The sequence below is a fragment of the Pseudomonas kielensis genome (assembly GCF_014236655.1).
Classification (GTDB): Bacteria; Pseudomonadota; Gammaproteobacteria; order Pseudomonadales; family Pseudomonadaceae; genus Aquipseudomonas; species Aquipseudomonas kielensis.
The window spans coordinates 1-227,748 of the sequence record NZ_JACMYG010000008.1; the positions used below are offsets into that span (position 1 = coordinate 1).

A 227,748-nucleotide genomic window follows, 5' to 3' on the forward strand; every position below is an offset into this window, starting at 1 on the left:
TTGTCCCCCAAAAGAACTCAGCGCCTGGCCAGGCGCAGGTAGATCAGCCCATTGATCAGCACCACCAAGCCACCGAGGCCCAGCTGGATGGTCGGAGTCAGCCCGCTGGGGTAGATCAGGGGCCACAGGTAATGTTCGATGAAGCTCTCCTCATACCCGGCCTGGCCCGCACTGCGGCGCATGAGGTTCTCCCAGCGGGTCAGGGGACAGTTCCAGTGGCAGACTTCAACCAGCGTCCCCCACAGTACCGCTGGCAGGTGCCACCAGATCACCGGACGCCATTTGAACGCGGGCAGGGCGCCGAACAGCACGAATAGAATGAACAGCAAATGCACGAGCAACAGCCCGTCAGCCGTCAGTCGATAGAGCATGGTGCCTCCTGTCGTTGATTGAGCAGGTCCTTCACCACCTATACTCACCGTACCGTGACCCAAAATGCCAGGCGTTCGATTCGCATTGATGCGTGGCTACGGCTGTCGTGTCATCTGCGGGGGGACTGCGATCTTGAGTCGACGTGTCCTGTTTCTTGCCCTACTGGTCATATTGCTGGCTGGATGCTCGACTGCGGGTCGCGTCGGGCCGACGGTGCAGGTAGTAATCACGGACGCGACCTGGCAGCAGATCGATAAAGACATCGAAACCGCCTCATTGTCCTCCAGAGAAACGGTCCGCCAGTACACGCGCAAAGCTATGGAACGGTGGCGTGAGCAGGTGTTCCGGCGCACCGAGAGCGACTTCATTCCCTGGTTTACCGGCTACTGGACCCAGCAATGGCTGGGCATGAAGGTGGGCTGGTACAAGCTCAGCGCCAAGAATGAGAAGGATTCGGTGGTCAACCGCTTGGCCCTCTACCTGCAGGAGCAGTACCACGAACGCGTGCTCGATCCGGTGGCCAAGGTCACTGACCCTAACGTGATCATGGGCGACGCCGTCACCCTGTACCTGCAGATGCTCAGTGCCCATCTTGGGGAGATCCAGGAGCATTACGCCGTGCCCCAGGATCAATTCGACAAGCGCCTCAACCGGATTCCCGCCATCACCCTGGCACCGCCACCGGCGCGCAATGCTTCGTTGTATCAGATCGTCCACGCCGAGCCGGTCAACCACCTGCCGGCTTATTTGGCCCTGATCGAGCAGGTGCGCGGTTCCAACAGTGGGGCAGGGGCCGGGTTGTCGGACGCCGGGATCTCGTCAGTGGCCAAGCGCGCCAGTGAGCGGCTCGAGGCGCAGATTGCCTCGCGCAGCGTCGCCAGTGCGGTAGCGGCAGCCGTCGGCCGGGTCGCTGGTGCGGTGATATCGGTGGTTTCGCTGGGCATCGGTGCCATGTCCAATGAAAGCGACCGGCCCGAGGCGCAAGCGCAAATGCGCAGAAGCCTGAATGCCGCTTTTGACAAGGCATGGCTGGGCCTGATGGAAAACGAGACCAACGGGGTGATGGCCGGGGTCAACTACATCTCCCGGCAAATCGAAGGTGGCCTGAGAGCAGGCCCGTTGGTATCGCCCAAACAGGGTGAAGTGTTCAGCCCTGACACCCCCGGTAGCGCAGTCCCATGAGCCGGCTGCTCATGGGGAGGTGGGGCAGCGAGTCGTAGTGGCCGCCTGGCTGATGGCTGCGGCCAGGCGTTTCACATTGTTCTGATGGGCGACCACCAGATCGTCGATACTCGCGCCCGAAGGTGTCTGCACGGTGGTACGGCAACTCAGGAAGGCCTTGCTGTTTTCCTCCTCGGTGATGCGCAGGCGCCATTGCGCATCGATCAGCGCGTACTGCCCGGGGACTGAATCGAAGCGCTGCACGTCCAGGCGCAAGGACAGCCTGCGCTCAGCAACGGGGCCGGAAAGCTGGTCGACCAGGGCATTGCGCAACTCATCCACCAGGGTCGCCCCCCACCACTCAGTCTCCAGGATCGCCAGGCCGCTGCCGCCCTGGCGAATCACCATTTGCGGGCGGTCGACCTGGGGCGGCACGCTGATCTGCTCGAATTGGATGCTCGCTGCCCCATGGGCACCCGGAGCTGGTTGTGCCGGGAGCAGCGTGTGGTAATGAATCGGGTCACTGCGGCACGCCGCCAGCAGCAACAGCGCACTGAGCAACGACACTCTCAACGACAAAGACATGGACCTGCTCCTGTGGTCAGCGGCTCGAAGACGGTTGCAGATTTTGCGCCGGGGCGTCTTTTGGACGGCCACGTAGCAAGGATTCCGGATTTCTGCTCAAGTAGTCGGACAATTCACGCAGCGAGCGTGACATACGTCCCAATTCATCCAGGGTCTGGGTCAGTTGCTCACGTTGCGGCGAGTCTTCGGCAAGGGTCGAGTTGGCCGACTGCAGGGTTTTGCTCACCTCTTGCAAGGTGTCCTGCACCCCTGGCAGGGTCCGGCCGTTGAACTGCTTGATGCCTTTGCGCACCTCCGTCAGGTTGGCGTCCAGGTTATTGGCAATACGCTCGATCGGCAGTCTGTTGATCTTCTCCATCATGGACTGCAATTGTTCCTGTAACTGTTCAAGACTGGCGGGCACGGTCGGGATCATGACTGGACGTGCATTGTCATCGAAGGTGACTTTTGGCGCTTTCGGGAAGAACTCCAGGGCGATGTACAGCTGTCCGGTCAGCAGGTTGCCGCTACGGGCCTGGGCGCGCAGGCCGTTCTCGACGAAGGTGCCCATGAGCCGGATCCCGGCCTGTTCGTCATTGGGATCATGCTTGAGTGCCGCGAGCATTTTCAGGTGCGCACGGCCCAGGCGTTGCGGATAGATGACGATGCCGACATTGATCGGGAAGCTGCGGGTCTTCTCATCGAAATCCAGGTTGACGGCCACCACCTTGCCAATTTCCAGACCCTGGAACTCAACGGGCGCGTCGACCTTCAGCCCCCGCAAGGCCTGATCGAAGCGCAGGGCGAGGAATTGCGGCTTGCCGTTGGGCGGAGCGAGTGCGGTTTTCTGGTCTTCGAACAGCTCGTAGCGGGTGTCTTCGGCGGCCGGCTTGTCGTCGGGGCTGTAGTCGGGCGCGCGGAAGGTAATACCCCCCAACAACAGCGCGGACAGCGACTCAGTCTTGACCGCGAAACCATTGGCGCCCACTTCGACATCGATGCCACTGGCGTTCCAGAAGCGGGTGTTATTGGTGACATAGACATCGTTCGGCGAGGTGACGAACACCTCGATGTTCACCCCTTTGCCATCGGCGTCCAGGGCATAGGACACCACCTGGCCCACGGGAATCTTGCGGTAGTAGACCGGCGAGCCAATATCCAGCGAGCCAAGGTCCTGGGTGCGCAGCATGAAGCGCTTGCCAGGCTCGCCATAGGTGATGGGGGGCGGTGCTTCGAGGCCGATAAAGGTCTTGGCGCGATCATTCGACTGGCCGGCGTCGGCACCGATAAAGTCGCCGGACAGCAGGGTGTCGATACCCGATACCCCGCCGGCGCCAATGCGCGGGCGCACCACCCAGAACTTCGAGTCCTTGCGGGTGAAGGACTCGGCCTGCTTGGCCAGTTTCACCGTGGCATTGACGCTCTTCTGGTCGGCACTGAGCTCGACCTCAGAGACATGGCCAATCACCACATTGCGGTATTTGACCTCGGTCTTGTTGGCGGTCAGTCCTTGTCCGGTCTTGAAGTTGAGAACGATCACCGGCCCTTGTTGCATCACGTTGTGGATCACCAGGGAAATCCCCACCAGCACGGCCACGATCGGCACGATCCACACCAGCGAAACGCTCCAACGTCGGGTCTTGATGTTGGCTGTGCCGGGCGTTTGTTGCCCCTCAGTGGCTCGCGATTGCATCCATGACCTCCTCGGTTTGTCGGTTGTCCCAGATCAGGCGCGGGTCGAAGCTCATGGCTGACAGCATGGTGAGCACCACCACCATGCCAAAGAACAGAATGCCCGCCCGTGGCTCGATATCCCCCAGCGCCTGGAATTTCACCAGTGCGGCCACCAGTGCCACGACGATCACGTCGAGCATGGACCAGTAACCGATCAGCTCGACGAAGCGGTACAGCTGCGAGCGTTCTTTGCGCGCCCAGAGGCTGCCACGCTGTGCCGTCACCAGGAGCAGGCTGAGGGCAACAAACTTGACCCCCGGGACGGCGATACTGGCGATGAAAATAATCAATGCGATGTCCCAGGCCCCGTGTTCCCAGAACTCCAGCACCCCGCCGATGATGGTGCTGTCGGCACCGCTGCCGAACATGCTGGTGTTCATCACTGGCAGCAGGTTGGCCGGGATGTAGAACACCAGGGCTGCCAGCAGATAGGCCCACGTGCGGGTCAGGGAGTTGGTTTTGCGTCGGTGCAGCGGTGCGTCACAGCGCTCACACGTATGGGGTTCGTTGCTCATGTCGCAAGCCAGGCCACAGCTGTGGCACAGGCACAGATTGAGGTCGCGTGCCTCGGGCAGAGTGTTCATAGGATGTCCCACAGCTCACGCACATCGCGCCCGGCGATGCGGATCAACAGCAGGCTCAGCAGGGCCAGGGCAAACAGGCCCAGGCCTGGCACCACATCCAGCAGGCCGGCGAGTTTGAACACGGCCACCATGGCTCCCAGCAGGCAGACCTCGAGCATGCTCCAGGGGCGCAGGGTTTCCAGCCAGCGCATGCACAGCTTGAAGGCCGGCGAGCGCCGGGACGCCAGGGCAAAACTCAAGACCCAAATCAACAGCAACAGCTGGAACACCGGAGCAATGATGATGGAGATGGCGGCCACCAGGGCGACGAACGTAATCGGGCCATCACTCAGGGCCACCACCGAGTCCCAGAGCGTGGCGCTGTTCTTCAGGCCCTGCAGGCTGATGCTCATCACCGGATAGAAATTGGCGAACACCCACAGCACCGCGGCTGTCAGGGTCAGCGCCAGGCGCTGTTGCACCGACAGGCCGTTGTAGCGCTGCAGCACACCGCCACAGCGCTGGCACAGGGCGGTCTGGTGTTTGGCGAGCGTGACTTTTTCATACACGCCATCGCAGTGCTCACAGATGATCAGTGTGTCAGTCCTGGCCATGGTTAGCACTCAAGGGGAGGCAGAAGCTTCAGGGGCGTTAAATGAATATAGAAGTGCCTCGCCATAGAGCAAATATAAAGTTTGCTGAGGCTGGTACCTGGCCGAAACGAAAAACTGCGCGCCCTCGCCAGGAGGGCGTGCAGTCAATAGAGAAGGGGGGAGTTATTCGCCGCGAATGTACTGTTCCAACTGCTGGATCAGCTCGGCCTGCTCGGCAATGGCTTCCTTGACCAGGTCGCCGATGGACAGCAACCCCAGCAACTGGCCACCTTCGACCACCGGCAAGTGGCGCAGGTGCTTGTCGGTCATGATGTTCATGCAGGTCTGCACGCTTTGGTGGGAGTCCACGGTGATCACCGGCGAGTTCATGATCTCACTGACCGGAGTGCCGACCGAGGATCGTCCCTTGAGCACCAACTTGCGCGCATAGTCCCGCTCACTGATTACCCCGACAATATTGCCGTCCTGGAGCACGGGTAGGGCGCCGACGTTTTTCGCCGCCATCACCATCAGCGCTTCCAGCACCATCTGATGGGAATTGATGGTATGGACCTGCTGGTTCTGCTGGGCCTTGAGCTTGAGCAGTTGCGCGACTGTCTTCATGGGGGAGCCTCTGCGAGGTGGAAATGGTTGGCAGGCGCTTTGCGCCCGAACACCCTTACAGAATCATAGACGCCAGCCTCTGGAGCAAGTAGGCAAAGCGGCATTTACCTGCTCTGTCTGCGTCATCGAGGCGCGGCATCAGGCCTGGCTGGTGAAAAGCAGCGACAAAAAAGCCGCTGACAACGTGTCAACGTCATCAGCGGCTGTGCAGAACAACTCAGCAGTAGCGGTCGATGACACACACTTCAGGTTCGGCCTGCAGCTGCTGCCACTCCTGGGTCAGTGTGGCCAGAACGCGACCGACAAAGTCTTTGTCGGCCGCGGCTTTCTTGCCGACATAACCCTGGCCGCGACGGTACATCTTCAGTCGGGCACGCAAGTCATGGTTGTTCTTCTCGAACTCGTCTTCATGGGCGTGGGGCGACAGGCAATCAATATGCACCTGGCCAGATTTGGCAATCCACAGGATATGGCTGTCGTGGCTGTCTTTATGCGCTGCGAACATACGAGCCAGTTCATCAATAGTCGGTTGATTGTTCAGATTCATGTTAAAGCCCCTTGACCAATGTTTGATCTGTCTAGTTGATTCGCTAATGCACTTCTCTACTTCGGTAAGTGGATATCTGGTACCGAAACCAGGGCGACAGTGGTTGTCTGCCGAATATCGGCAGGGCCTTGAGCAGGATGCATGTAGTCTTGCCGAGAAACTGCTACGCACTTGCGGCACAGCGGGGGAGAAACGACGATTGCCTGGAAGTTGCTACCGATACCACTCACTCGGCCACAAGCATCTTGAGGATTGATCGCCGGCGTTTCTCGTCCGTGTAGTGGACGCACATGCCAGGTCAGCTTCATCAATCTGCCTTGTGGGCAGTACACATCCGGGAACAGCTCGGCGGTCAGTCGAGCCTTTTCACAACACTTTTGCCTGTACTCCCGATCGGGGAGGTGTCTGCATCATGCAAGGGGAAAAACGCCTCGTCAACGGTTTTGTAGTGAAATATTTCATTCACTACAAAAATAATTTCGAGGCCTGCGAGGAGGGATTTAACCTTGTCCTACAATCCCTTGCGTCACTCATGCAAAGATCACGTGAAGCCGCAATGACGCGTAGAATCGAGGACCAATCATCTTCGAGGTTGTTGCGGTGGATTTACAGCAGGGCTTTGTCCTGACCCGGCATTGGCGCGACACCCCGACCGGCACCCACGTGGAGTTCTGGCTGGCGACCGATGCCGGGCCGCGCCAGGTGCGCCTGCCCGTGCAGACCTCAGTGGCGTTTATCCCCGAGCTGTACCGTGAACGCACCCAGCAACTGGTGCGCGGCGAACCGGGTGTGGAACTGCGGCCTCTGGGGTTGCAGGACTTCCAGCACCGCCCGGTGTTCGGCCTGTACTGCCCGCAACATCGCCAGTTGATGCACCTGGAGTCGGTGCTGCGCCGGGCCGGGGTCGAAGTCTTCGAAGCGGATATCCGGCCGCCGGAGCGTTACCTGATGGAGCGTTTCATCACCGCCCCCGTGTCGTTCAGCGGCGCGGCCGGCGAGGGCGACCTGTTGCTCGAAACCCACCTCAAACCGGCGCCGGATTACCGTCCGCGACTGAAGTTGGTGTCACTGGACATCGAGACCACCGAGCAAGCCGAGTTGTACTCGATTGCCCTTGAAGGTTGCGGGCAGCGCCAGGTCTACATGCTCGGCGCCCCCAACGGCGATCCTGGCACCCTCGACTTCGACCTGGAGTACTGCGACTCGCGGGCCACGCTGTTGAAGAAACTCAACCAGTGGTTCGCCCAGCACGACCCTGACGCGATCATCGGCTGGAACCTGGTGCAGTTCGACCTGCGGGTGCTGCACGAGCATGCCCGGCGCCTGGCGGTGCCCTTGCGCCTGGGGCGTGGCGGCGAGGAGATGCAGTGGCGTGAACACGGCTCGGGCAACAATCACTATTTTGCCGCGGCGGCGGGTCGGTTGATCATCGACGGCATCGAGTCGCTGCGTTCGGCGACCTGGAGTTTCCCCTCGTTCAGCCTGGAGAACGTCGCGCAGACCCTGCTCGGTGAAGGCAAGTCCATCGACAACCCCTACCAGCGCATGGACGAAATCAACCGCATGTTCGCCGAGGACAAGCCGGCCTTGGCACGCTACAACCTCAAGGACTGCGAGCTGGTGACGCGCATCTTCGACAAGACCGAACTGCTGACCTTCCTGCTGGAGCGCGCCAGTGTCACCGGGCTCCCCGCCGACCGCAGTGGCGGCTCGGTGGCGGCCTTCACCCACCTGTACATGCCACTGATGCATCGCCAGGGCTTTGTGGCGCCGAACCAGGGCGAGCGCCCACCCCAGGCCAGCCCCGGCGGATTTGTCATGGATTCGCAGCCGGGCCTGTACGAGTCGGTGCTGGTGCTTGACTACAAGAGCCTGTACCCCTCGATCATCCGCACCTTCCTGATCGACCCCGTGGGCCTGATCGAGGGCCTGCGCCATCCCGACGACAGTGAGTCGGTGCCGGGCTTTCGGGGGACGCGTTTCTCGCGGACCCGGCATTGCCTGCCGGCCATCGTCGCTCGCGTTTCCGAAGGCCGGGAAGTGGCCAAGCGCGAACACAACGCGCCGCTGTCCCAGGCGCTGAAGATCATCATGAACGCCTTCTACGGCGTGCTGGGCTCCAGCGGCTGCCGTTTCTTCGACACCCGCCTGGCCTCCTCGATCACCCTGCGTGGGCACGAGATCATGCAGCGCACCCGGCAACTGATCGAAGCCCAGGGCCATACGGTGATCTATGGCGACACCGACTCCACATTCGTCTGGTTGCGCCGGGCCCACGGCCAGGAAGAAGCGGCGCAGATCGGTCATGCCCTGGTGGCCCACGTCAACCAGTGGTGGCGCGAACACCTGCTGACTGAGTTCGGCTTGCACAGTGTGCTGGAGTTGCAATACGAAACCCATTTCCGACGCTTCCTGATGCCGACCATCCGAGGGGCCGAGGAGGGCAGCAAGAAGCGCTACGCCGGGTTGGTGATGCATGCCGACGGCAGCGAGCAAATGGTCTACAAAGGCCTGGAGACGGTGCGCACCGACTGGTCGCCGCTGGCCCGACAGTTCCAGCAGGAACTCTACTCACGCATTTTCCACCGCCGGCCCTATCAGGACTACGTGCGCGAGTTCGTCCGCGCCACCGTCGCTGGCGAGCAGGATCAATTGCTGATCTACCGCAAGCGCCTGCGTCGGCCCCTGGACGACTACGAGCGCAACGTGCCGCCCCATGTGCGGGCGGCGCGCATCGCCGACGAGTACAACGCTCAGCAAGGTCGACCACGCCAGTACCAGCGCGGTGGCTGGATCAGCTACCTGATCACCGTCGCCGGTCCCGAACCCCTGGAAACCCGCAGCGCGCCGATCGACTACGAGCATTACGTCAGCCGCCAACTGCAGCCGGTGGCGGATGCGATCCTGCCGTTTGTCGATGACGACTTCAGCACCCTGATTGGCGGACAGTTGGGCTTGTTCTAGGCAAATCTGCGGGCGTAAAAAAGCGCCCCTAGGGGCGCCTGAATCACCGTGACCGAGGGAGCCCGGTGAGTCCGTTCATGTGGCAACAGCGCTGGTACGCCGCTCCCTGAACGGTGTTGCACGCCGCGCCCCCGACGGGCGCGGCAAACTTACTTGCCGAGTTTTACCCGGGTCCAGCCGCGGGTCATGATCCGTTGCGTGGCGATGGGCATGTCCGGCACGGCATACAGGGTCGCCATCACCGCTTGCGAGGGATACGAACCCGGGTCGTTGCGAATCGCCTCGTCCACCAGTGGAGTCGCGGCCGCGTTGGCGTTGCTGTAGCCGACGCTGTTGGTGATCTCGGCCATGATCTCCGGGCGCATCAGGAAGTTCATGAACAGGTAGGCATTGTCGACGTTGGCCGCATCCCGGGGGATGGCGACCATGTCATAGAAACTGCCGGCGCCTTCCTTGGGAATGCTGTAGTCGACCTTGACATTGCCCCCGGCTTCCTCGGCGCGAGCCTTGGCTTGCAGCACGTCGCCGGAGTAACCGACCGCCACGCAGATATTGCCGTTGGCCAGGTCAGAGATGTACTTGGACGAATGGAAGTACGCCACCGACGGGCGAATCTTCATGAACAGCGCTTCGGCCTCACTGATCTGCTGCTTGTCCTGGGTGTTCACCGGGTAGCCCAGGTAGTGCAGGGCGGCGGGGAGCATTTCCGTGGGCGAATCGAGAAAGCTGATGCCGCAGGCCTTGAGCTTGGCCGCGTTCTCGGGCTTGAACAACAGGTCCCAGGAATTCACCGGGGCGTCGGCGCCGAGGACTTCGCGCACCTTGTCCGGGTTGAAGCCGATGCCGATCGATCCCCACATGTAGGGGAAGGCGTGGCCATTGTCCGGGTCGCTGGCCGAGGCGTTCTTGAGCAGCACCGGGTTGAGGTTTTTCCAGTTCGACAGTTTTGACTTGTCCAGCGCCTGGTACACCCCGGCCTTGATCTGCTTGGCCAGGAAGCTGTTGGACGGCACCACGATGTCGTACCCGGATTTACCGGCCAGCAGGCGTGCCTCAAGGGTTTCGTTGCTGTCGAAGACGTCGTAGGTCACGCGGATGCCCGTCTCGTCCTCGAACTTCTTGACGGTGTCCGGGGCGATATAGTCGGACCAGTTGTAGACGCGCAGAACCTTGTCATTGGCCTGGGCGCCCGTGGCGATCGCGCCCAATAAGGACAGTGTCAGCAGAGTCCTGCCAAACATATTCATCGGTACAACTCCATTTTCTTCTTATACGAATGACGTAAAGCGTGGGTAAAACCGCTGGCGAGCAAGCGTGCTCACTCGCCAGCGGGCATCAGGCCGTAGCGCCGGCCATCGGCTTGGCGGCGGGCTGCCAGGATTCACTGGCGGTCTGGTCCATGGCGTCCTGGATCGCTCGTTTGCGATTGGCTTCAGCCTTGCGGCTGAAGTACCAGACCAGGAAGGTCACCAGCGACACCGCCAACAGAATCAGGCTGGCCACCGCATTGATCTCGGGTTTGACCCCCAGGCGCACCGCCGAGAACACTTCCATCGGCAGGGTCGTCGACCCCGGGCCCGAGACGAAGCTGGCCAGTACCAGGTCATCCAGCGACAAGGCGAACGACATCATGCCGCCGGCCGCCAGCGAGGGCGCGATCATCGGGATGGTGATCAGGAAGAACACCTTCAACGGCCGCGCCCCCAGGTCCATCGCCGCTTCTTCGATCGACAGGTCCAGTTCGCGCAAGCGGGCGGAGACTACCACTGCCACATAAGCGGCACAAAATGTGGTGTGGGCGATCCAGATAGTGACGATGCCACGTTCCATCGGCCAGCCGATCATCTGTGCCATGGCCACGAACAGCAGCAGCAACGACAGACCGGTGATCACTTCCGGCATCACCAGCGGCGCGGTGACCAGGCCGCCAAACAGGGTGCGACCCTTGAAGCGGGTGACCCGGGTCAGCACGAACGCCGCCAGTGTTCCCAGCGCTACCGCGGCAATCGCGGTGTAGCAGGCGATTTCCAGGGAGCGCAGCACCGAGCCCATCAGTTGGCTGTTGTCCAGCAGGCCGACGTACCACTTCACGGACCAGCCGCCCCAGACCGTCACCAGCTTGGAGGCGTTGAACGAGTAAATCACCAGAATCAGCATGGGCAGGTAGATGAACAACAGGCCCAGTACCAGCATCAATCGGGAAAATCCGAAACGCTTCATGCCCGTCCCTCCATCTCTTTGGCCTGGCTGCGGTTGAACAGAATGATCGGCACGATCAGGATCGCCAGCATCACCACCGCCAGGGCGGATGCCACCGGCCAGTCACGGTTGTTGAAGAACTCTTGCCACAGCACGCGACCGATCATCAGGGTTTCCGGGCCGCCGAGCAGTTCCGGAATCACGAACTCGCCCACCACCGGAATGAACACCAGCATGCAGCCTGCGATGATGCCGTTTTTGGCCAGCGGTACGGTGATTTTCCAGAAACTGTTGAAGGTGCTCGAACCCAGGTCGGACGCCGCTTCCAGCAGGCTCTGGTCATGCTTGACCAGGTTGGCGTACAGCGGCAGCACCATGAACGGCAGGTAGGCGTAGACCACGCCGATGTACACCGCGGTGTTGGTGTTGAGGATCTCGATCGGGTGCGAGGTCAGGCCGGTCCACATCAGGAAGCCATTGAGCAGGCCGTTGTTGCTGAGAATGCCCATCCACGCATAGACGCGAATCAGGATTGCCGTCCAGGTCGGCATCATGATCAGCAACAACAGGACGTTCTGCGCTTCCTTGTTGGCCTTGGAAATCGCGTAGGCCATCGGGAAGCCCAGCACCAGGCACATCAGGGTGCTGAGCAAGGCGACTTTCAACGAGCCCAGGTACGCCGAGAGATACAGCTCATCGGCGGCGAGCATCGTGTAGTTGCCCAGGTTGAGCATCAGTTCGAACTTCTGCTCGGCGAAGCTGTAGATCTCCGAGTACGGCGGAATGGCCAGTGCGGCTTCGGAAAAACTGATCTTCATTACCAGGAAGAACGGCAGCATGAAGAACAGGAACAGCCACAGGAACGGCAGGCCGATCACTACTTTGCGCCCACTGGGCAGAAACCGCTGGAACTGCTGAGTGAGTGTGTTCATGCGCGCAGTACCACGCCGCTGTCGTCTTCCCACCAGACGTAGACCTGATCGTCCCAGGTCGGTCGGGCGCCGCGGCGCTCGGCGTTGGCCATGAACGACTGGACGACCTTGCCGCCCGGCAGCTCGACATAGAACACCGAGTGCCCGCCGAGGTAGGCAATGTCCTGCACCTTGCCCCGGGACCAGTTGTAGCGGCCCTCGGGCTTATCGGTGCTGACCAGCATTTTTTCCGGGCGAATGGCGTAGGTGATCGACTTGTCCTGCACCGAAGTGCTGACGCCATGGCCGACGTAGATCGGCTGCTCCAGGTCCGGGCAGTGAATGATCGCGTGGCCTTCCAGGTCTTCCACCACGGTGCCGTCGAAGGCGTTCACGTTGCCGATGAACTCGCAGACCATGCGGCTCACCGGGGCTTCGTAGATGTCCACCGGGCTGCCGATCTGGGCGATCCAGCCCAGGTGCATGATGGCGATGCGTTCGGCCATGGTCATGGCCTCTTCCTGATCGTGCGTCACCATCACGCAGGTCACGCCGACGCGCTCGATGATTTCCACCAGTTCCAGCTGCATCTGCGAGCGCAGTTTCTTATCCAGCGCGCCCATCGGCTCATCGAGCAGCAACAGCTTGGGCCGCTTGGCCAGGGAGCGGGCCAGGGCGACTCGCTGGCGCTGGCCACCGGACAGTTGGTGCGGCTTGCGCTTGGCGTATTGAGTCATGTGCACCAGGCGCAGCATCTCCGCGACACGGGCGTCGATCTCGCTGGTGGGCAAACGGTCCTGCTTGAGGCCAAAGGCGATGTTCTGCGCCACCGTCATGTGCGGGAACAGGGCATAGGACTGGAACATCATGTTGATCGGCCGCTCGTAGGGCGGCATGTCAGTGATGTCGACGCCATCGAGCAGGATCCGTCCTTCCGTGGGGCGCTCGAATCCGGCGAGCATGCGCAGCAGGGTCGACTTGCCGGACCCGGAGCCACCGAGCAGGGCGAAGATTTCGCCTTGATGGATGTCCAGGGACACATCGTCCACCGCCGTGGTTTCGTCGAACTTCTTGGTGACGCGATCGACTCGTACCAGCACCTTTTTCGGTTGCTGATGACCCTCAAGAGCCTTCCTGTAAATGCTGGAGGCGTTTGCCATGTGAAACTCCCAACAGGTTTCAGTCGCCGGGCCAATACGGCCTGACTTAATAGTTGATTGCCAAGCGCCAGGTCCCACCTGGAGGTGCTCATGGCGCTTCGGCTTGTTCGGCACCGCCGTCCTGGCTGCCTGGTCGTGCTTGTTGTTATTGCGGTGTGTGGCTATCGCGAGAAACGGGCGCGCGAAGGCACGCCCGCCAGACTCGCGGGGGTAGAAATAAAGGGGTGTGGTTCAGCTCAGCGTGCGTGACGCAACGCCGCCCGTTGCCGGCAAGCGGCACCGAACGCCTGGAAAATCGTCAGGTACGCAGGGTTGTCCAGCACTTGCCATTCCGGGTGCCATTGCACGCCGAGGGCGAAAGCCTTGCTGTGCTCCACCGAGACCGCCTCGATCAGACCGTCCGGCGCGATGGCCTCGGCACGCAGGCCTGGCGCCAATCGGTCGATGCCCTGGCTGTGAATCGAGTTGACCTGGAACGTCCCGGGCAGCTCCAGCGCCGCGAATACACCGCCTGGCTGCACGCTGACCGCATGGGCCGGAGCGTACTGCACCGCCAGGTCCGGGTGATCCGCTTCGCGGTGATCGAGCATACCCGGCAACTCATGCACCTTCTGGTGCAGGCTGCCGCCAAACGCGACGTTCATTTCCTGGAAGCCGCGGCAGATACCGAGCACCGGAACGCCTGCCGCGATGGCTGCACGCAATAGAGGAAGGGTAGTGGCGTCCCGCGCCGGATCGTGATCCGTGCCGGGAGCGCTGGCCGGGCCCTGATAGTGGAAAGGCTCCACGTTCGACGGCGAGCCGGTCAGCAACAGACCGTCGAGTTGACCGAGCAGGTCGTCGATTTCAGTCAGGTTGCCCAGGGAAGGAATGACCACGGGCAGCCCCAGTGCCGCGACGCTGACAGCACGCAAGTACTTGTCACCGCTGACGTGGTAGGGGTGCGGGCCAATCTGTTTGACGCACGCAGTAACGCCGATCAATGGCTTGAATGCCATTTTTATCACCTCGAAGTTTCACACTTGAACGAGCTTTTCCAGAGCTTAGCCTCGTTGATTTTTTTTAACAACTCTCATGTAAATAATTCTAAACGGCTAGGTCGCTGGAACTCAGATTGGCTGTGGGTTTGCGGGTGTTTGTTCGGTCTCGCCCAACGCGGGTGACCAATAAAATCAACAAAAAAGCCCATTTGTCCGCTATTGACTTCACTTTGCCTTTCGGATTGACTGAGGTCGCGAAAGTGCAGTGAACATAATAATTAACAGCTAATAGGTGCATCATGTCGGTCCCCCTGCGTACCGTTCAACTCAACGAAGCAAACGCATTCCTTAAGAAATATCCTGAGGTTTTGTACGTCGACCTTCTGATTGCGGATATGAACGGTGTGGTGCGCGGCAAGCGCATCGAGCGCACCAGTCTTCATAAGGTCTACGAGAAAGGCATCAACCTGCCGGCCTCGCTGTTCGCCCTCGACATCAATGGTTCCACGGTGGAAAGCACCGGCCTGGGTCTGGACATCGGCGACGCCGACCGCATCTGCTACCCGATTCCCGGCACCCTGAGCATCGAGCCATGGCAGAAGCGCCCAACCGCGCAACTGTTAATGACCATGCACGAGATCGAAGGCCAGCCGTTCTTCGCTGACCCGCGTGAAGTGCTGGCCAACGTGGTGCGCAAGTTCGACGACCTCGGCCTGACCATCTGCGCAGCGTTTGAACTGGAGTTCTACCTGATCGACCAGGACAACGTGAACGGCCGTCCGCAGTCGCCACGTTCACCGGTTTCCGGCAAGCGCCCGGTGTCGACCCAGGTCTACCTGATCGATGACCTCGACGAATACGTCGACTGCCTGCAGGACATCCTCGAAGGCGCGAAAGAGCAGGGCATCCCGGCTGATGCCATCGTCAAGGAAAGTGCCCCGGCGCAATTCGAAGTCAACCTGCATCACGTGTCCGACCCGATCAAGGCCTGCGACTATGCCGTCCTGCTCAAGCGTCTGGTGAAGAACATCGCCTACGACCATGAGATGGACACCACCTTCATGGCCAAGCCGTATCCGGGCCAGGCCGGCAACGGTCTGCACGTGCACATCTCGATCCTCGACAAGGCCGGCAACAACATCTTCGCCAGCGAGGATCCCGAGCAGAACGCCGCATTGCGTCATGCCATCGGCGGTGTGCTGGAGACCCTGCCCGCGCAGATGGCCTTCCTCTGCCCGAACGTCAACTCCTACCGCCGGTTCGGCGCACAGTTCTACGTGCCGAACTCGCCGAGCTGGGGCATCGACAACCGCACCGTGGCCGTGCGCGTGCCGACCGGCTCGCCGGATGCCGTGCGCATCGAACACCGGGTGGCCGGTGCCGACGCCAACCCGTACCTGCTGATGGCTTCGGTGCTGGCCGGTATTCACCACGGCCTGACCAACCAGATCGAGCCGGGTGCGCCGGTGGAAGGCAACAGCTACGAGCAGAACGAGCAGAGCCTGCCGAACAACCTGCGCGATGCCCTGCGTGAGCTGGACGACAGCGAAGTCATGGCCAGGTACATCGACCCGCTGTACATCGACGTGTTCGTGGCGTGCAAGGAAAGCGAGCTGGCCGAGTTCGAGAACTCCATCTCCGACCTTGAGTACAACTGGTACCTGCATACGGTCTGAGGGTTGGTGTGCCTGTGGGAGCGGGCTTGCCCGCGATATCGCAATCGCGGGCGAGCCCGCTCCCACAAGGATTGCATGGCACATCCTCAAGAGACTGGCATTCAGTCCGATCACAGCCTATTCCCCTGCGTCGAGTCACACCCATGACAAACACTCGCAGCGACTGGGAGCAACGCTTCCAGTCCTTAAGCATCGAAGGCCGCGCCTTCATCGATGGCCAATACCGTCCGGCACTCAGCGGCGCCACCTTCGAATGCATCAGCCCGGTTGACGGGCGCCTGCTGGCCAACGTCGCCAGCACCGATGAAGCCGACGCCAATGCCGCCGTGCTCGTCGCTCGCCAGGCGTTCGAATCCGGGGTCTGGTGCAAACGGGCCCCCACCGAGCGCAAGCGCGTCCTGATCCGCTTCGCCGACCTGATCCTGGCGAACCAGGAAGAACTGGCGCTGCTGGAAACCCTGGACATGGGCAAACCCATCAGCGATTCCATGGCCATCGACATTCCAGCGACCGCCAACGCGATCCGCTGGAGCGCCGAAGCCATCGACAAACTCTACGACGAAGTCGCCGCCACGCCTCACGATCAGCTAGGCCTGGTGACCCGCGAAGCGTCCGGCGTGGTGGCGGCCATCGTGCCGTGGAACTTCCCGTTGATCATGGCCAGCTGGAAGTTCGCCCCGGCCCTGGCGGCGGGCAACTCGTTCATCCTCAAGCCTTCGGAAAAGTCCCCGCTGACGGCCATCCGCATCGCCCAATTGGCGCTGGAGGCTGGCATCCCCAAGGGCGTGTTCAACGTCCTGCCGGGCTACGGCCACACCGTCGGCAAGGCGCTGGCGCTGCACATGGACGTCGACGTCCTGGCCTTCACCGGCTCGACCGCAGTTGCCAAACAGTTGCTGATCTACGCCGGGCAAAGCAACCTCAAGCGCGTCTGGCTCGAAGCCGGCGGCAAGAGCCCGAACGTGGTGTTTGCCGATGCCCCGGATCTGCGCGCAGCGGCCCAGGCGGCGGCCAGCGCTATAGCCTTCAATCAGGGCGAAGTCTGCACCGCCGGCTCGCGCCTGCTGGTGGAGCGCTCGATCCGCGAGCAGTTCATCCCGCTGCTGCTGGAAGCGCTGCAAGCCTGGCAACCCGGGCACGCGCTGGACCCGGCAACCCGGGTCGGCGCGGTGGTCGATCAACGTCAGTTGGATAACATCCTGCGCTACATCGCCATTGGCCGCGAGCAAGGTGCCGAGCTGATCGCCGGTGGCAACCGCACCCTGGAGGGCAGCGGTGGCCAGTACGTGGAGCCGACGATTTTCGACGGCGTGAGCAACGCCATGACCATCGCCCGGGAAGAAATCTTCGGCCCGGTGCTGTCGCTGATCACCTTCGACACCGCAGAGGAAGCATTGCAGATCGCCAACGACAGCATCTTCGGCCTGGCCGCCGGGGTCTGGACCCGCGACCTGAGCAAGGCCCACACCTTCGCCCGGGGCCTGCGCGCCGGCAGCGTGTGGGTCAACCAGTACGACGGCGGTGACATGACCGCGCCGTTCGGTGGGTTCAAGCAATCGGGCAACGGTCGCGACAAATCCCTGCACGCCTTCGACAAGTACACCGAGCTCAAAGCCACCTGGATCAAGCTCTGACCTATCAGACAGTCGCGGTGATGGGCCTTTGGCGTGTCACCGCGCGGGAACTCAATCATGCAAAAACATGTAAACAGCTACTACGCCGCCACCCGCAACGAGATCATCGACTTCCCGGTACTCGAAGAGTTGGTGGAGTGCGACGTCTGTGTCATCGGTGCCGGCTACACCGGCCTGTCCTCGGCGCTGTTCCTCAGCGAAGCGGGCTACAGCGTCACCGTGCTTGAAGCCGCCAAAGTCGGCTACGGCGCCAGCGGGCGCAACGGCGGGCAACTGGTCAATTCCTACAGCCGCGACGTCGATGTGATCGAGCAGCGCTACGGCGAAAAGACGGCCCAGGTGCTGGGCAGCATGATCTTCGAAGGCGCGGACATCATCCGCTCGCGCATCAAGCAGTACGACATCCAGTGCGACTACAAGCCCGGTGGCATTTTCGCAGCGCTGAACAAGAAACAACTCAAGGGCCTGGCCGAGCAGAAGAGCGGTTGGGAACGTTACGGCAACCACAACCTGCGCATGCTCGACGCGCAAGAGATCGCCAAGGAAGTCGGGTCCCGTAACTACGTCGGTGGCCTGCTGGACATGCAGGGTGGCCACGTTCATCCGCTGAACCTGGCCCTGGGCGAAGCGGCTGCCATCCTCAGCCTTGGCGGAAAAATCTTCGAGCAGTCGGCCGCGGTGGAAATCACCTACGGCGAACCCATAGTCGTACGCACGGCCAAGGGCGTGGTGCGCGCCAAGTACCTGCTGATCGCCGGCAACGCCTACCTGCCGCAAGACCTCGACGCCCGTGTCACCCGCAAGAGCATGCCCTGCGGTTCGCAGATCGTGGTCACCGAGCCGCTGTCGGAAAAAGTCGCCAGGAGCCTGATCAGCAACGACTACTGCGTCGAAGACTGCAACTACCTGCTCGACTACTACCGCCTCACCGCCGACAACCGTCTGCTCTATGGTGGCGGTGTGGTTTACGGTGCGCGCGAGCCGGATGACATCGAGCAACTGATCCGGCCGAAAATCCTCAAGACCTTCCCCCAGCTCAAGGACGTGAAGATCGACTACCGCTGGACCGGCAACTTCCTGCTGACCATGTCCCGCATGCCGCAATTCGGCCGCATCGAGAAGAACGCCTATTACATGCAGGGCTACAGCGGCCACGGGGTGACCTGTTCGCACCTGGCCGGCAAGCTGATCGCGGAAATGATCCGCGGCGACGCCGAACGCTTCGACGCCTTCGCCTCTCTGCCTCACATGCCGATGTTCGGCGGCCGCACCTTCCAGGCCCCACTGACCGCCATGGGCGCGGTGTACTACGCGATGCGGGACCGTTTCGGCATCTAGTCTGACGCTCGCCGACGGCCGTCTTGAGGAAGGTCGTCGGTTTTTTATCCGGCCTTTATCCAAGCTGCTGAGCGGTGGGCGGAAAACGTGATTTAATAGCCGCCTTTCACGTCTTCGGGACAGAGGAACGGCGATTTTCGCGACACAAGTCGCCCGCCATCCCCCCACACTACCCTTAAGTTTTTCTCACATAAGGCTGTCATGGACACGGGCTCTCGACTCAAATTAGTACGCGAAAGCTACAAGCTGTCCCAGCGCGAGCTGGCCCGGCGTAGCGGCGTCACCAATGCCACCATCTCCCTGATCGAACAGAATCGGGTCAGTCCTTCCGTCAGCTCACTGAAAAAACTGCTGGAGGGCATCCCCATGTCCCTGGCGGACTTTTTCACCTTCGACCAGCCACCCCGCGAACACCAATACATCTTCCGCGCCAACGAACAGCCCGACCTCGGCCGCCACGGCCTGCGCCTGCTGCTGATCGGTGCCTCCGTGCCCAGCCGCCAGATGCGCCTGCTGCGCGAGCAATACGCACCGGGCGCCAGCTCGGGCGAAGAGCCGATCGTGCACGCCGAAGGCGAGGAGTGCGGGCTGGTGACGCGGGGTACCGTGGAGCTCACCGTGGACGGCCAGGTCAGCGTCTTGAACGCCGGGGATGGTTATTACTTTCCGACCACACTGCCGCACCGGTTTCGCAACATCGGCGCGGACGAGGCGGAAATCATCAGTGCGAACACGCCCGCCAACTTCTGATCGCAAGGCGCCGAACATTGAACGAACACACCTTGTCCCTGCGCCTGGAGCGCGTGGCGGCCCATGTGCCAGCCGGTGCGCGCCTGGCCGACATCGGCTCGGACCACGGCTACCTGCCGGTGGCGTTGATGCGCCGTGGCGCCATCACGGCGGCGGTGGCCGGCGAGCTGGCCGCGACGCCGTTTCACTCGGCCCAGCGGACGGTGCGCGACAACGGCCTGGAGACACGCATCAGCGTGCGCCTGGCCAATGGCCTGGCGGCGATCGAGGCGGCTGACGAGATCAGCGCGCTGACAATCTGCGGCATGGGCGGCGAAACCATCCGCGACATTCTCGACAGTGGCAAGGCTCGCCTCAGTGGCCAGGAACGGCTGATCCTGCAACCCAACGGCGGCGAGCAGCCCCTGCGGCAATGGCTGATGGACAATGGTTATTCCATCCTCAGTGAGGAAGTGCTGCGCGAGAACCGCTTCGATTACGAAATCCTCGTCGCCGAGCGCGCCGGTCCGGTGAGCTACAGCCCCGAGCAACTGTACTTCGGCCCCCTGCAGATGCAGGCGCGTACCCCGGCCTTCCTGCTCAAGTGGCAGCGCCTGTTGCGTCACAAACAGCAGACCCTGGCCCACTTCACCCAGGCCGGCGCCGCGGTGCCCGCGGAAAAAGTGCAGGACATCACCCGCCAGGTACGCTGGATCAACCAACTGCTGGCCTGAACTATTCCCCGTAGCTGCTACGGGTGTTACGGGTTACGGGTTACGGGTTACGGGTTACGGGTGCGGGGGGAGGCCGGAGGTTGATTAAATGTTTGCTTGGAAATCGTAATCAGCGCGCGCCCGCTTGGGTAACGCGCGCTGATCGCGAACTCGCTCCCACCTCAGTGGGTTACTGACCGGGAGAGGGCGGGGTCTGCGTCAGCAGCGCCTGGGCCAGTTCTTCGTCCGTGGCATTGAGGCCGGGATGGTCCTGGCGCATCTGCTTGAGCACCGATTCCAGGTAGGCCCCGCGGATGGTGCCGCCGCTGGCGACGAAGCTGGAGAGGTCATCGCGGGCGGGAACGACGATCTTGTCGTCCTTGAAGGTCGAGTACAGCGACGCGGAGACCCCGGCCGAGGTGGCGACATCCTTGGCGTCCACACCGGCCAGGGCCGATCCGAAGGGCAGGCAGAGCGCAAGCGTTGGAACGAGCAGTAAACGGCGCATGGTGAGTCCTCCAAAAGCGTGAAGCCAACGGGTGTGTCACATACCCATAGGATGCGCGGTACGGCTCAGGAGTTCCGCAGATCCAGCAAGGGCCGGACGCAATGTGGATTAAACGTGTCTGTTGCCGGCGCTACGGGCGATAATGCCGGGCAATTCTCCCTTCACCTTGCCAAAGAGCGCAGCCCCCTGATGTTTGAGATCAAGCCGTGGAACCCCGAAACCTTTCGCCAGCAGACGCGCCGCAGCACCCTGATCATTGCCGTACTGTTCATTGTGCTGGCGATGGCCCTGTCGACGCTGGCGGTGATGGTGCTGGGCGAGCCGGGTGGCGATAACTTTCGCTACAACCTCGGCGGGGTGATCGCGGCGGTGGTGCTCAGCGCGGCACTGATGAAACTCAAGTTCTGGTCGCAACCCTGGATGGCCGCTGCCGTCTACGGCTGGCAGCTCAAGCGCAGCCTGATGCGCGTCACCAACGTCATGCACCAGGTCACCGATGCGGTCGCAGCCGGCAACCCGAGCGCGATGAAGCTGCTGCGCTTTTACCACCTGGGGCTGTCGCAGATGCACGAGCTGGACGCCAACTCCAGCAGCCACGCGCAACTGGTACGTGAAATGGACCAGCACAAGGCAGCCATGCAAGCGCTGGGGCTTGAGACCGAACAGACCCGCCTGCACCCCGAGTGGCTGGCGGCACTGAAAACCCAGGCCTGATCATTGTTTGCCTTTTTCCAGGAATTTCCCTCGGGGCCACAGTTTGATGTTTACCCTTAGTCATTTCGCTACCCCGTGCTCCGAGCACGTGACCGACCAGATCCTGCAACTGGTGGTCGACAACCTGACCGACATCAGCAGCATCGCCTTGCCGCCGAGCAACCCGCTGTTTGCCATCTATCAATACGCCGTGGGCTACGAAGTCCACCTCTACCTGCAGGCCCTGAGTGGTACCCAGGGCATAACCGTCGAATTGATCGTCGCGCTGGACGCCGAGGACCCCTCCAGGGTTGTCGGCTTTTTGCTGTACCTGCCGGTCAAGGATGATCCCCATGCCTGCGGCGTGGCCTTCATGGCCGTGCACGCCAGCCACCGTCGCCATGGCATTGCGCGCGCCATGGTCCAGGACATGCTCGGCCGCTACCCCCATGCCGAACTGACCTGTGCCGTGGCCAAGGTGCCGTACTTCGAGGCAATGGGCTTCCAGGTGCTGGGCGTGCGCGGACCGCAGGTGCTGATGAACACCCACGACCGAGTGACAGATGGCCTGATCGCGGTACTGGATATCGCCCCCATCTACCGGTCTACCGAAGTGCGGCAGATCCACACCTACCTGCTGCAGAAGAACGGCAAGCGGGCGATGCTCGACGCGGAAAAACAGCGCGACCGTCATCTGGATCAAATGACGGCCAAGGCGCGAGTGTTTGTGCAGGAACGGTTGGCGAACGACATCGGGTAGCGAACCACCGAGCCCGTATCGTTCGGTCAAAAAAGAGCCTCAAAGCTCTTTGATGGGGAGAAAGTAGAGCCCCGAGGCTCAAGTCGCACGTGGAACCAGTGGCAAGCTTGATTGGGGTTCAGAGCACTCGCCACTCACGCCGCTGCCGCACAAGACAAGCAGTGGCGTGGTTCCATCCTAGGAAGGTGGCAGGGTGCGCTCAAGTACCATTAGTCGCCTGTGGCTGACCGCTGAGGGTGTGCAACCGATGTATTTTTCATCGGGTCGTCACATCACGGCTATCCTGTGATTTCAAGCCGCGAGCGTCGCGCAGTCCTTGCAGCACTAAAGTGAATAACTGCCGTCATTCACGATCAATCAAGAATATGTAGCGTTTTCGAAGATGGGTTCCTTCCGGTTACGAGGGTTCTTATTGGCGCCCCACACGCAGCCAGGATGCCGGGCGGTGGTGGCAGTGGGCAAGTGACTGCAATGGACACGAGAGTCAGGCGGGCCAGGCGCATTGATGCGCAAGACCTCTTCGTGCAGACCCTGGAGCAATGGGCCGATGCAGTAGTGGTCATCGACGACCAGAGCCGGGTGCTGTTTATCAATGCCGCGGCCGAACGGTTCTGGGGTTGTCCCCGACAGGACGTAGTGGGCAGTCACGTCGACACCCTGTTTCCCGAGACCCTGCTCACGGCCGATGATCCCGGTTCCAGCCGCGACCTGAGTATCCTGGGCAAGGATGGGCAGATGCGCTGGGCGACGCTGTCCGTTTCCCGGATCACCCAGAAGGGCCGCCCCCTCCATGTGGCCTTTCTCAAGGACATCACCCAGACGCGCCTCCAAGACATCGAACACCGCCTGCTGTCGCTCTCGGTCAATGCCACCCGCTCGGCCACCTGCATCGTCGACGCGGCTGCGCGCCTGGTCTACGTCAACGATGGGCTGCTGCAACTGCTGGGCTACAGCCGCGAAGAAGTCCTTGGGCTGTCGCCGCTGAGGTTTTTTGTGCTCGACACCGAGGTCGAGCAGCCGGTGTTGCCTGAACTGGAGCGGACGTTCGGTGGCGAGCCCCATGAAGTCAGCGCCCTGATCAGCAAGCGCAACGGCCAACGGCTGTGGGTGCATGTGTCCTCGACCCCGGTGTTCGATGCCTGGGGGCAGGTCGACAACACGGTGATCGTGCTCACCGACATCACCCGCTTCAAATTGCATGAGGTGCTGCAGGACAAGGTGGTCGGCGCGCTGCTCAAGGAGGAGTCGCTGGAAAACGTGCTGACCCTGATGTGCCAGGAAATCGAACGCATCGCCCCGGAAGTCATCGTCTCGATCCTCGGCGTCGACGCCGACGGGATCCTGCACCCGCTGGCCAGCCCTGGCTTGCCAGTGGAGTACTCGCGGGCGATCGAAGGCCTGTCGATCGGGCCGATTGCCGGCTCCTGCGGCACGGCGGCCTACCGGGGCAAACCGGTGCTGGTCACGGACATCAATCACGACCCGCTGTGGGCGGACTACAAGGAGCTGGCCGGGAACGCGGGTTTGCGCGCGTGCTGGTCGATTCCGGTGCGCAACAGCTGCGGCCGGGTGGCGGCGACCTTCGCCCTGTACTTTCGCGAATGCCGCGGGCCCGACACCCTGCATGCGCACCTGGTGACCGCCGGTACGCACCTGTGCATGCTGGCGCTGGAGCGCGAGGAAGCGCGCCAAGCCATTCGCCGGATGGCCTATTACGATGGCTTGACCGGCTTGCCCAACCGCAACTTGCTCCTGGCCAGGGCGCAAAGGACCATTGCCGAAGTGGCCAGTGAGCAGGCCGAACTGGCAGTGCTGTTTGTCGACCTGGATCGTTTCAAGCAGGTCAATGATGCCTTGGGCCATGCCGCCGGCGACGAACTGCTGCAAGTCATGGCCCAGCGCCTGAGCAGTGTGCTGCGTGAGCCGGACATCGTCGGGCGCTTGTCCGGGGATGAGTTCGTGCTGGTCCTGCCGCGACGCAGCGCAACCCAGGTCACGCGGTTTCTGGAACGGCTCAAGCGCGTGCTGAGTTTTCCGGCGAGCATTGCCGGGACCTCGGTGGTGTTGTCGGCCAGCATCGGCATCAGCCTCTTTCCCGGTGACGGCCAGGACATGGAAAGCCTGCTGCAGTGCGCCGACATCGCGATGTACCAGGCCAAGCGCGCTGAACGCGGCAGCTTCAGTTTTTTCCTCGAAGAGATGAACCGGATCGCCCAGAGTCGCCTGATTCTGGAGACGGCGCTGCGCTTGGCCCTGGCTGGCGAAGGCCTGGAGCTGGAGTATCAGCCGCAGATCAATCTGCACAGCGGGACCTTGGTGGGCGTTGAGGCGTTGGCGCGTTGGGTCCACCCAACCCTGGGCATTGTCTCGCCGGAGCGTTTCATCCCCCTGGCCGAGGAGTGCGGGCTGATCAATGAGCTGAGCCAGTGGGTGCTGCAAGCCGCCTGCGGTCAACTGGCGCAGTGGCGCGAGCAGGGCCTGACGGTGCCGTCGCTGTCGATCAACCTGTCGCCGATCAACTTTCACAATCTCAATCTGGCGGCGCAGATTACCCAGCAGTTGCAACGCTACGAATTGCAGGCGGCGGATTTGTGCGTGGAGGTCACGGAGGGGGTGCTGCTGTCCAACAGCCCCGGTACCGAGCAGACCTTGAAAGAGCTGCATGCCCTGGGGGTGCGCCTGGCCATCGATGACTTTGGCACCGGGTACTCCAGCCTGGGTTACTTGCGCCACTTGCCGATCAGTGAGTTGAAGCTGGACAAGAGTTTTGTCGATGACCTGGAGCGCGATGCCTCCTGCCGTGCCCTCAGCGAGTCAGTGATTGGCATCGGCAGGGGCCTGTCCTTGCTGGTGGTGGCCGAAGGCATCGAGCACGCGGCCCAGCGCGATATCCTCAAGGCGCAAGGCTACGAAGTCGGGCAGGGCTTTTTCTTCTCGGTGCCGCTACCCTCGGAGGCGTTCAGGCAATGGTTGCTGGCGTGCCAGGGCATGGTTCCTCCCGTGAGCCACGAAAGCCCGTTGGCGGCGCTGGATTAGTGCCCAGGGCTACGCTGTGCCGTCCGCAAGGGTGAAGACCAACGCCTTCAAGCCGCTCTGCAGATCGATATCCGGAAACTCCGGCGGGTTGTCCAGGCGTTCGACGAAATGCAGGCTCGGGGCTTCGCGGGTGACGCCGTCAATCAGGAAGTCCGCACCGAAGGCCGGGTCGTTCATGCAGGCCAGCACCGTGCCCTGCGGCGCGAGCAGTTCCGGCAGGCGGCGCAGCACCCGTTGATAGTCCTTGGTCAGCAGAAAGCTGCCTTTCTGGAACGACGGCGGGTCGATGATCACCAGGTCGTAGGGCCCGTTATTGATCACCTTGCCCCAGGACTTGAACAGGTCGTGGCCGAGGAAACTTACCTGGCTCAGGTCGTGGCCGTTCAGACGGTGGTTGTCGCGCCCGCGACTCAGGGCGGCGCGGGACATGTCGAGGTTGACCACGTGCTCGGCGCCGCCCTCGATGGCCGCCACCGAGAAGCCGCAGGTGTAGGCGAACAGGTTCAACACCCGTTTGCCTTGGGCATGAGCCTTGACCCAGTTGCGTCCGTAGCGCATGTCGAGGAACAGGCCGGCGTTCTGCTTTTTGCCCAGGTCGATGCGATAGCGCAGGCCGCCTTCGGTCAGCGTCCACTCGTCGATTTCCGGCCCCAGCAACCATTCGGTGGTGCTTTGTGGCAGGTAGCGGTGTTGCAGCAGCAACGTGTGGGCGGTGCTCGCCTGCCACTGGGGCGCCTGGGTGATCTGCAGCAGCATCTGCTGCAAGGCCTGCAACTGCTGCGGCTCGGGTTCCTTGAACAGCGCGACCAGCACGATGCCCTGCAGCCAGTCCACGGTCAGTTGCTCCAGGCCCGGCCAGCAACGCCCGCGCCCGTGAAACAGGCGGCGGGTTTCTTCGGGCGGGGTTGCCAGGGCCGTCAACAGATGGGCGTGCAGGGTGGCGAGGGCGTCAGGGGTCATCGAGCAGGGGCCGGCAAGTCAAAAGGGGCGGCATTTTATACCTAAATGCGCCGCCGGGACTCGCAGCATTGGCCACAAATCCCGCCAGCCATCGGGCTCAGAGTCCCAGGTGCTGCAAGGTCGCCTCGGCCGTCGCTGCCGATGACGCGGGGTTCTGCCCGGTGATCAGGTTGCCGTCGGCCACCACATAGGACTGCCAGTCCTCGCCCTTGGAGTAGTGAGCGCCGTGGGCCTTGAGCATGTCCTCGACCAGGAACGGCACCACCTCGGTCAGGCCGACCGCCGCTTCCTCGGAATTGGTGAAGCCGGTCACCGACTTGCCTTTGACCAGCGGCTGTCCCTGAGCCTGGGTGTGGCGCAACACCCCTGGGGCATGGCACACCGCGGCCACCGGTTTGCCGGCGCCATACAGGGCTTCGATCAGGGCGATGGAGTCGCGGTCTTCGGCCAGGTCCCACAGCGGGCCATGACCGCCTGGGTAGAACACTGCGTCAAAGTCACTCGCCTTGATCTGGGCCAGCGGCTCGGTGTGGGCCAGCGCCTGGTAGGCCACCGGGTCCTCACGAAAGCGCTGGGTGGCCTCGGTCTGTGCGTCGGGGGCGTCGCTCTTCGGGTCGAGCGGCGGTTGCCCACCCTTGGGCGAAGCCAGGGTCACGTTGACCCCGGCATCCTTGAACACGTAGTAGGGTGCGGCGAATTCTTCCAGCCAGAACCCGGTCTTCTCGCCGGTGTTGCCGAGCCGGTCGTGGGAAGTCAGTACCATCAGGATGTTCATCGTGACCTCTGATTGACGTGGATAAGCCCCAGGCCAGCAAGCCCGGGACGTCTAACTATGGTCGCCAGCGCCAGGAATGCCAGCACTAAAGGACCAAGGGTCGTGCGCGCATTTGCGCAAGCGCCAGGGTGGATCAACACTGTAGTGATCGGCACGGAGCACTCATGAACGATAGCTACACCCGCACGGCGGTGTACCTGCACTGGCTGGTCGCGCTGGGACTGGTCGGCACCTTTGCCCTGGGTCTCTACATGCCGGACCTGGCCCTGTCGCCGACCAAACTCAAGCTGTATGCGTGGCACAAGTGGGCCGGGGTCAGCCTGTTCCTGCTGGTGCTGATTCGCCTCGGCTGGCGCTTGAGCCATGCCGCGCCTCCGCTACCCGCCAGCGTGCCGGTGTTGTTGCGGCGGGTCTCGCGGCTGACCCACGGCCTGATGTATGGGCTGATGTTGATCATCCCCCTGAGCGGCTGGCTGATGAGTTCGGCCAAGGGTTTCCAGACCGCCTGGTTCGGCATCTTGCCCCTGCCGGACCTGTTGGCCAAGGACGAAGCCCTGGGCGAGCGGCTACTGACACTGCACCAAAGCCTGAATTACTGTCTGCTGGCACTGGTGCTGCTGCACACTGGCGCGGCGCTCAAGCATCACTTCGTCGACCGCGATGAAGTGCTGCGCCGCATGCTCGCGTTTCGCCAAAAACCTCGCCCCTGACCACCGGCTGGAGACTGTCATGAGCCATCGACTAGCGACCGTCACCCTGGTGCTCACCATGCTCGCGTGTGGCTCGCCGAGTGCGGCGCAGTACCGGCAAGTCAACCCGAGCGCCAGCCAGATCAGCTTCACCTACAACCAGATGGGCGCCCGGGTCTATGGCACTTTCAGCCAGTTCGAGGCGACCATCGATTTTGACTCCGCCAACCCCGCGGCGGCCCGTGCCGGGATCATCATCGAGCTGACCAGCATTGACGCCGGCAACCCCGACGCCAACAGCGAACTGCAAAAACCTGGCTGGTTCGACACGGCGGTCTATCCCCAGGCCCGGTTCGAGTCCAACAACGTCACCGCCCTGGGCGATAACCTGTACCAGGTCGACGGCCAACTGACGCTCAAGGGCCTGACCCGCGAGGTCGGCGCGCGGATCGCCCTGAAGCCGGAAAGCGGCATCGGTATTTTTGACGGCACCTTCATTCTCAAGCGTGGCGACTTCAATATTGGTGATGGCGAGTGGGCGGACTACGGTGTGGTCTCCAACGAAATCAACATCCGTTTTCGGGTGGTGGCGCCCGAGCAGTAAGTGTCGAGGTGGACGATGCACAAGCAACCGGACCTGCCCAGCAAGCGGCTGTTTTTCGCCTTGCCCTGTGAACCGGCGCAGCGCCGGGCCATCGCCCAATGGCGCAATACCTTGGGGCACCTCGAGGGGCGGCCGATTGCCGGGGAGAACTTTCACCTGACCTTGATGTTTCTGGGCGAGGTCGCCGTGAGCGAGCTACCCGGTATTTACGCCGCGGCCGCTCGGGTATGCGTGCCCGGTGAGCCGTTGCGGATCAGGCTCGACCAATTGCAGGCCTGGCACCGCGCCGGGATGTTGGTACTGGTGCCTGGCGCGCCTGCGCCAGCCTTGCTGCAACGGGTGTATGCCTTGCATCAGGCGATGCTGGCGCTGGGTTTTGCCGATGTGCCCCGGGAGTACCGGGCGCACCTGAGCCTGGTCCGCGACTTTCACGCACCGGTGCCTGAAGCCGACATTGCCCCGGACTTTACGCTCGATGCCCGGCGCGTCGTGTTGTTCGAATCCCACAAGGGACGCTATCGAGCCTTGGCGCAGTGGCCGCTGGAGCCGTGAGCGGCGCCAGCGGCTACAGCGGTGGCTAGCTGATGACGCGGTAGCACGGCACGTACGCCGCGCCGCCGGGCAGCTTCATCCGGTGCTGGGCGACAAAGGCCTGCAACAGTTTGTCCAGCGGTTGCATGATTGCCGCATCGCCATGGATCTCGTAAGGGCCATGTTCCTCGATCAAGCGAATACCCATGTCCTTGACGTTGCCGGCAACGATCCCGGAGAACGCCCGGCGCAGGTTGGCCGCCCGTTCATGGGCCGGCAGGTCGAGGCGCAGTTGCAGGCTGGCCATGTTTTCGTGGGTCGGGTCGAACGGACGCTGGAAGCCCTCGTCGATCTTCAGCAGCCAGTTGAAGTGGAAGGCGTCATTGCGCTCGCGGCGGAACTGCTTGACGGCCTTGAGCCCCTGGACCATCTGCCGGGCCACCTGGGCCGGGTCGTCGATGATGATCTCGTAGTGGCTTTGCGCTTCCTCGCCCAGGGTGGCGCCGATGAAGGCATGCAGTTGCTGGAAGTACGGCTCGGCACTGCGCGGGCCCGTCAGGATCACCGGGAAGGGCAGGTCGCGGTTGTCCGGGTGCATCAGGATCCCCAGCAGGTACAGGAACTCCTCGGCCGTGCCGGCGCCGCCTGGGAAAATGATGATGCCGTGGCCGACGCGGACGAAGGCTTCCAGGCGTTTCTCGATGTCCGGCAGGATCACCAGTTCGTTGACGATCGGGTTCGGTGCCTCGGCGGCAATGATCCCCGGCTCCGTCAGGCCCAGGTAACGGCCGTTGGTGATTCGCTGTTTGGCGTGGGAAATGGTCGCGCCCTTCATCGGGCCTTTCATCACGCCCGGTCCGCAACCGGTGCAGACGTCCAGGCTGCGCAGGCCCAGCTCGTGGCCGACTTTCTTGGTGTACTGGTATTCCTCGGTACTGATGGAGTGACCGCCCCAGCATACGACGATCTTCGGTTCGACGCCGGGACGCAGGGTGCGGGCGTTGCGCAGCAGGTGGAAGACGTAGTCGCTGATGCCTTGTGAAGTGCTGAGGTCGATGCGCTGGCTGTCCAGCTCATTCTCGGTGTAGACGATGTCGCGCAGGGCGCTGAACAGCATCTCGCGGGTGCTGGCGATCATCTCGCCGTCGACGAAGGCGTCGGCCGGGGCGTTCAGCAGTTCGAGGCGTACGCCACGGTCCTGCTGGTGAATGCGGATCTCGAAGTCGCGGTAGGCTTCGAGGATGGTCTTGGCGTTGTCGACATGGGCGCCGGTATTGAGAATGGCCAGGGCGCACTGGCGAAAAAGAGAATAGATGCTGCCCGTACCCGCTGCGCTCAGTTGTTGTACTTCGCGTTGGGACAGTGTTTCCAGGCTGCCTTTTGGGCTCACCGACGCATTGATTACTTGTCTTGCTGTCATTCTAAATTCCCTGAGAACGATGGTCGCGAGCCCGACGGGCTCAATTACATCAGGATAGTCAGCGCCGAAGCGATCGTGCTGCCGCCATCTTCTAGGCGAGCGCCGATGAATGCAAATATCCATGGAACCTGGGTGCAGGTGATCGCAATTTGTCTGATAGCGCCGTCGGACATTTCCCGCGCCTGACTCACAGTGGCTGCCTCTACCCCTTCCGGGGTACCCCTTCGACGGGATTACGCCGGCGCGCACGGGCGCCCCATACTCGGCCACAGCCTGAAAACGGGCTGCCTGGTCGGATAGGTCGAAGGACAACCCATGAAGATTGAACTGGTACAACTGGCCGGTCGCGATGGCGACACGGCGTACAACCTGCAACGCACGCTGCACGCCATTGCCACCTGCGCCCCGGACACCGACGTGCTGGTGTTCCCCGAAACCCAATTGATGGGTTTTGCCAGCGCCTCGCAACTGGGGGAGGTGGCCGAGGCTGCCGATGGGCCTGGGGTTCAGGCGGTGCTGCAGGCCTTGCGCGAGCGGGATGTGGCAGCGGTCGTGGGCATCGCCGAGCGTGATGGCGACGATTTCTACAACACCTCGTTGCTGCTGACTCCCCAGGGGATCGCCTTGCGCTACCGCAAGACCCACCTGTGGCCGTCGGAGCGTGGCCTGATGCAACCCGGCGATCGTTTTGCCACGACCCTGTACAAAGGCGTGCGGGTCGGGCTGCTGATCTGCTACGACATCGAGTTTCCAGAGCCGGCCCGTGCGCTGGCGCAACTGGGGTGCGACCTGATGCTGGTCTGCAACGCCAACATGGACCCCTTCGGCCCGGTGCACCGTACCGCGATCCTCGCCCGCGCCCAGGAAAACCAGGCGTTTGCGGTGCTGGTCAATCGTTGCGGGGCGGGCGATGACGGTCTGGTCTTCGCCGGTGCCAGTTCGGTGGTCGATCCCTCGGGACGGCTGCTGTTCGAAGCCGGGCGCGAGGAATGCCGGCAGGTGGTGGAGCTGGATTTCAGCGAGTTGCAGCGCTCACGCAAGGACTACGACTACCTCCAGGACCGGCGCATGCCGCTGGCCTGCCGGCAAATCGACCACGCCGATGGGCGCCGCGAATTGCTGATTGCCTGAGTTTTTAGCGCCGCAGACGGCGCGTTCCTTACCCTTCACAGGCAGCCGGCAGCGTCCGCATGCCGTCGTTCTGGAGTCTTGCGATGAAACCTCTGTGCAGTCTGCAACTGGCCGCGGCCGCCGTGCTCGGCCTGGCCATGAGCGGCGTCAGCGCCGCCGAGCCCAGCGTCTCGATCTACAACTGGTACGACTACATTGCCCCCGATGCGACAAAAAACTTCCAGCGCGAAACCGGGGTCGCCACCGTCTACGATGTGTTCGACAACGGCGATGTGATGCAGAGCAAACTCATGGCCGGGCGCAGCGGGTATGACGTAGTGGTCGCCAGCAGCGAGCTGCTGCCCAACCTGATCAAGGCCGGAGTGCTCCAGGAACTGGACCGCAGCCAGCTGCCGAACCTGCCCCACCTGGACCCGGAGATCCTCGCCAAGGTCCAGCACAATGATCCGGGCAACCGTTACGCCGCGCCCTACCTGTGGGGCACCACCGGGGTTGGCTACGATGCGGACCAGGTCAAGGCGCTGCTGGGCGCCGAGGCCCCGGTGGATTCCTGGGACCTGATCTTCAAGCCGGAGAACATCGCCAAGCTCAGCCAGTGCGGGGTGGCCATGCTCGATTCACCCGGCGAGATCATCCCGATTGCCCTGCATTACCTCGGGCTGCCCTACAACAGCCAGAACCCTGAGGACTACCGCAAGGCCGAGGCGCTGTTGCTCAAGATCCGGCCGTACATTCGCTACTTCGACTCTTCGCGTTTTATCTCGGACCTGGCCAATGGCAATGTCTGCGTGGTGCTCGGCTGGTCGGGCGGGGTGTATGACGCGCAACTGGCATCGGCCAAGGCCGGCAATGGGCGCAACCTGGTGTACCGCATCCCGCGCGAGGGCGCTCCGGTCTGGGTCGAGAACCTGGTGCTGCTCAACGACGCGCCGCACCCGCAACAGGGCCTGAGTTTCATCAACTACATGCTGCGCCCCGACGTGATCGCGGCAACCTCCAACTACCTGGGCTACCCGAATGCCAACAAGGACGCCACGGCCCTGGTGGAGCAGAAGGTGCGCGAGAACCCGGGTGTCTACCCGAGCCCGCAGACCATGGCCACCTTGTACCCGCTGGAACCCTTGCCGCTGAAGATGGAACGGGTGCGTACCCGGGTCTGGAGCAAGGTCAAGACGGGCAGTTGAGCCTCAGGCATCCCGCAGCAGGTCGTTGGCGTTGAGCAGTTCGTAGGCGATTTGCGGATGGTTTTCCAGGCCCCGGCGAATCGCCGCCGGGATCGCCTGCCGGGTCTTGCGGCACAGCCCCGGCTGGTCGCGCAGGCGAATGCCGATACCGCGCATGCTGCGCACCTCGTGGAAGCTGGGGCTGATTTCCACACCGATGCCCAACTGCTCGAACATCCGTTGCTGCAGATGCTCGAGGTCGGCCAGGCTCTTGAGGTTTTCCAGGCGCTCGAGCAGGCGCTTTTCTTCCTGGCGGGTCAGGTAGAGGATGCGCGGGTCGGCGCCGGGCAGGTCGAGCAAGGCCTCACGCCCGCAATCGCAGGCGCCGGGGGGGCAGGGTTGGCGAATCGGCAATGAGGCGGTCATGGCTTGCAGCATAGCCAGATGCGCGTGCTTTTGCTTGTCCTGGCGGTGACCGGCTACCCCTTGTTGGCACTCAGGATGCTGGCCACCTGGCGCGGCTGGCAGTTGAGGTAGGGCGATGACTTCAGCCAGCGCTGGTCCGGGTACCAGGAAAACATGAACTGACCATCCTTGAGTTTATCGATCACCTGGCGCGCCACCTGCGGGCGTACCGCCGGGCAACCCTGGCTGCGGCCAATCCGTCCCTGACGTTCACTCCATAACGGATTCACGTAATCGGCGGCATGGATCACGATCGCGCGATCGCGGGCCAGGTCGTTGAAGCCCGGCTCCAGGCCGTCCATGCGCAACGAGTAGCCGTGGGCGCCCTGATAGCTTTCCTGGGTACGGAACAGGCCCAGGCTCGACTGGTAGCTACCCACGCGATTGGAGAATTGGGTGGCGAAGTTTTCCCCGGACATTTGCCCGTGTGCCACCAGGTCGCGCAGCACCAGGGATTTTTTGCGCAGGTCGAAAATCCACAGGCGACGCGCGGTCGAAGGCTGGGAATAGTCGATCACCGCCAGGTGTTCGGCGCGCTGGGCACCACTGCTGACCGCACATTGCATGGCGCTCAGGGCGCTTTTTAGCGCTTGGGGATTGAGTTCCGGGGCGGCGTGGGCGAGGCTGTTGTATAACGCCTGTTGAGTGGTATTGGCGGCGAACGCCGGAGTACTGATGGCGCCCAGGGTGATCAGTGCCAGGCCAAGCCGGCGCAAAAGGGTAAACATGCGAAGAGAGTCCTCAATGCTATTGTTGGCTCCCGACATCCTGTCGTGCCCCTGGCAGGCCCATGTTGGGCTCGCCTGATTGCTTGCCGCACCTGCTGCAGAGGTCGACCGTCAAATCGTGACGGCCATGGATTGGAGTAAAGCAGTTGTTCAAAAAGCACGCATCTTACTTGAGCCTTTGCCTGCTCGCAGTGCCATTGGTCGCGACTGCCCAGAACGAGTTGGCAGACCATCCCGGGCCGATGCAATTGGCCGTGACCCAGGTCGCGGTGGATTGCCCGGGCCTGAAGCTGCGCCCGGACGCCTCGGCGCAGGCATTGCTGCAGGCTTTCTACCAACAGCAAAACTACCTGCCGGTGTGGACCGACGAGGCTCGGGTCACGGCCTTGCTGGCGCAGTTCCAGTTGCTGGTCGATGATGGCCTGGACCCCAATCGCTACAGCCTGCCGCCGACGGACGTGGTCGGTGGCCCGTTGTGCACTGACATCGGCATCAGCTTGAGGTACCTGCAGGCCCTGCGTGAGCTGCATTACGGGCGCCTGCAGCAAAGCCGCTTCGAACCGCTGTGGCACGCGCAGCCGCCAACGGATGACCGCACGGCCCAGATGCTGGCGATTGCCGGTCCCGGCCTGCATGACCTGGAGGCCGCCTTCGAAGCCGCCCGCCCGGCACTTGAGCAGTACCGCAGCCTGCGTCAGGTGTATGCGGCGCAGCGCCAACAGCCATTGCCGCACTGGCCACAATTGCCCGCCGGCGCCTTGTTGCGCCCGGGCATGCAGGACGCCAGGGTCCCCGGGTTGGCCCAGCGCCTGGTCAGCGAGGGTTACCTGCCCAGCGTGCCGGCCCATGTCGGCACCGACTACAGTGCGCAGTTGGCCAGCGCGGTGAAAAACTTCCAGCTCGACCATTCACTGCAGGCTGATGGAGTCATCGGTGCCGGCACCCTGGCGGAACTCAACATCACCCCGGCATTGCGCCGTGAGCAACTGCGGATCAACCTCGAACGTTTTCGCTGGCTGGCCCAGGACATGGAACCCGACAGCCTGCTGGTGAACATTGCCGCGGCCCAGTTGACCCTGTTCCAGGGCGGGGTGGCGGTGTGGCAGACGCGCACCCAGGTCGGCCGTGCCGAACGGCAGACCCCGTTGTTGAAATCCCGGGTCACGCGGCTGACCCTGAACCCGACCTGGACCGTTCCGCCGACCATCATGCGTGAGGACAAGTTGCCGCAGATCCGCCGCGACCAGTCGTTCCTCAGCCGTCAGGACCTGCAGGTGCTGGACCGCAACGGCAATCCCCTGGCGGTGGACGATATCGACTGGGACAACCCGGGCAACATCCTCCTGCGCCAGGGCGCCGGCCCGCGAAACCCCCTGGGGCAGATGGCGGTGCGTTTCCCCAACCCGTTCTCGGTGTACCTGCACGACACCCCGAGCCAGGCCCTGTTCCAGAAGGGCCCGCGGGCGTTCAGTTCGGGGTGCGTGCGGGTCGAGCATGCCTTGCAGTTGCGCGACATGCTGCTCAGTCCGGCGGAGCGCTTGCGCACCAACGAATTGCTGGCCACCGGGCTGACCCATGAGTTCAGGTTGGCGACGCCCGTACCGATCCTGCTGACGTACTGGACCGTACAGGCCGACAGTCACGGTCGTCTGTTGTACGCACCGGACATCTACAGCCGTGACCCGGTGCTGTTGAACGCACTGGGCGTGACCTTGTAGACAGCGCAGGGACATTAACCCCACAAAGTCCTAGCCGTGCCCATGGTTGTAGAGCCCCGAGGGCGGCAGGAGCAAGCTTTGCTCCTGCCGAGTGCCGCGTTTATCCCGGATGTTTGTGGGAGCAGGCCGGCCCACGATAGCGTCAGCGGGTCGTGCCGCGAATTGCGCAAGATTGTTCAAGACAGCCCACTGTCTGGCAGGCACATTCCGATCCCCTCTTTTTGTTGTAGAGCGCTATGTCTGACACTCTCCTGCCGCGCAGTGCTTTCCTGCGTGGTGCTGCGGCCGTGATGCCGTTGTCCCTGGCGACAGCGCCGTGGGGGCTGCTGGCCGGCTCCATGGCCATCGAGGCCAATCTCACACCCCTGCAAGGCCAAGGCCTGTCGAGCATTGTCTTTGCCGGCGCCGCGCAACTGGTGGCGATCGGCATGCTCAAGGGCGGTGCGGGTATTTTCTCGATTCTGCTGACCACCTTGCTGCTGACCTCGCAACACCTGCTGTACGGCATGAGCCTGCGGCCAGTGGTGTCACCCATGCCGGCGCGCTGGCGGGTGGGCCTGGGCTTTTTGCTCACCGATGAGTTGTTCGCCCTGACCAGCCAGTTTGACCGCCAGCAGTTCAACCGGTGGTACGCGCTGGGGGTGGGGTTGACGTTCTATATCGCCTGGAACCTGTTCACCCTGGCCGGCATCGTGCTGGGCAGCAGCATCCCGGGGCTTGAACACCTGGGGCTGGACTTCTCGATCGCCGCCACCTTCATCGCCTTGATCACCCCGGTGGTGCGCAATGTGCCGACCGTGGTCTGCGTGGCGGTCTCGCTGTTCTGCTCGGTGCTGTTCGCCTACTGGCAAGTGGGCTCGGCGCTGGTACTGGCCGGGTTGCTGGGGATGACCGCCGGTTTTGTCTGCAACAAGTTCCAGGGAGCACGCACATGATGGTCTGGGCAGTCATAGTCGGCATGGGCCTGCTGGTGTTTCTCAACCGCTACCTGTTCCTCGAACCCCGTCTGCCGGTGCGCCTGAGCAGCAACGCGCGGCAGTTCCTCGGCTTCGCCGTGCCCGGCATGCTCACCGCGATTTGCGGGCCGATCGTGTTCATGCCCGAGCAGCAACTGAACCTGCAATGGGATAACCCCTACCTGCTCAGTTCGCTGGTCGCCATTGGCCTGGTGCTCTACACCCGCAGCACCCTGATCAGCATGCTGCTGAGCATGGCGTTCTTTTTCCTGCTGCGCTGGTGGCTCTAGGGTTTACCAGGTTTGCTGCTGCCGGGGATGTGCAGGTAGCTCATCACGCTTTCGGTGAGCTCTGTGGCCAGTTTCACCGCTTCCTTGTTGCGCGCCATGACCCCGGCGACCAGCCCTTCGATCAGCGCCAGCACGGCGATATAGGAACTGGTCAACACCGGATGATCGGCCGGGGCGAACAGCACATGCCGGGCGATGTGGGTCAGGGGGGAGGCGGGGGAGTCAGTGATCGCCAGCACCGTGGCGCCACGCTCGTGGGCAAAACGCGACAGCTGCAGGGTGTCCAGGGAATAGCGGGGTAGGGAGATCGCCAGCAGCACGTCGTCCTGGGTGATGGCGGCCAGGCGGTAGGCGGCGTTTTCGTTACCGCCTTCCATGCTGATGGCCGTGGCGTCGGCGCAGAACGGCATCAGTGTCGAGGCGGCCAGGCCGGCCAGGTAGACGCTGTTGCCAAAACCGAGAATGTAGATCTTGCGCGCCTGGATCAGGCACGTGACCACGGCCTCGAACGTGTCGGGGTGATTGTTGCTGCCGGCGGTGTCCAGGTTGCTGGTGGCGCTCTGGATCTGCTCGTGCAGGCCGAATGCGCCACCGGGACGTTGCGCCAGTTCATTGCGCAGCTTGTCCACGGGCGAGACCATCTGCTGCAAGGTCGCCACCAGTTCGGCCTTCATGCCGCTGTAGCCGCCGACATCCAGGACCTTGGCCAGGCGATTGACCGCCGCGGGGGAGGTGGCGGTCTCGGCGGCCATTTCCTCGATGGTCAGGGTCGCGGCCTTGAGCGGGTGGCGCAGGATGAAGTCAGCCACCTTGCGCAGTGACGGCGGCAGGTCCGCGAGGATCTGCGCCAGCTTGCGCATCACTGGGGAGGCATAGACCGTGGTGTTTTTCGGGGAATCAGACATAACCGGCTCGCCATCTACCAAAGGGTTCAAGGGGTCGACAACGCCCCCTCGACATAAGTGGGCGCCAGTGTAGCCGAAGCGCATCGGCACTGCGTTCGCGACGGCCGGCACCGCTCAGCGCATTACTTCAAGCTGCCGGCCAGGAACTGTTGCAGGCGCTCGGACTGCGGGTTGGCCAGCACGTCACGGGGCACGCCCCGTTCCTCGACCACGCCTTTGTGCAGGAACACCAACTGGTTCGACACTTCGCGGGCGAAACCCATTTCGTGGGTCACCACCACCATGGTCCGACCTTCCAGGGCCAGGTCCTGCATGACCTTGAGCACTTCGCCCACCAGCTCCGGGTCGAGGGCCGACGTCGGCTCATCGAACAGCATCACCTCAGGCTCCATGGCCAGGGCCCGGGCGATCGCCACGCGTTGCTGTTCGCCCCCGGACATATGGGCCGGGTAGGCGCCCCGGCGATGGGAGACGCCGACTTTGTCCAGGTAGTGCTCGGCCTTTTCCCGCGCCGCCTTCTTGTCCATCCCCAGGACATGCACCGGGGCTTCCATGACGTTTTCCAGGGCGCTCATGTGCGACCACAGGTTGAAGTGCTGGAACACCATGGCCAGGCGCGAACGCATGCGCTGCAGCTGCCGGGGGTCGGCAGCCTTGAGCCCGCCGGCTTTGTTGGCCAACAGCTTGAGCGGTTCGCCGTTGAGCACGATCTCGCCGGCGTTGGGTTGCTCCAGCAGGTTGATGCAACGCAGGAAGGTGCTTTTGCCCGAGCCGCTGGAGCCGATGATGCTGATCACATCGCCGGCTTTGGCCTGGAGCGAAACGCCCTTGAGTACCTCGACGCTGCCATAGGATTTGTGCAGGTTGCGAATTTCCAGTGTGTTCATGGTCTTGGTCTCGGGAGTCAGTCGCTGAGCAGGCGACCCTGGCGAATGGGGGTGCTGCCTGCGACCTTGGCCAGCCATAGCCCGGGCTGGGCAAAACGCAGGCGCTCGCGGGCGTAGAGAATGCCATCGGTGCTGGCGCTGACCACGCTGTGGCGGTCGGTCAGGGGGTCGAGCACCTCGAACAACGGGTCGCCGACCTTGACGCGGGCGCCCACCGGTTGCAGGAAGCTCACCACGCCCGGGTGCGGGGCATAGGCGTATTGGGCTCCGGCAAAGGGCGTCGCTTCACAGCATTCGGCCGGCGCTGCTGGCCAGTCACCGCTGATCAGGCCGACTTCGGCCAGGTAGCCGAGGATCTGTTCGGCATTCAGCGCGCAGGTATCACCCTCGGTGTCGAGCATGCCCCGCAGTTCCACGGTGGTCGCCACGCAGGCCAGGGGAATGTTGGCCTGCGGAAAACGTTCGGCCAGGTGCAGCCACGGCACCGCGCAGGCTTCATCGAAGGCATTGCCGCCAGCGTCCTCGGCCAGCAGCACGGCGCCGGCCGCCAGGCGCGCGGCCAACGAGCGCACCCGTGGCCAGTTCTGGGGCAGGGCGTAGAGCAGCATGATCGACTCGAAGTCACAGTGCAGGTCCAGCACCACGTCGGCGGTGCAGGCGTGCTGCATCAGCAGCACGCGCAGGCCGTCGAGTTCCGACGCGGGATCTGGCAGGTGGTTGAGTGCCTCGACCATGGTCTCGCGAATCAGCGTCACGTTGGCCTCGGCATCGCTGCCCAGTTGTCCGGCCACGCGCTCGGCCACGGCAGCGCCGAGCGCCGGGAAGTCGCGGTTGAAGTTCTTGCCACTGTTGAACTCGAAGCGCCCCTGGTGGGTGGCCTGGAACATCTGGCCGATGCCAATCGGGTTGGCCATTGGCACCAGCTCGATGACCCCGTCCAGGCGCCCTTGGGCTTCGAGCTCGCGCAGGCGCCGCTTGAGTTCGACCGCGACGCGCATGCCGGGTAGTTCGTCGGCGTGCAGGGACGCCTGGATGTAGGCCTTGCGCGGGCCGGCGCCGAAGCGGAACACCGAGAGGGTGCGCTCCGTGCCGCTGGCGCTCCAGGGCAGGACGTGTTGAATGTGCTGCATGGCAATTCCTTAATGTTTGCGTGGGGCCAGGTGCGCCAGCCAGTGGCGCTCGGCGAGCTTGAACAGGCGCACGAGGATGAACGTCAGGGCCAGGTACATCAGGGCGGCGGTGATGAAGGCTTCGAATGGCATGTAGTAGCGCGAACTGATCGTGCGGGCCGCGCCTGTGATGTCCACCAGCGTGACGATGGAGGCCAGGCTGGTGGTTTGCAGCATCATCAGCACCTCGTTGCTGTACTGCGGCAGCACCCGGCGCAGCGCCGAGGGCAGCAGGATGCGCCGGTACAGGGTCAGGCGTGACATGCCCATGGCCTTGGCGGCTTCGATCTCGCCGCCGGGGGTGGACCGCAGGCTGCCCGCCAGCAGTTCGGCGCTGTAGGCACTGGTGTTGAGGGCGAAGGCCAGGCAGGCGCAGAAGGTCGCGCTGGACAGGTACGGCCAGAGCACGCTGTGGCGTACCGCCTCGAACTGCGCCAGGCCGTAGTAGATCAGGAACAACTGCACCAGCATCGGGGTGCCACGAATGACGTAGGTATAGGCCCAGGCCGGTGCGTTGAGCCAGGGCGCCCGCGAGACACGCATCAGGGCCAGGGGCACCGCCAGTATCAGGCCCAGGGCCAGGGAGATCAGCAGCAGCTTGAGGGTCAGCAGGGCGCCGCTGAAGTACAACGGCAGGCTGTCCCAGATCAAGGTGTAGTCGAGCATGGTCAGGGTCTCCCGATCACAGGTCGGCGGCTTTGATGCCGACCGAGTAACGTTTTTCCAGGGTGCGCAGCAGCACCAGCGAGACACTGGTGATCACCAGGTACAGCGCCGCGACCGCGAGGTAAAACGTGAAGGGTTCATGGGTCGCATCGGCGGCGTTTTTGGCCTTGAACATCATGTCCTGCAGGCCGATCACCGAAATCAGCGCGGTGGACTTGGTCAGCACCAGCCAGTTGTTGGTGAAACCGGGAATGGCGAAACGGATCATCTGTGGCACCAGGATCCGCCAGAACACCTGCCAGCCGCTCATGCCATAGGCCCGGCCGGCTTCGCCCTGGCCAGCGGGAATGGCCATGAAGGCGCCGCGAAAGGTTTCCGACAGGTAGGCACCGAAGATGAACCCCATGGTGCAGACCCCCGCGACAAACGGGTTGATGTCGATGTACTGCTCGTAGCCGACGCCCTGGGCAATGCGGTTCACCAGGTCCTGGCCGCCGTAGAAAATCAGCAGGATCAGCACCAGGTCGGGAATGCCACGAATCACCGTGGTATAGGCTTCGCCCAGATTCGCCAGCCATTTGACTGGCGACAAGCGAAACGCCGCACCGAGCAGGCCCAGGGTGATGGCCAGCGCCATGGCACTCAGGGCCAGGTTGATCGACAGCCAGGCGCCATCGAGAATGCTCGATCCGTAGCCGTGCAGCATGATGAAGTCCTCACCCGACACGCGCCAGGCGTGCGGGACGACAGGGGTTGATGACGATCAGACAAGAGGTAAAACCTGTGGGCGCGAGCTTGCTCGCGATGAGGCCGGCACCTTCAACATCGATGTCGGCAGGTCCACCGCCATCGCGGGCGAGCCCGCTCCCACATTGGATTGGGGGGCGAACACCCATCGGTATTCCACCCATTCCCCCCGTGGGAGCGGGCCGGCTCGCGATGAGGCCAGTACCCACAACACAGAAGTTGATTGACCCACCTTTACTCGGCGGTCGAGCCGTAGATGTCATAGGCGAAGTACTTGCCCATGATTTGCTGGTACTTGCCGTTGGTGCGCAGGGTGTCGATCGCCGCGTTCAGGCGCACGGCGTTGGCCGTGTCACCTTTGCGCAAGGCAATCCCGGCACCCCGGCCGAAGTAACTGGGGTCGTTGATGTCCGGGCCCACCAGGGCAAAACCCTTGCCGGCCGGGGTTTTGATAAAGGCTTCGTCGGTGTTGACGATATCGGCCAGGGTCGCGTCCAGGCGACCTGAGGCCAGGTCCAGCGAGGCTTCGCTTTGCGAGGAGTAACGCACCACCTCGACCCCGGCCGGGGCCAGTTGCTCGGTGGCGAAACGGTCGTAGGTCGAGGCGCGTTGCACGCCGACTTTCTTGCCCTTGAGATCCAGCAACGGGTCGTTGATTACCACGTCGTCCTTCATCGCGAGCTTGCCGGGCGTGTGGTAGTACTTCTTGGTGAAGTCGACGGACTTCAGGCGATCGGGGGTGATCGACATCGATGACAGAATCGCATCGACCTTGCGCACCTTGAGCGACGGGATCATCCCGTCGAAGGCCAGCACTACCCACTGGCACTTGATCTTCATCTCATCACACAGGGCATTGCCGATGTCGTAGTCGAATCCGCTGATCTCACCTTCCGGGGTCTTGAAAGAAAACGGCGGGTAGGCGGCTTCAATGCCAATGCGCAAGGTGCTGTCGTCGGCGTGGGCGAGGGTGCTGGCGGCACAGAAGGCCAGAGTTGCCAGAAGTCCGGTCGTGTTCATCGTGTTGACTCCGTGAGTAGGGGGCGGATGCCCTTCTTATGGGTCTATGATTGACATGAAATAATTCATTAATCAATACAGTGAAAATAAAAATGTCAGTCTGCCGTTCAATCTCAGCCAGACGGTCATGGCGCAATGGCTGCCCGGGTCTAGAGTTGCCTGACTGAACTCCTGCCATCGAAGAGGGCAATGTCATGAATACCAGCGATCTACTTGAACAATTGCTGCGCGCCGGTCAGGGCGCGCAGGGCCAACAGGGCGGTGGTGCCGCGGGCGGGCAAGGCGGCCTGGGTGACTTGGGTGGGCTGCTTGGCGGTTTGCTGGGCGCAGGCGGTGGTGGTGCCGCTGCCGGCGCTGGCGGCCTCGGCGGCTTGGGTGGCCTGCTGGGCGGGTTGGGGGGATTGCTGGGGGGCGCGGGGGGTGGTGGCGGGACGACCCAGGGTCGCTCCAGTGGCACCAACTACGCCGCACTGGCGTCCCTGGGGATGATGGCGTTCCAGGCCTATCAAGCCTGGCAACGCAACCAGGCCTCAGCCCCGCAGCAGGCGCCGCAGACCGTTGACCAGTTGCTCGCCGGGCCACAGATCGAGGCCCATAGCCACGCAGTGTTGCGGGCTCTGATTGCCGCTGCCAAGGCCGACGGGCGCATCGACGACAACGAGAAGCAGATGATCAGCACCGAAATCGGCCGCCACACCAACGACCCGGACCTGCAACAGTGGCTCGATGCTGAAGTCGCCAAGCCACTGGACGCCCAGGAGGTCGCGCAATCGGCCACCGACCCGGCCATCGCCGCGGAAATGTACCTGGCCAGCGTGATGCTGGTCGATCACCAGCAGGACGCCGAGCGCGCCTACCTCGACGAGTTGGCCGCCGCGTTGAACCTCGATCCGCAGTTGCAGGTGCACCTGGAACAGCAAGCCGGCGTCTGAACACGAGCCCCTCCCTGTAGGAGCAGCCGGGCGGCGCTCTCAAGGTTATCGCGAGCAAGCTCGCTCCTGCATAGGGACGGGGGGAGGGTCGATACGCGTGGTTATAAAGTCAGATCACATTGGTATAAGTGGTTATAAGAAATATCGCTATGCTGCCAGCCGGTTTTTGCTCGTCACGCTGGTTCTGTAAGGTATGGCAATGGATTTCGGTAATTGGGGTTTTGTGGTTGCAGGCTTGGTTGTCGGATTCATTGTCGGCATGACCGGTATTGGTGGCGGCTCGTTGATGACCCCGATTCTGCTGTGGTTCGGTATCAACCCGGCCACCGCGGTCGGCACTGACCTGCTGTACGCGGCGATCACCAAGTCCGGTGGGGTGCTGGTTCATCAGAAGAACAAGAACATCGACTGGAAAATCACCGGCTGGCTGACCGCTGGCAGTGTCCCGGCGGTGGCTCTGACCTTGCTGTTTCTCACCTTCTTCAACAACGACGCCCAGGCGACCAACGCGATCATCAAGCAGGCCCTGGGCTTTGTGCTGTTGTTGACCGCGCTGGCGATCTTCTTCAAGAAGCAGTTGCTGGCCTTCGCCCATAAACACGCGGGCGACCACTATCACCTGAGCGAGCGCAATCTCAATCTGCTGACCATCGGCACCGGCGCGTTGCTCGGGGTGATGGTGGCGCTGACCTCGATTGGCGCCGGGGCCCTGGGCACGGTGGCGCTGTTTCTGCTGTACCCGTTCCTGGCCACTAAACGTTTGGTGGGCACCGAAATCGCCCACGCCGTGCCCTTGACCCTGGTCGCCGGCCTTGGCCACGCGAGCATGGGCAACATGGACTGGCACCTGCTGGGGTTCCTGCTGATGGGGTCGCTGCCCGGGATCTACATCGGCAGTCACCTGACCGGGAAAGTCTCCGATGGCGTGCTGCGTCCGTGCCTGGCGGCCATGCTGGTGTTCATCGGCTACAAGCTGGCGTTCTGATCCAGCGCCCGGCCGGGCACTGTTGGCGCAGTGCCCGGCCATTGCTCAGTTATTTGCGCGCCTCCAGAATCAGGTTGAACGGGGTTTGCGCCGCCCGGCGAAAGTGCTTGAACCCCGCCTCACTGAACACGTCCCGCAACCGTGCCTCACCCGCTTGCGCCCCCAGCCCCAGGCCCACTTCCTGGGACAGCGAATTGGGCGTGCAGATGAAGGTCGAGGCGGCGTAGAACAAGCGGCCTATCGGGGTGTTGTTCTGGTCCAGTTGATCGCTGGCGTAAGGCTCCACCAACAGCACGCTGCCATCGTCCTTGAGTGACCGATAGGCATGCTTGGCCGCGCCCACCGGGTCGCCCATGTCGTGCAGGCAGTCGAAATAGCACACCAGATCGTAGTCGTGGCCTGGGTAGTTTTTCGCGGTGCCCTGGATGAACTGCGCGCGGTCGGCCACGCCGCCTTCTTCGGCGCGTTGGTTGGCGATAGTGATGGAAGGGGCGTGGTAGTCGAAACCCACAAAGGTCGACGCTGGGAAGGCCTTGGCCATGACCACGGTGGAAGCCCCGTGGCCGCAGCCGATATCCGCCACCTTGGCGCCGGCTTTGAGCTTGTCGACCACGCCTTCCAGGGCGGGCAGCCATTCATCCACCAGGTGGGCGCGGTAGCCGGGTCGGAAGAAACGTTCGGTGCCACTGAACATGCACGGGTGGTGATCGCCCCAGGCCAACGCCCCATCGCCGCGCATGGCCGCCAGCAGTTTGTCCTTGTCGTGGTAGAGGGCGGCGATGACCCCGGCACCACCGGCGACATACACCGGCGAGTCCTCGTGGGCGAGCGCCATGGCCTGTTCTTCCGGCAGGCGGAACATCCCGCCGGCATGCTCCATATAGCCTGAGGCCGCATGGGCGCTGAGCCATTCGCGCAGCAGCCGGGCATTGCAGCCGGTCTTGGCGGCCAGTGCCTCGGGGGTCAACGGCAGGCTGTCCGCCATGGCCCGGTACAGGCCCAGCTCTTCGCCGAGGATCACATTGGCGAGCATCGCGGCGCCACCCATGTCGGTCACCAGCTTGCCCATGAAGTCCTGCAGTTTGCCTTCGTCCATAACTGCGCCTCCTGAAAAAGGTCACCGCTGAACGAGGCATACGATGCAGCGACAGCAGCCTGTCAGGCGGTAGTCGGATGGATGACCGGGACGACCGTGGGCGAACTGTCTGCCACGCGAATGCCCGGGCATGGATCATGTCCGGGCGTGTTGGACGCGAGGTCGTCGTCCTGCAGAGTTGTCGCTGTGGGGCAGTGCCCCACAGGACGCTTACGAATTGGCCATTGGTTCCAGCGTCATGAGCGTGGTAATGGGCAGGCACGCTGCTGATGGACGCGGATTTGGCTACGTCCCCCTATCGGGAACACTGTCAGTGTAGTACGGGTTGTAGTGGAGCGCCTGGCCGTTGGTCTTGCCCGGTGCTTTGCACACTTTGCCCGTTTCATTGAGGCGGGCAGCCAGTGGCGGATTAACCCTGCTGGCCTAAGCTTGGCAACATGGTGATAGAAATTTCCGACATCAAAACTGGATCTTTCGCCTTGATGCGCAATCATAAGCGTGGAAATCAAAAGGAGATGCGCATGCTCATTCGGTCACTGACCCTCGCTACGCTGCTGGCTGTCGCGGGCCCCTTGTTCGCCGCCGACAACGACACGCCTCTGGCCCAGGAACGCGGCAAGAGCCGCCCGCTGATTGTCATTGCCCCCAGCAGCATCGACCCGACGCTGGTCAACCTGAAAAAATCCCTCGACGACCCGGCCACCAAAAAAGCCTTCCAGGACCGCAGCATGGTGCTTTACACCGTGGTCCAGTTGATGGGCCAGCGCGATGGCAAGGATTTGGATGCGCAAACCACCATGGCGCTGATTCGCGAACTGAAACTGGGGGTCAGCGGTGAGACCAAGGTCATCCTGGTGGGCAAGGACGGCGAGAAGAAGCTCGAGCACCTGGGTCCGATAGACGCCAAGGCGCTGTTCGAGACGGTCGACCAGTTGCCTGCCGCCGAGAAAGAAGCGACGCCACCGGCACCTGCGGTCGCGGAAACGCCCGCCAAAGGCAGCAAGGCCGCCAAGCCTGCCAAGCCGGTGAAACCACCTCAGCCGCTGGACGATTGAAACGCGAGCGGGGGGCTGGTCATCGATTTGACCAGGCCACCCCCCAGCGTTGTTCCAGGTTCATGGCCAGCACGCTGATCAACACCACCAGCGCTCCCACCATCACCATCAACCCCGGTCGTTCTCCCAGCAGGGCGGCGGCAATCAGCATGGCGGTGGGCGGTGTCAGGTACAGCGCCATGGCGGCGCGGCTGGCCTCGACCTGGCGCAAGACAAAGGCCCAGGCCAGATAGGCCAGGGCACTGGGGAACACCCCGAGAATCGCCACCGCCAGGTGAACCTGCGTCGGCGCCCTGGCCACCGCAGCCCCCAGGCCCGGAAGGAACACCAGCAACAGCAGGGTGCCGGACCACACCGTATAGCAGACCATGGTCAGGCCGCTGTAACGCTGGCAATGGCGTTTGTGCAGGGCGAAGTACAGGCTCCACGATAGCGCCGCCAGCAGGATCAACAGGCCGTGGGGGTCGACACTGCCCAGGCCGCGATCACCGGCGACCACGATGCCGGCGCCACACATACCCACCACCACGCATCCCCAACGCCAGGCGCTGACGCGGTCGTTGAAGATGAAATGTGCCAGCAACGCGCTGAACAGCGGAGTCGACTGCGCCAGCACACTGGCGGCACCGGCACTGACCCCGCGTTGGCCGAAGTTCAGCGCAATGTGGTGCAGGCTCACGGCAAACAATCCCAGCATGAGCAACAGTGGCAGGTCGCGCAGGCGAGGCCGCTCGATGCCCTTGCAGACGGCGATCAACGCCATGAACAGCGAGGCCACGAGAAACCGCAGCAACGCCAGGTGTCCGGGTTCATAGGCGCTCAGGCCGATGCGGATGCCGGTCGGCGAGTAACCCCAGCAGACGATCACAAACAGCACGGCCAGGAGAATCTTCAGAGGTGAACGTGTGGGCATCAGGTCGGCCTGCCAGGTCAGGTGCGCAACGAAGACCGCGACGAGGTGACGGCTTCTGCCCCTTGAGTATTGGAGCCTTACCTGTTCACTACAACTGACTTAACATGAGGCGAATGTTCACTTTGGGTGATGTATGGAGCTGGCACAGATTCGCATGTTCAAGACGGTTTTCGAGACCGGCAGCATTGCCCGTGCCGCGCAGGTGCTGCATTGCGTGCCCTCGAACATCACTGCGCGCCTCAAGTCGCTGGAAAGCGAGCTGGGCGTCGAGCTGTTTTACCGGGCGGGGCGGGGGTTGCAGATCAGCCCGGCCGGCGAAATCTTCCTGACCTACGCAGCGCAGATCCTGGCACTGTCCGAGGAAGCCAAGCGCGCCGTGGATCCCGGAGCGCCGCCGTCCGGGCCGCTGCGCATCGGCGCGATCGAGTCATCGGCCAGCGGCCGCCTGCCCAGGCTGTTGGCCCGATTCCATCGGCGTTATCCGGCGGTGGCCCTGGAGCTGACAACCGGGCCCTGGGCGCAGTTGCTCGAGGACACGCTCCTGCACAAGCTCGACGGGGTGATTGTGGCGGTCGACGTCGAGCGACCGCTGCTCAAGCGCAAGTTCCTGTACCGCGAAGACCTGGTGCTGATTGCTTCGCCTTCCTTGGGGCCGTTGCGCGAGGCCGCGGACCTGCGCGGCAAATCGATCTTCATGTGGCCTTCGGGGTGCCCGTACCGGGCAACGCTGGAGCGCTGGCTGCTAGGGCAGGGGGAAGCCTTGCCGATCATCAGCATTGCCAGTTACGGCAGCATTGTCGGCTGTGTCAGTGCGGGGGCCGGCGTGGCGCTGGTGCCCAGGGGGATATTCGAACAGTACGGACCGGGGGCCGGCTGGGCCAGCTACGAGTTCCCGGAACTGACGGCCATCGACAACCTGTTCTATTGGCACGAACACTCCCGGCATCACCCGGCCCGGGAAGCGTTCGTTGCGATGCTGCAGGAAGAATTTGCCACTGCCAGCGTGTAGGCGCGAGCTTGCTCGCGATGGCAGCGTGTCAGGCACCCTCGATGTTGAATGGGCCTGCCCGCTCCCGCAGGTGCGCGGTGAAATCAGTCCCGCGAGATGGCCAGTGCCACGCCTTGGCCGCCACCGATGCACAGGGTAGCCAGGCCTTTCTTGGCGTCGCGCTTGATCATTTCGTGCAGCAACGACACCAGTACGCGGCAGCCCGAGGCGCCGATCGGGTGGCCGAGGGCAATCGCGCCACCGTTGACGTTGACCTTGCTCGCATCCCACTGCAGCTCTTTGCCTACCGCCAGGGACTGCGCGGCGAATGCTTCGTTGGCTTCGATCAGGTCCAGTTGCGCCAGGTTCCAGCCGGCCTTGTCCAGGCAGCGGCGAGTAGCCGATACCGGGCCGATGCCCATGATCGCCGGGTCGACACCGGCATTGGCGTAGGCGGCGATCTTCGCCAGTACCGGCAGGCCCAGTTGTTTGGCTTTTTCAGCGCTCATCAGCAGCACGGCAGCGGCACCGTCGTTGAGCGAAGAGGCGTTGCCGGCGGTGACGCTGCCGTCTTTCTTGAACGCCGGTTTGAGCTTGGCCAGGGAGGCGGCGGTGGTCTCGGCGCGCGGTTGTTCGTCGACCGCGAAGGACAGCGGATCGCCTTTGCGCTGAGGGATCAGGATCGGCGTGATCTCGTCGGCAAATCGCCCGGCTTCGATGGCGGCCGTGGCCTTCTGCTGGGAAGCGGCGGCGAAGGCGTCCTGTTCCTCACGGCTGAGGTGGTACTTGTCGACCAGGTTCTCGGCGGTGATGCCCATGTGGTAATCGTTGAACGCATCCCACAGGCCGTCGCTGATCATGCTGTCGACCATCTTCGCGTGGCCCATGCGCAGGCCGGTGCGGGCGGCCGGCAACACGTACGGGGCCAGGCTCATGTTTTCCATGCCGCCGGCGATGATCACGTCGGCGTCGCCGCAGCGGATCGCCTGGGCGCCCAGGTGCAGGGCCTTGAGGCCCGAACCGCAGACCTTGTTCAGGGTCAGCGCCGGCACCGCGTGAGGCAGGCCGGCGAGAATCGAGGCCTGGCGCGCCGGGTTCTGGCCCGAGCCAGCGGTCAGGACCTGACCCAGGATCACTTCATCCACCTGGTCGGCGGCCAGACCGGTCTGTGCCAGCAACTGGCGAATCACCGCGGCACCGAGTTCCGGCGCCGGGATGCTGGCCAGCGAACCCTGGAAGCTGCCGATGGCAGTCCGGGTGGCGGCGACAATCACGACTTCTTGCATCGAATTTCTCCTCAAAGGGGGTGGGGCTCAGGCGAACTGCATTTCCGGAACGTGGTCCGGAACGATCAGTTTACCGGCGGTCTTGCTGACGATTTCCTCGACGCTGACACCCGGAGCGCGCTCCTTGAGAATGAAGGCGCCGTTTTCGATTTCCAGGTAGGCCAGGTCGGTCAGGACGCGCTTGATGCAGTGGGCGCCGGTCAGTGGCAGGCTGCAATGGTTCAGCAGCTTGGACTCACCATCCTTGGAGGCGTGGGTCATGGTGACGATGATGTTGTCGGCACCGGCTACCAGGTCCATTGCGCCGCCCATGCCCTTGACCAGTTTGCCCGGGATCATCCAGGAGGCGATGTTGCCTTGTACGTCGACTTCGAACGCGCCGAGCACGGTCAGGTCGATGTGGCCGCCGCGGATCATCGCGAAGGATTCGGCGGAAGAGAAAATCGATGCGCCGATGCGCGCGGTCACTGTTTGTTTGCCGGCGTTGATCATGTCGGCGTCGACCTGATCATCCGTCGGGAAAGCGCCCATGCCAAGCAGGCCGTTTTCCGACTGCAGCATCACTTCCATGCCTTCGGGAATGTAGTTGGCGACCAGGGTCGGAATGCCGATGCCCAGGTTTACGTAGTAGCCGTCCTGCATTTCGCGGGCGACGCGCTGAGCCATTTGTTCGCGGGTAAGAGCCATTTTTATTCTCCGTTGTTCGTCGGGCAGGGGGCGTGGATCACTTGCGCACGGTGCGCTGTTCGATGCGTTTTTCGAACGTGCCGCAGATCACCCGGTCAACGTAGATGCCAGGGGTATGGATGTGCGCAGGGTCCAGCTCGCCGGGCTCGACGATCTCTTCGACTTCGACCACGGTGATCTTGCCGGCGGTGGCGGCCAGTGGGTTGAAGTTCTGGGCGGTGTGGCGATAGATCACGTTGCCGAAGTGGTCGGCTTTCCAGCCTTTGACGATGGCGAAGTCGCCGGTGATGGACTCTTCCATCAAGTACGGGCGGCCGTGGAACTCACGCACTTCCTTGCCTTCGGCCACGGGCGTGCCGACGCCGGTGGCGGTGAAGAACGCAGGAATGCCCGCGCCGCCAGCGCGCATTTTTTCCGCCAGGGTGCCTTGGGGGGTCAGCACCACTTCGATTTCGCCGCTCAGCAGTTGTTTCTCGAACAGGGCGTTTTCACCCACGTAGGACGCCACGACCTTGCTGATCTGGCGGTCTTCGAGCAGCACGCCGAGGCCAAAACCGTCGACGCCGCAGTTATTGGAAACCACGGTCAGGTCGCGCGTGCCCTTGCGTTTGATTTCGGCAATCAGGTTTTCCGGAATGCCGCACAAGCCGAAGCCGCCAGCGATCACGGTCATGCCGTCTTCAAGGCCGGCGAGGGCCTCTTCATAGGAACTCACGCGCTTGTCGAAACCTGCCATATGCACCTCTTTTATTCTTTGTGGGCGGCTGGCTAGCCGTATGGGGTTGAGTGTTGCGCCATCCGATTCATTTGATAAGTTGATTTTTAAGGTTGATTAATAGATAAAACTCGTTAATCCGTGGCGTATTTCATAATAGGGAACCCAGATGACCGTCAAGCAGATCCGCGCGTTTCTGGCCGTGGCGCAGAGTTTGAGCTTCGCCGTGGCCTGTGAGCGGCTGCACCTGTCGCAGTCGGCGTTGAGCCTGACCATCAAGGCCCTGGAAGAAAGCCTCGGTGGGCGGTTGTTCAGCCGCACCACGCGCAATGTCGCGCTGACCCCTGAAGGCGAATCTCTGCTGCCGTTGGCCCGGCGCCTGATTGCCGACTGGGACAACGCCGAGGACGAGATGCGCCAGCGCTTTACCCTGCAGCGTGGACGGGTGACCCTGGCCGCCATGCCTTCGTTTGCCGGCAACCTGCTGCCGCCGATCCTCAAGACCTTCCGCGCGCGCTACCCGAAAGTCAACGTCACGGTCAATGATGTGATCAACGAGCAAGTGCTGGAGATGGTGCGCGACCGCCAGGTGGAACTGGGCGTGGCGTTCGAGCCAATGCAGAGTTCATCGCTGCAGTTCACTGCGCTCTACGTCGACCGTTTTGTCGCGGTGGTACCGAGTGATTCGCCACTGGCCGGCCTCAGCGAAATCGACTGGAACACCCTGCTGGAGCAGCCCTTCATTACCTTGCAGCGCCCGTCGACAGTGCGGGTGATGCTCGAAGAACACCTGCAGGCACGCCAGACCCGCCTCCCGGTGGCCTTTGAAAGCCACCAACTGGCGACGGTCGGGCGCATGGTCGCCAGCGGCCTGGGGGTCAGCGCTGTGCCAGCCTTGTGTGCCGAGCAAATGCGCGAACTGGGCGCCCATTGCATCACCCTGGGTGAGCCGGTGGTCGAGCGCGCGATCGGTATCCTGACCAAGCCCGGTCACGAATTGTCGGCGGCCGCCCAGGCGCTGTTCGACATCCTCAAGGGCGAAGTGCGTCTGTAGTCCTCTGGCCTTGATGCCTGCGCGATGGGTCTTTGAATCCTCCAGGGAAATTCTGATTTTTCCACGACCCGTTCAACACTCCCCGACGCTCGCGCAGAATCACTGACCCTCGTTCTGCAGAGAGACAACGGATGCTCATACCTGCCCATGAACCCTGCTTTATCTTGACCATCGACGGCCGGCGCTGGACCTACCGGCGCAATGCCCGCGGCGATATCTGCGAACAGATCGACCCCCACGGTCAGGTCACCCGCTACCGACACGACACTGCGGGCCGGTTGCGGCAAGTGCTGGCGGCCGATGGTGCCACCCGCACCTTCAGCTACAACGACTATGGCAAGGTCAGTGCCGAGCAGGATGAACTGGGCCAGGTCACACGCTATGAGTACGACCGGCACCTGCACCTGATCAGCCGGCGGATCGATCCAGATGGCAGCCAGTTGTGCTTTCGCCATGACCGCAGCAGTGGGTTGTTGTCGGAAATCGAAAACCAGGTCGGTGAGGTGTATCGGCTGGAGCGGGGCGCCGATGGGCGGATCGAGCAGGAGCGGACGTTTGACGGACGGCGCTTCACATTCGCCTACGATCACCAGGGCCATCTGCTGCAGAAAACCCAATGGGCGACTGATGGCTCTGCCCTGGTCACGGCGTACCAGCGTGACAGGACAGGGCGGCTGTTGCTCAAGACATTGCCCGACGCCGGCCGGGTGGCCTATCAATACGATTCACAGGGACGCCTGGCACGAGTCGACGATGACAGCGACTGGCCACTGACCTTCACCTACGATCTGTCGGGACGGCTGCTCAGCGAGCAGCAGGGCTGGGTCTGCCTGCACTATGTCTACAACGCCAGTGGCCAGCTTGAGCGCATGCAGTTGCCAGACAACCGCTGGCTGGATTATCACTTTGCCCTCGATGGCAGCCTCGCTGCCGTCGATTACAACGGCGAGCGCCTGTCCAGCCATCGCTTCGAGCACGGCCAGGAGCAGCAGCGCGAACAGGGCCGGTTGCTCAGCCAGTATCACTACGACGCACAGGGCCGCCTGCAGGTCCACACCGTCAACCAGCCACAGCGTCCGCTGTACCTGCGGCACTACAGCTATGGGGTCAACGGTAACCTGGCGAGCATCGCCGACAGCCGCCACGGCCAGCGCAGTTTTTACTACGACGCCGGCAACCGCCTGGTTCGGGTACGGCACTCGCGTGGCGAGCAAGGGCAGCAATTCGCGTACGACCCGTGCGGCAATCGCCTGCCGGACCCCGGCCACTACCGCTACGACTACGATGCCTTTGGCAACCTGATCCGCGTGCGCCGCGACGGTCACCTCCCGCACGTGACCCATTATCACTATGACTGCCAGCATCGCTTGAGCGCGGTGGTCCTGCCCGATGGCAGCCGGGCCAGCTATCGCTATGACCCGTTTGGCCGGCGCAGTGCCAAGACCGTCGATGGCAGTACCGTCGAGTTCGTCTGGCAGGGGCCACGGCTGGTCGGCGAAATCAGCGCTGATCATCATCGCGACTATCTTTACGAGCCCGATACCTTTCGCCCGTTGGCCCTGGTCGAGGGCGGTGCTGCGGGGGATACCGGCCGGTTCTACTACCAGCTCGATCATCTGGGCACCCCCCAGGAATTGACGGACAGCAGGGGCGAAATCGTCTGGGCGGCGACTTATCAGGCCGGCGGCCAGATCGCCAGTCTCCGGCATCTGGGGCACGAGCCGATGGAGCAGCCGCTGCGTTTTCAGGGGCAGTACTGCGACGAGGAAACGGGCCTGCATTACAACCGCCATCGCTACTACTGCCCGCACCTGGGGCGTTACCTGACACCGGCCCCGAACCGCCTGGCCGCTGGCCTCAATGCCTATCAGTACGCGGTGAATCCAACGGCGTGGGTCAACCCCCTGGGGCTTAGCAGTTGCCCAGGCGGTGATGGCCGCAAACCGATGCTGCAAGTGCATGATCCGCTGGCCAACGCCGTGGTGGATGAGGCTGAACCGCAACTGCCGCAAGCGCTGATGCGGAGTTCCAGCGAGCGGTCGTAAAGGGGGAAGGCCGTCTGTCTTTTTTTCCTGCGAGGGGAGTTTTTTTCACGAAATTCTGACATTCGCAGGTGCAGATTGAACACACAAAAGGATTTGACCCCATAGACAGAAAGCCCGCCAGATGCGGGCTTTTTGTTGTCAATCTGCCAGCATTCAGGCCTGGCTTGCCTCACTGCTTTGACGCGCCCTGGCGATCGCCGCCTCAATCGCGGCCCGTGCCTGCGGGCTGTTCTTCCAGCAGGTGGAGCCGACCACCGCCGACGCCTGAACCACGATCTCGCGGGCATTGGCCTGGCTCAGTTGCAGCAAGGTGGTGAACCCCAGTTGTTCAAGGCGCTGGACCACCGTCGGGCCGACTCCCTTGACGCTTAACAGGGTTTGTTTTTCTTCCGTTGAAAATCCCATACAGGCTCCTTTTTTAGTGAGCGTCACTGTAGCGCAATGCTCGTCGATGATGCCGCGTGCTGACCGGATAAACCTGCTGATCTTGCAATGCTCGCGAACCGGGCTACCGCGCGCACTCGGTTGCAATTGCAAGCGGCGGGCGGTCGATCCATCTGCAACTGACTGCCGTCACGCTGCGCGCGGGCCATACTAGTTGATCCTCCCCAAGTGGCGCAGCATGATGCTAGCCGTTCGGCGAGTCTTTCCTGTCCCAGCCTGGGAGTAACCCTGCGTGTCGGTAACCCGTTTGACCCTGATTTGCCACGCCCGTACCGTCGCCCAGAAGCGGGCGCGATTGCCCCTGGACGAACCGTTGGAAATGGACTGGCAGGCCGCCCGGGGGAGTCGCGCCGGTGCCTTCAAGCGGGCCCCGCAATTGCTCGGCGGTGGCGAGACGCGAGTACGGCAGACAGGCGCCTTGTTCGGCAATGACCTGCAGCATGTGCCGGCGCTGGATGACTATGATTTTGGTCGTTGGCACGGCTTGTCCATCGACCACCTGCAGCAGCACGAGCCACTGGCATTGCAGGCCTGGCTCGACGATCCGCACTCGGCGCCCCATGGCGGCGAATCGCTGGTGCAGCTGTGCCAGCGGGTCGGGCGCTGGCTCGACGACCTGAGCAGTTGCCCCGGGCATTACCTGGCCGTTACCCACCCATGGGTGATTCGCGCCGCCATGATCCATGTGCTGCAGTGCCCGCCCACCGCCTTGCACATCATCGATGTCGAACCCTTGTCTGCCACTGAACTGCGCTTCAACGGCCGCTGGCGCCTGCGCCTGATGGACAGTGGCGCCCCCCTTGAGGAACCCCTGGCATGAAGCGACTGCTGGTGATCGGCGTGGGTGCCGGCGACCCCGACTACATCACGATGCAGGCGGTCAAGGCATTGAACCGGGTCGATGTGTTTTTCCTGATGGACAAGGGCCCGAGCAAGGACAGCCTGATCGACCTGCGGCGGGAAATCTGTGCCCGCTATATCAGTCAGCCGGGTTACCGCCTCGTCGAGGCCCACAGCCCGCAACGCAGGTCCGATGATCTCGACTACACCGCCAGTGTCCAGGCGCTCAATCAAGACAAACAGCAGGTGTTCGAACGCCTGATCAACGAGCACATGGCCGACGATGAATGCGCGGGGTTTCTGGTGTGGGGCGATCCGAGTTTGTACGACAGCACCCTGCGGATCCTGCAGGCCATTCTCGACGCGGGTCGCTGCACCTTCGACTACGAGGTGATCCCCGGTATCAGCAGCGTCCAGGCCCTGGCCGCGCGGCACAAAGTGCCCTTGAACCGTATCGGCGGCGCCGTTGAGATCACCACCGGGCGGCGCCTGGCCGCGGGGCAGGTAAGTACGGCCGACAGTCAGGTGGTGATGCTGGACGCGCAAGATGCCTACCAGCAGGTGGCCGATCGGGAGCTGCAGATTTACTGGGGCGCCTACCTGGGCACCGCGGATGAGATCCTCATCGCCGGTAAACTCAAGGACGTCGCCGACCAGATCGAGCGCGTCAGGAAGGCGGCGCGACACGCTAACGGCTGGATCATGGACACCTACCTGATCCGCAAACCCGACTAGTTCGCGCGCCCCGGCCAGGACGTCAGTAGACCCAGACTTCGACCCGGCGATTCTTGATCCGGCCTTCGTCGTCACTGTTGGCGGCCACCGGCATCTGCGCACCAAAACCGCGAATGTCGCGCAGTACCACGCCGCTTTTCACCAGTTCACGGCGCACCGCCATGGCCCGCAGCCTGGAGAGCAGGGCGGCGCGCTGCGGATCGGCCTTGGCGTCGCCGAATCCCACCAGGCTCACCTGCCTGTCGAGTTTGCCGTGCTGCCGGAGGTAGTCGAGTACCCGGGACAGATCCTGGCGTGCCTTGTTGTCGAGGCTGGCGCTGCCTTCCTCGAATCGAAAGTTGACCGTCAGCCGTTGCGCCTTGGCTGCCAGCGCCTGATATCCCTCGGGCATCTGTCGGCTGGCCGTGACGTCCATGGCTTGCACGGTCTGCGCGACAAACCCGTTGGCGGCCACCAGCGCCTGGCCCTGGCGACTTTGGGCAAAATGCACCAGTGCCTCGGCCCAGGGATTTCGCGCGGTCGGTGGCACATACAAGTACAGCCGTCGCGACAGTGGATAGTCCTCGGTGGCGATCAGGCTGGTGAGTGGCAGCATGGGCTGCGAGTCACCGTCGACGATCGCCAGCGCCTTGGCCTGGCGCACATAGGGCAGGCCGATGAAACCGATGCCTTGGCGGTCCTGGCTGACGGCGTCGGACAGTTGCTCACTGGATTCGAAGCGGCTTGCCGAGCCTGCGAGGGTCTTACCGCGGCTGCTGAGTACCAGGTCCTTGAAGGTGTCGTAGGTGCCCGACTGATCATCGCGCGCGTAGAGATGAATCGGGCCGCCGACACCGCCGAGTTCTTCCCAGGTGTGGATCTCGCCGCTGAAAATCCGTGCCAGTTGCTCGGTGTTCAACTGATTCAACGGGTTGTGCGGGTGCAGGATAATTGCCAGGCCGTCGATGGCGATCACCTGTTCGGCCGCAGGACTTTTCAGCTCGCCAAGGGCCTTCAGTGCCAACCGTTCGCTGTCCTTGATCGGGCGCGAAGACGCCGCCAGATCGGCGCTGGAATGGTTAAGTGCGAGGAAGCCGGTGCTGGAGCCGTGGGCGGCGATGTCGATGATCACCGGTTGCCCTTGGGCCGTCTGGCCCACCAGCCGTTGTTCGTTGACGTTGTCCCGGGGTTCGCTGCGCACCTTGAGCAAGCCTTGCTCTTCCATCAAGCCCTTGGCCAGTGCCGGCCCCAGCGCCGCCCCTATGGTGTTGGACCCCTGGATACGCAACACCACGCCGTTGGCGGTTAGCGGCAGCGCGGTGGCCAGGGCAGGTGGGGAGAGCAGGCTGCATAACAGCAGCGGCAACAGGGCACGCAACATGGAGCCGGCACCTTTGGCGGGCGAGGGAGGTGCCGGGACATTAAGACATTCAGGTTACGCATATGTGACAGTGGGCGGCCTAGCTCAGCTCCAGCCAGATCGGCGCGTGGTCCGAAGGCTTTTCCATGGCGCGCAGGTCGTAGTCGACGCCGGCAGCCTTGATCCGTGGCAGCAAGCCTTGGGACGCCATGATCAGGTCGATGCGCAGGCCACGCTTGGGCTCGTCTTCAAAGCCGCGGCTGCGGTAGTCGAACCAGCTGAAGCGGTCGGCAACGTCCGGGTTGAGGTGACGGAAGCTGTCCACCAGGCCCCAATTCTTCAGGCGGGCCATCCACTCGCGCTCCTCCGGCAGGAAGCTGCACTTGCCGGTCTTCAGCCAGCGCTTCATGTTGTCCGGGCCGATACCGATGTCGCAGTCTTCCGGGGATATGTTCACATCGCCCATCACCACCAGCGCCTGATCGTTACTGAACTGGGTTTCCAGCAGGGTTTGCAGGTCGCTGTAGAACCGCGCCTTGGCGGGGAATTTGGTCGGGTGGTCGCGGCTTTCACCCTGTGGGAAATAGCCGTTCATGATGGTCACCGGCGTCCCGTTGGCGTCGGCGAAGGTGCCCCAGATGAAGCGGCGCTGGGCATCGTCTTCATCGCTGGCAAAACCCTTGTGGACCTCCAGTGGTTCCTGGCGCGAGAGCAGGGCGACGCCGTAGTGACCTTTCTGCCCGTGGTAATACACGTGGTAGCCCAGCGCCTGGACTTCGGCGAGTGGGAACTGGTCGTCGTGGACCTTGGTTTCCTGCAGGCCGATGACGTCCGGCTGGTGCTTCTCGATCAGTGCCTCCAATTGATGGGGGCGGGCGCGCAGGCCGTTGATGTTGAACGAGACGATCTTCATGGTCGGCAGTCCTGGCAAAACTGCGATGCTAGCTGACATGTAGGATCGGAGCCAGCGTGGCGGTAGTTCCTATGCGCTGCTAATGTCTGTTGGCGTGGGAACGAACACAGCATTGCAGGGCTCGTACTTACAAGGGCGAGGTCATTTGCGCCGAGCCCAGGGGAGATAAACCGTCATGCCTGAAACATCGACCGCCATCGCGGACATCCATCGGCTCGACAGCGGCTACTCGCGTGAAGCGCGTTCATTGCTGTACCAGGCCTACCGCCACGAACCCACCTTCAAGTTTCTTTTTGAGGCCGAGCGCCCGGGCTATGAGCAACGGGTACGGGCGACGGTGCGCGAACTGGTCAAGCAGCACTTTCTCCAGGACCTGCCCGCCATCGGCCTGCTGGTCAACGACCGTCTGATCGGCATCGCGCTGATTGCCCCGCCGCAGCGGCGCCTGGGCATTACCGAAAGCTGGGCCTGGCGCCTGCGCATGGTGCTGAGCACCGGTTTTCGCTGTACCCGGCGCTATCTGGACTATCACGCGGCCGTCGCCGCCTGTGTGCCCTCGGACTCGGTGCACGTGCTGCCGTTGCTGGGGATTCATCCGCAATTCCAGGGCCAGCATTTCGGCGAGCAACTGCTGCAGGCTGTTCATAATTGGTGCGCGGTGGACGAGCATTCCCAGGGGGTGGTGCTCGACACGGGGAACCCGCGTTATCTGGAGTTCTATAAGCGTCAGGGTTATGAGGAGATTGGAGAGGTGGCTGTAGGGCCTGTTCTGGAGCACGTGTTTTTCCACGCCAATCCTCAGGTGTTACATAGCGCAACAGCCTGAGGGCGAACTTTTGTTCAGAATGTTCGCTCTATCACGCTCCCAAGCTCGTGATAGCATCCGCGCCTATGAAGTTTCCAGGAAGATTTACCAGTAGCGTGCTCATGCTGATCAGCAGCGCAGCCGCCCTGGCGCAAAGTGAATTGGACGTCAGGATCAAACCGTCCAATGACCAGCTGAAGGCCAACATCGAAGGCTATATCGGCGATCTCGGTGAACGCGATGAAGAAGCGCTGTTGCGCTTCAGTCGCGGGGCCGAGGAGCAGGCGCGCAAGGCTGCCCAGGCCTTGGGTTACTACCAGCCGCAGATCGAAAGCGAAGTCAAAGACGGCAAGTCACCCCGGCTGGTGTTGAACATCGACCCCGGCGAACCGGTGCGCCTGCGCTATGTGACCATTCAGATCCTGGGGCCGGCCGCGTCCCTCAAGTCCTTTCGTGTGCCCCAGAGCGACGTGCTCAAGCCCGGTGCTGTGCTCAACCACGGCCACTACGAAGACGCCAAGCGGCTGATCCAGAACCAGGCCTCGCGCTTCGGCTTTTTCAGTGGTCGCTTTACCAGCCAGAAACTCGCGGTAGACCCTCGGGCCGGCGTCGCCGACATCGAGCTGGTCTATGACAGCGGCCCTCGTTATGCGTTGGGCAAGGTCAGCTTTACCGGCGATACGCCCTTCGACGAAGACCTGCTGCAACGCATGGTGCCGTTTAACAGTGGCGCCCCCTATGATTCCGAGCTGATCGCCGAGCTCAACCAGGCCCTGCAGTCGTCGGGCTATTTCGAGTCAGTGCGGGTGGATGCCACGCCGACCACCGCCGCCAACGATGTGATTCCCGTGGCTGTCACCCTCGTCACCCGCAAACCCCGGACCATGGGCCTGGGCTTGGGTTATTCCACGGACGTCGGGCCGCGGGCCAAGGCCAACTGGACCCGGCACTGGGTCAACCCCGAAGGCCACAGTTATGGTTGGGAGGCCGAACTCTCCGAACCACGGCAAAACGTCGGCCTGTGGTACGACGTGCCGCTGGACCCACCGCTGACCGATAAACTGCGGTTTGCCGGGGGTTACCAATATGAAGAACTGGCCAACACCGACAGCTTGAGCAAACTGCTGACCCTGGGCCCGGAATGGCACAGCAAGCTACCCAGCGGCTGGCAACGGGTGATTTCGTTGAAATGGCAGCACGAGGAATATCGCCTGGGTGATGACTCGGGGATCAGTAACCTGTTGATGCCGGGCGTGAGCTATTCCTACCTGCGCAGTGACAACCGGATCGATCCCCACAACGGCTATCGCCTGCAATTCGACAGCAAGGTGGCCAAGGAAGGGCTGGGCTCGGACAACAACCTGTTGTACGGCACTGCCCTGGTCAAGGGCCTGACCACGGTGCTGGACAACCACCGGTTCCTGGCGCGTGCGCAGATCGGTGGTTCGGCCACCAATGGCTACAAATCCATTCCGCCCTCGCTGCGCTTCTTTGCCGGTGGTGACCAGAGCGTGCGCGGTTATGACTACCAGAGCCTGTCGCCGGAAAACTCCGATGGCGACCGCGTGGGTGGACGCTACATGGTCTCCGGTAGCGTGGAGTACCAATACTCGGTTGCCGAAAAATGGCGGGTCGCGACGTTTGTCGACCAGGGCAACTCGTTCAACGACTTCGAACTGCCGAACCTCAAGACCGGGGTCGGCATGGGCGTGCGCTGGGTGTCGCCAGTCGGCCCGATCCGTCTCGACCTGGCCCATGCGCTGGATGACCCCGGCGGTATTCGTCTGCACTTTTCCATGGGGCCTGAGCTGTGAAGCGTGGTTTGAAAATAGCGTTGCTGGCAGTGCTGTCACTGGTGGTGCTGGTGCTGCTGGCGGTAGTGAGCCTGTTGGGCACACAGGCCGGTAGCCGTTGGGCGCTGAGTCAGGTACCGGGTTTGACCCTGGAGAATTTTCAGGGCCGCCTGGCCGGCCAGTGGAGTGCCGATCACCTGCTGTGGCAGCAGGGCGAGGACCGGGTCGAGCTGATCAAGCCAGTGTTGGCCTGGTCGCCGCTGTGCCTGACGCGCATGACCCTGTGCATCGAGCAATTGAAGGCCGAGCAGGTGGTCCTGCAGTTTGCGCCGAGTACAGAGCCAAGCAGCGGGCCGATCAGCTTGCCGGAGTTGAAACTGCCGCTGGCGATCGAACTGGGTGAGGTGCGAATCGGTAGCCTGCTGCTGGACGGCAGCGAGCAGCTCAAGGACCTGCAACTGGTGGCGTACTGGACGGCGCAAGGGTTGCAGATCGATTCGTTACACCTGCAACGTGATGACCTGCGCCTGGAACTGTCCGGGCTGCTGCAGCCGAACGGCAACTGGCCGCTGAGTGCCAGCGGCAATCTCAGCGTGCCGATACCCGGTAACACGCCCTTGGCACTGACGCTGAAAGTCGATGGCGACCTGCTGCAAACCCTCAACCTGAAGGCCGACAGCAGTGGTTATCTGCAGGGCCACTTGAGCGGCGAGCTGCAACCGCTGGCCGACAACCTGCCGGCCAAGGTGCGCATCACCGCCGATGGTTTCAAAGCCAGTGCCGACCTGCCGGACACCCTGCAACTCAATCAGCTTGAACTCAGCGGTAGCGGTGACCTGAAGAGCGGCTACCAACTGTTGGGCAAGGCCAGCTTGCCAGCCGAGGACGGGCCGGTGGCCTTGCTGTTGCAAGGCAAGGTCGATGCCAAGGGGGCGCAGATCGCCGGGCTGGACCTTAACGCCAACGATCAGCAAAGTCTCAAGCTGACTGGCCAGGTCGATTGGTCTGACGGTCTGGTGGCCGAGGCGAAGATCGACTGGCTGGACTTCCCCTGGCACCGTTTGTATCCGCTGATCGACGAGCCCGACGTGGCGCTGCGCAGCTTCAACGGTGAGGTGGCGTACCGCGACGGTAACTACCTGGGTAACTTCAAGGCAGCACTGGACGGCCCCGCCGGGGCCTTCAGCCTGAGCAGCCCGTTCAGTGGCGACCTGACGCAAATCTTCCTGCCGCAACTGCAGTTGGTCGCCGGGCAGGGCAAGGCCGCCGGGCATTTGAACCTGAAGTTTGCCGACGGCATTGCCTGGGACACCGCGCTGGACCTGTCGGCGATCAACCCGGCGTACTGGCTGGCGGAGCTGCCGGGCACCCTGGCCGGGCCGTTGCGCAGCAAGGGCGAGATGCGCAATGAACAACTGAGCCTGAGTGCCGACCTCGACCTCAAGGGCAAACTGCGTGGCCAGCCTGCGGTGCTGCAAGCCAAGGCCGACGGCGCGGGCGAGCGCTGGAACCTCAGCGCCTTGCAGATCCGCCTGGGTGAAAACCGCATCGATGGCAGCGCCAGCCTGCAGCAAACACTCAGCGGCCAGCTCGACATCAAGGCTCCGCGCCTGGCCCAGTTGTGGCCGCAGTTGCGCGGCCAGCTCAATGGCCGGCTCGACGTCGCAGGCACATTGCAGGCGCCCCAGGGCAAGCTCGCCCTGCAGGGCGTGCAGTTGGCCCTGGCTGACAATCGCCTGAAAAGCCTCAACCTCGACGCCACCCTCGACAGCGCACAACGGGCGCAGATCGACCTCAAGGGCAGCGGCATTGCGGTCGGCGACAACCAGTTGGGCACCCTGACGGCCACTGGCACGGGCACCCTCAAGCAGCAGACGCTAGAACTGGACCTGCAAGGCCCATTGGTGAAACTGGCGCTGGGCCTGGACGGCAACCTGGATCAAGGCAACTGGCGTGGACGCTTGGCCAGCGGCGACATTCAGGCCGGTGGCCAGGACTGGAAGCTGCAGAGTCCGGCGAAGATCGAACGCCTGGCCGATGGCAAGCTGACCTTCGGCGCCCACTGCTGGATGTCCGGCCCTGCCAGTTTGTGTGGCGAGGATCAGCGCCTGATGCCCGAGCCGAAACTGCGCTATCACCTCAAGCAATTCCCAATCGACAGCCTGGCGCAATGGCTGCCCAAGGATTTCGCCTGGCAGGGCACGCTCAACGCCGATGTGCAACTGGACCTGCCGGCCAGCGGGCCGAAAGGCCAGGTGCTGGTGGATGCCAGCGGCGGCACTTTGCGCATGAAGGACAAGGATCAATGGCTGGATTTCCCCTACCAGACGCTGAAACTCACCAGCACCCTCAACCCCAAGCGCATCGACACCCAACTGAATTTTGTCGGCGGCAAGCTGGGCGAGCTGATGGTGCAGGCGCAGATCAATCCGCTGCCTAAAAACAAACCCCTGAGTGGGTCCTTTCGCCTCAGTGGGCTGGACCTCTCGGTGGCGCGGCCGTTCGTGCCAATGGTCGAGAAACTGGCCGGCCGCCTGAACGGCAGCGGCACGTTGTCCGGCGGGCTGCTGGCGCCCCAGGTCAACGGCAACCTGGCCTTGAGCGAGGGTGAGATTTCCGGGCCGCAGCTGCCGACCGGGTTCGAGGCCTTGCAGTTGCAGGCACAGATTGCCGGTGAAAGCGTGCAACTCAACGGCAACTGGAAAAGCGGCAAAAGCGGGCAGGGCAGCCTCATGGGCCAGGTGGACTGGGGGCAGGCGCTGGTGGTCGACCTCAGCGTGCGGGGCAGCCAACTGCCGGTGAGCGTCGAACCCTACGCGGCCCTGGAAGTGGCGCCGGACCTTAAGATCTCGATCAAGGACGACAAGCTGGCGATCACCGGCAAGGTGCACGTGCCCAAGGGCGAGATCACCGTGCGCGAGTTGCCGCCATCGACGGTCAAGGTCTCCGATGACACGGTGATCGTTGGGTACCAGACCGAAGAGGGCAAGGCACCGCTGGCCATGGCCATGGATGTCGAAGTGATCGTGGGCGAAGACCGGCTCAGCTTTGCCGGTTTTGGCCTGACCGCCAACGTCAAGGGGCATGTGCATATCGGCGACAACCTCGACACCCGGGGTGAGCTGTGGCTCAACGACGGGCGTTACCGCGCCTATGGCCAGCGCCTGACGGTACGCCGCGCGCGGCTACTGTTCGCCGGGCCCATCGACCAGCCGTACCTGGACATCGAAGCGATTCGCCAGACCGACGACATCATTGCCGGTATCCGCCTGAGCGGTAGCGCCGAGCAGCCGACCACCCAGATCTTCTCGGAGCCGGCGATGAGCCAGGAGCAAGCATTGTCCTACCTGGTGCTCGGCCGTCCCCTGAGTTCCAACGGTGAAGACAACAACATGCTCGCGCAAGCGGCGCTGGGGCTCGGGTTGATGGGCAGCTCGGACCTCACCGGTAGCCTGGCGAAGAACCTGGGCATCGACGATTTCCAGCTCGACACCGAGGGCAGCGGCACCGCCACCAGCGTGGTGGCCAGTGGTGACATTACCGAGAAGCTCAGCCTGCGCTACGGTGTCGGCGTGTTCGAACCGGCCAACACCATCGCCTTGCGCTACAAGCTGAGCAAAAAGGTTTACCTGGAAGCCGCCAGTGGCATCGCCAGCTCGCTGGACATCTTCTACAAGCGGGATTTCTAAGGGGCCGGCCTTGTTGGGCCGATAGGAGCTGCTGTCGTTTGGTCTTGCTCTTGGTCTTGTGGGTATATCCGTTGCTGCGGTAACGGCGGCTTAGGGTTCCGCCCTTACGTGAACTGCCCCCCGAAAGTTGGACAGGGGACGCTATTGATTTAATGCCTGGGTCCGAAACTGCACCTCCTCTCGATGTATGCGGCTTCGCCGCATGGCGCTACGCGCCTCCCCCTGATGGACACCTTCGCTCAGCCTGCCGAAGGGGCAGGTGGATCAAGATCAAAAGCCAGAGCACGGCGACCTGTGAGTCGGCCTGAGTGGTAAGAGCGGACGAGGCGGCCTATCGGCCGACCTGCTTTTCTTGGCTGGGATATCTCTGTGGGATATCTCTATTGTGGGAGCGGGCTTGCCCGCGATGACGATCTCCGCCAAACCACAGATCTCGGCAATCCCCCAATCCCCCGTAGCAGCTGTCGAGCCCGCGAGGCTGCGTTCGAGGACGCAGTCCTCGCCGCCCTTCAACGCACCGATTTCCCTTATTTAAACCTTCACTGATCCTGCCGACGGTGCAGGTGGATCAAAGCCAAAGTCCGCCTGGCTTTTTCTGGTGTCGCATTCCCTGTGGGAGAGCCGGGCGGCGCTTCGTTTGCTCGCGATAGTGGTCTGGCGATTGCCTGTTTTATAAATTGCAAAGCTTGCTAACGATTTAATTTGACATTCACTGCCTAGGCAGTAATATCTCGACACATATTCACTGCCTAGGCAGCCAATAGGTCGTCAGATGAAGCATTTCTCCCCGGAAAACTTTCGCAATTGCCACCTCGGTCTACTGCTGGGGCGCGCCGCCTTGCTCAAGGACCGGATCATCGACACCCACATGGAACCCCACGGCATCACTGCCGCGCAGTTCAAGGTGTTGATCATCATGGCCCAGTACGGCGTCGACACCCCGGCCGAGCTGTGCCGCCACCTGTCCCTGGACAGCGGCTCGATGACCCGCATGCTCGACCGTCTGGAGCACAAAGGCCTGCTGGCCCGCCAACGCTGCGCAGACGACCGGCGCCTGGTGCGCCTGGCCCTGACCGAGGAAGGCCAGGTGCTGGCCGACCAGTTGCCGGGCATTGGCGTCAACGCGATGAATCAGTTGGCCGGCGCCCTTGACGCCGAGGAGTTGCAGACCCTGGAAGCCATCCTCAAGAAAATTTTGCTGGCCGCCGGTGATCCCATCACCGTGCTGCGCTTAGGTGACACGTGAGCCATAAAACCCTGGGTGCTCGCCTGGGCCTGGTGCTGCCTGCCGTACTGCTCGGCGCCCAACGTCAGTTGGCGAACCTCAATGCCGAACAGATCGATCTGTCGATTCAACTGATGCAGGCCCTGGGTGGCGGCTTTCAGGGCGAAACCCTGGCTGCGGCCGGCCCATCTCCGGCGCCTGCCACGCGAAATCAATAATTCAAGGTACTCGTCATGGCCAACGTGCAGAACACTCCGATTCCTGAAACCGCCCCAGACACGGGCAACCCCGGCAAACGCAAGTTCATGCTGCTGGTGCTGACACTGCTGGTGGTCATGGGCTGCCTCGGCGTCTGGGGCTGGCACCACCTCTACGGGCGCTGGAACGAAAGCACTGATGACGCCTATGTGAACGGCAACGTGGTGGCAATTACCCCGCTGGTCACCGGCACCGTGATCAGCATTGGCGCGGACGATGGCGACCTGGTCCATGAAGGTCAGGTGCTCGTCAACTTCGACCCCAACGACGCCGAAGTCGGCCTGCAAAGTGCCCAGGCCAACCTGGCGCGCACGGTGCGCCAGGTACGTGGCTTGTACAGCAATGTCGATGGCATGAAGGCCCAGGTCAATGCGCAGAAGGCGGAAGTTCAGAAGGCCCAGGAAAACTACAACCGACGCAAGAGTCTGGCCGCCGGCGGGGCGATTTCCCAGGAAGAACTGTCCCATGCCCGGGATGACCTGACCTCGGCGCAAAACGCCCTGGCCAATGCCCAGCAACAATTACAGACCAGCAGCGCGCTGGTGGACGACACCGTGGTGTCCTCCCATCCGGACGTGCAGGCGGCTGCCGCGCAATTGCGCCAGGCCTACCTGACGAAGGCCCGCAGCACCCTGATCGCCCCGGTCACCGGCTACGTGGCCAAGCGCACCGTGCAACTGGGACAACGGGTGCAGCCGGGCACGGCCTTGATGGCGGTGATCCCCCTCGACCAGTTGTGGATCGACGCCAATTTCAAGGAAACCCAGCTACGCGACATGCGCATCGGCCAAACGGTGGACATCGAAGCCGACCTGTATGGCAGCGATGTGAAGTTCAGCGGCACCATCGACAGCCTCGGTGCGGGCACCGGCAGCGCGTTTGCCTTGCTGCCGGCGCAGAACGCCACCGGTAACTGGATCAAGATCGTGCAGCGGGTGCCGGTGCGTATCCACATCAACGCCGAACAACTGGCCGAACATCCGTTGCGCGTCGGCCTGTCGACTCTGGTCAAGGTCGACCTGCGCGACCAGAGCGGCCCGGTGCTGGCGCAGCAGCCACCGCAAAAGGCTTCGTTCAGTACCTCCATCTACGACCGTCAGTTGACCGACGCCGACGCGCTGATCAGCCGCCTGATCCATGACAACAGTTCAGTGGCGAGCAAAACCGCGCAGCGCTGATTTCGCCCATCCGACCGCTGCGCCGCCCCAAGGGCGCAGCACCTGCCTCGATTCAAAGGATTCGCGATGAGCAATAACGCGTCTTTCAGCCCGCCCAGCCTGCTGCTCGCCACCATTGGCCTGTCACTGGCGACCTTCATGCAGGTGCTCGATACCACCATCGCCAACGTGGCGTTGCCGACTATTTCCGGCAACCTGGGGGTGAGCTCGGAGCAGGGCACCTGGGTGATTACCTCGTTTGCCGTGAGCAACGCGATTGCCTTGCCGCTGACCGGCTGGCTGAGCCGGCGCTTTGGCGAGGTCAAGTTGTTCCTGTGGGCGACCATCCTGTTTGTGCTGGCCTCGTTCCTGTGCGGTATTTCCACCTCGATGCCGGAGTTGATTGGCTTTCGTGTATTGCAAGGGCTGGTAGCCGGTCCGCTGTACCCGATGACCCAGACCCTGCTGATCGCGGTCTATCCGCCGGCCAGGCGCGGCATGGCCCTGGCGTTGCTGGCGATGGTCACGGTGGTGGCGCCGATTGCCGGGCCGATCCTCGGGGGCTGGATCACCGACAGCTACAGCTGGCCCTGGATCTTTTTCATCAACGTGCCCATCGGGGTCTTCGCGGTGACGGTGGTCCGTCAGCAGCTCAAGGCCCGTCCTGTGGTCACCAGTCACCAGCCGATGGACTACGTGGGGTTGATCAGCCTGATCGTCGGCGTGGGGGCATTGCAGATCATCCTCGACAAGGGCAATGACCTGGACTGGTTCGAGTCGAATTTCATCCTGATTGGCGCGGCCATTTCGGTGATTGCCCTGGCGGTGTTCGTGATCTGGGAAATGACAGACCAGCACCCGGTGGTCAATCTGCGGCTGTTTGCCCATCGCAACTTTCGCATTGGCACCCTTGTGCTGGTCTTGGGTTATGCCGGGTTCTTTGGCATCAACCTGATCCTGCCGCAGTGGCTGCAGACCCAGATGGGCTATACCGCGACCTGGGCCGGCCTGGCGGTGGCACCGATCGGTATCCTGCCGGTGCTGATGTCGCCATTTGTCGGCAAGTACGCGCACAAGTTCGACCTGCGTCTGCTGGCCGGGCTGGCGTTCCTCGCGATTGGCCTGAGCTGCTTCATGCGCGCCGGGTTTACCAATGAGGTGGACTTCCAGCACGTGGCGCTGGTGCAACTGTTCATGGGCATTGGTGTGGCGCTGTTCTTCATGCCGACCCTGAGCATCCTGATGTCGGACCTGCCACCCCAGCAGATCGCCGATGGCGCCGGGCTCGCCACCTTCCTGCGGACCCTGGGCGGCAGCTTCGCGGCCTCCCTGACCACCTGGATCTGGATCCGCCGCGCCGATCAGCATCACGCTTACCTGAGCGAACACCTGAGCACTTTCGACCCGGCCACCCGGGACGCCCTCAATACCCTGGGGGGCGCGGGCAACGCGGCTTATGCCCAACTTGACCAGGTCCTGACCAGCCAAGCCTACATGCTGTCCACCGTGGACTATTTCACGCTGCTGGGCTGGGGTTTTGTCGGCTTGATCCTGTTGGTATGGCTGGCTAAACCACCGTTCTCGGCGAAGGCTGGACCCGAAGCGAGCGGGCATTGAGCGGCTTGCCATTGTAGGAGCATGGCTTGCCAGCGATGAGCATGGGTATCTACGCAACTTTGTAGTGGCCCACAGCTGCAACGTCGCAACACAGTTGTATAGATACCTATGCAGCGATGAGGCCGGCACAGCCAGCATTTATGGCGCCTGAGACACCGCCATCGCGAGCAAGCTCACCACGAGGCTCAGTCAATCAGGCGCTTCTGGAAGAAGTAGCGCTTGCTCCCCAGCGGGTAGTCGACAATCTGCCCGACTTCGGTGAAGCCCAGCGAGCGGTAGAAGCCCGGTGCCTGGAATTCGAAGGTGTCGAGGTACATGCCAATGCAGCCTTTTTCCCGCGCCAGTTCCTCGGCCATGTGCATCAGCCGGGCGCCAATACCCTGGCCCCGTAGCTGTTCCTGCACGGACAGCAGGTCGATGAACAGCCATTGGTAGAACATTTTCCCGTAGAGCCCACCAAGGATTGCTTCGCTGTGTTCATCGCGAACCAGCAAGGCGATTTCCTGATAGTGGCCGTCACCGGCATGGGCAATGTTGTGGGCGCGCAGCGGGTCGAGAATGGCCTGGCGTTCTGCAGGTTGCGGGTCTTGGGTGAATTCGATGCGCACGGGCATGGTCGACGTCCTTGTGTCGGGGGGAAGGGGATGCAGACGCAGCCTAGCTTGTGTGGCGGGGTAGGGGAAAGTCGCAGGGACGTGTCGAGCGCAAAAAAAAGCCCGCATGGGGTGTGCGGGCTGAATGTTCCTTGGATGTGCGCGCTGACTATAAGGGGCGCGCCGGGCGGGCGGGGTGAAGAATTTGTCATGTAGCTGGCCGTTCGTCCGCTGGCCGGCACCTTGGCGGGCTGGCCCTTTCAAAGCGGTATGGCTCGTGCGTTGGCCTCTCGACCGTTCACCCGCGGGTGGCCACGACGAGAAGCTGCGGGTGTAAGTTGAGTGCGGGCTTGTCGACTTCAATGGAGGTGGCTATGAGTATTCCCATGCTGAGCAAAATGCACATGAACGGTTATGAACTGGTGAGCGTCAACAGCGGCCCCTGGCGGGTCTGCACGCAACGTGACCGGATCGGCACCTTTGCCACCCGGGAAGAGGCGCTGGCATTCGCGGCCTCGCTGCCGGGCTACAAGCCCCGCACGGCACCGACCACTAACCGTTAGGCACCCACTGGTTCGCGATGGAGCTCAAGCATTCCGCAGGCGTGTTCTCTCCACGCGGCGTGCTGGCGTCCATCGCGAACCAGCCGGCTGTTGCACCCTCAGGATTTTCGCCGGTCAGGTCCGGTCGGGTTGCCGGTGTCGAGCAGTCGGCGCTCTAGAAGCACGTTCTGCAGGGCCTGACGGTCGGTGGGAGCCAGTTGATGCTGGCGTTCCTTGAGTTCAAGCAGAATCGGGTTGGACCAAGTGCGATAGGTCCGCTCGGCCTGTTGAATCGGGTTCATCTTCATCTCCCAGCCAAGAGGGTTCACGAGAAGGGCACCGCGCACAGGCTAGTCGAGAAACCTGTCACTCGCCAGGCGCCGGCGGGTCAGCCATTGCCCTTTTCATCGCCGCCCCTGAGGACTTTGCCGATGGGTGTGATCAACCCCGGATGGTGGTTGCGCACATTGCCAACGGCACTGTCGACCTTGAACCATTCAAAGGTCTCGGCTGGCTCCGCTTCGTGCAGCACCATTTGCTCGGCACGTTCCTTGGGCATCCCCAGGTTGAGCCATTCCCGGGCCAGTTCCGGCGACAGCACCAGGGGGCGTCGGTCATGCAGATCGACCAGGCCGCCTACGCTGTCGGCGGTGATGATCACAAAGCCGTCATCGGCTCGCGGATCGCGCCCACCGGCCGGGTATTGGCCAATGGCAGCGCAAAGGATCGGCGCCCGGTCGCGGCGGCGGATCAGGTAGGGCTGTTTAGTCGGGCCGCCTTCGTAGACCCACTCGAACCAGTTGTCGATGGGGGTGATGGCGCGATGCGGCCAGATCGCCCGGAAGAACGAGCCGTGGGCCACTTTTTCGACCCGCGCGTTGATCGGCAAGGCGTGGTCGGTGGACCAATGGGGGCGCCATCCCCAGCGCACCCGATCGGCGTGCAGGGTTTCCCCCTCGAGGTGAATCAGGGCGACCTGGGTGGTGGGCGCGACGTTGTACTGCGCCAGAGCATCGTCGCCCAGGGTATTGACCAGGGCGTTGGGCATGCCGAGGGCCGCGACAAAGTCGTGAATGCCTCGGTACTGTGAAAGTCTTCCGCACATTGGAGAGCCCTCCGCTGGAGCTTTGAGCTTAGTCCAAGGGGGAGCGCAGAGTTCTGGACCGGGTTACAGATCTCCAACAATCAATCTGTTTATCAGGCCCCTGGCGCTTTTCTACAATGGCGCACGATCTTCAGGAGATGAGTTGATGAGTGTGCGCACGCGAATGGCCACGGTGGAGGATGTCGAAAGCCTGTTCGAGATTCGCACCTCAGTGACGCAGAACCACCTGAGCCGGGAGCAGATGGACGCGCTGGGCATCACCCCACAGGTGTTGAGATCGGCGATCAACGAGGGCCCTTGTGTGTGGATCGCGGAAGTCGATGAGCGGCCGGTGGCGTTTTCCATGATTGACCGGGACGAAGGCGAGGTGTTTGCCATGTTCGTACGCCCGGCCTTTGAGAGCAGAGGCCTGGGGCGCCTGTTGATGGCCGCCGCCGAAGCCGAGCTGTTCCAGGCCCATGAGCGGATTTTCCTGGTGACCGATGGCCGCCAGGAAATCCGTGCCAATGGCTTTTATCAGCGCCTGGGCTGGACGGTGGTGTCCAGGGTGGATGCCCAGGATGTGCGGTATGAAAAACGCCGACCCCGGGCCTGACGCCGGGTTGTTCAAGCGGAGCGAGGCAATTGGCTGGCGGTGTTGTCCAGGGCCAGGTTGACCTTGAACCACTCGAAATCTGCACAAGGCAGGCTGTGGTGCCTGGCGATCTCTTCGGCGCGCCGGGGCGAGAGCATGGGGTCGAGCCATTCGTTGGCATGGTTGGGCGCCAGCACGAGTGGCCTGCGCCGGTGAAGGCGGGTGGTACGCGTATCATCGGCGGTGGTCAGGATCACAAAGCCGCCTCCCTGGCGCGGTGCGACGCCACGCTGTACGTGGGCCAATGCGGCAAAAAACATCGGCTGACGACTGCGCAGGCGCATGAAGTACAGGTGAGGGGTATGGGGCGCGTGCGCATCATCCACCCACTCGTACCAGCCATCGCTAGGCACTACAGCTCGGCCGTTGGGCCAGAGCAACCTGAAATCAGTCTGCGTTGAAACGGTTTCCACCGGCATTTGCATGGAATCAGGTTGCTTGCCCCGTGCCCCAAAAGGTGCCCAACCCCAGCGCACGGCATCAATATGAAGCCCGTCCTCGCATCCGTGCAGGACCTGCGCGCACTTGGCTGGCGCGACGTTGAGCGGCCGCAGCGACTGGCTCTGATAGCCGGCAGGAACCTCGCCTTTGGGGTTTAACGCTGCGATGAAGGCCGCCATGCCTTCGTGCTGAACAAAATGCCCATCCATCGTTCACCTGCCCGTCGGATACTCGCTGCCCGAAGCAGACCCACTGCTTGCCCGATCTTGACCGGGCAGTGGGTCATAACGATGACAGTCACTGCAATTCCAGGGCCAGCCTCGACCCGGGCGTCCACCCACCTGCGCTGTCAGCCCCGCTTCACTTTGGCCCGGCGCCGATCTGCCAGACGTATGGCGGTTCGGTGCCGTTGATTTCCCAGTCGCCGATGATCCGCTCCTTGTAGATCAGCGGATTGTGCGAGGCGGCGGTGCGCGCGTTGCGCCAGTGTCGGTCGAAGGCCTTGGTGGTGCTGGTGGCCGAGGCGCTGAGGGCGTTGAACAGGTCGCTGGTGGCGCGCAATACCAGGTCGGCGATCACCACCTGGGCCTGGGCCGATTCCAGTTCGGCGGCGATGTTGGCTGTGCGCTCGGCGACCGGGTCCTGGGCGAAGCGGCTTTCGTACGCCAACTGCAACGCCGTCGCCGCGCGCAGGGTGGTGGCGTGGGCGGCGTAGACCTGCGCCGAGGCCTTGCCCAGCACTTGCTGCACTTGGACGTCCTGACTGACGTGGCTGGCATTGCCAGTACTGAAGACGCGTTTGCGGGTGCGCACTTCTTCACTGATGTCGAGCACCGCGGCGCGTCCGGCACCGGTCTGGACCGCCAGCAGCACCAGTTGATAGAAGGCCGTCTGGTATTTGAAGCGGGTGCTGAAGTCCAGGAGGTTCTCGGGCTCCACCACGGCGTTGACGAACACCGAGGTGCCGCTGCCGGTGGTGCGCTGGCCGAAACCATCCCAATCGTCGCTCTGGCTGATGCCTGGCTGTTGCACACGCACGGCGGCGATCACGTCGGCACCGTTGTCATCGCGCTGGGCGTAGAGGTCGATCCAGTCGGCAAAGATACTGCCGGTGCTGTAGTACTTGGTGCCATTGACCACCCACTGCTCGCCCAGGCGCGAGACGCGGGTGCCGACCTCGCCGATCTTCACGCTGCCGACTTCGGTCCAGGCGTTGCCGACCAGTTCACCCTGGACGAAACGCTGGAACCAGAGGTCTTGTGGCGCGTCGGCCTGGGCGTTGAGCCGGTCTTCGACAAACGCGAAGTGCCCGCGCAAGGCCTGGGGCAGGTTGGAGTCGGCGGTGGCCAGTTCGATCAGCAGTTCGAACAATTGTGGCAAGGTCGCGCCTGCGCCACCGTACTGCAGCGGTACGCGCACGGCGCCAAAGCCGGCTTCCTTGAGCCATTGCACGGGTTCGTACGGCAGGCTGCGACTGTGCTCGCGTTGCAGGGCGCCGGCAGCGATGCGCGCGAAGATGGGTCGGAAGCGCTCGGCCAGGGCTGGGTAGTCGGCGCCACTGGCAAGGGGCAGGTGCTGCTGCTGGATAGTCATGGGGGCAGTTCCTTAATCGAAGGCGAGAGACGCGACAGCGCAGTGCGGCTGTTGCGTGCTGCTGCCAGTGCACAGGTCGTGCCTGGTGCGCAAAACCCCGTAATCCCGGGGCTCGCGCCGGGATGTGTGCTGCACACGGCTGTCGCCTGGCGAGCAACTTGTTGAAGTGCTGACCGTCCGGCAACAGCGGCCAGGGCGCGTCGCGGAAAAAGGGCTCGCACGCCGGTGTTGCGCAGGCAACAGTTGATCAACAGCCTGTGCGCCGGGCGACACTTGGGTTACTTGAGTAGATCAATAACTCATTGATTATTAATGAGTTATTGAATTGGCACGGTTGCTGCTCCAGGCCTGTGACAGGTGCCACGGTGGCCTCTGCCAGCAGGAGTACATGCAATGAGCCAGGACAACATCAAGTTTGCCTATTGGGTGCCCAACGTCAGCGGCGGACTGGTGGTCAGCAAGATCGAACAGCGCACCAGTTGGGATATCGACTACAACCGCAAGCTGGCGCAGATTGCCGAACGGGCCGGCTTCGAATACGCCTTGTCGCAGATCCGCTTCACCGCCGGTTATGGCGCGCAAAACCAGCACGAGTCGGTGACCATCAGCCACGCGCTGTTGGCCGCCACCGAAAAGCTCAAGGTCATCGCCGCGATCCTGCCGGGTCCCTGGAGTCCGGTGTTGGCGGCCAAACAGCTGGCGACCATCGACCAGTTCACGAATGGCCGGGTGGCGGTCAATATTGTCTCCGGCTGGTTCAAGGGCGAGTTCCGCGCGATTGGCGAGCCGTGGTTGGATCATGATGAGCGCTATCGTCGTTCCGAAGAATTCATCCAGGCACTGAAGGGTATCTGGACCCAGGACAACTTCAGTTTTCACGGTGATTTCTACCGCTTCCACCACTACACACTCAACCCCAAACCGCTGCAGCAACCGCACCCGGAAATTTTCCAGGGCGGCAGTTCGCGCGCGGCGCGGGACATGGCTTCGCGTGTCTCCGACTGGTACTTCACCAATGGCAACACGGTGGAAGGGATCAAGGCCCAGGTCGACGATATCCGCGCCAAGGCGGCGATCAATGGCCATTCGGTGAAAATCGGCGTGAATGCTTTTGTCATCGCCCGTGAAACCGAAGCGCAGGCGCACGCGGTATTGCAGGAGATCATCGCCAAGGCCGATCCGGAAGCGGTCAACGGGTTTGGTGGCGAGGCGAAGAACGCGGGGGCCTCCAGCCCCGAAGGCGAGGGCAACTGGGCCAAGTCGACCTTCGAAGACCTGGTGCAGTACAACGATGGCTTCAAGACCAACCTGATCGGTACGCCGCAGCAGATTGCCGAGCGCATTGTCGCCCTCAAGGCCGTGGGCGTGGACCTGGTGCTCAGTGGTTTCCTGCACTTTCACGAAGAGGTGGAGTATTTCGGTCGCAAGGTGTTGCCGCTGGTGCGTGAGTTGGAGCGCGAGGCGCTCGCGGCCAAATCCCCGGCGCTGGTGTAAAGGACACAAGCGCCGGCATTGTCTTGCCCGAATGAGCGTGGTGGCCGGGCTCAGATCGACAGGTTGGCGACGTTCACCGCCTGTCCATCCCGGGTTGGGCGGCGCTTGTTGACCACCAGTTCGCCGACCTTGATCAGCATCGCCCGGGTGATGTTGCGACTCAGCCCCAGCAGGCTCGCGGTGTGCACCTGGTTGTAGTGGCTGAAGCGATAGGCTGCGCGCAGCAACGCGTGCTCGACGCGCTCATGAAGGGCGCCGCTTTCTTCCGCGAACAGGCGCTGGAAGGCTTGCTCCAACAAGGCGTCGGCGCTGTCGTCGACGGCGCTGTTGCTGGCGTCCTGGCGCTCGATACGCAGGTTGGACAGGTGCAGGTCGTGGACCCGGATCAGGTGGTTGCGGCAGATCAGCAGGGTGTGGTGAATGACGTTTTCCAGTTCGCGGATGTTACCCGGCCAGGCGTAGCTCACCAGTTTCTGCTCGGCCGCGTTGTCCAGCGCCACGTCGCCGTAACCCAGGCGGCGGCTGTACTCGGCAATGAAGTGACGGATCAGCGGCAGGATGTCCCCGGGTCGCTCGCGCAATGGGCTCAGCTGCAGGCTGACCACGTTCAGCCGGTAGTACAGGTCCTCGCGAAAGTGCCCGGCGTTGATGGCTCTTTCCAGCTGCACGTTGGTCGCCGCCAGCACCCGCACATCGATCGGGATGCTTTTACGCGAGCCCAGGCGCACCACTTCACGCTCCTGCAGCACCCGCAGCAACTTGACCTGGATTGGCAGCGGCAAATCGCCGATTTCGTCGAGGAACAGGGTGCCGCCGTTGGCCTCCTCGAACCAGCCGGCCTTGGCGCTGAGCGCGCCGGTGAAGGCGCCTTTTTCATGGCCGAACAGTTCGGCTTCCACCAGGTTTTCGGAGAACGCGCCGCAGTTGACTGCGATGAACGGCTTGTTGCGCCGGGCGCTGAGGTTGTGCAGGTGACGGGCTACCAGTTCCTTGCCGGTCCCGGTCTCGCCGATGATCAACACGCTGGCATCGCTGGGGGCGACTTGTTGCAGGTGCGCCAGTAGCGCCTGGGATTTGGGGTCTTCGAACACTTGCGCGGTGGCGCGTATGGAGGTGGCCAGGGCAGGAGAGGGCGGCAGCGTGAGTAGTTGCATGGTCGGGCCTATGAGTAGAGGGTCGGTGGGGGCAGCATCGCGCCGCTCATAGGTCGAATGTAAATGATCTAAAAAATTACAAATAAATACTTTTTAGTTATTAGCTTAAGGGCTGTCTTGGGCATTTCAAGAACGAGATTCATCGAGGAAGTGCTTATCCAAGGCCGTCTTGGGTCATGGCGCGTGGGGCGGCACTGGCACTGAGTCTGTGGCGGTCTCAATGAAGTACCCTGCGACTTTCGCCGATCCGTATTCGATCCAGGGCCCGGTTCAGTGCGTCCAATGCATCCAGAAGGGCTTTGGCCTCGGCCTCCCTGCCGTCTCCCCAAAGCCGTTCGGCCATTTTGTTCAGGGCCTGGATAGATCGTTCAATGTCGGCAGCGGTGGCGGTCACTTTGTTTTCCGGCGGTTTGTTTGGCATTCAGTAACCCTTGCTGGGCATCGTGTTGCAGCAGAGCGCGGCGGACTCTCCAGCTCATCAACTCAACCAAAAAGGGCGCGTTGCCATTGCTGCTCACCGATGATGGCGATAGGGGCGCCGGCCTCTCTGAGTTCGACCGCTTTGATTATCTTTGTTCCATAGGTGCTGTGGCGCCATTGGTCATTGCCAATGCTGCCCACCACCAGGTAATGAATGTTCTTGCTGACCCCGCCGCCAATGATGCCACCACGTTCCTCCACCAGGACCTGACAGTCTTTGCGAGGTCCATAGGCCATGATTCCAGTGAACACAAACAAACTGCCGTCCCAGGTGATAGCGGGTTCAGGGTGATTGAAGGGGAGGTCATTGGGCGGGGTGAAGGTGTGATCGCCAGCCTTGGGTTTTTCGGTGCTCAGGCCAGAAAACCCTTGGAGCAGACCGATAAGCTCAAGGGATTCGTCTGCATCCAGCACCCCGTCCAAGAGCATATTGGAGAGGCGTGAATAAAGCAGGTTGATGACCGGATCATCCAGGTGGGCCAGATTCGTCTCCAGCCAATCCCTGAGGAACAGCCCTTCGGCGGTCGACACGACACCGTCTGCGGCGAGTCCTGCTGCCAAGCCAACGAGTGCGTCAGCTGAGCGCCTGTCGATCCTCGAACGATTGAAGTACTTGCTTCGCTCGAACTCATCGTGAATGTCGGTCATCTGAATTCCTTGTCGTTGATGTGATGCAGCGAGAACTGCAAGTATCCACCGCGCCAGATCTCTACATCAACCTGGTCCGGTCAGTCATGACCGGCTGAATGCAGCCAGCGTTTTCCAGAAGCTGACAGTTCAGGTGCAAGAGTTGCTTAGTTGCTGAAGTTCAAGTTGCTTGGCAGCACTGGCTTCGAGGTTTGCACGCTCTTGATCCAGGTACTGATAGATGCTTTGGAAGCTGGCGATTTTCTGTTTGATTTCTGCCATTTTCCTTTCAATTAGCTTGGCCCCTTCAGCACAATCGATCAGCTTGTTGCGCTGCGCATCCAGAATCTCGCCTATTTCCCCCAGGGAGAACCCCATGCTTTGCGCGCGCTGGATAAAGTCCAGGTCCTGCAGCGTTTGCGTGGTGTAAACGCGATAGTTGTTCGTTTGCCGCAGCGGTGAGATCAGGCCGATTTGTTCGTAGTAACGCAGCGTATGGCGGCTGGCGCCGCTGCGGGCTTCGAGTTCGCCGATTTTCATGAAAACACCGCTTGACTGTAGAGTTGGGTCGATAGTTTACGCTTGGTTTCTCACCTTAAACAAGGAACAGGGAAATGAGCGTGGAGTGCTTTGTCACGGGGGGTACCGGCTTTATCGGTCAACATTTGGTGGCGCACTTGAGTGCAAAAGGTCACACCGTTCGGGTGTTGATGCGGCGCCCGGATCGACTGGCTGCACTGCGCGAGCAAGTCGACAACTTGGGAGGCTGCGCAGCCCGGGTATTTGCCGTAGCTGGCGATCTGGAACGGGACAATCTGGGGCTGAGTCTTGCTGACCGAGAAGTGCTGAGGCGCGCCAGAGTCATGTTCCACCTGGGTGCCCACTTCGCATGGGGGCTTTCAGTGGAGCATGCTCGTGCGGTGAATGTGGAAGGGGCAAAGCGCGTGGCGCTGTTGGCGGCTGAGCAAAAGAGCCGGTTAGTGATGATCGGCGGCTACATGCTGAAAAATCATGAACATCTGCAGCGCATCGGAATTGATCCTCGTTATCCGGAGCTGACGAATTGGCCTGCTGTCTACCGACGTGTCGGTGGTTACGAGGGGAGCAAGCTGGAGGCGCATTTTGCGACCCTGGAGGTGATGTTTACCAAGGGCGGGGAGATGACCGTTGTCCACCCCGCGACGGTTTGTGGCCACAGCCGTACGGGGCATATCCTTGACGGTCAGCCGCTGGTGGAGCTGATACGCAACCTTGTGCAGGGAAAGCTGACTGCGGTGCCTGGTACCGCCGAGCACTGGTTGCCACTGGTTAGCGTGGATTACCTGGTGGAACTGATGGCGGTGTGTGCTTTTGATCCTGCCATGGTGGGCCAGGAACTGCTGGCGCTGGATGACCAAACGCCCAACTTGCGAGAATTGCTGGTACAGGCGGCAAAACCTTTGGGCTTAAAGTCTCCCAAGCATTATATTTCGCTCCGATTGCTTAAGTTGCTGCTGAGTATTCCTCCCGTTGCGCGGTTTTTGAATTCAAAACCCGAAGCCCTGGACTTTATCCAGACCACTCGTTTTGATACCGCGGCGGTCGAGCAATTTGCCAATAGGCATGGAATAGCCAAGCCGGATATACGTCAGTCTTTGCAACTCACGGCAAGGTTCGTCAACTCATATTGCATAGCCAAGGGCTAGGCCCTCTGACTTCTCCCTTGGGAGCAGCCTCAAACTTTGTGCCGTCGATGCAGGGCGGCATTCTATCGAACGACCATTCAGCGACAGGGATCGTCAACAATGCAATCTACTTTCAGCAAAGGCGTCATGTTTGCACTCAGTGCTGCGGCACTGAACGCAACGATCGGTGTACTCAGCAAAGTGCTCATGAGTAATGGATTCACCGCCAGCAGTGTCGCTGTCATCAAGACCGTACTGGGTTGCGTGCTTCTCTCGGTCTTACTGTTTTTTCTCAAACGCCCGACGGCGTCGATCAAATGGACTCAAGCGGCTATCTGCGCATTCCTTGGCATCTTTGTGCTGTTCCATTTCGAAACGTCCGCCTATCGACACTACGCTGCGGCAGGTGTGGTGGTGATGCTGATGGCCAGTGCCTCAATCTCCTCGATCATTCTGGGGCGCATTTTCCTCAAGGATGCCATCACCGCGAATGCTACCGTCGGCGCCGCACTGGCTATCGCTGGGATCTCGGTGATCTTCGGCGGCGACCTGCAGCAGGGCTTCACCCTGCAAGGTGCTGCGCTCGCCTGCGTGGCGGGCTGCGGCTATGGGGCCTTTTCGGTTGCCATGAAGCGTATGGGGGTGTCGGGAGGACTGCACTTCACCCGGCAATTGTTGTTCTTTGGCAGCCTGTACCTGCTGATGCCGGCTGCGGCCGATGGTTTTGCGATAGGCGAGCTGTCGCCGCTGGCGATCGCCGCGCTGCTGGCGCTGGCCACACTGCCGACAATCCTGGGCTTTTTCTGCACCACCAAGGCCATCGAGTATCTCAAGCCATCCCAAGTGCAAGCGCTGGAACTGACCGAGCCACTGTTCGCCGCGCTGCTGGCGTTTGTGGCGCTCAATGAAGTACCGCGCGAAAGCCTGTACGCGGGAGCGGCATTGATCATCGTCGGCCTGTGTTTCTCCAACGAACTGATCCGCTTGGGCAGCAAAGCCTCCGTCCCTTCGACCGAGTGAGCCAGTCTCGGACTCTGATGACTTTGGCAATCTGTGGTTGTTAAGTGTTTTGAGCGACTGACTGTTTCTGGCTGAAGCGGTCAGTCCAAATACCCTCGGATGTATTCGTCACACGTTGGTGCAGCCGATAGATGCCGTCGTAGGGTAGGGGGGCGGAAATGGCCGATAGAGACGCGGAAGCGATAGCGACAGGGTGCGTCAGGAATCGTGTGCTGCAGAAACGACAAAGCCCTGAATAATCAGGGCTTTGTCGTATAAATGTGGCGGAAGCGTAGAGATTCGAACTCTAGGATAGTTGCCCATCGACGGTTTTCAAGACCGTTGCCTTAAACCACTCGGCCACGCTTCCAAACTGCTTTGCGGGCGCCATAATACCCGAATGAAACACACTGTCAAACTCTCTGCATAGCTAGTTACAGAGCGTCTGTTATGATCTTTGCGACTGAACGTTTCAAACCTACAGGAGTGTCGCCATGCGCGAACAGGATTACGCAGTTAATAACAGCGTGCAGGCTGAGCAGCTAGAGGTTAGCCGCGTCCTGCGCAACACGTACGGCTTGCTCGCCCTTACCCTGGCCTTCAGCGGTGTGATGGCGTTCGTGGCGCAGCAGATGCGGGTCGGTTACCCGAATATCTTTGTGGTGCTGATCGGCTTCTATGGCCTGTTCTTCCTCACCAACAAACTCCGTGATTCGGCCTGGGGCCTGGTGTCGGCTTTTGCCCTGACCGGCTTCATGGGCTTTCTGCTTGGCCCGATCCTCAACCGTTACCTGGGCATGCAGGGCGGCGCCGAAGTGGTCAGCTCGGCCTTTGCCATGACCGCGCTGGTGTTCGGCGGCCTGTCGGCCTATGTGCTGATCACCCGCAAGGACATGAGCTTCCTCGGTGGTTTCATCACGGCGGGCTTCTTCGTCCTGCTGGGTGCAGTGCTGGCGAGCATGTTCTTCCAGATCAGCGGCCTGCAACTGGCGATCAGCGCTGGTTTCGTACTGTTTTCCTCGGTCTGCATTCTGTTCCAGACCAGCGCCATCATCCATGGCGGCGAGCGTAACTACATCATGGCGACCATCAGCCTGTATGTATCGATCTACAACCTGTTCGTCAGCTTGCTGCAGCTGTTCGGCATCATGGGCCGCGATGACTGATCGACGCCTTTGACACTAAAAAACCCGCCTCGGCGGGTTTTTTTTGGCCTGCCATTCGCCCCGGCTTCACTCGGTGACGATGATGCTGCCGTCGGCCTGTTGCCGGTAGATGGTGTACGGCAGCAGGGCGGTGTCCAGCACCCCGGAAATCAGCGCATCGATCAACACCACGATGGTGCCGTTGTCGTATTTTTGCGCGTCGATGCCTTCCTTCAGCGGTGCGTAGAGGGTGCAGAAGTCATAAGTCACTCCGCTGTAGATGCGGGGTACGGCGCCGCAGTAACTTTTCTGTTCCTTGAGGCTGGCTGCCGCCGCTTCGTCGCTGCGCACCACCGTCTGTAGCGTCCCGCAGCCTGACAGCAGCATCGCTGCCAGGAGCACACCGTGAATTTTCATGCCGCCAATCCTTCGCCGGAAAAATTGCACTGTACGCCGTTGTGCGTCAGACCACACTCACGCCATCGGCGGCAGGCGGCGCTTGACCGGGGTTTTCTTGACGATCGCGGTGTTGGTCTCAGCGTAGCTGTTGAGGCGGTCGAGCAGGGTGTCGAGCTGTTCCATCGAGCGCACGTGCAGGCGCGCGATGAAGCAGTCGTCGCCGGTGACCTTGTCACATTCGGTGAACTCGGGGATGGCCTGGATCTGCCGTTCAACATGCTGCAACTGGCCCGGTAGCGGGCGGATGCGCACGATGGCCTGCAACTGGTAGCCAAAGCACTTGGGGTCGATTTCGACGGTGTAGCCCGTAAGCACGCCACGCTCTTCGAGGCGGCGCAGGCGCTCGGCAACGCTGGGGGAAGACAGGCCGCTGATCTGCGCCAGGGCCTTGAGCGAGCGTCGCGAGTCCTGCATCAGGGCGCTGATCAGCAGTTGATCGATGTCGTCAGTCATCTGAAACCTCTTAGGCAATAACCTGGAATTGCCTTGATAAAAAAGGTGAATTCGTAGTTTAGCCTGCATTTGGCCATGGAGGTGGCGGGTGCCGCAGCGCCATACTTTGCGCTCACAACGAGGAACCTGATCATGGACAACACCCTTCGTCGCGGCTCGCTGGAAATGACCGCCGCCATGCTGATTTCCGGAACCATTGGCTGGTTCGTGCTGGTCAGCGGCCAGCCGGTACTGGATGTAGTGTTCTGGCGCTGCGTGTTCGGCGCGGCGACCCTGTTGCTGATTTGCGGGCTGTTCGGCTTCCTGCGCCCGGGCCTCTTGAGTCGCACCACGTTCCTGCTGGCCGTGCTCAGCGGGGTGGCGATTGTCGGCAACTGGGTGCTGCTGTTTGCTTCCTACTCGCGGGCTTCGATTGCCATCGGCACGGCGGTGTACAACGTCCAGCCGTTCATGCTGGTGGGGCTGGCGGCATTGTTCCTCGGTGAGAAGATCAGCGTGCAAAAGCTGTCCTGGCTGGGGCTCGCGTTTCTCGGGATGCTGGCGATCGTCAGTGCCCATGGCGAGCAGGGCGTGGGTGGCGATCAGTACCTACTGGGGATTGCCCTGGCCTTGGGCGCGGCGCTGCTGTACGCCTTTGCCGCGCTGATCATCAAGCGCCTGACCGGCACGCCACCGCACTTGATTGCGCTGATCCAGGTCTGCACCGGTGTGCTGTTGCTGGCACCCTGGGCCAATTGGTCGGCGCTGCCCCAAACGTCGACGGCCTGGGCCAGCCTGCTGATCCTGGGCATTGTCCATACCGGGGTGATGTACGTGCTGTTGTACGGTGCGATCCAGAAGCTGCCGACCGCATTGACCGGAGCGCTGTCGTTCATCTATCCGATCGCGGCGATTCTGGTGGACTGGCTGGCTTTTGGTCATCGCCTGGGACTGCTGCAATGGATCGGTGTGGCGGCGATTCTGCTGGCGGCTGCCGGCATGCAACAAGGTTGGGGCAGCGCTACGCGCAAAACCGTGACGTCCTGAGTGCTGTTCAGATCTTCCAGTGGGGGGCCGACTTGACCAGGCGCTGGCGCATCTCGTTAAGGTTGCTTGCCAGTTGCCGGGTCAACAACCGGTAACCGTCCAGTGCGCTGTACACCGGCGTCTCCATCGCGTTTTGCAGCAGCGGCTCGCTGCTGTTGCGCTCAAGGCGTTGGGTGGTACCGGATTGCAGGGCGCGCGCCATGCCGATCAGCAGCCGGCGAATTTCGCGATGTTCGGCTTTGAGCGCCAGTTGCATCTGGGCCATGGCCTGTTCGTCGCGGGTGTCGGGGCGGGTGTTGGCGAGGATTTCCAGGGTGCTGATGCACAGCCGCAGGTTGCGTTGCACAGCGTCCAGTTCGGTGATGGAAATGCGCACCTCCTTGGACACCGAGGGCATCAGCGAGCGCAGTTGCACCATCACCGCGTTCAAGTGCCCGAGGAGTTTGAGGTAGTGGTCGTCGGTCACCGACTGCCCGCTGATGATCCGGCTGTAGATGCTTGCGCAGTCACGCAGCGCCCCGGCCAGTTTGTAGCGCCAGGAATACACCGCATACAGCGGCAGGGCGAAGGAAAACGCCAGGGCCAGGACGATGCCGATCAGGATATCCACGGTGCGCCACAGCCCATCGGTGACGGGGTTGTCGCCATGGCCGGCGACGATGAACACGGTGATCGCCGACAGCAGCGCGGTGTAACCGCCCTTGCCGATGGCGTGGTAGGAGAAGAAGCCGCAGACCACCGACATGCCGAAGTAGGTCAGCCACGGCAGGCCAAGCCAGGCCTGCTGCAGCACCAGCAGCAACCCCACGGCGGCCCCGATCAACGTGCCATAGGCGCGCTCGGCGGCTTTTTTACCGATGTTGCCGTGGTGTTGCAGGCCGCCGATCACCACCAGCATGGTGACGGATGCCCACTCGCCATGGGGCAGGTTGATCCCCGTGGTCAGCAGGATGGTCGCCAGCAGGCCCAATGATACCCGGATGGCGTGGATCACCCGGGCGTTGCGGTAGCGCCGGTACGGGTCCAGCAAGGGCCGTAGCAGGCGCCGCAACACGGGTGGCAGGCGCAGTGAGCGAAAGGCAGTCATCGGGTTGCCGGGGTGTCCTTGAGCCGTGTGCTAGAAAATGTAGTCGGTTGTCAGGAAGCTCGACTCCCGGCCGCGGATGATGTCGCTGATCAAGGTTTTGTTGCTCTCCTGGAACTTGGTCGCCACCAGGGTGCGAATCGAGAACGTGCGCAAGGCGTCGTGCACCGACAGCGTGCCTTCTGCCGAATTCTTCCGGCCGTTGAACGGGAAGGTGTCCGGGCCACGCTGGCACTGGGCGTTGATATTAATGCGGCCGACCTGATTGGCAAAGGTGTCCACCAGGCGCCCCACTTCGGCGGCGTTGGTGCCGAACAGGCTCAGCTGTTGACCGAAGTCTGACTCCAGGACGTAGTCGATCACCGTATCCAGGTCACGATAAGGCACGATAGGCACCACCGGGCCGAACTGTTCTTCCTGATAGACGCGCATGTCGGTGGTCACCGGGTACAGCACTGCCGGGTAGAAGAATGAACCGCGGGCCTGGCCGCCGTGGGTGTTGATCACCTTGGCGCCTTTGCGTACGGCGTCATCCATCAGGCCGTGCAGGTAGTCGACCTTGCCCGACTCCGGCAGTGGGGTCAGTGCCACGCCGTTTTCCCACGGCATGCCGGGCTTGAGGGTGGCGAGCTTGTGGTTGAACTTCTCGATGAAGCGATCGACCACCTCTTCATGCACAAACAGGATTTTCAGCGCGGTGCAGCGCTGGCCGTTGAACGACAGCGAGCCGGTGACGGCTTCGTTGACCGCGTTGTCCAGGTCGACCTCGGGCAGCACGATGCCAGGGTTCTTGGCATCCAGCCCCAGGGCCGCGCGCAAGCGGTGGGGTTTGGGGTGCAGTTTTTTCAGGTCGCTGGCGGCCTTGTTGGTGCCGATAAAGGCAAAGATATCGATCTTGCCGCTGGCCATCAGCGCGCTGACGGTCTCACGGCCGCTGCCGTAGATCACGTTGATCACCCCGGCCGGGAAGCTGTCGCGGAAGGCTTCGAGCAACGGGCGAATCAGCAGTACCCCCAGCTTGGCGGGCTTGAACACCACGGTATTGCCCATGATCAATGCCGGGATCAGGGTGGTGAAGGTCTCGTTGAGTGGGTAGTTGTAAGGCCCCATGCACAGGGCGACGCCCAGGGGGACGCGGCGGATCTGGCCGAGGGTGTCCTGTTCCAGCTCAAAGCGGCTGGAGCGACGGTCCAGTTCCTTGAGGGCATTGATGGTGTCGACGATGTAGTCGCAGGTGCGGTCGAACTCTTTTTCCGAGTCCTTGAGGTTCTTGCCGATTTCCCACATCAGCAGCTTGACCACGGCGGTGCGCTGTTCGCGCATGCGCCCCAGGAAAGCCTCCACGTGCTGGATCCGCTCGGCCACGCGCATTGTCGGCCAACTGCCCTGGCCCCGATCATAGGCGCGGACGGCGGCGTCGAGGGCAGTGAGGGCGGTTTCGGCATCGAGCAGCGGGGTGCTGCCGAGAATGACTTGTTCGTCGACCCCGTCGACGTCCAGGTACACCGGGCTGCGAACGGCTGCCAGGGGGCCGTTCCACGTGCGCAGGGTGCCCTCCACCAGGTACTCGCGTTGTTCGATTGGTTCGCCCGGGCGGTAGGGCTCGGGGATGTCGGCGAGGGCAGGAAACAGTGTGCTGAGAATGTTTTGTGTGCTCATGAAACTACCCCGTGCTGGATGTGGGCAACGCCGTCGGCAGGTGGCGTGCAGGCAAGATATCGCTCTATGGGTTATACGCTTTGAAAGCAGGTGTTGATCAATCCTGGTCTCGCACGATGTGTAGCCGCTGTGCGAGGCGGCGTTCGGCGGCGCAGCCGTCGCCCAGCCAGACCCGGATAGGCCTTGTGGATTGCAGGCTTCGCCAGCGGCTACAAGATCGGCAACCTGCCCGCTGAAGGGCATTCTAGAGCGGTTTCTTTGTGAGTGTCTGGCCCAAGAGTAGTCGATTTGGCGCACCGCGGATGTAACAAACCGTCACACCGTGGCAGGGGGCGGGTCGACGCGCCTGGCCTCGAAAGCCCCCTTGTTGACCCCCAATGCCCTCAACCACGGGCAGCGACTGCCTTAGTGTTCAGTGGCCGGTCTTGACTACAAAAAAAGCGCCAGGCCGCGGCGCAGTACAAGTGAGGATGCTTATGTGGGCACTGATTCGAGCCGGGTGGCGGTTTTCCTGCCGTGGGGCGGCGCTGGCGCTGGTACTCGGTGTGTTGGGTGGCTGCGGCGAGGAGCCCAAGGACGGGCCTGATCGCGCGGCCGCTGCCGCGAGCATACCCGCCGATGCCGGGTTGGCGCGCACTTACGACACCAGTTGCAAGCTGTGCCACGCCAACCCGGCCTCGGGCGCGCCGTTGACCGGTGACCAAGTGGCCTGGCGGCCGCGCCTGCAACAAGGCATGGACAGCCTGCTGGACCACACCATCAACGGACACAACGGCATGCCCCCCATGGGTATGTGCATGCAATGCAGCGAAGACGATTTTCTGGCGCTGATTAGCTTCATGTCCGGCCAACACCTCCAATAAAAGCACAAGGTGGGATTGATGACGATGGACCTCACACGACGCCAGCTTCTGCAGCGCGCCAGCCTGGTCGGCGCCCTGACGGCCTTGAGCAGCAACCCGGTGCTGGCACAGTTGGTGCGCGCGCCACGCCTGATTCCCTGGCGCAACTGGTCGGGTGCCCAGAGCTGCCTGCCTGAGGCCCGCCTGGCGCCGAAGGATCTGGATGAACTGGTACAGGTGATTGGTCGCGCCCCGGGCAAGATTCGCCCGGTGGGTTCGGCGCACTCGTTCAGCGCCCTGGTACCCACCGATGGCACACTGCTGTCGTTGAGCAACTTCACTGGGTTGCTCAGTCATGATCCACAGACCCTGCAGGCCGAATTTGGCGCTGGCACGCCCATGTCGCGCATGGGCCAGGCCTTGAAGGAGGTCGGCCAGGGCCTGAGCAACATGGCCGATATCGACTACCAGACCCTGGCGGGAGCGATCGCCACCTCGACCCATGGCACCGGCAAACAGTTTCCCTCCTATTCGGCCTATGTCACCGGTTTGCAACTGGTCACGCCCGCCGGGGAGGTGATCGAGTGCGACAGCAACCACAACCCGCAGGTGTTCAACGCGGCGCGGGTGTCGTTGGGGGCGCTGGGGGTGGTCAGCAAGATCCGCATGCAGAATCGCCCCGCGTACCGCCTGCGCGAACACCAGTGGATCGCCAAGACCGAAGAACTGCTGGAGGACGTGGAGAAACACACCCGCGACAACCAGCACTGGGAAATGCTGGTGGTCACCCATTCGGACTACGCCTTGTCGATGGCCCTCAACGAAACCACCGACCCGGCGACACCGCCGATCAGTGCCGAGGAGGAGGGGGGCAATGAGTTCGTCAACCTCATCGAGACGTTCGACAAATACGTCAGTGATTTCCCTGATGCCCGTCGTACCTTGCTCAACAGCCTGCGGCACATTGCCAGTTTTGATGATCGGGTCGGCGACTCCTTCGACATCTATGCCAATGTGCGCACGGTACGTTTCAACGAAATGGAGTACTCGGTGCCGGCCGAACATGGCCCGGCGTGCCTGCGCGAGATCATCAAGCTGATCACCGACAAGGACCTGCGTACCTGGTTTCCCATCGAGTACCGCTACGTCAAGGCCGATGACATCCCCCTGAGCATGTTCGAGGGGCGTGACAGCTGTTCGATCTCGGTGCATCAGCATTACCAGATGGACCATCACAACTTCTTCGCGGCCATCGAACCGATTTTCTGGAAGTACGCCGGCCGACCGCATTGGGGCAAATTGCACACCTTGAACGCCCGTAACCTGCAAGCGCTGTACCCACGCTGGCAGGCGTTTCGTGAGGTTCGCCAAGCGCTGGACCCGGGCGGCAAGTTCCTCAACGCCCATTTGTCATCGATCCTGGGAGTCAGCGGATGAGCATCGACCGACGCAATTTCCTCGCTGGGGCCGCAGGGCTTGGCGTGTTGCTGTTGGGCGTGGGCGCGCTGCTGCGCCCCGGTGATCGGGGCAGCGCCTATTCCGAGTATTTCAGTGCCCTGAATCAGCAACTGAAGGACCACGGCCCTATGCGCCCGGTGTTGTTGATCGATCTGGATCGACTGGACCACAACATCGATGTGGTGATGCAGTCGGTCAAGCGCGGTGGCAAGTACCTGCGCCTGGTGGAGAAATCCCTGCCATCACCAGGGCTGTTGGCCTACATCTGCAAGCGCGCGGGAACCCAGCGACTGATGTCGTTTCATCAGCCGTTTCTCAATCATGATGCATTGGTTTTCCCCGAGTCCGACATCCTCCTGGGCAAGCCGCTGCCGGTGCGTTCGGCCCAGTTGTTCTATCAAACCCACAAAGGCGTGTTCGACCCGGCGCGGCAGTTGCAATGGCTGCTCGATACGCCGGCGCATCTGCAGCAGTACCTGGCATTGGCCCGGGGCCTGGGCACTCAGTTGCGGGTCAATATCGAGCTGGATGTCGGCCTGCATCGCGGCGGCGTGGCAGACACGGCCACCCTGGGGCAGATGCTGGGGCTGATCCGTGCCAACGCGCAGCACCTGCAGTTTGCCGGGTTCATGGGCTACGACCCCTTTGTCGGCATGGGGGTGCCGGGCCTCCTCGGGAGTGCCGATGAGCTGTTTGCCAAGGTCATGGCTCAGTACAACGGCTATGTCGACTTCACTCGGCAACAGTTTGCCGACCTCTGGCGCCCGGACCTGACGCTCAATACCGCGGGCAGCCCCAGCTATCGCCTGCATGAGCGGGAGTCGCTGAGCAGCGAAGTGTCGGTGGGTACGGCCATGCTCAAGCCGACCCATTACGACTTGCCCTCGCTGGTCGAACACGTGCCGGCCACCTGGATCGCTACTCCCGTGTTGAAGCGCACGGGGGCGGTGCAGATTCCGGCGCTGGATGGCAAGTCCAGGTTGTTGTCATGGTGGGACATCAACCAGCGTGAGACCTACTTCATCTATGGCGGGAACTGGATGGCCGAGTTCGAATCGCCGGCCGGGTTGCAGAGCAACGGGCTCTACGGTCGCAGTTCCAACCAGGAAATGGTCAACGGCTCGCAGGCGGTGGGCCTGGCGGTGGATGACCAGGTGTTTCTGCGGCCGACCCAGACCGAGTCGGTGTTGCTGCAGTTTGGCGATTTGCTGGCGGTACGTGGCGGCCAGATCGTCGAGACCTGGCCGGTCTATACCTGACTTCCCGGGCGCAGCGATAAAGCCGCGCCCGTAGGGTGAGATCAGAAGTCGAACTTGTCCCGCAGGCCGTAGTACCAGGCCCCTAGCGCGGCGAACGGGGTGCGCAGCAACTGGCCGCCGGGGAAGGGGTAGTGGGGCAGGTCGGCGAAGGCATCAAACCGCTCGGCCTGGCCACGCAAGGCTTCGGCCAGCACTTTGCCGGCCAGGTGGGTGTAGGTGACACCGTGGCCGCTGCAGCCTTGGGAGTAGTAGATGTTGTCGCCCAGGCGCCCGACCTGGGGCAGGCGTGACAGGGTCAGCAGGAAATTACCGGTCCAGGCGTAGTCGATCTTCACGTCCTTGAGCTGAGGGAAGGCCTTGAGCATTTTCGGCCGGATGATCGCCTCGATGTTCGCCGGATCCCGGGCGCCATACACCACGCCGCCGCCGAAAATCAGGCGCTTGTCCCCGGAGAGGCGGTAGTAGTCGAGCAGGTAGTTGCAGTCTTCGACGCAGTAGTCCTGGGGCAGCAGGCTATTGGCCAGGGCTTCGCCCAAGGGCTCGGTGGTGATCACTTGGGTGCCGCAGGGCATCGACTTGGCGGCGAGCTCCGGGACCAGGTTGCCCAGGTAGGCATTGCCGGCCACGATGATGAACTTGGCGCGCACCTTGCCCGTCGGCGTGTGCACCACCGGGTTGGCACCGCGTTCGATGCGCACCGCCGGCGACTGCTCATATATCGTGCCGCCCAGGGATTCGACGGCAGCGGCTTCGCCCAGCGCCAGGTTGAGCGGGTGGATGTGGCCGCCGCTCATGTCGAGCATGCCGCCCACGTACTGCTCGCAGGCCACGACTTCACGGATGCGGGTTTTGTCGAGCAGTTCGAGTTGGCTGTGGCCGTAGCGCTCCCATAGACGTTTCTGCGCCTCCAGGTGCCCCATCTGCTTGCCGGTGATGGCGGCAAACACACCGCCGTCCTTCAGGTCGCACTGGATCTGGTACCGGGCGACACGGTCACGGATGATCCGCCCACCTTCAAAGGCCATCTGCCCCAGCAACTGCGCCTGCTTGGGGCCGACACTGCGCTCGATCACATCGATGTCGCGGCTATAGCTGTTGACGATCTGCCCGCCATTGCGCCCCGAGGCGCCAAAGCCGACCTTGGCAGCCTCCAGCACCGTCACCCGAAACCCGTTCTCCAGCAGGAACAGTGCACTGGACAACCCGGTGTAGCCCGCGCCAATCACGCAGACGTCGGTTTCCACCTCTTGCTGCAGCGCAGGGTGCGCCGGCACGGTGTTGGCCGACGCGGCGTAATAGGATTGCGGATAAGGAGTGTTCGCCATCCCGAAGCCTCTGTTTAATATATTTTACGAATGCAGCGATCCTACCTGAGTTAAAAATCCACTGCCAGCGGGCGCAAAACCCGGTTTGCCGCAGCAAAATTAAATATTTTGCATATTCATAGGGTTAGGTGAAAAAAAGGTGTTGACACCCCTGCGCAATTCCGTAGAATGCCGCCTCACAGCAGGCACGTAGCTCAGTTGGTTAGAGCACCACCTTGACATGGTGGGGGTCGTTGGTTCGAGTCCAATCGCGCCTACCAAACAAAATCCGCTCTGCTGGGCGGTCTAGAAGGGCTCACCGAAAGGTGGGCCCTTTTTTGTTGTCTGCGATTTGCAAAACTTTTGCAAAACTCCCACCTCAGAACGCCAAATCGGCGCCCACCACCACATATTCAATCTTCTTCTCGCCGTGCCCCACCTGATAGTTATGCCCATCTGCGCGTGGATGTATTTCTGGAGGAATTTCTGACGCCTCTAAAGCAAGGATCTCGTTTAGCGTGGGGCGCCCGCCATTCGAAACATGGTCTAGCGTTGTTGCTGAGGTTGTCGAGGTATCGGGTAACGATCCATCACCCTGAATGCCATTGTTCGTGCGAGGGGGAAGTGACTACGGGGGGGGGGGGCAGTCGTGTATCCGCCAATGAAGGTGGTGATCAAAGCAATGGATGCCAGTTTCTTCATGAGTCTTCTCCCTGTGTTTTCCAGAGCATAGGCGGAAACCTTCAGGGGCAAGACGCGCAAGGGACGAACGTTGACAGCTAGTCACGCCGACTGGGAAAGCTCGCAGCGCATCACAACCATCCCGATGTCAGCCTTGTCAGTTCGAAAGGGTATTTCGCCCAGTACCTGAAAGCCGCAGCTTTCATAGAAGCGCTGGGCAGCGCTGTTGGACTTCAGCACGTCCAGCCATAGGGCGCTTTCCTTGCGGGTTTTTGCTGACTGCTGAATGAACTGCAGAAGTTGCTTGCCGTAGCCTTTGCCCGCCTGAGACTTGAGGAAGTAGATTTTCTGCAGTTCAGCGCCAACCTCGCCAGACACGGGGATTGATCTGGACCAGTTGACCTTGGAAAAGCCTATGGCTCGACCTTCCTCGTTGAATACCAGGAGCCAGTTGTGGTGGGCGGGGGCTTCGATGGATTTCTCAAGTTCGCAGATTGAGAAGTCTTCGTTGAGAAAGTGCTGCATTCCTGCGGCGCTCCACAGGTCAGAAAAGTGCTCGCGGTACGTCTCGATACCTAGGTTGCGAAGTCGGTGGATGTCTTCCCTGGTGGCTTCTCGAATGGTGATCACTGCCTGCTTCCTGCATTGGGTTGATGCTGACCAATACCGGGAGCACCACATGATTACAAGTGCAAGGTGCTCCATCGCGCGGATTGTTGTCGGGCGACTTCGGTTCTAATCCCTTCTGCCCAAGCCCATTCTCTTTGGTCTTGAGCGACCGCTTTGCATTGGACGCCCATCCTGGCGGCTGCAATTCTGCGTTTCAGCCCGCAGAGGCTGCCCTCAAGGAAAAGGAGTCCGCCATGCTCGGTTACTACGCGCAATACAGTCAGTACTACATCACCACCTTGATGATCGTCACCACGCTGTTTTTTGCCCTGCCGATCTTTATCGCGCCCATTGCCTGGGCCCGGGCGATGCGTTGGACGATTCCCGAACATCGGCACCTGGCGATCTATTTTGGCCGCTGCCTGGGGGCGTTCATCCTGGTGGTGGAAGTGGCGATGTTGCGTTCTGCAACCACCGGTACCAGCTTCAGCTACGCCTTTGACATGCTCTTTGTGGTGTTCGCGCTGATGTTCGTGGTGCATGTGTATGGTGCGGTGAAACGTATCCAGCCGATTACGGAAACCCTGGAAATCGGTTTCTGGATGATCCTGTTGGTGCTCAATACGCTGTTTTATCCGGCAACGTCTATCACCCTGTAGGGGGGGGCAAGCCCGGGCTGTTACGGCTCCCTGCGCGTCGCGCAATACTCGACAATCAGTGCCGAAATCGCCGCCACGATCAGTTGGTCCGCTTCAGGCGCGGTAAACAGTCGGAACTGCGCATCAGGCAAGTCCGGCAAGCCATGCTCGGCACCCAGCGCCGCCAGACCCTGGCCCAATTGGCTGGCCGCCATCGGTGCCAGGGCAAAGCCGGACAACGCCGCAGCCCGCAATCCGGCAGTGCTGGTGCAGGACATTGCCGTGCGTTGGGCGATGCCCGCCTGGGCCAGGCGTGTCAGCGCCACCTCGCGGTAAGGGCACGGCTCCGGGAAGAGCGCCAGGGGCAGGGGGCTGGGTAGCGAGGTCACAGGCTGTGCTGGGCCTGCCCACACCAGGGGTTCCTGCCACAGCAGTTGACCTGGCTCGTCGGTTTCGCAGATCGAACCGATCACCAGCTCCAGATGGCCGTGTTTCATCTGGTTCAGCAAGGTGCCAGGGATGCCCACCTGGATGTCGATTTCCAGGCCCGGGTACTGCGCGGCAAACGCCTGCAGCGCGCGCAACAGCCGCGCCTCGACAAAATCCTCGGACAGTCCGATTCGCAGTCGCCCGTGAAAGGGCGTGCGAGTCAGTTGCGCCCAGGCATCCCGGTTCAGCGCGAGGATCGTGCGGGCATAGGCAATCAGGCGTTCGCCGTCGGGTGTCAGTTGCTGGGAGCGGGTGGTGCGTTTGAGCAGTGGTTTGCCGATCTGGTCTTCCAGGCGTCGCAAATGCCCGCTGACGGCGGATTGGGTCAGGCTCAGTTTGTCGGCGGCGCGGCTGAAGCTGGCTTCATCGACCACGGTGACAAAAGTCTTGAGTAACAGGATGTCGAACATAGTTCTAATCGTGATTAATTGAGTGGTTAATCACAATTTATATTTCAATCGGCGCTATGTTGCAATGCCCTCCAGATTCCCGCTCTCGAGGTCATCCATGACTAGGCTTGTGCATATTGAATGTTCCCCCCGTAAACAGCGTTCGGCATCTCTGCAGGTGGCTCGCAGTTTCATCGCGCGTTATCAGGAGCATCACCCGGACACCGAAATCGTCACCCTCGACTTGTGGGCCATGGCGCTTCCGGAGTTTGATCAGCATGCCATGGACGCCAAGTACGCCGGGCTTGCAGGCACAGCCTTGACGCCCGCGCAGCAAGCCGCCTGGAGCACCTTGAGGGCGTTGGCCGAGCCGCTGCATCGTGCGGACCTGCTGGTGTTGTCCGTGCCGTTGTGGAATTTCAGTATCCCTTACAAGCTCAAGCACTTCATCGACCTGGTGTCGCAGAAAGACCTGTTGTTCGGGTTCGACCCGGAGCGTGGCTTGTATGGCTTGCTGCACAACAAGAAGGCGGTGGTGGTCTACGCCCGCGGTCTGGATTTTTCGCCGCAGTCGAGCACGCCGGCGCAATATTTCGACTTCCAGGAGCCTTACGTGGCGGCCTGGCTGCAATTTATCGGGATCACTGATTCCCACGCGGTGATTATCGAGAAAACCATTCTGGGCGAGGCGCAGGATTTACCGGCTCGCGAGGCTGCGACTGAGCAGGTCAGGCGTTTGGCGGACAGCCTTTGTCGCCGTTGAGGGGCACCAAGGTCAGGGGGCATACGCGTTCGGCGTTCAGTTGCTGGCACGCGGCCTCGGCCTCCAGGCGGCTTGGGTAGGCTTGTTGCAAGCGCAGCTTGTCCTGGTTGTCGTAGAGGTTAAATCCGCTGGCGGATGCCTTGCAGTAGGAGCGCTTCCCTCCGCGCAAGGATTGGGTCTGGGCAGGAATCGCCGGTACTACAACAAATCTTGGAACCATGCTCGCCTCCTCTGATCCGCGTCACCGTGAGCTAAAGCATTAGCGGCAACTTGCCACTAGTTCAAGGGCGAGGGCTGGAATTCCGATGGGCAACCGTTTTTACCGAAGTGTCTACCGGTTCGATGTTGGGAGGCAGTCGCTCGTTTTCGTCATGGCGTAGATGGCGGTACCAGCCACAAACGGCCATGCCGAGCGTGATGATGACCAGGGTGAGAAGTGCGATGGCCGCGTAGATGATCACAAGTGTCCTAAAGCCTCGTGGGGCTAGTCCTACAAGCTTAGGTCCGTTATGCCTATAGGGATGCAGGAAATGTCTTTTGTTCTGAGGGATTTATCTTGAAAGCGGGTTCTAATGGTGCGCGATTGGTGCGTGGCAGGCGAAGTCCCGCGCGATGAACTACTACTGAGGCAGGTGTTTTTTCCGTCTTGAAGGGGGCTAAAGCCATGGCTGCTCACTGGTTGCTTGCGGCGGTTCATCTATTGGCCTATGCCCTCGCGTTGTGGGCGGTGCTGGCCCGTGCTTCGGCTTTTCGACGAGTGACGGCCGATGGCGGCGGTGCCCGCAGTGTGTTGCTGGCCGACAACGTTTGGGGTGTTTCGGCGATCATCCTGTTGCTGACGGGTGTGATGCGAGCCTTTGGTGGCTACGAAAAGGGTACGGACTACTATCTGCACCAGCCGCTGTTCCACCTGAAAATGGGCGTGTTCATCCTCATTCTGCTGTTGGAAATTGCGCCCATGCGGGCGTTGATCAAATGGCGGATCGCATTGGGGCGGCAGGCCCCGATCGATGTCGGGAGCACAGCGCTGTTCGCCAGGATCTGTCATGTCGAGGCGTTGTTGATTGTGCTGATGGTGGTGGCCGCCACGGGCATGGCGCGCGCAGTGGCGTTCGGCTGACGGCCCGCAAGGGCGTCGCTTTCGACGGGAGAAAAGAGAATCGGCTGACAGCGTCGTCTGGGGTTATCCCGTTAGTATCGACGTTGTTGGGGGGCACAGAATCTTTAGCCAGCCATTACTCTAAAAAGCAGGCTGGCTACTGATTGCTGTTCAAGCTCAGGTTTGCGGTTTTTCCGGGGCAGTCAGGCCTGCCTGGATGCGCTGGTAGATTTCTTCTCGATGCACCGCAACGTCTTTCGGGGCATTGATGCCGATTCTGACCTGCTGGCCGCTAACGCCCAGAATGGTGATGGTAATGTCGTCACCGATGTTTATGCTTTCACCGACTTTGCGGGTGAGTATCAGCATGATCTTCTCCTTGATAGCTTTGTAGGGCACCTGACTCACGTACAGATGTCGGTAATACGTATAGATTAGTGCGAAGTGTCACGGTTTGGGTGCTTCTTTCTGACGCGTAGACGCTGCATTAATTCCCGGGGTGCGACTATACAGAGGCTGCAATCATCATTCTCGTTGTTTTATCCCCTGTTTGCTTGGGTTGAGAGGCATTTTTGAGTGATAAGATCAGCGCCTTTGGCATTCAGAGGGAAAAGCTGTGCGCAAATTGATGTGGGTGATCGCGGTATTGGCGCTGACCGGGTGCGGTGAGCAGGCCGGGCAAGGGTCGAAGAAGCCCCAGGCGCCGGTTGTGGCCAATCCGGCAGAGGTCGCTGTGCCGCAGTGGGATGTGTTGGTGCAAGGTTCGACTCCGCAGGCTGTCAGCGATCTGACCGGGTGGTTGATCGAGCATAGCTTTGTTTCCTACGTCGTCACGCAAGACGGCAAACAACGTGTGTTGGTAGGGCCATTCAATTCCAAGGCTGAGGCCGAAACCCGCCAGGCTCAGGTGGCCGCTGCTCTGGTCAAGGCGAAGAAGCAGAATATCGAGACCCTGGTCATCGAGCACAATAGCGTTAAGTAAAACCTGCCTGGTTATCCGTCTATGGGGTAACGACTCATCACTTTCAGAAAGGCGCCCATGGCTCGCGCGGCCCCTTACTCCGTGTTCGACGCCGTCCTGCAACGAAAGCAGGTGCTGAGCCCATATCTGATGCGCGTAACGCTGGCCGGCTCCATGGTGACCGGCTGAGCGTCAGATTCCTCGGCAGTTGCTCAACCTTATGGGGTCGTGGCGGTACGACAAGGCTGGAAGCTAGCTGCTCGTCAAAGGCCCGGGGCGTTATACCCCGGGCCTTGTCTTAGCTGCAGAGTTTCATGTCGACCGGACCGACAAACTCATTGGCGCGACCCATGACGCAAGCGACCTTCTGGTTACGCTGGCGCTCCCAGACTTGCACCGGGTAGGTCTTGTTCCAGGCTTCGTACAATTGCCGATCTTGCTTGGACAGGCGCAGGCCGTACTGCTTGCTCATGTAGAAGTAGGTACGCGCGATCATGCCGCGGATGGAGGGGCGCGGCATGACCTTCTTGGCCTTGAAGTCGACCTGGGTCAGGCACGAACCATATTGTCCGCTTTGTACCGGCAGCCAGCCGAAACTGAAATTGCTGCGGTCGCCGTTCACCTCACCGATGCTGGGCACCAGGTTGTGCAAGTCGGCCTCGGCGCGCTGGTAGGTCGGGTCATGGCGGGTGCAGTTCTGCCGCCCACCTTCCTGCCAGCACTGACGCTGATGGCCGATCTGCCAGGCCGGCACGATGTGTTCCCATTCGATACGTGCCGCGCGGTTGGCGTTTTTCCGTGGCACGTAGCCACAGCCCACAAGGTCGACCCGATTGCCAGTGTACTTGCAGCCGCAGTAGAACTCGGTGGACTGCGGCGCGTAGAGCGTCCAGGCGATCTTTTTCGCTTCGTTAAACGTACGTGGCGCCTGCGCGTGTGCGCTGGCCGCCACCAGGAGTAGCAGCAACGCAAAACAACGAACCATCATCGACTCAGTCTTCCTTCGGCACTACCCAGAAAATCTGCACGCCACCGTCGTCGCGATGGGCGGGGGTGACGTTGTCGTTCTCGGCGATTTCCTCCAGCAGACGTTCCCACTCATCGACCGGCTCATCGGGGAGGCGGAAGATCAGTGCGGCTTTGGCTTTTTGCGCGTTCGGCGAGTTGATGATTTTTTGAATGCGTAAACCCATGCGTTCGTAAGAGCCGGGTGGGTTGCTGTTTGCTTGGGAAGTGGCCACGGGAGAGTCCTTATTAAGCTGTACGTGTATACAGTATTTAACTGTAAGCATTTTCGCAACTGCTTAAAATTCAAGAAGATCTTTCAGACCACAGGTTTTGCATTTTGGTGTGTGTCGGCAGGTTTTTTTTGCAGTGCTTGCGCCAGGGTGGCGCTGACTCGCCCGGGCGGGCGAGTCAGGAGGGCAAGCGTGCGACCCGGGCGGGCCGCACGCACTCGATCAGTATTCCCAGAACATCCGTTGCAGCTCTTTGCTGTCGGATGTCTTGGTCAGGGCAACCATGGCCAGGATCCGGGCTTTTTGCGGGTTCAGGTCATGCGCCACGACCCAGTCGTACTTGTCGTCTGGCTGTTCTGCGTTGCGCAGGACAAAACCGCCGGCATTGACGTGGGAAGAGCGGATGATCTGCACGCCATCCTTGCGCAGGGCCTGCAGGGAAGGCACGACGCGCGAGGACACCGAGCCATTGCCGGTACCGGCGTGGATGATTGCCTTGGCACCGGACTGGGCCAGCGCCTTGTACGCGGTGTCGCTGACATTGCCGTAGGAGTAGGCGATCTCTACGTCAGGCAGGCTCTTGATGGTCTTGATATCGAATTCCGAATCCATGGTGTGGCGCTTGGCTGGCAGGCGGAACCAGTAGGATTTGCCTTCGACGACCATGCCCATCGGGCCCCATGGGCTCTTGAACGCTTCAGTCTTGATGTTGACCATTTTGCTGACATCACGACCCGACTGGATCTCGTCGTTCATGGTCACCAGCACGCCTTTGCCGCGTGCGTCCTTGCTGCCGGCTACCGCGACGGCGTTGAACAGGTTGAGCATGCCGTCTGCCGACATGGCAGTGCCTGGGCGCATTGAGCCGACCACGACGATTGGCTTGTCGGTCTTTTCCACCAGGTTGAGGAAATAGGCGGTCTCTTCCAGGGTGTCGGTGCCGTGGGTGATGACGATGCCGTCGACGTCCTTGCTGTCAGCCAGTTCGGCCACGCGGCGGCCCAGTTGCAGGAGGTTTTCGTTGGTGATGCTTTCGGAGGCAATTTGCATCACTTGCTCACCGCGAACATTGGCCACCTGGCTCAGTTCGGGTACGCCGGCGATCAGTTGCTCGATCCCGACTTTGGCGGCCTGGTAGGTTGCGCTGTTGGCGGCGCTGGCGCCGGCGCCGGCAATGGTGCCGCCGGTAGCGAGGATCACCACATTCGCCAGTTTTTGCTGGTTGGCGACTTCTTTTGCCTGCAGGGCTGTCGGCAGAAGCAGCAGGAGGGCCAAGGCGCCCGGAACAAGGGTGTTGAAGGCAGATTTCATTATTTTCTCTCTAATAGTGATGACGGTGCTGATGCAGGTTCATCTAGATTCCCCCAGGCCGATCTGTATGCCGGGGGTAGGGGGTTAGAGCAGGATTTGTACCAGTCGGGAAGGAGGTGCAGATAACTTTTAAGTTGTTGATTTATAAAGATTAAATTCTGTTGTGTGAGGCTGGTGTAACAAAGCATGTCCGGGATTCCGACGAAATCTGCGGAAAGTGTTCGGTTGTCCGAAAGCTCCTACGATCTGAATGGATACGCCCTACGTGATTGGGAAAGTTTGGCACTCAAGTAAACGCTGCCCCGGCCGATGCTTCTTGAAGGATCACTATTTCAAGGAGCTCAGATGACCACTGCAATCGGTTCAACCTCAGGCCTGACGGTTCGTGTCAGCGACAAACCCCTGGTGGTTGTCCAGGCGTCCGACAAGACACTGGCAAATGCCTCGGGCGAAGTGTTGGCGGTCGAGGAGGAAGGCGCAGGCAAGCCGGTGGTCAGTTCCAGGCTACAGGCCGAGGACAGCCCGTCCGCCGAAGAGTCCGGCGGCAGTGTCCTGGTGCAAGCCTTGCAAGAGCGCATGAGGGAATTGCAGGCGTTGTTGCAAAAGCAACAGGCGCAGTTGGCTGCTGCACAGGCGGCGTCCTATCCGACGCCTGAAGCCAAGACGACGGTGGTGGCGGGCATTCAAGGGCAGATTGCCTCGACCAGCGCGGCGCTGATGCAAACCGCGGCGGCCCTGGCCAAGGAGTTGGGCAAAGGTTCGTCGGGCGGTTTGGTCAATACCACCGCTTGAGCATCCAGGCTTTGGCCAGTCGTTGACAAATAGCGGCAGGGTTCCCATAGTTCGGTCTACGCAAACGTTTGCGCAGTGGTGCCCGTGAAGAACAGCCATGGCTGTGGCACTGCAGGCGTTGCTCACAATAATCATAAGATCGGAGTGAACCCATGAAGCTGCCATTCGCTGGACGTCTTCTTGCTGTCGCTATGCTGGCTGCCGCCGCCACCGCTGTGCCTCTCTCTTCGGCTTTCGCCGATACCCCTGAAAAACCCAAGGTCGCCCTGGTCATGAAATCCCTGGCCAACGAGTTCTTCCTGACCATGGAAGATGGCGCCAAGGCCTACCAGAAAGAACATCCTGGCGATTTTGACCTGGTCTCCAACGGGATCAAGGACGAAACCGACACCGCCAACCAGATTCGTATTGTCGAGCAGATGATCGTTTCCAAGGTCAACGCGCTGGTGATCGCACCCGCCGACTCCAAGGCGATGGTGCCGGTGATCAAGAAGGCCGTCGACGCCGGCATCACAGTGATCAACATTGATAACCAACTCGACCCGGATGTGCTCAAGAGCAAGAACATCAGCGTGCCTTTTGTCGGCCCGGACAACCGCAAGGGCGCACGCCTGGTTGGGGAGTACCTGGCCAAGCAACTCAAGGCCGGTGACGAAGTCGGCATCATCGAAGGGGTTTCCACCACCACCAACGCCCAGGCACGTACCGCGGGCTTCAAGGATGCGATGGAGGCGGCGCAGATCAAGGTGGTATCGCTGCAGTCCGGTGACTGGGAGATCAATAAGGGCAATCAGGTCGCCTCCTCGATGCTCAGCGAATACCCACAGATCAAGGCCCTGCTGGCCGGTAACGACAGCATGGCGGTAGGCGCCGTTTCCGCAGTGCGAGCGGCAGGCAAGGCGGGCAAGGTGCAGGTGGTGGGTTATGACAACATCAATGCCATCAAGCCGATGCTCAAGGATGGTCGAGTCCTGGCCACCGCCGACCAGTTCGCAGCGAAGCAAGCGGTGTTTGGCATCGAAACCGCGCTGAAAATCCTCAAGGGCGAAAAGGTCGACAGTGGTCCACAAGGCGTGATCGAAACGCCGGTTGAGCTGGTCACCCAATAACCCGTCTGGCATCACAATGGCGCTCGCCCGTGCGGGCGGGTGCATGGAGAGTTTGTTATGTCAGTGAGTGCCTCGAGCGCGGTCCTTGCGGTCAGCGGTATCGGCAAGACGTATGCGCAGCCGGTGTTGACCGGCATTGACCTGACGCTGATGCGCGGCGAAGTGCTGGCGCTGACCGGTGAGAACGGTGCCGGCAAAAGCACGCTGTCGAAGATTATCGGCGGGCTGGTCACCCCGACGACCGGGCATATGCAGTTCCACGGGCAGGAGTACCGTCCGGGCAGTCGTGCCCAGGCCGAAGCCCTGGGGATCCGCATGGTCATGCAGGAGCTCAACCTGCTGCCGACCTTGTCGGTGGCGGAAAACCTGTTTCTCGACAACCTGCCCAGCAACGGCGGCTGGATCAGCCGCAAGCGTCTGCGCAGTGCCGCGATCGAGGCCATGGCTCAGGTTGGCCTCGATGCAATCGACCCGGACACGCTGGTGGGCGAACTGGGCATTGGTCATCAGCAAATGGTCGAAATCGCCCGCAACCTGATCGGCGACTGCCATGTGCTGATTCTCGACGAGCCGACAGCCATGCTGACGGCCCGTGAAGTCGAGATGCTGTTCGAGCAAATCAGCCGCCTGCAAGCCCGGGGCGTGGCGATCATTTATATCTCCCATCGGCTCGAAGAACTGGCGCGTGTGGCCCAGCGCATTGCGGTGTTGCGCGACGGTCACTTGGTCTGCGTCGAGCCGATGGCCAACTACAACAGCGAGCAACTGGTCAATCTGATGGTCGGCCGCGAGCTGGGCGAGCACATTGACCTTGGGCCGCGGCAGATAGGGGCTGCGGCGCTCACGGTCAGCGGTTTGAGTCGGGCGGACAAGGTGCTGGATGTGTCCTTCACGGTGCGCGCCGGGGAAATCTTCGGGATTTCCGGCTTGATCGGCGCCGGGCGTACCGAGTTGCTGCGCCTGATCTTCGGCGCCGACGCGGCGGACAGTGGCACGGTGGCCTTGGGTTTCCCCGCGCAGGTGGTGAGCATCCGCTCGCCGGCCGATGCGGTGGCCCACGGGATCGCGCTGATCACCGAGGACCGCAAGGGTGAGGGCCTGCTGCTGACGCAGTCGATCAGCGCCAATATCGCCTTGGGTAACATGCCGGAGATTTCCAGGGGCGGGGTGGTCAACCCGAGTGCGGAGACCGCGTTGGCGCAGCGGCAGATCGACGCCATGCGCATTCGCAGCTCCAGTCCGACCCAGCTGGTGGGCGAGCTGTCCGGCGGTAATCAGCAAAAGGTGGTGATCGGCCGCTGGCTCGAACGCGAGTGTTCGGTGTTGATGTTCGATGAGCCGACTCGCGGCATCGACGTGGGGGCCAAGTTTGATATCTACGCCTTGCTCGGCGACCTGACTCGCCAAGGCAAGGCGTTGGTGGTGGTGTCCAGTGACCTGCGTGAACTGATGTTGATTTGTGACCGTATTGGCGTGTTGTCGGCGGGGCGGCTGGTCGAGACCTTCGAGCGCGACAGCTGGAGCCAGGATGATTTGCTTGCTGCCGCTTTTGCCGGCTACCAAAAACGTGATGCGTTGCTCAATGAAGCAGCGCCTAGGGATCTCCCATGAAAACTGCAGTGTCCGCTGGCAAACGTAGTGGCAACTTTTACGGCCTGGGTACCTACCTGGGCCTGGCCGGTGCCTTGCTGGCGATGATTGCGCTGTTCTCGGTGTTGAGCAGTCATTTCCTGTCGTACGACACCTTCAGCACCCTGGCCAACCAGATTCCCGACCTGATGGTGCTGGCGGTCGGCATGACGTTTGTGCTGATCATCGGCGGGATCGACCTGTCGGTGGGTTCGGTGCTGGCCCTGGCGGCGTCCACGGTCAGCGTGGCGATCCTGGGCTGGGGCTGGAGCGTCCTGCCGGCAGCGTTGCTGGGCATGGCCGCTGCGGCGCTGGCCGGGACTATTACCGGCTCGATCACCGTGGCCTGGCGCATTCCCTCGTTCATCGTGTCCCTGGGGGTGCTGGAAATGGCCCGCGGCGTGGCCTACCAGATGACCGGCTCGCGCACCGCCTACATCGGTGATGCATTCGCCTGGCTGTCCAACCCCATTGCCTTTGGCATCTCGCCGTCGTTCATCATTGCGCTGCTGATCATCTTCATCGCCCAGGCAGTGCTGACCCGCACCGTGTTTGGGCGCTATCTGATCGGCATCGGCACCAACGAAGAGGCGGTGCGCCTGGCGGGGATCAATCCCAAGCCGTACAAAATTCTGGTGTTCAGCCTGATGGGCCTGCTGGCAGGCGTCGCGGCACTGTTCCAGATCTCGCGCCTGGAGGCGGCGGACCCCAATGCCGGTTCCGGCCTGGAGCTGCAAGTCATCGCGGCCGTGGTGATCGGCGGGACCAGCCTGATGGGTGGGCGCGGCTCGGTGATCAGTACCTTCTTCGGTGTGCTGATCATTTCCGTGCTGGCGGCAGGGCTTGCGCAAATTGGCGCCACTGAGCCGACCAAACGCATCATTACCGGTGCCGTGATTGTGATTGCAGTGGTGCTGGACACCTATCGCAGCCAACGCGCCCGGCGCCGGAGCTAACCATGGCAACGATCAAGGATGTGGCGGCACTCGCGGGGATTTCCTACACCACGGTGTCGCATGTGCTGAACAAGACCCGACCGGTGAGCGAGGAGGTGCGGCTTAAAGTCGAGGCGGCAATCCAGCGCCTGGACTACGTGCCCAGCGCCGTGGCCCGCTCGCTCAAGGCCAAGACCACCGCGACCATCGGCCTGCTGGTGCCCAACAGCCTAAACCCGTACTTCGCAGAGTTGGCCCGGGGCATCGAGGACTACTGCGAGCGTAATGGCTACTGCGTGATTCTGTGCAATTCCGACGATAACCCGGACAAGCAGCGCAGCTACCTGCGGGTGCTTCTGGAAAAGCGCATCGATGGCCTGATCGTCGCCTCCGCCGGTGGTGACAGCGGGCTGGCCCAGGGCCTGGCGGGCGTGCGCACGCCGATGGTGATTGTCGACCGCGGGCTGGAAGGGCTGGATGCGGACCTGGTTCGTATCGACCACGAGTACGGCGCCTACCTGGCGACCCGACACCTGCTGCAATTGGGGCATCGCGACATCGCCAGCATCGGCGGTCCGGCCCACACCAGCGTGGCCCAGATGCGCCTGGCCGGTTTCTGCCGGGCGCTGAAAGAGGCGGGGGTGCAGGTGCCGACCGAGCGTATGATTGAAAGTGACTTCACCAGCACCGGCGGTTACAACGCGGCGGCGGTGCTGCTGGCGAGTAACCCACCGACGGCGATTTTCGCCGGCAACGACATGATGGGCATCGGCGCGCTGCGCGCGGCCGCTGAACGCAACATCCGGGTGCCGAGCGAGCTGTCGGTGATCGGTTTTGACGACATTCAAATGAGCCGCTACGTCTACCCGGCGCTGACCACGGTCGGCCAGTCGATCCTGCAACTGGGAGAGATGGCGGCGCAAGTGCTGTTGCGCCGGATCGCGGCTCCCCAATTGGCGACCGATCAGCAGATCGTGACGCCCAGCATTGTCTTGCGAGAGTCGACAGCGCCGTTGTCCGGCGTCTTCGACTCGTTGCGCTGAAGCGACTTGATGAGTATCGATACATGCCAGCGAAAGTAGTGGTTGTAGGCAGTTTGAACATGGACCTTGTGACTCGCGCGCCGCGCTTGCCCCGTGGCGGAGAAACCCTGATCGGCCAATCGTTTGCCACGGTCTCGGGCGGCAAGGGCGCCAACCAGGCGGTGGCCGCGGCACGCCTGGGCGCACAGGTGGCGATGGTCGGCTGTGTCGGCAGCGATGCCTATGGCAGGGAGCTGCGCGAGGCGCTGCTGGCCGAGCAGATCGATTGCCAGGCACTCAGCACTGTCGAGGGCAGCAGTGGCGTGGCGCTGATTGTGGTCGACGACCACAGCCAGAACGCGATCGTGATAGTGGCCGGTGCCAACGGCGCGTTGACCCCGCCCGTGGTCGATCAGTTCGACGCGGTCCTGCAGGCGGCCGATGTGCTGATCTGTCAGTTGGAAGTGCCGTACGACACAGTGGGGCATGTGCTGCGCCGTGGCCGCGAGCTGGGCAAGACCGTGATCCTCAACCCGGCACCGGCCAGCGGTGCGCTGCCAGTGGATTGGTATGGGAGCATCGACTACCTGATTCCCAACGAAAGTGAAGCCGCGGCGCTCAGCGGGCTGCCCGTGGAATCCCTGGAGACGGCCAAAGCCGCGGCGAGCCAGTTGATCGCCATGGGCGCTGGCAAGGTGATCATCACCCTCGGTGCCGAAGGTTCGTTGTTTGCCAATGGCCAGGGCTTTCAGCACTTCCCCGCGCCCCGGGTGACGGCGGTCGACACCACGGCGGCCGGCGATACCTTTGTCGGTGGTTTTGCCGCGGCATTGGCCGGCGGCAGCAACGAGGTCGAGGCCATTCGTTTTGGTCAGGTGGCGGCCGCGCTGTCGGTGACCCGTGCCGGCGCGCAACCTTCGATTCCTCGCCTGTCCGACGTTCAAGGATTCAGCGCCCCATGAAAAAGACCCCATTGCTCAACGTCGCCCTGTCGCGGCTGATCGCCTCACTGGGGCATGGCGACATGCTGGTGATCGGTGATGCCGGACTGCCGGTGCCGCCTGGCGTCGAATTGATCGACCTGGCCCTGACCCAGGGCATTCCTGATTTTGTCAGCACCTTGAAGGTGGTGCTCAGTGAGATGCAGGTCGAAAGCCACGTGCTGGCCGAAGAAATCCTGCTCAAGCGGCCGCCGGCACTGCCGGAACTCGAGGCGCTGACGGCCCGGGGGGCGATCGGCGAGCGGCGCTTGCTCAGTCACGAGGCTTTCAAGCAACTGAGCCGCCAGGCCCGGGCGATTGTGCGTACCGGCGAATGCCAGCCCTACAGCAACATCGTGCTGGTGGCCGGAGTGACGTTCTGAACCTGATTCGTTTCATTCACGCACAAGGAGTGCGCCATGCGTCGCTATGCTCAACAGATTCATCATCTATTCAGGAGCCTGCTGCTTTTGTCCCTGCTAACCGCTACCAGCGCTCACGCGGCGCCCAGGATTGATCTGATCATCGACACCGACCCGGGTGCTGACGACGTGGTGGCGCTGCTGTTTGCCCTGGCGTCGCCCGAGGAGCTGAACATTCGCGCCCTGACCACCGTTGCCGGCAACGTTCGCTTGGACAAGACCTCGCGCAATGCGCGGCTGGCCCGGGAGTGGGCAGGGCGCGAGGAGGTACCGGTGTATGCCGGCGCGCCGAAGCCGCTGCTGCGCACGCCGATCTATGCCGAGAATATTCACGGCAAGGAAGGTTTGTCCGGGGTGGCAGTGCATGAGCCCAAGGCCGGGCTGACCGAAGGTCATGCGGTCAACTACCTGATCGACACCCTGCGTGCAGCCAAGCCCCACAGCATCACCATCGCCATGCTCGGGCCGCAGACCAATCTGGCGCTGGCGCTGATCCAGGCTCCGGACATCACCCAGGGCATCAAGGAAGTGGTGGTGATGGGCGGTGCCCACTTCAATGGCGGCAACATCACCCCGGTGGCCGAGTTCAACCTGTTCGCCGACCCGCAGGCAGCCGAGGTGGTGCAAAAGAGTGGGGTGAAGCTGACGTACCTGCCGCTGGACGTGACCCACAAGATTCTCACCAGCGAGGCGCGCCTGCAGCAGATTGCCGCGCTGAACAATAAGGCGAGCAAGCTGGTGGGCGATATTCTCAATGAATACGTCAAAGGCGACATGGAACATTACGGCATGACGGGCGGCCCGGTGCACGACGCTACCGTGATCGCTTACCTACTCAAGCCTGAACTGTTCAGTGGGCGTGCCGTGAACGTCGTGGTCGACAGTCGCGAAGGCCCGACCTTCGGCCAGACGATTGTCGACTGGTATGACGGCCTCAAGGCGCCGAAAAATGCCTTCTGGGTGGAAAGCGGCGATGCCCAGGGCTTCTTCGACCTGCTGACCGAGCGCCTGGCGCGGCTGAAGTAAGGCGTGTCCCCGTGGGTGCCAGCCTGCGGGGGTTATTCGCGCTCCAAAGCGCTGGTGGCTTTGTGCTCGGAAGGGTACTTCTCGAAAATCTGCGCGATGAAGGTGTGGGCCGCATCGGCTCCCAGTTCCTTGACCAGTAGATCGATACTGATGATTGCAAGCTCTTCCGGACTACCAGGGCTGTAGGAGCTATGGCCCTGTGGCCATTTGGCTTTGATGTCGGCGTCGATACTTACGGTGGTCATGATGGCGCTCGTGAAGTCGGAAAAGTCTGAGAGAGGAGTTAACCATTTTGCCGCGCATTTGGCACTCCGACTTAGGCATCAAAGGAGGGCTATGCGACACTTGGTCTTTGATTACTGTCCAAGGACCCTGCTGTGCAGATTGATTTGAACACCCCGGACGGCTTGAGCCTGGAGGCGGTACGCCAGTTACTCGCGGCTGCCAGCGACGATGAGCACACCCAATTGCGCGTGACCAAGGGCGGTATTGCCTACATTTCCTCGGGCGTTGTCGGTGGTAGCGAGATCGACGGCCTGCTGTTTCGCCTGGAGACCTGGGCCAAGGGCTCTGGTTACGTCGGACGAATCGCCGCCAGCGATGAAGTGTGGGTCATGCAGATCTTCAATGCGCTGAAGGAGAACTGGCCCAATCCTCCTTACGACTACATCGACGTCTATTGAGCCCTGTTCATATTCAGTGACGATTGTGCGCTGAACAGGGTGCGATGGCTCAGGCAAACTTGCGCGCTCGACGCGTTTGAGGGCAAGGTGATGGCCGCGACCATGAACCAAACGCCTCAATGGTGGTCGGTTGTCGCACGAATTCAGCTTAATTATTGTAAGGAGGCTTCATGCCTTGGAAGCTCGCGTCATTGGGTACTGTGTTGGCCTTGGTCACGTTGGCCGGTTGCAGCAGCACCGCCGAGTCGGCAAAAGACCCCGTAGTGGCAGAGGCGGGCAGTGGTCGCTGTGATGCCAAAGCCGCCGAATTCACCATCGGCAAGAAAGCTTCGCCACAATTGCTGGAAGAGGCTCGCACCCGTTCCGGCTCACAGAGTGCCCGGATCTTGCGGCCGAACGACATGATTACCTTGGAATACCGTTCCGATCGCTTGAACCTGAACACGGATGCTGGCCTGGTGATTACCCGGGTCAACTGCGGCTGATAGTTAAGCGGCTGGAATAACGCCCATAAAAAACCCCGTCACATGGACGGGGTTTTTTTAGTGCGCCTGGAAATTACTCTGGGCGAACTTGTGCAGCTTGCATACCCTTTTGGCCTTTCTCAGCCACGAAGGAAACGGTTTGGCCTTCTTTCAGGCTTTTGAAACCGTCGCTTTCGATAGCTTTGAAGTGTACGAACAGGTCGTCACCGCCACCTTGAGGAGTGATGAAGCCGAAGCCTTTTTCATCGTTGAACCATTTAACGGTGCCGGTTTGGCGATTAGACATGGTGTATCTCCAAGAAACATATATTTTCAGTAGTACTGTGCTGCTCAGGCCAACTGGGCACACCGGGGTATCATAGTCGAAATGTTCGACTTGGAACCCCCCCAGCAGCACGGTTTGCTCTGCTGTCGCGCTTTCTTTCTCGCTGAAATTGCCTGGAAGCCCCGGTTTACAAGGGTTTCAGCCAAAAATAAAAGCGATAAAAAAAGCTGTAAAACCTGCATAAATTGTTGGTTCTGGCAGTTTTTTCGCCGTTTCAGGCCACTTTTCGGGGTAAAAATCCCCGCTCAAAACGCTGTTTACTGGGCCTTGCAGGCGGCAATTGCGCCTTGCGCCTTTTTCACCAGTTCAGGTGAGGGCGGGGTCTGCTTGCTCATCAGTTGGGTGATTTCCTGGGTGGTGAACTTCTTGTTCAGTTCGTCGGCACCACAGGCGCAATGTTTCGTGGCGTTTGCCTCGCCAATGGTTTGGGCGGCAGCCTCGGTGCAATCCTTCATGAAGGCATCACGCGCGCCTGCAGGCCAGGCTGCTTGGGCGCTGAGCGGCAGCAGCATGGCCAATGGCGCGGCAAGGGCAAAAAGACGGATAAGGCGCATGACGGAAACTCCTGTGGGTCAATAAGGTGTCGCGATTCTCAGGGTGTTTGAGGGGGTTCGTACATCTCAAGTTCACTTGTGGCGGCAAATTCGCGGCAACGCAACAAGCGCGCGGCGATGACCGTTCATCTGTGCTAGCATCCCACGCTTGGGAATTTTCAGGCCCTGGACGATCTATTCGCCAGGTGCGGTTGATGCCCGAAGAACCCTGATTTGATCTCCAGTCACTCTGGTTCGGTTCCCGGTTGGCCGCAAGGCTCCTGCCGCTGTAAGGCAGGCGTTCATCATTGAATGGCCTGGACTGAATCGCGTACTGGCTGCTCATCCCAACCCACGTGACCTTTGGTAGGGGTCACCACTAGGAGAGGAGGCGCCATGCCCACTATTACTCTTCCCGACGGTAGTCAACGTTCGTTCGATCATCCGGTATCCGTAGCCGAAGTCGCCGCATCCATTGGTGCTGGCCTGGCCAAGGCCACCCTGGCCGGCAAGGTCAACGGCAAACTGGTCGACGCCTGCGATGTCATCGACAGCGACGCCACCCTGCAAATCATCACGCCTAAAGACGAAGAGGGGCTGGAGATCATTCGCCACTCTTGCGCACACCTGATTGGCCACGCGGTCAAGCAGCTGTACCCGACGGCGAAAATGGTGATCGGTCCGGTCATCGACGAAGGTTTCTATTACGACATCGCCTACGAGCGTCCTTTTACTCCGGACGACCTGGCGGCCATCGAACAGCGCATGCACCAGCTGATCGAGAAAGATTACGACGTGATCAAGAAAGTCACCCCGCGCGCCGGTGTGATCGACGTGTTCACCCAGCGTGGCGAGGACTACAAGCTGCGTCTGGTCGAGGACATGCCGAACGAACAGGCCATGGGCCTGTACTATCACGAAGAATACGTCGACATGTGCCGCGGTCCGCACGTGCCGAACACCCGCTTCCTGAAATCCTTCAAGCTGACCAAGCTGTCTGGCGCCTACTGGCGCGGTGATGCCAAGAACGAGCAGTTACAGCGCGTCTATGGCACTGCCTGGGCCGACAAGAAGCAACTGGCGGCCTACATCCAGCGCATTGAAGAAGCCGAGAAACGCGACCACCGCAAGATCGGCAAGCGGCTGAACCTGTTCCATCTCCAGGAAGAAGCGCCGGGCATGGTGTTCTGGCACCCGAACGGCTGGACCCTGTACCAGGTACTCGAGCAGTACATGCGCCAGGTGCAGCGTGACAACGGTTACCTGGAGATCAAGACTCCACAGGTCGTTGATCGTAGCCTGTGGGAGAAATCCGGGCACTGGGCCAACTACGCCGACAACATGTTCACCACCCAGTCGGAAAACCGCGACTACGCCATCAAGCCGATGAATTGCCCATGCCACGTGCAGGTATTCAACCAGGGCTTGAAGAGCTACCGCGAGTTGCCGATGCGCCTGGCCGAGTTCGGTGCCTGCCACCGTAACGAGCCATCGGGTGCGCTGCACGGCATCATGCGTGTGCGCGGCTTCACTCAGGACGATGCCCACATCTTCTGCACCGAAGAGCAGATGCAGGCCGAATCCGCTGCATTCATCAAGCTGACCATGGACGTTTATCGCGATTTCGGCTTTACCGAAGTCGAGATGAAGCTGTCCACTCGTCCGGAAAAACGCGTCGGTTCCGACGAGCTGTGGGATCGCGCCGAGTCAGCACTGGCCGCAGCGCTAGACAGTGCGGGCCTTGCGTACGATCTGCAGCCGGGTGAGGGTGCGTTCTACGGTCCGAAAATCGAGTTCTCGCTAAAAGATTGCCTCGGTCGCGTCTGGCAATGTGGTACCTTGCAGCTCGATTTTAACCTGCCGATCCGTCTGGGAGCCGAATACGTCTCCGAAGACAACAGTCGCAAGCACCCGGTCATGCTGCACCGGGCGATCCTGGGTTCCTTCGAGCGTTTTGTCGGGATTCTGATCGAGCATTACGAGGGCGCGTTCCCTGCGTGGCTGGCTCCGACCCAGGCAGTGATCATGAATATCACTGATAAACAGGCAGATTTTGCCGCTGAAGTTGAAAAAACTCTCAATCAAAGCGGTTTTCGTGCCAAGTCCGACTTGAGAAATGAAAAGATCGGCTTTAAAATCCGCGAGCATACTTTGCTCAAGGTTCCCTATCTCTTGGTTATCGGGGATCGGGAAGTCGAGATGCAGACTGTCGCTGTGCGTACTCGTGAAGGTGCTGACCTGGGCTCGATGCCCGTCGCCCAGTTCGCTGAGTTTCTCGCGCAAGCGGTTTCCCGGCGTGGTCGCCCAGATTCGGAGTAATTATTATTAAGCGTGAAATGAGACAAGATAAACGAGCTGCACCGAAAGCCCCGATCAACGAGAATATCTCGGCACGCGAGGTTCGGTTAATTGGGGCTGAAGGCGAGCAGCTTGGGATTGTGTCAATTGAAGACGCGCTTCTTAAGGCTGAAGAAGCCAAGCTCGATTTGGTGGAAATTTCCGCCGATGCAGTACCTCCTGTCTGCAAGCTGATGGACTACGGCAAATCGATCTTCGAAAAGAAGAAGCAGATTGCTGCGGCCAAGAAGAACCAGAAGCAGATCCAGGTTAAAGAAATCAAGTTTCGTCCAGGGACGGAGGAAGGGGATTACCAGGTAAAACTGCGCAACCTGGTACGTTTCCTGAGTGATGGGGACAGGGCCAAGGTATCCTTGCGATTCCGCGGCCGTGAGATGGCCCACCAGGAGCTGGGGATGGAACTCCTCAAGCGAGTTGAAGGTGACTTGCTCGAGTACGGTTCGGTCGAACAGCATCCTAAGATGGAAGGACGCCAACTGATCATGGTCATCGCCCCGAAAAAGAAGAAGTAATCATCAGGGCACGGCAGGCCTTCTGATTATGTTTATCAACTGAATGCGGAGTATCCGAACATGCCAAAAATGAAAACGAAAAGTGGTGCTGCTAAGCGGTTTCTGAAAACTGCTAACGGTATCAAGCACAAGCACGCTTTCAAGAGCCACATCCTGACTAAAATGTCGACCAAGCGTAAGCGTCAACTGCGCGGTAGCAGCTTGCTGCATCCGTCTGACGTGGCAAAAGTCGAGCGCATGCTGCGCCTTCGTTAATTTTAGTCAAGAATAGAGGAAGTAACTCATGGCTCGTGTAAAGCGTGGCGTCATTGCCCGTAAACGTCACAAAAAAATTCTGAAACTTGCTAAAGGCTACTACGGCGCTCGCTCGCGCGTATTCCGTGTTGCCAAGCAAGCGGTAATCAAGGCAGGCCAATACGCCTACCGTGACCGTCGTCAGAAAAAACGTCAGTTCCGCGCTCTGTGGATCGCTCGTATCAACGCTGGTGCTCGTATCAACGGTCTGTCCTACAGCCGTTTCATCGCCGGCCTGAAAAAAGCGTCCATCGAGATCGACCGTAAGGTTCTGGCTGATCTGGCAGTGAACGAAAAAGCGGCGTTTGCTGCGATTGTCGAGAAAGCTAAAGCCACCTTGGCTTAAGTACCCCCGACAGTCACCCGGCCTCACCTCTGTGGGGCCAGGTGTTAAACGTCATAAATAGGGGAAGAGCCTTCAAGCTCTTCCCCTATTTTGTATCTGGAGTCTGTACATGGAAAACCTGGATGCGCTGGTCTCTCAAGCACTAGAGGCTGTGCAAAGCGCTGAAGATATCAATGCCCTGGAGCAAATCCGGGTTCACTACCTTGGTAAAAAGGGCGAATTGACTCAGGTGATGAAGACCCTGGGGAATTTGCCAGCAGAAGAGCGTCCGCAAGTCGGCGCCCTGATCAACGTTGCCAAGGAGCGTGTCACAGAGGTTCTCAATGCGCGCAAGGCGCTGTTTGAAGCCGCCGACCTGGCTGCCAAACTGTCCGCCGAGTCCATTGACGTGACCCTGCCTGGTCGCGGCCAGACCTCGGGCGGTCTGCACCCGGTTACCCGGACTCTGGAACGTATCGAACAGTTCTTCACCCATATCGGCTACGGCATTGCCGAAGGCCCTGAGGTCGAAGACGATTATCACAACTTCGAGGCGCTCAACATCCCAGGCCACCACCCGGCCCGGTCGATGCACGACACCTTCTATTTCAACGCCAACATGCTGTTGCGCACCCATACCTCGCCGGTACAGGTCCGCACCATGGAGTCGAAACAGCCGCCGATCCGCATCGTCTGCCCAGGCCGTGTGTACCGTAGCGACTCGGATATCACCCACTCGCCGATGTTCCACCAGGTCGAAGGCCTGCTGGTCGATCGCGATATCAACTTCGCCGACCTCAAAGGCACCATCGAAGAGTTCCTGCGGGTGTTCTTCGAAAAAGAACTGGCCGTGCGTTTCCGTCCTTCGTACTTCCCGTTCACCGAGCCATCCGCTGAAGTCGACATGGAATGCGTGATGTGCAGCGGTAAAGGCTGCCGCGTCTGCAAGCAGACCGGCTGGCTGGAAGTGATGGGCTGCGGCATGGTGCACCCGAACGTGCTGCGGATGTCCGGCATTGATCCGGAAGAGTTCTCCGGCTTTGCCTTCGGCATGGGCGTGGAGCGTCTGGCCATGCTGCGTTACGGCGTGAACGACTTGCGTCTGTTCTTCGACAACGACTTGCGGTTCCTCGCGCAATTTCGCTAGTCGTAACGAATTTTTAGGAGAGCAGGATGAAATTCAGTGAACAATGGCTGCGCGGCTGGGTAAGCCCGCAGGTAAGTCGCGACGAGCTGGTTGCCCGTCTGTCGATGGCCGGTCTTGAGGTCGATAGCGTTACCCCGGCCGCCGGTGTGTTTAATGGCGTCGTGGTGGGCGAGGTGCTGAGCACCGAGCAGCACCCGGACGCTGACAAGCTGCGCGTGTGCCAGGTCAGCAATGGTGCCGAAACCTTCCAGGTCGTGTGCGGAGCGCCAAACGTGCGCCCGGGCCTGAAGATTCCATTCGCCATGATCGGCGCCGAACTGCCAGGCGACTTCAAGATCAAGAAAGCCAAGCTGCGTGGCGTCGAGTCCAACGGCATGTTGTGCTCGCAAGCCGAATTGCAGGTGGGTGAGGGCAATGACGGCCTGATGGAGCTACCGGCTGATGCGCCGGTGGGCGAAGACTTCCGCGTCTACCTGGGCCTGGAAGACGCCAGCATCGAGGTCGACCTGACCCCGAACCGCGGCGACTGTCTGTCTCTGGCTGGCCTGGCCCGTGAAGTGGGTGCGCTGTACGCCGCTCCCGTCACTCGTCCGGTGGTGGCTGCCGTGCCTGCCGCGCATGACGAAGTGCGCTCGGTAGAAGTGCTGGCCCCCGCTGCCTGCCCACGTTACCTGGGCCGGGTAATCCGCAACGTCGACCTGTCCAAGCCGACACCGCTGTGGATGGTCGAGCGTCTGCGCCGCGCCGATGTACGCAGCATCGATGCTGCCGTCGACATCACCAACTACGTGATGCTCGAGCTGGGCCAACCGCTGCACGCCTTCGACCTTGCCGAAATCAACGGCGGCATCCGCGTGCGCATGGCTGAAGAAGGCGAAAAGCTGGTCCTGCTCGACGGTCAGGAAGTCAGCCTGCGCGCCGACACCCTGGTCATCGCCGACCATACCCGTGCCCTGGCGATTGCCGGCGTCATGGGTGGCGAGCACAGTGGCGTATCCGCCACGACGCGCGATATTTTCCTGGAAAGCGCGTTCTTCGACCAAATCGCAGTCGCTGGCAAGGCTCGTTCCTACGGTCTGCACACCGACGCCTCGCACCGCTACGAGCGTGGAGTGGACTGGCAACTGGCCCGTGAAGCCATGGAGCGCGCCACTGGCCTGCTGCTGGACATCACTGGCGGCGAAGCTGGCCCGATCATCGAGACCGTCAACGCGCAGTACCTGCCGTCGATCGCGCCAATCACCCTGCGTGCCCAGCGCATCACCCAGATGTTGGGCATGGAAATGGACCCTGTCCAGGTCGAGCGTTTGCTCAGCGCCTTGGGCCTGACCATCTCGGCGGACGGGGCAGGGCAGTGGCGCGTTGAAGTGCCAAGCCACCGCTTTGATATCAGCCTGGAAGTCGACCTGATCGAGGAGCTGGCCCGCCTGTACGGTTACAACCGTCTGCCGGTCCGTTACCCGCAAGCGCGCCTGGCACCACAAGCCAAGGCCGAAGCCCGCAGCGACTTGCCTGAATTGCGTCGTCTGCTGGTCGCCCGTGGCTACCAGGAAGCGATCACCTACAGCTTCATCGACCCGAAACAGTTCGAACTGTTCAACCCGGGCGTTGAACCGCTGCTGCTGGCCAACCCGATTTCCAACGACATGGCGGCCATGCGCTCCTCCTTGTGGCCTGGTCTGGTCAAGGCCTTGCAGCACAACCTGAACCGTCAGCAGGATCGCGTGCGTCTGTTCGAAAGCGGCCTGCGTTTTGTCGGGCAGCTTGAAGGCCTCAAGCAAGAGCCGATGCTCGCCGGTGTGGTCTGCGGCAGCCGTCTGCCCGAAGGCTGGGCGCAGGGCCGCGACGTGGTGGATTTCTTCGACGTCAAAGCTGACGTGGAAGCGGTGCTGGGCTTCGCCGGTGCACTGGGTTCGTTCACCTTCTCCCCAGGCAGCCACCCGGCATTGCACCCGGGTCAAACCGCGCGCATCGAGCGTGAAGGTCGCGAAGTCGGTTTCATCGGCGCACTGCACCCCGAACTGACAAAAACCCTCGGTCTTGACCGTCCGGTATTCGTCTTTGAGCTGGTATTGGGCGAAGTGGCCTTGGGCAAAATGCCTAAATTCCACGAGTTATCGCGCTTTCCTGAAGTGCGGCGTGACCTCGCGTTGCTGGCCGATGCAGGCGTTGCCGCCAGTGCTGTCATGGATGTAATCCGTGAAAATGCAGGCGAATGGCTGACAGACCTCAGGCTCTTTGACGTTTATCAGGGTAAAGGCATTGATCCTCATAGAAAAAGCCTTGCAGTTGGCTTGACCTGGCAGCATCCATCGCGCACTCTTAATGACGATGAGGTGAATACCACGACGCAAAACATCCTCACCTCGCTCGAACAAAGGTTGAACGCCACGTTAAGGAAGTGACGTATGGGGGCTCTGACGAAAGCTGAAATGGCGGAACGTCTGTATGAAGAGCTGGGCCTGAACAAACGGGAGGCCAAGGAATTGGTCGAACTGTTTTTTGAAGAAATCAGGCACGCTCTTGAAGACAACGAACAGGTGAAGTTGTCCGGTTTTGGCAACTTCGACCTTCGGGACAAACGCCAGCGGCCTGGCCGCAATCCGAAAACGGGAGAAGAAATCCCGATCACGGCTCGCCGTGTGGTCACCTTTCGTCCAGGGCAGAAGTTGAAGGCCCGAGTTGAGGCTTATGCTGGAACCAAGTCATAACGACGAGCTTCCCGTCATCCCAGGCAAACGCTACTTCACCATTGGTGAAGTTAGCGAGCTGTGTGCGGTAAAGCCGCACGTACTGCGCTATTGGGAGCAGGAGTTTCCTCAACTCAACCCCGTCAAACGCCGCGGAAACCGCCGGTATTATCAGCGACAAGACGTGCTGATGATCCGGCAGATCCGCGCGTTGCTTTACGATCAGGGGTTCACCATCGGCGGCGCACGCTTGCGTTTGTCCGGCGATGAAGCCAAAGACGATACCACCCAGTACAAACAGATGATCCGCCAGATGATCTCCGAGCTCGAAGATGTGCTGGTGGTCCTCAAGAAGTAAATTTCTACTTTTAAATACTTCCAGTTTTCAGAAGCTTGCGATATATTCTTGAGCGTTCGTCGAGAACAGCAACAGGTAACACGCCTAGTCGGGGCGTAGCGCAGTCCGGTAGCGCACTAGCATGGGGTGCTAGGGGTCGAGTGTTCGAATCACTCCGTCCCGACCATATTTTTCAATGAGTTAGCCCAATCTGAAAAGGTTGGGCTTTTTCATGTCTGCGATTTTTGCTTTCTGGTAGTTAAATGGTAGTGAATTGAGACTTGCTAGCGCCTTGCCGATTGCCGGATAGCTATCAGTGCCAATGCAAATTGTCTCATCCTACCGGTTCAACTGACTCGCTCGGGTATGTCGTGGCTTTTCGAACAACCTACGCTATCCAAAGAGCGCGATTGGTTTCGACCAGGGTTCCTGGAAAGCTTTCTCAGCCTGATTTTAAGCAGGCCTGGTCTCAGCTTTCAGGCGGCGGGCTTCTTCCTCTTCTTTACGCAGAATGTCTCCGAGGGTTTGGGGGTACTCATCTCTGTCGCAAGGGCTTTGCGTGGTTGTCTGGATGCTCAGGGGGGGTCTGTCTGTCTCGAAGTGGTGCGAAGTAATCTCATTGGGCTGCGCCTCCTGCTTTTCATTGGCGGTGGGATTGGCCGGAGTCATGGTGCTATCTGTCTTGGTGGGGCGCTGCTTTGTAAATGAGCTGATGATTCCGCCTTTCCCAATAGGTGCATAGATTCTATATCCGCTTTGCGGGCTTTGTGTGGAGGGTTGGGTATTCGGGGATGTTCCGCCGATCCTGGGGTGAGGTGAGGTATTTTCATTGGATTTTGCATCCAAATTTTCACTGGGGGAATGATTGGTCAATGGCTTGATGCCGTCGATCCTGAGTGCTGAGCTGGGCTCTGGCTTAGCATCCTGGGTCTGTTGACGGGTGGCTGGCTTCTTGCTGGTCAAGCTTCTCTGGTTTTTTGGTGTGCTGCCTGTGGTGTTTGCCGCTGCCTCTTTTGCTGCGTGGCGGGTGGTATTGATTCCCTTTATGGGGTGGTCAAGGACTCCTAAGCGTAGGAGTCTAATCTTGCCTGTTATATCTGCGTGAGCTTCGGTCATTGTTTGCTCGCGCAACTCTTCTATCCTGCGCTGCTGATCCTCTGTGATGCTCCTTGTCGAGAGGGCGGCATCTTCCAGCAGGATCTCCGCTCTACACAGTCGTGCAATGCTGACGTCCAGCAACTCCCTCAGGGTTCTGTTGGTCTCTCTGTATTGGGCAGTGTTATTTCTTGAGTTTCTCAGCAGCTCTTTGTGTGTCTTTTTTTCTTCGTTGAGCCTCGTCTCAAATCTTACATGAGCATCCAGCTCTCCAGAGATCAACTTGCTGAGCATGTCGGCTGCAGCGACCTTGTTCTTCTTGGCTAGCAACGTCAGCTCTTTTTTTACATCGATTTTGAGCTTGAAGGCATAGGTCTTCCGTTCCTTGTCTTTGTCTGAGGCATTGGATTTAACCCTCCTCCATGCGTTTTTCATCTGCTCGATGATCAATATGCCCTCTCTCGTGCTCTCTAGCTCATCGCCAATCTGGAGGAGCTCATCGTTCGCTAAGGAGTGACGTCGCGGGTCTATTTCCCCTTTCCCTTGCAGATATTTGTGAGCCCATTTCCGTTGCTTGTGATCATTGCTATCAAGCCATGTAAGTCCAGGTGATCTCCGATTCATGCCCCAATCCTCCCCCCCAATTGTTGATGCCAGTTTGCAGAATTATAGCCTGTGATTCATCACGTTTTGGATCACGTTTTGTATCACGTGACAGCGTCACAACTAAGTATAAAAACAGGCTGTAAATATTGCGATATAATAGTCGACTGTGGCCAAGATTACGGTGGTATCAGCGTGTTTTTATCTGCATTGTTTTGTGAAGTGAAAGGGCTTGGACCAGAGGGGAAATACTTCCTGGTGCGCTTCATCCAGTGCTTCGGCGTTAAAGATCCTGTCTGCCTAGGTGTTAAAGAGTTTGCCAATCAGGTTGGCGTTACGGACCGCCAGGCTTCGGCGGCTCTGGATGCCTTGGTGGATGCTGAGATTCTGATTCGCTCATTGGTATCTACTAAGAGAGGGAAACCAGCAAGGTGCCACGGAATTGCTGAGGCCTTCCTAGCGAAGCTAAACCGTTTGCCTGTGCCGGTAGGCGTAATGCACATATCGGCCATTGCGCGACTGATGGTGCATGGAGGGACTGATGCAGGTCAGTACGAGGATGAGGAGATGTCGCTGGCTCATCTTAGAGCGAGAAAAAAGCCTGGTGGCCTGAGCAGGGTGAATCGGCTCCTAATGGCCGCGCTGCTCTGTGGTGCTGATCGTTTCGGTGTGGTACGTAATCTCGGGACAGTGCAGATCTGCAAGGCGACAGGATTGACTAAGGAGAGGCTACGGAACCGGCTCAAAACTCTAATGGATCAAGGGTTAATACGTAGCTACATACCGGGCTTAAGCAGTCCGGTACTGTCTGTAAAGAGGAAGAGCATCTACTACCTCAATTTGAATCATGCGCAGTTCGATGAGAGTGGCCAAGCAACTTCTATTCTTGAAGTAACGGGAGGGGGCATGGATCTCGCCGGGCCAGAGCTGCTGCAAAGAATTCGAGGCGCAGTGAGTAGCATTAAAAGAGATGCCAAACGCTCTCAGAATTCGCTGGAAGCTCCGATCCTTATGTTCTTGGCGGGGCAAGGACTGTCATTTTATCGGACATTCCAGGCTTTCCTAGAGGAGTACGCTGCGCAGCTGTTGTCCAGACACTGGCTGAATTTAGCTGAGGGAGGGGCATTGAAGGAGCGAGTTGATGACCTACAGCTTCGTCAGCAGATCCTAAAAGATTTTAGGTTGCCAGTTGGTCTGCAAGGTGCTGAGGATGTTGATGTCGACGCTCTTCGTACAAAGTTTCACGTTCAACTTTTTGATTTGGCGTATGACATGGCCCTATGGTTCAAGCGCCTGCTATCCAACACCCCGAACGTTCCTTTCAGCGAACTCGATTTCGTAATCGTCCCCCAATCTGCTGCGCGAGGCCATTTCTACCGAGCTTTCCTAACTTTGCCAAAGCGGCGCGGGGTTGGAGGGGATATTTGATGATTGAAACCAGTGGTGCTGAGGCGTCCACTCGCAGTTTTGTTGGGGAGCAGGAAATCCCGCTCGAAGAGCTGTTTGCCTATGGGCTGCTTCCTAGGCCAAGCAATGACAAGGTGATTGAGTAATTTATTACAGGCTTTGCGAATCCTCTGAACGATACGAGAGGAGCCCGTTCATGAGGATCATTCGCCTGAAAGAAGTTATGGACTGCACCGGCCTGGGCCGGTCCACCATCTACAAGTACATCAGCGAGGGGAGCTTTCCGAAGTCAGTACCATTGGGCGACAGGGCTGTTGGCTGGGTTGAAAGCGAAGTTATGGGTTGGGTCATGGCCAGGATCGAGGCGCGAGATGCTTGTGAGTCGCTCACGGAGGTGTAGTGGCTAAAGGCTGCGTAATGAGCTGATTGGCTGAGTATCCGTCAAGTCATTCGGTCGGCGTTCAGGCTGATCGGATGACTCGAATCTTTGGTTTATTTCCAGAGCATCTGAATCACTGAAACTGCCACATTCTTGCCGAGCTCTCCGGCAGTTTGCCGCTCCACTCCCTTGCAGGAGTGGGGTGGTGGGTTTCGGTATTAGTATTATTTATATATCCATATATTAAACATGGGTTCATTGAGGTAGAGCTTGTATTCGTCATAGCCGTCATCAACCTATAGATCCTACTCATACATACATCAAGGCAGCCATCCCATCACGCTCATCCCTCAAGAAGGGATGTAGTGGTCAACTCATTCCGGACACAGTTTTGAGTTTTTCTTCAGCTTTCGCCGGAGCCAGTCCATCGTTGAATTGATGGGGGCGGATCCAGTTGTAGTGGTTCATCAGGTACTGGCTAATGTCTCGTTGGGCTTGCTGCCCGGTCAGGTAGCCCGTGGTCGGTATCCATTCTGACTTCAAGCTGCGAAAGACTCGCTCCATCGGCGCGTTATCCCAGCAGTTGCCTCGGCGGCTCATGCTCTGGCGCATGCGATAGCGCCACAGTCTCTGGCGGAATTGACGACTGCCATATTGCGACCCCTGGTCGGAATGGAACAGTAGCCCTTGAGGCTTACCGCGCTGTTCGTAAGCCACGTCCAGCGCTTTGACCACGAGGTCTGCGTCCGGTTTTTCTGATAGGGCCCAGCCCACGACTCTGCGTGCATAGAGATCCAAGACAACTGCCAGATAGTGCCATTTTCCCTGCGCCCAAACGTAAGTGATGTCGCCACACCAGACCTGATTTGGCGCTTCGGCATCAAACGCTCGGTTCAAAATATTCGGAATATCTGGCCGCTCCACTGTGGCCTTTTTGTACGCATGCGACCCTGGCTGCTTGCTGACCAACGCCAGCTCACGCATCAGGCTGCGGACCTTGAACCGCCCGATCTTCTCACCCTCTTCTTGCATCATCATCTTGATACTGCGGCTGCCGGGCGCACTTCGTCCGCGCGTGAATAACTCATTCACTCGACTACGCAACCTCAGTCGCTCAACGTCCGGAGTTCGCCTTCTATGGCGATGTGCGTAGTAACTTGAGCGAGTGACTTCGAACACCTCGCATAGCCAATCAACGGGCTCATGGGCGCTGAACTGGTGGATCAGCGAATACGCTCGAGATCTTCCGACATCAAGAGCGCGGTAGCCTTTTTTAGTATCGATTTCTCGCGTTCAAGGCGCGTTATCCGAGCTTCGAGCTCTTGGATCTTTTGCTGCTCTGGCGTCAACGCTTTGCTGGCCGGCGTGACGCCGCCGCGCTCCTGTTGAAGCTGATTAACCCAGCGGCGGAGGGCCGATTCGACCAAGCCGAGCGAGCGTGCTGCTTCGGCATGACTGTAGCCTTGATCGAGCACCAGGCAGGCAGCTTCGCGCTTGAACTCAGGGGTAAAGGTACGGCGTTGCTTGGTCATCGGACACCTCTCTGTGGCGAGCATTCTCGCCTAAATGGGTGTCCGGGGTTAGTAGACCACTACAGGATGTGCTCAGCCAGTGACTGAACAAGCTCCTAGCGCACCTGCAGATCGAACGGTAAAAATTTACAGAATCCACTGAGTTGATGAACCTACTCAGCGGATCATTCCCATGACACACCAACCCAAGCGTCACCCTGACAACAGCAATCTTCACCTGCACTACGAGAGCACCTTCCGTGGACTGTCCGTGCTGACGCGTCACGCTCCCTTCATTACTGAATACCTCGAAGGCATTCATGAGACTACTCAGTTAGCGCTGAGAGCTCACCGCCAGGTGTTCGCAGTACGGTTCGACCTACATTTCCCAGATGACGACTCTGTCCCTGCATCAGATAACACTGTCATTTCCAGATTTGTCGATTCGTTGACCTTCAGAATCCAATCGGCACGAGAGCGCTCCAGGCGGTTGAACGGTACTGCTCATCAGACAGACGTCCGCTGGTGCTGGGTCAGGGAGGTCGGGCGAGAGGGTAGACCGCATTACCACTTCGTCCTATTGCTTAACCGGGATGCGTTCAACACGGTGGGATACTTTGACTCAGCACGAGAGAATACATACGGCCGCATTCATGCTGCATGGGCCAGTGCGTTGAGAATGCCTATCGATGATACCAATGGTTTGGTGCATATCCCCGAGAACGCTGGGTACCACCTCTCTCAGGATGATCCAGCGGAGATGGATCGGTATTTCGTTCGGGTGAGCTACCTCTGCAAGGCGGCGACCAAGGTGTATGGCAATCGTTGCCGGGTGTTTGGTTGCAGCAGAGGGTGAATGGACCACTGCTGCAAATCAGGGGGGGGCTCAGCCCTCGCCTGACATACCCTGATACCCGTCACCTGACCGAGACTTGCACATTTGCAGGCGACTGACCCGTACGTTGGGGGGTTGGCGTGGATTGTCCTATCGCGCGAAGTCATTGAAGTGGCCTTGCGCGATGAGCTGCACTACTTGAGAGCGCTTGATCAGGAAGAAGAGAAAGAGCTTGCGTCGCTTTATCCTCATGGGGTCAGCGCGCGGGCGCTTGTCCAGGTAATAGAGCACAGCAGATTTGGCAGGAATTGTTTTAATGATCTCTATTTGGCAGAGACCTATAGCAGGGCACCGCCAGAGCTCGATGTCCCGTGCCTGGGCGGCATCTCTAAAATGCAGAATCGTCGCGATCAGGCGCGACTTGCATTTTCTAATGCGCGGAAGATTAGGTAATCAAAATGATTACCACCATATTTGTAAAATACTAATATGGACGTGCGCCTAAGGCGTAGAATAATATCCGTTAAATAGTCAAATTACGTGCCGCTAATTCATATGACGCCCATAAACTCTCTTGCGCAACTCGCTCAGCCACAGCGTGACCGCCTAGCCTTTATCGAGCTGCGTGTGCGTTTCGTCGGGGAGATTCGGAGGCAGGATCTGGTGGAGCGCTTTGCCATCCAGTCCGCTGCGGCGACCCGGGATCTTGCGCTGTATAGGGAGCTAGCCTCCGGCAATATCGACTATGACTCCAAGGCCAAGACCTATGTCCTTGGCGCTGACTTCCGTTCGCTGTTCGATTACCCGGCCGAAAGAGTTATGTCGTGGCTGACTCAGGCCTTTGGTGATGGCGAGCCGCTTAAGTTCAAAACTTGGGTGCCTAGTGAAACTCCTTCTAGGCTGACGAACCCTGATTTGGATGTGCTGGCGAGTGTGACGCGCGCCATCCATCAGTGCTGCCCCTTGGTCGTTGAGTACCACTCGATTTCCAGTGGCAAATCGAAACGCGAGATCGTGCCTTTTGCTTTGATCGATACAGGTTTGCGCTGGCACGTTCGCGCGTTCGATCGAAAGTCAAAGGAATTCCGCGACTTCGTCATTACTCGGATCAGGCGCCCAGTGGTGCTTAATGGCCAGCCCGTGGCTCCTCACGAGATGAGCGATCAAGACATTCAGTGGACACGAATCGTCGAGTTAGAGTTGGTGCCGCATCCGAGCCAGCCGCGTCCAGAAATAACCGAAATGGACTATGGGATGGATGGAGGGGCACTGCGCATGAAGCTGCGTGCCGCCACTGCCGGATACATCCTAAGGCAATGGAGCGTGGACTGCTCGCCAGACCATAGTCTGCGTGGACATGAGTACCGACTTTGGCTGAAGGACCAGTTGGCGCTATACGGTGTCAAGAATGCTGTTTTGGCTCCAGGCTACAAAGAACCCCGCCTGGACGAGGCGAAGACAAATTACTAACTGTGTTGCCCAGCTGCTCAACGGGAAAAATGATTTAGGACTTTTGATGAATACCATCGCAAAAACAATCGCAGAGCTCCGGATACTGGTTGGTTACCTGGGGGAAAAGGGCCAGGCTAATTGGTGGGGCAGCGAGTTCTTTGGCGCTACAGCGGCTGCTTTTTTGGCTCCAATATTCAACCGATCTCTGTTTCTTGCCCAATACCAGGGGGCAACTGCGGCGGCAGCTAAAGTTCACGACGAGGTCATTGGTGTTGGCCGTATCTATCACCTATTTCGTTTGCCGATCGGGCTCGAGCAATCATCTGCTGATGCGCTCAACGACACCGCTTTCGTGCAAATCTTACAAGGCAGATTGGCAAGTCGTGAGCTGGCGATGGTGCGCCTGGCTGAGTTGGCGGATAAACCAGAGTCCGCATCGCCAGGCCCTGTTTTGCTGGGCCAGATGAGTCAAGATATACAAGCCGAGCTACAACGTGCTGCGGGCTTTTATTGTGCAGCCCTGACCTCCGGAATTCAGACGTTCCCCTACGTTCGGGAGGTTGAGTGAGTCAGCAGCGCTACTACACCACTCAGCTACAAGCCGGACTGGGGCTCCTAGAAGAAACAAGGCAACTGCTCCAGGTTTATCAACCTGGCATGAGTGCGTCGCAGCTTTATGAAGCCGCGCTGGCATCGGGTCGTTTCCCATTGGTAACGGCAAGGCGTCTACGCAATATTGTTGTCGAGTGCTTTGCCCCACGCTACATGCGCGACCCATACGTTGCCGCGCGCCTCAAGTCCCTGGTTGATCATTTCACGACCGCCGAGCTCAATCAGCTGCTTTTTATCTATACCGCGCGAGCCAATCTTGTATTGGCAGACTTCGTTCGAGAGGTTTATTGGGCGCGCTATTCAGCAGGGCGAAATGATCTCCAGCTGGAAGACGTACGCACCTTTGTTACCAACAGCGTGCGCGAAGGAAAAACGCAAAAGCCATGGTCTGAGACCACGATCAAGCGCATCTCATCGTATTTGATGGGCTGCTGCGCCGACTATGGACTGCTGACAACCACAGGCCGCAACCAGCGTTCGATTGCTGCTTATCGCATCTTGCCAAAGGTCGCCGCCTACTTGGCCTACGACTTGAAGTTCAGTGGTCTTGGTGACAACCAAATTGTTTCAAGCTCCGACTGGGATCTCTTTGGACTGGAACGTACAGACGTTCGAGACCAACTGAAACGTTTGTCATTACAAGGCCTACTCATATTTCAGGCCGCTTCCGATGTCGTGCATATCGGGTGGACCTACAAAAGCATGGAGGAACTGATCGATGTCATCGCTCAAAGCTGATTTCAATGAGTTGATGGAGCGAATTAAGCAGGGGCGCGAGTTTGGCCATGCCAGCTTCGAGCCCATTTTCTATTTGGTTTTTCCGCCGCATCAGATCCTCAATGTGAAGCGCGAAACACCCGCGTGGATGCACCGACTGCGCAACGAAGGCTGGGAAGTCGAAACCTTTTCGATCGCCGAGCATGTTGCAGACATTATCGAGAAGGCACCGCTTCGCAAGATCTGGCTCGCTGCCGATCAGAAAGCGCCCTTGGCATGGGACAAGACCAATGCGTCGCTCGCTAATGCCATCAGTAATGGTGCGTTACAGGCACGCATCGAAGCCAAGCTGGCCGAACTTGAAGGCAAGCCTAAGGCCATTTTGCTGGTCACTGATCTTGAGGCGTTGCATCCCTACACACGCATCGGTGTCATCGAAGGCAAGTTGCAAGGCAAATTCCATGTACCCACGGTGTTCTTCTACCCTGGTGTGCGCACCGGCAAGACAAGACTCAAATTCCTGGGGTTCTACCCCGACGATGGCAACTACCGCTCTGTCCACGTCGGCGGCTAATCATTGAGGTAAAACATGACGATCAAAAAACTCTTCGACCCCAGCAAGAGCATCAATCGCAGCATTGAAAAGGTCATCACCTATGGCGTGTCACAAGAGGCGCGCCTGAAATCGGAAATCTCGGAATACGTGGTTACCGACAGCATCGACCAGCAGTTTGAGAATCTCCTGCTCAAGATGGAAGCCGCCATGGACATTGGTGGCGAAAACGAAGTCGGCGTCTGGGTGTCGGGCTTCTATGGCTCGGGTAAGAGCTCGTTCACCAAGTATCTGGGCTTGGCATTTGACGATCGCATCACCATTGATGGCGTTCCATTCATCCAGCACCTCCAAGATCGTCTCAAGCGTCAGCAAACCAAGTCCTTGCTGTCGAACGTAGCCAAGCGCTTTCCTGCCGCAGTGCTGATGTTGGACTTGGCCAGCGAACAGGTCGCAGGTGCGACCATGGAAGAGGTGTCGACGGTCCTGTTCTACAAGGTTCTGCAGTGGGCAGGTTATTCGCGCAATCTCAAGGTTGCAGCGCTGGAACGCAGGCTCAAGAAGGAAGGTCGTTACAACGAATTCCTGGATGCATTCAAAGAAGCTGCGGGCGGTGAAGACTGGAGCAACTACCGTAACGACGAGTTGGTGGTCGACAGCCTCATTCCTGAGATTGCGCACAAGCTTTACCCCACACTTTTCAAGACGCCCAGTTCGTTCACGACCGAATCAAGTGAAATCGTCGTTTTCGAAAACGACCGTGTGCGTGAAATGCTGGAGATTGCCCGCGAGGCATCGGGCAAGGAATACATCATCTTCATCATCGATGAAGTCGGTCAGTACGTTGGCCCACGGCCCAATCTGATCCTGAACCTCGATGGATTGGCGAAGAACCTGAAAAACATCGGCGACGGCAAGGTTTGGATCGTCGGAACGGCGCAGCAAACGCTCACGGCGGACGACGAGAAGGCAGCCCTCAACTCGCCAGAATTGTTCAAGCTTAATGACCGCTTCCCGATTCAGATCGCCCTTGAATCCAACGACATCAAGGAAATTTGCTACACACGACTGTTGGGCAAGTCGTCACCAGCGGAAGCCGAATTGGGCGGATTGTTTGATCAATATGGTCAGCAGCTGCGCCAGAACACCAAGCTTGTCGATGCGCGCGTCTATGGCGTCGATTTCGATCGCAAGACCTTTGTCGATCTCTACCCGTTCCTTCCCGCGCATTTCGACATCCTGCTGCACTTGCTAGGCGCACTGGCCAAGTCCACAGGAGGCATCGGCCTGCGCTCGGCGATCAAGGTGGTGCAAGACATTCTGATTGACGGCTCTGAAGGCAAACTTGCCGTTGCAGAACAAGCCGTTGGCTGGCTCGCCACCACCGTCACGCTGTTTGATGCTCTGGATAAAGACATCAAGCGCGCCTTCGCCTCTTTGCACGCATCGGTCGAGAAAGTCACCAAGATCCGCTTCTCGCATTCCGAGTTGCATCAAAACATCGCCAAGACGGTCGCCGTTCTGCAAATCCTTGGCAACCTGCCGATCACCCGTCAAAACGTCACCAGCCTGATGCACGCCAGCATCGCCGGGGCGTCTCAAGCAGACGCTGTGGCCAAGGCGGTCGAAGACCTGATCAACGACTCCATCGTTCCATTTGGCGAACAAGACGGCAACCTTTGCTTCTTCAGTGAAAAGCTGAACGACATTGAACAGGAGCGCAGCCAAGTTGCATTGCGCGGCGTTGAGCTGCGTCGCATCGTTAACGAAGCGTTGACCAGTGTCTATGCGCCATTGCCCTCCACCCAATTGCACGGCTCCTATGCCGTATCCACCGGACTCAAGGCGCAATCGGCAGGCAATGTGCCCGCATCGTTAGCGGGTGAGCGTAACCAGATCCAAACCATTGTTGAACTGGTCGATCCCAAAGAAATCGACAGTGCACGCACTCGAGTCACTGACGAGTCGCGTCACAGTTCATCCAAGTTCAACATCTACCTGGTGGGCCGCACTACGCCGGAAATGGACGAACTGACGGCTGATATCCACCGCTGCCGTGAGATCGCCAACCGCTACCGCAGCGATCCAGATCAGGAAATTCGCGAATATTGCAACGGCCAGGCCGACCGGGCTGAACACCTCAGCACCAAACTGCGGGCACAGATCCAGCGCAGCCTGTTGCAAGGCTCGTTCATCTTCCGTGGCCAGGTTGTCGCAGTAGATACGCTGGCGGCGGAGCTGCTGGATGCCGCTCGCAAACACCTGAGCGAAGTGGCCGAGCAAGTGTTCGATCGCTATGTAGAGGCCCCGGTGCGAGCCGGAACCGAACTCGCAGAGAAATTCCTCCGGGTCGGCAATTTGTCGGGCATCACCAGCGCTCTAGATCCTCTGAACCTTGTGCAAACCCAAAGCGGGCGGCACAGCATTCGCACGGACCACTTGGCCATGGTGAGCATCCGTGATTACATCAATCGCAACGGCACAGTCGACGGCAAGCGCTTGACTGATGTCTTTGCTGATGCGCCCTTTGGTTGGTCGGCAGACACCCTGCGCTATCTGGTGGCGGCCATGCTGCTGGCGGGTGAGATCAAGCTCAAGGTGGCTGGGCGTGAGGTCACCGTCAATGGCCAACAAGCCATCGACGCCATCAAAACCAACAATTCGTTTAAGATCATTGGCATTTCGCTTCGCGGCGGCGACCGTCCGACCAACGACGTACTGGCACGAGCTGCAACCCGGTTGACCGAATTGACTGGCGACACCGTCGTACCGCTGGAAGACGACATCAGCAAAGTCACCACCAAGCTCTTTCCGCAACTGCAGCACCAATACGGCCCTCTCACTGAAAAACTACGCGGCCTGAACTTGCCAGGTGTAGACCGCCTGCAAAACCTCACGCACGAGATTAACGATGTGCTGCTCACCGACGCTTCGGATGCGCCACGTCGTTTGGGCAACGAGCAATCAGAGCTGTTTGAAAGTCTCAAATGGGCTGCCGAAGTCAAACTCAAGTTGGAGCAAGGCCTGGAGCAAACGCTGCGCGATCTTCGCCAGCACTGCACGGCCATTGCCAACCTGCCGAATGTGGCCTTGCTGGCCACGCTAAAAGAAGAGTTGGCTGAGGCCCTCAGCCTTATCGACGAGCGCCTGCAGCAGGCCGACTTCTATCGTTTTGCGGCTGATTTCAGCACCAGCCTCACCACCATTCGCACCCGCATTCGCGATACGGTGATCGCGATGCAAGATCTGCTCAAAACACGCATCAAAGAGGCCGAGGTCGACCTAAAGCGGGTGCCGGAGTGGATCAAGCTCACCCAGCAAGAACAGACTGAACTGTTGGGTAGCCTAGAGCGTTTGATTGTGGAAGTGACGCCTGATTTGTTGGGACTCAATTCCATTACGAACAAGCTCTCTGAACTGCAGGATGAAGTGCAAGGTTTGAAACACAGCATTGAGCGTCTTGGCACGAAGCGGATTAAGGAGGAGCTTGAAGCTGAGATTCCTGTGCCAAGTGCTGTAAATGAACCGAAACCAGCCATCGCGCGCAGCATCAAAGCGCGCACCAAGATCACCACGATGGATGACCTGGATGCGCTGATCACGCAACTGCAACAACTGCGTGGCGAGCTGAAGTATGCACATGCCTTTGCCGTCAACCTCGAACTGCGAGACGACCTATGAGTTTTGAAAGAAAAGGGGCTTTCGATCAATCCACACGAGGTCGCCTGCAAAAGCTGGTTAACAGTTGTCGTAGCCTGCTGTCCGACGAATTCAGCATTCAGCTTCAACAAACCTATGGTTTGGACCCCAAGACCGGTGAAGTCACGGCCATGGCGCGACTCACCCATCTGGACGACCGGCAGCGCCACACGGCTGAGGTCCTACGGCAAACTCTTGCTCACTATCTGGGCGCAGACGCCGACGACATCGATCACCGCATCGCGGTGCTCGACCGGATGGTGCGCGAGCAGGCTTTTACGGTGCTCAACCGCTTGGCTGCACTGTTGATGATGGAAGCGCGTGGACAACTGATCGAGTCGATCAGCAAAGGCTATCAATCGCGCGGCTACCAGCTCTACAGCAAGATTGCCGGTACCGCCCTAGGTGAAACCGGCCAGGCTTACCAGGTTTATCTGTTCAGCGTGTTCGATGAGCTGGCACAAGAGCTGCCTGCCCTGTTTGATCGCTATGCCTCCAATGGTTTGCTGTTCCCGCGAGAAACTGCCCTGCGTGCGCTGCTGGATGAGCTAAACCACTTTGAGATTGAGCCGCTTTGGGGCGCAGACGAAACCATCGGTTGGATCTACCAATATTTCAACTCTAAGGAAGAGCGCAAGGCCATGCGCGATGCCAGTCAGGCACCGCGCAACAGTCGCGAACTCGCGGTACGCAACCAGTTCTTTACGCCGCGCTACGTGGTGGAGTTCTTGGTCGATAACACGCTGGGGCGTCTCTGGTTTAACGCCACTGGCGGGCAAACTGATCTGCGCAACCGTTGCCAGTACCTGCTGGTCAAGCCCGACGAGCAACCACAGGCAACCATAAAGCTGCGCGACCCTCGCACCCTGAAGCTGCTGGACCCGGCTTGCGGCTCCATGCACTTTGGTCTGTACTCCTTCGACCTGTTTCTGGAGATTTACCGCGAAGCTTGGGCTTGGGAGCAGCAAAACGGTCCAGGCTCTTTGGATGTGTCTACGCACCCCCTGTCGGGCTTCAAACCGCTCAGTCAGACCTATTCCGACCAAGACGCATTCCTCCTCGATGTACCCCGACTTGTCATCGAACAAAACATCTATGGCGTTGATATCGACCCACGCGCCGCACAGATCGCCACGCTAGCGCTGTGGTTGCGTGCGCAGCGTGCCTGGCACGACACAAACGTAAAGGCAAAAGAGCGTCCGCGAATTGGTCAAGGCCATGTTGTAGCCGCAGTCGCTCCACCCGCCGAGCGCGAACTGCGCTTGCAGTTTGCAGCCCAGCTCGATCAACGCGACGCTGAGTTGTTCGAGAAAACGCTGCAGATGCTAAAGCACCTGCCTGAAATGGGAGTGCTACTTCAGGTCGAACGCGAGCTCCCTCACTTGATTCGTCAAGTATATGTGGGAAAAGGTACGGGGCTGTTTGCCCAGCAAGAGCAAGAAAACTGGCAGCAGGCAGAGACAAGGTTGCGTGCCGCCCTTGTCGATTTCGCTCAGGCCATAAAAAATACATATCAAGGTCGATTATTTGTTCAGGACGCTTTGCAAGGATTCAGGCTAATCGATCTATGCAATGAGAGATTTGAAATCATTGTAATGAACCCTCCATTCGGAGATCCTTCTTTATTGGCGGCTGATTATCTGGGCAAAGCTTACCCATCTTGGAATCAAAATATTCTTTGCGCGTTCATTTTACGAAGCCTTAATTTGTTAGCGCCAGGGGGGCTTGTTGGCGCCATTTTCGATAAAACAGCGCTAATTAAATCAACCTATCAAGATTTTCGAGAAATTTCTCTTTATTCAAGTCTGAATCCAATTTCGATGGTGGATCTGGGTTGGGGCGTCTTGGACGGAGCGCAAGTAGAAACGGCGTTATCTGTTTGGGCATCAGGTGTTTCAGAATCAACTGTGTCGTCCATAGCGTCTGTTTCGCTAGAAGAGAAGAATAGTTGTTTGTCAAATGCATCAAATCAATACAGACAGGGAATGCAAAGCGGATTTTATCAACTCGGACTTGATGAGATAGCACTGTTTCCTAATAAAGCAATACCGTTTGATGCAAGTCCATGGATCTTACGGTTATTGCAAAAAAAACTTCATGTTAAAGATGTTGTCGGCAAAGCTATGGTTGGGTGTCAAATAAAATCGGATGTGAATTTCAGGTTGTTTTGGGAAATACCCGAGTCAGAAACTATTGGCATCTCTACTGTCTGGAGCACAATGTTCAACGGGGGCGGTTTTTCTCCATTTTTAATGCCCCTACGAGATGTTGTCCGATTTGGAGTTCGAGGTAATGCTGTACCATTTAGTGAGTCCACTTTCTTAAGAAATGTTGATTCTCAACAGAAACAAGGGTATGGCTGGGGAAAACGTGGCGACTTGGTTGACACAACGGTATTACCGGAAGGATGTGTTTTTACTACTGAGGGGCAGGCTATTACGCACCCTTTGGATGAGGGGTGGTCGCTTGCATATTTAAATTCAAAACTGTATTGGTTTTTAATAAATCAATTTTGCGGACAGCACAAATATGCGGGATATGTGAATGTATGTCCTGTCCCAAGTTTTTCATCTGAAGAGAAGGCTGCTCTCTCTGAGTCAGCCAAGCAGATTTCGTTTATTTATAAGTCATTTCTTAGTTTGGATGAAACTTGTAGGGAGTTTTTGAGTCCGTTTCCTTTTGGTGCGGATGCTGAATTAATATCTTTTATTGAAGTGTTAGTAAATAGATATAATGAGGCAGCGAGCGCTATTAATTTTCTTTATAATAAAATAAATGAAATTATTTACAGAAATTGTGAGCTGTGCCCTGAGGAAGTTGACGTTGTAGAGGCGTTCTCATCTCAAGCGTCATCGATCGCTGATTCGCTTAAAATAAGTATTGGTAGAAGTAAAATAGAAGAAAACTTTGCGAAATCACTCTTGTCATATGCTGTCGGATTATGTTTTTATCGATGGGACTTGAACAAAGCTTTTAGCCACGAGTTGATCGTCTCTGATCCGGAAGTAATGTTGCCGAGCAAGCAAGCTGGAAGAATGGTTGAGTGCGAAAATAAAAGCTTTATTTATGACTCTTCATCAAGTGCGAAGCACGGGTTGGGTGTACTGGTAACTTTGCATTTAGAGAAAATATTCGGTGACAGTTTTTCTGATTCTGAAGCTAAGATATGTGCTGTCCTTAGATCAGGCTCAATAACTGAGTACATATCTGATAATGTTTTTTTTGCTCATCATCTGGAGAACTATTCTAGGAATGGGCGAAATGCGCCGATCTATTGGCCACTTTCCACCGCATCAGGTAGTTACACGCTTTGGGTTTACTACCCCACCCTGAACAATCAAACCCTGTTCACTGCGGTCAACGATTTCCTGGATGGCTCTAACGGCAAACTGACGCAAATCAGCCGTGAGTGCGCTGAGTTGCGCAGTAAGGGCAGCGGCCGCTCCCATGACGAGGAAACGCAATACGAAACGCTGCAAACCTTCGAGCAAGAGCTCACTGACTTGCGCGACACCTTGCTCAAGATCGCACCTACCTACCAGCCCAACCACGACGACGGTGTGCAAATCACCGCCGCGCCGCTGTGGCCTCTATTCCGCCACAAGCCCTGGCAAAAGGTCTTGAAAGACACCTGGACCAAGCTGGAAAAAGGCGACTACGACTGGGCACACTTGGCCATGGCCTACTGGCCAGAACGCGTACGTGTGAAGTGCAAGACCGACAAATCCCTCGCCATCGCGCATGGGCTTGAAGATCTGTACGTGGAGCCAGAGGCCGCCCCCAAGAAAACGCGCGGAAAAAAGAAAGCGGGAGCTGACGAATGAGTATTGCTGATTTCATTCAGAACAAGATCCTCCGTCTCCGCTTGCAAAAGACGGGCAGTCTCGTGGTGTATGACCCTGCCGGGCATTACCAAGATGTCTGCAAAGGATTGGCCGACGAAAAGCTGCTGGTTGTGGATGCTTCAAAGAGCAGCATTGAGAGTCGGGTAGCTGCGATGCAGGGCTTGCGTGATGTGATCGATCGGCAGCTCGCTGGAATGCTGGTCTATGTGCCTGCAAAAGCGCCCGAGAGCGATGAAGAAAGGCAGGCTGATCCCTTTGCATCCATTGCCGCAGCAGGTGCGATTTTCCCGGAAGGGGATGGTGACAGCTTTGAAAGCCTATGCCTGAAGGCGAAGCCAGATCACACCACGGCCATTCGGGCCATCTTTGAGCAGGATGCTTCGCCTAGTTTTGCGGTGGTGGATGCTGTTGGCGGCGGCTTGGGCTGGCCAAACTTGCGTGCGCTACTGGCAGTCGAGTCCGCCCGAGACATTCTGTTCGCGCTGCTTGTGCCAAACGATGCGCAGCAAGCGGCATTGAAAGGCAGCGATAGCTGGGTGACAGAGGCGCGTGATTTGCTCCGCAACAGCATGGGCCTGTCATTGAAGACCAGGGGCAAGACATGGGACTCGGTTGCCAACGAACTGTGGCGTTTTGTTTTGTTCAGCGAGTTTGTTTTTGATCTGCCTGGTGCGTTGCCTGCCAGTTTGAGCGATGTACCGCGAGCCGAAACGCAGGCGAAGCCGTTGATTGAATACCTGTGCGATCTGCTGCGCAATGATCGCCGCACGCAGAGTGTCTATATCGACCGCGCAGAAGAAATTGAGAGGGAGCTCAGCCTAGTCAGCCAATTTGGTAGCTGGTCTGATTTGGGCGACCGCGACACCTTCCCGTTTGAGGAGCGCACATTTTTGAGTCGGGCGATCGAAGGCATCCTGCGTGATGACATCGACCGGGTGAGGAGCATCTCGGAGCGCCATCAGCAATCGGTGTGGACGGGCAAAGGCGAGAGCCGTGCCCAGTGGGATTTGATTCGATCGGCTACGGAGTTGCTTCAAACTTGCGACGACATGGAGCGGCAGCTTTCGGACAACGCACGCAATCTTGATGTGCTGTTGACCTTTTACGTGAGCAGTCTGCGTGAAGCTGATCGACTGCATCGCGAGTTCGAACAGGCAGTTAGCGATTACGACTGGCAAGACGCGCAAGGTGTCATGACGCCTGTCAAGCAGCAGGTTCGTAAGCAGTACGGCAAACTGGTCGAGAAGGTGCAGTTGATCTTCACTCGTCATGTGGAGCAAAGTGGCTGGCCGTTGGCTGGGCAGCTATCGAATACTGATGTGTTTGACCGCATTGTTGCGCCCAAGCTGCAAAAGAACGGCCACAAGGTGGCGTACTTCATGATTGATGCGCTTCGCTACGAATTGGGCGTGGCGCTGGAACGGCAGTTGACGGAAGACGGACAAGTCGAGGTGCAGGTTGCCATGGCGCAGCTACCAAGCATCACGCCAGTAGGCATGGCCAGCTTGTTGCCCGGGGCTGGCCAGCTGCTTCGCATCAAGAATGACGAACAGAGTCTGGTGCCAATGCTGGGTGACCAGGTGGTGGAAACCGTTGCGCAGCGCATGGATGTGTTTCGGAAGAAATACGGCCAGCGCTTTGAAGAAGGGCGTCTGGAAGACTTTGTTCGCGGACGTTTCGATTTCTCGCCTGAAACCGATTTGTTGGTGTTGCGCGCCGTAGAGATAGATAGCCACTTTGAGAACCATCCTGACACCGCTCCTGCAGAGATTACCAATGCACTCAAACGCATTCGGGTCGCAATTCATAAGCTGAAAGAGCGTGGCTTTCATGAGGTGGTGATCGCGACCGATCACGGCTTCTTCATGAACACCCACGCTGGTGCGGGCGATGTCTGCAGCAAGCCCGCGGGCAACTGGATTGGCATTCATGACCGGTGCGCGCTAGGTGATGGTGCTGGCGACAGTAATCACCTAGTGGTCTCAGCCGAGAAAATGGGCATTCGCGGTGACTTTGCCAAGTTCGCTGCGCCACATTCGCTGGCGGCCTATCGCAGTGGTTTGCTCTATTATCACGGTGGCATTTCTTTGCAGGAATGCGTGGTGCCGGTGATAACGATGCAGTTGAAAACATCCAATCAACCGACACTGCATAAAGCATCTGTGGCGATGAGCTACAAGAACGGTGCCAAGGCCATCACCACACGTATGCCAGTGATTGACCTTGCAGTTGAAACGGCAGACATGTTCTCGACTGAAAACGAGTTCGAGATTTTGCTGGAGGCACACGACAGCAAGGGCGAAGTGGTGGGTGAAGCGAAGGCCGGGGGGGCAGTGAATCCGGCAACAGGAACATTGTCGTTGAAACCAGGTGACAAGGTTCAAGTCACGATCAAGATGCAAATGGATTTCGAGGGGAAATTCAAGATCAAGGCTTTGCATCCAACGACTTATACGGTGTACTGCCAACTTGACCTGGCAACCGACTATGCGGTGTAAAAACGATGAATGAACTCGACCAAAAGCTGACCGCCACCTTTGATGGCAAGGTACTGCGCAAGGATTTACTCCACCGGATTAAGAAGGGAACCAACGTCCCAACCTTCGTGCTGGAGTTTTTGCTTGCGCGCTTTTGTGCGAGTGATGATCAGGCCGAGATGGACGCGGGCATGGAGGCGGTGCTGGCCAGCCTACAAGACAACTATGTAAAGCCTGACGAGGCCAATGCCGCGCAGTCAAAGGTGGCAACCAAAGGCAAGCATCGCTTTATCGACAAGGTCCATGTTCGGTATGTCGAGAAGGAAAAGCGCCACTGGGCCTCATTGGAGAACTTCAATTCACAGCGTATCGCTATTGGCGAGAAGTTCTATCGAGACAATGACCGCCTATTGGAAGGCGGAATTTGGGCTGAGGTGACGTTGGCACATAACGCGATCGAAGAAGACGACTATGCGTTTTACATTGAAGACCTGCGGCCCATCCAGATCAGTCGCTTTGATTTTGACCGCTACTGCGAAGGTCGCACTCAATTCACCCGTGACGAGTGGATTGCGGCGATTTTGCGCACCGTTGGCCTGGAGCCAACAAAGCTGTCAAAGCGCGTGTGCATGCACTTTATTGCGCGCTTGGCTGCCCTCGTTGAACCCAATTACAACTACATTGAGCTTGGGCCACGCGGCACTGGGAAGTCGTATTTCTTCAGTGAATTTTCGCCCTACGCCACATTGATTTCAGGTGGACAGGCGACCAAGTCGGCGCTGTTCTACAACAACGCACGCCGTAAGGTTGGTTTGGTTGGGTTTTGGGATACCGTGGCTTTCGACGAAGTAGGCGGCATCAAAGTCAAAGATCCGGACACCATTCAAATCATGAAGGATTTCATGGCAAATGGTCGTTTTTCGCGTGGCGCTGAAGTGATCGCTGATGCCAGCCTTAGCTTTGTTGGAAATTTCGATCTCTCCATCAGCCAAGTAGTTAACTCGGTTGAGCATGATCTTTTCCAACCATTGCCCGCTGAGTTTGACTTGGCGATCATGGATCGATTCGCAGCCTACATACCTGGCTGGGAAATGCCCAAGAACAGCAGTGAATTTCTAACCAGTAGCTACGGGTTCATTACGGACTACCTGGCGGAAGCATTCCACTACCAGTTCAAGCACACCAATCGGTACGAAGAAGTCAGCAAACGCATCCGACTTGGCAAGAGTGTTGAGGGCCGTGATGAAAAAGGCATCAAGAAGACCGTCTGTGCCTTCCTGAAGATTCTTCACCCTACCGGTTCTCCGACCGATGAGGAGTTCGAAGAATATGTAGCCTACGCAGTTGAGTGCCGTCGACGTGTGAAGGAACAGATGAATAAACGCAAACCCGATGATGAGTTTGCGCGCATCGATCTCTCATTCCTTAATGCGCAGGGGCAAGAAGTTGTTGTCTATTGTCCCGAGTCGAAGGATGCCGCAGCTACACAGCAACCGTTTAGACGGCAGCTCAACGACAAACTTGCACCTGAGCGTGACGTTGCGACAGAGGCTACACAAGAGCCACGGGTGCCCGAGCCTGCGATCAAAGTCGAAGCAACTCCCCCTGTCGTCACCCCTGTTGTTCCAGAAGAGTTGGTGGAGAAGCACTTCACGATTATGTACGGTGACGTCGGCCACAGCTACGAATCGATCATTGGCCCCTACCTGCGAGGAGCAAAGACGGTCGTCATTGAAGACCCGTACATTCGCCTTCAGCACCAGATCCAGAATTTCGTTCGCTTTTGTGAGTGCGTCTTAAAGGCCGGAACGGTGAAGAAGATCAACCTCATTACCGGATACGACGACAACACGCAGCTGGCCGATATTGCAGAGAAGCTGGAAGAGTTGAAGCAGAGCTTGCTCGAGATGGATGTGGAGCTAGAGGTCAAACTCAACCCGAACTTGCACGATCGGGAAATCCGCCTGGACAACGGCTGGGTCATCAAAGTCGGGCGAGGCTTGGATTTTTACCAAAAGCCGGGTGGCTGGTTTGAGGTGGGCGCGAACGACTTGAGCTTGCGAAAGTGCCTTGAAACCAAGGTGGATATTTTTCGTGAGTAAATTGAGAACCACTGATTTTTGCTTTCATAGCCAATGTTCAGGTACTTCTATTCCGTAGTTTTTAGACACTGTTTTTAACGTCGTGATGATCTCGGCATGTTGGGTTCTGTTGGTTTCATTCCAGGTAGCACGGCAGTCAAGTAGGTTTTTCAGTACGCTCAGATTGTTCATTCCTAGCCGATGGATATTTCCCCAGCTGGGAATGCCGAACAGGTTGTAGATGACCACGGTGGCGTCGCGTTCGCTGGCCAAGCGCTTGTCGCCAGTCAGCTTCTCGGCAGCTTCCTCGGCTTCGTCGCGGTCGTCGTAGGTGTTGAGTAATTTCATCATTGTCTGGTTGAAGTCCTATCGGGCTGCAGATTCTGCCTGACTGGCAAAAAAAGAACATCAATAGGAGCTACTCAGGGAAAGCCGCTGACTGCGGCTTTCCCTGAGTATGAGACCTATCCAATTAACCCCGCTGCATTCGACTGAAGATACAGCACGCAAGCAGAACGTAATGCCAGGGTATCCGGCTGATGACCGCCCTGGCATCGGCCAGGGCAGTCTATCGGACGGAGTGTCTGGGCCTTTCAGTTACAGATACCCCCGTTCAGCCAACGACACGCAGCCGTCATGACCCACCACCACATGATCCAATATCCGGGTACCGACCATGTTGAGTGCGTTCTTGAGGGTGGTGGTCAATGTGCAATCTGCCTGGCTAGGCTCTGGGTCGCCGGAGGGATGATTATGAACCAGGATTACGGCCGCCGCGTTGTGCTCTAAAGCGATCTTCACCACTTCCCGTGGATACACGCTGGCACCATCCAGCGTGCCTCTGAACAGTTCTCTGAAACCAATCACCCGGTGCTTGGCATCAAGCATTAGCAAGGCAAAGACTTCATACTCATGGTACTGCAGCAGTGTTTGCAGGTGACTGAAAACCTGCTTCGGCTCAGTCAGTGCTCGGCCTTTAGACAGACGACTCATCGCCAATTGTTGAGCCATCTGCAGGATGTCAGCTTCGGTGACTGGAGTCTCCATGACATAGGTACCGGTCGTTTCACCGGCTACAAGCTTGTGATATTTCATGCGGGTATTCCTGTGCGTATGCGTGAGAACGGAAGGGGGAGAAATCCGGTTACTGAACGGTGGGCTTGCCGTTGTATCGCATGGCTTGCGACTCTAGCTTTTGCGCGAGTGAAGGTTTCGCAGGCGCTGCCAGTTGGGCCTGGGACTCTATAGGGCTGGGCTGATCTTCAGCTTTGGGGAAGAACTCCTCGACGATAACGCCGCTGTCTTCCTCGCTATCTTCAAAGGTTCCATTGTTAAAGCCCTGCCGGGCTGCGCGATCCAAGGCCGGTTGGTCAAAACCTGAGGCCTGCCGGGCCTCATCCAGTTGCTTAGCCGCGAGCAATGCGTCATCCATGCTCAGTCCACTGCGTACAGTGATATCGACGTAGAAAATCGGTGTGCCATGGCTCTGCCGGGTGGATTTGCCGCGCAAACGCAGCTCCAGCGGCAGACAGGCCAGGCGATTGCCGGAGATTGCGCTGAAGTACTGTAGGCGTGCCGCCAGGGTGCGGATGCTGTTAAAACCGGTGGTACGGAAGACGAAGCTGCCCAGCGGATCATCATCGCCAATCACCACGTTCAGCCGGCCGTAAGGCTTGCAGGTATTGCCTTGGGCTAGTGAGCAGCCATCCGGTGAAGGGCAGGGCAACGACTGGATGCCGTCCTTGGTCAAACGCTTGCAGGTCTCACCATCGCCGACGCACAGCGGCCGGCCGGTGTTACGGTCGAACAGGTTGTAGTCAGCCCGAAAGTTGAGCTCCGGCTCGTTGAACAGTAAACGGATCGGAATGCTGCGCAGTTTTCCCTCCTGGCCATTACGCAGTTCCTCATTGAGTGGGTGCAGCAGCCAGCCGTCGCGGCTTTGTACCTGTGAGGTGATGGTGAATTGATCGTCTTTCTCCGGCAGACGTTTGCCATTTTTTTCGACGACCTTGCCGATGGAAATACGCCCCAGTATAGGAGGGGTGATCGCTAAACCTTTGAGCATGGCGGTTATCCTTGATCTGGAAATAAAAACGCCACCAGGACGTAAACGGTCCAGGTGGCTTGGGCGACGAGGAATGGTTCAGATGATCAGAAAGCGGCGACTGCCTGTATTGATCTTGGAGTAGCGGGCCTGCAGGTAGGGTTTGTCCTTGAGCATGCGTTCGACATCCAGCCCGGTGCTGTCCTTGGATTTCTTCCAGCTGATATAGCCTTCGGCAAATTCGACGCGAGTGGCTGCGCCCATGGCCTGCTGCAGGACTTGCTTGAGCTGCGCCTCACGCGTCTCCTGTTGGGCAATGCTCTGGCGAACAGCCTTGAGTTCCCGGTAGGTGGTGGCCAGCTCCGGGTGCTGGCTGAAGTCCAGAGTCTGACCGTTGTCCTCGGGGTAGAGGCAGCGTAGTGCGGCTTCCGCTGACTCCGTACCATCGGCCGGTGGCGGGGTATCACTGACCACGTAATCCCAGAACAGCCGCTCCAGGTCGATCAGCCGAGCAATCATCGACTCGTCGCGTTCGATGCGGTGGATCTCCAAGTGTTGGCCACCCAGCAGTACCGCCACATCCGCCGCCTGCTTGCCGGTCACCGCCAACTGGTGCATGACCTGTAACTGCACATACTCAGGCACGCCTTCTTTCCAAAGGCGAGCGCCGTTAATGCCGGCTGTTTTGCATTCAAGGATTTGTACATCGTCTGCACCGAACACCTCTCGGTCGATGTTGGCCAGCATCCAGGGCAGTTTAGGATCCGGATGCTGCAGCACTGCATTGATACGTCGTACTCGGTTACCGCTACGCTTGCTGTAATGCCAGGCCACGATGGGCTCCAGCACATTGCCCCAGTAGGCTGGACTCTCTTCATCATTGTGATCTAGCTTTGGCAGCGAACTGTCACGGCCAGTTTTTTCCAGCCACAGTTCCAGCTGGGATTTGTAAGGATTGAGCCCTACGGCAGCGGCGGCATCCGAGCTGCCGATGCCTTGTTTGCGCACGGCCAGCCAGTCTTCTCGGGGAAGTTGTTTGGTCCCCACCAGGCGCAAGGCGGGGCGGGGTTTACTGCAGAATTGTTGCAGCGTTTGCGTTTCCATGATGTTTTCCTATCCGGCATAAAAAACGCCCGGCCAGCAGAAGCTGACCAGGCGCTTTAATCGTTGAGTAGGTGAGAGGGGCTAAGCGGCGAGTTGCAGCGCTGCATTCAGTGCGCGCTCTTTGAGGCTTGCACCGGCTCCGAACCACGCAGAGTCCATTCGGTATTCGGTACTCCTGGCGCGTCGCTCGTGATCGACATACTCCGTCACGGCGTTGAGCAAGCCCCACGCAGTTCCTTGAGCAGATTCAAGCGTCGCTCCACGACCTTGGCCTTCGTACAGCCCTTGGACTTTGCGCAGTGCTCGCTCATTCGGAAGTACTTCCGGCAGCTTGCTATTGGGGGCCACATCACACAGTACATTCATGAAGAAGCCCATCGCCTCATGCCACTGCACCTTGCGCTCCGCCAGTGCGCGCATTCGGTACATAAATTCATCCCATTGCGAGACGGCGATTCCCAGTTGATTCTTCACGGTCTGCGGATCAAAGCGCGTGTTGTGCGGCACCTTGATTGCGCGGTTAGCGCCGTTCAGGGAGATGGTCAGGGTATTGTTGCAAACTACACGCACGGTGGTCGGGGTCGCGGTGGTGGCCAGCGTACCGTCACAGGAGGTGGCTAGCAGTAGATAGCCATTGACCTGATCATTTCCCTTCAGCGCGGTTGTCTGTCCCGTTCTGGCCAGAGCCCAGAACTTGCGGCCACCTTTGAGTATCCCAGCTGTTTCCAACTCATAGCCGGAGACCTCAGTCAGATCCCGGTAGAACTCCAGCACCTCACGAGGCTGCACAATCTGGTAGCGGTTGGAAACCACCGACAAGGGGGCCTTGGTGTCGGAGCGATACAGCACTTTCTGTTCCGGAAAGGTGTGAATCGTGCCTAGGTTGCCGACAGTGTCGGCCTTGAAGTGAACAGGACTTTCCTGAATCTGCCAGTTCATTCCAGCTTCTCGCTGCCAGACCTCGAGTGGTTGCTTTTGCGTCAGCCGGTTACCCAGACCATGCCAAGGGGTAGCGCCAACGTATGCCATTTGTTCGACGAGATGAGCCATGGGAGTGATTCCTTTGGGTGCGTGCGGGCATAAATGCTGCGCATCGCGCAGCACTGGCCGAAGAATGTTGTAAGAGGATTAGGCTGGTAGGTTGAAGCGATGATTGCAGGCGAGACAGAGGTTGTTGGCGAACACATGACGATCGAGTTTTTCGCCGAGCTGAGCACCGAGGGTGCAGCCGCCTGCACCTCCAGCGAGCCCGCCGAGGATGGCGCCAGAGACTGTGCCGAAGGTGATGCCAAGCGGGCCGGCAATAGCGCCGACAGCAGCGCCCACCTGGCCTGCTGCCAGAGCGGCGCTCGCACCACGAGCGGCTCCGCCGACGGTTCCAACAGCTGCGCCAATCTTCATGGCTGTTTGTAAAGATGCGATCTTGGGGGAGTTACACAGAGGACAATGCAATGACATGGTTCTGAGCTCCATGGGTTAGATGTCATGGCAGTGATGTAGGACTGAAGTTTTTTTGAGTCGAATCGTGATGCGCTGTATGTCGTGCGACTGCTTCAATTGGTCAGGAGCGGACACACAGATAGCCTCTCCGTAGCCTACATTCATGCTCAATCAAGACGATCAAGGTAAATAGCGCATGAGCAGTTGCTCGAGTCCTTGGATCATACGAGACAGGAATACGCCTTGCGCAGTGGCATTATGCCGCTTAGCATTGGCTGCGAGTTAGCCTGCATCGATGCGGCTGGGGCCTTGATGCCCTAAATAATGGAACACACCTTGCGCCTGGAAGTGCAAGAAGAAAGGAGAGCGTCGTGACCCAGCAATTTGATAACGCGGTATTTGAGCAAGCCCTGGCTTTGACGGCAACTTGGGACTTTAAGCTGGCCATTGAAAAAGTCTTGGAGATCAAAAACGGAGAGTGGACCCGTGACCGTGCGGAAAAGGCCGTACAGAACTACACGCGTTACATGGCAGTGACCAAAGCGCTGGGCGGGTTGCAAATGGTGCCTAACGGGGATATCGACGAAATCTGGCACATGCACATTCTTGATACGCGCGCCTACATGGCGGATTGCAACGCGTTATTTGGTGAATACCTGCACCATTACCCCTACTTTGGCATGCTGGGTGAAGAGAATCGGCAGCAATGGCTGCAGGTGCAGAAAGTATCCACAAATCTATGGGTGCAACTATTTGGCGAACCGCTTTACGGTGCTGATAGCGCCGCGCAAAAGTGTCCGCAAGTTTGCCCCTGCAACATTGACGATTTGACGATCACGTCGTCCGGGCTGTCTGATGTTTTGAGAAGCGCCTGATTCATGTCGGCGAGCGACTATCCTGGCAGTCATAGCGTAGTGCGTTGGCCTCGGGAGAAAACAACACCGAACAAAGCGTTGCAGCTGGACCAATGCGAGCTCGCCGAGAATGGCTTCCAACTAATACGCCAATACGGGGTTGATGTGTCTCGGCTTGAGCGTGACTTGGACTGGATTTCGGGAGGCCAGCTGTATTACTCAAGCCGGGTGGGCGCGCTTTGCCATCAGTACAGCGTGCTTCCAGAAAGTGCCAATTTTTCTGAACAGATGCTTGGCGGTGGCTTCCACACAGATTTTATGTTCCAGCCGAACCCTCCAGCCTATATTGCGCTGCTTTGTCTGCAGCCGGATCCCAGACATCCTCTCTATGGCCGCAACCAGGTGGTACATGTGCGGCCTTTTCTCGAAAGGATGCAGCAGATATTTGGAGTGAGTGAGCAGGAGCTGAAGGAGTATAGATTGCTGTATGACCTTGCTGAGCGTGGCCGCTTCGAGCAACCGATCCTGTCGGATTTAGATGGGAAACCCATTTTCCGCTTCCACGAACGGTTGCTGGCAAAGGGGCAGATGAAGGGTATTTCTGCGCCGGATATGTCGGTTGCGGCAATGCTTCATGCCGTGATGATGGAGGTCATGGCCGATATCTGCTTAGATCGCGGCGATCTGTTGATTCTGTCAAATCACAATGCTCTGCACCGCCGCGGGGAGTGCAGTATCGAGTTCGCAGGTGTGGCCGGTAAATGGCACGCGCGAGAAATGGCCACCATAAGGTTCAATCTATGAAGTATGGCTTCAACACTCGATATGGCATTGAGGAGCAGGAGATCAAGGGCCATGGGAACGTGTTCTTTGTTAGGAAAGAGCATCGAGACGATATTGTTATCCTAGATGAACGCTCTCTTGCACTAATAGAAAGAGTAAAGCAGAAGGGGGGGATTGATGAGGTGGATGAAGATGCCTCTACTTTCGCGAGGCTGGTTGGCGAGCAAGTGATTATCCCCCTAGAGCCCTCCGATTACTTTAAAAGCCTCCCTTACATAGAAAGCCTGAGCTTCTGGTTGCAGGTGACGGATACCTGCAACCTAGCCTGTAGCTATTGCTATATCCCCTCGTTGAACAGCAAGCAACTTTTTCGCCCCGATTTGTTTGACATGCTTGCTAGTAAATTGCTTGCAGTTAACGGGCTGCGTACAGTGAACATCAAGCTTGCCGGTGGTGAACCCTTGATGGCGTTCAATAAGTGGCATGTAAGCATTGTCCAACTCAAGGAGCTGCTGGCAGACCAGGGCGTTGAGTTGCAGTTGCGCCTAATCACCAACCTCACAACGCTGACAGACGCGATGATCGAGTTTATAGGTGAGTATGACATCGCAGTCTCAGTTTCTCTGGATGGTCTTGCGGCCTATCATGACAAGAACAGAATCTACACGGGCACCCAAAAGGGCACGTTTGAGGTTGTCGATAAGAACATAAAGCGATTGCAGGCCGCGGGTATCACGCCAAGTGTGATGGTCACCGTGACGTCAGAAAATCACGAGGGTGTCCCGGATCTAGTGGACTACCTCGTGCAGAACGACATCACCTTTCGCCTTGCAGATGCCAAAGGCGGGTACATCGATCCCGCTGAGTTCCTTTCTGCAATGGAGAAAGTCTCCGATGTACTGCGCGCTGGTGTTGACAGCGGCTTTCCGGTGAGCCGGCGTGTTGTTGTGTCCGATTTACGTACGCATTACCCCAGCTCAACCCCCTGTTCAATGGGTAAGAACGCTGCAGCCATTTACCTAGATGGCTCGGTGTATTTTTGTCATACCGAGTTCGGGAAGGGCAAGCCACTGGGACATCTAGAGGAAGATGGGAGTCTTCTGGAGATTATTCAAAAAGGCAGAGAAAAACACTTTGGCTTGAGCGATGACTGCCAGCAATGCGAGTATCGGCTGATTTGTGCGGGTGGCTGCCCTCTCTATCGTGTAGAGGGAAAGAGCCCCATGTGTCAATCCTATAAGAAGATCATCAGGCAAGTATTCGATTTGTATGAGCGCGAACAAGACCTCCTTTGAAATCGCCGGGATTACCGAGAACAATCTGAAGAACATCGACTTCTGCGCCGCGGCTGCGGAAGTGATTGTGATCATCGGAGTTAGCGGGTCTGGAAAATCCACCTTGGTCAATCGAGTCATAGCCGCCGAAGCTCTGCGACAGAGCAAGTTGCGCCGCAAAAGCGACGACCTCTTAGACTACTGCGTGCGCCCTAACTTTAAGACCGCTACGCGCTTGCCCGAACCAGTCATGATTTCCCAGCGCGCCATCATGCCTTCGGCGTCGTCGACGTTCGGCATCCGAACAGGGCTCAATGATTTGTTGGTCAGGCTATTCGTTCGCCGAGGTGAAATTTATTATCGAGGCGGGAGGATTTCTAAGCCGGATCTTGCGACTATTTTGCAGTTCCGTCGACTCTATCACCCTCAGGGCCGTCTGCTCGGCTGCATTGCCCGCTATGAGGGCATCGGACGTAGCCAACTGGACCTGCTACGTAGGGCTGGGGTCCAGCAGGTTTACCTTCGAGCGGAAGGCAAGCGTGCGCTTAGGCCGCTGGCACTGGATAAACTGTTGACTTCACAGCTTTCCGGCTGTGAGGTCTTCATCGATTTGGACGGTGACGATGCTCCGATCCTGTTGAAAAAAAGCCGGGCGATTCCGGTTTTGATTGATGACTCCCTTGAGATAGATTTCCACCAACACGGCGTGGCGCTAGAAGACGGAACGGTCTTCAGGCTGCCGTCCAAACTGTTGCTTTCGCGCTCAACGATGTCGTCACATTCGGGATGCTGTCGCGTGTGTGGTGGCGCGGGAACTGTGACCCACTACGATGCTGAACGAGCCATTGACGGACAGGTCCCGTTGAAAAACGGCTTTCTGACCGTGCCGCTATCGCCATCGGGACGTTACAAGGGTTTTAAGTTCCTGCCGTCCGGACTAGTTGCTTTGCTGAAAAAGGAGGGGCTCGATGTTAATAAACCGTATTGTGCCCTCAGCACTGAGCACAAGTCCGCGATTCTGAATATATTAAAAGATAAGCTGGCCCGAAACAGTAGCGATAGCGCTGCCCAGCAGTTTATCACTGTCGGGAAATGCAATGACTGTGAGGGGAGTGGCCTGGACTGGCAGGCTCGAGCAGTAACCCTCAATGGAAAGTCTATAGATTATTTTTTCGGGCTGACGCCATCCAAATTGCTTGCCGAGTTACGAGTTCTGGTCACTGAGGAAGATGAGGTCACGCGCGAGATGCTGGTCGTGTTGGACTACCTATCGGCGTTGTCCATTGATCACATTGATCTGAATCGTCCCTTACCAAGTATGAGCTCAGGCGAGCTGCAAAGGATGAAGCTACTGCCTGCGCTTATCAATCGGTATTCAGGACGGCTCATAATTCTCGATGAGCCCTCCTCGAACCTGCAGTACCGTGACAACCTCAAAATACTGCGGCTGATCCTTGAACTAAGAGCGTGTAATAATTCGATTATAATTGTGGATCATAACCCGATGTATCAGGCGATCGCTGACCGGGCTATTAAGATTGGTCCTGGTCCAGGGGAGCTTGGCGGCTTTTACTGCGTAGTTGACGAAGATGCTCAGTTAACCGCCGGTTTTGACGATCTACGCGAGGCTGAGGGGCCAACAGCTGATTTCAGGTATACCACACTTCAGCTCCCCCACCTGCGAACTCTGCAGTTGGGACAGGTGCGCATTCCTCATGGTGCTTTTACTGCCATTATCGGCTCTAGTGGCGCGGGAAAATCTACGTTATGCCGCGAGCTGATCTATCCCGCGCTTCTAAAAAGCGGTGAAAATGTCATTCTGTTGGACAGCACTCCACCACGTGGTGCTTCCAATTCCATTGTGGCTACCTACCTTAACGTATTCGATAAAGTCCGGAAATTTTATGCCCGCTGCGAGGGCGGGGAGTTAGTCGAAAGTGATTTCAGCTTCAATTCGACGGGAGCGTGCGATCACTGCCAAGGTGCGGGTAATGTTGAGGGGCAGGTCTGCAGTGTGTGTTTTGGTAGTCGTTTCAGATCCGAGGTGGCGCTCTTCAGTGTAGAGGGCTACACCCTTACCGAACTACTGGCGGCCGATCTTGACCAGATTCCTTTGGAGGGCGGATTAGCCTTCCTCACTGAGGCTGTAGATATCCTAAAACGGCTTTCTCTTTCTCATCTTAGCTTGGGGCGAGAGACGGACAGTTTGAGCGGTGGCGAACTGCAGCGTCTCAAGGTCGCCAGATTCTTAATGGCGCATCGAAAGGACCGCAACGCCAGCAGCTATTTCGTGATTCTGGATGAGCCTTGTCGCGGTCTTGATCCACAGGCTGTGAAGAACCTGTACGACACGCTGAAGGATTTTCTATCCGATGCGGCCGTATTGATAATTGAACATAACCCCCATTTCATTTACAGGTGCCAGTCCATAATAGACATGGGTGAGGGCAGGGGCATCAAAGACGACACCACCGTGGTGCAGGGGAGGCTAAGGGAAAAAGTGTTCCCCAGTCTCAACCATGCGCAGGTGTTGAGCGAAACAGAGGTGTCTGGCAATCTACGGATACCTTGTGATGAAACTGATCTGCGGATCGAAGATGATGAGGTGTTGAGGGAGTTAAACACAAAACGTTACGAGCTGATTCCCTCTCTCCTACTCAAGCAGGACAACTTTGCCCTTGAGGCAAAATTTCGCGAGTCTTTCAGTACTCTGATCCCGGACAAAAACATTGTCTTGTACAGAACACGAGACGAGTTGGAGTGTGCGTTACAGGAAGAGTGTCAGTTTTTTTTCAATCCGTTTATCGCTCTGCTGGAGCGGTTTCCCCGCGTTCCAGTATCCCTGCAGCAAGAAGTTCTCAAGAAGATCGATAAGCGTGCCATTGTCTGCGATACCGATCCCTGGTCGTTCATGGTTACTGCGGGCTCGTTGCAGTCTGCTTATCTGAATGGGGCTGGAGTGGTTATCGCCCCTGGGCCAAATGGAGTGTTCGCCTATCACACAGTTCGCTTAGTGAGTCTGCAAGAGTGTGTGGTAGACCGAGTTTTCCCTCACACGTTCGCTTTTAACCTATATAGGAATGCCTGCCATTACTGTAACGGTTACGGGAAAATACAGAGCTATCCGCTACGGGAATGGATTAACAGGTCACGCTCCGTACTAGATGAGGGATTTATGACCTATCCCGTGCACAAGATCGTTCCCAAGGCCACGATCAAGCGCTTTGCCAAGGAAGGGTTGTTTGACTTTTCACAACCCGTTGAAACACTCTCCGACCAAGAGCTAAATATCCTACTTTATGGATTTAAGGCTTACAGGTTCAGAAAGGCCGGATCCAGTGATGATTCGGAGGCTGCGTTCTTCGAGTGGCGCGGTGTCAACTCCTACTTATATCGGAATGCGGCAAAATTGAGTCCCGCCCAAAACATCAACAACTCCATAAAGTGGACAACCTGCCCATTTTGTATGCAAGGCTTTTCGGACAAAATTAGATTTTACGCACGGAAAGGCCGCCTAATTACGGAATTTGTTGGGAGTCAGCAGTCTTGATCTACCCCGTCTAGTACTGCATTAGCGGGGCCGGCTTGCGTGGAAGCTAGTTGGTCCCAAACGATAGGAAATCAAGCGACAAGTAGCTCTCGATAGGGAAGGAGCCAGTGGTCGGTATCGTCGTCGCTCACCACATACAGTATCTCGTAGGGTTTACAGGTCAGTGGGTAAGCGTTTGGCGAGGGGACGACGACTTTAAGCCTTCGACACCGCAATGACATAGAACGCTCATCGGTTATGGGATAATCATTGCGGTATTGCTGTGAGGAGTGGCTGAAGCCATTTCAATTAAGTGTTGTTCATGTATCTGAAACTTTTGGGTCTATTAGTGATTTAAGGTATTCGCCTAGTAGATCCCATGCGGCAGTCATTTCTACTGTATAGCTGTGTCGCTGGTAGATCCTTTTCACCTTGTTGTCTTCGGTGTGGTTCAGGCAGCGCTCCGCCACTTCAGGTATCACTCCCAGTGCGGTCATTAACGTTGCGCCTGTGCGACGAAGGTCGTGAGGAGTCCATTTACCACCCGGAAGCAGCAGGCTTTGAGCTTTAGCACTGCGTCGGCTCATTGTTCCTTGCTCAGGCTGGCGTTGACGGTCACCCAGCTGTTTGGTCACCGTCTTGGAGTTGACTGGACCAGTGTTATCGGTATTTGGGTAGCACCAGGCCGACCTGCTATTGATGCTCTGAACTCGCTCGAACTGACTTACAGCGAAGTTTGATAGGAAAACAGTATGCGGCTTGCCATTCTTGCTGTGCTCAGCTGGAACTAGCCAAGTGCGCTGCTTGAGATCCACATGCTCCCAACGACTATTTAGTAGCTCACCGATGCGGCAGCAGGTGGAAAGTGCAATCCAGATTGCAGCTTCTGTCGTCATTAGAAGTCCCGCCTCTGGAGCTTTCTTCGCAAGGCTACGAATTTCATCATCAGTCAATACGCGGTCGCGTTCGACGTCCTTACCGCCAATTTTTGCTTTTCGGATACTAGCGCTGGGATCGTGTTCTATAAGGTCACGGTCTACTGCGAATCTGAACATCTGGCGCATAAGGGAGAAGGCTATTTTTGCAGCACGGTTGACGCCTCTGGCAAGCATGGTGTCAGTCACTTCTGTGATGTGGCCTTTTTTCACGTCTGCTACGGCGTATTGGCCTAGAAAGGGCAATATGTCTTTTTCAAACATTCGACGCACTTCTGCGCCGCCATCTTTGCGATTGATCAAGTCGATCTTGGCCCAGTGTTCAAACAGCTCGGCAACGCTCTTGCGGGATGCCTGGCGGGCTAGCTCGGTTTCTGCAGTGGCTCGCTCCGCGTCTAATCGTGCTAGTTCGGCATTGCGGGCAGCGATACGTGCAGTTTCTTCGGACTCAAGGTGCTCACGGATGTTTTTGATGCCTGTTTTATGAAGACTGGCCAATTCCATTGCTCTCTGTCGTGCATCCGAAAGAGCCATTGTTGCGGAATCATCCCCGGCACCATAAGTTCCGATTGGGAGAGCGTATCTCTTGCCTGTCTCATTGGTGTATTGGAAGTAGAAAAGGCGGTCACCCGATGGTGTGATGCGGGCCAGAAGTGATCCATGGCCCCAAATCGCGACTTCACTCATCCATTTATGGGTTTGGCCAGGCTTGGCCTTCATTGCCTTATCTGTAATGTTGGCCATGCACTTGCTCTCGGTAGTGAATTGGTAGTGAATTGAGATGGGCTTTAGGGGGATGTTAGCGGATGATAATGGACCGTGGTAGCGGTTAAAATCAATATTTTCAGAGTGTTATGATGGGGTATTGGATCTTGTGGGACGTCGCTGGATAAGGATTCACTAGCATGGGGTGCTAGGGGTCGAGTGTTCGAATCACTCCGTCCCGACCATATAATTCAATGACTTAGGCCAATGTTCACAGCATTGGCCTTTTTCATGTGCGTGACTTTTGCGTGACTTCTCTACTTTTCACGCCTGCTTCCTCTTCAAGAATGTCAGGACCGGTCCACGCGAATCGGTTGCTGATACCATGTTTGCAGCTTCAATCAGATGTCCGAGTTCCGCGCCCGAGTAGTGACTGGTGATGCTGCCGTTCTTGTGGCCCAGAAGTGCCTTTCGGTCTTCTTCGGTTACGCCCGCCGCTCGAAGGCGACGGCCAAACGTGTGTTTCAAATCGTGAATCCTGATCGACAGATAGCCAGGGTGAGCGGGGCGAAGGTTTTCCTCCTGCCAGAGTTTCGCCGCTCTCACTCGCGCCTTCTTCCAAGCCGAGTCGTTCATCCGGTGCATTGCGTTGCCGTTGTAAGGGAAAACCCATTCCTTGCTCAGGCCGCGCTGCTTATCAATGATCGACTCGGCAACGCTGTTCAGCACTACCAGGCGCTCGTCGCCATTCTTCACGCCAGAACGTTCGTGTCTGCCGCCAAAGTCAGCCGGGATTAGGAACACACTGGTACCGAGCTCCGGCACCGAAATCTCCCAGTCCTACCTCAGCTTGCGAACTTCCTGCTCGCGACAACCGGTGTTCACTTTGAACAGCGCCATCGTCTGCAGGTGGGCCGGCAACTCCCCGAAAAGAATCGACTGCTCCTCCCACGACATCGGATAGGGCTTGCGACTCGATTTCTTCTCTTCCAGCTTCGTGAGCATTGGCACGCTATCCAGCCACGGCCTCCGCTCATCATCTCGCCACTTCCTGGCACACAACGACAAAACCCGAACCACACGCTCGATCGAGATGTTCACCGTTCTGTTGCTCACACCTTTCTTTACCTTGCCGTCCTCGAGCTTCTTGGTTGCCAACCTGTCCTTGATGAATGGCTCCAGGGCCAGGTCATCAATATGGGTCAACTGCATGTCGCCTATGAACGGGTCCAGCTGAGAAAGGTGGTGTGCCGACAGCTTGATTGAAGGCTGGTCCTTGAACTCCAGCAGGAAGCGAGTCGCCGCGTCCCGCCAGATCCTGACCTTCTTTACGCCATACACCTTCTGCTGGCGGATCTGCTCCAGCCTGAAGATCAGGTAGCGTTCCGCTTCTTCTCGGTCACCAGTTCCAGTGCTTTCGTAAAGTCGTTCTCCGTTGATTTTCTTGTCGATATGCCAGATACCTTTCCTCTCGGAGAGGCCTGTGATCGTTTTTCGCGCCATTGTGTCTCTCCTTTCTGGCGCTCGCTGCGGAGCAATTGTTGCTCCGGGGCGCGTTTTTTATCAATTGCTTTGGCCGAAACGTAGGAGGACGCCCAGCCGGAGGTGTTCAAGGACTTCAGCGATCACCCCTTTGCACGGGGCCGCAAGTCCAAGGTCATCAACCGCAAGGGCCTGACCTCGAACGCCTCCGGCCGTTACCAGCAGATGCTCAAGGACTGGTCGCATTACCGGTTGCTGCTCAAGCTTCCAGACTTCAGCCCGATCAGCCAGGATCTGCTGGCCCTACAGCACATTCGTGAATGCCGGGCACTGCCGGACGTGCATGCTGGTCGGATCGAAACCGCTACCGAGAAATGCCGAAACATCTGGGCCCGCCTGCCCGGGGCCGACTATGGCCAGCGCGAGCACCGGCTCGAGGACTTGATCAAGCAGTTCCGCATGGCAGGCGGGGTGCTGTCATGCGCTCGGCGTGGCCGAAGGTAGTGGTGGTCGGTACATTTGTGCTGGTACTGCTGGTACTGCTGGTAAGCGGTGCCACCTGGACGGTTCAGGACTGGCGCTATGGTGAGGAACTGGCCGTGCAGGCCGGCCTGCACCAGAACGATTTGACCGCCATCAGCGAGGTGGACTCAGCCCACGGACTCACGAATCAGGAAAGCCGCCTTGCGCTCAAGCAGCGGTTGTTAGTTCTCGATCAAACCCACTATAAGGAAATGAGTGATACTCAGACCAAACAGGCTCGCCTGCGTGATCGTCTTGCCACTGCTGATCTCCGGCTGTCAGTCCTCCTTGCAGAGGATTCAGCCGGTGGTTGCTCAGTGTCAGCCGGTGCCGGCGGTGTGGTTCATGGAGCCGCGCGCGCCCGACTTGTCCCAGCGCATGCTCAAAGAATTATCGCCATCACCGACACCGGTGACCGTGGATTGATCGCGCTGCAGGCGTATGTGAGTGAAGTAAGTGCAGTTCGATAGACGCTGGTTATCTAAATCCAACGCAGGCCTTAAGCCGTGCCAGATCCTGTATTGCCCCACTGGTTGCCATTTCATGGTTGCTAGTGTCGAGGACTACGACGGAATCCTTCGTGCAGTCGAAGCCCGTGTCATGGCACAGACTCCGGCAAATCTCCTGGGCACTCTCTTCCGTTCGCAGGGCGTAGAAGGATGATGTCTCATTCCAAAAAGCATCAGGGGACAAGGCTTTGATCCTCTTGATGAATGCATCATAGCGGCCTTGGTAGCTGTCGTCGTGCTTGATTCTGTACGTAATGATGAAGTGTTTCATGGTTCGCCCCTGAACAAAGAATGATGGGGTGACCATATCTTTTCTGATTTTGACCTTCCATTTTCATTGGTTTCTGGATGTGGCGCTGAGGGATTGTGTTTGGCCGGCAGGACGCCGGAGATGGGGCCAAAAAGGCTCAGTGACTTTCCAAGTGACTTTGTAAAATATGGTTGCGCACTGTTGGGCATCGTTGCAGCGAGCGCCAAGCGCGAAGCCTTGTGTTTAGCGGGCTGTAGACGTTTCCGCTTACATGGGGTGCTAGGTGGCGAGTGTTCGAATCACTCCGTCCCGACCATATTTACTGAGTAAATCAGACACAAAACCCGCGCAAAACTCGCGCAAGGGGTATGACTCACCCACATGGGTTACAAATTAGTTCACGCACATAGGTAACAGTTTTTAACTGGCAAGGTCGATTTCGCGAGGATTTGACCATGCCCTGGAAAGAGCTGAAACCTATGGACCTCAAAGTGATGTTTATCGCTGAGTATTTGTCTAGAAAGCACAGCTTTAGCCGGCTGTGTGCGGACTATCAGATCAGCCGAAAGACGGGCTACAAGTGGGTTGAGCGGTACGAGGCCGAAGGCCCCAGTGGTCTCGATGAACGTAGCCGCCGTCGGCGCCACCAGACTTATGTGGTGCCCTTGGCAATAAGGCAGACGATTATCGAGTTGCGCTCTACTGGTGAGACGGTTCCAGGCCCAAAGAAGATTCAGAACGACCTGATAAAGCGTTTTCCAGGTCAAGATCCGCCATCAAAACGACCATTTACAACATTCTCAAGGCAGCGGACCTGATTACATCTCGGCCACTACGCCAGCGTGTAGCGGTCTACCCCAAGCCTTTGCGTAAAGCAGAAACACCCAATCAACTCTTCAGCGCGGACTACAAGGGCCAGTTTCTAACCGGGGCGGGTGTGTGGTGCTATCCGCTGACGATCATGGATCACGCGAGTCACTATTTACTGGCCTGCGAGAGCATGGCCAGTACCAATTTGAAGGAAACCCAGCAAGCCTTTGAGCGGGTTTTCCGTGAATATGGGATGCCTGAGCGCATTCGCACCGACAACGGTGTGCCGTTTGCCAGTACGGGTCGTGCCGGGTTGTCGCAGTTGTCGCAGTTGTCGATCTGGTGGCTGCGGCTGGGGATCATTCCTGAACGAATTGAACCCGGCCGGCCTGACCAGAATGGGCGCCACGAGCGTATGCATCGGACATTAAAAAGCACGTTGCCCCAGCCACCGGCAATTGCGTGGGAGGCTCAGCAAAAGCATTTCGATCGCTTCATGCAGCACTACAATTATGAGCGAGGGCATGAAGCTCTCGGGCAGAAAACACCGGCTTCATGCTACGTGCCGTCAACCCGCGCCTACCCGCAGAAGCTGCCGGAAATGGCGTATGCCAGCCACGTTGAGTGTTACCTGGCTGACTTTAGTGGAATCATCAATCGAAGTGGATTGCGCATTTACGTGGGGCATTTGCTCAGGCACCAGACGATAGGAATGGAGATGATTGGTGATGATGTATGGGCGATTATTTTTGGCCGGTAATTCTTGGTCGCATCGATGCCAGAGAGGCAAAGAACGGCTATGTTTCGCTGAAAGTGTCACCTATGTGAATGCACTTTTTTGTAACCCATGTGGTTGTCCCGTACACAAAACTACCCGGTGATTTCGCTGATATTCAGGTCCGGAATTGCTTCGGTCCATACCACTTCGGCGTGGTCCCGCTGGTAGTTTTTGGTCATGGTCTCGCTCGCGTGCCCAGCGATCTTCTGCCCATCCTTTCCGGCTTTCTGATACAGATGAATCGCCCCGGATTCTCTAGACACCTTGCAAGCTCATTGCGTAACGTTTTTCAAACTCTACCGGTGACAGCTGATTGTTGAAACCATGGCGGCGTTTTGGGTTGTAGAACATCTCGATGTAATCGAACACATCACTACGAGCATCTTGCCGTGAGGTGTAGATTTTCCGCTTGATTCGTTCCCGTTTCAGAAGCTGGAAAAAGCTCTCAGCCACGGCGTTGTCATGACAATTGCCTCGGCGGCTCATGCTGGCAACCAAATTGTTTGCTTTCAAAAAACTGCGCCAATCGGAGCTGCTGTACTGGGCGGATTCAACCGGTCGTCGCAACACTGGATTGTTGTACAGACTTTAGATACTCATTCAGTGCTTCGGCAGGTGTTTTCCAGCCGAGTGTTTTTCGAGGTCTAGTGTTAAGTACGTGAGCTACCGCCTGTATTTCTTGAGCACTCCAACGAGAGAGGTCAGTGCCTTTCGGGAAGTATTGCCGTAGAAGGCCGTTCGTATTTTCGTTTGTGCCGCGCTGCCATGGACTATGTGGATCAGCAAAGAAAACCTTTACTCCGGACTCGATGGTAAATCGAGCGTGATCCGACAGCTCCTTTCCACGATCCCAGGTCAAAGATCGCCACAGCTCGATGGGAAGATCAGTCACCGTCTTCTTCAATGCATTGGCCATACTAACAGCCCCATAGCCAGCCAGCGCCGGGCCGTTCTTCGTGCGGGGAATTAGCCCATAACCTTTCTCGCGGGGCAGATGGACGAGCATGATAAATCGAGTTGAGCGCTCGACCAGAGTTCCAATCGCAGAACGGTTCAGACCGATGATCAGGTCGCCCTCCCAATGCCCGGGTACAGCCCGATCTTCTACCTCAGCAGGGCGACTGGAGATCATGACGTCCTCGCTGACGTGTGCCCACACTTTGGCCTGCGCTCTGGCTCTCGGCACGCGCAATGCTCGTCCTGAGCGCAGGCAGCTCACCAGTTCGCGCTTGAGAGCTCCTCGACCCTGAATGTAGAGCGCCTGATATATGGCTTCATGAGAGATGCGCATGGATTCATCATCCGGAAAATCGATCTGGAGCCGGTTGGCAATCTGTTCAGGCGACCAGCCATTGACCCATTTACGGTCACTGCGATGCGGTTTATTTCGACCTTTGAAGGGCGCTTGCCGAGGCCCAGAGATGTCACGACCATCGGCGTCTTGAACCTTGCCCTCAAGGCGGTCGCGTACGTACTGGTGCAGTCGCGGGTTAGTGACCAGCTTTGCTGGTTTCGGCCTCTTGGCCACCAGTTCTGCCTTCCATTGCGCTACTGACGCTCGATATTCAAGCCGACCGCAACGGGTAGCAGCATTTCGTGTCAGCTCCCGTGAAATTGTCGATGGGCTTCGTCCAAGGCGACGGGCGATCTCACGAACGCCAACACTTTGCGCTCGAAGCAGCCCAATCTCTTCTCGCTCTGCAAACGATAAGTAACGTCCTGATATGTGATTCGACATGAATAATGGCATCCCGCCTCGATGACGGAACCAGCGTGTACCTACCGCTGTTGATACGCCAACGGCATGTGCTGCCTTTTCGCTTGTGATACCTGTTGCAATCTGCACCCAAAATAGCCGCTCGATCTTATTACGAAGTGAGGGTGCACCTGGAGAACGCATCGCTCCCCGGCCCGTCAATTTTTGCATCCATCCTGCGGGTCGTCCCATAAACACCTCGATCAAGGTGTTGCGACGACCGCTTGAATCCGCCCAATATGCAAGCCGACTCTTTCGCCAGCGGTTGTGGCGTTACCGCATGCGCCAAAGCATGAGCCGTCGTGGAAACTGTTGGGATACTCAGTTCACTATGCTCAAGAGCGTCGGCCCAATCTGACCCGTGCTGGGATTGGCCAATAGAGTGCCTTTGCGTTGACCTGTCGATTGGACGCTGACGTTCCCTGGCATTGCCGGGCCCAGCGTCTGTGACCTGATAGGAGCCTTGTCCTGCATCTTGAGTGTCCTGTCCTGCGTATGGGGTTGGTAATGTGTTCTCATCGGAGGCATTAGTCATGAACAGCCCCATGGACGAAAACGAAGTCATCTTGGGAGTTGATACACATCTGGATACCCACGTAGGGGTCTTGATCAACACGAATGGAAACCTGCTTGGCTGCTTGGCGGTAACAACCGATACCAGCGGATATCTCAAGCTCGTTACCTGGGCCAACTCCTTCGGTATGTTGAAGCGTGCCGGCGTGGAAGGCACCGGAACTTATGGCGCGGGTTTAGCCCGTGTCCTGCGTGATCATGGCATCGAGGTGCTGGAGGTTAACCGCCCTGATCGCTCCAAACGCCGGCTCCAGGGGAAATCCGATCCCACCGACGCCGAGAGCGCGGCTCGATCCGTTCTTTCGGGAAACGCCACGGCGATCGCCAAGACCCAATCGGGTGTGGCCGAGGCGATGCGGGTGGTTTCGGTTGCTCGGCGCAGCGCAGTCAGAGCGAAAACCCAAGCGATCAATCAATTGAGAGCCTTGCTCGTCAGTGCCCCGCAAGACATTCGTGAACGGCTCTGGAAAACCAAACCTGGCGACTGCGCCAAGGGATGTGCACGTCTTCGCTCACGGAGCGCGACTGAATTCCTGAACATCTTAACGACCTCCCTGTGTCTATTGGGCAAGCGCTGGCTGGCATTGGCAGAGGAAGTTGAAAAGCTCGATGTCATTCTAGAAAACCTGACTCGCCAACATGCTCGCCGTTTACGTGAACAATTCGGCGTCGGCCCTCAAACGGCGGCCGTGCTGCTTTCGACAGCAGGTGATAACCCGGAGCGGTTAAAAAGTGAAGCAGCTCTCGCCGCCCTCTGTGGGGTCAGTCCTTTACCGGCATCCTCGGGTAAAACGGTGCGACATCGTTTAAACAGAGGTGGGAATCGGTCTGCGAACAACGCCCTATGGACCATTGCGATGGTACGCATGCGAGGTGATCCCAAAACCCAAAGCTACGTCGCCCGTCGTAGTGCTGAAGGTTTGTCTTCCAAAGAAATCCAGCGCTGTTTAAAACGCTATATCGTCAGGGAGCTATACCCTTTGATCCTGGCAGATTTAGCCGATTCAGCTCGATCTTGTTGACATAGGAGCGTCAACGCACCGATGGAGCGCGTATTTCGCAGCTTGAAAACAGAATGGATACCGACCGTTGGCTATCAAACTGCGCAGGAAGCCCAGCGCGATATCAGCCATTTTTTGATGCATCGCTACAACTGGATTAGGCCGCACCAATTTAATGGTGGGCTGCCACCGGCTCAGGCCGAGAAAAAACTTAACGTCGTGTCCGGGATTAGTTGACCACTACACATTGCCGCCGATCTGCTACTGCAATACGGCCTTGAATTCCTGCGCTCTATCCTCCCGCTGCACCTCTTCGCCAACCCCGCGGAGTTTGAGCGTGGGCACTGATGTTCTTGAAACAGTGAAGATTCAAACGAAGTGGAGCAAGCAGCTATCTTAAACTCATCAATTTTTCTGGAACGGTGACGGCCCAAGGAGTTCCTTGAGCTGCTTTATAGGTCAGGCTGCTTCAGCGAATTGTAGGCTTGAGCAGGTCTTCCAGGCCGATGCGGCGGAACATTTCGGCCCGCACCCGGTCGGCCATGGCATTGACGATTTCGGCACCGTCCTGCGACGGGTCGATATGACGACGGAACGGGCGAGTGCCGGAGGGCATGTCGACGATTTCGACGATGGCGTCGGCCACCTCGCCGACATCCGCGTCTGCCGGCTCCAGGGCCGCCAGGCCTTTGAGGGCCTGATCCGGTACACCGGCGTACGGGCCTTTGTTGTATTCGGCGGCGCGGGCCTGATCGGCGGGCGAGCCGGAATGCACGAAGTGATTGGTGCCCTTGGTGAAGGCGCCCGGCACGATGATCGAGGTCTCCACGCCCCAGCGCGCCAACTCACTGGCGTAGGATACCGCCAACGAATCCATCGCTGCCTTGGCCGCGAAATACGGTGCCAGATAAGGCGGAGTACCACCGCGTGCACTGCTGGATGACACCCACAGCACCAGCCCTCGACCCTGCTTGCGCAATTGCGGCAGCGCGGCGCGGTTAACCCGCTGCGTGCTCAGCACATTGATGTCGTAAAGCTGGGCGTATTGCTCGGGCGTAAAAGCCTCGGCGGGACCGAAGGACATATGCCCGGCGTTATGGATGATCACGTCCAGCCGACCGCAATCTGCAATGATTTTCGCAACGCCGGCCTCGACCGATGTACTTGAAGCGACGTCCAGTTCGACGCTGCGCAGGTCGACCTGATGCTGGTCGGCGTACTGCTGTACTTGAGCCACTTGTGGCGCGTTGCGGCCCGGGGTTTCACGCATGCTGGCGTAGACGGTATGGCCGGCGTCGGCGAGTGCGCGGGCAGTCAGTGCACCGAAACCGCTTGAGGCACCGGTAATCAGAATGACGGATTTCATGGTATTGATCTCTGCAAAGTGAGGGGAGCGTCAGGCGTTACGGGGAAGACGTCGCTGTACGGCATGGGACAACCAGCCGGCGAAGGAGCCGAGGCCGGCCGCGCCGCCCAGCTCAAAAAAACTTTCCAGGGACGGTTCTAGGTGCGCGGCGAAGTAAGCGATCAGGCCAAGGAAGTAGGCGACGACGTTGTTCATCGTCCGGGTGGCCCGCAGTGACACCACGACCATCGCCACGACAAACACCACGATCGGCAGAGCAAACAGGCCGAAGGTGGGGGACAGGGCACCGATGCTCAGCGCCGCGCCCATGCCGAAAACGATGCCCATCAGCACACAACCGAGGTTCACCAAGCCATCGCGCAAGGTCAACCCGCGGCTGAAGAATGCGACCCAACCGACGAACATCGCCCAGACCGGCAGGCTCAGCAGCAAGCTGGAACCTGCCGCCAGTGCGGCGGTGGCGGCAGCGACAGCGGTAAATAGCGTGAACATCAATTTCGATTGCCCAGTGCGAGCGGTGGTGTTGCCTGGGTGGCTCATGATCATCACTCCTTTCAAGGTGGAGGGAGCGGCTCAAACGAGGCCGCCGTTGACGCGCAGGATTTGCCCATTGACCCAGGCCGAATCAGGGCCAGCCAAGAAGGAAACCACCCGGGAAATGTCTTCTGGCTGAGCCAGACGCTCAAGCGGAGACATCTTGGCGAACGTCTGGATTTGTTCTTCGCTCTTGCCTTGCAGGAACAGGTCCGTAGCGACCGGGCCTGGTGCCACGGCGTTGACGGTGATGTTGCGACCGCGCATTTCCTTGGCGAAGACTTGGGTCAGTGATTCCACCGCCGCCTTGCTCGCGATGTACACCGCGTAGCCCGGCAGGTTCATGCCGACGGTGCTGCTGGAAAAGTTGATGATTCGCCCACCGGCATTCAAGCGGGTCGCTGCTTCGCGCAGGGTATTGAAGGTGCCGCGCGTGTGAATGTTGAAGTTCTGGTCGAACAGTTCGTCCGTGTGTTGCGCCAGCGGCATGACCTTGAGGATGCCGGCGTTGTTCACCAGCACATCGACCTTGCCCAGTTGAGCCTCGGTTTCGTCGAACAGCCGGCATACGTCATCGGCACTTGCCACGTCGGCCTTGACTGCAATAGCTTGATGCCCGGCCTGACGCAATTCGACTACAAGTTTCGATGCCTCGGTGGCGCTGTTGGCGTAGTTGACGACGACAGCGAAACCTTCGCGGGCCAGCTGTTTGGCGATTACCGCACCGATGCCGCGGGAGGCTCCGGTGACGATTGCAACTTTCGACGTTTGAGCCGTCATGATGGTGATTCCTGAGTAGTGGCTTGTTTGGGGTGAAGCCAGATTCACATGTTTACTCATGGTGATAAATGCACCAGAGTTGGCTTCACTGTTCAAAAAACACCAACAATCGAACGCCAGGAGTTGACGGTGGATCAAGTCAAAGCAATGAAGGTGTTTGTGCGGATTTACGAGCGCAGCAGCTTCACCCTGGCGGCGGAAGACCTGAACCAACCGCGGGCCACGCTGACCCACACGCTGAATCAGTTCGAAGCCTGGCTCGGCACGCGTTTGTTGGAACGCAGCACGCGCAAGGTGCGCCCAACTCTGGACGGCGAGACGTATTACCAGCGTTGTGTGCAGTTGCTGGCGGAGCTGGAAGACGCCGAACTGGCGTTTCGCGGCGTGGCGCCGAAAGGGCGATTGCGTGTGGATTTGCACGGCACTTTGGCCAAGCACTTTGTGATCCCTGCGCTGCCGCAATTCATGACCCGTTATCCGGACATCGAACTGTCACTCAGCGAGGCCGACCGCTTTGTCGACTTGATCGCCGAAGGCGTCGATTGCGTGTTGCGCGCCGGCACCCTCGGCGACTCGGCGTTGATCGGCAAACGCGTGGCCAACCTGCGCCAGATCACCTGTGCCAGCCCAGCGTACCTGCGCGAATACGGTGAGCCGCAAAGTCTCGCCGACCTCAGTCATCACCGCGCGGTGAACTACGTTTCGCGCACTACGGCCAAGCTGTTTCCATTTGAGTTCATGGTCGACGGCGAACTGAAGGAAGTGGTCCTCCAGGGCGCGCTATCGGTGTTCGGCGCGGAAATTTACGCGGCCTCGGCGATTGCCGGGCTCGGCATCATTCAATGCCCGCGCTACCGGATGGACGCGCAGATCGCCCAGGGGCTGGTGCAGGAAATCCTCGCCGACACACCACCGCCGTCGATGCCGGTCTCCGTGTTGTATCCGCACAACCGCCACATGTCGCCGCGGGTTCGGGTGTTTGTTGATTGGTTGGAGGAGTTGTTTACCGAGGTGTGATGATGTGAGGGCGAGGGAGTGAGTGTCAGGCGAGTAACACTATTTGGAAGTGTGAGCTCGAACGGGCACCTGCCGCGTTCTAGTTTTTTTAATACGATAATGAATATGACAAAGGTGCAGCCAGATCGCTTCGCAGGCCATATGCGTGGCGAATATGGTTTTTGATTTTTCTGACTGCGTTTTTGGCCGACTCTGTTGAAAATTACGCCGACCGCGATCAGACCTCGCGGATACTGACCCAGCGCTGTTCCCATGCCGCTAATCGAATCGCCGTCGCCAGCCGCTCCACTTCCAGGGCTTGCTCGAAATCGGTGCCGGCTTGTCCTTGCCCGGCCAAGGCCATGATCAGCTCATGCACTTCCAGCGTCTTCAACTCGTTGTAGCCGAGCTGATGCCCCGGCGCCGGGCTGAACGCTGCATATCCGGGCAGGTTCGGCCCGGCCAGTAAACGCTGGAAGCCGTCCTGGCCGACACGGTACAGGCGTAACTCATTCAAACGCTCCTGATCGAATGACAGGGTCCCTTGGGTGCCACTGATCTCGAAACTCAGGTGGTTCTTGTAGCCGTGCTTGAGCCAACTGCTGCTGAAGGTGCCACGCGCGCCGCTGGCAAAGCGCAGTAAGGCATGGGCCTGATCGTCGACGGCAATGGTGCGTTGTTCCTGGCTACCGGCTGTGGCCGGGCGCTGGCGGTGCACGGTCTGGGAGTCGGCGCATACCGCTTCGACATTGCCGAGCAGATAGCGCGCCATGCCCAGCAAGTGGCTGCCCAGGTCCGCCAGTGCGCCACCGGCATGTTCGGCCTCACAGCGCCACGACCAGGGGGACGCCGGATCGGCCATGAAGTCTTCGCTGAATTCGCCTTGAAAGCTGATGATCTCACCGAGTCTGCCGCTCTGAATCAACTCCCGCGCCAGGCCGATGATGGGGTTGTGCTGGTAGTTGTAGCCGACTCGGGTGACCACGCCCGCATCCTTGGCGGCCAGGTGCATGGCATTGGCCTGTTCAAGGTTCACCGCCAGCGGTTTTTCGCAGTACACCGCTTTGCCAGCCGACAGCGCGGCCATGGCCATCGGGTAGTGCAGGTGGTTGGGGGTGGTGATGGCGACCAGGTGGACCTTGGGGTCATCGATCAATTGCTGCCAGTCGCCATAGGCCTGTTCAAAGTCCCAAGCGGTGGCACATGCCTGGGCACGAACGGGATCGGCGTCGGCCAGGGCGGCGAGGCGCAGCGTAAAGGGCAGTTCGAATGCTGCGCTGACGTTGCGAAAGGCCAGGGCATGGGCACGGCCCATGAAACCTGTGCCGATAAGTCCGATTCCGAGTTCGCGCATGACAGGATCCTTTGGTTTTTGTTTTCAGGAAGCCTGTTTATAGAATAAAAATTCCTTCCTATCAATTTTAGAATAAATATTTAAATGCCGCCGCTGAGCGCTCCCCTGCAAAGGTGGCTGTTCTTCGCTGCGCTTGGCACCGGGCGCCAGTGCCTCGATCAGTCTTCGAACCCGACCTGCTCGTGAATCTCATCGACTTTCAATTCCAGTCGATAAGCCACGGCGATAAACAACGCCTGACACAGGCACAAGGTCGCACTCAACGAGCGGAAGGCAAACGAGCTGCCTTCGTTGACCAGCAGCACGGTATTGGCGCGCTTGGCCAAAGGCGAAAGGTTACTGTCGGTGATGATCAGGGTTTTCGCCTGATGATGCTGGGCGATGCGCAGGCAGTGCTGGGTTTCCTTGCCGTACGGCGTGAAGCTGATGGCGATCACCAGGTCATTGGCACGCACACTGCGCATCTGCTCGCGGTAGCTTCCGCCGAGCCCCGAGACCAGATGGATACGCTTGTTGGTGTGTTGCAGGTTGTAGACCAGGTAATCGGCCACCGCGAACGAACGGCGCACGCCGACCACGTAGATATTGTCGGCATTCACCACCAGGTCCACGGCCTTGTCGAAGGCCTGGTCATCGAGTTCCAGCCCCAGTCGTTCGATGCCCGACAGCGTGGCATTGATGCACTCGCGCGCCAGATCGCCGCCGCTGGCCTTCTGCGACTTGTTGGCGATCATGCTGCGAATGCGTTGCTGGTAGTTCTGCACCGGCGTGGTCTTGTGGGTATACGCCTCGCGGAAAAGCGCCTGCATTTCGCTGAAGCCGCTGAAGCCAAAACGCTGGGAAAACCGCACGATGGCCGACGGGTGCACTTCGCACTCGCGAGCGATGTCACTGATGCGATCGACCATGATCCGGTCGCTTTGCTGGCTCATGTAACTGGCGATGCGTTTGAGCTGGCGCGGCAGGCTTTCGTATTCATTGGTGATCAGTTGCAGCAGACGCTCGGCATTGATCGGGGGGCTGACAAGAGGGCTCTCGGACGTGCTCTCGGTCGTAGCCGGCTGATCGGTGGGGGACATTGGGGAATCCTTCTGGCTTGTACTTATAGGGACGATTTTCACCTCGCCCCCTGACAATAGGTTGACTCTGCGCAGTCTACAGGGTCGGCCTGAATAAAATCTTGAGCCTTGCAGCGGTGCGATGCTTGCTGAAACGATGTACCGCGTCTGGAGCGCTTGTACCAAAGCTTATTGGAAAAAATATTCCATGTAAAAAATAATTGGAATAATTATTGATTGTTCGGTCCGGGTCGTTTTAGTCTGCATCCCACCAAGAGTGTTCGGCGCCTTCATCGCCCCGAACGCAGGCTGATAAAAATAACAGGAGCCAGCATGGGCCAGACTCGTTTTGCCAGTGGGCGTCAATTGGATCTGATTTGCCTCGGACGCCTTGGCGTCGACCTCTATGCGCAGCAAGTCGGGGCGCGGCTGGAGGATGTGAGCAGCTTCGCCAAATACCTGGGCGGTTCGTCCGCCAACATCGCGTTCGGCACCGCCCGGCTGGGGCTCAAGTCGTCGATGCTGAGCCGGGTAGGGGACGACCACATGGGCCGCTTCCTCGTTGAATCCCTGGCCCGTGAAGGCTGCGATACCAGTGGCATCAAGGTCGATCCTGAGCGCCTGACCGCCATGGTGCTGCTGGGTCTCAAGGACCGCGAAACCTTTCCCCTGGTCTTCTACCGCGAAAACTGTGCCGACATGGCGCTGCGGGCCGAAGACATCAGCGAAACCTATATCGCCTCCAGCAAAGCCTTGCTGATCACCGGAACGCATTTCTCTACCGACGGCGTGTACAAGGCGAGCATTCAGGCGCTGGACTATGCCGAGAAACACAATGTCAAACGGGTGCTGGACATCGACTACCGCCCGGTGCTCTGGGGGTTGGCCGGCAAGGCGGATGGTGAAACCCGTTTCGTCGCCAGCCAGAACGTCAGCCAGCATGTGCAGACAATCCTTTCGCGTTTCGACCTGATCGTCGGCACTGAAGAAGAGTTTCTGATTGCCGGTGGCGCCGAGGATTTGCTCACGGCGCTACGTAACGTCCGGCGCTTGAGTGCTGCAACCTTGGTGGTCAAGCTCGGCCCGCAAGGCTGCACGGTGATTCACGGCGCGATTGCGGCACGACTTGAAGACGGCGTGATTTATCCTGGCGTGCAAGTACAAGTGCTCAATGTGCTGGGTGCCGGTGATGCCTTTATGTCGGGCTTCCTCAGTGGCTGGCTGGAGGACGCCAGCGATGAGCGCTGCTGCCAGTTGGCCAACGCCTGCGGCGGCCTGGTGGTGTCGCGCCATGCTTGCGCCCCGGCGATGCCGACCCGCGCCGAACTGGATTACCTGTTCAACAGCCCGGTGCCGATTACCCGTCCGGACCAGGACGCCGTGTTGCAGCGCCTGCACCAGGTCAGCGTGCCGCGCAAACAGTGGAGGCAACTGTTCATCTTTGCCTTCGACCATCGCTGGCAACTGGTGGAGCTGGCGCAAAAGGGCGGCCGTGACCTCAACGCCATCAGCGAACTCAAGCAACTGTTCATCCAGGCCGTGGAACGTGTCGAAGCCGATTTGCGCGAGCAAGGCATCGACGCCGATGTTGGGCTGCTGGCCGATCAACGTTTCGGCCAGGACTCACTGAACGCCGCCACCGGTCGCGGCTGGTGGGTGGCGCGGCCGGTGGAAGTCCAGGGTTCGCGGCCATTGGCCTTCGAACACGGCCGCTCTATCGGCAGCAACCTGATTGCCTGGCCACAGGAACAGATCATCAAGTGCCTGGTGCAATTTCATCCCGATGACGAGCCTCTGCTGCGTCTGGAACAGGAAGCGCAGATCAAGGGCTTGTATCAGGCGTCCCAGGTCAGCGGTCATGAACTGTTGTTGGAAATCATCCCGCCCAAGGATCACCCCTCGGCCCACCCTGACGTGTTGTATCGCGCCCTCAAACGCCTCTACAACCTGGGCATCTACCCGGCGTGGTGGAAGATCGAAGCGCAAAGCGCCGAGGAGTGGCAGCAACTCGACGCGCTGATCCAGGAGCGCGATCCGTACTGCCGAGGGGTGGTGTTGCTGGGCTTGAATGCTCCGGCATCAGCGTTGGCCGAAGGCTTTCAGCAGGCCAGTAAGAGCCAGACCTGTCGCGGGTTCGCCGTCGGCCGGACCATTTTCCAGGAACCGAGCCGCGCGTGGCTGGCCGGGGAAATCGACGATGAAGTGCTGATTGAGCAGGTGCAAGGCACCTTTGTCGAATTGATCGATGCCTGGCGTGCGTCCCGCGCTTGATGAAGCACCGTAATACCCCTGTGGGAGCGGGCTTGCCCGCGATAGCGATCTAGCCGACACATTAATGTTGAATGTGCCGCCGTAATCGCGGGCAAGCCCGCTCCCACAAGGGTTCAGCGTCGTTCTTACTGATGTGTGTAAAACAATAAAAGGTGCAGCCATGCCCGCTATCCGAATTGGCATCAACCCGATCTCCTGGAGCAACGACGACCTGCCGTCCCTCGGTGGCGAGACGCCGTTGAGCACCGCCCTGAGCGAAGGAAAGGAAATCGGCTACGAAGGTTTCGAACTCAACGGCAAATTCCCCAAGGACGCCAAAGGCGTCGGCGACGTGCTGCGGCCCTACGACCTGGCGCTGGTGTCCGGCTGGTACTCCAGCCGTCTGGCCCGCCGCTCGGTGGCGGAGGAAATCGACGCCATCGGCAGCCATCTCGAGCTGTTGGCGAAGAACGGCGCCAAGGTGCTGGTTTACGGTGAAGTCGCCGACTCCATTCAAGGCCAGCGCATTCCGCTGGTTGAGCGCCCACGTTTGCACACCGAACAGGCCTGGCAGGAATATGCCGACAAGCTCACCGAACTGGCGCGTTTCACCCTGTCCCAGGGCGTACGTCTGGCCTATCACCACCACATGGGCGCTTACGTCGAATCCCCGGCGGACATCGACAAGCTGATGGCGTTGACCGGCAGTGAAGTTGGCCTGCTGTTCGATTCGGGCCATTGCTACATGGGCGGCGGCGAACCCTTGCAGGTGCTGCGCAAGCACATCGACCGTATCTGTCATGTGCATTTCAAGGACGTGCGCAAACCGGTGGTGCAGCTGGCGCGCAACAACCTGTGGAGCTTCCCGGACTGCATCATCAACGGCACCTTCACCGTGCCCGGCGATGGAGATATCGACTTCGGCTCATTGCTCGACGTGCTGCTGGCCGCCGATTACCACGGCTGGCTGGTGGTCGAAGCCGAGCAGGACCCGGCGGTGGCGCCGAGTTATGTCTACGCGAAAAAAGGCTACGACACCTTGCGGGCGTTGCTCGACGCGAGGGTTGCGTCATGAGCCTGCTGGTCAAAAGCAACGCCCGCGGCCGCACCATGGTCGAGTTGGGCGACGGCGAGCTGCAATACGTCGGCTTCGCGGCTTATCGCTTGGGCCTGGGTGAAACCCTACCGGTCTCGGCAGGTGGTAAAGAATTATGCCTGGTGCTACTCAGCGGCCGGGTCAGCATCAAGGGCGAAGCGCCGGGGCAGGGCGCGTTCGACTGGGACAACATTGGCGATCGGCAGTCAGTGTTCGAAGACAAGTCTCCGTTCGCCGCGTACTTGCCGCCTGGCAGTCAAGCCCAGGTGGTCGCCCTCAGTGATGTGCAAATTGCCGTGTGCGCTGCGCCTGGTTCGACCACCGAAGCCCTTGGCCCACGGTTGATCAAACCAGACACGATGAAGCGCAGTGTGCGCGGCAAGGGCGCCAACACCCGTTACGTCTGCGACATCCTGCCGGACACCGCGCCCGCCCATTCACTGCTGGTGGTCGAAGTGCGCACACCGTCCGGGCATTCCTCGAGCTATCCACCGCACAAGCACGACACCGACGACCTGCCGCACCAGAGCTTTCTCGAAGAAACCTATTACCACCAGATCAACCCGCCCCAGGGCTTCGTGTTCCAGCGGGTGTACACCGACGATCGCAGCATCGACCAGGCCATGGCCGTGGAAAACAGCGACCTGGTGGTCGTGCCCAAGGGCTATCACCCGGTCAGTGTGCCGTACGGCTACGAGTCCTATTACCTGAACGTGATGGCTGGCCCGAAACGCGTCTGGCAGTTCCATAACGATCCGCAGCACAGCTGGCTGCTGGATCTCTGAATTCCAACGTCTGAATTCCACTATCTGCACGGAGAACAATAACGATGAGCGACGCCCAGGTTGTAGGCCATTACATAGACGGTCAGGTGCAAGACAGCGGCAGTGAGCGGTTCAGCAATGTCTTTAACCCGGCGACCGGCAGCGTGCAGGCCCGGGTCGGGCTGGCCAGCGAGAAGACGGTAGACGAGGCTGTAGCATCCGCCCTCAAAGCCTTTCCAGCCTGGTCCGAGCAATCGTCCCTACGGCGTTCGCGGGTGATGTTCAAGTTCAAGGAATTGCTCGACCGCCATCACGATGAACTGGCAGAAATCATCAGCCGCGAACACGGCAAGGTGTTCTCCGACGCCAAGGGCGAAGTCACCCGTGGCATCGAAATCGTCGAATACGCCTGCGGTGCGCCGAACCTGTTGAAAACCGAATTCAGCGACAACATCGGCGGCGGTATCGACAACTGGAACCTGCGCCAGCCACTCGGCGTTTGCGCCGGGGTTACGCCGTTCAACTTTCCCGTGATGGTGCCGCTGTGGATGATCCCGCTGGCGCTGGTCACCGGTAACTGCTTCATCCTCAAGCCCTCCGAGCGCGATCCGTCCGCCAGTTTGCTGATGGCTCGCCTGCTGACCGAAGCGGGTTTGCCGGACGGGGTGTTCAACGTGGTCCAGGGCGACAAGACCGCGGTCGACGCCCTGCTGCAGCACCCGGACATCGAGGCGATTTCCTTTGTCGGCTCGACGCCGATTGCCCAATACATCCACCAGCAAGCCACCTCTCGCGGCAAGCGCGTACAGGCCCTGGGCGGGGCGAAAAACCACATGATCGTCATGCCCGATGCGGACCTGGACCAAGCGGCGGATGCCTTGATTGGTGCGGCTTACGGCTCGGCCGGTGAGCGTTGCATGGCGATCTCGATTGCCGTGGCGGTCGGTGATGTGGGCGATCAGTTGATTGCCAAACTGCTGCCGCGCATTGATCAACTCAAGGTCGGTAACGGCCTGCAGGGCGACACCGACATGGGGCCACTGGTCACCGCCGAGCACAAGGCCAAGGTCGAAGGGTTCATCGATGAAGGTGTCGCCCAGGGCGCACAGCTGATTGTCGACGGTCGAAACTTCAAGGTGCCGGGGGCCGAGAATGGCTTCTTTGTCGGCGCGACCCTGTTCGATAACGTCACCACCGAGATGAGCATCTATCAGCAGGAAATCTTCGGTCCGGTGCTGGGCATCGTGCGGGTTCCGGATTTCGCCAGCGCCGTGGCCCTGATCAACGCCCACGAATTCGGCAACGGCGTGTCGTGTTTCACCAGCGACGGTGGGGTTGCCCGAGCCTTCGCCCGCAGCATCAAGGTCGGCATGGTCGGCATCAACGTGCCGATTCCGGTACCCATGGCCTGGCATTCGTTCGGTGGCTGGAAACGCTCGCTGTTCGGCGACCACCATGCCTACGGCGAAGAAGGCATCCGCTTCTACAGCCGCTACAAAAGCGTGATGCAGCGTTGGCCCGACAGCATCGCCAAGGGCCCCGAATTCAGCATGCCGACGGCTAAATAGTTCACTGCGCGGAGAACAACAATAATGAGCAAGCCCCTGCGTTTCGCCTTGAACCGTATGGTCGCCCCCCGCTTGTCGCTGCCAGATTTCATCGAGCTGGCGGTGACCCTCAAGGCCGACGCCATCGAGATTCGCAATGACCTCGAAGGCATCGAGATCGAAGACGGCACGGCACCCGAACGCGTGCGTGAGTTATGCGCGGCCAAAGGCATCACCGTGCTGTCGATCAACGCGCTGTACCCGTTTGATGTGTGGAACGACGAGCGCCGTGAGCAAGCCTTGAAGCTCGCAGCCTATGCCCGGGATTGCGGCGCGCAAGGGCTGGTCATGTGTCCCTTGAACGGCCGTGCCGACCCGCGCAGCGAAGCCGAACGCGCTTCAGGCCTGCGCACGGCATTGAGTCAGCTGGCGCCGATCCTGCGTGATCACGGCATTCTCGGCTTCATCGAGCCGCTGGGTTTCGAAGAGTGCTCGCTGCGCCGTAAACGCACGGCGGTGGAGGCGATCAAGTCCATCGGCGGGCTGGATGTGTTCCGGTTGGTCCACGACACCTTTCACCATCACCTGGCCGGCGAGCACGAGTTCTTCCCTGAGCTGACCGGGCTGGTACACATCTCCGGCGTCGAAGATGCCGAGGCGCCGTTGGCCACCCTTCGTGACGGGCATCGGGTGTTGGTGGGCGAGGGCGACACTCTCGGCAACGCCGCGCAGATCGACACGTTGCTCAGTAGCGGCTACAGCGGCTACCTGTCGTTCGAACCCTTTGCTGACTGCGTGCATGGGCTGAAGAATATCGAACAGGCGATCGGCGCGAGCATGGATCACCTGCACAAATCCCTAGGTTAATGGAGATCCCTGTGGGAGCGGGCTTGCCCGCTCCCACAGTTGATCGCATTCCACAACGCACACCGGATTTAGCTTCAAAGGAAGGTGCAAGCATGACCACAACAAGACTGACCATGGCCCAGGCCCTGGTGAAATTCCTCGACAACCAGTACATCGAGGTCGATGGCGTTCAGAGCAAATTCGTCGCCGGGATCTTTACCATTTTCGGCCACGGCAATGTGCTGGGTCTGGGGCAGGCACTTGAGCAGGACAGCGGCGACCTGATCGTCCATCAGGGCCGCAACGAGCAAGGCATGGCCCACGCCGCGATCGGTTTCGCCAAGCAGCACCTGCGGCGCAAGATCTACGCTTGCACCTCGTCGGTGGGGCCAGGCGCGGCGAACATGCTGACCGCGGCCGCCACCGCGACAGCCAACCGTATTCCCTTGCTACTGTTGCCCGGCGATGTCTACGCCTGCCGTCAACCGGACCCGGTGCTGCAACAGATCGAGCAGTTCCATGACCTGAGCATCAGCACCAACGACGCGTTCAAGGCGGTCAGTAAATACTGGGATCGCATCAACCGTCCCGAGCAGTTGATGACCGCAGCAATCCACGCGATGCGTGTGCTCACAGATCCTGCGCAAACCGGCGCCGTGACCCTCGCCTTGCCGCAAGACGTGCAGGCCGAGGCATACGATTATCCCGATTATTTCCTGCAAAAACGCGTGCACCGCATCGAGCGTCGTCCAGCCACCGAAGCCATGCTCGGCGATGCACTGGCGTTGTTCAAAGGCAAGCGTAAACCGTTGATCATTTGCGGTGGCGGGGTTCGTTATTCCGGTGCCAACGCCGCATTGCAGGCATTTGCCGAGCGCTTTGACATTCCTTTCGCCGAAACCCAGGCCGGCAAGAGCGCGGTGGTGTCCAGCCATCCGCTGAACGTCGGTGGCATCGGGGAAACCGGTTGCCTGGCGGCGAACCTGCTGGCCAGGGACGCGGACCTGATCATCGGCATTGGCACCCGTTACAGCGACTTCACCACCGCGTCCAAGTCATTGTTCCAGCACCCGCAGGTGCAATTTCTCAACCTCAATATCAGCCCCTGCGACGCCCTGAAACTCGACGGCGTGCAATTGCTGGCGGATGCCAGAACCGGTTTGTCGGCGTTGGCCCAAGCGCTGGGTGACTATCGCTCGAGTTGGGGCGATCAACCCCGTCAGGCCAAGGCGCAACTGGATGAGGAAGTCGATCGCCTCTATCAGGTGGAATTCCAGGCCAAGGATTTCGTCCCGGAAATCAACGACCACATGGACCCGGCGGTGCTGCGCGAATTCATCGAGCTGACCGGCTCCTGCCTGACCCAGAGCCGTGTGCTCGGCGTGCTCAACGAAACCCTGGCGGACGACGCCGTGATTGTGGCCGCCGCCGGTAGCCTGCCTGGCGACTTGCAGCGCAGTTGGCGCAGCAAGGGCGTGAACACTTACCACGTCGAGTACGGCTATTCCTGCATGGGGTACGAGGTGAATGCTGCGTTGGGTGTGAAACTTGCCGAGCCAGATCGTGAGGTCTACGCGCTGGTGGGCGACGGCTCCTACATGATGCTGCACTCGGAACTGGCGACCTCGATTCAGGAGCGGCGCAAGATCAACGTGGTGCTGCTGGACAACATGACCTTCGGCTGCATCAACAACTTGCAGATGGGCAACGGCATGGACAGCTTCGGCACTGAGTTCCGCTTCCGCGACCCGCAAACCGGCAAGCTCGATGGCGGCTTTGTGCCGGTGGATTTCGCCATGAGCGCGGCGGCCTATGGCTGCAAGACGTACACAGTGACCAGTGTTGAAGCGCTGAAAGCCGCACTGGCGGATGCGCGCTTGCAGACGGTTTCGACACTGATCGACATCAAGGTTTTGCCCAAGACCATGATTCACGGCTACCTGTCGTGGTGGCGGGTCGGCGTGGCGCAGATTTCCACCAGCGCCCGCACCGATACGGTGGCCAAGACCCTCAACGAACGACTGGCCAAGGCCCGTCAATACTGATTGCCCTGAAACGAACAAACAGGAGTTTTATATGTCTTTGAAGCTTGGCGTCATCGGCACCGGGGCCATCGGCCAGGACCACATCCGGCGTTGCAGTCAGACCTTGCTCAATAGCCAGGTTGTGGCGGTCACCGACATCAACCTGCAACAAGCGGCCAAGGTCGTTTCCGACCTCAAGCTGACCGCCGAGGTTTATCCCGACGGTCACGCCCTGATCGAGGCGCCAGACGTCGAGGCGATCCTCGTGACCTCCTGGGGGCCGAGCCACGAAGCGTTCGTGCTGGCCGCGATTGCCGCCGGCAAGCCGGTGTTCTGTGAGAAACCGCTGGCCGTCACTGCCGAAGGCTGCCGCAAGATCGTCGAGGCGGAAGTGGCGCACGGCAAGCGGCTGGTACAGGTCGGTTTCATGCGGCCGTACGACGAGGGGTATCGGGCGCTGAAATCGGTGATCGACAGCGGCCAGATCGGCGAGCCGTTGATGTTGCATTGCGCCCACCGCAACCCGACCGTGGGCGAGAACTACAAGACCGACATGGCAATCACCGACACCCTGATCCATGAGCTGGATGTGCTGCGCTGGTTGCTCGATGACGACTACGTGTCGGTACAGGTGGTATTCCCTCGCAAGACCAGCAAGGCCCACGCTCATTTGAAAGACCCGCAGATCGTGCTGCTGGAAACCGCCAAGGGCACGCGCATCGATGTGGAAGTGTTCGTCAACTGCCAGTACGGCTACGACATCCAGTGCGAAGTGGTGGGGGAGACCGGCATCGCCAAACTGCCGGAACCGTCGCAGGTTCAATTGCGCAGCGGGGCGAAACTGTCCAATGCGATTCTGATGGACTGGAAGGACCGGTTCATCGCCGCGTATGACGTCGAGTTGCAGGCGTTCATCGATGGCGTACGGGCCGGGCAGGTTGGCGGTCCTTCGGCGTGGGATGGCTTTGCGGCGGCGGTGGCGGCGGATGCGTGCATCGAGGCGCAGAGCAGCGGGCAGATCGTAAAAGTCGGCCTGCCAGAGCGCCCGTCTTTCTACGACTAACAATGTTCCCCTGTGAGAGCGAGCTGGCTCGCGGTTGCGATCCAACAGTCACCCCGTTTTCGAAGGTGCTGTCGTCATCGTCGCAACGCTGCCCGGAACAAGCTCGCCCCCACAGGGGCCGCGCTCCATAAGGAAAACACAATCATGCGCATCGGACTTGTCGGATACGGCCATGGCGGCCGGTTTTTCCATGCTCCACTGATCAGCAGTTTGCCGGGTGCCACCTTCGTCGGTGTGGTGACCCGTTCAACGGAACGGCGCCGCTTGCTGGGGGCAGAACACCCCGGCGTGCCGGCCTTCGACAACATCGGTCAACTGGTCGAAATCGGGGTCGATGTGCTGGTCGTGTCGACACCGCTCAAAGGCCGCCCGGCGCTGGTACTCGACGCCATCGAACACAACGTGGCGGTGGTCAGCGACAAGCCGTTCGCCGCTGATGCGCAACAAGCGCAAACCCTGATCACCATGGCCGAGCGTCAGGGCGTGCAACTGAGCGTCTACCAGAACCGGCGCTGGGACTCGGACTTTCTGACCGTGCGCAAACTCATTGAGTCCGGTGCGCTGGGCCAGGTCAGCCGTTTTGAATCGCGGATCGAACGTTACTCGCCGCAGTCGGTGAACAACGGCAGTGGTGGCGGTTTCCTGCGTGATCTGGGCAGTCATCTGGTGGATCAGGCACTGCTGCTGTTTGGCCCGGTCTCCCAGGTTTATGCCGAGCTGGATTATCTGGAGAAAGACCAGACGTTCGATAACGGCTTCTTTATGTCCCTGACTCACGCTAGCGGTGTGATCTCGCACCTGGGCGGCAGTTGCTTGCAAAACACCCCCGGCCCGCGCTTTCGCGTGACCGGCACTCAGGGCTGCTACAGCGTCGACGGTCTGGATGGGCAGGAGGCGTCGGCCCTTGCCGGGCTCACGCCCAAATCCGAAGGCGAGCGCTGGGGCGTCGAAGAGCATCGCCGCTGGGGCTGGTTCGAACAGGGCGAAGTGCGCGAAAGGGTTCCCTCCGAACGAGGTTGCTGGAATCAGTTCTATTTACAACTGCAAGCCGCATTGCAGGGCGGTGGCCCACTGCCTGTGGACGCCCGCGATGCACTGGCGACCACCCGTGTGCTAGACGCTGCGCGGCTGAGTTTCGAGCGCCATCAGGTGGTGCAATTGAGCCCCTTCGAGCGTCGCTGAACAAAATTAGAATAAAATTCTAAAATGAGTTGATATGGAAAATATTTTCCAATAAAGTCATTTCCAGCGAACTGCCTCGCACCCGGCTCCAACACTTTTCCCGCTTGCCCGCTTACTGAAATCGTCACGCCTTATCCATAAAACCAACAAGAATGTGGAGAAAGACCTTTCATGAAGACCAAGATCCGTTTCGCCTCACTTGCCTTGTCACTGATGTTCGCCAGTGGCGCTGCCCTCGCTGACATGAAGATCGGTGTCAGCATGTCGCAGTTCGATGACACCTGGCTGACCTATCTGCGTGAATCCATGGACACCAAAGCCAAGTCCTATCCCGATGGCGTCAAGCTGCAGTTCGAAGACGCACGCAGCGACGTGGTCCGGCAGTTGAGCCAGGTAGAAAGCTTCATCAGTCAGAAAGTCGACGCCATTGTGGTCAACCCCGTGGATACCGCCGCCACCAAAAAAATCACCGAAGCGGCGGTCAAGGCCGGCATTCCGCTGGTGTACGTCAATCGGCGTCCCGATGACCTGAACCTGCCCAAAGGCGTGGTCACTGTCGCCTCCAACGATATGGAGGCCGGTCAGATGCAGATGCAATACCTGGCCGACAGAATGGGCGGCAAGGGTGACATCGTGATCCTGCTGGGCGACCTGGCGAACAACTCCACCACCAACCGTACCAAGGGTGTCAAAGAGGTGCTGGCCAAGTACCCGAACATCAAGATCGAGCAAGAGCAAACCGGCATCTGGTTGCGGGACAAGGGCATGACCCTGGTCAACGACTGGCTGACCCAGGGCCGCAAGTTCGACGCGGTCGTCTCCAACAATGACGAGATGGCCATCGGTGCCGCGATGGCCCTGCAGCAGGCCGGAGTCGAAAAAGGCAGCATCCTGATCGCCGGGGTCGACGGTACGCCTGACGGTTTGAACGCCGTGAAGAAAGGCTCTCTGGTCGTGTCGGTGTTTCAGGACGCCAAGGGGCAGGCAGACGGTTCGATCGAGACAGCCGTGAAAATGGCCAAAAACGAGCCGGTAGAGCCTGCCGTATGGGTGCCGTATCGCTTGATCACCCTGCAGAACGTTGACCAGTTCAAATAGTCCGTCCGCTCAATAACAACAATAAACACGCAAGGTGGCAACCGCGACCTTGCTGATGGAGTACCTGATCATGTTCGCTTCAGCGACTGCTAAGAGCACCCCGTTGCCGGGTGTCCAGCCAACCGCAATACCTGTCGATGAGCCGTACCTGTTGGAGATCGTCAACGTCAGCAAGGGTTTCCCCGGGGTGGTGGCCTTGTCCGACGTCCAGTTGCGGGTACGCCCCGGTTCCGTGTTGGCCCTGATGGGCGAGAACGGCGCGGGCAAATCCACCTTGATGAAAATCATCGCCGGCATCTACCAGCCAGACGCCGGCGAACTGCGCCTGCGGGGCAAGCCGGTGGTCTTCGAAACGCCCCTGGCAGCGCTGCAGGCCGGGATCGCGATGATCCATCAGGAGCTCAACCTGATGCCGCACATGAGCATCGCCGAGAACATCTGGATCGGCCGTGAGCAGCTCAACGGTTTCCACATGATCGACCACCGGGAAATGCACCGTTGCACGGCGAAGCTGCTGGAGCGCCTGCGCATCAACCTTGATCCGGAAGAACAGGTCGGCAACCTGAGCATCGCCGAACGGCAGATGGTCGAGATCGCCAAGGCGGTGTCCTACGACTCCGACATCCTGATCATGGACGAACCGACTTCGGCCATCACCGACAAGGAAGTCGCCCACCTGTTTTCGATCATTGCCGACCTCAAGAGCCAGGGCAAAGGCATCATCTATATCACCCACAAAATGAATGAAGTGTTCAGCATCGCCGACGAAGTGGCCGTGTTCCGCGACGGCGCCTACATCGGCCTGCAACGGGCCGACAGCATGGACGGCGACAGCCTGATTTCGATGATGGTCGGGCGTGAACTGAGCCAGCTGTTCCCGGTGCGTGAAAAGCCGATTGGCAATCTGTTGTTGTCGGTGCGCGACCTCAAGCTCGATGGCATCTTCAAGGAGGTGTCCTTCGATCTGCATGCCGGCGAGATCCTCGGCATTGCCGGGTTGATGGGCTCGGGGCGGACCAACGTTGCCGAGGCGATCTTTGGCATCACCCCCAGCGACGGTGGCGAGATTCGCCTTGACGGTGAAGTGGTGCGCATTACCGATCCGCACATGGCCATCGAGAATGGCTTTGCCCTGTTGACCGAGGATCGCAAGCTCAGCGGCCTGTTCCCGTGCCTGTCAGTCCTGGAAAACATGGAAATGGCGGTGCTGCCGCACTTCGCCGGTCGCGGTTTCATCCAGCAAAAAGCCCTGCGCGCCCTGTGCGAAGACATGTGCAAGAAGCTGCGGGTGAAAACGCCGTCGCTTGAGCAATGCATCGACACCTTGTCCGGCGGTAATCAGCAGAAGGCCTTGCTGGCGCGCTGGCTGATGACCAATCCACGAGTCCTGATTCTCGACGAGCCGACCCGCGGCATCGATGTCGGCGCCAAGGCCGAGATTTACCGGCTTATCTCCTACCTCGCCAGCGAAGGCATGGCGGTGATCATGATTTCCTCGGAACTGCCGGAAGTGCTCGGCATGAGCGATCGGGTCATGGTCATGCACGAAGGCGACCTGATTGGCACTCTCGACCGCAGCGAAGCGACTCAGGAGCGAGTGATGCAACTGGCCTCGGGCATGTCCGCGGTTCACTAATGGGCCGGCGCTGGCTCGGCCAGCGTCGACGATGCGATAGAAGGGTGAGTGGTTATGAATGCGATACTGGAAAACAAACCAGCAACGGTACCGGTCAAGAGTCGCCGACGCTTTCCGACTGAACTGAGCATCTTCCTGGTGCTGATCGGCATCGGCCTGGTGTTCGAGGTGTTCGGCTGGATCGTGCGCGACCAGAGCTTCCTGATGAACTCCCAACGCCTGGTGCTGATGATCCTGCAAGTGTCGATCATAGGCCTGCTGGCCATTGGCGTGACCCAGGTCATCATCACCACCGGCATTGACCTCTCATCAGGCTCAGTGCTGGCATTGTCGGCGATGATCGCCGCCAGCCTGGCGCAGACCTCGGACTTCGCACGGGCGGTATTCCCGTCACTGACGGACTTGCCGGTATGGATTCCAGTGATTGTCGGGCTCGGTGTCGGGCTGTTGGCGGGGGCAATCAACGGCAGCATCATTGCGATCACCGGGATACCACCGTTCATTGCCACCTTGGGCATGATGGTCTCGGCCCGTGGCCTGGCGCGTTACTACACCGAAGGCCAGCCGGTGAGCATGCTATCGGACTCCTACACGGCCATTGGTCACGGTGCGATGCCGGTGATCATTTTTCTGGTGGTGGCGGTGATCTTTCACATCGCACTGCGCTACACCAAGTACGGTAAATACACCTACGCCATCGGCGGCAACATGCAGGCGGCGCGCACGTCCGGTATCAACGTCAAACGCCATCTGGTCATCGTCTACAGCATCGCCGGGTTGCTGGCGGGACTGGCGGGTGTGGTCGCTTCGGCTCGTGCCGCCACCGGGCAGGCCGGGATGGGCATGTCCTATGAACTGGATGCGATTGCCGCCGCGGTCATCGGCGGCACGAGCCTGGCGGGCGGGGTGGGGCGCATCACCGGCACCGTCATCGGCGCACTGATCCTTGGGGTGATGGCCAGCGGATTCACCTTCGTCGGAGTCGATGCCTACATTCAGGACATCATCAAAGGCTTGATCATCGTGGTCGCGGTGGTCATCGACCAATACCGCAACAAGCGCAAACTCAAGCGCTGAGTGTGACTGCAAACAGCGAGGGCCTGTTCCGGCCCTCGCTTGCCCATATTCCCAGCACGCATTGAAACGGGTTGCCGCGTTCTCGACGGCGTTACGTGAGCGGCTTTCCCGTCGGGTCAGACTCGGCGCTGGCCTACTGCCCAGGCTTGGCCGGTGGCGGCCCCTGCATGAAGTGTTGATGGCGCATCATGTTGTCCATCATCATCTGTTGCATCCCCGTGTACCTGTCCATCATGTACTGGTGTTGATTCTTCTGCTCCGGGGTCATGTTCGAGTAGTCCTGCCACCCCATCATGTGGCTACCTCCCATCATGTGCCCTTTGCCCATCATTCCCGGCCCCCACATACCGTTCATCATGCTCATTCCATTTTGCATGGTGTTCCAATGCTCCTGAAGGAGCTTCTGGCGCTGTTGGGGATCCTGGGTTTGCTGAATTTGCTCCATCTGAGCCTGCATCTTCTTGAAGATGTCTTGCGCCTGAACCATCTGCTTATCGAACTCGGCCACATTCGGGGCCTGTTGTTGCGCCTGCGTCACTTGGGATGGCTCTGCTGCCAATGCCCACAAGGGGACTAACGAAGCGGTGAGGAAGAGCACGGCCAATCTGCTGTTTTTCATGTCAGGCTGCCTGGGTAGGGGTGAGCTGAAGCAAATGCCGAGTTGCCAAAATTGAAAGCCTCAGCATGACCCTTGAACAAATAGCAGAGCCGTCGCAAGCGCCTTTGACATACATCAGATACTGAAGTGATTGCCGCCATTCGCAGGTGCCACCCACCACCGCGTGTTCGTTTTCCCGGCGCTCTGCCTTTCAATGGTTTCGCCGAGTCTCCAGCGCAGTAAACAACAACATGCCGGCCAGCATGGCCAACATGAACACAATCACTTGCCAATGTCCGGTGAACACAATGGCCACTGCGGGGCCAGGACAGATGCCCGCTATCCCCCAGCCGATGCCGAACAACAGGCTGCCGCCCACCAAACGCGGGTCCAGCTCACGTTTGCTCGGTAGCTGCATTGGCCTTCCCAGCAGCGAGCTGGATTGTTGCCGCGCCCAGGTGAGCGGGCCAACGGCTACGCCAATGGCGGCGACCATGACCAACGCCAAGGAAGGGTCCCAGGCACCGGCCACATCCAGGAAAGCCAACACTTTTGTCGGGTTGGCCATGCCTGCCAGAAGCAGACCCAGGCCGAACAGCAGGCCAGAAATGAACGCACTCAGCTTGATCATGTTCAGCCCCCCAGCAGATGACGCAAGACGAACACCGTGGCGAAACCACTGAACATGAAGCACGCCGTGGCGACCATCGATCGCGGCGAAAGGCGCGATATGCCGCACACCCCATGCCCACTGGTGCAACCCGAGCCGTAACGGGTGCCGATGCCCACCAGTAAGCCCGCAACCGTGAGTCCGAGCCAGCCACTCTGGAACTCAATTTTGGGCAGGGTAGCAAACAGTCCCCATACCAGCGGCGCGATGAGCAGGCCTAGGAGAAACAGCGCTTTCTCGATTGCCCCTTCGCTGCGGCGCTGTAACAGACTGCCCATCAGGCCGCTGATGCCTGCGATGCGCCCGTTGGCAACGACGAACAGACTGGCCGCCAGGCCAATCAATGCGCCACCGGCAAGGGATGACCAGGGAGTGAAATTGAGCCAATCGATATTCACGAAGCTTCTCCGGCACACAGGTTCAGACAGGGGTTGGGTCACGGCCAATGCCGCGCTGAGCAATGCGGCTCATGGCAGCCACGTGGGTGGCATTGTCACCCACGTGGCTGGAAATCTGAAGCAAGCGCGGATGAGTGCGGCGGGAGCCATCGACCGTCAGATGTTTTCTGGAGACACCACCCACACGCTGCAGGGCATCTTGTACAGCAGATGCTCCACCGTGCTGCCGATCAACCGGCCCATGCCGCGGTGACCCACACGACCCATGACAATCACATCGATGTTATAGGCGTCCGCATAGCTGGAAAGCACCTTGGCAGGATTGCCCATGATCATGTGCTGGCGCTCTGGCGCGATCCCGTTGCGCTCGGCAAGGTCGCGAAATGCATCCGCCTGCGCGTCGAACAGGACCTTGGCTTTTGCCGAGGAGAAAAACGCCGAGCCATTGCTGAAGCCGAATTCGTCCGCGCTGATGCCGGAAAGGTCATGGGCGTAGATCACGTCCAGCTCTGCATCACAGGTGCTCGCCAGTTTGGAGGCCTCACGCAGAATCCGGTCGTTCAGGCCCTTGTATTGGTCATCGGAATGAAACGGATCGACGGCGGCGACGATCCTGCGCGGCAAGACATTGTGCAACTGACTGACGAAATGCAGGGGCACCGGGCATTCGCGCAGCAGATGGATATCCAGTGGCGTAAACATCAGGCGTGACAGCAGCGACTCGTGCTCCAGGGCCTTGATCAATACGCTCATCGGCTGCTCTTTGAGGTGAATGAGGATCTCCTGCAGCGGCCTCTCTACCCAGACGACTTCCGTGGTCACCTGCACACCGATCTTGCGCAAGGGACGCGCCTGGTCTTCGAGCCACTGACGGTGCCGCTCGACATAGCCCAGTCGCATCTGCTCCATCGCCTGCTCGTTGACCAAGCTGGCGGTTGCCAGCCCTTCAAGGTAATCGAACGCCACGATATGCAGGGCGGCGCCCGCAGCTTTGGCCAAGGCAGCGGCCCGGTCGAAGGCGGGGCTGTGCTCCATCAGCGGCGAGACGACCAGCATGAAACGTGATTGATCAGTCATGACAACTCTCCGGTGAGGTGATCGTGCAATCGCTCGCCCCAATGGTTGCGGTGTTTTGGGGCCGTGCAGTCTTGCCCTTAGCCTGCCGCTGTTCAGGGTAGCGGGTTTGATCTTTGTCAAAGGGAGGGCAAAGGAGGGTGTTGCCCGACGCACGGTTGTCCGGGCCTGGTCCAGTGTCGAAATTGTTGACCATTATCAATCTTTCGCGTGGCGCCCCGGCGCAGTCTTTGGGCTCGTGCAGAACGTTGGCTCATACGTTAAGGAGGCATCCCCGTGGCAACCATGAGAGCGGCGGTTTTCGTTGAAAAGAACCGGATCGTGCTGGAAGACAAGCCCGTCCCTGAGGTCGGTCCGCTGGACGCATTGGTGCGTATCACCACCACGACCATTTGCGGCACCGATGTGCACATCCTGCGTGGCGAGTACCCGGTGGCCAAAGGGTTGACCGTGGGCCATGAACCGGTTGGCGTCATCGAGCGGCTGGGCTCACAGGTGCGCGGGTTTGTCGAAGGACAACGGGTGATCGCCGGCGCCATCACGCCCAGCGGCCAAAGTTACGCCTGCCTGTGTGGCTGCGGTTCCCAGGACGGGCCGGACACCCGCCATGGCTTTCGGGCTATCGGCGGCTGGAAGTTCGGCAACACCATCGACGGCTGCCAGGCCGAGTACGTGCTGGTCCCGGACGCACTTGCCAATTTATGCCCCATTCCCGACGGGCTCAGTGACGAGCAGGTGCTGATGTGCCCGGACATCATGTCCACCGGATTTTCCGGGGCTGAGCGGGGTGAGGTGAACATTGGCGATACCGTTGCGGTGTTTGCCCTGGGCCCCATCGGACTGTGCGCGGTCGCCGGTGCACGGCTCAAAGGCGCGACGACGATCATCGGCGTAGATGCCGTGGCCGAGCGCATGAGCGTTGCACGACAATTGGGTGCGACCCATGTCGTCAATTTCAAGGACGGCAACGTGGTCGAGCAGATCATGGCCCTGACCGATGGCCGGGGTGTCGATGTTGCCATCGAGGCCCTGGGTACCCAGGGCACGTTCGAATCGGCGTTGCGGGTGCTGCGTCCGGGGGGACGGCTCTCGAGCCTGGGCGTCTACTCCAGCGATCTGCGTATTCCCCTGGACGCCTTTGCTGCCGGGTTGGGCGATTACAGCATTGTCACGACCCTGTGCCCGGGCGGGAAGGAGCGCATGCGCCGCTTGATGGCGGTGGTGCAGAGCGGTGGTGTGGACCTGTCGCCGCTGGTGACCCACCGCTTCAAACTCGATGATATTGAAGCGGCCTATGAATTGTTTGCTCACCAACGGGACGGTGTGATGAAGGTCGCGATTACGCCGTGAGGCTATGCGCGCTGATTCTCGACGTAATACGGAGGTCGCTATGATCATTGATATCGAGGAGCAACGGGCAAGCCATTGCTGGGTCGTGTGCATGGATGACTTTAAAGTGAACTTCAACAGCCGGGGGGAAGCACAGGCATTTGTTGGCCTGCTCAAGGCCCGCATCGCGGCGCCCCATGTCTGGCCAAGTAGCGCGGGCCTGGCACATGACACACCACGCAAGCCCGGCCGGCAAACGGCTTACGTCACCAAGGGCAAGCGCGTTTGTGCCGACCCCGTGGAGTAACGATGTGGTCCAGTGCCGGGCGCCGCTCAGCCAGATGACAACCCAATGAACGGGGCCGTTGGGCTGACCGGTGCAGCTGCTGCGCTGGGGATTGGCATGCTCATCGGTCTTGAACGCGAACGGCACAAGGGGCAGGGCGAGACCCGCGCCTGTGCGGGGTTGCGGACATTCGCCATTACGGCGTTGCTGGGGTATGGGGCGATGCAAGTCGGGGGCGGCTTGCTGGTAGGCATCGTGGCCATCACCCTGGGACTACTCGTCACAGTGGCTTACTGGCGAAGCCTGAGCGACGACCCCGGCGTGACCAGCGAAGTGGCGTTGTTGACGGTGCTGGTGCTGGGAGCGTTGTGCGGCAGGAGCCCGGAGCTGGCGATCGCTATCGGCGTGGTGCTGGCCGGACTGCTGACGTATCGAGAGAAGCTTCACCACTTTGCCCGCAGCCAATTGACGGATGCGGAGCTGGGCGACGGCCTCATCCTCCTGACGGCTGCATTGGTTGTGCTGCCGTTGGCGCCTGACCGTTTCATCGGTCCCTATGCTGCGATCAATCTGCGCACTATTTGCAGCCTGACTGTATTGCTCATGGCGGTGGGAGCGGTTGGGCACATCGCCGTTCGAACCCTGGGAACCCGTTATGGCTATGCAATCAGCGCCATTGCCTCCGGATTTGCCTCCAGCATCGTGACGATCGCCGCCATGGGCCATCTTGTCGCCCGGCAACCGGAAAACATGAAGGTTCTGAGCGCCGCCGCGATCCTGTCCAATATCGCCACCGTCACTCAGGTCGGCCTGATTCTGGGGGCGGTCGACCCCGGCCTGCTGCGCCATATGTGGGGCCCCCTGACCGGCGGCGCTGGCGCAACAGTCCTGTATGGCTTGTGCCTGATCTTCCCCAAGCCGGCGTCCGGTGCCAGCCAGCCGATCAAGGTCGGGGGGGCGTTCAATCTCAAACTGGCCCTGATTGTCACCTTGACCATGACCGGCATCGCCTTTGTGTCCTCCATGATGCTCAGCTATTTCGGCCAGGTAGGCGTGATGCTGACCGCCACCTTCAGCGGTTTTGCCGATGCGCATGCCTCCACGGCCTCGATCGCCACGCTGGCCAAGTCCGGCCAGTTATCCTTCGATGCCGTTGCCGTTCCCGTGCTGATTGCGATCAGCAGCAACTCCATCAGCAAATGCGTGGTGGCGTGGGTCAGCGGCGGGCGAGGCTTCGCCGCTCATGTGATACCGGGCCAAGTGTTGCTGACACTGGCGATGTGGGCAGGCTTGTGGATTTCCTGACGGACATCGCGCACGTCACTGACAAAAATCAAATGCCCAACGCTGGCAGCGATCAATCTGTAACTCTATTACTGGATTGAAATGGCCGCGTGCCGAGGTGCCCCATGTCGCAGACTCAACGTTTACTCTTGATCGCCCCTCCAGCCATGACGCGCACCCCGGCCTTCGACCGGGCCGCGGCGTTGGCGCTGGCGATGCAAATGCCCGTGCACATCGTGGCGTTCGACTATTCACAGGCCCTGGCGGTGTCGGGATTGTTCGCCCCAGAGCAATTCGCCCTGGCGCGGGATGGCTACCTGCAAACCCATCGCCAATGGCTCGCCGATCAGGCCGCATTAATGAGCAAGCATGGCGTGGAGGCGACCAGCGAGGTGGTGTGGGTTCAGCATCCCTACGAGGAAATCCTCAACTTCATCAATGAAATGCCGCTGGCACTGATCATCAAGGATGCCCAGGAAGAGTCGGCGTTCAAGCGGGTATTTTTCACACCGCTGGATTGGCAGTTGCTGCGTGACTGTCCTGTGCCGGTGCACCTGGTGACTACGCCATTGAATGCCCGGCCGCGCAACGTAGTGGCCATCATTGATGTGCTGCGCGACGAGGAGCAGGACACGGTGTTCAACGACCAGATTATCGATGCAGCCGCCAAACTGGCCGCCATCTGTGAAGCCAATCTCGAACTGCTGCATGTCTATGACTGGACGGCTGTGTACGCCCAGGACATGGGCTTTGGTGCATTGCCGTTGGCCACCGGGCTCTATGAAATGCTGGGAAAGGCCCAGCATGAAGCGTTTTCGGCCATTGCTGAACGCCACGGCGTGCCACCGCAGTGCAGGCACTTCGTAGAGGGAGCCCCCGTGCCGAGCATTTGTGCATTTGTCGGTGAGCACGACACCGATGTCATTGTCATGGGCACGGTGCAGCACAAGGGCTTGAGCAAACTACTGGGCACCACGGCCGAGCAACTTCTGCATCGGGCGCCGTGCAGTGTGCTCGCGATCAAACCGGGAAAAATGCTGCAATCCTGAGGGATGGATCACCCCGCGATGAACCGTTGGCCGGAACATCGCGGGGCGATTTTTTACAGGTAAAGCCGGTGAATGACCTGACGGCTGTCGTCAGGGTCATTGTGCGTCTCGAAACCCAGCGCCTTGGCCAGGTCGCGCATTGGCGCATTGCTGGAGGCGTCCACCGAGTACATCTGGTGAAAGCCATTCTTGCGGGCGGCCTTGATCAGATGCTCCATCAGTAAGGTGCCCAGCCCCAGGTGGGTCCATTCATCGGCAACCGTCACGGCGCATTCACACTCATGCTCGCGGGTGGCCGCGTAACGGCTGACGCCGATCTCGATCAGTTGCCCGTTTTCATGGACCAGCGCGATATAGGCCATACGCTGCTTGTTGTCCGTGTCCATCAACTGATTGAGCATCGCAGCGCCGGGCTCATTGACCTGCGCGAGAAAGCGCATGTGCCGGGATTCGGGGGACAGCCGCTTGATGAACGCGTATTCACGGTCGCGGTCCTTTGGCGCCAGTGGCCGGATCAGCACGTGGCGCCCATCCGTGAGCGCTTCAATCCAGTGTTGCCCAGTGACCGCGGTGTAAGCCGCCGCAGCCCGATCATTGTGCTCTTTGACGTTAAGCATGGGAGTACTCCTCCAGTGCGGTTGGCAAGTCGGGAGCGCGACACAACTGCCGCGTGTGACTGCTGTTCTACACCCTTGCCCACGCCTGGATCTGATCTGGATCAGACAACCGGGACGACGGCACGGGTTGGCCTGTGCTTGATGTAAATCAAACGGCGCCCGATGAAGGCGCGCAGTCTTGAACCCTGCCGACACTCGATGGCCGGCGATGACCGGAGGTGTGTGATGGGTAAATATCAACGTTTTCTCTTGATCGCTGATCAAACTCTGCACCAGTCGCCAGCACAGCTGCGCGCCGTCGCGTTGGCCATGGAGGCCGGCGCCGTACTGGAGGTGCGAGCCTTCGTCGAACCTGCGCCGGTGGTTCATTATTGGGAAGAACAAGTCGACGATGCCGCGCAGCAGCGTTACTTGCGTCGCCACCGTCGCTGGGAGGCCGAAGAACTGGACCGCCTCAGCGACCTGGGGCTGCAGGCAACGGTCAAGACCGTCTTCACGACCCATCCGCTGCTGGACATTCTGAAGACCGTCGAGGATCTCAAGCCCGATCTGTTGATCAAGGATGTCACCCTCGAACCCGTGCTCAAGCGGGTGTTCATTACCCCACTTGATTGTCACTTGTTGCGTGAGTGCCCGATCCCGGTGCACCTGGTCAACCAGGTCCGCTACAGCTTGCCTCACCGAATTGTCGCGGCAGTGGACCCGTTCGACCCCTCGACACACATCAGCGGACTGAACGACACCATCATTCAGACGGCGAACGCCCTGGCCCTGCAATGCGATGCGCCGTTACACCTGCTGTACGCCTATGACTTATCGCCCGCGTTCAACAGCGACGCACCACTGGCCGGGGGCGGTTGGGGCGTGGACGTGATCGATGAACTGCGCCAATCCTTGCACCAGGCGTTTATTACATTGGCACAACGTTATGGCGTGCCACCCGAGCGCCGGCATTTCGTCATGGGCCTGCCGGTGCCGGTGATCAGTGAGTTTGTCCAGCAGTACCTGGCCGATGTCGTGGTCATGGGCACGGTGCACCGCACGGGTGTCGAGCGGTTGATCGGTAGCAACACAGAGCGCGCGCTGTACTCGGTGCCCGGCAGCATTCTGGCGGTCCGGGCCAATCGCTGACGCCTGGCCATGAGCGGTTTGCGTCGAGTTTCCCCCTCACTTGGAGATTGATCGTGAGCCAGTATCAACGTCTGTTACTGATCATCAATCCGCTGCTGCGTCATTCCCCAGCCTTGAATCATGCAGCCTCACTGGCCAAGGCCAGCGGCGCGAGTTTACATATTGCGGCGCTGATCCCCTCGCTCAAAAGGTTATCGCTGCTTGAGAAGGGCGATCGAACACTGGCACGCGAGCAATACCTGCAGGACCATCGCAGCTGGCTTGAGGCTCAGGCGCAGAACTTGCGTGGCCGGGGAATTGAGGTAACCACGCAGGTGACGTGGGCGCAGGACATCAAGCAAGACATCATCGATGACGTCACGCAGATGCAGCCCGACTTGTTGATCAAGGAAATTGACCATGCCTCAGTGCTCAAGCGGGCCTTGTTCACCCCGTTGGACTGGCATTTGTTACGTCACTGTCCGGTACCGGTTTATCTGGTGGGCGGCAGTGGCTTGGGCTTACCCCGTAAGATTGTCGCGGCCGTCGAAGTATCGGATGTCGAGTCCGCCGACGACGAACTCAATGACCGAATCATCAAGCAGGCGTGCAGCCTTGCCATGCAGTGCAACGCCGAACTGCATTTGCTCTACGCCTGCGATATCTCGGCTGTTTTCCTGGCGGACATGGATGGCCTCACGCTCGCTGACCTGACGAAAGAACTTCGCAGGGACCTGGAAAAGTCCTTTCTTCGGTTGGCAGGGCAGTTCGGTGTGCCCTCGGATCGTCGACACTTCATCGACGGGCATCCGGTCAAGGTGTTGAGTGAATTTGCTGATGAACACAACGTGGATGTGATCGTGATGGGCAGAGTCCAGTCCCATGGTTTGGACAAGCTCCTGGGCAGCACCACCGAGCATATCCTGTATCAGGTGCCCTGCTGCGTTTTGGCGGTCTAGATCCCATAGGTACAACGGTTGATGGCAACGCTTGGCTCGAACGCGATAGCGACTATTTGCGTTTCCAGTATTTCTGCATTTCCAGAAACAGAAAGGAGGCAGTCCAGGTGATGAGTACCAGCCCGGTCAGCGCTTGCAGCCCGGTCAGATACTTGATGTCGCCCACCGGTGAAATATCGCCAAAGCCGATCGTCGTGTACGTGGTGAAGGAAAAGTACACGCAGTCCATCAGTGAACCGTCGAAGTTGCCCGTCAAACGGCCCCATCGACCGGCGTGCACCATGAGGTAGTAGACCAACGCGAAGCACCAGACCTCTGTTGCGTGGGCCAGCAGAGCGCCGAAGACCCCGACGACAATTCTGAAGCGGCTCCAGAGTTTGAGTCGCGGCAGCCAATCGTTCAGTCGCAGCAGGCACTCGTAGTGGATCACGACGGCAATGATGACCACCAGCATATTGATCAGCGTGACTGCCAGCATGGCAAAGCTCCAGGAGGAGGGGCGGGTAGTCGGGGCGCGTTGCCGGGCGTATGAGCTCCAGCGGTCAATGTAGTTCTACACCTCAAGGCCGGAAAAAGGTTGAGCTGAATCAACCATGGATGGACTAAGCCAGAGCGATTCGTTTCATTGTCGGCAGAGCCTGATTCGTTGATAAAAATCAGGTCCCCCCCTCGGCATGACACCCAATAATCAACGGGCAGGCAGGACCCAGGGCGAGGTACGTGATGCACAAGCTCAAACGCATTCTATTGATAGCCCCCAGCGAAATGACCCTTACCCCGGCGTTTGAGCGTGCGCATGCCTTGGCGTGTGCAACCGGGGCGTTGTTGCACATTGTCGCGTTCGATTATGTTCAAGCGTTGGCGGTAGCCGGGCTGCTGGACCACGAGGCGATGGCCCAGGCACGGGAGGGTTACTTGCAGGTGCACCGTCATTGGCTGGAGCAGCAGGCCCGGTTTTACCGGTGCGCTGGCCTGCAGGTGAGCACCGAAGTGGTCTGGGCACGGTCGAGCCTGACCAACCTGCTGGAGTACGTGAACGACTTCCGTCCGGACCTGGTGATCAAGGACACCCATTACGTGGCGGCACTTGACCGGGCCTTTCACCGGCCTCTGGACTGGCGCCTGCTGCGCGAGTGTCCGACGCCCCTGCATCTGGTGACCAATGCCAGAAATCCCAAGCCCTTGAAAATCCTGGCGGCGATCGATTTGTCCCATCTGGAAGAGCTGACCCAGGGGTTGAATGACCGAATAGTCGATCTGGCCTCTACCCTGGCGACCAGCTGCGGGGCCGAGCTGCATTTGCTCAACGTCAGTCGGTGGTCAGAATTAGGCGATGTCCCGATGAGTGTGCCGACAAGCAGCCTTGATGACAGCTTGAGGGACGCGATTGAAGATACTCAGCAAGAGGCTTTCGATGTGCTTGCCGAGCGATATTGCGTCAAGGATGCCCATCGACATCTCCTGACGGGCATTCCCCACCAGGTCATTGGCGTGTTCGCGCAGCAGCATGCCTTCGACATGGTGGTGCTGGGCACGGTTTATCACCAGGCGCCGGAACGGTTCATGGGGGATACCGTCGAGAGCCTGTTGAACCAGGCCCCGTGCAGTTTGATGATCGTCAAACCAGTGCGCTCATTCGATTGAACGAGGAGCCATCGAGCCTGCAGTTGATAAAAATCAACTGCCCTTGGGCCAAAGGGAGCGATCAATAGCGCTCCTCTGAATGTTCAAGGGCAATGGCCATGCGAATCACGTTTCTAGGTGCCGCGGGTACGGTCACGGGTAGCAAGTACCTGCTGGAGCATGGCAACCAACATCTGCTGGTCGACTGCGGCCTGTTCCAGGGCTACAAGCAACTGCGACTGCACAATCGCGACCCGTTCCAGCTTCCGGTCGGCGACCTCGATGCCATTGTCCTGACCCATGCCCATCTTGATCACAGCGGCTATCTGCCCTTACTGGTGCGCAATGGCTACCGCGGCCCGGTCTACGCCACGCCCGCGACCTGTGAGCTGGTGAAAATCCTGCTGCTGGACAGTGGCCGCCTGCAGGAAGAGGAGGCCGAGTTCGCCAATCGCCATGGATTCTCCAAGCACAGCCCGGCGTTGCCGCTCTACACCGAGCAGGATGCCCAGCAAGCCCTGAAACTGTTGCGGCCGGTGGACCTGCACCACTGCGTAAAAATCCTCCCGGACATGACCCTGCTGTTTCGTGGCGCCGGGCATATCCTGGGCGCCGCGACGGTGGAGGTGATTGCTGGCGGCCAGACGTTGGTGTTTTCAGGGGATCTGGGGCGCCCGGACGATCCGGTGATGTTCGCTCCCGAAACGGTCGAGCAGGCGGATTTTCTGCTGGTGGAGTCTACCTACGGTGATCGTCAACATCCGGTCGAGTCGCCACAGGCGCAATTGGCCGACGTCGTCACCCGCACGGCACTGCGCCGAGGAATTACCCTGGTGCCATCGTTCGCGGTGGGGCGCGCTCAACTGCTGATGTATCACCTGTATCAATTGAAGCGCAAACGGGCGATCCCGGATATTCCCATCTACCTCAACAGCCCGATGGCCACCGATGTCACGCTGTTGTACCAGCGTTTCCGGAACGAGCACCGGTTATCCATGGAAGACTGCGAAGGCATGTGCCATGTGGCGAAATTCGTCCACACCGTCGACGAATCGAGAGCGCTTGATCAGCAGCGCACCCCGGCGGTGATTATTGCCGCCAGCGGCATGGCGACGGGAGGACGCGTGGTCCATCACCTCAAGGCGTTGGCGCCGAATCCGGTCAACACGCTGCTGATGCCAGGCTTCCAGGCCGGGGGCACCCGTGGTGCGCAGATTATTGCCGGTGCGCCGTCGGTGCGTATCCACGGCCAGGACGTGCCGATCCGCGCCGAGGTGGTATCGATGCAGACCCTGTCCGCGCACGCCGACGCCGATGAAATCATGCAGTGGCTGCGTGGGTTCAAGCGCCCGCCCAAACATACCTTCGTCGTCCACGGGGAACCCAATGCGTCGGATGTGCTGCGCCGGCGAATCAGTCAGGAGCTGGGGTGGTCGGTGTCGGTGCCGGAGTATCGCGATAGCGTCGAACTCTCCAGCATTGACCTCCCCGCAGATGCCTCACGCTAACCCAGAACGCCATAGTCCTGATAAGGATGGCGAGAGATCCAGCCATGGCAAACCACACGCTTTTGAGCCGGTATCACGCAGTTCGGGACTGGAGCAGGGAAGCTGTGCACCAATACCTGCACTGGATGGGGCCCCTGTCCTGGAAGGGTGAGGCAACCTTCTTGCTGTCGGTCTCGATGGCACTGATGGCGGGCTACCTCACGGTGTTCAGCTTTGCCTCTCACGCGGTGCAGGATCTGGTCGACGCGTGCACCGTGCGATTAGAGGTCGAGTTTGAAAATGCCGAGATGTATGCCCTGCCCAAAACCCTGCCTCGGTCGTTGTGTGAATGCGTGACACATTCTCTGCTCGACAAAAACGGCATGGTGCGCCTGGCCATGCTCAACCAGCACATGCTGGACCCGATGGCCCTTGAACCCGTTACGCAACAGGAAGAAGAAGCCTGCATCAAAACCTTGTGGCTGCCCCATATCGAACTGGCCAAGGGGCAGGTGAGGCCCTAGCGCCTGCGCTCAAGCCTCGCTGCCTGCGGCAGATCGTCATGCACGCCGCAGCTTCCCAAACGTCCGCGCTTTTTTCGCCATGTGCCGAGGTGTGTAATGATCCGTCCATTGCGTTTGCTGTTTCTCGCCCCCTTTTCTCAAGTGACTCACTGCCCCGGGCTCGAATTTGCGGGTGATCTGGCACGTGCCTTGGGGGTGCCGTTGCACATAGCAGCCTTCACCGATCCCCATGGCGCGGAGTCGGCCGGCCCGGTTGGGGCCGAGTGCCCCGACATCGTTCGTCAGAGCCTATTGGCGCTGCGTCACAAGTGGCTGAAAGACGAAAGCGCGCGTTTGCAGGAAAGGGGCGTGGAGGCCCATCCTGAAGTCGTCTGCGCCAGCTCCTCCGCCGCGGAGTACGCCGCCTATGCCCATCGTTTCAAGGCGGACCTGATTCTCAAGGACATGCAGGCGCGGCCGGGGGTGGCGCATTGTGGATTGTCACCCCAGGATTGGGAGCTCTTGAGCATCAGCCCGGTCTCCGTTCTTTACGTCCAACCGGGCCCGACTCAAGTCCCCGGCCGGTTTCTGGTGGCCATCGACATGGAGTTCCAGGCGAAAGCGGGCGACAGCGACAATCATTCAATCATCGAGGCCGCCAAGCACCTGGCGAGCGCCTGCGGTGCTTCATTGCATGTGATCAGCGTTTACGACAGCGATGCTCCAGATCAGGGTGACCTGTCCCGGTACGACGCCCGCAAGCAGGCTTTCGATGATTTCGCCAGTGCGCATGGGATTGCCCGTGAACATCGGCATTTCATTCCCGGGGCCCCAGCGAATGCCATTTGTGCCTACCTGCAGCGCAGTCCCTACAACCTGCTGGTGATCGGCGCGGCCAATCACCATCTGCTGTCTTCGGGCATTGGGTTGACGGCTGAAGGGATTCTCGACAATGCCGGTTGCAGCGTCCTGGCAATCAAGCTCCCCGTTGAGGCCGCGCCCATTCAAGCAACCGAGCCCGGTGCTATTCGTCACGCGTCCAGTTGACGCTCAAGCCGTACGTATCGTCGCCATACTGGTAATCGGCCTTCCCTTTGAACGCGGCTTCCAGGGCATGGCCCAGGCGGTTGGCGAGGTGGATACCGGTGGTGGTCACGATCAGATCAGCCGCTGAGTCGCCGAGATGGATAATGCGTTCCAGGGCATGTTCGGCGTTTTCTTTCTTTTCGGTGTTTTCGATCAGATGGATGATCTCGTTACGATGCTTGAGCAAGAAGTTTCCCGACAGCGTCACCGTCGCCGCTGGCATCTGGTCTTCGATCCGTCGGCAGGCTGGGCACGTTACGGTGTGCGCATCATGAATGACCGTGCTTTCCGGATGTTTCCAGGTCCAGTTCCCGGCTTGGTAGACCGCGCTGCACTGCGGGCAGATGGCAGATCCTTCAACCCGCGGCAGCTTATAGGGGTCGTGGGTGGATGATTTGAACAGTTTGTCTTTTTGACTCTGCTGAAACTTGTCCATGGCTACTTTCCTTGCACGTGAAATGGGAAAGATCTGACCGGTTACCGTGACCGAAAAAGAGATCGCTTGCTCTTTCAGCCCGCTGGGAACACCTCGTTTTTCGCCTTTTCATTTGGACTCGGTTTGGTGCTCCACGAATTGATTTTTATCAATGCGTGGACATGAACTGACAGCCGGTCACGCCTGCGGTGCGTGCTTTTTTTTGGGTGGCCTGGGCGCGAGGGCGTTGTCGGTTTGTTGATAAAAGTCAACGTCCCTGGGGCCACTTCAGAGAAGCTGAAAAAACGCACCTGTTGTAAAACTGGCCGGGAGAGTTCCCTGATGGCTCACACTAAAATCGTGTTCCGAGCGGCCGCTCGCGAAAAAATCCTGAGTGGCGCCACACAGTTGGCGGATGCCATACGCGTAACGCTGGGGCCGAAATCCAAATCGGTACTGATCCAGAATAAATGGGGCAATCCGACCGTCTGCAATGATGGCGTCACGATCGCCAAACGCATTGACCTGCTCGACCCCGAGGAAAACCTGGGCGCGCAAATGCTGCGTCAGGCGGCCGAGCGCACAGGCGACGCGGTAGGGGACGGGACCAGCACATCGACTGTTCTGGCCCATGCCATCCTGGCCGATGGCATCCGCAACGTCGTCGCCGGTGCCAGTGCGATCGACCTCAAGCGCGGCCTGGATCGTGGCCTGTTGCTGGTCGTCCAATCCCTCGTAGCGCAGTCGCGCCCGGTCAGCACGCCCAAGGAAAAGGCCCAGGTCGCCACGCTGTCGGCGCATAACGATGCGGTGATCGGTCAACTGGTGGCAGACGCCCTGGAAAAGGTCGGCGTGGAAGGCGTCGTCAGTGTCGAGGAATCCAAGACCACCGAAACAGTGGTCGAGGTCATGGAAGGCATGCGGTTTGACCGGGGTTATGTCTCACCCTATTTCGTCACTGATGCCGAGAAGATGCAGGTCGAGCTCGATGACGCCTACTTGCTGCACTGTGACCATAAGATCGGCGCACTCAAAGACTTGCTTCCCGTGCTTGAGCTCGTTGCCAAAAGCGGGCAACCCCTGGTGTTGATCGCAGATGACATCGAAGGTGAGGCGCTGACAACACTGGTTGTCAACCAGATACGGGGGGTACTGCGAGCGGTGGCGATCAAGGCGCCGGGCTTTGGGGATCGGCGCAAGGAAATGCTCCAGGACATGGCCGTTCTGACGGGGGCGACGGTGGTTTCCAACGAACTGGGCGTCCCCCTTGAACAGGTGCAACTGAGTCAGTTGGGACGGGCCCATCGAGTCGTGGTGCAAAAAGACAGCACGGCACTGATAGGGGGCGCCGGTACACGCGAGGCCATCGAGGCGCGTTTGCAGCAGATCCGTGCGCAAGTAGACAGCACCACCAGCGATTACGACCGTGAAAAGCTTCAGGAACGGCTGGCCCGGCTCTCGGGCGGTGTCGCGGTGATCCGCGTCGGGGCGCCTTCCGAAGCGGAAATGAAGGCGCGCAAGGATGCACTCGATGACGCCATATCGGCGACCCGTGCGGCGATTGCCGAAGGCATTGTGCCGGGAGGCGGGCTTGCGCTGCTCAAGGCCGTCCCGCTTATCGCTGCCGAAGAGGCCCGTCATGAGGGGGATACCAGAACCGGCCTGCAGATTCTTCGCCGGGCGCTGGAGGCGCCGGCCAGACTCATCGCTGAAAATTCGGCCGTCGACGCCGGCGTCGTGGTGGCCCGCATGCTTGCCGAACCCGCGAACATTGGCTTCGATGCGTCTGCCAACAACTACGTCGACATGTTCGAAGCGGGCATCATTGATCCGACCAAGGTGGTGCGTATTGCCCTCGAAAATGCGGTGTCAGTCGCCAGTATCTTGCTGCTGACCGAGGCAACCATGACGGATATCCCCGAGAAAGAGTCAGCGGCCCAACCTCCTTTCCCGGAATGAAACGCCCATGTTGAGCAACGCTCAGGTATAGGAAGCCGCCTCGGTCATCGCCAGGTGATTGAGGATCGGGTTTTCGCCGTGCAAGTAACTCAGCGCCTGGTGCATCAATTGCAGGGCCTTTTCTTTTTTCTCGTATCGCTTGGCCGGATCGGCCTGACGTAGCGCGGCACCCGCGAGAGAAAAACAGCGCGTGGCCGCACGCAAGGACAGGAACAACGCCAAGGGTTTGCAATCTTGCGCTCCACCACTGTGGTTGATGTAACTGGACAACAGGCGTGCGCTCAACCTGTTCAGCCCATGGTGCTGAAGATCCATCAGTACAAAAGCCAGGTCGTAGAGCACATCGATGCAGGCAATCCGCTCACTGAATTCAATGCCATCAAAGAGTGTTGGTTGACCGTCGAGCAGGCAGATGTTGGCCAGGCGCATATCACCATGGCAGCGGCGAACGCGGCCCGCGCGACGGCGCTCTTCCAGGCAATCGGTCAACGACTTCAACAGGGTCCGGGAGGTGTGAGCAATGGCGGTGACGGCCGCGGCGTCGAGGACAGGGATATAACGCGACATTTCCCTTTGGTTCTTCTCGATTTCTTCATACAGGTCCGAGAGGCGACCGAAAGCAGGGGTGATTTGCGCATTGGCATGAAAGCGGGCGATCTCGGCCCCCAACTGTTCCATCATCGGTTTAGTCAGGCGCCCTTCAACGGCCATGCGGTCAAACAGCCGATCCTGAGCAAAACGGCGCATCACCACGAGCCAGTCAACCACTTGCCCGCAACCGTTGAGCGCCAACCGGCCCTCGGCCTGGCGAGTGATCGGCAGCAGGTGCAAGTACAGCGTCGGCGCTGTTCGCCGATTGAGTAACAACTCGGCCTGACAGGCCATTTTTCGGTTTTTCAGGCTGAGGAAGTCCAGCTCGGCAAACGCCACGGCGCGTTTGAGTTTGTAGGCGCGGTCGGCCTGCAGAAAAATCACCGAACCATGGGTCTCGATCCGTTGCACTGGCTCATTTGAAGTGCCGTAGCTGGACGGCCTGGAGAGAAAGGCAATCACCTCGTCTTGCAGGTTGTTCATTCTCGCCTCCACGCCCGCAGCGGACTTTTCGGCAGTCTGAAGGAGGGCTAAGCGCGGTGATTGATATTGATCAAGTGCGCTGGAATGAAACGCTGCCCGTTTGCGGGCCTCACACCGGTTTTTGATATTTATCAACGTCGGGCATCGTCCAGCGGAGCAGCCTGAATCAACGCTGGTGCTGGGCCGGCGTGGACGCAACGGCCGAGCCCTAAGAGGGTTGGCGGCAAGCGTTGAAGCCCTCTGCCTGGAGCCAGAACATGAGCCAGTATCAACGGCTGTTACTCATCACCCACCTGGCCCTGCGCCATTCTCCGGCAATCGACCAGGCGGCAGCCCTGGCCCAGGCCAGCGGTGCACGTTTGCACATTGCGGTGTTGATTCCGACGTTGAAATTGTTGTCGTTGCTCGAAACCGGCGACCGGGACAAGGCGCGGGAGCGTTACCTGCAGGACCATCGCGACTGGCTGGCGGACCAGGCCAGCACACTGCGCAGCAGAGGGCTCGAGGTGAGCACCGAGGTGGCGTGGGCTGATGACATGGAGCAGGACATCCTGGATCACGTCAACGCGTTGCAGCCCGACCTGTTGATCAAGGAAATCCAGCATGAGTCAGTGTTCAAACGCACATTTTTCACGCCGCTGGACTGGCACTTGCTGCGCCATTGTCCGATACCGGTTTATCTGGTGGGCGGGACTCACCATACCCTGCCGCGCAAGATCGTGGCGGCGGTCGACGCCTCGGCGGGGCAGCCGGAAAACAGCGAGCTGAATGAGCGCATCATCCGCCAGGCCTGCAGTCTCGCCATCCAGTGTGATGCCGACTTGCACCTGCTGTATGCCTACGACATTTCGCAGGACTACCTGGAGGAATTGGGCGATGGCTTGAAACTGTCAGCGCTGAACAAGGGACTGCGCAAAGCGCTGGAAAAATCATTTGTGGAACTCTCCGGTCGGTACGGCGTGCCCGCTAACCGCCGGCATTTCATTCTCGGGCAGCCGGTCTCGGCACTGTGCGAGTTCGCCGACAAGCACCAGGTGGATGTCATCGTGATGGGCAGAGTCCAGTACCAGGGGATGGAGAAACTGCTGGGCAGCACCACCGAACATATTCTCTATCAGGTGCCCTGCAGCGTACTGGCGGTCTAGGGACGGCCGATGACGACTACCGACAACGACGGGCCAGCGCGGCGCCAGCCATTGCCAGGCCGGGTCGCGGGCTCTGCTCAACAGTTCGCTACTCCAGGGGGCATCATGCATCGGGCGATCCTCAAGAAAAATCTGGCCGACTTGCCGTTAACGCCGAACTGGCTTGATAGCGTGCAGGCTCGGGAGGCCTTTTCCTGGCAGGTGCAAGCCCATGCCCTGGCGGGTTTGCCGGGCGGTGGTTTGAACCTCGCGTATGAGGCCGTGGATCGGCATGCGCAGGGGGCGCATCGACGGCATACGGCATTGCGCATTCTTGATCGCAATGGAGGTGGTTGCGACATCAGTTACGGCGAACTGAGCACCTTGAGCAACCGATTTGCCAGTGTCTTGAAGACGCTGGGCGTGAGGCCCGGCGAACGGGTGTTCGTACTCTGTGGCCGGGGGCTGGAACTCTATCTTGGCGTGCTCGGCGGCCTGAAACTCGGTTGCGTGGTGTCGCCATTGTTCTGTGCGTTCGGCCCGCAACCCATTGAAACGCGTATGCGTCTGGGCGAAGGCAGTGTGTTGCTGACCAGCGCAGCCCTCTACCGGCGCAAGGTTGCGGCCATTCGCGAGCGTTTGCCGGCACTCAAGCATGTGTTGCTGTTTGACGATCAGGGTGGGGACACGGCGCAGATCGAGGGGACGCTGAACCTGCATCAGTTGCTGGCGCAGGCAGACGAGGCGTTCACCGTTGCCGATACGACAGCCGACAGCCCCGCACTTTTACACTTCACCAGCGGTACGACGGGCACCCCAAAAGGCGTACTGCATGTCCATGGCGCGGCGCTGACCCACTACGTCACCGGAAAATACGCCTTGGACCTGCACCCCGATGATGTCTTTTGGTGCAGTGCCGATCCGGGGTGGGTGACCGGCACGTCCTATGGGATCTTTGCCCCGCTGTTGCTGGGCGTCACCAGTGTGGTGGAGGGCAATGAATTCGATGCCGAGCGTTGGTACCGGATACTTGAGCAGCAACAGGTAACCGTCTGGTACACGGCGCCGACGGCCATTCGACTCCTGATGAAAGCCGGTGCAGCGTTGGCGCGCAGTCATCATTTTCCGAGCCTGCGGTTTATTGCCAGTGTCGGCGAGCCGCTGAATCCCGAGGCGGTCTGGTGGGGCAAAGAGGTGCTTGGGCTGCCGATCCACGACAATTGGTGGCAGACCGAAACCGGCGGCATCATGATTGCCAACACGGTGGCCATGCCCATCAAGCCCGGTTCCATGGGGAAGCCGCTGCCGGGGGTCGAGGCGGCGGTTGTCACCAGAGCACAAGGCCAAGCGCTGGTGTTTCTGGGTGACAACGAGGTCGGTGACCTTGCCTTGAAACAGCCCTGGCCTGCCATGTTCCGCGCCTACCTGGGGCAGGAGGAGCGTTATCGTCACTGCTTTGTCGGTGAGTGGTACCTGAGCGGCGATCTTGTGCGCCGCGATGCCGATGGTTACTACTGGTTCATTGGACGCAGCGACGATGTCATCAAGTCGGCCGGGCACCTGATCGGTCCGTTTGAAGTGGAAAGCTCCCTCATGGAACATCCGGCCGTGGCTGAAGCCGCGGTGATTGGCAAACCCGATCCGTTGCTGGGCGAAACCGTGAAGGCATTTGTTTCACTCAAGCATGGCTTCGCTGCCAGCCAGGCCCTGCACGACGAATTGCTCGGCCATGGTCGCAAGCGCCTTGGGGCCGTCGTTGCGCCCAAGGAACTGGAATTTGTCGAAGCGCTTCCACGCACCCGTAGCGGAAAACTGATGCGCCGTCTGCTCAAGGCCCGGGAACTGGGTTTGCCTGAAGGCGATACGTCCAGCCTGGAGCGCCCGTCATGAGCCTGCCGGCACGGTCCCAGGGCATTGCACTCGACTTGCTACGGGACATGGTGCGTATCCGTCGTCTTGAAGAACGGGCTGGCGAATTGTACGGGGAGGGCAAGATTCGCGGCTTTGTGCACTTGTACATTGGTGAAGAAGCGGTTGCCGTCGGCGTTCTCCATGCCCTGGCAGCCGACGATGCGGTGGTCGCTACCTACCGCGAACATGGCCACGCCCTGATCAAGGGCGTCTGCATGAATGCAATCATGGCCGAGATGTATGGACGCCAGGAAGGATGCTCGCGCGGGCGTGGCGGCTCGATGCACCTGTTTGATGCCGCGGCACGATTCTTCGGCGGCAATGCCATCGTGGCGGGTGGCTTGCCCCTGACGGTCGGCCTGGCGCTGGCTGAACGTCTGCAACGAGGGTCGCGTCTCTGTGCCTGTTTTTTTGGTGAGGGCGCGATGGCGGAAGGGGCGTTTCATGAGTCCATCAACCTGGCCGCCTTGTGGCAACTGCCGATGCTGTTCTGCTGCGAAAACAACCTCTATGCCATGGGAACAGCCCTGGACCGTTCGCAGTCGCAAACGGACCTGTGTGCGAAAGCCTCGGCATACAACGTCGCTGCCCGGTCCGTCGATGGCATGGACGTGATCGCGGTGCATGAAGCCACGTGTGAGGCGGTTGAACACATCCGCGCAGGGCATGGGCCGTTTTTTCTGGAGTGTCGCACCTATCGGTTTCGCGCCCACTCGATGTTCGACCCACAGTTGTACCGTGACCAGGACGAGGTGGAGCGATGGAAGACCCATGGGCCGATCCATACCTACAGTGCCCGGCTCAAGGCCGAAGGTCTTTTGGACGAACCCGGGTTTCTGGCGATCCTGGCCCAGGTGGACGCTGAAGTGGAAGCTGCGGTGACGTATGCCGAAAACGGTAGCCTGGAGCCGCTCGAGGCGTTGTCTCGCGATGTCTACACCCCAAGGGCGGCGCCATGAGCATTCGGCTGACCTATCGCGAAGCGCTGCGCGAGGCCATGCGTGAGGCGCTCCAGCGCGACCCGCGGGTATTTCTGATGGGCGAAGACGTCGGTCGCTACGGTGGCAGTTATGCCGTCTCACTGGGGTTGCTTGAGGCGTTCGGCCCCGAGCGCATTCGAGATTCGCCATTGTCTGAATTGGGTTTTGTGGGCGCCGGTATCGGGGCGGCATTGGGGGGCATGCGGCCGATTGTCGAAATCATGACCGTGAACTTCAGCCTGCTCGCCCTCGATCCGTTGATCAATACGGCTGCAGCCTTGAGGCACATGTCCGGTGGACAGTTCTCTGTGCCCTTGGTGGTGCGCATGGCGACAGGCGCCGGCCGCCAACTCGCCGCGCAACACTCCCACAGCCTGGAGGGCTGGTATGCCCATATCCCGGGGCTCAGAATCCTCGCTCCGGCGACCGTCGAAGACGCGCGCGGCATGCTCTGGCCAGCGCTGCTGGATCCGGATCCGGTACTGATATTCGAACACGCCCAGCTGTACAACCTGGAGGGTGACACCGGTGAGTGGGAGACGCTGGACATCTGTTGCGCCAAGGTCCGCCGGCCCGGCAAGGACCTGACCCTGATCACTTACGGCGGCACACTCGGCAAATGCCTGGCGGCTGCGCAGGAACTGGCCGGGCAGGGCATTGATTGCGAAGTCATCGACCTGCGAGTCCTGCGGCCTCTGGATGACAAGACGCTGATGGCTTCCGTCTGCAAGACCCGTCGCGCCCTGGTGGTCGACGAGGGGTGGCGCAGCGGCAGCCTGTCCGCCGAGATCATTACGCGGATCATGGAGCAAGTTTTTTACGAGCTGGATGCTCCGCCGGCGCGGGTGTGCAGCGCCGAGGTGCCGATACCTTATCCCCGGCATCTGGAAGAGGCCGCCCTGCCACAGGTGTCGACGATCGTCGCGGCCGCTCATCGACTCTGCGAGGGGGCATCAGGATGAACGCAATGACACGGCGCATTCGAGTATCGGACCAGGAGGCTCGACGATGATCGAATTCAAGTTGCCCTCCCTGGGGGCTGATATGGATGAAGGCACGTTGCTGGAATGGAAAGTCCATCCCGGTGATGGGGTCAAGCCCGGTCAGGTGATTGCCGTCGTCGATACCGCCAAGGCCGCCATCGACGTCGAGTGCTGGCATGAGGGCACGGTGGCGCAACTGCTGATCGATGTCGGCGCCAAAGTGCCTGTTGGGACAGTCATCGCCCGGTTGCTGGAACCAGGCGAGAATCCGCAACATGCGCGACGAACAACACCAACGACGCAGCCGTTGCTGATCGAAGCGCAAGCCCCGGCCGCCGGCCGACGCCTGCGGATTTCTCCAGCGGCGCGCAAGCGTGCTGCCGAGTTAGGGCTCAGTACCGATGATTTGCAAGGCCATGGCCCACAGGGTGCCATTACCCTGGAGGACATCGAAACCGCCGCCCGTGTGACGCATCCTCAGGACCCCGACCAAGCCATGCGCCAGACCATCGCGGCGGCCATGAGTCGGTCAAAACGCGAGATTCCCCATTACTACCTCAGCGAAACCATCGCCCTGGATACCGCGATGGCCTGGCTGCAGGCACACAACGCGCAAAGCACACTTCAGGAGCGCCTGCTGTCCAATGTCCTGCTGCTCAAGGCGGTGGCTCTTGCCTTGCGCGACTATCCGCAGCTCAATGGCTTCTGGCGGGATAACGCCTTCACGCCCGCACTCGATACCGACCTCGGGGTAGCGATCACCTTGCGCCACGGTGGCCTGGTTGCGCCGGTTCTGCACCATGTGGCGGACACCTCGCTGACTCATTTAATGAGTGAACTGGCCAGCCTGGTCGAGCGCGCCCGTGGCGGGTCCCTGCGCAGCTCCGAGCTGGGAGGCGCCGGGATCACGGTCACGCAACTGGGTGACCAGGGCGTAGACAGCGTATTGGGGGTGATCTACCCACCCCAGGTTGCCTTGGTCGGTTTCGGTCGTATCAGTGAGCGGCCCTGGGTGAAAGATGGCCAGCTGTGTGTCATGCCGACGGTCATTTGCAGTTTGTCGGCCGATCATCGTGTCAGTGACGGTCATTACGGTGCACGCTTTCTCGGCGAAGTCCGTCGCTTATTGCAGACGCCAGAGGCACTTTGAGGAGAGGACAGATGGACCGGCAAATGATCCGCCATGAGGTATTGCGCGCCTTGAAAGGCATTGCCCCGGAACTTGAAATCGAGCAACTGCGCGCTGATCGCTCATTGCGCGAAGAGGTTGATCTGGATTCGATGGATTGGCTGCGTTTGCTCGAGGCCCTGAATCGGAGTCTGGGCATTGCAATTGCTGAAAGCGACTACCAACACGTGGACACCCTGGACAAGCTCATCACCTATCTGGCGCAACAGGTGAGTGCCAGCCCACACGAACCTTCGGACCGTCAGGGATGAAGCGCGGCGTCCCTCAACCCGCTCAGGCGTGATCAAAAGCGCCATTTTCTGCCAGAAAGGTGGCAACCAGGGCCGTGCTGTCCAGTACCCGCAACTGACGGGTGACGGCGTCAGGGGGCAGGCGAAACGGCGGCACGGTGTCGGTGATCGCGATGTGTTCGAAGATTGGCGAGTCGAACAGTTGGCCACCCGCCGTAAACAACCCATGGGTGGCGGCGGCGAACAAGCGTCCGGCGCCGGCCTTCTGGCAGGCATGGCCGGCATGCTTGAGCGTGTCCCCCGTGCTGATCAGGTCATCGAAAACAATGGCCGTCTTGCCGGCGACATCGCCAACCAGGAGGCTGCCGGTCAGCGTGGTATGGGCCCGGTGTTTTTCCATCAAGGCGCTGCCGACCGGGCGGCCCAGTTGCTGCTCCAGGGCCTGACGAAACTGCTCGGCGCGCTTGATGCCCCCCGAGTCCGGGGAAACCGCAACCACGTCGGCGTCGCCGACCACCTTGGCGAAATGCTCGGCGAACAGTTGCGCGCACGGCAGGTTCCACGCCGGCAGGCGAAACGCGTTGTCGAACGCCGCCGGATTGTGCACCTCCAGGGTGATCAGGCGATCCACGCCACTGACTTCAAAAAAGTTCGCCACGTAACGCGTAATGGTCGGATCCTGAGGCTGACTGCGGCGATCCTTGCGCCCGTAGCAGAGGTAGGGTGTCACCACTTGAATGTGGCGAGCGCCCGCGTCCTTGAGTGCGCCGCAGAAAAACAGCAGACGACACAGCTTATCGTTGGCGCTCTGTCCGCCATCCCCATACAAGGCGTGGAACACCACGACCTCGCGGCCGTTGACCGGATCCAGCGGGCGGCATTTATGCTCACCGTCTTCATAGTCACGCTCCTCATGGCGCGCCAATGGGCAGCCAAGCCGTTGCGCCACACGCAGGGCGTAGGACTCGCTGCCTTGCAGGGCAAAAAGAAGCGGGGGCAGGGTGAGCATGCAGGACTCCTTGGTCGCCGACCTTTGTTCGTTAGCGGGCGGCGCCATGGCGCACAACTTCAATGCAAAACGCCTGTTCGAAGGGCGGCACGTTACATTCGACGATGTCGGCGGCAGCGACTTGCAGGTGCACGCCGACAATGTCGGCGCGGATCGGTTGCTGGCAGGTATGCCGGTCGACCAATACGGCAGTGTAGACCCGCCGCGCGCCCAGTTGCGCCAGATACGCGCACGTACGCAGCAGCGAATGGCCTTCGAACAGCACGTCATCGACCACCAGCAGCGTGGTATTGGCCAGGTCCACCCGGTCCAGCGCCGGGTTTTCGGTCAGTTGCGTGTAATCATGCAGCACCTGCAAGTCGTCGGCGTAGCGCTTGACCTTCAGCGGGTAAAGCGGCAGTTCCGGCTGGCCGGTCTGATGCGCCATGTACTGGCGCAACCGTTGAGCCAGCGGTTCGCCCCGGCGCTGGATGCCAATCAGTGCCGCGTGACCTGGGGGCAGCAGGGTACTGGCCTTGCGCGCCATCACCTGCAGCACGTCATCGAGCTCTTTGCTGTCATACAGGCGCACCCGCTGACTGGCCAATAGGATCGTCATTGCCTTCTCCTGTCACCGCGCCTTGCGCGTGCGCTTTCGCTCAATGTAGACCGCCAGGCTGGGGCGCGATTGACATTGATCAAAGATCAAACCAAACGTCGATGGTTTGAGGCGTGCGTATGCCCGACCACTGCCGGTGGGCATGGGCATGTCTTGCGCACGCATTTGACATAAATCAACGCCAGGGCCACCTCGACAGAGGATTCTGAATGGGCAACGAAGGTGCCTGATCCCGCGGCGAACACGACAGTGGCCCACGGGCGGCGGCAAGCGTGCAAGCCCCCTGGAGTCCGATCATGAGCCAGTACCGACGGTTATTGCTGATCATCAACCCGACCCTGCGCCAATCCCAAGCCATGAACCATGCGGGCGCCCTGGCCAAGGCCTGCGGTGCAAGCTTGCACATCGCCGCCTTGATCCCTCCCTGGAAACTGTTGTCGCTGCTCGAAGAGGGTGATCGGGAAGAGGCTCGCGAAGGTTTCCTGCAAGACCATCGCGACTGGTTGAAGTATCAGGTGAGCCAACTGCGCGACAGCGGCATCGAGGTGACTTCAGAGGTCACCTGGGCCGACGACATTCAGCAAGACATCCTCGATCGCGTGGCAGACCTGCAGCCCGACCTGCTGATCAAGCAAGTGCAGCGCGAGTCGGCACTGCGGCGCGCCTTCTTCACCCCCCTGGACTGGCGCTTGCTGCGTCACTGCCCGACGCCGGTCTATCTGCTTGGCGAAGGTCATCTTGCCTTGCCGCGCAAGGTCGTGGCGGCAGTTGATGTTTCCAATACCCTGGCGCCGAACAGCGAGATCAATGAGCGGATCATCCAGCAGGCGTCCAGCTTCGCTCTACAGTGTGAGGCCGAGTTGCACTTGCTGTACGCCTGTGACATTTCCTCCCTGTACCTGGGCGATATGGGCGGCGCGGGCTTGGCGCTTCCAGACCTCGGCAGGCAATTGCTCAACGCACATGAACACTCATTCCTCATGCTCGCCGAGCGTTATGGCGTGCCCGCTGACCGACGGCATTTCATTGAGGGGCACCCTGTCTCGGTGCTCGATACGTTTGCCGATGAGCAGCACATGGATGTGATTGTGATGGGCAGAGTCCAATCGCACGGCCTGGACAAGCTGCTGGGCAGCACGACCGAACATATCCTGTACCAGGTGCCGTGCAGCGTGTTGGCGGTCTAGAGCGGTCGGGCCACCTGATACGAAACGCCAGGCGTGATCGCCTGGGGAGGTCTCCATGATTCAGAGTCCCTCAATGCAAACCACCTTGGCGGACCGCGCCGAGGCCGGTCGGCGCTTGGTCGAGCCCTTGCTCAAATACGCCCATCGGCCTGAAGTCATCATTCTGGCCTTGCCCCGTGGCGGTGTGCCGGTGGCTTATGAAGTCGCCACGGCCCTGCAGGTGCGCCTGGACCTGATGCTGGTGCGCAAGCTCGGCGTCCCCTCCAACCCGGAATTCGCCATGGGCGCCATCGCCAGCGGGGGCATACAGATCCTCAATGAGGATGCCCTGCGGGCGCACCCGCTCGATCGCGCCAGTTTCGAGGCCGTGGTTGCCCGGGAAACCCAAGAGTTGTCGCGACGTGAGTTGGCTTATCGCGGCGAGCGCCCACCCCTGCGCCTCAAGGACCAGGTCGTGATCCTGATCGACGACGGTCTGGCGACAGGGTCGTCCATGATGGCGGCGGTCCATGCGGTCCGTGCGCAAGCGCCGTCACGCATCGTCATCGCCGTGCCGGTAGCGCCACGGGAAACGCTTGAAGCGATGTACTTCGAAGTGGATGAAGTGATCTGCCCACTCGTTCCCGAATGGATGATGTCGATCGGCTACTGGTACATGGATTTTCCCCAGACCTCGGATGAAGAAGTCATCGACCTCCTGCAGCGAGCCTGGCAGCGCGAATCCGCCGCCGACGCCGCTGCGCAGACTGGCCATGATTGAGCCTCAATCGCGAGACATGAACCTGCCGGACGTCGAATTATCCGCCGAGGTGCGGTTGCCGACGAACACCCGCGCCCTGGTGATCTTTGTGCACGGCAGTGGCAGTGGTCGTTCAAGCCCGCGTAATCAATACGTGGCCGATGCCTTGGCGCAGCGGGGACTGGGTTCGCTGTTGTTCGACCTGCTCACGGAGTCGGAGCAGCGTCTGGACAACTGGACCCGGGAACTGCGATTCGACATCCCCCTGTTGGCCAGACGACTGGTTGATGTGATCGATTGGATCGGCCGGGACCCTGAGTTGAGCACCCTGCGTATCGGTTTGTTCGGCGCCAGTACCGGTGCGGCGGCGGCGCTGGTGGCGGCCGCCGAGCGTGCGGATGTGGTCGCGGCGGTAGTCAGTCGGGGAGGGCGAACCGACCTCGCGGGGCCGGCATTGGCCAGGGTGAAGGCGCCGACCCTACAGATTGTCGGGGCACAGGACTCGGTGGTGTTCGGCTTGAATTGCCAGAGCACCCGGGCCTTGCGGTGCGAGCAACGACTGGAATTGGTGGCAGGTGCCACGCATCTTTTCGAAGAGCCCGGAACACTCGAGGAAGTGGCCAGGCTTGCCGGCGACTGGTTTGAGCGCTACCTGCAGCCCCCCGCCCCCTGAGGACAGGGGGCGGTACGCTGGCCTAGACGCCAAACGGATAGGTTTCGTCTTCCGGCTCCACCTGCTGGCTTTTCGGCAGGGGCAGCGCGGTGACCGGGGTGGTTTGCTCGATCCAGATCATGGCGTCGAATTGTTCGGCCAGCATTGACTCGAAGTAGTGACTGAACCGCTCGGTCTGGGGCCGGTAAATCACCCCGATGGCCCGCTCCAGCAAGGGCGCGGACAACACGCTGCGCAGTTCTTTGCGCTGCGGGTCGCGCCAGTCGGTCAGGGACGCGGCCACTCCGGCCTTGAGGAACTGATGCTCCCAGCTGTCCGGCCGGGAAGGGCGCACGTCCTTGATCAACATCTCGCCGTCCCAGTCATCGGCGGCCGCCACCTGGCCGCGGTCGGTGGCCATGCCGATCAGCACCACATCGCGACCAAAGGCGCTGCGGCACAGCTGACCGATATTGAACTGGCCCTTCCAGCCCATTTCCGTGGCGCCGGCATTGCCGATATGGGAGTTGTGGGCCCAGACCACGGCCTTGGCGTGCGGGCCGCGGTGTTCGAGCAGCGCCCGCAGGGTGTCGAACATGTGCCGGTCCCGCAGGTTCCAGGACGCCGTCGACCCCCGATAGATCGCCCGGTAGTACTGTTCCGCCGCCATCACCACCCGGGCGTTCTGCGTTGCATTGAAGAAGGCTTCATCGTCGCGGATGAGTCCGACCAGTTGTTCCGCCAACATGGCATTGAGCTGCTCGACCACCGGCTGTTCACAGGGCATCACACCACCGCGTTCGACGAAATGGCCGTACAGCGCCGGATCATCCTGCCACGGCGTCAAACAGCCATAACGTCGCCGGGCTTCATGGGCCAGGTGCGGGTCGACCCGGTCCAGATAGGCCAGCACTTCATGAATGGAGTTGCGCAGGCTGTAGACGTCCAGGCCGCGAAACTCGACGCGCTGATCGGGGGCTTTTGGGTGATTGTATTGATGCAGCCAGTGGGTGAATGCCTTCACCTCGCTGTTGCGCCACATCCAGGTCGGGAAGCGGCTGAAAATGTGCCGTTTCCAGGCGGAATGCGCCAACCCCCGGACGTACTGATCGACATGGCCGGCGTCCGGCCAGTCGGCTTCCACGGCCACGATATTGAACCCGTGCCGCTCGATGAGCCCCTGGGTGATGGCCGCCCGGGTTTGATAAAAATCGTGGGTTCCATGGCTCGCTTCGCCGATCATCACCACCCGTGCATCGGCGTAGCGATCGAACAGGTTGGCAAAGGCAGGGGTGTCCAGCGCTGGCAGGGGTTGCGCGTACTGGCGCAACACCGGGGCGATGTGCGCGGTGTCAACGTGATGTTGCTGGCTGTAGGGCTTGTGCTGCCCATTGTGCGAAGGTGAGTTCATGGGCTCATCCCCCAAGGGATAGGTTGCTGGCAGCGGCAGCGCGCTTGGGGTGTATCCGATACCCGTCGCTTTTCCGCTCGAGATCATTGCGCAGGAGCCCGGCACAGGGCGTTCACGCCTCGGGCCTTATGTGTGCTTCTGCCTGATTACTCCTACACCACGGCCAGGCCCATTGGTTGAGGTTTATCAATAAACAGCGCAATCCCCCAAGCGAAGGTACTCATCAGCCAATGCCGGGGGATTCACGATGAGCCGCACACGCGCTCGCTGTGACCCGCAGCCCGCATTGGCGGGGCCGGTCGTGTGTCACGGAACGAGCACGATCGCGCCGTTGAACTGACCACTGCGCAACAGCGCCAGTGCCTGATTGGCCTCGTCGAGGGAAAACTGGGTGGTGTCGCAGTGTACGGGGGTGTGTTGCAGCTCTTGAAAAAACGCGGTGCCGTCGTCGCGGGTCAGATTGGCCACGGATCGTACGCTACGTTCGCCCCACAGCAGCCGATAGGGAAAGGCCGGGATGTCGCTCATGTGAATGCCGGCGCAAATCACGCAGCCGCCCTTGACGGTGGCGGCCAGCGCCAGCGGCACCAGGGCGCCGACAGGGGCAAAAATCAGGCTGGCATCGAGCGGGTGCGCAGGTGGCTGATCCGAGGGGCCGGCCCATTTGGCCCCCAGGGACCGGGCGTATGCCTGACCTTCAGTGTCGCCCGGTCGAGTGAAGGCATACACCTGCTGGCCTCGGCCCCGGGCAACTTGAATGGCCAGGTGCGCTGCGGCGCCAAAACCATACAAGCCAAGATGATGTGCACTGCGTGCCATTTGCAAGGCGCGAAAGCCGATCAGCCCGGCACACAGCAACGGTGCGGCCTCTGTATCGGAAAGGGCCTGGGGGATAGGAAAACAGAAGCGTTGGTCGGCCACGGTGTATTCGGCGTATCCACCGTCCAGGTGGCAACCGGTGAACAGGGCCTGATCGCAGAGGTTTTCCCGTCCGCTCTGACAGTAAGCGCACTGCCCACACGTCCAGCCGAGCCAGGGAACGCCGACCCGTTGGCCGATGCGCTCGGGGTCTGCATGGAGGCCGACGGCCATGACCTCACCGACGATTTCATGCCCCGGCACCCGGGGCAGCACCGCTTGAGGCAATTCACCGTCCACCAGGTGCAAATCAGTGCGGCAGACACCGCAGGCCAGGACTTTGATCAACAGTTGATTGGCCCCGGGTGTCGGAATGGGTCGATATTCCCGTTGCAGCGGCTGACCGGGGGTGTGAACAACCATGGCGCGCATCATGATGTCCGCTCGACCGGCATCAACAGGCAGGAGGGCGATGGCAGCCGGAAATCAACTGCTTGAGGCCTTCTAGATTGAGGATTTTGACGTTGCGGCCTGAGATTTTCACGAGCTCCTGGTCCCGCAGATGCGCGATGCCCCGGCAAATGGTTTCCAGGCGCAGCCCCAGGTAGGAGCCGACTTCCTCGCGGCGCATTTTCAACACGAAGTCCGTCGATGAATACCCACGGGTTTTCAAACGTTGCGACAGGTTGAGCAAGAAGGCCGCCAGGCGCTCGTCCGAGTTCATGTTGCCCATCATCATCAACATGTCGTGATCGCGCACGATTTCCCGGCTGAGAATTTTGTTCAGGTTGTGCTGCAGGGAAGGCAGATCATGGGCGAGTTTTTCCAGCTGAGCAAAGTGAATGGGGCAGACTTCGCTGTCTTCCAGGGCCACCGCATTGCAGGCATGCAGGTCCGTGCTGATAGCGTCCAGGCCCAGCATTTCGCCGGGGATCTGGAACCCCGTGACTTGCTCGCGACCATCGATGGTCAGAATGCTGGTCTTGAACGAGCCGATGCGCACCGCATACAGCGAGCGCAGCTCATCGCCAGCCCGGTAAAGGGCCGCGCCTTTTTTGACCTTCAAGCGTTGCACGATCAACGTGTCCAGCCGCTCGACTTCCGGCCCGGTCATGCCGAGGGGCAGGCACAGCTCCATCACACTGCAGCTTGAGCACGCAGCCTTCAGGTGATGGGGATGCAGAGCGCGGATTTCAGGCATGAGCAGTGAGGTCATTTAGGGAAGTCTCACTAAGGATAGGCGGCGTGGGGTCTGACACGCCGCTCATTCTCGGGAATGCCGGTGTAATCGACGAGCGGAACATCCTTAGGGCATTTTTACCCGGATCCCGACTTGGGCATTTGATGTAAATCAAGTCTTGCGCGCTCCGGACTCCCAGAATGGCTCAAAGCCGATCTATAGCCCGGTCCTTTGGCGGAGAAGTTCATGAGCGATTTCTTGAATGCTGAGCAACTGGAGGGCCTGGATGCTTATTGGCGCGCCTCCAACTACCTGGCCGTCGGACAGATTTACCTGCGAAGCAACCCGCTGCTCAAACAGCCCCTGACCCTGGCACACGTCAAGCCGCGCCTGCTGGGCCATTGGGGGACGACACCCGGGCTGAACCTGATCTACACCCATCTCAATCGTGTGATCAACCAATACGACCTGAACATGCTGTTCATCGCCGGCCCCGGCCACGGTGGACCGGCGGTGGTCGCCCAGACCTACCTCGAGGGCACCTACACCGAGTTTTGCCCCGCGGTGGAATGTAATGAAAACGGCCTGCTGCGCCTGTTTCGCCAGTTCTCCTGGCCCTACGGCATCGGCAGCCATGTCTCGGCCCAGATACCGGGCTCCATTCATGAGGGTGGTGAGCTGGGTTATAGCCTGGCCCATGCCTACGGTGCCGCGTTTGACAACCCGGACCTGATCGTCGCCTGCGTCATCGGTGACGGCGAGGCTGAGACCGGGACACTGGCCGCCAGTTGGCACTCCAACAAGTTTCTCAATCCGGCGCGGGACGGGGCGGTCTTGCCCATCCTGCACCTCAATGGCTACAAGATCGCCAATCCCACCGTACTGTCCAGAATCAGTGAGGATGAACTCTCAGCCCTGCTGTATGGCTACGGCTACGATCCGTACTTCGTGGAAGGCGATGAACCGGTGCGGGTGCATCAGGCGCTGGCCCAGACACTGGACACAATCGTGTTGAAAATCCGCGACATTCAGCTTGAGGCGCGTCGCTCAGGACACGCCACGCCGCCGCAACGGCCGCTGTGGCCAATGTTGGTCCTGCGTACTCCCAAAGGCTGGACCGGTCCGAAATTCGTCGATGGCCATCGCGTCGAAGGCACATGCCGCGCGCATCAAGTGCCATTGGCCGATTTCCAGCAACCGTTGCACCTGCGCCAGTTGGAGGAATGGCTCAACAGCTACCGCCCGGATGAACTGTTTGATGAAAGCGGTGCGTTATTGCCCCAGATCACGGCACTGGCACCGACCGGGCACCGGCGGATGAGCGCCAACCCCCATGCCAACGGTGGTGCGGTGTTGCGCCCCCTGGATTTACCGCGATTCAGCGAGTATGCGGTGGCATTTGATGCTCCTGGCAGCCTGCGCGCGGAGGCCACACGGGTGATGGGGAGGTACTTGCGCGATGTGATGAAAAACAACCTGACCTCCAGCAATTTTCGCCTGTTCGGCCCGGATGAAACCGCCTCGAACCGCCTTGATGCGGTCTATGAGGTCAGCGCCAAGACCTGGATGGAGCCGCTGGAACCGGACGACGTCAATCTGGCCGCCGAGGGTCGCGTGATGGAGATTCTCAGCGAACAGGTCTGCGAGGGCTGGCTTGAGGGTTATCTGCTGACGGGGCGCCATGGTCTGTTGTCCTGTTACGAAGCGTTCATTCATATCGTCGACTCGATGGTCAACCAGCATGCCAAATGGCTGAAGACCGCCGCCCAAGTGCCCTGGCGTCAACCCATTGCTTCGCTGAATTTTTTGCTGACCTCCCACGTCTGGCGTCAGGACCACAACGGGTTTTCCCACCAGGACCCGGGGTTCATCGATCTGGTGGCCAATAAAAAGTCGGACGTGGTGCGGATCTACTTGCCCCCCGATGCCAATTGCCTGTTGTCGGTGACGGACCACTGCCTCAGGAGCCGCGACTACATCAATGTCATCGTCGCCGGCAAACAGCTGGAATGGCAGTGGCTGGACATCGATGCCGCCACCCGGCATTGCCAGAATGGTCTCGGTCGATGGGACTGGGCGTGTCGCAATGATGAAGACCCCGACGTGGTCATGGCCTGCGCCGGTGATGTGCCGACCCTGGAAACGCTCGCCGCCGTCACCTTGTTGCGTGAGTACGTGCCGGATTTGCGGGTGAGGGTGGTCAATGTCGTGGACCTGATGGTGCTGCAGCCGTCGTACCAGCATCCCCATGGCATACCGGACAGCGCGTTCGATGATTTATTTACCCAGGACAAACCGGTGATCTTTGCTTTCCACGGCTACCCCGCGCTGATTCACCGTTTGATCTACAAACGCACCAACCATGAGAACTTCCATGTGCGAGGCTTCAGGGAGGAGGGCGCCACGACCACCCCCTTCGACATGGCAGTGATCAACAACCTGGACCGCTATCAGCTGGCGCTGGACGTCATCGAGCGCGTCCCTCGCCTGGGTGATCAAGTCCCGGCCGCCAAGGCGCGATACTGGTCGACGATGGAACGCCACAAGCTGTATCTGATCGAGCACGGGCAGGACATGCCCGAGGTCCTGAATTGGCAATGGACGCACGTGGATCGTTGAGTGGTGCCAAGTCGGCAATTGAATGAGGTCTTTATACGATCCTTATTCTTTTACCCCCAATCCTTTTAACAACTTACTCGAGGGCAAATTAGGCTTCCCTCATCGTTGGAGGGAATGCCATGGACTTCGTCTTTTTTGTGCTCGGTGCCCTGTTTTTTCTCATCGTTGTCGGCCTTGCGAGTGGCTGTGCCGCGCTGAAAAGGAGACGCTCATGACCGGTTTCTATCTCATCGGCGCCCTGATCGCGGCGGGGTTGCTGATTTACCTGGTTTGCGCACTGCTGTTTCCGGAGGACTTCCTGTGACGACTCAAGCCTGGGGCCTGCTCGGGGCCTTTCTGCTGGTGCTGGGTATTCTGGCCTGGCCTCTTGGGCGTTGGTTGACCACGGTGATGGAGGGCCGATTTGCCTTCGGGGCGCGCATCGAGTCGCCGCTCTATCGCCTTGCCGGCATCAAGCCCGACGCACAGATGGGGTGGCTCCAGTATGCCCTGGCCCTGCTCCTGTTCAACGCTCTGGGATTGCTGGCCGTTTATGCCCTGCAACGGCTGCAAGGCGTTCTGCCCTTTAACCCCCAAGGGTTGGGTGCCGTTACGCCAGACTCCTCGTTCAATACCGCCGCCAGTTTCGTCACCAACACCAACTGGCAAGGCTACAGCGGCGAAACAACGATGAGCTACCTGACCCAGATGCTCGCACTGACGGTCCAGAACTTCCTGTCCGCGGCGACCGGTATCGTCGTCGCGGTGGCTTTGATCCGGGGGTTCGCGCGCCACAGTGCAGACAGCATCGGCAACGCCTGGACCGACCTTACGCGCATCACGTTGTGGGTGTTGCTGCCGCTGTCGCTGATTTTTGCGCTGTTTCTGGTTAGCCAGGGCGCAATCCAGAATCTTGACCCGTACAAGCAAGTCACGACGCTGGAGGTCACGCAGTACCAGGTCCCGGTACTCAACGAGGCCGGCCAGCCAACCGTCGACGCCCAGGGCAATGCGGTCACCAGGGTTGTCAGCACCGATCAACAGACGATTGCCATGGGGCCAGTCGCATCACAGGAAGCCATCAAAATGCTGGGCACCAATGGTGGCGGTTTCTTCAATGCCAACTCGGCCCATCCTTATGAAAACCCCACCGCCGTGACGAACTTCTTTCAAATGCTCGCCATCTTCCTGATCCCGACCGCACTGTGTTTCGTCTTCGGTCACATTGTTGGCGACATACGCCAAGGCTGGGCGCTGCTGGCGACCATGACGATCATCTTCGTGATCGCGGTAGTGGCCGTCACCCATTACGAGCAGCTCGGCAATCCGCAGTTTTCGGCGCTGGGTATCGACACGGCGGCGGGCAACATGGAAGGCAAGGAACTTCGCTTCGGCATCACTGCCTCCAGTCTGTTTGCCGCGGTGACCACGGCGGCGTCGTGCGGCGCCGTTATCTCAATGCATGATTCATTCACGCCGCTGGGCGGTGCGGTGCCGCTGATACTCATGCAGCTGGGTGAAGTGGTGTTCGGCGGCACCGGTTCAGGCCTGTATGGCATGTTGGTGTTCGCCATCCTCGCGGTGTTTATCGCCGGCCTGATGATCGGCCGCACGCCGGAGTACCTGGGCAAGAAAATCGACGCCTACGAGATGAAGATGGTGGCCATCGCGATTCTGGTAACGCCTTTGCTGGTGTTGTTCGGGACGGCGATCGCGGTCATGGCCGAGGCTGGGCGACTGGGAGTCGCAAACCCCGGTGCCCATGGTTTCTCGGAAATTCTCTACGCCTTCACCTCGGCGGCCAATAACAACGGCAGTGCATTCGCCGGCCTGTCGGCCAACACCCCGTTCTACAACACGATGCTGGCCATCATGACCTGGTTTGGTCGGTTCGGCGTCATCGTGCCAGTGCTTGCCATCGCCGGCAGCCTGGCTGCGAAAAAACGATTGGCCGTCACCGCAGGCACGATGCCCACACACGGCATGCTGTTCGTGGTGCTGCTGATCGGTACGGTGTTGCTGGTCGGCTTGTTGAACTACGTACCGGCGCTCGCGCTGGGGCCTGTCGTTGAACACTTCATGATGATCAAGTGAGATCACGAACATGACACGCAAAGCGTTCTCCTTGTTCGACCCGAAACTGATAGCACCCGCCATGATCGAGTCAGTGCGCAAACTCAGCCCCCGGATCCAGTGGCGCAACCCGGTGATGTTTGTCGTCTACATCGGCGCGATCATCACCACCGCCCTGATGGTCCAGGCACTGACCGGCAAGGGGGAGGCCGCTACCGGGTTCATCCTGGCGATCATGGTTTGGCTTTGGTTCACTGTACTGTTCGCTAACTTCGCCGAAGCCCTGGCCGAAGGCCGCAGCAAAGCCCAGGCCGCTTCCCTGCGCAATCTGAAAAAGGAAACCTGGGCCAAGAAACTGCGCGAGCCGCGGTACGGCGCAGAGTGGCAGTTGGCCAAATCGAACGACCTGTGCAAGGGCGATGTGGTCGTGGTTGAAGCCGGTGACCTGGCCGACTCGGTGATTCCGGCCGACGGCGAGGTCATTGAAGGCGCAGCCTCGGTGGACGAGTCGGCCATCACGGGGGAATCGGCTCCGGTGATCCGGGAATGTGGCGGCGACTTCTCGGCCGTGACTGGTGGAACGCGGGTGCTGTCGGACTGGATCGTCGTTCGTGTGACCACTGACCCGGGCGAAACCTTCGTCGACCGCATGATCGCGATGGTCGAGAACGCCAAGCGGCAAAAAACCCCGAATGAAATTGCCTTGTCGATTTTATTGGTCGCACTGACGATCGTGTTCCTTGGCGTGACGGTGACACTCCTGCCGTTCTCGCTGTTCGGCGTTGCGGTGGCCGAATCCGGGGCCCCGGTCTCGATCACCGTCCTCATCGCGTTGCTGGTGTGCCTGATTCCCACGACCATCGCCGGCCTGCTGTCCGCCGTCGGTGTGGCGGGCATGAGCCGCATGATGGAGGCCAACGTGATCGCCACGTCCGGGCGAGCCGTCGAAGCCGCCGGTGACGTGGACGTTCTGCTGCTCGATAAAACCGGGACCATTACCCTGGGCAACCGTCATGCATCGGCCTTTTTACCGGCTCCAGGTATCAAGGAGGCCGAGCTGGCGGATGTGGCGCAACTGGCCTCCCTGGCCGATGAAACCCCCGAGGGGCGCAGCATCGTCGTCTTGGCCAAGCAGCGTTTCAATCTGCGGGAACGGGAAATCGGCACACTCGACGCCCACTTCGTACACTTTTCGGCGCAAACGCGAATGAGCGGTGTGAACATGGGCGACCGGCAAATACGCAAGGGCGCTGGCGAGGCCATTCTCAAGCATGTCCAGAGCCTGGGTGGCAGCTTTCCCGAAACCGTGCAAAACAGCATTGAGGAGGTGGCGCGTCGGGGCAGTACCCCACTGGTGGTCGCCGACGGGGTCAAGGTGCTGGGCGTGATCGAACTCAAGGACATCGTCAAGGGCGGAATCAAGGAGCGTTTCCTCGAACTGCGGCGCATGGGCATCAAGACCGTGATGGTGACCGGCGATAACCGGGTCACCGCCGCCGCCATTGCTGCCGAGGCTGGCGTCGATGACTTTCTGGCGGAGGCGACGCCTGAGCAGAAGTTGCAGTTGATCCGCGACTACCAGGCAGAAGGCCGGCTGGTGGCCATGACCGGCGACGGCACCAACGATGCTCCGGCACTGGCTCAAGCCGATGTTGCCGTGGCGATGAACTCGGGGACCCAGGCCGCCAAGGAGGCCGGGAACATGGTGGACCTGGACAGCAACCCGACCAAGTTGATCGAGGTAGTGGAAACCGGCAAACAGATGCTGATGACCCGCGGTTCGCTGACCACCTTCTCGATAGCCAACGACATCGCCAAGTATTTCGCGATCGTACCGGCAGCCTTTGTCACCACGTATCCGCAGCTCGCGGCGCTTAACATCATGGGCCTGACGAGCCCGAACTCGGCGGTGCTGTCAGCGGTGATCTTCAACGCGCTGATCATCATTTTCCTGATTCCCCTGGCACTCAAAGGCGTGAAATATCGCCCGGTAGGCGCGGCCCTGCTGTTGCGCCGCAACCTGATGATCTATGGACTGGGTGGCATGATCGTTCCATTTATCGGCATAAAAATGATCGACATGGTGCTGTTTGCCGTCGGTCTGACTTGAAGGAGCACTGTCATGGCTTCTCTACTGCGCCCGGCGTTGACCCTGTTCATTGCCCTGTCGTTGATCACCGGCCTGGCCTATCCACTGCTCACGACCGGCATTGCCAGGTGGGTGTTCCCTTCTCAGGCACAGGGCAGTCTGATTGAACGGGATGGCAAAACCGTGGGTTCCTCGTTGATCGGTCAGCGCTTCAGCGATCCCGGGCACTTCTGGAGTCGCCCGTCGGCGACCGGCCCCACCCCCTACAACGCGGCGGCCTCGTCCGGGTCGAACCTGGGGCCACTGAACCCGGCACTGGCGGACGCGATCAGGGGCCGCATCGATGCCTTGCATGCCGCCGACCCCGGTAATACCGCGACCATTCCCGCCGACTTGATCTACAGTTCTGCCAGCGGCCTCGATCCACATATCAGCACCGCGGCAGCCCAGTATCAGGCGGGCCGAATTGCGCGGGTGCGCAATGTGCCCATAGAGCGCGTTCGCCAACTGATTGCCGAACACTCCGAAGACAGGCTGTTCGGGTTCCTTGGCGAGCCTCGGGTCAACGTTCTGGAACTGAACCTGGCACTCGACGCCGTACGTTGAGCGCCACTCTGACACGGTGGGTTTGATGGCCGAACAACGTCCTGACCCAGACCAGCTACTGGCGCAGATTCGCGCAGATGAAGCCCAGGCCAAGCGCGGACAGCTGAAGATTTTTTTCGGTGCCAGCGCTGGTGTCGGCAAGACCTACGCGATGCTGACGGCCGCCCAAACGGCGAAACAACAGCACATCGATGTACTGATCGGCGTAATCGAAACCCATGGCCGTGCTGAAACCCAGGCGTTGACCCAGGGCCTGGACGTTTTGCCCCTCAAACAGGTCGTTGACAAGAACCGCACACTGACCGAGTTCGATCTGGACGCCGCGCTGTCACGCAAACCGCAGTTGATCCTGATCGACGAGCTGGCCCACTCCAACATCGTTGGTTCACGCCATCCAAAACGTTGGCAGGACGTGGAAGAACTGCTCAGCGCCGGTATCGATGTCTGGTCCACCATGAATGTTCAGCACCTGGAGAGCCTGAACGACGTTGTCGGTGGCATTACCGGTATTCGCGTCTGGGAAACCGTGCCCGACCGTGTGTTCGACACGGCTGATGAAGTGGTCATCGTCGACTTGCCGCCTGATGACCTGCTGCAACGACTTAAGGAAGGCAAAGTGTATCTGGCCCATCAGGCTGAACGGGCGGTGCAGAATTTCTTTCGCAAAGGCAACCTGATCGCGTTGCGTGAATTGGCGTTGCGCCGCACCGCCGACCGTGTGGACAGCGAGATGCTGCAGTACCGCATCAGCCGCGCAGTAAAACCCGTCTGGGGCACTCGCGACTCACTGCTCGCCTGCGTCGGCCCGCATGAGCAGGGAGAAAAGACGGTACGGTCAACGGCTCGCCTGGCCGCACAGCTCAACGTGCCGTGGCATGCGGTTTATGTCGAGACACCTGCCTTGCAGCGCCTGCCCGAGACCAAGCGGCGTCGCATTCTGGCGACCCTGAAGCTGGCCCAGGACATGGGTGCCCAGATCTCGACCCTGGCCGGTCAGGACATTGCCGAGACGCTGGTCAAGTACGCCCGGCAGCACAATCTGTCCAAAGTCGTACTGGGCCGCGATGACCAGCCTCGTCGTCATTTCTGGAGCCGGTTGCTCGCAGATCGAATGGGTGCGCTGGGCGCTGATCTGGACGTGATTCAAGTCTCCCTTGCGACCAACCCGCGCAAACAAACCGAGCCCCATTGCGCGAAGACGCAAAGCCCGGTCAGGGGGTGGTCCTATGTCTGGAGCGTGGCGCTCTGCGCGGTAACGACCCTTGCGGCCATACCTTTGGCTCAGGTGCTGGAGCAGGCCAATATCGTCATGCTGTTTCTGCTGGTCGTCGTCGCCGTCGCCGTTCGTTTTGGTCGCGGTCCGGCTGTTCTGGCGGCCTTTGTATCAGTGGCCGCATTCGACTTCTTTTTTGTGGCGCCGCGCTTTTCGTTCGCCTTCGCTGATATCCAGTACCTGGTGACCTTCAGCGTGATGCTCGTGGTCGCGCTGGTGATCGGCCAGATGACCGCAGGCCTGACGTACCAGGCACGGGTGGCGCAGCGGCGCGAAGATCGCATGCGGGCGCTGTACGACATGTCGCGGCTGTTGTCGGCGGCGCTGATGACCGAGCAGGTCGCTGAAATCGGTTCACGTTTCCTCAGTGCCGAATTTGGTGCAAGGTCGGCACTGCTGGTCGCTGACGACAACAATAAACTGCAAGCGCCGCTGATCACCGGGGATGCACCGCACGTGGACGTTGCCATTGCCCGGTGGTCCTTCGACAAAGCCGAACCGGCCGGCTATGGCACCGATACGCTGCCCTCCAGCCCAACGCTTTATCTGCCTCTGTCGGCACCCATGCGGGTGCGCGGGGTATTGGCCGTGCAACCGCATGACACGAGCCGTCTGGCGGTGCCGGAACAACGACGTCTGCTCGACACCTGTGCGTCATTGCTGGCTATCTCGCTGGAACGGATTCACTACATCCACATTGCCCAGGACACGACCGTTCAAATGGAGTCCGAGCGCTTGCGCAACTCGTTGCTCTCGGCCATCTCCCATGACTTGCGAACCCCGCTGTCGGTCATGGTCGGGCTTGCCGAAGCACTGAAGCTGACCAAGCCCCCCCTGACTGGCGAAGCCGCCGAAATCGCCACCGCGGTAGGCGAGTCGGCGCTGCGCATGAACACGCTGGTCAACAACCTGTTGGACATGGCGCGCCTCGAATCCGGCAAAGTGGTCTTGAATCGGCAGTGGCAACCCATCGAGGACGTAGTGGGCAGCGCCCTGCGAGCCATTCAGCCGATTCTGGGCGGGCATTCGGTGCAGGTCGTTCTGGACGATAATGTACCTCCTGTACGCATCGACGCAGTGTTGATCGAACGCGTCCTGATCAACCTGATCGAGAACGCCGTCAAGTACACCCCTCAAGGCACCACCATTCGTCTGGGGGCCCGGGCCTCGCCGGACAACATCGAATTGTGGGTCGCCGACGAAGGTCCGGGACTACCCCACGGTCACGAAGAGGCGGTCTTCAGCAAGTTCATGCGTGGCAAGAAGGAAAGCTCGATACCAGGTGTCGGGCTGGGCCTGGCTATTTGCCGGGCCATCGCCCTGGCTCATGGCGGGACGATGCTGGGGGTCAACCGGCCAGAGGGCGGGGCTTGCTTCACGTTACGCCTGCCCCGTGAAGCCCCTCCGAACATCGAACCCTTTGAGCCGCAGACCGACAAGGACTCACCATGAGCGAATCAGTGCCTCATGTCCTGATCATCGAAGACGAGAAGGAAATACGTCGCTTCGTGCGCATGGCCTTGCAAGCTGAAGGCCTGGAAGTTCACGAAGCCGATACCTTTCACCGGGGGCTCATTGACGCGGGCACGCGCCGGCCCGACCTGATTGTGCTCGACCTCGGACTGCCCGACGGTGACGGTATCGACCTTATCAGGGACGTGCGCAGTTGGTCAGAGGTGCCGATCATTGTGTTGTCTGCCCGTGGTGCGGAATCGGACAAAATCCTGGCCCTGGACACGGGGGCAGATGACTATCTGGTGAAGCCGTTTGGCACCGGAGAGCTGCTGGCGCGTGTGCGCGCCATGCTGCGCAGACACGTAAAAGAATCCGAGAATCACGCAGCCCTGGCTTTTGGCGACGTGCGGATTGATATGGAACGGCGTGTCGTGGAGCGCTGCGGCGCGCCATTGCATTTGACACCACTGGAGTATCGCCTGCTGGTCCATCTTTGCTCACATCCGAACCGGGTTCTGACGCACCAACAACTGCTCAACGCGGTATGGGGGCCAGGGCACACTACCGATACGCCGTACCTTCGGGTCTTCATGGGCGGGCTACGGAAGAAAGTCGAGGTCGACCCCTCACAGCCCAAACACCTGGTGACTGAAACGGGCGTTGGCTACCGTTTTATCCCCTGATGCCAGTGGTCGTTATTGGGGGCATTCTCTTTGATGTGAAAGCATCTGCGGGTCATGGCCATGCACATACCTGGCAGGCGGCAGCGTAACTGCGGGGATGCTCTAAACAAGCCCTCAGGGCTGGGGCACGATCAACCGGGCGACTGCGGTGGCGGCCTTGACCGGCCTGATCGGTGGAAACTCTTCAGGCGTGAGCGTTTCTTTCTCCAGTAGCAGAAGTGCCCCGGCGTCCAGATCGGCCCGACGACCTTCGAGCAAGGCGGTTGCCCGACGGTAGCCTTCGTCGAGCAGGGCGCGAATTTCCAGATCGACCTCCCTGGCCGTTTGCTCCGAATAATCTTTGTCCATGGCGCTCGGCATACGTTCGCCAAGAAAGGACGAGCTTTGCCGCTCCAGCACGGACTGGCCGAGCGAGGCGCTCATGCCAAACCGGGTGATCAGCTGTCGGGCGATATCCGTGGCCCGCGCCAGGTCATCGGCCGCCCCGGTCGAAATCTGCTCAAACACAAGGCGTTCGGCGGCGCGTCCGGCCATGAGAACGACGATCCGGTCCTTGAGCATTTGGCAACTGATCAGGAAGCGGTCTTCGGTCGGTCGCTGCAGCGTATAGCCCAGTGAACCAATCGCGCGGGGCACGATTGAGACTTTATGGACCGGATCCATGGCCGGCAGGCTGCTCGCCGCCAGGGCATGCCCCATCTCATGAAACGCCACCACTCGGCGTTCATCGGGGCGCAGCACGCTGCTTTTGCGTTCAACCCCGGCGACGATGCGTTCTACGGCAGCCGTGAAGTCGTCCAGGCTGACGGCATCAGCCCCGCGACGTGTCGCCACGATGGCGGCTTCATTGACCAGGTTGGCCAAGTCCGCGCCGGTAAACCCCGTGGTGATGTCGGCAATGCGCTCGTTATCGAGGTCTGGCGTGACCGTTATTTTTTGCAGATGGACCTTGAGTATTGCCTGACGACCTTTTCGGTCTGGGCGATCGATCAGCACCTGGCGGTCGATTCGTCCAGCGCGCAGCAATGCAGGGTCCAGAATCTCCGGTCGATTGGTCGCGGCCAGCAATACAACGCCCTCACGAGGGTCGAATCCATCCAGTTCGGACAGTAACTGATTGAGGGTCTGTTCTTTTTCATCGTTGCCACCAAAGGCGCCGATGCCCCGCATCTTTCCCAGCGCATCCAGCTCATCGATGAAGATGATGCAGGGGGCGGCCTGGCGTGCCTGTTCGAACAGGTCGTGGACGCGTGCCGCCCCCACCCCGACGAACATTTCGACAAACTCGGATCCGGAGATCGAAAAAAACGGTACGCCCGCTTCACCGGCGATCGCTTTGGCCACCAGGGTTTTGCCGGTTCCTGGCGGGCCGACCAGCAGCGTGCCCTTGGGAATGTGCGCCCCCAGGCGTGCGTATTTGGTTTTGTCCTTGAGAAACGAAACGATTTCCACCAACTCAGCCTTGGCCTCATCGATGCCCGCCACATCGGCAAATGTCACGCCGGTATCGCGCTGGACGAATACCTTGGCCCTGGACTTGCCGATGTTCATCAGTCCACCAAAGCCCTGTTTTTGCGCCAGGCTGCGGAACAGGAAATGCCAGACCACCATAATCAACACAAAAGGCAGCAGCCAGCCGAGCAGTCCGCCCAGGCGGGTGTTTTCCTGCACACCGGTAAACCCGACCCCCGAACGCGCGAGATCCGCCGCGAGGGCGGGGTCGACCCGCACGGTTGAGAACAGGGTATGGCCATCAATGGGCACCTGCAGTTTGCCGGTGATTTTGTCCTGTTCCACTCGCAAATCACTGACTTTCTGCTCGCTCAGCAGTTGTAAAAACTCGCTGTACGGTAGGGGCTGAACGATGTTTCGTTCGAGAAACAGAAACTGCACAAGCGCGACCACAAAGAAGGCGATCACGAAGTAAGACAGGTTCCATTGTTGATTCTTCTTCATGGCCTTGGCCCGTGCAGGAGGCGATGTGGAGGGGGGGCAACCGCTCAACGCGCCCGGAGGTAACGAACCGTCTCCGGGCTGTTGCTTCAGGCGAGCAGCAAATGATCTTCCACCTTGTTGACGCCCGGTACTGACCAGGCGGCCCGTTCCGCGATCTTGCGTTCACGCCACAGATGCACCCGGCCTTCGAGTTTGACCACACTGCCTTCAACCTTGATGTGAATCCCTTTGGCATCGACTTCGGCATTGCGCTTGAGCGCTTCTTCGATGCGCTGCTGGATATCGAGCACATCAACCTGGGGACGCAGCGTGAGTCGGTTGTCCACGCCGACCACCCCGGACAGCTTGCGCACGGCCCGTTCTACGGTTTCCTTCTGGTACTGCCAGTCCACCTGGCCTTCCAGGCTGACCCAGCCGTTCTCCACAATGACCTTGGCTGCGCCCTGGGGAATATCGGCGCTCCAGTCAATGATGTTGAGGGCGCGATTGGCGATGGTGTCGTCCGCCGTGCCGGCCCCCTTGTTCAGTCGCACCTGGATTTCTTCCGCCAGTGCGCGTACGCCTTTGACCGCCTTGACGGCACGTTCGACGCGTACTTTCTGTGCATAGTTGGTGACGTGGCCGGTCAGGGTGACAACCCCCTTGTCGACGGCAACCCCAATGTTGGCGGCATCGATGTCGGGCAGGAATTCGAGCTCTTCGAGTATGGATTTACGCAGGCTCAAGTCGTTCATGACGATGTCCTCGGTTGAAGGGCGATAGTTGCCCGTTCCACTTTTTTACGCCTGAGCAACTTCGCGGCATTGAGTTAAATCAAGTCGGCGTCAGTGGTCGTCTCCGTTGATCGCCAGGTGTTGGTTGATTGATAAAAATCAGAGAGGCCCGGCAATGCCCATTGATACTTGAATCGTCAACTGCAGTGATTCAGGCGCGAAACTTGAGGATAAAAAAATGAGCAGGTACTTCACCGTTGCACTGTTGGGCATACTTTTGGCGACGACGGCCGGGTGCAGCAATAGGCATGCCCAGGAAATCGACGCTCGCTTGGAGTCCGCGGAAAACAATGCGACGTGGGCACGCGTCAGGGCTGACGAGGCATTTTTGAAGGCACAACTGGCAGCGGAAGTGGCGCTTCGAGCACAACACACGGCCGATGAAGCCAATGTGCGTATCAGTCGGATGAAGTAAGGCGCTTGGCAAGTACGCAGTCCCTGTATGAAACCCCGTACGGGATGACGGAAATCTGATCTCGCGCGTAAAGGAATAGGGTGTGACCGTCCCTGACTTATTCGTATCGAACAGCCTCGATGTCGATACGGATAATGCGGACAACAAAAATCCCCCGGCCGGTTTCCCTGCCAGGGGCAAGTTGCCTGGGATTCAATCGGCTTTGATCGGCACGAGTTTATCCGCTTTCATGGCCTCAGGCTTTTTCGGCAGCGAGAGGCTCAGCACGCCTTTGCTGAAACTCGCCTCGATCTTATCGGCATCGACGCCTTTGGGAAGGTTGAATACCCGCTCGAAGGAACCATAGTGACGCTCGCTAAGGTAGTAGCCTTTACGTTTTTCTTCCTTGTCGTCTTTCTTTTCCCCTTTGATGATCAGGCTGCCATTGGACAGTTTGACCTCAATGTTTTTCTCATCCATGCCGGGCAGTTCGGCAGTGATTTCGAAACTCTTGTCTTTTTCGGTGATATCCACGGCAGGCAGGCTGTGGCCGATGAGTTCTCGCCGCCACAGCGGATCGACATCAAACAGGCCACGGCTGAAGGGTGACAGGTTTGAGCGGTGGTTGAAGTCTTCGAACAGGTGATCGACCTGTTGCCGGAGTTTTTCCAGGGGGCGCCACAGATCAGTGCCCACTGAACGCTCACTGACTTTGTCCTCGTTAGTCACGGGCATTTTTTTCACGGTATTACTCATTTTCACACTCCTCTTGGATGACGGTGGCTGCCGACATCTCATCTGTCGGCCCAACCTGAAACAACAGAGCGAGGGCCATGGCGTCTGCACCTTGCAAGTGAGTGGTCATGGGCGTCTGCATGAAACACGAGGTCTGCATGCATCGAATCTGATGATGCAACGACGGTCTCTAATTTCTGCTGAACGTCCCGCGCCTGTTTGATTTAGATCAGAAAGAGGGCACACACCGGCTTTTTCCAGAAACGGCCTTCATTAGGCCTGTGCTCGGCTTCAATGAAGGCGCCACATCGGACACGTTGAGCATTCCGGACCTAAGCTCTACAGGTGCGTCGCTGACACTAGTCGTTGGAGGCACCCTCACGATCAAGCCTTCAGCGTCATGTTCCGCGTGGGGAATGCCAATCGTTTAGAGGGACTCGCGTCGATGCTCAGTAAATGGCTGGACCCCGCGCTGCTGTTACTCACCGCCTTCACGCTGTTGGCGGGGGGCGTTGCGTACCTTGCACAAGAGGCTGGCTGGGCATCGGTATGCTGGGCTGCCGGCAGTCTGGTGATGGCCTTGATCCTGCTCGTTGAGATCGCCAAGCGCCTGGCTCGCCGGGAGGCGGGGGTCGACTTGATTGCGTTGCTGTCGATTACCGCCGCCCTGGTTTTCGAGCAAGCCCTGGTGGCTGCGGTGATTGCGTTGATGCTGGCATCCGGGCGCACCCTGGAGTTCTTCACCAGGCAACGCGCCGAGCGCGAACTGCGAGCCCTCGTTGACCGCGCCCCACGTACGGCCTGGTTGCAGGAGGAGGGCGGCCTGCGCAAGGTCCCCGTGGAGCAAATCCAGGCGCATCAAACCGTGTTGGTACGGTTGGGAGAAGTCGTGCCAGTCGACGGCTGCCTGCTCAGTACGGCCGCCATTCTCGACGAGTCGGCGCTCAGCGGTGAGTCGTTGCCTGTCACCCATCGTCAGGGAGAGCAACTGCCCAGTGGGGTTTCCAATGTGGGGGCGCCTTTCCTGCTCTCGGCCACAAGAACGTCAGCGCAAAGCACCTATGCAGGTATCGTTCGGCTGGCCGAGGCCGCGCGCCGCTCGCGGGCGCCTTTTGTACGACTGGCTGACCGCTATGCGTTGTATTTCATACCGCTGACGTTGCTGATTGCCGCCGTGGCCTGGCACGTGAGTGGTGATCCCTTGCGAGCATTGGCGGTGCTGGTGGTGGCGACGCCTTGCCCGTTGATTCTGGCGGTACCCATTTCCATCATGTCGGGTATTTCGAGGGCGGCACGGCGCGGGATCCTGGTCAAGGATGGCGCGACGCTGGAGGCATTGGCCGGGGTAAAGCAGGTGTTTCTCGACAAGACCGGCACGCTGACCAGCGGCCATGCCCGTCTGCAGTCGATAGAGGTCAACGGGATGACCGACCCGCAACGCCTGCTGGGCCTGGCCGCGTCGTTGGCACAGGCTTCGACCCACCCCATCTCCCAGGCCATTGTCGACGCGGCGCATCAGCGCCAACTGCCCCTCAGCGTGCCGCAGGACGTGGAAGAAAGCCCAGGCTCAGGGCTGTGTGGGCGGGTCGATGGCGTGCGGGTGCGTTTTGGTACGTTGTCTTTTGCTCATGAACAAAGCCCTGCGACCGAGTGGGCCTCAGCCATGCTGCGCCACATGGATTACCTGGCGTGCAGCGGCAGCTTCATCGACGTCGACGGGGCGCTCGTTGGCCTGCTGGTGTTCTCCGACAACGTTCGGCGCGAGACCCCGCAGACCCTGCGGCGACTGCGCAACAGAGGCATCGAAAGGATCGTCATGCTCACCGGGGATCGCCTGGAAACCGCACAGATGATTGCGCTGTCTGCCGGGATTGACGAACTGCGTGCCGGGTTGACCCCCGAGGAAAAAGTGCGCGCTGTGCAGCAAGGTTGCCTGCGCACCAGCACCCTGATGGTCGGCGATGGCATCAACGACGCCCCCGCACTGGCGGCGGCCAACGTCGGTGTGGCCATGGGGGCCGGAGGTGCCACGGCTTCGGCACAAGCCGCGGGTGTCGTCCTGCTGGTGGATCGCCTCGATCGTCTGGTCGAGGCGTTGGACATTGCCCGACGCACTTGCCACATCGCCCGCCAGGGTGTGCGGGTCGGGATGGGCATGTCGTTGCTGGCCATGGTGGTGGCGGCCTTCGGTTACCTGCCGCCCTTGATCGGCGCCGTGGTGCAGGAGGGCATCGACGTGGTGATCATCCTTAACGCCTTGCGGGCACTGGGGCCGTCGTGGGGGCGCAGGAAACGAAAGCTGACCGCCGCGCACATCGATCACCTGCAAGACGAACACCAGCAACTCGCCACTGTGCTGAGTGATCTGCACCAGTTGGCCAGCGACTTTGCCAAGCGTCCGCTTGCGCAAGCACAGACCGACCTGCAGGCGCTGGTCGACACGCTGCAGACTTCATTGGCGCCACATGAACACGAAGATGAAAGCGCACTGTACCCACTGCTGACGCGAAGCATGCCGGGCGAGGACCCGATGGCAGCCATGAGCCACGCTCACCGGGAGATTTTTCGCCTTATCCACCTGCTGGCGCGCATGAGCCATGACTT

213 protein-coding genes, 4 tRNA genes and 6 pseudogenes (1 of these 223 only partly in view) are annotated in these 227,748 nt (G+C 59.8%); 130 read left to right on the top strand and 93 right to left on the bottom strand.

The window, feature by feature from the left end:
- Positions 1-17: 17 nt before the first annotated feature.
- Positions 18-371: a DUF2784 domain-containing protein gene (locus H7995_RS09960; RefSeq protein ID WP_185818288.1), complete on the bottom strand. Its 354-nt coding sequence runs from the start codon at positions 369-371 to the stop codon at positions 18-20.
- A 133-nt stretch (positions 372-504) separates the two neighbouring features.
- Here H7995_RS09960 and H7995_RS09965 point away from each other — a divergent pair, with 133 nt between their 5' ends.
- A complete protein-coding gene (locus H7995_RS09965; protein WP_185818289.1) occupies positions 505-1,554 on the top strand; it encodes a hypothetical protein in 1,050 nt (349 codons plus the stop codon).
- 9 nt (positions 1,555-1,563) lie between these two features.
- Here H7995_RS09965 and H7995_RS09970 read toward each other — a convergent pair whose 3' ends face one another.
- From H7995_RS09970 to H7995_RS09995, 6 genes are all read right to left on the bottom strand, one after another.
- Entirely contained in the window at positions 1,564-2,118 is a 555-nt protein-coding gene (locus H7995_RS09970) for a PqiC family protein (RefSeq protein WP_185818290.1), read from the bottom strand.
- A gap of 16 nt (positions 2,119-2,134) precedes the next feature.
- Positions 2,135-3,790 (bottom strand): PqiB family protein, encoded by a 1,656-nt coding sequence (locus H7995_RS09975; RefSeq protein ID WP_166592331.1) that lies wholly within the window; start codon positions 3,788-3,790, stop codon positions 2,135-2,137.
- On the bottom strand, positions 3,771-4,415 hold the full coding sequence (locus H7995_RS09980; protein ID WP_166592332.1) for a paraquat-inducible protein A: 645 nt from the start codon (positions 4,413-4,415) through the stop codon (positions 3,771-3,773). The genes H7995_RS09975 and H7995_RS09980 overlap by 20 nt, the downstream gene beginning before the upstream one ends.
- On the bottom strand, positions 4,412-5,008 hold the full coding sequence (locus H7995_RS09985; protein WP_166592333.1) for a paraquat-inducible protein A: 597 nt from the start codon (positions 5,006-5,008) through the stop codon (positions 4,412-4,414). Before H7995_RS09985 ends, H7995_RS09980 begins: the two co-directional genes overlap by 4 nt.
- 162 nt (positions 5,009-5,170) lie before the next feature.
- Positions 5,171-5,611, bottom strand: a complete 441-nt coding sequence (locus tag H7995_RS09990) for a CBS domain-containing protein (protein WP_166592334.1) — start codon at positions 5,609-5,611, stop codon at positions 5,171-5,173.
- Positions 5,612-5,828: 217 nt separating this feature from the next.
- Positions 5,829-6,158, bottom strand: coding sequence for a hypothetical protein (locus tag H7995_RS09995; protein WP_166592335.1), 330 nt, complete (start codon positions 6,156-6,158; stop codon positions 5,829-5,831).
- 600 nt (positions 6,159-6,758) lie between these two features.
- On the opposite strand from H7995_RS09995, the gene H7995_RS10000 reads away from it, so the two are divergent.
- Positions 6,759-9,122, top strand: coding sequence for a DNA polymerase II (locus H7995_RS10000; RefSeq protein WP_185818291.1), 2,364 nt, complete (start codon positions 6,759-6,761; stop codon positions 9,120-9,122).
- Positions 9,123-9,271: 149 nt separating this feature from the next.
- Here the strand turns inward: H7995_RS10000 and H7995_RS10005 are convergent, their stop codons facing one another.
- From H7995_RS10005 to H7995_RS10025, 5 genes are all read right to left on the bottom strand, one after another.
- The gene (locus H7995_RS10005) at positions 9,272-10,369 is read right to left on the bottom strand and encodes a polyamine ABC transporter substrate-binding protein (protein ID WP_166592337.1); all 1,098 of its coding nucleotides are present in this window, start codon (positions 10,367-10,369) and stop codon (positions 9,272-9,274) included.
- 88 nt (positions 10,370-10,457) lie between these two features.
- Positions 10,458-11,342: an ABC transporter permease subunit gene (locus H7995_RS10010; protein ID WP_182344067.1), complete on the bottom strand. Its 885-nt coding sequence runs from the start codon at positions 11,340-11,342 to the stop codon at positions 10,458-10,460.
- Complete coding sequence (locus H7995_RS10015; RefSeq protein ID WP_166592366.1) at positions 11,339-12,220, bottom strand: ABC transporter permease subunit; 882 nt, start codon at positions 12,218-12,220, stop codon at positions 11,339-11,341. Before H7995_RS10015 ends, H7995_RS10010 begins: the two co-directional genes overlap by 4 nt.
- 29 nt (positions 12,221-12,249) lie before the next feature.
- The gene (gene potA / locus H7995_RS10020; RefSeq protein ID WP_166592339.1) at positions 12,250-13,392 is read right to left on the bottom strand and encodes a polyamine ABC transporter ATP-binding protein; all 1,143 of its coding nucleotides are present in this window, start codon (positions 13,390-13,392) and stop codon (positions 12,250-12,252) included.
- 236 nt (positions 13,393-13,628) lie between these two features.
- Complete coding sequence (locus tag H7995_RS10025) at positions 13,629-14,390, bottom strand: gamma-glutamyl-gamma-aminobutyrate hydrolase family protein (RefSeq protein WP_182344069.1); 762 nt, start codon at positions 14,388-14,390, stop codon at positions 13,629-13,631.
- Between the two features lie 281 nt (positions 14,391-14,671).
- Here H7995_RS10025 and H7995_RS10030 point away from each other — a divergent pair, with 281 nt between their 5' ends.
- From H7995_RS10030 to H7995_RS10050, 5 genes are all read left to right on the top strand, one after another.
- Complete coding sequence (locus tag H7995_RS10030) at positions 14,672-16,048, top strand: glutamine synthetase family protein (protein WP_166592341.1); 1,377 nt, start codon at positions 14,672-14,674, stop codon at positions 16,046-16,048.
- Between the two features lie 143 nt (positions 16,049-16,191).
- Positions 16,192-17,682 (top strand): aldehyde dehydrogenase, encoded by a 1,491-nt coding sequence (locus H7995_RS10035; protein ID WP_185818292.1) that lies wholly within the window; start codon positions 16,192-16,194, stop codon positions 17,680-17,682.
- Positions 17,683-17,736: 54 nt separating this feature from the next.
- A complete protein-coding gene (locus H7995_RS10040; RefSeq protein ID WP_322740488.1) occupies positions 17,737-19,020 on the top strand; it encodes an NAD(P)/FAD-dependent oxidoreductase in 1,284 nt (427 codons plus the stop codon).
- A gap of 201 nt (positions 19,021-19,221) precedes the next feature.
- On the top strand, positions 19,222-19,770 hold the full coding sequence (locus H7995_RS10045; RefSeq protein ID WP_027618083.1) for a cupin domain-containing protein: 549 nt from the start codon (positions 19,222-19,224) through the stop codon (positions 19,768-19,770).
- Between the two features lie 17 nt (positions 19,771-19,787).
- Positions 19,788-20,483: a tRNA (adenine(22)-N(1))-methyltransferase gene (locus H7995_RS10050; RefSeq protein ID WP_166592343.1), complete on the top strand. Its 696-nt coding sequence runs from the start codon at positions 19,788-19,790 to the stop codon at positions 20,481-20,483.
- Between the two features lie 169 nt (positions 20,484-20,652).
- Here H7995_RS10050 and H7995_RS10055 read toward each other — a convergent pair whose 3' ends face one another.
- Positions 20,653-20,970 carry a DUF2388 domain-containing protein gene (locus H7995_RS10055; RefSeq protein ID WP_166592344.1) on the bottom strand — a complete coding sequence of 106 codons (318 nt, stop codon included), beginning with the start codon at positions 20,968-20,970 and terminating at the stop codon, positions 20,653-20,655.
- A 189-nt stretch (positions 20,971-21,159) separates the two neighbouring features.
- Between H7995_RS10055 and H7995_RS10060 the strand changes: the two genes are divergently transcribed.
- The 3 genes from H7995_RS10060 (at position 21,160) to H7995_RS10070 (ending at position 25,459) form a co-directional block, all read left to right on the top strand.
- Positions 21,160-21,684, top strand: coding sequence for a DUF3087 domain-containing protein (locus tag H7995_RS10060; protein ID WP_166592345.1), 525 nt, complete (start codon positions 21,160-21,162; stop codon positions 21,682-21,684).
- A 46-nt stretch (positions 21,685-21,730) separates the two neighbouring features.
- Positions 21,731-22,423: a GNAT family N-acetyltransferase gene (locus H7995_RS10065; RefSeq protein ID WP_185818294.1), complete on the top strand. Its 693-nt coding sequence runs from the start codon at positions 21,731-21,733 to the stop codon at positions 22,421-22,423.
- A gap of 471 nt (positions 22,424-22,894) precedes the next feature.
- Positions 22,895-25,459, top strand: coding sequence for an EAL domain-containing protein (locus tag H7995_RS10070; protein ID WP_244647684.1), 2,565 nt, complete (start codon positions 22,895-22,897; stop codon positions 25,457-25,459).
- 9 nt (positions 25,460-25,468) lie between these two features.
- Here the strand turns inward: H7995_RS10070 and H7995_RS10075 are convergent, their stop codons facing one another.
- Both H7995_RS10075 and H7995_RS10080 read right to left on the bottom strand, forming a co-directional pair.
- The gene (locus H7995_RS10075) at positions 25,469-26,419 is read right to left on the bottom strand and encodes a class I SAM-dependent methyltransferase (protein ID WP_182344082.1); all 951 of its coding nucleotides are present in this window, start codon (positions 26,417-26,419) and stop codon (positions 25,469-25,471) included.
- A gap of 97 nt (positions 26,420-26,516) precedes the next feature.
- A complete protein-coding gene (locus H7995_RS10080; RefSeq protein ID WP_166592348.1) occupies positions 26,517-27,194 on the bottom strand; it encodes a type 1 glutamine amidotransferase domain-containing protein in 678 nt (225 codons plus the stop codon).
- Positions 27,195-27,358: 164 nt separating this feature from the next.
- On the opposite strand from H7995_RS10080, the gene H7995_RS10085 reads away from it, so the two are divergent.
- From H7995_RS10085 to thpR, 3 genes are read left to right on the top strand one after another with little or no spacing between them, the layout of a single operon-like run.
- The gene (locus H7995_RS10085; protein ID WP_166592349.1) at positions 27,359-27,904 is read left to right on the top strand and encodes a cytochrome b; all 546 of its coding nucleotides are present in this window, start codon (positions 27,359-27,361) and stop codon (positions 27,902-27,904) included.
- Between the two features lie 19 nt (positions 27,905-27,923).
- Positions 27,924-28,487, top strand: a complete 564-nt coding sequence (locus H7995_RS10090; protein WP_166592350.1) for a YceI family protein — start codon at positions 27,924-27,926, stop codon at positions 28,485-28,487.
- Positions 28,488-28,502: 15 nt separating this feature from the next.
- Positions 28,503-29,039 (top strand): RNA 2',3'-cyclic phosphodiesterase, encoded by a 537-nt coding sequence (gene thpR, locus H7995_RS10095; protein ID WP_166592351.1) that lies wholly within the window; start codon positions 28,503-28,505, stop codon positions 29,037-29,039.
- Positions 29,040-29,064: 25 nt separating this feature from the next.
- On the opposite strand, the gene ppnN is transcribed toward thpR, so the two are convergent.
- Both ppnN and H7995_RS28630 read right to left on the bottom strand, forming a co-directional pair.
- Positions 29,065-30,438: a nucleotide 5'-monophosphate nucleosidase PpnN gene (ppnN, locus tag H7995_RS10100; RefSeq protein WP_166592352.1), complete on the bottom strand. Its 1,374-nt coding sequence runs from the start codon at positions 30,436-30,438 to the stop codon at positions 29,065-29,067.
- Between the two features lie 44 nt (positions 30,439-30,482).
- Positions 30,483-30,611: a hypothetical protein gene (locus H7995_RS28630; protein ID WP_256669929.1), complete on the bottom strand. Its 129-nt coding sequence runs from the start codon at positions 30,609-30,611 to the stop codon at positions 30,483-30,485.
- A 142-nt stretch (positions 30,612-30,753) separates the two neighbouring features.
- Here H7995_RS28630 and H7995_RS10105 point away from each other — a divergent pair, with 142 nt between their 5' ends.
- Complete coding sequence (locus tag H7995_RS10105) at positions 30,754-31,569, top strand: carbon-nitrogen hydrolase family protein (RefSeq protein WP_185818296.1); 816 nt, start codon at positions 30,754-30,756, stop codon at positions 31,567-31,569.
- Positions 31,570-31,652: 83 nt separating this feature from the next.
- Positions 31,653-32,753, top strand: coding sequence for a polyamine ABC transporter substrate-binding protein (locus H7995_RS10110; RefSeq protein ID WP_185818297.1), 1,101 nt, complete (start codon positions 31,653-31,655; stop codon positions 32,751-32,753).
- A 3-nt stretch (positions 32,754-32,756) separates the two neighbouring features.
- On the opposite strand, the gene H7995_RS10115 is transcribed toward H7995_RS10110, so the two are convergent.
- Positions 32,757-33,158 carry a hypothetical protein gene (locus H7995_RS10115; protein ID WP_166592355.1) on the bottom strand — a complete coding sequence of 134 codons (402 nt, stop codon included), beginning with the start codon at positions 33,156-33,158 and terminating at the stop codon, positions 32,757-32,759.
- A gap of 53 nt (positions 33,159-33,211) precedes the next feature.
- Positions 33,212-33,925, bottom strand: a complete 714-nt coding sequence (locus H7995_RS10120; RefSeq protein ID WP_166592356.1) for a murein L,D-transpeptidase catalytic domain family protein — start codon at positions 33,923-33,925, stop codon at positions 33,212-33,214.
- Between the two features lie 146 nt (positions 33,926-34,071).
- Between H7995_RS10120 and H7995_RS10125 the strand changes: the two genes are divergently transcribed.
- The 3 genes from H7995_RS10125 to H7995_RS10135 all read left to right on the top strand — a co-directional run bounded on the left by H7995_RS10125 (position 34,072) and on the right by H7995_RS10135 (position 36,889).
- Positions 34,072-35,643 carry a L,D-transpeptidase family protein gene (locus tag H7995_RS10125; protein ID WP_185818298.1) on the top strand — a complete coding sequence of 524 codons (1,572 nt, stop codon included), beginning with the start codon at positions 34,072-34,074 and terminating at the stop codon, positions 35,641-35,643.
- Between the two features lie 236 nt (positions 35,644-35,879).
- A complete protein-coding gene (locus H7995_RS10130) occupies positions 35,880-36,578 on the top strand; it encodes an AzlC family ABC transporter permease (RefSeq protein ID WP_166592358.1) in 699 nt (232 codons plus the stop codon).
- Entirely contained in the window at positions 36,578-36,889 is a 312-nt protein-coding gene (locus H7995_RS10135; RefSeq protein ID WP_166592368.1) for an AzlD domain-containing protein, read from the top strand. Before H7995_RS10130 ends, H7995_RS10135 begins: the two co-directional genes overlap by 1 nt.
- Here the strand turns inward: H7995_RS10135 and H7995_RS10140 are convergent.
- From H7995_RS10140 to H7995_RS10165, 6 genes are all read right to left on the bottom strand, one after another.
- Positions 36,886-37,794, bottom strand: coding sequence for a MurR/RpiR family transcriptional regulator (locus H7995_RS10140; protein ID WP_166592359.1), 909 nt, complete (start codon positions 37,792-37,794; stop codon positions 36,886-36,888). The two genes, H7995_RS10135 and H7995_RS10140, sit on opposite strands and share 4 nt — an antisense overlap.
- Before the next feature lie 122 nt (positions 37,795-37,916).
- Complete coding sequence (locus H7995_RS10145; protein WP_185818299.1) at positions 37,917-38,681, bottom strand: ABC transporter ATP-binding protein; 765 nt, start codon at positions 38,679-38,681, stop codon at positions 37,917-37,919.
- 17 nt (positions 38,682-38,698) lie between these two features.
- A complete protein-coding gene (locus H7995_RS10150; protein ID WP_185818300.1) occupies positions 38,699-39,811 on the bottom strand; it encodes a succinylglutamate desuccinylase/aspartoacylase family protein in 1,113 nt (370 codons plus the stop codon).
- A 9-nt stretch (positions 39,812-39,820) separates the two neighbouring features.
- On the bottom strand, positions 39,821-40,516 hold the full coding sequence (locus tag H7995_RS10155) for an ABC transporter permease (protein WP_166592362.1): 696 nt from the start codon (positions 40,514-40,516) through the stop codon (positions 39,821-39,823).
- A gap of 16 nt (positions 40,517-40,532) precedes the next feature.
- Complete coding sequence (locus H7995_RS10160; protein ID WP_166592363.1) at positions 40,533-41,222, bottom strand: ABC transporter permease; 690 nt, start codon at positions 41,220-41,222, stop codon at positions 40,533-40,535.
- A 275-nt stretch (positions 41,223-41,497) separates the two neighbouring features.
- Positions 41,498-42,283 carry an ABC transporter substrate-binding protein gene (locus H7995_RS10165; protein ID WP_166592364.1) on the bottom strand — a complete coding sequence of 262 codons (786 nt, stop codon included), beginning with the start codon at positions 42,281-42,283 and terminating at the stop codon, positions 41,498-41,500.
- A 194-nt stretch (positions 42,284-42,477) separates the two neighbouring features.
- Between H7995_RS10165 and H7995_RS10170 the strand changes: the two genes are divergently transcribed.
- Positions 42,478-43,215, top strand: a complete 738-nt coding sequence (locus H7995_RS10170; protein ID WP_185818301.1) for a tellurite resistance TerB family protein — start codon at positions 42,478-42,480, stop codon at positions 43,213-43,215.
- A gap of 199 nt (positions 43,216-43,414) precedes the next feature.
- Positions 43,415-44,200, top strand: coding sequence for a sulfite exporter TauE/SafE family protein (locus H7995_RS10175; protein WP_166591909.1), 786 nt, complete (start codon positions 43,415-43,417; stop codon positions 44,198-44,200).
- Positions 44,201-44,249: 49 nt separating this feature from the next.
- Here the strand turns inward: H7995_RS10175 and H7995_RS10180 are convergent, their stop codons facing one another.
- A complete protein-coding gene (locus tag H7995_RS10180; protein WP_185818302.1) occupies positions 44,250-45,296 on the bottom strand; it encodes a class I SAM-dependent methyltransferase in 1,047 nt (348 codons plus the stop codon).
- A 521-nt stretch (positions 45,297-45,817) separates the two neighbouring features.
- Here H7995_RS10180 and H7995_RS10185 point away from each other — a divergent pair.
- Positions 45,818-46,351, top strand: coding sequence for a DUF4174 domain-containing protein (locus H7995_RS10185; protein WP_185818303.1), 534 nt, complete (start codon positions 45,818-45,820; stop codon positions 46,349-46,351).
- 19 nt (positions 46,352-46,370) lie between these two features.
- On the opposite strand, the gene H7995_RS10190 is transcribed toward H7995_RS10185, so the two are convergent.
- The gene (locus tag H7995_RS10190) at positions 46,371-47,264 is read right to left on the bottom strand and encodes a DMT family transporter (RefSeq protein ID WP_185818304.1); all 894 of its coding nucleotides are present in this window, start codon (positions 47,262-47,264) and stop codon (positions 46,371-46,373) included.
- A gap of 133 nt (positions 47,265-47,397) precedes the next feature.
- On the opposite strand from H7995_RS10190, the gene H7995_RS10195 reads away from it, so the two are divergent.
- Positions 47,398-48,273 carry a LysR family transcriptional regulator gene (locus H7995_RS10195; protein WP_182344094.1) on the top strand — a complete coding sequence of 292 codons (876 nt, stop codon included), beginning with the start codon at positions 47,398-47,400 and terminating at the stop codon, positions 48,271-48,273.
- Between the two features lie 83 nt (positions 48,274-48,356).
- Here the strand turns inward: H7995_RS10195 and H7995_RS10200 are convergent, their stop codons facing one another.
- Genes H7995_RS10200 through H7995_RS10210 form a run of 3 tightly spaced genes read right to left on the bottom strand, consistent with a single transcriptional unit; the run spans position 48,357 to position 50,961 of the window.
- Complete coding sequence (locus H7995_RS10200) at positions 48,357-49,538, bottom strand: acetyl-CoA C-acetyltransferase (RefSeq protein WP_166591914.1); 1,182 nt, start codon at positions 49,536-49,538, stop codon at positions 48,357-48,359.
- Positions 49,539-49,565: 27 nt separating this feature from the next.
- Positions 49,566-50,225 (bottom strand): CoA transferase subunit B, encoded by a 660-nt coding sequence (locus H7995_RS10205; protein ID WP_166591915.1) that lies wholly within the window; start codon positions 50,223-50,225, stop codon positions 49,566-49,568.
- A 37-nt stretch (positions 50,226-50,262) separates the two neighbouring features.
- Positions 50,263-50,961: a CoA transferase subunit A gene (locus H7995_RS10210; RefSeq protein ID WP_166591916.1), complete on the bottom strand. Its 699-nt coding sequence runs from the start codon at positions 50,959-50,961 to the stop codon at positions 50,263-50,265.
- 148 nt (positions 50,962-51,109) lie between these two features.
- Here H7995_RS10210 and H7995_RS10215 point away from each other — a divergent pair, with 148 nt between their 5' ends.
- Both H7995_RS10215 and H7995_RS10220 read left to right on the top strand, forming a co-directional pair.
- Positions 51,110-51,994: a LysR family transcriptional regulator gene (locus H7995_RS10215; RefSeq protein WP_166591917.1), complete on the top strand. Its 885-nt coding sequence runs from the start codon at positions 51,110-51,112 to the stop codon at positions 51,992-51,994.
- 131 nt (positions 51,995-52,125) lie between these two features.
- Positions 52,126-54,039, top strand: a complete 1,914-nt coding sequence (locus H7995_RS10220; RefSeq protein WP_185818305.1) for an RHS repeat-associated core domain-containing protein — start codon at positions 52,126-52,128, stop codon at positions 54,037-54,039.
- A 153-nt stretch (positions 54,040-54,192) separates the two neighbouring features.
- Here the strand turns inward: H7995_RS10220 and H7995_RS10225 are convergent, their stop codons facing one another.
- Positions 54,193-54,444 (bottom strand): helix-hairpin-helix domain-containing protein, encoded by a 252-nt coding sequence (locus H7995_RS10225; RefSeq protein WP_166591919.1) that lies wholly within the window; start codon positions 54,442-54,444, stop codon positions 54,193-54,195.
- Positions 54,445-54,715: 271 nt separating this feature from the next.
- Between H7995_RS10225 and H7995_RS10230 the strand changes: the two genes are divergently transcribed.
- Together H7995_RS10230 and cobF are read left to right on the top strand one after the other, a co-directional pair.
- Positions 54,716-55,303, top strand: a complete 588-nt coding sequence (locus H7995_RS10230; protein ID WP_166591920.1) for a histidine phosphatase family protein — start codon at positions 54,716-54,718, stop codon at positions 55,301-55,303.
- Positions 55,300-56,058 (top strand): precorrin-6A synthase (deacetylating), encoded by a 759-nt coding sequence (cobF, locus tag H7995_RS10235; RefSeq protein ID WP_185818306.1) that lies wholly within the window; start codon positions 55,300-55,302, stop codon positions 56,056-56,058. The genes H7995_RS10230 and cobF overlap by 4 nt, the downstream gene beginning before the upstream one ends.
- A 22-nt stretch (positions 56,059-56,080) precedes the next feature.
- Here the strand turns inward: cobF and H7995_RS10240 are convergent, their stop codons facing one another.
- Both H7995_RS10240 and xthA read right to left on the bottom strand, forming a co-directional pair.
- Positions 56,081-57,418 (bottom strand): substrate-binding domain-containing protein, encoded by a 1,338-nt coding sequence (locus tag H7995_RS10240; protein WP_166591922.1) that lies wholly within the window; start codon positions 57,416-57,418, stop codon positions 56,081-56,083.
- Between the two features lie 79 nt (positions 57,419-57,497).
- Complete coding sequence (xthA, locus tag H7995_RS10245; RefSeq protein ID WP_166591923.1) at positions 57,498-58,310, bottom strand: exodeoxyribonuclease III; 813 nt, start codon at positions 58,308-58,310, stop codon at positions 57,498-57,500.
- Positions 58,311-58,485: 175 nt separating this feature from the next.
- Here xthA and H7995_RS10250 point away from each other — a divergent pair, with 175 nt between their 5' ends.
- From H7995_RS10250 to H7995_RS10280, 7 genes and pseudogenes are all read left to right on the top strand, one after another.
- Positions 58,486-59,136, top strand: a complete 651-nt coding sequence (locus H7995_RS10250; RefSeq protein WP_095169296.1) for a GNAT family N-acetyltransferase — start codon at positions 58,486-58,488, stop codon at positions 59,134-59,136.
- A 65-nt stretch (positions 59,137-59,201) separates the two neighbouring features.
- Entirely contained in the window at positions 59,202-60,929 is a 1,728-nt protein-coding gene (locus tag H7995_RS10255; protein WP_185818307.1) for an autotransporter assembly complex protein TamA, read from the top strand.
- Positions 60,926-64,597, top strand: a complete 3,672-nt coding sequence (locus tag H7995_RS10260) for a translocation/assembly module TamB domain-containing protein (RefSeq protein WP_166591925.1) — start codon at positions 60,926-60,928, stop codon at positions 64,595-64,597. Before H7995_RS10255 ends, H7995_RS10260 begins: the two co-directional genes overlap by 4 nt.
- 772 nt (positions 64,598-65,369) lie before the next feature.
- Positions 65,370-65,843: a MarR family winged helix-turn-helix transcriptional regulator gene (locus H7995_RS10265; protein ID WP_166591926.1), complete on the top strand. Its 474-nt coding sequence runs from the start codon at positions 65,370-65,372 to the stop codon at positions 65,841-65,843.
- Positions 65,844-65,890: 47 nt separating this feature from the next.
- Positions 65,891-66,040: pseudogene (locus H7995_RS10270) on the top strand (hypothetical protein); the annotation flags it as partial.
- Between the two features lie 15 nt (positions 66,041-66,055).
- Entirely contained in the window at positions 66,056-67,258 is a 1,203-nt protein-coding gene (locus H7995_RS10275) for an HlyD/EmrA/EmrK family protein (RefSeq protein ID WP_185818308.1), read from the top strand.
- A 66-nt stretch (positions 67,259-67,324) separates the two neighbouring features.
- Complete coding sequence (locus tag H7995_RS10280; protein WP_185818309.1) at positions 67,325-68,854, top strand: DHA2 family efflux MFS transporter permease subunit; 1,530 nt, start codon at positions 67,325-67,327, stop codon at positions 68,852-68,854.
- Between the two features lie 185 nt (positions 68,855-69,039).
- Here the strand turns inward: H7995_RS10280 and H7995_RS10285 are convergent, their stop codons facing one another.
- The gene (locus tag H7995_RS10285; protein ID WP_166591929.1) at positions 69,040-69,468 is read right to left on the bottom strand and encodes a GNAT family N-acetyltransferase; all 429 of its coding nucleotides are present in this window, start codon (positions 69,466-69,468) and stop codon (positions 69,040-69,042) included.
- Between the two features lie 353 nt (positions 69,469-69,821).
- Between H7995_RS10285 and H7995_RS10290 the strand changes: the two genes are divergently transcribed.
- The gene (locus H7995_RS10290) at positions 69,822-70,010 is read left to right on the top strand and encodes an SPOR domain-containing protein (protein WP_166591930.1); all 189 of its coding nucleotides are present in this window, start codon (positions 69,822-69,824) and stop codon (positions 70,008-70,010) included.
- Between the two features lie 98 nt (positions 70,011-70,108).
- Here H7995_RS10290 and H7995_RS10295 read toward each other — a convergent pair whose 3' ends face one another.
- A complete protein-coding gene (locus tag H7995_RS10295) occupies positions 70,109-70,291 on the bottom strand; it encodes a hypothetical protein (protein WP_371927890.1) in 183 nt (60 codons plus the stop codon).
- Between the two features lie 86 nt (positions 70,292-70,377).
- The gene (locus H7995_RS10300; protein ID WP_166591931.1) at positions 70,378-71,094 is read right to left on the bottom strand and encodes an SOS response-associated peptidase family protein; all 717 of its coding nucleotides are present in this window, start codon (positions 71,092-71,094) and stop codon (positions 70,378-70,380) included.
- 145 nt (positions 71,095-71,239) lie between these two features.
- Here H7995_RS10300 and H7995_RS10305 point away from each other — a divergent pair, with 145 nt between their 5' ends.
- Positions 71,240-71,689: a GNAT family N-acetyltransferase gene (locus H7995_RS10305; protein WP_185818310.1), complete on the top strand. Its 450-nt coding sequence runs from the start codon at positions 71,240-71,242 to the stop codon at positions 71,687-71,689.
- 11 nt (positions 71,690-71,700) lie between these two features.
- Here the strand turns inward: H7995_RS10305 and H7995_RS10310 are convergent, their stop codons facing one another.
- Both H7995_RS10310 and H7995_RS10315 read right to left on the bottom strand, forming a co-directional pair.
- Positions 71,701-72,348 (bottom strand): SOS response-associated peptidase family protein, encoded by a 648-nt coding sequence (locus tag H7995_RS10310; RefSeq protein ID WP_244647687.1) that lies wholly within the window; start codon positions 72,346-72,348, stop codon positions 71,701-71,703.
- 181 nt (positions 72,349-72,529) lie between these two features.
- On the bottom strand, positions 72,530-73,762 hold the full coding sequence (locus H7995_RS10315) for an acyl-CoA dehydrogenase family protein (protein WP_185818311.1): 1,233 nt from the start codon (positions 73,760-73,762) through the stop codon (positions 72,530-72,532).
- Positions 73,763-74,155: 393 nt separating this feature from the next.
- Here H7995_RS10315 and sfnG point away from each other — a divergent pair, with 393 nt between their 5' ends.
- A complete protein-coding gene (gene sfnG / locus H7995_RS10320) occupies positions 74,156-75,256 on the top strand; it encodes a dimethylsulfone monooxygenase SfnG (protein WP_182344116.1) in 1,101 nt (366 codons plus the stop codon).
- A gap of 50 nt (positions 75,257-75,306) precedes the next feature.
- Here sfnG and H7995_RS10325 read toward each other — a convergent pair whose 3' ends face one another.
- The 4 genes from H7995_RS10325 to H7995_RS10340 all read right to left on the bottom strand — a co-directional run bounded on the left by H7995_RS10325 (position 75,307) and on the right by H7995_RS10340 (position 78,057).
- Entirely contained in the window at positions 75,307-76,410 is a 1,104-nt protein-coding gene (locus tag H7995_RS10325; protein WP_185818312.1) for a sigma-54 interaction domain-containing protein, read from the bottom strand.
- A gap of 217 nt (positions 76,411-76,627) precedes the next feature.
- Positions 76,628-76,831, bottom strand: a complete 204-nt coding sequence (locus H7995_RS10330; protein WP_166591937.1) for a hypothetical protein — start codon at positions 76,829-76,831, stop codon at positions 76,628-76,630.
- A 62-nt stretch (positions 76,832-76,893) separates the two neighbouring features.
- Positions 76,894-77,538, bottom strand: coding sequence for an NAD-dependent DNA ligase (locus H7995_RS10335; RefSeq protein ID WP_166591938.1), 645 nt, complete (start codon positions 77,536-77,538; stop codon positions 76,894-76,896).
- A 129-nt stretch (positions 77,539-77,667) separates the two neighbouring features.
- On the bottom strand, positions 77,668-78,057 hold the full coding sequence (locus H7995_RS10340; protein WP_166591939.1) for a MerR family transcriptional regulator: 390 nt from the start codon (positions 78,055-78,057) through the stop codon (positions 77,668-77,670).
- A 74-nt stretch (positions 78,058-78,131) separates the two neighbouring features.
- Here H7995_RS10340 and H7995_RS10345 point away from each other — a divergent pair, with 74 nt between their 5' ends.
- Entirely contained in the window at positions 78,132-79,202 is a 1,071-nt protein-coding gene (locus tag H7995_RS10345; protein WP_185818313.1) for an SDR family oxidoreductase, read from the top strand.
- A gap of 99 nt (positions 79,203-79,301) precedes the next feature.
- Positions 79,302-80,201, top strand: coding sequence for a DMT family transporter (locus H7995_RS10350; protein WP_185818314.1), 900 nt, complete (start codon positions 79,302-79,304; stop codon positions 80,199-80,201).
- Between the two features lie 261 nt (positions 80,202-80,462).
- On the opposite strand, the gene H7995_RS10355 is transcribed toward H7995_RS10350, so the two are convergent.
- A tRNA-Ser gene (locus tag H7995_RS10355) sits at positions 80,463-80,550 on the bottom strand.
- A gap of 124 nt (positions 80,551-80,674) precedes the next feature.
- On the opposite strand from H7995_RS10355, the gene H7995_RS10360 reads away from it, so the two are divergent.
- Entirely contained in the window at positions 80,675-81,346 is a 672-nt protein-coding gene (locus H7995_RS10360; protein ID WP_166591942.1) for a Bax inhibitor-1/YccA family protein, read from the top strand.
- Positions 81,347-81,412: 66 nt separating this feature from the next.
- Here the strand turns inward: H7995_RS10360 and H7995_RS10365 are convergent, their stop codons facing one another.
- Positions 81,413-81,742 (bottom strand): YceK/YidQ family lipoprotein, encoded by a 330-nt coding sequence (locus H7995_RS10365; protein ID WP_182344127.1) that lies wholly within the window; start codon positions 81,740-81,742, stop codon positions 81,413-81,415.
- A gap of 57 nt (positions 81,743-81,799) precedes the next feature.
- Entirely contained in the window at positions 81,800-82,237 is a 438-nt protein-coding gene (locus H7995_RS10370; protein WP_166591944.1) for an Lrp/AsnC family transcriptional regulator, read from the bottom strand.
- Positions 82,238-82,369: 132 nt separating this feature from the next.
- Here H7995_RS10370 and H7995_RS10375 point away from each other — a divergent pair, with 132 nt between their 5' ends.
- Complete coding sequence (locus H7995_RS10375; protein WP_185818315.1) at positions 82,370-83,263, top strand: DMT family transporter; 894 nt, start codon at positions 82,370-82,372, stop codon at positions 83,261-83,263.
- A gap of 7 nt (positions 83,264-83,270) precedes the next feature.
- Here H7995_RS10375 and H7995_RS10380 read toward each other — a convergent pair whose 3' ends face one another.
- Together H7995_RS10380 and H7995_RS10385 are read right to left on the bottom strand one after the other, a co-directional pair.
- Positions 83,271-84,350, bottom strand: a complete 1,080-nt coding sequence (locus tag H7995_RS10380; RefSeq protein WP_185818316.1) for an FUSC family protein — start codon at positions 84,348-84,350, stop codon at positions 83,271-83,273.
- A gap of 30 nt (positions 84,351-84,380) precedes the next feature.
- Positions 84,381-86,006, bottom strand: coding sequence for an NADP-dependent glyceraldehyde-3-phosphate dehydrogenase (locus H7995_RS10385; RefSeq protein ID WP_185818317.1), 1,626 nt, complete (start codon positions 86,004-86,006; stop codon positions 84,381-84,383).
- Between the two features lie 476 nt (positions 86,007-86,482).
- Between H7995_RS10385 and H7995_RS10390 the strand changes: the two genes are divergently transcribed.
- The 3 genes from H7995_RS10390 to H7995_RS10400 all read left to right on the top strand — a co-directional run bounded on the left by H7995_RS10390 (position 86,483) and on the right by H7995_RS10400 (position 89,565).
- The gene (locus tag H7995_RS10390) at positions 86,483-86,869 is read left to right on the top strand and encodes a c-type cytochrome (protein WP_166591947.1); all 387 of its coding nucleotides are present in this window, start codon (positions 86,483-86,485) and stop codon (positions 86,867-86,869) included.
- Between the two features lie 84 nt (positions 86,870-86,953).
- Positions 86,954-88,285, top strand: a complete 1,332-nt coding sequence (locus tag H7995_RS10395) for a D-arabinono-1,4-lactone oxidase (RefSeq protein ID WP_185818363.1) — start codon at positions 86,954-86,956, stop codon at positions 88,283-88,285.
- A gap of 71 nt (positions 88,286-88,356) precedes the next feature.
- Positions 88,357-89,565 carry a DSD1 family PLP-dependent enzyme gene (locus tag H7995_RS10400; protein WP_185818364.1) on the top strand — a complete coding sequence of 403 codons (1,209 nt, stop codon included), beginning with the start codon at positions 88,357-88,359 and terminating at the stop codon, positions 89,563-89,565.
- A 41-nt stretch (positions 89,566-89,606) separates the two neighbouring features.
- On the opposite strand, the gene H7995_RS10405 is transcribed toward H7995_RS10400, so the two are convergent.
- Positions 89,607-90,890, bottom strand: a complete 1,284-nt coding sequence (locus H7995_RS10405; protein WP_185818318.1) for an NAD(P)/FAD-dependent oxidoreductase — start codon at positions 90,888-90,890, stop codon at positions 89,607-89,609.
- 183 nt (positions 90,891-91,073) lie between these two features.
- Here H7995_RS10405 and H7995_RS10410 point away from each other — a divergent pair.
- Positions 91,074-91,150 (top strand) — tRNA-Val (locus tag H7995_RS10410).
- A gap of 502 nt (positions 91,151-91,652) precedes the next feature.
- On the opposite strand, the gene H7995_RS10415 is transcribed toward H7995_RS10410, so the two are convergent.
- The gene (locus H7995_RS10415; protein WP_185818319.1) at positions 91,653-92,180 is read right to left on the bottom strand and encodes a GNAT family N-acetyltransferase; all 528 of its coding nucleotides are present in this window, start codon (positions 92,178-92,180) and stop codon (positions 91,653-91,655) included.
- Between the two features lie 233 nt (positions 92,181-92,413).
- On the opposite strand from H7995_RS10415, the gene H7995_RS10420 reads away from it, so the two are divergent.
- Entirely contained in the window at positions 92,414-92,818 is a 405-nt protein-coding gene (locus H7995_RS10420; protein ID WP_182344155.1) for a hypothetical protein, read from the top strand.
- Positions 92,819-92,838: 20 nt separating this feature from the next.
- On the opposite strand, the gene H7995_RS10425 is transcribed toward H7995_RS10420, so the two are convergent.
- Positions 92,839-93,696 carry a LysR substrate-binding domain-containing protein gene (locus tag H7995_RS10425; RefSeq protein WP_185818320.1) on the bottom strand — a complete coding sequence of 286 codons (858 nt, stop codon included), beginning with the start codon at positions 93,694-93,696 and terminating at the stop codon, positions 92,839-92,841.
- Positions 93,697-93,793: 97 nt separating this feature from the next.
- Here H7995_RS10425 and H7995_RS10430 point away from each other — a divergent pair, with 97 nt between their 5' ends.
- Entirely contained in the window at positions 93,794-94,438 is a 645-nt protein-coding gene (locus H7995_RS10430) for an FMN-dependent NADH-azoreductase (RefSeq protein ID WP_182344159.1), read from the top strand.
- On the opposite strand, the gene H7995_RS10435 is transcribed toward H7995_RS10430, so the two are convergent.
- On the bottom strand, positions 94,404-94,658 hold the full coding sequence (locus H7995_RS10435) for a hypothetical protein (RefSeq protein WP_182344161.1): 255 nt from the start codon (positions 94,656-94,658) through the stop codon (positions 94,404-94,406). The genes H7995_RS10430 and H7995_RS10435 overlap by 35 nt on opposite strands.
- Positions 94,659-95,102: 444 nt before the next feature.
- On the opposite strand from H7995_RS10435, the gene H7995_RS10440 reads away from it, so the two are divergent.
- The gene (locus tag H7995_RS10440) at positions 95,103-95,558 is read left to right on the top strand and encodes a DUF2214 family protein (RefSeq protein WP_185818321.1); all 456 of its coding nucleotides are present in this window, start codon (positions 95,103-95,105) and stop codon (positions 95,556-95,558) included.
- 156 nt (positions 95,559-95,714) lie between these two features.
- On the opposite strand, the gene csrA is transcribed toward H7995_RS10440, so the two are convergent.
- Positions 95,715-95,906 carry a carbon storage regulator CsrA gene (gene csrA, locus H7995_RS10445; RefSeq protein WP_008057174.1) on the bottom strand — a complete coding sequence of 64 codons (192 nt, stop codon included), beginning with the start codon at positions 95,904-95,906 and terminating at the stop codon, positions 95,715-95,717.
- Between the two features lie 247 nt (positions 95,907-96,153).
- Here csrA and H7995_RS10450 point away from each other — a divergent pair, with 247 nt between their 5' ends.
- The gene (locus tag H7995_RS10450; RefSeq protein WP_182344165.1) at positions 96,154-96,519 is read left to right on the top strand and encodes an SPOR domain-containing protein; all 366 of its coding nucleotides are present in this window, start codon (positions 96,154-96,156) and stop codon (positions 96,517-96,519) included.
- Positions 96,520-96,796: 277 nt separating this feature from the next.
- Here the strand turns inward: H7995_RS10450 and H7995_RS10455 are convergent, their stop codons facing one another.
- The 3 genes from H7995_RS10455 to H7995_RS10465 form a co-directional block, all read right to left on the bottom strand.
- Entirely contained in the window at positions 96,797-97,486 is a 690-nt protein-coding gene (locus H7995_RS10455; RefSeq protein WP_166590567.1) for an endonuclease, read from the bottom strand.
- A gap of 4 nt (positions 97,487-97,490) precedes the next feature.
- Entirely contained in the window at positions 97,491-97,691 is a 201-nt protein-coding gene (locus H7995_RS10460; RefSeq protein WP_342345330.1) for a DUF1654 domain-containing protein, read from the bottom strand.
- A gap of 267 nt (positions 97,692-97,958) precedes the next feature.
- Positions 97,959-99,047, bottom strand: coding sequence for an asparaginase (locus H7995_RS10465; protein WP_185818323.1), 1,089 nt, complete (start codon positions 99,045-99,047; stop codon positions 97,959-97,961).
- 345 nt (positions 99,048-99,392) lie between these two features.
- Between H7995_RS10465 and H7995_RS10470 the strand changes: the two genes are divergently transcribed.
- From H7995_RS10470 to H7995_RS10505, 8 genes are all read left to right on the top strand, one after another.
- The gene (locus H7995_RS10470; RefSeq protein WP_166590570.1) at positions 99,393-99,839 is read left to right on the top strand and encodes a hypothetical protein; all 447 of its coding nucleotides are present in this window, start codon (positions 99,393-99,395) and stop codon (positions 99,837-99,839) included.
- 152 nt (positions 99,840-99,991) lie between these two features.
- Positions 99,992-100,948 carry a sugar ABC transporter substrate-binding protein gene (locus tag H7995_RS10475; protein ID WP_166590571.1) on the top strand — a complete coding sequence of 319 codons (957 nt, stop codon included), beginning with the start codon at positions 99,992-99,994 and terminating at the stop codon, positions 100,946-100,948.
- Positions 100,949-101,005: 57 nt separating this feature from the next.
- Positions 101,006-102,559 carry a sugar ABC transporter ATP-binding protein gene (locus tag H7995_RS10480; protein WP_166590572.1) on the top strand — a complete coding sequence of 518 codons (1,554 nt, stop codon included), beginning with the start codon at positions 101,006-101,008 and terminating at the stop codon, positions 102,557-102,559.
- Positions 102,556-103,533: an ABC transporter permease gene (locus H7995_RS10485; RefSeq protein ID WP_166590573.1), complete on the top strand. Its 978-nt coding sequence runs from the start codon at positions 102,556-102,558 to the stop codon at positions 103,531-103,533. The genes H7995_RS10480 and H7995_RS10485 overlap by 4 nt, the downstream gene beginning before the upstream one ends.
- Before the next feature lie 2 nt (positions 103,534-103,535).
- Complete coding sequence (locus H7995_RS10490) at positions 103,536-104,555, top strand: LacI family DNA-binding transcriptional regulator (RefSeq protein WP_166590574.1); 1,020 nt, start codon at positions 103,536-103,538, stop codon at positions 104,553-104,555.
- 23 nt (positions 104,556-104,578) lie between these two features.
- The gene (rbsK, locus tag H7995_RS10495) at positions 104,579-105,496 is read left to right on the top strand and encodes a ribokinase (protein ID WP_166590575.1); all 918 of its coding nucleotides are present in this window, start codon (positions 104,579-104,581) and stop codon (positions 105,494-105,496) included.
- Complete coding sequence (rbsD, locus tag H7995_RS10500; RefSeq protein ID WP_166590576.1) at positions 105,493-105,897, top strand: D-ribose pyranase; 405 nt, start codon at positions 105,493-105,495, stop codon at positions 105,895-105,897. Before rbsK ends, rbsD begins: the two co-directional genes overlap by 4 nt.
- 36 nt (positions 105,898-105,933) lie before the next feature.
- Complete coding sequence (locus H7995_RS10505; protein ID WP_182344173.1) at positions 105,934-106,962, top strand: nucleoside hydrolase; 1,029 nt, start codon at positions 105,934-105,936, stop codon at positions 106,960-106,962.
- 32 nt (positions 106,963-106,994) lie between these two features.
- Here the strand turns inward: H7995_RS10505 and H7995_RS10510 are convergent, their stop codons facing one another.
- On the bottom strand, positions 106,995-107,207 hold the full coding sequence (locus tag H7995_RS10510; RefSeq protein WP_166590578.1) for a hypothetical protein: 213 nt from the start codon (positions 107,205-107,207) through the stop codon (positions 106,995-106,997).
- Between the two features lie 132 nt (positions 107,208-107,339).
- Here H7995_RS10510 and H7995_RS10515 point away from each other — a divergent pair, with 132 nt between their 5' ends.
- Together H7995_RS10515 and H7995_RS10520 are read left to right on the top strand one after the other, a co-directional pair.
- The gene (locus H7995_RS10515) at positions 107,340-107,645 is read left to right on the top strand and encodes a hypothetical protein (protein ID WP_166590579.1); all 306 of its coding nucleotides are present in this window, start codon (positions 107,340-107,342) and stop codon (positions 107,643-107,645) included.
- 170 nt (positions 107,646-107,815) lie between these two features.
- Positions 107,816-108,130 carry an I78 family peptidase inhibitor gene (locus H7995_RS10520; RefSeq protein ID WP_185818324.1) on the top strand — a complete coding sequence of 105 codons (315 nt, stop codon included), beginning with the start codon at positions 107,816-107,818 and terminating at the stop codon, positions 108,128-108,130.
- A 73-nt stretch (positions 108,131-108,203) separates the two neighbouring features.
- On the opposite strand, the gene H7995_RS10525 is transcribed toward H7995_RS10520, so the two are convergent.
- Together H7995_RS10525 and H7995_RS10530 are read right to left on the bottom strand one after the other, a co-directional pair.
- Positions 108,204-108,416 (bottom strand): cold-shock protein, encoded by a 213-nt coding sequence (locus H7995_RS10525; protein WP_003179963.1) that lies wholly within the window; start codon positions 108,414-108,416, stop codon positions 108,204-108,206.
- Positions 108,417-108,712: 296 nt separating this feature from the next.
- Positions 108,713-109,009, bottom strand: a complete 297-nt coding sequence (locus tag H7995_RS10530) for a hypothetical protein (protein ID WP_166590581.1) — start codon at positions 109,007-109,009, stop codon at positions 108,713-108,715.
- Positions 109,010-109,384: 375 nt separating this feature from the next.
- Here H7995_RS10530 and thrS point away from each other — a divergent pair, with 375 nt between their 5' ends.
- From thrS to H7995_RS10575, 9 genes are all read left to right on the top strand, one after another.
- The gene (gene thrS, locus H7995_RS10535) at positions 109,385-111,307 is read left to right on the top strand and encodes a threonine--tRNA ligase (protein ID WP_095169244.1); all 1,923 of its coding nucleotides are present in this window, start codon (positions 109,385-109,387) and stop codon (positions 111,305-111,307) included.
- Complete coding sequence (gene infC / locus H7995_RS10540) at positions 111,307-111,858, top strand: translation initiation factor IF-3 (protein WP_172435341.1); 552 nt, start codon at positions 111,307-111,309, stop codon at positions 111,856-111,858. Before thrS ends, infC begins: the two co-directional genes overlap by 1 nt.
- 60 nt (positions 111,859-111,918) lie before the next feature.
- On the top strand, positions 111,919-112,113 hold the full coding sequence (gene rpmI / locus H7995_RS10545; RefSeq protein ID WP_002553160.1) for a 50S ribosomal protein L35: 195 nt from the start codon (positions 111,919-111,921) through the stop codon (positions 112,111-112,113).
- A 28-nt stretch (positions 112,114-112,141) separates the two neighbouring features.
- The gene (rplT, locus tag H7995_RS10550) at positions 112,142-112,498 is read left to right on the top strand and encodes a 50S ribosomal protein L20 (RefSeq protein WP_007905879.1); all 357 of its coding nucleotides are present in this window, start codon (positions 112,142-112,144) and stop codon (positions 112,496-112,498) included.
- Positions 112,499-112,607: 109 nt separating this feature from the next.
- Complete coding sequence (gene pheS, locus H7995_RS10555; protein ID WP_095143262.1) at positions 112,608-113,624, top strand: phenylalanine--tRNA ligase subunit alpha; 1,017 nt, start codon at positions 112,608-112,610, stop codon at positions 113,622-113,624.
- A 26-nt stretch (positions 113,625-113,650) separates the two neighbouring features.
- Complete coding sequence (pheT, locus tag H7995_RS10560) at positions 113,651-116,029, top strand: phenylalanine--tRNA ligase subunit beta (RefSeq protein ID WP_166590582.1); 2,379 nt, start codon at positions 113,651-113,653, stop codon at positions 116,027-116,029.
- 3 nt (positions 116,030-116,032) lie between these two features.
- Positions 116,033-116,335 carry an integration host factor subunit alpha gene (gene ihfA / locus H7995_RS10565; protein ID WP_002553164.1) on the top strand — a complete coding sequence of 101 codons (303 nt, stop codon included), beginning with the start codon at positions 116,033-116,035 and terminating at the stop codon, positions 116,333-116,335.
- On the top strand, positions 116,316-116,672 hold the full coding sequence (locus H7995_RS10570) for a MerR family transcriptional regulator (protein WP_027620568.1): 357 nt from the start codon (positions 116,316-116,318) through the stop codon (positions 116,670-116,672). Before ihfA ends, H7995_RS10570 begins: the two co-directional genes overlap by 20 nt.
- An 89-nt stretch (positions 116,673-116,761) precedes the next feature.
- Positions 116,762-116,838 (top strand) — tRNA-Pro (locus H7995_RS10575).
- A 266-nt stretch (positions 116,839-117,104) separates the two neighbouring features.
- Here H7995_RS10575 and H7995_RS10580 read toward each other — a convergent pair.
- On the bottom strand, positions 117,105-118,370 hold the full coding sequence (locus tag H7995_RS10580) for a hypothetical protein (RefSeq protein WP_185818325.1): 1,266 nt from the start codon (positions 118,368-118,370) through the stop codon (positions 117,105-117,107).
- A gap of 174 nt (positions 118,371-118,544) precedes the next feature.
- Between H7995_RS10580 and H7995_RS10585 the strand changes: the two genes are divergently transcribed.
- The 3 genes from H7995_RS10585 to H7995_RS10590 are packed head-to-tail and all read left to right on the top strand — an operon-like array spanning position 118,545 to position 120,156.
- On the top strand, positions 118,545-119,777 hold the full coding sequence (locus tag H7995_RS10585; RefSeq protein ID WP_185818326.1) for a hypothetical protein: 1,233 nt from the start codon (positions 118,545-118,547) through the stop codon (positions 119,775-119,777).
- Positions 119,777-119,902 (top strand): hypothetical protein, encoded by a 126-nt coding sequence (locus H7995_RS28635; RefSeq protein ID WP_280516527.1) that lies wholly within the window; start codon positions 119,777-119,779, stop codon positions 119,900-119,902. The genes H7995_RS10585 and H7995_RS28635 overlap by 1 nt, the downstream gene beginning before the upstream one ends.
- Positions 119,903-119,952: 50 nt before the next feature.
- Positions 119,953-120,156, top strand: a complete 204-nt coding sequence (locus H7995_RS10590) for an AlpA family transcriptional regulator (RefSeq protein WP_185818327.1) — start codon at positions 119,953-119,955, stop codon at positions 120,154-120,156.
- 348 nt (positions 120,157-120,504) lie between these two features.
- Here H7995_RS10590 and H7995_RS10595 read toward each other — a convergent pair.
- A protein-coding gene (locus H7995_RS10595; RefSeq protein ID WP_185818328.1) for an IS3 family transposase occupies positions 120,505-121,667 on the bottom strand; the annotation gives its coding sequence in 2 pieces (ribosomal slippage) (positions 120,505-121,412 and positions 121,412-121,667; 1,164 coding nt in all).
- A 172-nt stretch (positions 121,668-121,839) separates the two neighbouring features.
- Between H7995_RS10595 and H7995_RS28825 the strand changes: the two genes are divergently transcribed.
- The 9 genes from H7995_RS28825 (at position 121,840) to brxL (ending at position 137,938) form a co-directional block, all read left to right on the top strand.
- Positions 121,840-122,502, top strand: a complete 663-nt coding sequence (locus H7995_RS28825; protein ID WP_185818329.1) for an inovirus Gp2 family protein — start codon at positions 121,840-121,842, stop codon at positions 122,500-122,502.
- 534 nt (positions 122,503-123,036) lie between these two features.
- Positions 123,037-123,951, top strand: coding sequence for a BrxR family transcriptional regulator (locus H7995_RS10605; protein WP_185818330.1), 915 nt, complete (start codon positions 123,037-123,039; stop codon positions 123,949-123,951).
- 46 nt (positions 123,952-123,997) lie between these two features.
- Positions 123,998-124,501 (top strand): BrxE family protein, encoded by a 504-nt coding sequence (locus tag H7995_RS10610; protein ID WP_185818331.1) that lies wholly within the window; start codon positions 123,998-124,000, stop codon positions 124,499-124,501.
- Complete coding sequence (locus tag H7995_RS10615; RefSeq protein WP_185818332.1) at positions 124,498-125,283, top strand: BrxA family protein; 786 nt, start codon at positions 124,498-124,500, stop codon at positions 125,281-125,283. The genes H7995_RS10610 and H7995_RS10615 overlap by 4 nt, the downstream gene beginning before the upstream one ends.
- Positions 125,264-125,836, top strand: a complete 573-nt coding sequence (locus H7995_RS10620; protein ID WP_181088904.1) for a BREX protein BrxB domain-containing protein — start codon at positions 125,264-125,266, stop codon at positions 125,834-125,836. Before H7995_RS10615 ends, H7995_RS10620 begins: the two co-directional genes overlap by 20 nt.
- Positions 125,837-125,851: 15 nt before the next feature.
- A complete protein-coding gene (brxC, locus tag H7995_RS10625) occupies positions 125,852-129,496 on the top strand; it encodes a BREX system P-loop protein BrxC (protein ID WP_185818333.1) in 3,645 nt (1,214 codons plus the stop codon).
- Complete coding sequence (pglX, locus tag H7995_RS10630; RefSeq protein ID WP_185818334.1) at positions 129,493-133,338, top strand: BREX-1 system adenine-specific DNA-methyltransferase PglX; 3,846 nt, start codon at positions 129,493-129,495, stop codon at positions 133,336-133,338. Before brxC ends, pglX begins: the two co-directional genes overlap by 4 nt.
- Positions 133,335-135,857, top strand: coding sequence for a PglZ domain-containing protein (locus tag H7995_RS10635; protein ID WP_185818335.1), 2,523 nt, complete (start codon positions 133,335-133,337; stop codon positions 135,855-135,857). The genes pglX and H7995_RS10635 overlap by 4 nt, the downstream gene beginning before the upstream one ends.
- 5 nt (positions 135,858-135,862) lie before the next feature.
- A complete protein-coding gene (brxL, locus tag H7995_RS10640; RefSeq protein ID WP_185818336.1) occupies positions 135,863-137,938 on the top strand; it encodes a BREX system Lon protease-like protein BrxL in 2,076 nt (691 codons plus the stop codon).
- 24 nt (positions 137,939-137,962) lie between these two features.
- On the opposite strand, the gene H7995_RS10645 is transcribed toward brxL, so the two are convergent.
- From H7995_RS10645 to H7995_RS28460, 6 genes are all read right to left on the bottom strand, one after another.
- A complete protein-coding gene (locus H7995_RS10645; protein WP_185818337.1) occupies positions 137,963-138,265 on the bottom strand; it encodes a hypothetical protein in 303 nt (100 codons plus the stop codon).
- 249 nt (positions 138,266-138,514) lie between these two features.
- Entirely contained in the window at positions 138,515-139,012 is a 498-nt protein-coding gene (radC, locus tag H7995_RS10650) for a RadC family protein (protein WP_017337804.1), read from the bottom strand.
- A gap of 49 nt (positions 139,013-139,061) precedes the next feature.
- Positions 139,062-139,982 carry a recombination directionality factor gene (locus tag H7995_RS10655; protein WP_185818338.1) on the bottom strand — a complete coding sequence of 307 codons (921 nt, stop codon included), beginning with the start codon at positions 139,980-139,982 and terminating at the stop codon, positions 139,062-139,064.
- Positions 139,983-140,060: 78 nt separating this feature from the next.
- Positions 140,061-141,065, bottom strand: coding sequence for a YqaJ viral recombinase family nuclease (locus H7995_RS10660; RefSeq protein ID WP_185818339.1), 1,005 nt, complete (start codon positions 141,063-141,065; stop codon positions 140,061-140,063).
- A gap of 81 nt (positions 141,066-141,146) precedes the next feature.
- Positions 141,147-142,115 carry a DUF932 domain-containing protein gene (locus H7995_RS10665; protein WP_185818340.1) on the bottom strand — a complete coding sequence of 323 codons (969 nt, stop codon included), beginning with the start codon at positions 142,113-142,115 and terminating at the stop codon, positions 141,147-141,149.
- Positions 142,116-142,193: 78 nt separating this feature from the next.
- A complete protein-coding gene (locus H7995_RS28460) occupies positions 142,194-142,523 on the bottom strand; it encodes a hypothetical protein (RefSeq protein ID WP_244647688.1) in 330 nt (109 codons plus the stop codon).
- Between the two features lie 353 nt (positions 142,524-142,876).
- Between H7995_RS28460 and H7995_RS10675 the strand changes: the two genes are divergently transcribed.
- The 4 genes from H7995_RS10675 to H7995_RS10690 are packed head-to-tail and all read left to right on the top strand — an operon-like array spanning position 142,877 to position 148,966.
- The gene (locus H7995_RS10675) at positions 142,877-143,380 is read left to right on the top strand and encodes a glycine-rich domain-containing protein (RefSeq protein WP_185818342.1); all 504 of its coding nucleotides are present in this window, start codon (positions 142,877-142,879) and stop codon (positions 143,378-143,380) included.
- Positions 143,381-143,383: 3 nt separating this feature from the next.
- Positions 143,384-144,163 carry a TauD/TfdA family dioxygenase gene (locus H7995_RS10680; protein ID WP_185818343.1) on the top strand — a complete coding sequence of 260 codons (780 nt, stop codon included), beginning with the start codon at positions 143,384-143,386 and terminating at the stop codon, positions 144,161-144,163.
- Positions 144,160-145,437, top strand: a complete 1,278-nt coding sequence (locus tag H7995_RS10685) for a radical SAM/SPASM domain-containing protein (protein ID WP_185818344.1) — start codon at positions 144,160-144,162, stop codon at positions 145,435-145,437. Before H7995_RS10680 ends, H7995_RS10685 begins: the two co-directional genes overlap by 4 nt.
- Entirely contained in the window at positions 145,412-148,966 is a 3,555-nt protein-coding gene (locus H7995_RS10690; protein ID WP_185818345.1) for an ATP-binding cassette domain-containing protein, read from the top strand. Before H7995_RS10685 ends, H7995_RS10690 begins: the two co-directional genes overlap by 26 nt.
- A gap of 299 nt (positions 148,967-149,265) precedes the next feature.
- Here H7995_RS10690 and H7995_RS10695 read toward each other — a convergent pair whose 3' ends face one another.
- A complete protein-coding gene (locus H7995_RS10695) occupies positions 149,266-150,624 on the bottom strand; it encodes a tyrosine-type recombinase/integrase (RefSeq protein ID WP_185818346.1) in 1,359 nt (452 codons plus the stop codon).
- Between the two features lie 131 nt (positions 150,625-150,755).
- On the opposite strand from H7995_RS10695, the gene H7995_RS10700 reads away from it, so the two are divergent.
- A tRNA-OTHER gene (locus H7995_RS10700) sits at positions 150,756-150,830 on the top strand.
- Positions 150,831-150,909: 79 nt separating this feature from the next.
- Here H7995_RS10700 and H7995_RS10705 read toward each other — a convergent pair.
- A pseudogene (locus H7995_RS10705) lies at positions 150,910-152,088 on the bottom strand (tyrosine-type recombinase/integrase).
- Between the two features lie 102 nt (positions 152,089-152,190).
- Between H7995_RS10705 and H7995_RS10710 the strand changes: the two are divergent.
- Both H7995_RS10710 and H7995_RS10715 read left to right on the top strand, forming a co-directional pair.
- A complete protein-coding gene (locus H7995_RS10710; RefSeq protein ID WP_182344201.1) occupies positions 152,191-152,571 on the top strand; it encodes a glycoside hydrolase family 24 protein in 381 nt (126 codons plus the stop codon).
- Positions 152,547-153,059, top strand: a complete 513-nt coding sequence (locus H7995_RS10715) for a lysis system spanin subunit (RefSeq protein ID WP_185818347.1) — start codon at positions 152,547-152,549, stop codon at positions 153,057-153,059. The genes H7995_RS10710 and H7995_RS10715 overlap by 25 nt, the downstream gene beginning before the upstream one ends.
- 7 nt (positions 153,060-153,066) lie before the next feature.
- Here H7995_RS10715 and H7995_RS10720 read toward each other — a convergent pair whose 3' ends face one another.
- Entirely contained in the window at positions 153,067-153,369 is a 303-nt protein-coding gene (locus H7995_RS10720) for a hypothetical protein (RefSeq protein WP_182344205.1), read from the bottom strand.
- 434 nt (positions 153,370-153,803) lie between these two features.
- Between H7995_RS10720 and H7995_RS28705 the strand changes: the two are divergent.
- Positions 153,804-154,986: pseudogene (locus H7995_RS28705) on the top strand (integrase core domain-containing protein).
- Between the two features lie 42 nt (positions 154,987-155,028).
- On the opposite strand, the pseudogene H7995_RS10730 reads toward H7995_RS28705, so the two are convergent.
- The 3 genes and pseudogenes from H7995_RS10730 to H7995_RS10740 all read right to left on the bottom strand — a co-directional run.
- Positions 155,029-155,181: pseudogene (locus H7995_RS10730) on the bottom strand (integrase); the annotation flags it as partial.
- Positions 155,182-155,191: 10 nt separating this feature from the next.
- Positions 155,192-155,488 (bottom strand): annotated as a pseudogene (locus tag H7995_RS10735) (IS3 family transposase); the annotation flags it as partial.
- On the bottom strand, positions 155,487-156,863 hold the full coding sequence (locus tag H7995_RS10740) for an IS30 family transposase (RefSeq protein ID WP_198422812.1): 1,377 nt from the start codon (positions 156,861-156,863) through the stop codon (positions 155,487-155,489). The gene H7995_RS10740 and the pseudogene H7995_RS10735, both read right to left, overlap by 2 nt.
- A gap of 374 nt (positions 156,864-157,237) precedes the next feature.
- Between H7995_RS10740 and H7995_RS10745 the strand changes: the two genes are divergently transcribed.
- Positions 157,238-158,287 (top strand): IS110 family RNA-guided transposase, encoded by a 1,050-nt coding sequence (locus tag H7995_RS10745; RefSeq protein WP_083272172.1) that lies wholly within the window; start codon positions 157,238-157,240, stop codon positions 158,285-158,287.
- A 12-nt stretch (positions 158,288-158,299) separates the two neighbouring features.
- Positions 158,300-158,503 (top strand): annotated as a pseudogene (locus H7995_RS10750) (integrase core domain-containing protein); the annotation flags it as partial.
- Positions 158,504-158,735: 232 nt separating this feature from the next.
- On the opposite strand, the gene H7995_RS10755 reads toward H7995_RS10750, so the two are convergent.
- The 3 genes from H7995_RS10755 to H7995_RS10765 are packed head-to-tail and all read right to left on the bottom strand — an operon-like array spanning position 158,736 to position 160,946.
- Positions 158,736-159,632 (bottom strand): SDR family oxidoreductase, encoded by an 897-nt coding sequence (locus H7995_RS10755; protein WP_185818348.1) that lies wholly within the window; start codon positions 159,630-159,632, stop codon positions 158,736-158,738.
- Positions 159,633-159,662: 30 nt separating this feature from the next.
- Positions 159,663-160,172: a DUF1097 domain-containing protein gene (locus H7995_RS10760; protein ID WP_166591866.1), complete on the bottom strand. Its 510-nt coding sequence runs from the start codon at positions 160,170-160,172 to the stop codon at positions 159,663-159,665.
- Positions 160,173-160,205: 33 nt separating this feature from the next.
- Positions 160,206-160,946, bottom strand: a complete 741-nt coding sequence (locus tag H7995_RS10765) for an SDR family oxidoreductase (protein ID WP_166591865.1) — start codon at positions 160,944-160,946, stop codon at positions 160,206-160,208.
- Between the two features lie 129 nt (positions 160,947-161,075).
- On the opposite strand from H7995_RS10765, the gene H7995_RS10770 reads away from it, so the two are divergent.
- Positions 161,076-161,963, top strand: a complete 888-nt coding sequence (locus H7995_RS10770) for a LysR family transcriptional regulator (protein WP_166591864.1) — start codon at positions 161,076-161,078, stop codon at positions 161,961-161,963.
- A gap of 217 nt (positions 161,964-162,180) precedes the next feature.
- Here the strand turns inward: H7995_RS10770 and H7995_RS10775 are convergent, their stop codons facing one another.
- Both H7995_RS10775 and H7995_RS10780 read right to left on the bottom strand, forming a co-directional pair.
- Positions 162,181-163,296: a Gfo/Idh/MocA family protein gene (locus H7995_RS10775; RefSeq protein ID WP_185818349.1), complete on the bottom strand. Its 1,116-nt coding sequence runs from the start codon at positions 163,294-163,296 to the stop codon at positions 162,181-162,183.
- Positions 163,297-163,454: 158 nt separating this feature from the next.
- The gene (locus H7995_RS10780; protein WP_166591862.1) at positions 163,455-164,375 is read right to left on the bottom strand and encodes a MurR/RpiR family transcriptional regulator; all 921 of its coding nucleotides are present in this window, start codon (positions 164,373-164,375) and stop codon (positions 163,455-163,457) included.
- Positions 164,376-164,687: 312 nt separating this feature from the next.
- Here H7995_RS10780 and H7995_RS10785 point away from each other — a divergent pair, with 312 nt between their 5' ends.
- From H7995_RS10785 to H7995_RS10835, 11 genes are all read left to right on the top strand, one after another.
- Complete coding sequence (locus tag H7995_RS10785; RefSeq protein ID WP_182344217.1) at positions 164,688-166,625, top strand: bifunctional 5-dehydro-2-deoxygluconokinase/5-dehydro-2-deoxyphosphogluconate aldolase; 1,938 nt, start codon at positions 164,688-164,690, stop codon at positions 166,623-166,625.
- A gap of 160 nt (positions 166,626-166,785) precedes the next feature.
- A complete protein-coding gene (iolE, locus tag H7995_RS10790) occupies positions 166,786-167,679 on the top strand; it encodes a myo-inosose-2 dehydratase (RefSeq protein ID WP_166591860.1) in 894 nt (297 codons plus the stop codon).
- Entirely contained in the window at positions 167,676-168,485 is an 810-nt protein-coding gene (iolB, locus tag H7995_RS10795; protein WP_166591859.1) for a 5-deoxy-glucuronate isomerase, read from the top strand. Before iolE ends, iolB begins: the two co-directional genes overlap by 4 nt.
- Positions 168,486-168,529: 44 nt before the next feature.
- Positions 168,530-170,032 (top strand): CoA-acylating methylmalonate-semialdehyde dehydrogenase, encoded by a 1,503-nt coding sequence (locus H7995_RS10800; RefSeq protein ID WP_166591858.1) that lies wholly within the window; start codon positions 168,530-168,532, stop codon positions 170,030-170,032.
- Between the two features lie 24 nt (positions 170,033-170,056).
- A complete protein-coding gene (locus tag H7995_RS10805; RefSeq protein ID WP_185818350.1) occupies positions 170,057-170,878 on the top strand; it encodes a TIM barrel protein in 822 nt (273 codons plus the stop codon).
- A 92-nt stretch (positions 170,879-170,970) separates the two neighbouring features.
- Positions 170,971-172,902 (top strand): 3D-(3,5/4)-trihydroxycyclohexane-1,2-dione acylhydrolase (decyclizing), encoded by a 1,932-nt coding sequence (iolD, locus tag H7995_RS10810; RefSeq protein ID WP_182344221.1) that lies wholly within the window; start codon positions 170,971-170,973, stop codon positions 172,900-172,902.
- A 31-nt stretch (positions 172,903-172,933) separates the two neighbouring features.
- The gene (gene iolG, locus H7995_RS10815) at positions 172,934-173,944 is read left to right on the top strand and encodes a bifunctional inositol 2-dehydrogenase/D-chiro-inositol 1-dehydrogenase (protein WP_166591855.1); all 1,011 of its coding nucleotides are present in this window, start codon (positions 172,934-172,936) and stop codon (positions 173,942-173,944) included.
- A gap of 144 nt (positions 173,945-174,088) precedes the next feature.
- Complete coding sequence (locus tag H7995_RS10820; RefSeq protein WP_166591854.1) at positions 174,089-175,126, top strand: Gfo/Idh/MocA family protein; 1,038 nt, start codon at positions 174,089-174,091, stop codon at positions 175,124-175,126.
- A gap of 171 nt (positions 175,127-175,297) precedes the next feature.
- On the top strand, positions 175,298-176,224 hold the full coding sequence (locus H7995_RS10825) for a sugar ABC transporter substrate-binding protein (RefSeq protein WP_166591853.1): 927 nt from the start codon (positions 175,298-175,300) through the stop codon (positions 176,222-176,224).
- A 70-nt stretch (positions 176,225-176,294) separates the two neighbouring features.
- Complete coding sequence (locus H7995_RS10830) at positions 176,295-177,860, top strand: sugar ABC transporter ATP-binding protein (protein ID WP_185818351.1); 1,566 nt, start codon at positions 176,295-176,297, stop codon at positions 177,858-177,860.
- 54 nt (positions 177,861-177,914) lie between these two features.
- Entirely contained in the window at positions 177,915-178,937 is a 1,023-nt protein-coding gene (locus H7995_RS10835; RefSeq protein ID WP_008063531.1) for an ABC transporter permease, read from the top strand.
- 133 nt (positions 178,938-179,070) lie between these two features.
- Here H7995_RS10835 and H7995_RS10840 read toward each other — a convergent pair whose 3' ends face one another.
- The 4 genes from H7995_RS10840 to H7995_RS10855 form a co-directional block, all read right to left on the bottom strand.
- On the bottom strand, positions 179,071-179,556 hold the full coding sequence (locus tag H7995_RS10840) for a hypothetical protein (protein ID WP_166591851.1): 486 nt from the start codon (positions 179,554-179,556) through the stop codon (positions 179,071-179,073).
- A gap of 190 nt (positions 179,557-179,746) precedes the next feature.
- On the bottom strand, positions 179,747-180,166 hold the full coding sequence (locus H7995_RS10845; RefSeq protein WP_166591850.1) for a DUF6691 family protein: 420 nt from the start codon (positions 180,164-180,166) through the stop codon (positions 179,747-179,749).
- A gap of 2 nt (positions 180,167-180,168) precedes the next feature.
- Positions 180,169-180,603 carry a YeeE/YedE family protein gene (locus tag H7995_RS10850; RefSeq protein WP_166591849.1) on the bottom strand — a complete coding sequence of 145 codons (435 nt, stop codon included), beginning with the start codon at positions 180,601-180,603 and terminating at the stop codon, positions 180,169-180,171.
- Between the two features lie 156 nt (positions 180,604-180,759).
- Complete coding sequence (locus H7995_RS10855; protein ID WP_166591848.1) at positions 180,760-181,680, bottom strand: universal stress protein; 921 nt, start codon at positions 181,678-181,680, stop codon at positions 180,760-180,762.
- Between the two features lie 273 nt (positions 181,681-181,953).
- Here H7995_RS10855 and H7995_RS10860 point away from each other — a divergent pair, with 273 nt between their 5' ends.
- From H7995_RS10860 to H7995_RS10875, 4 genes are all read left to right on the top strand, one after another.
- Positions 181,954-183,027 (top strand): NAD(P)-dependent alcohol dehydrogenase, encoded by a 1,074-nt coding sequence (locus tag H7995_RS10860; RefSeq protein WP_166591847.1) that lies wholly within the window; start codon positions 181,954-181,956, stop codon positions 183,025-183,027.
- 40 nt (positions 183,028-183,067) lie between these two features.
- On the top strand, positions 183,068-183,313 hold the full coding sequence (locus tag H7995_RS10865) for a hypothetical protein (RefSeq protein ID WP_166591846.1): 246 nt from the start codon (positions 183,068-183,070) through the stop codon (positions 183,311-183,313).
- A 45-nt stretch (positions 183,314-183,358) separates the two neighbouring features.
- Positions 183,359-184,597, top strand: coding sequence for an MgtC/SapB family protein (locus H7995_RS10870; RefSeq protein ID WP_166591845.1), 1,239 nt, complete (start codon positions 183,359-183,361; stop codon positions 184,595-184,597).
- A gap of 104 nt (positions 184,598-184,701) precedes the next feature.
- The gene (locus tag H7995_RS10875; protein ID WP_166591844.1) at positions 184,702-185,625 is read left to right on the top strand and encodes a universal stress protein; all 924 of its coding nucleotides are present in this window, start codon (positions 184,702-184,704) and stop codon (positions 185,623-185,625) included.
- Positions 185,626-185,678: 53 nt separating this feature from the next.
- Here the strand turns inward: H7995_RS10875 and H7995_RS10880 are convergent, their stop codons facing one another.
- Complete coding sequence (locus tag H7995_RS10880; RefSeq protein WP_185818352.1) at positions 185,679-186,242, bottom strand: GNAT family N-acetyltransferase; 564 nt, start codon at positions 186,240-186,242, stop codon at positions 185,679-185,681.
- 225 nt (positions 186,243-186,467) lie between these two features.
- Between H7995_RS10880 and H7995_RS10885 the strand changes: the two genes are divergently transcribed.
- Positions 186,468-187,373, top strand: coding sequence for a universal stress protein (locus H7995_RS10885; RefSeq protein WP_166591842.1), 906 nt, complete (start codon positions 186,468-186,470; stop codon positions 187,371-187,373).
- Between the two features lie 53 nt (positions 187,374-187,426).
- Positions 187,427-188,311, top strand: a complete 885-nt coding sequence (locus tag H7995_RS10890; protein ID WP_166591841.1) for a universal stress protein — start codon at positions 187,427-187,429, stop codon at positions 188,309-188,311.
- Positions 188,312-188,363: 52 nt separating this feature from the next.
- Here the strand turns inward: H7995_RS10890 and H7995_RS10895 are convergent, their stop codons facing one another.
- Positions 188,364-188,789 (bottom strand): potassium channel family protein, encoded by a 426-nt coding sequence (locus H7995_RS10895; RefSeq protein ID WP_166591840.1) that lies wholly within the window; start codon positions 188,787-188,789, stop codon positions 188,364-188,366.
- Positions 188,790-189,034: 245 nt separating this feature from the next.
- Here H7995_RS10895 and H7995_RS10900 point away from each other — a divergent pair, with 245 nt between their 5' ends.
- The 4 genes from H7995_RS10900 (at position 189,035) to H7995_RS10915 (ending at position 192,971) form a co-directional block, all read left to right on the top strand.
- Entirely contained in the window at positions 189,035-189,955 is a 921-nt protein-coding gene (locus tag H7995_RS10900) for a universal stress protein (RefSeq protein WP_166591839.1), read from the top strand.
- Between the two features lie 98 nt (positions 189,956-190,053).
- A complete protein-coding gene (locus H7995_RS10905) occupies positions 190,054-191,442 on the top strand; it encodes an MBL fold metallo-hydrolase RNA specificity domain-containing protein (protein ID WP_185818353.1) in 1,389 nt (462 codons plus the stop codon).
- 44 nt (positions 191,443-191,486) lie between these two features.
- Positions 191,487-191,945, top strand: a complete 459-nt coding sequence (locus tag H7995_RS10910) for a hypothetical protein (protein WP_166591837.1) — start codon at positions 191,487-191,489, stop codon at positions 191,943-191,945.
- Between the two features lie 96 nt (positions 191,946-192,041).
- Positions 192,042-192,971 carry a universal stress protein gene (locus tag H7995_RS10915; RefSeq protein ID WP_166591836.1) on the top strand — a complete coding sequence of 310 codons (930 nt, stop codon included), beginning with the start codon at positions 192,042-192,044 and terminating at the stop codon, positions 192,969-192,971.
- Here H7995_RS10915 and H7995_RS10920 read toward each other — a convergent pair.
- Positions 192,949-193,446, bottom strand: coding sequence for a BCAM0308 family protein (locus tag H7995_RS10920; RefSeq protein WP_166591835.1), 498 nt, complete (start codon positions 193,444-193,446; stop codon positions 192,949-192,951). The two genes, H7995_RS10915 and H7995_RS10920, sit on opposite strands and share 23 nt — an antisense overlap.
- Before the next feature lie 321 nt (positions 193,447-193,767).
- Here H7995_RS10920 and groL point away from each other — a divergent pair, with 321 nt between their 5' ends.
- Positions 193,768-195,384, top strand: a complete 1,617-nt coding sequence (gene groL, locus H7995_RS10925; RefSeq protein ID WP_185818354.1) for a chaperonin GroEL — start codon at positions 193,768-193,770, stop codon at positions 195,382-195,384.
- Positions 195,385-195,405: 21 nt separating this feature from the next.
- On the opposite strand, the gene H7995_RS10930 is transcribed toward groL, so the two are convergent.
- On the bottom strand, positions 195,406-196,458 hold the full coding sequence (locus H7995_RS10930; RefSeq protein WP_166591834.1) for a phosphotransferase: 1,053 nt from the start codon (positions 196,456-196,458) through the stop codon (positions 195,406-195,408).
- Between the two features lie 257 nt (positions 196,459-196,715).
- On the opposite strand from H7995_RS10930, the gene H7995_RS10935 reads away from it, so the two are divergent.
- From H7995_RS10935 to H7995_RS10960, 6 genes are read left to right on the top strand one after another with little or no spacing between them, the layout of a single operon-like run.
- Positions 196,716-197,603: a universal stress protein gene (locus H7995_RS10935; RefSeq protein ID WP_166591833.1), complete on the top strand. Its 888-nt coding sequence runs from the start codon at positions 196,716-196,718 to the stop codon at positions 197,601-197,603.
- A 9-nt stretch (positions 197,604-197,612) separates the two neighbouring features.
- Positions 197,613-199,472: an acetate--CoA ligase gene (gene acsA / locus H7995_RS10940; protein WP_244647689.1), complete on the top strand. Its 1,860-nt coding sequence runs from the start codon at positions 197,613-197,615 to the stop codon at positions 199,470-199,472.
- Positions 199,469-200,452, top strand: coding sequence for a pyruvate dehydrogenase (acetyl-transferring) E1 component subunit alpha (pdhA, locus tag H7995_RS10945; protein WP_185818355.1), 984 nt, complete (start codon positions 199,469-199,471; stop codon positions 200,450-200,452). The genes acsA and pdhA overlap by 4 nt, the downstream gene beginning before the upstream one ends.
- A complete protein-coding gene (locus H7995_RS10950) occupies positions 200,449-201,435 on the top strand; it encodes an alpha-ketoacid dehydrogenase subunit beta (protein ID WP_185818356.1) in 987 nt (328 codons plus the stop codon). The genes pdhA and H7995_RS10950 overlap by 4 nt, the downstream gene beginning before the upstream one ends.
- Positions 201,436-201,481: 46 nt before the next feature.
- Entirely contained in the window at positions 201,482-202,606 is a 1,125-nt protein-coding gene (locus tag H7995_RS10955; protein WP_185818357.1) for a dihydrolipoamide acetyltransferase family protein, read from the top strand.
- An 11-nt stretch (positions 202,607-202,617) separates the two neighbouring features.
- Positions 202,618-202,896: an acyl carrier protein gene (locus H7995_RS10960; protein WP_166591829.1), complete on the top strand. Its 279-nt coding sequence runs from the start codon at positions 202,618-202,620 to the stop codon at positions 202,894-202,896.
- 22 nt (positions 202,897-202,918) lie between these two features.
- Here H7995_RS10960 and H7995_RS10965 read toward each other — a convergent pair whose 3' ends face one another.
- Together H7995_RS10965 and H7995_RS10970 are read right to left on the bottom strand one after the other, a co-directional pair.
- Positions 202,919-203,884, bottom strand: a complete 966-nt coding sequence (locus H7995_RS10965; protein ID WP_166591828.1) for a ribose-phosphate diphosphokinase — start codon at positions 203,882-203,884, stop codon at positions 202,919-202,921.
- A 31-nt stretch (positions 203,885-203,915) separates the two neighbouring features.
- Positions 203,916-204,482 (bottom strand): phosphoribosyltransferase family protein, encoded by a 567-nt coding sequence (locus H7995_RS10970; RefSeq protein ID WP_166591827.1) that lies wholly within the window; start codon positions 204,480-204,482, stop codon positions 203,916-203,918.
- 296 nt (positions 204,483-204,778) lie between these two features.
- Here H7995_RS10970 and H7995_RS10975 point away from each other — a divergent pair, with 296 nt between their 5' ends.
- Genes H7995_RS10975 through H7995_RS10985 form a run of 3 tightly spaced genes read left to right on the top strand, consistent with a single transcriptional unit; the run spans position 204,779 to position 207,081 of the window.
- Positions 204,779-205,669 carry a universal stress protein gene (locus H7995_RS10975; protein WP_182344243.1) on the top strand — a complete coding sequence of 297 codons (891 nt, stop codon included), beginning with the start codon at positions 204,779-204,781 and terminating at the stop codon, positions 205,667-205,669.
- Between the two features lie 55 nt (positions 205,670-205,724).
- Complete coding sequence (locus H7995_RS10980; RefSeq protein WP_185818358.1) at positions 205,725-206,429, top strand: phosphoribosyltransferase; 705 nt, start codon at positions 205,725-205,727, stop codon at positions 206,427-206,429.
- Positions 206,422-207,081, top strand: a complete 660-nt coding sequence (locus H7995_RS10985; protein ID WP_185818359.1) for a dienelactone hydrolase family protein — start codon at positions 206,422-206,424, stop codon at positions 207,079-207,081. The genes H7995_RS10980 and H7995_RS10985 overlap by 8 nt, the downstream gene beginning before the upstream one ends.
- 22 nt (positions 207,082-207,103) lie before the next feature.
- Here H7995_RS10985 and H7995_RS10990 read toward each other — a convergent pair whose 3' ends face one another.
- The 3 genes from H7995_RS10990 to H7995_RS11000 form a co-directional block, all read right to left on the bottom strand.
- On the bottom strand, positions 207,104-208,471 hold the full coding sequence (locus tag H7995_RS10990) for an erythromycin esterase family protein (protein WP_185818360.1): 1,368 nt from the start codon (positions 208,469-208,471) through the stop codon (positions 207,104-207,106).
- Positions 208,472-208,777: 306 nt separating this feature from the next.
- Positions 208,778-209,761 (bottom strand): zinc-dependent alcohol dehydrogenase family protein, encoded by a 984-nt coding sequence (locus H7995_RS10995; RefSeq protein ID WP_185818366.1) that lies wholly within the window; start codon positions 209,759-209,761, stop codon positions 208,778-208,780.
- Positions 209,762-209,783: 22 nt separating this feature from the next.
- Complete coding sequence (locus H7995_RS11000; protein WP_166592889.1) at positions 209,784-210,530, bottom strand: cyclic nucleotide-binding domain-containing protein; 747 nt, start codon at positions 210,528-210,530, stop codon at positions 209,784-209,786.
- A gap of 225 nt (positions 210,531-210,755) precedes the next feature.
- On the opposite strand from H7995_RS11000, the gene H7995_RS11005 reads away from it, so the two are divergent.
- The 7 genes from H7995_RS11005 (at position 210,756) to H7995_RS11035 (ending at position 221,286) form a co-directional block, all read left to right on the top strand.
- Positions 210,756-213,128: a phosphoketolase family protein gene (locus H7995_RS11005; protein WP_166592886.1), complete on the top strand. Its 2,373-nt coding sequence runs from the start codon at positions 210,756-210,758 to the stop codon at positions 213,126-213,128.
- Positions 213,129-213,339: 211 nt separating this feature from the next.
- Positions 213,340-213,432, top strand: a complete 93-nt coding sequence (kdpF, locus tag H7995_RS11010; protein WP_166592885.1) for a K(+)-transporting ATPase subunit F — start codon at positions 213,340-213,342, stop codon at positions 213,430-213,432.
- Positions 213,429-215,201 (top strand): potassium-transporting ATPase subunit KdpA, encoded by a 1,773-nt coding sequence (kdpA, locus tag H7995_RS11015; RefSeq protein ID WP_166592884.1) that lies wholly within the window; start codon positions 213,429-213,431, stop codon positions 215,199-215,201. Before kdpF ends, kdpA begins: the two co-directional genes overlap by 4 nt.
- Before the next feature lie 10 nt (positions 215,202-215,211).
- Positions 215,212-217,290 (top strand): potassium-transporting ATPase subunit KdpB, encoded by a 2,079-nt coding sequence (gene kdpB, locus H7995_RS11020; protein ID WP_166592883.1) that lies wholly within the window; start codon positions 215,212-215,214, stop codon positions 217,288-217,290.
- Positions 217,291-217,302: 12 nt separating this feature from the next.
- On the top strand, positions 217,303-217,875 hold the full coding sequence (gene kdpC / locus H7995_RS11025; RefSeq protein ID WP_166592882.1) for a potassium-transporting ATPase subunit KdpC: 573 nt from the start codon (positions 217,303-217,305) through the stop codon (positions 217,873-217,875).
- 25 nt (positions 217,876-217,900) lie between these two features.
- Positions 217,901-220,600 (top strand): two-component system sensor histidine kinase KdpD, encoded by a 2,700-nt coding sequence (gene kdpD / locus H7995_RS11030; RefSeq protein ID WP_166592881.1) that lies wholly within the window; start codon positions 217,901-217,903, stop codon positions 220,598-220,600.
- Positions 220,597-221,286 carry a response regulator gene (locus H7995_RS11035; RefSeq protein WP_166592880.1) on the top strand — a complete coding sequence of 230 codons (690 nt, stop codon included), beginning with the start codon at positions 220,597-220,599 and terminating at the stop codon, positions 221,284-221,286. Before kdpD ends, H7995_RS11035 begins: the two co-directional genes overlap by 4 nt.
- 114 nt (positions 221,287-221,400) lie before the next feature.
- Here the strand turns inward: H7995_RS11035 and ftsH are convergent, their stop codons facing one another.
- On the bottom strand, positions 221,401-223,242 hold the full coding sequence (gene ftsH / locus H7995_RS11040) for an ATP-dependent zinc metalloprotease FtsH (protein WP_185818361.1): 1,842 nt from the start codon (positions 223,240-223,242) through the stop codon (positions 221,401-221,403).
- Positions 223,243-223,328: 86 nt separating this feature from the next.
- Positions 223,329-223,976 (bottom strand): BON domain-containing protein, encoded by a 648-nt coding sequence (locus tag H7995_RS11045; protein ID WP_166592878.1) that lies wholly within the window; start codon positions 223,974-223,976, stop codon positions 223,329-223,331.
- Between the two features lie 217 nt (positions 223,977-224,193).
- Here H7995_RS11045 and H7995_RS11050 point away from each other — a divergent pair, with 217 nt between their 5' ends.
- Complete coding sequence (locus tag H7995_RS11050; protein WP_166592877.1) at positions 224,194-224,430, top strand: Lpp/OprI family alanine-zipper lipoprotein; 237 nt, start codon at positions 224,194-224,196, stop codon at positions 224,428-224,430.
- Positions 224,431-224,622: 192 nt separating this feature from the next.
- Here H7995_RS11050 and H7995_RS11055 read toward each other — a convergent pair whose 3' ends face one another.
- On the bottom strand, positions 224,623-225,165 hold the full coding sequence (locus H7995_RS11055; RefSeq protein WP_166592876.1) for an Hsp20/alpha crystallin family protein: 543 nt from the start codon (positions 225,163-225,165) through the stop codon (positions 224,623-224,625).
- Positions 225,166-225,589: 424 nt separating this feature from the next.
- Between H7995_RS11055 and H7995_RS11060 the strand changes: the two genes are divergently transcribed.
- Positions 225,590-227,748: the 5' portion of a heavy metal translocating P-type ATPase gene (locus H7995_RS11060; protein WP_166592875.1), read on the top strand. The gene runs 124 nt beyond the window's last position; the window shows 2,159 of its 2,283 coding nt (coding positions 1-2,159); its start codon is at positions 225,590-225,592; its stop codon lies beyond the right edge, outside the window.

Bases quoted from the DNA above. Each gene is read 5' to 3' on its own strand.
- H7995_RS10375 (WP_185818315.1), top strand. From the start codon at position 82,370: ATGGACAACACCCTTCGTCGCGGCTCGCTGGAAATGACCGCCGCCATG.
- H7995_RS10885 (WP_166591842.1), top strand. From the start codon at position 186,468: ATGGGTAAATATCAACGTTTTCTCTTGATCGCTGATCAAACTCTGCAC.
- H7995_RS10950 (WP_185818356.1), top strand. From the start codon at position 200,449: ATGAGCATTCGGCTGACCTATCGCGAAGCGCTGCGCGAGGCCATGCGT.
- H7995_RS10610 (WP_185818331.1), top strand. From the start codon at position 123,998: ATGAATACCATCGCAAAAACAATCGCAGAGCTCCGGATACTGGTTGGT.
- H7995_RS10695 (WP_185818346.1), bottom strand. From the start codon at position 150,624: ATGGCCAACATTACAGATAAGGCAATGAAGGCCAAGCCTGGCCAAACC.
- H7995_RS10580 (WP_185818325.1), bottom strand. From the start codon at position 118,370: ATGAATCGGAGATCACCTGGACTTACATGGCTTGATAGCAATGATCAC.
- H7995_RS10530 (WP_166590581.1), bottom strand. From the start codon at position 109,009: ATGCGCCTTATCCGTCTTTTTGCCCTTGCCGCGCCATTGGCCATGCTG.
- H7995_RS10520 (WP_185818324.1), top strand. From the start codon at position 107,816: ATGCCTTGGAAGCTCGCGTCATTGGGTACTGTGTTGGCCTTGGTCACG.
- H7995_RS10225 (WP_166591919.1), bottom strand. From the start codon at position 54,444: ATGGGATTTTCAACGGAAGAAAAACAAACCCTGTTAAGCGTCAAGGGA.
- H7995_RS10880 (WP_185818352.1), bottom strand. From the start codon at position 186,242: ATGCTTAACGTCAAAGAGCACAATGATCGGGCTGCGGCGGCTTACACC.
- H7995_RS10305 (WP_185818310.1), top strand. From the start codon at position 71,240: ATGAGTGTGCGCACGCGAATGGCCACGGTGGAGGATGTCGAAAGCCTG.
- H7995_RS10875 (WP_166591844.1), top strand. From the start codon at position 184,702: ATGTCGCAGACTCAACGTTTACTCTTGATCGCCCCTCCAGCCATGACG.
- H7995_RS10490 (WP_166590574.1), top strand. From the start codon at position 103,536: ATGGCAACGATCAAGGATGTGGCGGCACTCGCGGGGATTTCCTACACC.
- H7995_RS10295 (WP_371927890.1), bottom strand. From the start codon at position 70,291: ATGAACCCGATTCAACAGGCCGAGCGGACCTATCGCACTTGGTCCAAC.
- H7995_RS10160 (WP_166592363.1), bottom strand. From the start codon at position 41,222: ATGCTGCACGGCTACGGATCGAGCATTCTCGATGGCGCCTGGCTGTCG.
- H7995_RS10255 (WP_185818307.1), top strand. From the start codon at position 59,202: ATGAAGTTTCCAGGAAGATTTACCAGTAGCGTGCTCATGCTGATCAGC.
- H7995_RS10280 (WP_185818309.1), top strand. From the start codon at position 67,325: ATGAGCAATAACGCGTCTTTCAGCCCGCCCAGCCTGCTGCTCGCCACC.
- H7995_RS10930 (WP_166591834.1), bottom strand. From the start codon at position 196,458: ATGAACAACCTGCAAGACGAGGTGATTGCCTTTCTCTCCAGGCCGTCC.
- H7995_RS10465 (WP_185818323.1), bottom strand. From the start codon at position 99,047: ATGAAATCTGCCTTCAACACCCTTGTTCCGGGCGCCTTGGCCCTCCTG.
- H7995_RS10085 (WP_166592349.1), top strand. From the start codon at position 27,359: ATGAACGATAGCTACACCCGCACGGCGGTGTACCTGCACTGGCTGGTC.
- H7995_RS10965 (WP_166591828.1), bottom strand. From the start codon at position 203,884: ATGCTCACCCTGCCCCCGCTTCTTTTTGCCCTGCAAGGCAGCGAGTCC.
- H7995_RS10900 (WP_166591839.1), top strand. From the start codon at position 189,035: ATGCACAAGCTCAAACGCATTCTATTGATAGCCCCCAGCGAAATGACC.
- H7995_RS10800 (WP_166591858.1), top strand. From the start codon at position 168,530: ATGAGCGACGCCCAGGTTGTAGGCCATTACATAGACGGTCAGGTGCAA.
- H7995_RS10170 (WP_185818301.1), top strand. From the start codon at position 42,478: ATGAATACCAGCGATCTACTTGAACAATTGCTGCGCGCCGGTCAGGGC.
- H7995_RS28825 (WP_185818329.1), top strand. From the start codon at position 121,840: ATGACACACCAACCCAAGCGTCACCCTGACAACAGCAATCTTCACCTG.
- H7995_RS10180 (WP_185818302.1), bottom strand. From the start codon at position 45,296: ATGGACGAAGGCAAACTGCAGGACTTCATGGGCAAGCTGGTGACCGAC.
- H7995_RS09990 (WP_166592334.1), bottom strand. From the start codon at position 5,611: ATGAAGACAGTCGCGCAACTGCTCAAGCTCAAGGCCCAGCAGAACCAG.
- H7995_RS10975 (WP_182344243.1), top strand. From the start codon at position 204,779: ATGAGCCAGTACCGACGGTTATTGCTGATCATCAACCCGACCCTGCGC.
- H7995_RS11055 (WP_166592876.1), bottom strand. From the start codon at position 225,165: ATGAGTAATACCGTGAAAAAAATGCCCGTGACTAACGAGGACAAAGTC.
- H7995_RS10110 (WP_185818297.1), top strand. From the start codon at position 31,653: ATGAAACCTCTGTGCAGTCTGCAACTGGCCGCGGCCGCCGTGCTCGGC.
- H7995_RS10340 (WP_166591939.1), bottom strand. From the start codon at position 78,057: ATGAAAATCGGCGAACTCGAAGCCCGCAGCGGCGCCAGCCGCCATACG.
- H7995_RS10665 (WP_185818340.1), bottom strand. From the start codon at position 142,115: ATGGCTCATCTCGTCGAACAAATGGCATACGTTGGCGCTACCCCTTGG.
- rplT (WP_007905879.1), top strand. From the start codon at position 112,142: ATGGCTCGTGTAAAGCGTGGCGTCATTGCCCGTAAACGTCACAAAAAA.
- H7995_RS10145 (WP_185818299.1), bottom strand. From the start codon at position 38,681: ATGAACACACTGGAAATTCGCAACCTGCACAAATCCTATGGCAGCGTC.
- H7995_RS10485 (WP_166590573.1), top strand. From the start codon at position 102,556: ATGAAAACTGCAGTGTCCGCTGGCAAACGTAGTGGCAACTTTTACGGC.
- H7995_RS09980 (WP_166592332.1), bottom strand. From the start codon at position 4,415: ATGAACACTCTGCCCGAGGCACGCGACCTCAATCTGTGCCTGTGCCAC.
- H7995_RS10840 (WP_166591851.1), bottom strand. From the start codon at position 179,556: ATGAAAAACAGCAGATTGGCCGTGCTCTTCCTCACCGCTTCGTTAGTC.
- H7995_RS10080 (WP_166592348.1), bottom strand. From the start codon at position 27,194: ATGAACATCCTGATGGTACTGACTTCCCACGACCGGCTCGGCAACACC.
- xthA (WP_166591923.1), bottom strand. From the start codon at position 58,310: ATGAAGATCGTCTCGTTCAACATCAACGGCCTGCGCGCCCGCCCCCAT.
- H7995_RS10825 (WP_166591853.1), top strand. From the start codon at position 175,298: ATGAAGACCAAGATCCGTTTCGCCTCACTTGCCTTGTCACTGATGTTC.
- H7995_RS10215 (WP_166591917.1), top strand. From the start codon at position 51,110: ATGACCGTCAAGCAGATCCGCGCGTTTCTGGCCGTGGCGCAGAGTTTG.
- H7995_RS10915 (WP_166591836.1), top strand. From the start codon at position 192,042: ATGATCCGTCCATTGCGTTTGCTGTTTCTCGCCCCCTTTTCTCAAGTG.
- H7995_RS10005 (WP_166592337.1), bottom strand. From the start codon at position 10,369: ATGAATATGTTTGGCAGGACTCTGCTGACACTGTCCTTATTGGGCGCG.
- H7995_RS10025 (WP_182344069.1), bottom strand. From the start codon at position 14,390: ATGGCATTCAAGCCATTGATCGGCGTTACTGCGTGCGTCAAACAGATT.
- H7995_RS10635 (WP_185818335.1), top strand. From the start codon at position 133,335: ATGAGTATTGCTGATTTCATTCAGAACAAGATCCTCCGTCTCCGCTTG.
- kdpF (WP_166592885.1), top strand. From the start codon at position 213,340: ATGACCGGTTTCTATCTCATCGGCGCCCTGATCGCGGCGGGGTTGCTG.
- H7995_RS10440 (WP_185818321.1), top strand. From the start codon at position 95,103: ATGGCTGCTCACTGGTTGCTTGCGGCGGTTCATCTATTGGCCTATGCC.
- H7995_RS10430 (WP_182344159.1), top strand. From the start codon at position 93,794: ATGACTAGGCTTGTGCATATTGAATGTTCCCCCCGTAAACAGCGTTCG.
- sfnG (WP_182344116.1), top strand. From the start codon at position 74,156: ATGAGCCAGGACAACATCAAGTTTGCCTATTGGGTGCCCAACGTCAGC.
- groL (WP_185818354.1), top strand. From the start codon at position 193,768: ATGGCTCACACTAAAATCGTGTTCCGAGCGGCCGCTCGCGAAAAAATC.
- H7995_RS10220 (WP_185818305.1), top strand. From the start codon at position 52,126: ATGCTCATACCTGCCCATGAACCCTGCTTTATCTTGACCATCGACGGC.
- H7995_RS10480 (WP_166590572.1), top strand. From the start codon at position 101,006: ATGTCAGTGAGTGCCTCGAGCGCGGTCCTTGCGGTCAGCGGTATCGGC.
- H7995_RS10090 (WP_166592350.1), top strand. From the start codon at position 27,924: ATGAGCCATCGACTAGCGACCGTCACCCTGGTGCTCACCATGCTCGCG.
- H7995_RS10775 (WP_185818349.1), bottom strand. From the start codon at position 163,296: ATGCGCGAACTCGGAATCGGACTTATCGGCACAGGTTTCATGGGCCGT.
- H7995_RS10350 (WP_185818314.1), top strand. From the start codon at position 79,302: ATGCAATCTACTTTCAGCAAAGGCGTCATGTTTGCACTCAGTGCTGCG.
- H7995_RS10035 (WP_185818292.1), top strand. From the start codon at position 16,192: ATGACAAACACTCGCAGCGACTGGGAGCAACGCTTCCAGTCCTTAAGC.
- H7995_RS10980 (WP_185818358.1), top strand. From the start codon at position 205,725: ATGATTCAGAGTCCCTCAATGCAAACCACCTTGGCGGACCGCGCCGAG.
- iolB (WP_166591859.1), top strand. From the start codon at position 167,676: ATGAGCCTGCTGGTCAAAAGCAACGCCCGCGGCCGCACCATGGTCGAG.
- H7995_RS10165 (WP_166592364.1), bottom strand. From the start codon at position 42,283: ATGAACACGACCGGACTTCTGGCAACTCTGGCCTTCTGTGCCGCCAGC.
- pglX (WP_185818334.1), top strand. From the start codon at position 129,493: ATGAGTTTTGAAAGAAAAGGGGCTTTCGATCAATCCACACGAGGTCGC.
- H7995_RS10045 (WP_027618083.1), top strand. From the start codon at position 19,222: ATGGACACGGGCTCTCGACTCAAATTAGTACGCGAAAGCTACAAGCTG.
- H7995_RS11050 (WP_166592877.1), top strand. From the start codon at position 224,194: ATGAGCAGGTACTTCACCGTTGCACTGTTGGGCATACTTTTGGCGACG.
- cobF (WP_185818306.1), top strand. From the start codon at position 55,300: ATGAAGCGACTGCTGGTGATCGGCGTGGGTGCCGGCGACCCCGACTAC.
- rbsK (WP_166590575.1), top strand. From the start codon at position 104,579: ATGCCAGCGAAAGTAGTGGTTGTAGGCAGTTTGAACATGGACCTTGTG.
- rbsD (WP_166590576.1), top strand. From the start codon at position 105,493: ATGAAAAAGACCCCATTGCTCAACGTCGCCCTGTCGCGGCTGATCGCC.
- H7995_RS10315 (WP_185818311.1), bottom strand. From the start codon at position 73,762: ATGACTATCCAGCAGCAGCACCTGCCCCTTGCCAGTGGCGCCGACTAC.
- iolG (WP_166591855.1), top strand. From the start codon at position 172,934: ATGTCTTTGAAGCTTGGCGTCATCGGCACCGGGGCCATCGGCCAGGAC.
- H7995_RS10380 (WP_185818316.1), bottom strand. From the start codon at position 84,350: ATGACTGCCTTTCGCTCACTGCGCCTGCCACCCGTGTTGCGGCGCCTG.
- H7995_RS10715 (WP_185818347.1), top strand. From the start codon at position 152,547: ATGCGCTCGGCGTGGCCGAAGGTAGTGGTGGTCGGTACATTTGTGCTG.
- H7995_RS10175 (WP_166591909.1), top strand. From the start codon at position 43,415: ATGGATTTCGGTAATTGGGGTTTTGTGGTTGCAGGCTTGGTTGTCGGA.
- H7995_RS10590 (WP_185818327.1), top strand. From the start codon at position 119,953: ATGAGGATCATTCGCCTGAAAGAAGTTATGGACTGCACCGGCCTGGGC.
- kdpC (WP_166592882.1), top strand. From the start codon at position 217,303: ATGGCTTCTCTACTGCGCCCGGCGTTGACCCTGTTCATTGCCCTGTCG.
- H7995_RS10605 (WP_185818330.1), top strand. From the start codon at position 123,037: ATGACGCCCATAAACTCTCTTGCGCAACTCGCTCAGCCACAGCGTGAC.
- H7995_RS10455 (WP_166590567.1), bottom strand. From the start codon at position 97,486: ATGATGGTTCGTTGTTTTGCGTTGCTGCTACTCCTGGTGGCGGCCAGC.
- csrA (WP_008057174.1), bottom strand. From the start codon at position 95,906: ATGCTGATACTCACCCGCAAAGTCGGTGAAAGCATAAACATCGGTGAC.
- potA (WP_166592339.1), bottom strand. From the start codon at position 13,392: ATGGCAAACGCCTCCAGCATTTACAGGAAGGCTCTTGAGGGTCATCAG.
- H7995_RS10055 (WP_166592344.1), bottom strand. From the start codon at position 20,970: ATGCGCCGTTTACTGCTCGTTCCAACGCTTGCGCTCTGCCTGCCCTTC.
- ihfA (WP_002553164.1), top strand. From the start codon at position 116,033: ATGGGGGCTCTGACGAAAGCTGAAATGGCGGAACGTCTGTATGAAGAG.
- H7995_RS10870 (WP_166591845.1), top strand. From the start codon at position 183,359: ATGAACGGGGCCGTTGGGCTGACCGGTGCAGCTGCTGCGCTGGGGATT.
- brxL (WP_185818336.1), top strand. From the start codon at position 135,863: ATGAATGAACTCGACCAAAAGCTGACCGCCACCTTTGATGGCAAGGTA.
- H7995_RS10185 (WP_185818303.1), top strand. From the start codon at position 45,818: ATGCTCATTCGGTCACTGACCCTCGCTACGCTGCTGGCTGTCGCGGGC.
- H7995_RS10920 (WP_166591835.1), bottom strand. From the start codon at position 193,446: ATGGACAAGTTTCAGCAGAGTCAAAAAGACAAACTGTTCAAATCATCC.
- radC (WP_017337804.1), bottom strand. From the start codon at position 139,012: ATGAAATATCACAAGCTTGTAGCCGGTGAAACGACCGGTACCTATGTC.
- H7995_RS10660 (WP_185818339.1), bottom strand. From the start codon at position 141,065: ATGGAAACGCAAACGCTGCAACAATTCTGCAGTAAACCCCGCCCCGCC.
- H7995_RS10905 (WP_185818353.1), top strand. From the start codon at position 190,054: ATGCGAATCACGTTTCTAGGTGCCGCGGGTACGGTCACGGGTAGCAAG.
- H7995_RS10290 (WP_166591930.1), top strand. From the start codon at position 69,822: ATGAGTATTCCCATGCTGAGCAAAATGCACATGAACGGTTATGAACTG.
- H7995_RS10470 (WP_166590570.1), top strand. From the start codon at position 99,393: ATGACCACTGCAATCGGTTCAACCTCAGGCCTGACGGTTCGTGTCAGC.
- H7995_RS10070 (WP_244647684.1), top strand. From the start codon at position 22,895: ATGGACACGAGAGTCAGGCGGGCCAGGCGCATTGATGCGCAAGACCTC.
- H7995_RS10115 (WP_166592355.1), bottom strand. From the start codon at position 33,158: ATGACCGCCTCATTGCCGATTCGCCAACCCTGCCCCCCCGGCGCCTGC.
- H7995_RS10130 (WP_166592358.1), top strand. From the start codon at position 35,880: ATGTCTGACACTCTCCTGCCGCGCAGTGCTTTCCTGCGTGGTGCTGCG.
- H7995_RS10250 (WP_095169296.1), top strand. From the start codon at position 58,486: ATGCCTGAAACATCGACCGCCATCGCGGACATCCATCGGCTCGACAGC.
- H7995_RS10985 (WP_185818359.1), top strand. From the start codon at position 206,422: ATGATTGAGCCTCAATCGCGAGACATGAACCTGCCGGACGTCGAATTA.
- H7995_RS10505 (WP_182344173.1), top strand. From the start codon at position 105,934: ATGCGTCGCTATGCTCAACAGATTCATCATCTATTCAGGAGCCTGCTG.
- H7995_RS10120 (WP_166592356.1), bottom strand. From the start codon at position 33,925: ATGTTTACCCTTTTGCGCCGGCTTGGCCTGGCACTGATCACCCTGGGC.
- H7995_RS10475 (WP_166590571.1), top strand. From the start codon at position 99,992: ATGAAGCTGCCATTCGCTGGACGTCTTCTTGCTGTCGCTATGCTGGCT.
- H7995_RS09995 (WP_166592335.1), bottom strand. From the start codon at position 6,158: ATGAATCTGAACAATCAACCGACTATTGATGAACTGGCTCGTATGTTC.
- H7995_RS10105 (WP_185818296.1), top strand. From the start codon at position 30,754: ATGAAGATTGAACTGGTACAACTGGCCGGTCGCGATGGCGACACGGCG.
- thrS (WP_095169244.1), top strand. From the start codon at position 109,385: ATGCCCACTATTACTCTTCCCGACGGTAGTCAACGTTCGTTCGATCAT.
- H7995_RS10990 (WP_185818360.1), bottom strand. From the start codon at position 208,471: ATGAACTCACCTTCGCACAATGGGCAGCACAAGCCCTACAGCCAGCAA.
- H7995_RS10065 (WP_185818294.1), top strand. From the start codon at position 21,731: ATGTTTACCCTTAGTCATTTCGCTACCCCGTGCTCCGAGCACGTGACC.
- H7995_RS10760 (WP_166591866.1), bottom strand. From the start codon at position 160,172: ATGAGCCACCCAGGCAACACCACCGCTCGCACTGGGCAATCGAAATTG.
- H7995_RS10645 (WP_185818337.1), bottom strand. From the start codon at position 138,265: ATGAAATTACTCAACACCTACGACGACCGCGACGAAGCCGAGGAAGCT.
- H7995_RS10525 (WP_003179963.1), bottom strand. From the start codon at position 108,416: ATGTCTAATCGCCAAACCGGCACCGTTAAATGGTTCAACGATGAAAAA.
- H7995_RS10240 (WP_166591922.1), bottom strand. From the start codon at position 57,418: ATGTTGCGTGCCCTGTTGCCGCTGCTGTTATGCAGCCTGCTCTCCCCA.
- H7995_RS09985 (WP_166592333.1), bottom strand. From the start codon at position 5,008: ATGGCCAGGACTGACACACTGATCATCTGTGAGCACTGCGATGGCGTG.
- H7995_RS10970 (WP_166591827.1), bottom strand. From the start codon at position 204,482: ATGACGATCCTATTGGCCAGTCAGCGGGTGCGCCTGTATGACAGCAAA.
- H7995_RS10155 (WP_166592362.1), bottom strand. From the start codon at position 40,516: ATGCTCGACTACACCTTGATCTGGGACAGCCTGCCGTTGTACTTCAGC.
- H7995_RS10680 (WP_185818343.1), top strand. From the start codon at position 143,384: ATGTCGGCGAGCGACTATCCTGGCAGTCATAGCGTAGTGCGTTGGCCT.
- H7995_RS10135 (WP_166592368.1), top strand. From the start codon at position 36,578: ATGGTCTGGGCAGTCATAGTCGGCATGGGCCTGCTGGTGTTTCTCAAC.
- H7995_RS10460 (WP_342345330.1), bottom strand. From the start codon at position 97,691: ATGGGTTTACGCATTCAAAAAATCATCAACTCGCCGAACGCGCAAAAA.
- H7995_RS10435 (WP_182344161.1), bottom strand. From the start codon at position 94,658: ATGGTTCCAAGATTTGTTGTAGTACCGGCGATTCCTGCCCAGACCCAA.
- H7995_RS10830 (WP_185818351.1), top strand. From the start codon at position 176,295: ATGTTCGCTTCAGCGACTGCTAAGAGCACCCCGTTGCCGGGTGTCCAG.
- H7995_RS10385 (WP_185818317.1), bottom strand. From the start codon at position 86,006: ATGAGCACACAAAACATTCTCAGCACACTGTTTCCTGCCCTCGCCGAC.
- H7995_RS10405 (WP_185818318.1), bottom strand. From the start codon at position 90,890: ATGGCGAACACTCCTTATCCGCAATCCTATTACGCCGCGTCGGCCAAC.
- H7995_RS10895 (WP_166591840.1), bottom strand. From the start codon at position 188,789: ATGCTGGCAGTCACGCTGATCAATATGCTGGTGGTCATCATTGCCGTC.
- H7995_RS10370 (WP_166591944.1), bottom strand. From the start codon at position 82,237: ATGACTGACGACATCGATCAACTGCTGATCAGCGCCCTGATGCAGGAC.
- H7995_RS10785 (WP_182344217.1), top strand. From the start codon at position 164,688: ATGGGCCAGACTCGTTTTGCCAGTGGGCGTCAATTGGATCTGATTTGC.
- H7995_RS09970 (WP_185818290.1), bottom strand. From the start codon at position 2,118: ATGTCTTTGTCGTTGAGAGTGTCGTTGCTCAGTGCGCTGTTGCTGCTG.
- H7995_RS11000 (WP_166592889.1), bottom strand. From the start codon at position 210,530: ATGCCTGAAATCCGCGCTCTGCATCCCCATCACCTGAAGGCTGCGTGC.
- H7995_RS10740 (WP_198422812.1), bottom strand. From the start codon at position 156,863: ATGCAAAAATTGACGGGCCGGGGAGCGATGCGTTCTCCAGGTGCACCC.
- ftsH (WP_185818361.1), bottom strand. From the start codon at position 223,242: ATGAAGAAGAATCAACAATGGAACCTGTCTTACTTCGTGATCGCCTTC.
- H7995_RS10330 (WP_166591937.1), bottom strand. From the start codon at position 76,831: ATGCCAAACAAACCGCCGGAAAACAAAGTGACCGCCACCGCTGCCGAC.
- H7995_RS10685 (WP_185818344.1), top strand. From the start codon at position 144,160: ATGAAGTATGGCTTCAACACTCGATATGGCATTGAGGAGCAGGAGATC.
- H7995_RS10360 (WP_166591942.1), top strand. From the start codon at position 80,675: ATGCGCGAACAGGATTACGCAGTTAATAACAGCGTGCAGGCTGAGCAG.
- H7995_RS10995 (WP_185818366.1), bottom strand. From the start codon at position 209,761: ATGCGCGCCATGGTTGTTCACACCCCCGGTCAGCCGCTGCAACGGGAA.
- H7995_RS10510 (WP_166590578.1), bottom strand. From the start codon at position 107,207: ATGACCACCGTAAGTATCGACGCCGACATCAAAGCCAAATGGCCACAG.
- H7995_RS10955 (WP_185818357.1), top strand. From the start codon at position 201,482: ATGATCGAATTCAAGTTGCCCTCCCTGGGGGCTGATATGGATGAAGGC.
- H7995_RS10765 (WP_166591865.1), bottom strand. From the start codon at position 160,946: ATGACGGCTCAAACGTCGAAAGTTGCAATCGTCACCGGAGCCTCCCGC.
- pheT (WP_166590582.1), top strand. From the start codon at position 113,651: ATGAAATTCAGTGAACAATGGCTGCGCGGCTGGGTAAGCCCGCAGGTA.
- acsA (WP_244647689.1), top strand. From the start codon at position 197,613: ATGACGACTACCGACAACGACGGGCCAGCGCGGCGCCAGCCATTGCCA.
- kdpB (WP_166592883.1), top strand. From the start codon at position 215,212: ATGACACGCAAAGCGTTCTCCTTGTTCGACCCGAAACTGATAGCACCC.
- H7995_RS10820 (WP_166591854.1), top strand. From the start codon at position 174,089: ATGCGCATCGGACTTGTCGGATACGGCCATGGCGGCCGGTTTTTCCAT.
- H7995_RS10275 (WP_185818308.1), top strand. From the start codon at position 66,056: ATGGCCAACGTGCAGAACACTCCGATTCCTGAAACCGCCCCAGACACG.
- H7995_RS10345 (WP_185818313.1), top strand. From the start codon at position 78,132: ATGAGCGTGGAGTGCTTTGTCACGGGGGGTACCGGCTTTATCGGTCAA.
- H7995_RS10150 (WP_185818300.1), bottom strand. From the start codon at position 39,811: ATGCAGCACATTCAACACGTCCTGCCCTGGAGCGCCAGCGGCACGGAG.
- H7995_RS10425 (WP_185818320.1), bottom strand. From the start codon at position 93,696: ATGTTCGACATCCTGTTACTCAAGACTTTTGTCACCGTGGTCGATGAA.
- H7995_RS10200 (WP_166591914.1), bottom strand. From the start codon at position 49,538: ATGCAAGAAGTCGTGATTGTCGCCGCCACCCGGACTGCCATCGGCAGC.
- H7995_RS10205 (WP_166591915.1), bottom strand. From the start codon at position 50,225: ATGGCTCTTACCCGCGAACAAATGGCTCAGCGCGTCGCCCGCGAAATG.
- H7995_RS10960 (WP_166591829.1), top strand. From the start codon at position 202,618: ATGGACCGGCAAATGATCCGCCATGAGGTATTGCGCGCCTTGAAAGGC.
- H7995_RS10390 (WP_166591947.1), top strand. From the start codon at position 86,483: ATGTGGGCACTGATTCGAGCCGGGTGGCGGTTTTCCTGCCGTGGGGCG.
- H7995_RS10805 (WP_185818350.1), top strand. From the start codon at position 170,057: ATGAGCAAGCCCCTGCGTTTCGCCTTGAACCGTATGGTCGCCCCCCGC.
- H7995_RS10655 (WP_185818338.1), bottom strand. From the start codon at position 139,982: ATGCTCAAAGGTTTAGCGATCACCCCTCCTATACTGGGGCGTATTTCC.
- H7995_RS10300 (WP_166591931.1), bottom strand. From the start codon at position 71,094: ATGTGCGGAAGACTTTCACAGTACCGAGGCATTCACGACTTTGTCGCG.
- H7995_RS10365 (WP_182344127.1), bottom strand. From the start codon at position 81,742: ATGAAAATTCACGGTGTGCTCCTGGCAGCGATGCTGCTGTCAGGCTGC.
- H7995_RS10745 (WP_083272172.1), top strand. From the start codon at position 157,238: ATGGACGAAAACGAAGTCATCTTGGGAGTTGATACACATCTGGATACC.
- H7995_RS10030 (WP_166592341.1), top strand. From the start codon at position 14,672: ATGTCGGTCCCCCTGCGTACCGTTCAACTCAACGAAGCAAACGCATTC.
- rpmI (WP_002553160.1), top strand. From the start codon at position 111,919: ATGCCAAAAATGAAAACGAAAAGTGGTGCTGCTAAGCGGTTTCTGAAA.
- H7995_RS10060 (WP_166592345.1), top strand. From the start codon at position 21,160: ATGTTTGAGATCAAGCCGTGGAACCCCGAAACCTTTCGCCAGCAGACG.
- H7995_RS10210 (WP_166591916.1), bottom strand. From the start codon at position 50,961: ATGGCAGGTTTCGACAAGCGCGTGAGTTCCTATGAAGAGGCCCTCGCC.
- H7995_RS10140 (WP_166592359.1), bottom strand. From the start codon at position 37,794: ATGTCTGATTCCCCGAAAAACACCACGGTCTATGCCTCCCCAGTGATG.
- iolD (WP_182344221.1), top strand. From the start codon at position 170,971: ATGACCACAACAAGACTGACCATGGCCCAGGCCCTGGTGAAATTCCTC.
- pheS (WP_095143262.1), top strand. From the start codon at position 112,608: ATGGAAAACCTGGATGCGCTGGTCTCTCAAGCACTAGAGGCTGTGCAA.
- H7995_RS10845 (WP_166591850.1), bottom strand. From the start codon at position 180,166: ATGATCAAGCTGAGTGCGTTCATTTCTGGCCTGCTGTTCGGCCTGGGT.
- brxC (WP_185818333.1), top strand. From the start codon at position 125,852: ATGACGATCAAAAAACTCTTCGACCCCAGCAAGAGCATCAATCGCAGC.
- pdhA (WP_185818355.1), top strand. From the start codon at position 199,469: ATGAGCCTGCCGGCACGGTCCCAGGGCATTGCACTCGACTTGCTACGG.
- H7995_RS10075 (WP_182344082.1), bottom strand. From the start codon at position 26,419: ATGACCCCTGACGCCCTCGCCACCCTGCACGCCCATCTGTTGACGGCC.
- H7995_RS10420 (WP_182344155.1), top strand. From the start codon at position 92,414: ATGCTCGGTTACTACGCGCAATACAGTCAGTACTACATCACCACCTTG.
- H7995_RS10780 (WP_166591862.1), bottom strand. From the start codon at position 164,375: ATGTCCCCCACCGATCAGCCGGCTACGACCGAGAGCACGTCCGAGAGC.
- H7995_RS10855 (WP_166591848.1), bottom strand. From the start codon at position 181,680: ATGACTGATCAATCACGTTTCATGCTGGTCGTCTCGCCGCTGATGGAG.
- iolE (WP_166591860.1), top strand. From the start codon at position 166,786: ATGCCCGCTATCCGAATTGGCATCAACCCGATCTCCTGGAGCAACGAC.
- H7995_RS11005 (WP_166592886.1), top strand. From the start codon at position 210,756: ATGAGCGATTTCTTGAATGCTGAGCAACTGGAGGGCCTGGATGCTTAT.
- H7995_RS10570 (WP_027620568.1), top strand. From the start codon at position 116,316: ATGCTGGAACCAAGTCATAACGACGAGCTTCCCGTCATCCCAGGCAAA.
- ppnN (WP_166592352.1), bottom strand. From the start codon at position 30,438: ATGACAGCAAGACAAGTAATCAATGCGTCGGTGAGCCCAAAAGGCAGC.
- H7995_RS28460 (WP_244647688.1), bottom strand. From the start codon at position 142,523: ATGTCATTGCATTGTCCTCTGTGTAACTCCCCCAAGATCGCATCTTTA.
- H7995_RS10620 (WP_181088904.1), top strand. From the start codon at position 125,264: ATGTCATCGCTCAAAGCTGATTTCAATGAGTTGATGGAGCGAATTAAG.
- H7995_RS10190 (WP_185818304.1), bottom strand. From the start codon at position 47,264: ATGCCCACACGTTCACCTCTGAAGATTCTCCTGGCCGTGCTGTTTGTG.
- H7995_RS10010 (WP_182344067.1), bottom strand. From the start codon at position 11,342: ATGAAGCGTTTCGGATTTTCCCGATTGATGCTGGTACTGGGCCTGTTG.
- H7995_RS10910 (WP_166591837.1), top strand. From the start codon at position 191,487: ATGGCAAACCACACGCTTTTGAGCCGGTATCACGCAGTTCGGGACTGG.
- H7995_RS10835 (WP_008063531.1), top strand. From the start codon at position 177,915: ATGAATGCGATACTGGAAAACAAACCAGCAACGGTACCGGTCAAGAGT.
- H7995_RS10195 (WP_182344094.1), top strand. From the start codon at position 47,398: ATGGAGCTGGCACAGATTCGCATGTTCAAGACGGTTTTCGAGACCGGC.
- H7995_RS10935 (WP_166591833.1), top strand. From the start codon at position 196,716: ATGAGCCAGTATCAACGGCTGTTACTCATCACCCACCTGGCCCTGCGC.
- H7995_RS10865 (WP_166591846.1), top strand. From the start codon at position 183,068: ATGATCATTGATATCGAGGAGCAACGGGCAAGCCATTGCTGGGTCGTG.
- H7995_RS28630 (WP_256669929.1), bottom strand. From the start codon at position 30,611: ATGTCCGACGGCGCTATCAGACAAATTGCGATCACCTGCACCCAGGTT.
- H7995_RS11045 (WP_166592878.1), bottom strand. From the start codon at position 223,976: ATGAACGACTTGAGCCTGCGTAAATCCATACTCGAAGAGCTCGAATTC.
- H7995_RS10310 (WP_244647687.1), bottom strand. From the start codon at position 72,348: ATGGCGGCCTTCATCGCAGCGTTAAACCCCAAAGGCGAGGTTCCTGCC.
- H7995_RS11035 (WP_166592880.1), top strand. From the start codon at position 220,597: ATGAGCGAATCAGTGCCTCATGTCCTGATCATCGAAGACGAGAAGGAA.
- thpR (WP_166592351.1), top strand. From the start codon at position 28,503: ATGCACAAGCAACCGGACCTGCCCAGCAAGCGGCTGTTTTTCGCCTTG.
- H7995_RS28635 (WP_280516527.1), top strand. From the start codon at position 119,777: ATGATTGAAACCAGTGGTGCTGAGGCGTCCACTCGCAGTTTTGTTGGG.
- H7995_RS09960 (WP_185818288.1), bottom strand. From the start codon at position 371: ATGCTCTATCGACTGACGGCTGACGGGCTGTTGCTCGTGCATTTGCTG.
- H7995_RS10265 (WP_166591926.1), top strand. From the start codon at position 65,370: ATGAAGCATTTCTCCCCGGAAAACTTTCGCAATTGCCACCTCGGTCTA.
- H7995_RS10755 (WP_185818348.1), bottom strand. From the start codon at position 159,632: ATGAAATCCGTCATTCTGATTACCGGTGCCTCAAGCGGTTTCGGTGCA.
- H7995_RS10325 (WP_185818312.1), bottom strand. From the start codon at position 76,410: ATGCAACTACTCACGCTGCCGCCCTCTCCTGCCCTGGCCACCTCCATA.
- H7995_RS10285 (WP_166591929.1), bottom strand. From the start codon at position 69,468: ATGCCCGTGCGCATCGAATTCACCCAAGACCCGCAACCTGCAGAACGC.
- kdpD (WP_166592881.1), top strand. From the start codon at position 217,901: ATGGCCGAACAACGTCCTGACCCAGACCAGCTACTGGCGCAGATTCGC.
- H7995_RS10720 (WP_182344205.1), bottom strand. From the start codon at position 153,369: ATGAAACACTTCATCATTACGTACAGAATCAAGCACGACGACAGCTAC.
- H7995_RS10690 (WP_185818345.1), top strand. From the start codon at position 145,412: ATGAGCGCGAACAAGACCTCCTTTGAAATCGCCGGGATTACCGAGAAC.
- H7995_RS10335 (WP_166591938.1), bottom strand. From the start codon at position 77,538: ATGACCGACATTCACGATGAGTTCGAGCGAAGCAAGTACTTCAATCGT.
- H7995_RS09975 (WP_166592331.1), bottom strand. From the start codon at position 3,790: ATGCAATCGCGAGCCACTGAGGGGCAACAAACGCCCGGCACAGCCAAC.